203 protein-coding genes, 3 tRNA genes and 1 other RNA gene (1 of these 207 cut by a window edge) are annotated in these 228,667 nt (G+C 61.3%); 106 read left to right on the forward strand and 101 right to left on the reverse strand.

The features are described 5' to 3' along the window. Positions 1-44: 44 nt before the first annotated feature. Complete coding sequence (locus AC0V6T_RS10545) at positions 45-860, reverse strand: PdaC/SigV domain-containing protein (protein WP_486126700.1); 816 nt, start codon at positions 858-860, stop codon at positions 45-47. Positions 861-924: 64 nt separating this feature from the next. Here AC0V6T_RS10545 and AC0V6T_RS10550 point away from each other — a divergent pair, with 64 nt between their 5' ends. From AC0V6T_RS10550 to glnA, 5 genes are all read left to right on the forward strand, one after another. Beyond that, entirely contained in the window at positions 925-2,322 is a 1,398-nt protein-coding gene (locus tag AC0V6T_RS10550; protein WP_486126702.1) for a leucyl aminopeptidase family protein, read from the forward strand. Between the two features lie 90 nt (positions 2,323-2,412). After that, complete coding sequence (locus AC0V6T_RS10555) at positions 2,413-2,766, forward strand: hypothetical protein (RefSeq protein WP_007163304.1); 354 nt, start codon at positions 2,413-2,415, stop codon at positions 2,764-2,766. A gap of 20 nt (positions 2,767-2,786) precedes the next feature. Beyond that, positions 2,787-3,713: an N-acetyl-gamma-glutamyl-phosphate reductase gene (gene argC / locus AC0V6T_RS10560; protein ID WP_486126704.1), complete on the forward strand. Its 927-nt coding sequence runs from the start codon at positions 2,787-2,789 to the stop codon at positions 3,711-3,713. A 222-nt stretch (positions 3,714-3,935) separates the two neighbouring features. Beyond that, positions 3,936-4,274, forward strand: coding sequence for a P-II family nitrogen regulator (locus AC0V6T_RS10565; RefSeq protein WP_007163302.1), 339 nt, complete (start codon positions 3,936-3,938; stop codon positions 4,272-4,274). Positions 4,275-4,377: 103 nt separating this feature from the next. Then, the gene (gene glnA / locus AC0V6T_RS10570; protein WP_007163301.1) at positions 4,378-5,796 is read left to right on the forward strand and encodes a type I glutamate--ammonia ligase; all 1,419 of its coding nucleotides are present in this window, start codon (positions 4,378-4,380) and stop codon (positions 5,794-5,796) included. Positions 5,797-5,900: 104 nt separating this feature from the next. On the opposite strand, the gene AC0V6T_RS10575 is transcribed toward glnA, so the two are convergent. From AC0V6T_RS10575 to AC0V6T_RS10585, 3 genes are read right to left on the reverse strand one after another with little or no spacing between them, the layout of a single operon-like run. Then, complete coding sequence (locus tag AC0V6T_RS10575; RefSeq protein WP_486126707.1) at positions 5,901-6,551, reverse strand: hypothetical protein; 651 nt, start codon at positions 6,549-6,551, stop codon at positions 5,901-5,903. A gap of 41 nt (positions 6,552-6,592) precedes the next feature. Further along, positions 6,593-7,249 (reverse strand): hypothetical protein, encoded by a 657-nt coding sequence (locus AC0V6T_RS10580; protein ID WP_486126709.1) that lies wholly within the window; start codon positions 7,247-7,249, stop codon positions 6,593-6,595. A gap of 14 nt (positions 7,250-7,263) precedes the next feature. Continuing rightward, entirely contained in the window at positions 7,264-7,470 is a 207-nt protein-coding gene (locus AC0V6T_RS10585) for a helix-turn-helix transcriptional regulator (RefSeq protein WP_486126711.1), read from the reverse strand. Between the two features lie 126 nt (positions 7,471-7,596). Between AC0V6T_RS10585 and AC0V6T_RS10590 the strand changes: the two genes are divergently transcribed. From AC0V6T_RS10590 to AC0V6T_RS10600, 3 genes are all read left to right on the forward strand, one after another. Further along, a complete protein-coding gene (locus AC0V6T_RS10590) occupies positions 7,597-8,934 on the forward strand; it encodes a TrkH family potassium uptake protein (RefSeq protein ID WP_486126713.1) in 1,338 nt (445 codons plus the stop codon). Continuing rightward, the gene (locus AC0V6T_RS10595; RefSeq protein WP_007163296.1) at positions 8,924-9,592 is read left to right on the forward strand and encodes a potassium channel family protein; all 669 of its coding nucleotides are present in this window, start codon (positions 8,924-8,926) and stop codon (positions 9,590-9,592) included. Before AC0V6T_RS10590 ends, AC0V6T_RS10595 begins: the two co-directional genes overlap by 11 nt. Before the next feature lie 109 nt (positions 9,593-9,701). After that, positions 9,702-10,499 carry a lysozyme gene (locus AC0V6T_RS10600; protein ID WP_486126715.1) on the forward strand — a complete coding sequence of 266 codons (798 nt, stop codon included), beginning with the start codon at positions 9,702-9,704 and terminating at the stop codon, positions 10,497-10,499. A 9-nt stretch (positions 10,500-10,508) separates the two neighbouring features. Here AC0V6T_RS10600 and AC0V6T_RS10605 read toward each other — a convergent pair whose 3' ends face one another. From AC0V6T_RS10605 to AC0V6T_RS10620, 4 genes are all read right to left on the reverse strand, one after another. Further along, positions 10,509-14,726 (reverse strand): translocation/assembly module TamB domain-containing protein, encoded by a 4,218-nt coding sequence (locus AC0V6T_RS10605; protein WP_486126717.1) that lies wholly within the window; start codon positions 14,724-14,726, stop codon positions 10,509-10,511. After that, complete coding sequence (locus AC0V6T_RS10610; protein ID WP_486126719.1) at positions 14,726-17,014, reverse strand: autotransporter assembly complex protein TamA; 2,289 nt, start codon at positions 17,012-17,014, stop codon at positions 14,726-14,728. The genes AC0V6T_RS10605 and AC0V6T_RS10610 overlap by 1 nt, the downstream gene beginning before the upstream one ends. Positions 17,015-17,018: 4 nt before the next feature. Beyond that, positions 17,019-17,864 carry an arginyltransferase gene (locus tag AC0V6T_RS10615; RefSeq protein WP_486126721.1) on the reverse strand — a complete coding sequence of 282 codons (846 nt, stop codon included), beginning with the start codon at positions 17,862-17,864 and terminating at the stop codon, positions 17,019-17,021. A gap of 247 nt (positions 17,865-18,111) precedes the next feature. Beyond that, positions 18,112-19,365 carry a threonine ammonia-lyase gene (locus tag AC0V6T_RS10620; RefSeq protein WP_486126723.1) on the reverse strand — a complete coding sequence of 418 codons (1,254 nt, stop codon included), beginning with the start codon at positions 19,363-19,365 and terminating at the stop codon, positions 18,112-18,114. Positions 19,366-19,512: 147 nt separating this feature from the next. Between AC0V6T_RS10620 and AC0V6T_RS10625 the strand changes: the two genes are divergently transcribed. The 3 genes from AC0V6T_RS10625 (at position 19,513) to AC0V6T_RS10635 (ending at position 22,537) form a co-directional block, all read left to right on the forward strand. Beyond that, complete coding sequence (locus AC0V6T_RS10625) at positions 19,513-20,418, forward strand: NAD(P)-dependent oxidoreductase (protein WP_486126725.1); 906 nt, start codon at positions 19,513-19,515, stop codon at positions 20,416-20,418. Between the two features lie 8 nt (positions 20,419-20,426). After that, entirely contained in the window at positions 20,427-22,070 is a 1,644-nt protein-coding gene (locus AC0V6T_RS10630) for an amidohydrolase (protein WP_486126727.1), read from the forward strand. 245 nt (positions 22,071-22,315) lie between these two features. After that, positions 22,316-22,537 carry a hypothetical protein gene (locus AC0V6T_RS10635; RefSeq protein ID WP_040464584.1) on the forward strand — a complete coding sequence of 74 codons (222 nt, stop codon included), beginning with the start codon at positions 22,316-22,318 and terminating at the stop codon, positions 22,535-22,537. Between the two features lie 104 nt (positions 22,538-22,641). Here AC0V6T_RS10635 and tatC read toward each other — a convergent pair whose 3' ends face one another. From tatC to AC0V6T_RS10680, 9 genes are all read right to left on the reverse strand, one after another. Then, positions 22,642-23,490 carry a twin-arginine translocase subunit TatC gene (tatC, locus tag AC0V6T_RS10640; RefSeq protein WP_486126730.1) on the reverse strand — a complete coding sequence of 283 codons (849 nt, stop codon included), beginning with the start codon at positions 23,488-23,490 and terminating at the stop codon, positions 22,642-22,644. A 9-nt stretch (positions 23,491-23,499) separates the two neighbouring features. Then, complete coding sequence (tatB, locus tag AC0V6T_RS10645; protein WP_486126732.1) at positions 23,500-23,901, reverse strand: Sec-independent protein translocase protein TatB; 402 nt, start codon at positions 23,899-23,901, stop codon at positions 23,500-23,502. A 43-nt stretch (positions 23,902-23,944) separates the two neighbouring features. Next, the gene (locus AC0V6T_RS10650) at positions 23,945-24,184 is read right to left on the reverse strand and encodes a twin-arginine translocase TatA/TatE family subunit (protein ID WP_486126734.1); all 240 of its coding nucleotides are present in this window, start codon (positions 24,182-24,184) and stop codon (positions 23,945-23,947) included. A gap of 89 nt (positions 24,185-24,273) precedes the next feature. Beyond that, complete coding sequence (scpB, locus tag AC0V6T_RS10655; protein ID WP_486126737.1) at positions 24,274-24,951, reverse strand: SMC-Scp complex subunit ScpB; 678 nt, start codon at positions 24,949-24,951, stop codon at positions 24,274-24,276. Next, entirely contained in the window at positions 24,948-25,733 is a 786-nt protein-coding gene (locus AC0V6T_RS10660) for a segregation and condensation protein A (protein ID WP_486128570.1), read from the reverse strand. Before AC0V6T_RS10660 ends, scpB begins: the two co-directional genes overlap by 4 nt. 68 nt (positions 25,734-25,801) lie before the next feature. Continuing rightward, a complete protein-coding gene (gene nagZ / locus AC0V6T_RS10665; RefSeq protein WP_486126738.1) occupies positions 25,802-26,824 on the reverse strand; it encodes a beta-N-acetylhexosaminidase in 1,023 nt (340 codons plus the stop codon). Positions 26,825-26,953: 129 nt separating this feature from the next. Next, positions 26,954-27,613 carry an SPOR domain-containing protein gene (locus AC0V6T_RS10670; RefSeq protein ID WP_486126740.1) on the reverse strand — a complete coding sequence of 220 codons (660 nt, stop codon included), beginning with the start codon at positions 27,611-27,613 and terminating at the stop codon, positions 26,954-26,956. 20 nt (positions 27,614-27,633) lie between these two features. Further along, positions 27,634-29,385, reverse strand: a complete 1,752-nt coding sequence (argS, locus tag AC0V6T_RS10675) for an arginine--tRNA ligase (protein WP_486126742.1) — start codon at positions 29,383-29,385, stop codon at positions 27,634-27,636. A gap of 160 nt (positions 29,386-29,545) precedes the next feature. Then, positions 29,546-30,193, reverse strand: coding sequence for a hypothetical protein (locus AC0V6T_RS10680; protein WP_486126744.1), 648 nt, complete (start codon positions 30,191-30,193; stop codon positions 29,546-29,548). 128 nt (positions 30,194-30,321) lie between these two features. Between AC0V6T_RS10680 and ispH the strand changes: the two genes are divergently transcribed. Genes ispH through rnhA form a run of 3 tightly spaced genes read left to right on the forward strand, consistent with a single transcriptional unit; the run spans position 30,322 to position 32,774 of the window. Further along, positions 30,322-31,305, forward strand: a complete 984-nt coding sequence (gene ispH, locus AC0V6T_RS10685) for a 4-hydroxy-3-methylbut-2-enyl diphosphate reductase (RefSeq protein WP_007163278.1) — start codon at positions 30,322-30,324, stop codon at positions 31,303-31,305. Between the two features lie 24 nt (positions 31,306-31,329). Beyond that, positions 31,330-32,313: a homoserine kinase gene (gene thrB / locus AC0V6T_RS10690; RefSeq protein ID WP_486126746.1), complete on the forward strand. Its 984-nt coding sequence runs from the start codon at positions 31,330-31,332 to the stop codon at positions 32,311-32,313. 17 nt (positions 32,314-32,330) lie between these two features. After that, entirely contained in the window at positions 32,331-32,774 is a 444-nt protein-coding gene (rnhA, locus tag AC0V6T_RS10695) for a ribonuclease HI (RefSeq protein ID WP_486126748.1), read from the forward strand. A 71-nt stretch (positions 32,775-32,845) separates the two neighbouring features. On the opposite strand, the gene AC0V6T_RS10700 is transcribed toward rnhA, so the two are convergent. The 3 genes from AC0V6T_RS10700 to AC0V6T_RS10710 all read right to left on the reverse strand — a co-directional run bounded on the left by AC0V6T_RS10700 (position 32,846) and on the right by AC0V6T_RS10710 (position 35,225). Next, the gene (locus AC0V6T_RS10700) at positions 32,846-33,022 is read right to left on the reverse strand and encodes a YegP family protein (RefSeq protein WP_007163275.1); all 177 of its coding nucleotides are present in this window, start codon (positions 33,020-33,022) and stop codon (positions 32,846-32,848) included. A gap of 68 nt (positions 33,023-33,090) precedes the next feature. Next, entirely contained in the window at positions 33,091-34,215 is a 1,125-nt protein-coding gene (locus tag AC0V6T_RS10705) for an NAD(P)/FAD-dependent oxidoreductase (RefSeq protein WP_486126750.1), read from the reverse strand. Then, positions 34,212-35,225, reverse strand: a complete 1,014-nt coding sequence (locus tag AC0V6T_RS10710) for an alpha/beta hydrolase (RefSeq protein WP_486126752.1) — start codon at positions 35,223-35,225, stop codon at positions 34,212-34,214. The genes AC0V6T_RS10705 and AC0V6T_RS10710 overlap by 4 nt, the downstream gene beginning before the upstream one ends. 151 nt (positions 35,226-35,376) lie before the next feature. On the opposite strand from AC0V6T_RS10710, the gene AC0V6T_RS10715 reads away from it, so the two are divergent. From AC0V6T_RS10715 to AC0V6T_RS10745, 7 genes are all read left to right on the forward strand, one after another. Then, positions 35,377-35,868: an A24 family peptidase gene (locus tag AC0V6T_RS10715; RefSeq protein ID WP_486126754.1), complete on the forward strand. Its 492-nt coding sequence runs from the start codon at positions 35,377-35,379 to the stop codon at positions 35,866-35,868. Between the two features lie 98 nt (positions 35,869-35,966). Continuing rightward, positions 35,967-37,064, forward strand: coding sequence for a Flp pilus assembly protein CpaB (cpaB, locus tag AC0V6T_RS10720; protein WP_007163270.1), 1,098 nt, complete (start codon positions 35,967-35,969; stop codon positions 37,062-37,064). Positions 37,065-37,156: 92 nt separating this feature from the next. Then, positions 37,157-38,797 carry a type II and III secretion system protein family protein gene (locus AC0V6T_RS10725; RefSeq protein WP_486128572.1) on the forward strand — a complete coding sequence of 547 codons (1,641 nt, stop codon included), beginning with the start codon at positions 37,157-37,159 and terminating at the stop codon, positions 38,795-38,797. A 23-nt stretch (positions 38,798-38,820) separates the two neighbouring features. Beyond that, positions 38,821-39,465 carry a CpaD family pilus assembly protein gene (locus tag AC0V6T_RS10730; protein ID WP_007163268.1) on the forward strand — a complete coding sequence of 215 codons (645 nt, stop codon included), beginning with the start codon at positions 38,821-38,823 and terminating at the stop codon, positions 39,463-39,465. Positions 39,466-39,467: 2 nt separating this feature from the next. After that, positions 39,468-40,751 carry a pilus assembly protein CpaE gene (locus AC0V6T_RS10735; RefSeq protein ID WP_007163267.1) on the forward strand — a complete coding sequence of 428 codons (1,284 nt, stop codon included), beginning with the start codon at positions 39,468-39,470 and terminating at the stop codon, positions 40,749-40,751. 150 nt (positions 40,752-40,901) lie between these two features. After that, the gene (locus AC0V6T_RS10740; protein WP_486126757.1) at positions 40,902-41,873 is read left to right on the forward strand and encodes a type II secretion system F family protein; all 972 of its coding nucleotides are present in this window, start codon (positions 40,902-40,904) and stop codon (positions 41,871-41,873) included. A 19-nt stretch (positions 41,874-41,892) separates the two neighbouring features. Continuing rightward, positions 41,893-42,894, forward strand: a complete 1,002-nt coding sequence (locus AC0V6T_RS10745; protein WP_486126759.1) for a type II secretion system F family protein — start codon at positions 41,893-41,895, stop codon at positions 42,892-42,894. A 128-nt stretch (positions 42,895-43,022) separates the two neighbouring features. Here the strand turns inward: AC0V6T_RS10745 and AC0V6T_RS10750 are convergent, their stop codons facing one another. Together AC0V6T_RS10750 and AC0V6T_RS10755 are read right to left on the reverse strand one after the other, a co-directional pair. Then, complete coding sequence (locus tag AC0V6T_RS10750) at positions 43,023-43,523, reverse strand: MarR family winged helix-turn-helix transcriptional regulator (protein WP_486128573.1); 501 nt, start codon at positions 43,521-43,523, stop codon at positions 43,023-43,025. Between the two features lie 70 nt (positions 43,524-43,593). Continuing rightward, a complete protein-coding gene (locus tag AC0V6T_RS10755) occupies positions 43,594-44,463 on the reverse strand; it encodes a crotonase/enoyl-CoA hydratase family protein (RefSeq protein WP_486126761.1) in 870 nt (289 codons plus the stop codon). A gap of 465 nt (positions 44,464-44,928) precedes the next feature. Between AC0V6T_RS10755 and AC0V6T_RS10760 the strand changes: the two genes are divergently transcribed. From AC0V6T_RS10760 to AC0V6T_RS10775, 4 genes are read left to right on the forward strand one after another with little or no spacing between them, the layout of a single operon-like run. Beyond that, positions 44,929-45,042, forward strand: a complete 114-nt coding sequence (locus tag AC0V6T_RS10760) for a hypothetical protein (RefSeq protein WP_007163262.1) — start codon at positions 44,929-44,931, stop codon at positions 45,040-45,042. A gap of 29 nt (positions 45,043-45,071) precedes the next feature. Beyond that, the gene (locus AC0V6T_RS10765) at positions 45,072-45,185 is read left to right on the forward strand and encodes an enoyl-CoA hydratase (protein ID WP_486126763.1); all 114 of its coding nucleotides are present in this window, start codon (positions 45,072-45,074) and stop codon (positions 45,183-45,185) included. 31 nt (positions 45,186-45,216) lie between these two features. Then, entirely contained in the window at positions 45,217-45,330 is a 114-nt protein-coding gene (locus tag AC0V6T_RS10770) for an enoyl-CoA hydratase (protein ID WP_486126765.1), read from the forward strand. A gap of 33 nt (positions 45,331-45,363) precedes the next feature. Then, positions 45,364-46,287, forward strand: a complete 924-nt coding sequence (locus AC0V6T_RS10775; RefSeq protein ID WP_486126767.1) for a M23 family metallopeptidase — start codon at positions 45,364-45,366, stop codon at positions 46,285-46,287. Positions 46,288-46,394: 107 nt separating this feature from the next. On the opposite strand, the gene AC0V6T_RS10780 is transcribed toward AC0V6T_RS10775, so the two are convergent. Next, positions 46,395-47,180, reverse strand: coding sequence for an SDR family NAD(P)-dependent oxidoreductase (locus tag AC0V6T_RS10780; RefSeq protein WP_486126769.1), 786 nt, complete (start codon positions 47,178-47,180; stop codon positions 46,395-46,397). A 30-nt stretch (positions 47,181-47,210) separates the two neighbouring features. Beyond that, on the reverse strand, positions 47,211-48,380 hold the full coding sequence (locus AC0V6T_RS10785; RefSeq protein WP_486126771.1) for an acetyl-CoA C-acetyltransferase: 1,170 nt from the start codon (positions 48,378-48,380) through the stop codon (positions 47,211-47,213). Between the two features lie 152 nt (positions 48,381-48,532). Here AC0V6T_RS10785 and AC0V6T_RS10790 point away from each other — a divergent pair, with 152 nt between their 5' ends. From AC0V6T_RS10790 to AC0V6T_RS10800, 3 genes are read left to right on the forward strand one after another with little or no spacing between them, the layout of a single operon-like run. After that, positions 48,533-49,264: a 2OG-Fe(II) oxygenase gene (locus AC0V6T_RS10790; protein WP_486126773.1), complete on the forward strand. Its 732-nt coding sequence runs from the start codon at positions 48,533-48,535 to the stop codon at positions 49,262-49,264. Further along, positions 49,246-50,967: a putative 2OG-Fe(II) oxygenase gene (locus tag AC0V6T_RS10795; protein ID WP_486126775.1), complete on the forward strand. Its 1,722-nt coding sequence runs from the start codon at positions 49,246-49,248 to the stop codon at positions 50,965-50,967. Before AC0V6T_RS10790 ends, AC0V6T_RS10795 begins: the two co-directional genes overlap by 19 nt. A gap of 2 nt (positions 50,968-50,969) precedes the next feature. Then, a complete protein-coding gene (locus tag AC0V6T_RS10800) occupies positions 50,970-51,878 on the forward strand; it encodes a class I SAM-dependent methyltransferase (protein WP_486126777.1) in 909 nt (302 codons plus the stop codon). Positions 51,879-52,023: 145 nt separating this feature from the next. Here the strand turns inward: AC0V6T_RS10800 and AC0V6T_RS10805 are convergent, their stop codons facing one another. Next, positions 52,024-55,092: a TonB-dependent receptor domain-containing protein gene (locus AC0V6T_RS10805; protein WP_486126779.1), complete on the reverse strand. Its 3,069-nt coding sequence runs from the start codon at positions 55,090-55,092 to the stop codon at positions 52,024-52,026. Positions 55,093-55,427: 335 nt separating this feature from the next. Here AC0V6T_RS10805 and AC0V6T_RS10810 point away from each other — a divergent pair, with 335 nt between their 5' ends. Further along, positions 55,428-55,922 carry a hypothetical protein gene (locus tag AC0V6T_RS10810; RefSeq protein WP_486126781.1) on the forward strand — a complete coding sequence of 165 codons (495 nt, stop codon included), beginning with the start codon at positions 55,428-55,430 and terminating at the stop codon, positions 55,920-55,922. 145 nt (positions 55,923-56,067) lie between these two features. Here the strand turns inward: AC0V6T_RS10810 and AC0V6T_RS10815 are convergent, their stop codons facing one another. From AC0V6T_RS10815 to clpB, 3 genes are all read right to left on the reverse strand, one after another. After that, on the reverse strand, positions 56,068-58,068 hold the full coding sequence (locus AC0V6T_RS10815; RefSeq protein ID WP_486126783.1) for an alpha/beta hydrolase family protein: 2,001 nt from the start codon (positions 58,066-58,068) through the stop codon (positions 56,068-56,070). Between the two features lie 162 nt (positions 58,069-58,230). Then, positions 58,231-61,704 carry a TonB-dependent receptor domain-containing protein gene (locus AC0V6T_RS10820; protein WP_486126785.1) on the reverse strand — a complete coding sequence of 1,158 codons (3,474 nt, stop codon included), beginning with the start codon at positions 61,702-61,704 and terminating at the stop codon, positions 58,231-58,233. 445 nt (positions 61,705-62,149) lie between these two features. Next, positions 62,150-64,726 (reverse strand): ATP-dependent chaperone ClpB, encoded by a 2,577-nt coding sequence (gene clpB / locus AC0V6T_RS10825; RefSeq protein ID WP_486126787.1) that lies wholly within the window; start codon positions 64,724-64,726, stop codon positions 62,150-62,152. A 222-nt stretch (positions 64,727-64,948) separates the two neighbouring features. On the opposite strand from clpB, the gene AC0V6T_RS10830 reads away from it, so the two are divergent. From AC0V6T_RS10830 to AC0V6T_RS10850, 5 genes are all read left to right on the forward strand, one after another. Beyond that, the gene (locus tag AC0V6T_RS10830) at positions 64,949-67,171 is read left to right on the forward strand and encodes an acylase (protein ID WP_486126789.1); all 2,223 of its coding nucleotides are present in this window, start codon (positions 64,949-64,951) and stop codon (positions 67,169-67,171) included. A 153-nt stretch (positions 67,172-67,324) separates the two neighbouring features. Further along, on the forward strand, positions 67,325-70,174 hold the full coding sequence (locus tag AC0V6T_RS10835) for a M16 family metallopeptidase (RefSeq protein ID WP_486126791.1): 2,850 nt from the start codon (positions 67,325-67,327) through the stop codon (positions 70,172-70,174). A gap of 177 nt (positions 70,175-70,351) precedes the next feature. Then, positions 70,352-70,654: a hypothetical protein gene (locus AC0V6T_RS10840; RefSeq protein ID WP_007163246.1), complete on the forward strand. Its 303-nt coding sequence runs from the start codon at positions 70,352-70,354 to the stop codon at positions 70,652-70,654. A gap of 168 nt (positions 70,655-70,822) precedes the next feature. After that, on the forward strand, positions 70,823-72,202 hold the full coding sequence (locus AC0V6T_RS10845) for an NAD-dependent succinate-semialdehyde dehydrogenase (RefSeq protein ID WP_486126793.1): 1,380 nt from the start codon (positions 70,823-70,825) through the stop codon (positions 72,200-72,202). A 206-nt stretch (positions 72,203-72,408) separates the two neighbouring features. After that, complete coding sequence (locus AC0V6T_RS10850; protein ID WP_486126795.1) at positions 72,409-74,013, forward strand: peroxidase family protein; 1,605 nt, start codon at positions 72,409-72,411, stop codon at positions 74,011-74,013. Positions 74,014-74,022: 9 nt separating this feature from the next. Here AC0V6T_RS10850 and AC0V6T_RS10855 read toward each other — a convergent pair whose 3' ends face one another. The 7 genes from AC0V6T_RS10855 to rpsU form a co-directional block, all read right to left on the reverse strand. After that, the gene (locus tag AC0V6T_RS10855) at positions 74,023-75,009 is read right to left on the reverse strand and encodes an esterase-like activity of phytase family protein (protein ID WP_486126797.1); all 987 of its coding nucleotides are present in this window, start codon (positions 75,007-75,009) and stop codon (positions 74,023-74,025) included. Then, positions 75,010-76,506: an Asp-tRNA(Asn)/Glu-tRNA(Gln) amidotransferase subunit GatB gene (gene gatB, locus AC0V6T_RS10860; protein ID WP_486126799.1), complete on the reverse strand. Its 1,497-nt coding sequence runs from the start codon at positions 76,504-76,506 to the stop codon at positions 75,010-75,012. It lies immediately after the preceding gene. Then, positions 76,499-76,663: a glutamyl-tRNA amidotransferase gene (locus AC0V6T_RS10865; protein WP_486126801.1), complete on the reverse strand. Its 165-nt coding sequence runs from the start codon at positions 76,661-76,663 to the stop codon at positions 76,499-76,501. The genes gatB and AC0V6T_RS10865 overlap by 8 nt, the downstream gene beginning before the upstream one ends. Further along, positions 76,660-78,141, reverse strand: a complete 1,482-nt coding sequence (gene gatA / locus AC0V6T_RS10870; protein WP_486126803.1) for an Asp-tRNA(Asn)/Glu-tRNA(Gln) amidotransferase subunit GatA — start codon at positions 78,139-78,141, stop codon at positions 76,660-76,662. Before gatA ends, AC0V6T_RS10865 begins: the two co-directional genes overlap by 4 nt. Before the next feature lie 16 nt (positions 78,142-78,157). Next, positions 78,158-78,460: an Asp-tRNA(Asn)/Glu-tRNA(Gln) amidotransferase subunit GatC gene (gene gatC / locus AC0V6T_RS10875; RefSeq protein WP_007163239.1), complete on the reverse strand. Its 303-nt coding sequence runs from the start codon at positions 78,458-78,460 to the stop codon at positions 78,158-78,160. 41 nt (positions 78,461-78,501) lie between these two features. Then, a complete protein-coding gene (locus tag AC0V6T_RS10880; RefSeq protein ID WP_486126805.1) occupies positions 78,502-79,089 on the reverse strand; it encodes an FKBP-type peptidyl-prolyl cis-trans isomerase in 588 nt (195 codons plus the stop codon). Between the two features lie 190 nt (positions 79,090-79,279). Next, a complete protein-coding gene (gene rpsU, locus AC0V6T_RS10885) occupies positions 79,280-79,486 on the reverse strand; it encodes a 30S ribosomal protein S21 (RefSeq protein ID WP_006834591.1) in 207 nt (68 codons plus the stop codon). Positions 79,487-79,702: 216 nt separating this feature from the next. Between rpsU and crcB the strand changes: the two genes are divergently transcribed. From crcB to AC0V6T_RS10910, 5 genes are read left to right on the forward strand one after another with little or no spacing between them, the layout of a single operon-like run. After that, positions 79,703-80,119: a fluoride efflux transporter CrcB gene (gene crcB / locus AC0V6T_RS10890; RefSeq protein ID WP_486126808.1), complete on the forward strand. Its 417-nt coding sequence runs from the start codon at positions 79,703-79,705 to the stop codon at positions 80,117-80,119. Next, positions 80,116-81,315 (forward strand): RluA family pseudouridine synthase, encoded by a 1,200-nt coding sequence (locus AC0V6T_RS10895; protein ID WP_486126810.1) that lies wholly within the window; start codon positions 80,116-80,118, stop codon positions 81,313-81,315. Before crcB ends, AC0V6T_RS10895 begins: the two co-directional genes overlap by 4 nt. After that, the gene (locus tag AC0V6T_RS10900; protein ID WP_486126812.1) at positions 81,312-81,971 is read left to right on the forward strand and encodes an HAD-IA family hydrolase; all 660 of its coding nucleotides are present in this window, start codon (positions 81,312-81,314) and stop codon (positions 81,969-81,971) included. Before AC0V6T_RS10895 ends, AC0V6T_RS10900 begins: the two co-directional genes overlap by 4 nt. Next, positions 81,968-82,222 carry a hypothetical protein gene (locus AC0V6T_RS10905; protein ID WP_007163234.1) on the forward strand — a complete coding sequence of 85 codons (255 nt, stop codon included), beginning with the start codon at positions 81,968-81,970 and terminating at the stop codon, positions 82,220-82,222. Before AC0V6T_RS10900 ends, AC0V6T_RS10905 begins: the two co-directional genes overlap by 4 nt. Further along, positions 82,219-82,917 carry an ATP12 family chaperone protein gene (locus AC0V6T_RS10910; protein WP_486126814.1) on the forward strand — a complete coding sequence of 233 codons (699 nt, stop codon included), beginning with the start codon at positions 82,219-82,221 and terminating at the stop codon, positions 82,915-82,917. The genes AC0V6T_RS10905 and AC0V6T_RS10910 overlap by 4 nt, the downstream gene beginning before the upstream one ends. On the opposite strand, the gene AC0V6T_RS10915 is transcribed toward AC0V6T_RS10910, so the two are convergent. From AC0V6T_RS10915 to AC0V6T_RS10930, 4 genes are all read right to left on the reverse strand, one after another. Next, positions 82,914-83,525, reverse strand: a complete 612-nt coding sequence (locus AC0V6T_RS10915) for an ABC-type transport auxiliary lipoprotein family protein (RefSeq protein ID WP_486126816.1) — start codon at positions 83,523-83,525, stop codon at positions 82,914-82,916. The two genes, AC0V6T_RS10910 and AC0V6T_RS10915, sit on opposite strands and share 4 nt — an antisense overlap. A gap of 11 nt (positions 83,526-83,536) precedes the next feature. After that, positions 83,537-84,484, reverse strand: coding sequence for an MlaD family protein (locus AC0V6T_RS10920; protein WP_007163231.1), 948 nt, complete (start codon positions 84,482-84,484; stop codon positions 83,537-83,539). A 62-nt stretch (positions 84,485-84,546) separates the two neighbouring features. Beyond that, a complete protein-coding gene (locus AC0V6T_RS10925; protein ID WP_486126819.1) occupies positions 84,547-85,422 on the reverse strand; it encodes an ABC transporter ATP-binding protein in 876 nt (291 codons plus the stop codon). Positions 85,423-85,425: 3 nt separating this feature from the next. Continuing rightward, positions 85,426-86,538, reverse strand: a complete 1,113-nt coding sequence (locus AC0V6T_RS10930; protein ID WP_007163229.1) for an ABC transporter permease — start codon at positions 86,536-86,538, stop codon at positions 85,426-85,428. A gap of 133 nt (positions 86,539-86,671) precedes the next feature. Between AC0V6T_RS10930 and AC0V6T_RS10935 the strand changes: the two genes are divergently transcribed. The 5 genes from AC0V6T_RS10935 (at position 86,672) to AC0V6T_RS10955 (ending at position 93,801) form a co-directional block, all read left to right on the forward strand. Further along, positions 86,672-87,343 carry an enoyl-CoA hydratase/isomerase family protein gene (locus tag AC0V6T_RS10935; protein ID WP_486126821.1) on the forward strand — a complete coding sequence of 224 codons (672 nt, stop codon included), beginning with the start codon at positions 86,672-86,674 and terminating at the stop codon, positions 87,341-87,343. A 42-nt stretch (positions 87,344-87,385) separates the two neighbouring features. Next, a complete protein-coding gene (locus AC0V6T_RS10940; protein ID WP_486126823.1) occupies positions 87,386-90,136 on the forward strand; it encodes a valine--tRNA ligase in 2,751 nt (916 codons plus the stop codon). Positions 90,137-90,147: 11 nt separating this feature from the next. Then, positions 90,148-91,068 (forward strand): serine hydrolase domain-containing protein, encoded by a 921-nt coding sequence (locus AC0V6T_RS10945; RefSeq protein ID WP_486126825.1) that lies wholly within the window; start codon positions 90,148-90,150, stop codon positions 91,066-91,068. Between the two features lie 192 nt (positions 91,069-91,260). After that, positions 91,261-91,998 carry a 7-carboxy-7-deazaguanine synthase QueE gene (locus AC0V6T_RS10950; RefSeq protein WP_486126827.1) on the forward strand — a complete coding sequence of 246 codons (738 nt, stop codon included), beginning with the start codon at positions 91,261-91,263 and terminating at the stop codon, positions 91,996-91,998. 24 nt (positions 91,999-92,022) lie between these two features. Further along, positions 92,023-93,801 carry a TIR domain-containing protein gene (locus AC0V6T_RS10955; RefSeq protein WP_486126829.1) on the forward strand — a complete coding sequence of 593 codons (1,779 nt, stop codon included), beginning with the start codon at positions 92,023-92,025 and terminating at the stop codon, positions 93,799-93,801. A 12-nt stretch (positions 93,802-93,813) separates the two neighbouring features. Here AC0V6T_RS10955 and AC0V6T_RS10960 read toward each other — a convergent pair whose 3' ends face one another. The 5 genes from AC0V6T_RS10960 to AC0V6T_RS10980 all read right to left on the reverse strand — a co-directional run bounded on the left by AC0V6T_RS10960 (position 93,814) and on the right by AC0V6T_RS10980 (position 100,023). Beyond that, positions 93,814-95,493, reverse strand: coding sequence for an ATP-binding protein (locus AC0V6T_RS10960; RefSeq protein WP_486126831.1), 1,680 nt, complete (start codon positions 95,491-95,493; stop codon positions 93,814-93,816). A gap of 140 nt (positions 95,494-95,633) precedes the next feature. Beyond that, entirely contained in the window at positions 95,634-96,347 is a 714-nt protein-coding gene (locus AC0V6T_RS10965) for a TIGR02186 family protein (RefSeq protein WP_486128574.1), read from the reverse strand. Positions 96,348-96,406: 59 nt separating this feature from the next. Beyond that, positions 96,407-97,321, reverse strand: coding sequence for a sulfite exporter TauE/SafE family protein (locus tag AC0V6T_RS10970; RefSeq protein WP_007163221.1), 915 nt, complete (start codon positions 97,319-97,321; stop codon positions 96,407-96,409). Between the two features lie 81 nt (positions 97,322-97,402). After that, positions 97,403-98,596: a hypothetical protein gene (locus tag AC0V6T_RS10975; RefSeq protein ID WP_486126833.1), complete on the reverse strand. Its 1,194-nt coding sequence runs from the start codon at positions 98,594-98,596 to the stop codon at positions 97,403-97,405. Next, complete coding sequence (locus AC0V6T_RS10980) at positions 98,596-100,023, reverse strand: glycosyl transferase family protein (protein ID WP_486126835.1); 1,428 nt, start codon at positions 100,021-100,023, stop codon at positions 98,596-98,598. Before AC0V6T_RS10980 ends, AC0V6T_RS10975 begins: the two co-directional genes overlap by 1 nt. 95 nt (positions 100,024-100,118) lie before the next feature. Here AC0V6T_RS10980 and nhaA point away from each other — a divergent pair, with 95 nt between their 5' ends. Next, positions 100,119-101,375 carry a Na+/H+ antiporter NhaA gene (gene nhaA, locus AC0V6T_RS10985; RefSeq protein ID WP_050750394.1) on the forward strand — a complete coding sequence of 419 codons (1,257 nt, stop codon included), beginning with the start codon at positions 100,119-100,121 and terminating at the stop codon, positions 101,373-101,375. Between the two features lie 33 nt (positions 101,376-101,408). Here nhaA and AC0V6T_RS10990 read toward each other — a convergent pair whose 3' ends face one another. Both AC0V6T_RS10990 and AC0V6T_RS10995 read right to left on the reverse strand, forming a co-directional pair. Then, entirely contained in the window at positions 101,409-101,846 is a 438-nt protein-coding gene (locus AC0V6T_RS10990; RefSeq protein ID WP_486126837.1) for a VOC family protein, read from the reverse strand. Positions 101,847-102,010: 164 nt separating this feature from the next. Further along, complete coding sequence (locus AC0V6T_RS10995; protein ID WP_486126839.1) at positions 102,011-102,922, reverse strand: TorF family putative porin; 912 nt, start codon at positions 102,920-102,922, stop codon at positions 102,011-102,013. Between the two features lie 381 nt (positions 102,923-103,303). On the opposite strand from AC0V6T_RS10995, the gene AC0V6T_RS11000 reads away from it, so the two are divergent. From AC0V6T_RS11000 to AC0V6T_RS11010, 3 genes are all read left to right on the forward strand, one after another. After that, positions 103,304-104,110 (forward strand): metallophosphoesterase family protein, encoded by an 807-nt coding sequence (locus tag AC0V6T_RS11000; RefSeq protein ID WP_486126841.1) that lies wholly within the window; start codon positions 103,304-103,306, stop codon positions 104,108-104,110. Between the two features lie 62 nt (positions 104,111-104,172). Beyond that, positions 104,173-105,483 (forward strand): UDP-glucose dehydrogenase family protein, encoded by a 1,311-nt coding sequence (locus AC0V6T_RS11005; protein WP_486126843.1) that lies wholly within the window; start codon positions 104,173-104,175, stop codon positions 105,481-105,483. 232 nt (positions 105,484-105,715) lie between these two features. Then, on the forward strand, positions 105,716-109,240 hold the full coding sequence (locus AC0V6T_RS11010; protein ID WP_486126845.1) for an autotransporter domain-containing protein: 3,525 nt from the start codon (positions 105,716-105,718) through the stop codon (positions 109,238-109,240). Positions 109,241-109,317: 77 nt separating this feature from the next. On the opposite strand, the gene AC0V6T_RS11015 is transcribed toward AC0V6T_RS11010, so the two are convergent. The 5 genes from AC0V6T_RS11015 to AC0V6T_RS11035 form a co-directional block, all read right to left on the reverse strand. Then, complete coding sequence (locus AC0V6T_RS11015; protein WP_486126847.1) at positions 109,318-110,184, reverse strand: hypothetical protein; 867 nt, start codon at positions 110,182-110,184, stop codon at positions 109,318-109,320. Then, positions 110,181-110,599: RNase P RNA component class A (rnpB, locus tag AC0V6T_RS11020), an RNA gene on the reverse strand. The genes AC0V6T_RS11015 and rnpB overlap by 4 nt, the downstream gene beginning before the upstream one ends. Positions 110,600-110,641: 42 nt before the next feature. Continuing rightward, the gene (locus AC0V6T_RS11025) at positions 110,642-111,361 is read right to left on the reverse strand and encodes an N-acetylmuramoyl-L-alanine amidase (protein WP_486128576.1); all 720 of its coding nucleotides are present in this window, start codon (positions 111,359-111,361) and stop codon (positions 110,642-110,644) included. 41 nt (positions 111,362-111,402) lie between these two features. Further along, positions 111,403-112,056: a histidine phosphotransferase family protein gene (locus tag AC0V6T_RS11030; protein ID WP_486126849.1), complete on the reverse strand. Its 654-nt coding sequence runs from the start codon at positions 112,054-112,056 to the stop codon at positions 111,403-111,405. Positions 112,057-112,067: 11 nt separating this feature from the next. After that, complete coding sequence (locus AC0V6T_RS11035) at positions 112,068-112,511, reverse strand: M67 family metallopeptidase (protein WP_486126851.1); 444 nt, start codon at positions 112,509-112,511, stop codon at positions 112,068-112,070. Here AC0V6T_RS11035 and AC0V6T_RS11040 point away from each other — a divergent pair. Both AC0V6T_RS11040 and rpoH read left to right on the forward strand, forming a co-directional pair. Next, positions 112,492-113,445: an RluA family pseudouridine synthase gene (locus AC0V6T_RS11040; protein ID WP_486126853.1), complete on the forward strand. Its 954-nt coding sequence runs from the start codon at positions 112,492-112,494 to the stop codon at positions 113,443-113,445. The genes AC0V6T_RS11035 and AC0V6T_RS11040 overlap by 20 nt on opposite strands. Before the next feature lie 132 nt (positions 113,446-113,577). Then, entirely contained in the window at positions 113,578-114,474 is an 897-nt protein-coding gene (gene rpoH / locus AC0V6T_RS11045; protein WP_007163207.1) for an RNA polymerase sigma factor RpoH, read from the forward strand. Positions 114,475-114,477: 3 nt separating this feature from the next. Here rpoH and AC0V6T_RS11050 read toward each other — a convergent pair whose 3' ends face one another. Together AC0V6T_RS11050 and AC0V6T_RS11055 are read right to left on the reverse strand one after the other, a co-directional pair. Then, the gene (locus AC0V6T_RS11050) at positions 114,478-115,104 is read right to left on the reverse strand and encodes a hypothetical protein (RefSeq protein WP_486126856.1); all 627 of its coding nucleotides are present in this window, start codon (positions 115,102-115,104) and stop codon (positions 114,478-114,480) included. Positions 115,105-115,114: 10 nt separating this feature from the next. Further along, the gene (locus tag AC0V6T_RS11055; RefSeq protein WP_486126858.1) at positions 115,115-115,861 is read right to left on the reverse strand and encodes a helix-turn-helix domain-containing protein; all 747 of its coding nucleotides are present in this window, start codon (positions 115,859-115,861) and stop codon (positions 115,115-115,117) included. 174 nt (positions 115,862-116,035) lie between these two features. On the opposite strand from AC0V6T_RS11055, the gene AC0V6T_RS11060 reads away from it, so the two are divergent. The 8 genes from AC0V6T_RS11060 to AC0V6T_RS11095 all read left to right on the forward strand — a co-directional run bounded on the left by AC0V6T_RS11060 (position 116,036) and on the right by AC0V6T_RS11095 (position 124,201). Beyond that, positions 116,036-118,303: a marine proteobacterial sortase target protein gene (locus AC0V6T_RS11060; protein ID WP_486126860.1), complete on the forward strand. Its 2,268-nt coding sequence runs from the start codon at positions 116,036-116,038 to the stop codon at positions 118,301-118,303. A gap of 56 nt (positions 118,304-118,359) precedes the next feature. Then, complete coding sequence (locus AC0V6T_RS11065) at positions 118,360-118,926, forward strand: class GN sortase (protein ID WP_486126862.1); 567 nt, start codon at positions 118,360-118,362, stop codon at positions 118,924-118,926. A gap of 58 nt (positions 118,927-118,984) precedes the next feature. Beyond that, on the forward strand, positions 118,985-120,223 hold the full coding sequence (locus AC0V6T_RS11070) for a pyridoxal phosphate-dependent decarboxylase family protein (RefSeq protein ID WP_486126864.1): 1,239 nt from the start codon (positions 118,985-118,987) through the stop codon (positions 120,221-120,223). Positions 120,224-120,259: 36 nt separating this feature from the next. Further along, entirely contained in the window at positions 120,260-120,955 is a 696-nt protein-coding gene (gene mtgA, locus AC0V6T_RS11075; RefSeq protein ID WP_486126866.1) for a monofunctional biosynthetic peptidoglycan transglycosylase, read from the forward strand. Positions 120,956-120,960: 5 nt separating this feature from the next. Further along, a complete protein-coding gene (locus tag AC0V6T_RS11080; protein WP_486126868.1) occupies positions 120,961-121,950 on the forward strand; it encodes a cation diffusion facilitator family transporter in 990 nt (329 codons plus the stop codon). Continuing rightward, entirely contained in the window at positions 121,950-122,555 is a 606-nt protein-coding gene (locus tag AC0V6T_RS11085; RefSeq protein WP_486126870.1) for a sigma-70 family RNA polymerase sigma factor, read from the forward strand. Before AC0V6T_RS11080 ends, AC0V6T_RS11085 begins: the two co-directional genes overlap by 1 nt. Beyond that, positions 122,552-123,361, forward strand: a complete 810-nt coding sequence (locus tag AC0V6T_RS11090) for an anti-sigma factor (RefSeq protein ID WP_486126872.1) — start codon at positions 122,552-122,554, stop codon at positions 123,359-123,361. The genes AC0V6T_RS11085 and AC0V6T_RS11090 overlap by 4 nt, the downstream gene beginning before the upstream one ends. Positions 123,362-123,631: 270 nt before the next feature. Beyond that, complete coding sequence (locus AC0V6T_RS11095) at positions 123,632-124,201, forward strand: fasciclin domain-containing protein (RefSeq protein ID WP_486126874.1); 570 nt, start codon at positions 123,632-123,634, stop codon at positions 124,199-124,201. A gap of 129 nt (positions 124,202-124,330) precedes the next feature. Here AC0V6T_RS11095 and AC0V6T_RS11100 read toward each other — a convergent pair whose 3' ends face one another. The 4 genes from AC0V6T_RS11100 to AC0V6T_RS11115 form a co-directional block, all read right to left on the reverse strand. Next, a complete protein-coding gene (locus AC0V6T_RS11100; RefSeq protein WP_486126876.1) occupies positions 124,331-125,023 on the reverse strand; it encodes an aspartate/glutamate racemase family protein in 693 nt (230 codons plus the stop codon). A 7-nt stretch (positions 125,024-125,030) separates the two neighbouring features. Further along, positions 125,031-125,375, reverse strand: a complete 345-nt coding sequence (locus AC0V6T_RS11105) for a hypothetical protein (protein WP_486126878.1) — start codon at positions 125,373-125,375, stop codon at positions 125,031-125,033. Continuing rightward, positions 125,375-126,637 carry an ATP-dependent Clp protease ATP-binding subunit ClpX gene (gene clpX, locus AC0V6T_RS11110; RefSeq protein ID WP_486126880.1) on the reverse strand — a complete coding sequence of 421 codons (1,263 nt, stop codon included), beginning with the start codon at positions 126,635-126,637 and terminating at the stop codon, positions 125,375-125,377. Before clpX ends, AC0V6T_RS11105 begins: the two co-directional genes overlap by 1 nt. 209 nt (positions 126,638-126,846) lie before the next feature. Then, positions 126,847-127,554 (reverse strand): ATP-dependent Clp protease proteolytic subunit, encoded by a 708-nt coding sequence (locus AC0V6T_RS11115; RefSeq protein ID WP_007163192.1) that lies wholly within the window; start codon positions 127,552-127,554, stop codon positions 126,847-126,849. Between the two features lie 116 nt (positions 127,555-127,670). Here AC0V6T_RS11115 and AC0V6T_RS11120 point away from each other — a divergent pair, with 116 nt between their 5' ends. Together AC0V6T_RS11120 and AC0V6T_RS11125 are read left to right on the forward strand one after the other, a co-directional pair. Further along, positions 127,671-129,200 (forward strand): amidase, encoded by a 1,530-nt coding sequence (locus AC0V6T_RS11120; RefSeq protein WP_486126883.1) that lies wholly within the window; start codon positions 127,671-127,673, stop codon positions 129,198-129,200. A 53-nt stretch (positions 129,201-129,253) separates the two neighbouring features. Beyond that, the gene (locus AC0V6T_RS11125; RefSeq protein WP_486126885.1) at positions 129,254-130,582 is read left to right on the forward strand and encodes a cation:proton antiporter; all 1,329 of its coding nucleotides are present in this window, start codon (positions 129,254-129,256) and stop codon (positions 130,580-130,582) included. Positions 130,583-130,657: 75 nt separating this feature from the next. On the opposite strand, the gene tig is transcribed toward AC0V6T_RS11125, so the two are convergent. Continuing rightward, on the reverse strand, positions 130,658-132,229 hold the full coding sequence (gene tig / locus AC0V6T_RS11130; RefSeq protein ID WP_486126887.1) for a trigger factor: 1,572 nt from the start codon (positions 132,227-132,229) through the stop codon (positions 130,658-130,660). A gap of 59 nt (positions 132,230-132,288) precedes the next feature. Next, positions 132,289-132,373 (reverse strand) — tRNA-Leu (locus AC0V6T_RS11135). A 179-nt stretch (positions 132,374-132,552) separates the two neighbouring features. Here AC0V6T_RS11135 and AC0V6T_RS11140 point away from each other — a divergent pair. From AC0V6T_RS11140 to AC0V6T_RS11150, 3 genes are read left to right on the forward strand one after another with little or no spacing between them, the layout of a single operon-like run. Next, positions 132,553-132,840, forward strand: a complete 288-nt coding sequence (locus tag AC0V6T_RS11140) for a DUF3297 family protein (protein ID WP_486126889.1) — start codon at positions 132,553-132,555, stop codon at positions 132,838-132,840. A 51-nt stretch (positions 132,841-132,891) separates the two neighbouring features. After that, complete coding sequence (gene der, locus AC0V6T_RS11145; RefSeq protein WP_486128578.1) at positions 132,892-134,319, forward strand: ribosome biogenesis GTPase Der; 1,428 nt, start codon at positions 132,892-132,894, stop codon at positions 134,317-134,319. Further along, the gene (locus AC0V6T_RS11150; protein ID WP_486126891.1) at positions 134,319-134,813 is read left to right on the forward strand and encodes a DUF2721 domain-containing protein; all 495 of its coding nucleotides are present in this window, start codon (positions 134,319-134,321) and stop codon (positions 134,811-134,813) included. Before der ends, AC0V6T_RS11150 begins: the two co-directional genes overlap by 1 nt. A 43-nt stretch (positions 134,814-134,856) precedes the next feature. On the opposite strand, the gene bfr is transcribed toward AC0V6T_RS11150, so the two are convergent. Next, a complete protein-coding gene (gene bfr / locus AC0V6T_RS11155) occupies positions 134,857-135,360 on the reverse strand; it encodes a bacterioferritin (RefSeq protein ID WP_007163185.1) in 504 nt (167 codons plus the stop codon). Between the two features lie 160 nt (positions 135,361-135,520). Beyond that, positions 135,521-135,736, reverse strand: a complete 216-nt coding sequence (locus tag AC0V6T_RS11160) for a (2Fe-2S)-binding protein (RefSeq protein ID WP_486126893.1) — start codon at positions 135,734-135,736, stop codon at positions 135,521-135,523. A 202-nt stretch (positions 135,737-135,938) separates the two neighbouring features. On the opposite strand from AC0V6T_RS11160, the gene AC0V6T_RS11165 reads away from it, so the two are divergent. Then, positions 135,939-136,685: a hypothetical protein gene (locus AC0V6T_RS11165; RefSeq protein ID WP_486126895.1), complete on the forward strand. Its 747-nt coding sequence runs from the start codon at positions 135,939-135,941 to the stop codon at positions 136,683-136,685. A gap of 14 nt (positions 136,686-136,699) precedes the next feature. On the opposite strand, the gene AC0V6T_RS11170 is transcribed toward AC0V6T_RS11165, so the two are convergent. Continuing rightward, entirely contained in the window at positions 136,700-137,992 is a 1,293-nt protein-coding gene (locus tag AC0V6T_RS11170) for a DUF418 domain-containing protein (protein ID WP_486126897.1), read from the reverse strand. A 103-nt stretch (positions 137,993-138,095) separates the two neighbouring features. Then, positions 138,096-139,085 carry an SPOR domain-containing protein gene (locus tag AC0V6T_RS11175; protein WP_486126899.1) on the reverse strand — a complete coding sequence of 330 codons (990 nt, stop codon included), beginning with the start codon at positions 139,083-139,085 and terminating at the stop codon, positions 138,096-138,098. A 290-nt stretch (positions 139,086-139,375) separates the two neighbouring features. Here AC0V6T_RS11175 and AC0V6T_RS11180 point away from each other — a divergent pair, with 290 nt between their 5' ends. The 3 genes from AC0V6T_RS11180 (at position 139,376) to AC0V6T_RS11190 (ending at position 142,278) form a co-directional block, all read left to right on the forward strand. After that, the gene (locus tag AC0V6T_RS11180; RefSeq protein ID WP_486126901.1) at positions 139,376-140,104 is read left to right on the forward strand and encodes an AAA family ATPase; all 729 of its coding nucleotides are present in this window, start codon (positions 139,376-139,378) and stop codon (positions 140,102-140,104) included. A 14-nt stretch (positions 140,105-140,118) separates the two neighbouring features. After that, on the forward strand, positions 140,119-140,742 hold the full coding sequence (locus AC0V6T_RS11185; protein WP_486126903.1) for a toxin-antitoxin system HicB family antitoxin: 624 nt from the start codon (positions 140,119-140,121) through the stop codon (positions 140,740-140,742). Positions 140,743-140,811: 69 nt separating this feature from the next. Next, positions 140,812-142,278, forward strand: a complete 1,467-nt coding sequence (locus AC0V6T_RS11190; RefSeq protein ID WP_486126905.1) for an SPOR domain-containing protein — start codon at positions 140,812-140,814, stop codon at positions 142,276-142,278. 391 nt (positions 142,279-142,669) lie between these two features. On the opposite strand, the gene AC0V6T_RS11195 is transcribed toward AC0V6T_RS11190, so the two are convergent. Continuing rightward, positions 142,670-143,905 carry a dihydroorotase gene (locus tag AC0V6T_RS11195; protein WP_486126907.1) on the reverse strand — a complete coding sequence of 412 codons (1,236 nt, stop codon included), beginning with the start codon at positions 143,903-143,905 and terminating at the stop codon, positions 142,670-142,672. Then, entirely contained in the window at positions 143,902-144,930 is a 1,029-nt protein-coding gene (locus AC0V6T_RS11200) for an aspartate carbamoyltransferase catalytic subunit (protein WP_486126909.1), read from the reverse strand. The genes AC0V6T_RS11195 and AC0V6T_RS11200 overlap by 4 nt, the downstream gene beginning before the upstream one ends. A gap of 132 nt (positions 144,931-145,062) precedes the next feature. Here AC0V6T_RS11200 and sppA point away from each other — a divergent pair, with 132 nt between their 5' ends. Next, positions 145,063-146,952: a signal peptide peptidase SppA gene (gene sppA / locus AC0V6T_RS11205; RefSeq protein ID WP_486126911.1), complete on the forward strand. Its 1,890-nt coding sequence runs from the start codon at positions 145,063-145,065 to the stop codon at positions 146,950-146,952. 106 nt (positions 146,953-147,058) lie between these two features. Continuing rightward, positions 147,059-147,133 (forward strand) — tRNA-Val (locus AC0V6T_RS11210). A gap of 87 nt (positions 147,134-147,220) precedes the next feature. Here the strand turns inward: AC0V6T_RS11210 and AC0V6T_RS11215 are convergent. Next, entirely contained in the window at positions 147,221-149,230 is a 2,010-nt protein-coding gene (locus AC0V6T_RS11215) for an AAA family ATPase (RefSeq protein WP_486126913.1), read from the reverse strand. Positions 149,231-149,758: 528 nt separating this feature from the next. Here AC0V6T_RS11215 and AC0V6T_RS11220 point away from each other — a divergent pair. Next, positions 149,759-150,757 (forward strand): BsuBI/PstI family type II restriction endonuclease, encoded by a 999-nt coding sequence (locus tag AC0V6T_RS11220; protein ID WP_486126915.1) that lies wholly within the window; start codon positions 149,759-149,761, stop codon positions 150,755-150,757. On the opposite strand, the gene AC0V6T_RS11225 is transcribed toward AC0V6T_RS11220, so the two are convergent. The 10 genes from AC0V6T_RS11225 to AC0V6T_RS11270 all read right to left on the reverse strand — a co-directional run bounded on the left by AC0V6T_RS11225 (position 150,754) and on the right by AC0V6T_RS11270 (position 160,179). Continuing rightward, the gene (locus AC0V6T_RS11225; protein WP_486126917.1) at positions 150,754-152,232 is read right to left on the reverse strand and encodes an Eco57I restriction-modification methylase domain-containing protein; all 1,479 of its coding nucleotides are present in this window, start codon (positions 152,230-152,232) and stop codon (positions 150,754-150,756) included. The two genes, AC0V6T_RS11220 and AC0V6T_RS11225, sit on opposite strands and share 4 nt — an antisense overlap. Positions 152,233-152,494: 262 nt before the next feature. Then, positions 152,495-152,827, reverse strand: a complete 333-nt coding sequence (locus AC0V6T_RS11230; protein WP_486126919.1) for a hypothetical protein — start codon at positions 152,825-152,827, stop codon at positions 152,495-152,497. After that, a complete protein-coding gene (locus tag AC0V6T_RS11235) occupies positions 152,824-153,309 on the reverse strand; it encodes a hypothetical protein (RefSeq protein ID WP_486126921.1) in 486 nt (161 codons plus the stop codon). Before AC0V6T_RS11235 ends, AC0V6T_RS11230 begins: the two co-directional genes overlap by 4 nt. Beyond that, positions 153,306-153,710, reverse strand: a complete 405-nt coding sequence (locus AC0V6T_RS11240; protein WP_486126923.1) for a hypothetical protein — start codon at positions 153,708-153,710, stop codon at positions 153,306-153,308. Before AC0V6T_RS11240 ends, AC0V6T_RS11235 begins: the two co-directional genes overlap by 4 nt. Further along, positions 153,682-154,092 carry a hypothetical protein gene (locus AC0V6T_RS11245; RefSeq protein WP_486126925.1) on the reverse strand — a complete coding sequence of 137 codons (411 nt, stop codon included), beginning with the start codon at positions 154,090-154,092 and terminating at the stop codon, positions 153,682-153,684. Before AC0V6T_RS11245 ends, AC0V6T_RS11240 begins: the two co-directional genes overlap by 29 nt. Beyond that, complete coding sequence (locus AC0V6T_RS11250) at positions 154,082-154,579, reverse strand: hypothetical protein (RefSeq protein ID WP_486126927.1); 498 nt, start codon at positions 154,577-154,579, stop codon at positions 154,082-154,084. The genes AC0V6T_RS11245 and AC0V6T_RS11250 overlap by 11 nt, the downstream gene beginning before the upstream one ends. A 742-nt stretch (positions 154,580-155,321) precedes the next feature. Continuing rightward, positions 155,322-157,685, reverse strand: coding sequence for a virulence-associated E family protein (locus AC0V6T_RS11255; RefSeq protein WP_486126929.1), 2,364 nt, complete (start codon positions 157,683-157,685; stop codon positions 155,322-155,324). A 70-nt stretch (positions 157,686-157,755) separates the two neighbouring features. Further along, positions 157,756-157,995 carry a helix-turn-helix transcriptional regulator gene (locus AC0V6T_RS11260; protein ID WP_486126931.1) on the reverse strand — a complete coding sequence of 80 codons (240 nt, stop codon included), beginning with the start codon at positions 157,993-157,995 and terminating at the stop codon, positions 157,756-157,758. Positions 157,996-158,104: 109 nt separating this feature from the next. Then, positions 158,105-158,866 carry a hypothetical protein gene (locus AC0V6T_RS11265; RefSeq protein WP_486126933.1) on the reverse strand — a complete coding sequence of 254 codons (762 nt, stop codon included), beginning with the start codon at positions 158,864-158,866 and terminating at the stop codon, positions 158,105-158,107. Further along, positions 158,857-160,179 carry a tyrosine-type recombinase/integrase gene (locus AC0V6T_RS11270; protein WP_486126935.1) on the reverse strand — a complete coding sequence of 441 codons (1,323 nt, stop codon included), beginning with the start codon at positions 160,177-160,179 and terminating at the stop codon, positions 158,857-158,859. The genes AC0V6T_RS11265 and AC0V6T_RS11270 overlap by 10 nt, the downstream gene beginning before the upstream one ends. 133 nt (positions 160,180-160,312) lie before the next feature. Between AC0V6T_RS11270 and AC0V6T_RS11275 the strand changes: the two genes are divergently transcribed. The 3 genes from AC0V6T_RS11275 (at position 160,313) to AC0V6T_RS11285 (ending at position 162,405) form a co-directional block, all read left to right on the forward strand. After that, positions 160,313-160,380 (forward strand) — tRNA-OTHER (locus AC0V6T_RS11275). Positions 160,381-160,783: 403 nt separating this feature from the next. Beyond that, positions 160,784-161,803 carry a hypothetical protein gene (locus tag AC0V6T_RS11280; protein WP_486126937.1) on the forward strand — a complete coding sequence of 340 codons (1,020 nt, stop codon included), beginning with the start codon at positions 160,784-160,786 and terminating at the stop codon, positions 161,801-161,803. Beyond that, complete coding sequence (locus AC0V6T_RS11285; protein WP_486126939.1) at positions 161,800-162,405, forward strand: hypothetical protein; 606 nt, start codon at positions 161,800-161,802, stop codon at positions 162,403-162,405. Before AC0V6T_RS11280 ends, AC0V6T_RS11285 begins: the two co-directional genes overlap by 4 nt. A 157-nt stretch (positions 162,406-162,562) precedes the next feature. Here the strand turns inward: AC0V6T_RS11285 and AC0V6T_RS11290 are convergent, their stop codons facing one another. The 8 genes from AC0V6T_RS11290 to AC0V6T_RS11325 form a co-directional block, all read right to left on the reverse strand. Then, the gene (locus AC0V6T_RS11290) at positions 162,563-163,636 is read right to left on the reverse strand and encodes a hypothetical protein (protein ID WP_486126941.1); all 1,074 of its coding nucleotides are present in this window, start codon (positions 163,634-163,636) and stop codon (positions 162,563-162,565) included. Positions 163,637-164,480: 844 nt separating this feature from the next. Continuing rightward, positions 164,481-165,359, reverse strand: a complete 879-nt coding sequence (locus AC0V6T_RS11295) for a Bpu10I family restriction endonuclease (protein WP_486126943.1) — start codon at positions 165,357-165,359, stop codon at positions 164,481-164,483. A gap of 18 nt (positions 165,360-165,377) precedes the next feature. Further along, positions 165,378-166,229, reverse strand: a complete 852-nt coding sequence (locus AC0V6T_RS11300) for a Bpu10I family restriction endonuclease (RefSeq protein ID WP_486126945.1) — start codon at positions 166,227-166,229, stop codon at positions 165,378-165,380. Further along, on the reverse strand, positions 166,222-167,406 hold the full coding sequence (locus AC0V6T_RS11305; protein WP_486126947.1) for a DNA cytosine methyltransferase: 1,185 nt from the start codon (positions 167,404-167,406) through the stop codon (positions 166,222-166,224). Before AC0V6T_RS11305 ends, AC0V6T_RS11300 begins: the two co-directional genes overlap by 8 nt. Further along, complete coding sequence (locus tag AC0V6T_RS11310; RefSeq protein ID WP_486128580.1) at positions 167,390-168,565, reverse strand: DNA cytosine methyltransferase; 1,176 nt, start codon at positions 168,563-168,565, stop codon at positions 167,390-167,392. The genes AC0V6T_RS11305 and AC0V6T_RS11310 overlap by 17 nt, the downstream gene beginning before the upstream one ends. Before the next feature lie 128 nt (positions 168,566-168,693). Further along, on the reverse strand, positions 168,694-169,926 hold the full coding sequence (locus AC0V6T_RS11315; RefSeq protein WP_486126949.1) for a tyrosine-type recombinase/integrase: 1,233 nt from the start codon (positions 169,924-169,926) through the stop codon (positions 168,694-168,696). 300 nt (positions 169,927-170,226) lie between these two features. Further along, positions 170,227-170,628, reverse strand: coding sequence for a hypothetical protein (locus AC0V6T_RS11320; RefSeq protein WP_486126951.1), 402 nt, complete (start codon positions 170,626-170,628; stop codon positions 170,227-170,229). 47 nt (positions 170,629-170,675) lie between these two features. Further along, complete coding sequence (locus AC0V6T_RS11325) at positions 170,676-172,226, reverse strand: caspase family protein (protein ID WP_486126953.1); 1,551 nt, start codon at positions 172,224-172,226, stop codon at positions 170,676-170,678. Between the two features lie 428 nt (positions 172,227-172,654). On the opposite strand from AC0V6T_RS11325, the gene AC0V6T_RS11330 reads away from it, so the two are divergent. From AC0V6T_RS11330 to AC0V6T_RS11345, 4 genes are read left to right on the forward strand one after another with little or no spacing between them, the layout of a single operon-like run. Then, positions 172,655-173,866: an acyl-CoA dehydrogenase family protein gene (locus tag AC0V6T_RS11330; protein ID WP_486126955.1), complete on the forward strand. Its 1,212-nt coding sequence runs from the start codon at positions 172,655-172,657 to the stop codon at positions 173,864-173,866. Positions 173,867-173,870: 4 nt separating this feature from the next. Continuing rightward, entirely contained in the window at positions 173,871-174,974 is a 1,104-nt protein-coding gene (locus AC0V6T_RS11335) for an acyl-CoA dehydrogenase family protein (protein WP_486126957.1), read from the forward strand. 3 nt (positions 174,975-174,977) lie between these two features. Beyond that, positions 174,978-176,846, forward strand: a complete 1,869-nt coding sequence (locus AC0V6T_RS11340; protein WP_486126959.1) for a beta-galactosidase — start codon at positions 174,978-174,980, stop codon at positions 176,844-176,846. Between the two features lie 56 nt (positions 176,847-176,902). Beyond that, positions 176,903-177,637: a hypothetical protein gene (locus AC0V6T_RS11345; RefSeq protein ID WP_486126961.1), complete on the forward strand. Its 735-nt coding sequence runs from the start codon at positions 176,903-176,905 to the stop codon at positions 177,635-177,637. Here AC0V6T_RS11345 and AC0V6T_RS11350 read toward each other — a convergent pair. Further along, on the reverse strand, positions 177,615-178,292 hold the full coding sequence (locus AC0V6T_RS11350; RefSeq protein ID WP_486126963.1) for a Fe2+-dependent dioxygenase: 678 nt from the start codon (positions 178,290-178,292) through the stop codon (positions 177,615-177,617). The genes AC0V6T_RS11345 and AC0V6T_RS11350 overlap by 23 nt on opposite strands. A gap of 84 nt (positions 178,293-178,376) precedes the next feature. Between AC0V6T_RS11350 and AC0V6T_RS11355 the strand changes: the two genes are divergently transcribed. Further along, positions 178,377-179,144, forward strand: coding sequence for a hypothetical protein (locus AC0V6T_RS11355; RefSeq protein ID WP_486126965.1), 768 nt, complete (start codon positions 178,377-178,379; stop codon positions 179,142-179,144). 75 nt (positions 179,145-179,219) lie between these two features. Here AC0V6T_RS11355 and AC0V6T_RS11360 read toward each other — a convergent pair whose 3' ends face one another. Then, positions 179,220-179,612, reverse strand: coding sequence for a hypothetical protein (locus AC0V6T_RS11360; RefSeq protein WP_486126967.1), 393 nt, complete (start codon positions 179,610-179,612; stop codon positions 179,220-179,222). Between the two features lie 140 nt (positions 179,613-179,752). Here AC0V6T_RS11360 and serS point away from each other — a divergent pair, with 140 nt between their 5' ends. Genes serS through AC0V6T_RS11375 form a run of 3 tightly spaced genes read left to right on the forward strand, consistent with a single transcriptional unit; the run spans position 179,753 to position 182,901 of the window. Continuing rightward, positions 179,753-181,033, forward strand: coding sequence for a serine--tRNA ligase (serS, locus tag AC0V6T_RS11365; protein ID WP_486126969.1), 1,281 nt, complete (start codon positions 179,753-179,755; stop codon positions 181,031-181,033). Beyond that, on the forward strand, positions 181,033-181,797 hold the full coding sequence (surE, locus tag AC0V6T_RS11370; RefSeq protein ID WP_007163164.1) for a 5'/3'-nucleotidase SurE: 765 nt from the start codon (positions 181,033-181,035) through the stop codon (positions 181,795-181,797). The genes serS and surE overlap by 1 nt, the downstream gene beginning before the upstream one ends. Positions 181,798-181,809: 12 nt before the next feature. Continuing rightward, entirely contained in the window at positions 181,810-182,901 is a 1,092-nt protein-coding gene (locus AC0V6T_RS11375) for a potassium channel family protein (protein WP_486126971.1), read from the forward strand. 134 nt (positions 182,902-183,035) lie between these two features. Here the strand turns inward: AC0V6T_RS11375 and AC0V6T_RS11380 are convergent, their stop codons facing one another. Further along, the gene (locus AC0V6T_RS11380) at positions 183,036-183,434 is read right to left on the reverse strand and encodes a DUF1761 domain-containing protein (protein ID WP_486126973.1); all 399 of its coding nucleotides are present in this window, start codon (positions 183,432-183,434) and stop codon (positions 183,036-183,038) included. 109 nt (positions 183,435-183,543) lie between these two features. Here AC0V6T_RS11380 and rimO point away from each other — a divergent pair, with 109 nt between their 5' ends. The 7 genes from rimO (at position 183,544) to AC0V6T_RS11415 (ending at position 194,191) form a co-directional block, all read left to right on the forward strand. Beyond that, the gene (gene rimO, locus AC0V6T_RS11385) at positions 183,544-184,932 is read left to right on the forward strand and encodes a 30S ribosomal protein S12 methylthiotransferase RimO (RefSeq protein WP_486126975.1); all 1,389 of its coding nucleotides are present in this window, start codon (positions 183,544-183,546) and stop codon (positions 184,930-184,932) included. A 248-nt stretch (positions 184,933-185,180) separates the two neighbouring features. Then, a complete protein-coding gene (locus AC0V6T_RS11390; protein ID WP_486126977.1) occupies positions 185,181-185,990 on the forward strand; it encodes a transglutaminase-like domain-containing protein in 810 nt (269 codons plus the stop codon). A gap of 86 nt (positions 185,991-186,076) precedes the next feature. Continuing rightward, on the forward strand, positions 186,077-187,537 hold the full coding sequence (gene zwf, locus AC0V6T_RS11395) for a glucose-6-phosphate dehydrogenase (RefSeq protein WP_486126979.1): 1,461 nt from the start codon (positions 186,077-186,079) through the stop codon (positions 187,535-187,537). Next, on the forward strand, positions 187,530-189,335 hold the full coding sequence (edd, locus tag AC0V6T_RS11400) for a phosphogluconate dehydratase (protein WP_486126981.1): 1,806 nt from the start codon (positions 187,530-187,532) through the stop codon (positions 189,333-189,335). The genes zwf and edd overlap by 8 nt, the downstream gene beginning before the upstream one ends. 4 nt (positions 189,336-189,339) lie before the next feature. Then, positions 189,340-190,335 (forward strand): glucokinase, encoded by a 996-nt coding sequence (locus tag AC0V6T_RS11405; RefSeq protein WP_486126983.1) that lies wholly within the window; start codon positions 189,340-189,342, stop codon positions 190,333-190,335. Further along, complete coding sequence (locus AC0V6T_RS11410; protein WP_486126985.1) at positions 190,332-193,121, forward strand: phosphoenolpyruvate carboxylase; 2,790 nt, start codon at positions 190,332-190,334, stop codon at positions 193,119-193,121. Before AC0V6T_RS11405 ends, AC0V6T_RS11410 begins: the two co-directional genes overlap by 4 nt. Positions 193,122-193,255: 134 nt before the next feature. Beyond that, positions 193,256-194,191 (forward strand): L,D-transpeptidase family protein, encoded by a 936-nt coding sequence (locus AC0V6T_RS11415; protein WP_486126987.1) that lies wholly within the window; start codon positions 193,256-193,258, stop codon positions 194,189-194,191. Positions 194,192-194,195: 4 nt separating this feature from the next. Here the strand turns inward: AC0V6T_RS11415 and tilS are convergent, their stop codons facing one another. From tilS to AC0V6T_RS11440, 5 genes are all read right to left on the reverse strand, one after another. Next, on the reverse strand, positions 194,196-195,221 hold the full coding sequence (gene tilS / locus AC0V6T_RS11420; RefSeq protein ID WP_486128582.1) for a tRNA lysidine(34) synthetase TilS: 1,026 nt from the start codon (positions 195,219-195,221) through the stop codon (positions 194,196-194,198). 29 nt (positions 195,222-195,250) lie between these two features. Further along, positions 195,251-196,171: a tetratricopeptide repeat protein gene (locus AC0V6T_RS11425; RefSeq protein ID WP_486128584.1), complete on the reverse strand. Its 921-nt coding sequence runs from the start codon at positions 196,169-196,171 to the stop codon at positions 195,251-195,253. A gap of 241 nt (positions 196,172-196,412) precedes the next feature. Next, on the reverse strand, positions 196,413-197,285 hold the full coding sequence (locus AC0V6T_RS11430) for a helix-turn-helix domain-containing protein (protein ID WP_486126989.1): 873 nt from the start codon (positions 197,283-197,285) through the stop codon (positions 196,413-196,415). A 150-nt stretch (positions 197,286-197,435) separates the two neighbouring features. Further along, the gene (ptsP, locus tag AC0V6T_RS11435) at positions 197,436-199,706 is read right to left on the reverse strand and encodes a phosphoenolpyruvate--protein phosphotransferase (protein WP_486126991.1); all 2,271 of its coding nucleotides are present in this window, start codon (positions 199,704-199,706) and stop codon (positions 197,436-197,438) included. Between the two features lie 114 nt (positions 199,707-199,820). After that, on the reverse strand, positions 199,821-199,988 hold the full coding sequence (locus AC0V6T_RS11440) for a DUF465 domain-containing protein (RefSeq protein ID WP_083776318.1): 168 nt from the start codon (positions 199,986-199,988) through the stop codon (positions 199,821-199,823). A 293-nt stretch (positions 199,989-200,281) separates the two neighbouring features. Between AC0V6T_RS11440 and AC0V6T_RS11445 the strand changes: the two genes are divergently transcribed. Then, a complete protein-coding gene (locus AC0V6T_RS11445; protein WP_007163148.1) occupies positions 200,282-200,479 on the forward strand; it encodes a YdcH family protein in 198 nt (65 codons plus the stop codon). A 292-nt stretch (positions 200,480-200,771) separates the two neighbouring features. After that, on the forward strand, positions 200,772-201,233 hold the full coding sequence (locus AC0V6T_RS11450; RefSeq protein ID WP_007163147.1) for a DUF1465 family protein: 462 nt from the start codon (positions 200,772-200,774) through the stop codon (positions 201,231-201,233). Between the two features lie 122 nt (positions 201,234-201,355). On the opposite strand, the gene glpK is transcribed toward AC0V6T_RS11450, so the two are convergent. Then, complete coding sequence (gene glpK, locus AC0V6T_RS11455) at positions 201,356-202,828, reverse strand: glycerol kinase GlpK (RefSeq protein ID WP_486126994.1); 1,473 nt, start codon at positions 202,826-202,828, stop codon at positions 201,356-201,358. A 54-nt stretch (positions 202,829-202,882) separates the two neighbouring features. Between glpK and AC0V6T_RS11460 the strand changes: the two genes are divergently transcribed. Next, the gene (locus AC0V6T_RS11460; protein ID WP_486126996.1) at positions 202,883-203,761 is read left to right on the forward strand and encodes an MBL fold metallo-hydrolase; all 879 of its coding nucleotides are present in this window, start codon (positions 202,883-202,885) and stop codon (positions 203,759-203,761) included. Further along, positions 203,746-204,468, forward strand: coding sequence for a DUF4230 domain-containing protein (locus tag AC0V6T_RS11465; protein ID WP_486126998.1), 723 nt, complete (start codon positions 203,746-203,748; stop codon positions 204,466-204,468). Before AC0V6T_RS11460 ends, AC0V6T_RS11465 begins: the two co-directional genes overlap by 16 nt. On the opposite strand, the gene AC0V6T_RS11470 is transcribed toward AC0V6T_RS11465, so the two are convergent. Continuing rightward, positions 204,458-204,901, reverse strand: coding sequence for a DUF1499 domain-containing protein (locus tag AC0V6T_RS11470; protein ID WP_486127000.1), 444 nt, complete (start codon positions 204,899-204,901; stop codon positions 204,458-204,460). The two genes, AC0V6T_RS11465 and AC0V6T_RS11470, sit on opposite strands and share 11 nt — an antisense overlap. 63 nt (positions 204,902-204,964) lie before the next feature. Beyond that, a complete protein-coding gene (locus AC0V6T_RS11475) occupies positions 204,965-206,572 on the reverse strand; it encodes a class I adenylate-forming enzyme family protein (protein ID WP_486127002.1) in 1,608 nt (535 codons plus the stop codon). Positions 206,573-206,681: 109 nt separating this feature from the next. On the opposite strand from AC0V6T_RS11475, the gene nadA reads away from it, so the two are divergent. Continuing rightward, positions 206,682-207,683, forward strand: a complete 1,002-nt coding sequence (gene nadA / locus AC0V6T_RS11480; RefSeq protein WP_007163141.1) for a quinolinate synthase NadA — start codon at positions 206,682-206,684, stop codon at positions 207,681-207,683. Positions 207,684-207,720: 37 nt separating this feature from the next. Beyond that, positions 207,721-209,040, forward strand: coding sequence for a DUF2254 domain-containing protein (locus AC0V6T_RS11485; RefSeq protein ID WP_486127004.1), 1,320 nt, complete (start codon positions 207,721-207,723; stop codon positions 209,038-209,040). Here AC0V6T_RS11485 and AC0V6T_RS11490 read toward each other — a convergent pair. Further along, a complete protein-coding gene (locus AC0V6T_RS11490) occupies positions 209,037-209,981 on the reverse strand; it encodes a DMT family transporter (RefSeq protein ID WP_486127006.1) in 945 nt (314 codons plus the stop codon). The genes AC0V6T_RS11485 and AC0V6T_RS11490 overlap by 4 nt on opposite strands. 67 nt (positions 209,982-210,048) lie before the next feature. Here AC0V6T_RS11490 and AC0V6T_RS11495 point away from each other — a divergent pair, with 67 nt between their 5' ends. Then, positions 210,049-211,164 (forward strand): alkene reductase, encoded by a 1,116-nt coding sequence (locus tag AC0V6T_RS11495; RefSeq protein WP_486127008.1) that lies wholly within the window; start codon positions 210,049-210,051, stop codon positions 211,162-211,164. Between the two features lie 17 nt (positions 211,165-211,181). Here the strand turns inward: AC0V6T_RS11495 and AC0V6T_RS11500 are convergent, their stop codons facing one another. Further along, entirely contained in the window at positions 211,182-211,508 is a 327-nt protein-coding gene (locus tag AC0V6T_RS11500) for a hypothetical protein (RefSeq protein WP_486127010.1), read from the reverse strand. After that, on the reverse strand, positions 211,505-212,206 hold the full coding sequence (gene lipB / locus AC0V6T_RS11505) for a lipoyl(octanoyl) transferase LipB (RefSeq protein WP_486127012.1): 702 nt from the start codon (positions 212,204-212,206) through the stop codon (positions 211,505-211,507). Before lipB ends, AC0V6T_RS11500 begins: the two co-directional genes overlap by 4 nt. A gap of 72 nt (positions 212,207-212,278) precedes the next feature. Here lipB and AC0V6T_RS11510 point away from each other — a divergent pair, with 72 nt between their 5' ends. Together AC0V6T_RS11510 and AC0V6T_RS11515 are read left to right on the forward strand one after the other, a co-directional pair. Next, entirely contained in the window at positions 212,279-213,109 is an 831-nt protein-coding gene (locus AC0V6T_RS11510) for a hypothetical protein (RefSeq protein ID WP_486127014.1), read from the forward strand. A 56-nt stretch (positions 213,110-213,165) separates the two neighbouring features. Then, complete coding sequence (locus AC0V6T_RS11515) at positions 213,166-214,548, forward strand: MFS transporter (RefSeq protein ID WP_486127016.1); 1,383 nt, start codon at positions 213,166-213,168, stop codon at positions 214,546-214,548. Between the two features lie 10 nt (positions 214,549-214,558). On the opposite strand, the gene arsC is transcribed toward AC0V6T_RS11515, so the two are convergent. After that, a complete protein-coding gene (gene arsC, locus AC0V6T_RS11520; RefSeq protein WP_007166309.1) occupies positions 214,559-214,903 on the reverse strand; it encodes an arsenate reductase (glutaredoxin) in 345 nt (114 codons plus the stop codon). A gap of 198 nt (positions 214,904-215,101) precedes the next feature. Here arsC and AC0V6T_RS11525 point away from each other — a divergent pair, with 198 nt between their 5' ends. The 3 genes from AC0V6T_RS11525 (at position 215,102) to AC0V6T_RS11535 (ending at position 220,650) form a co-directional block, all read left to right on the forward strand. Then, positions 215,102-217,348 (forward strand): TonB-dependent hemoglobin/transferrin/lactoferrin family receptor, encoded by a 2,247-nt coding sequence (locus AC0V6T_RS11525; protein WP_486127018.1) that lies wholly within the window; start codon positions 215,102-215,104, stop codon positions 217,346-217,348. 20 nt (positions 217,349-217,368) lie between these two features. After that, a complete protein-coding gene (locus AC0V6T_RS11530) occupies positions 217,369-218,373 on the forward strand; it encodes a DUF6607 family protein (protein WP_486127020.1) in 1,005 nt (334 codons plus the stop codon). A 117-nt stretch (positions 218,374-218,490) separates the two neighbouring features. Continuing rightward, positions 218,491-220,650: a TonB-dependent receptor gene (locus AC0V6T_RS11535; protein WP_486127022.1), complete on the forward strand. Its 2,160-nt coding sequence runs from the start codon at positions 218,491-218,493 to the stop codon at positions 220,648-220,650. Positions 220,651-220,656: 6 nt separating this feature from the next. Here AC0V6T_RS11535 and AC0V6T_RS11540 read toward each other — a convergent pair whose 3' ends face one another. Further along, entirely contained in the window at positions 220,657-221,220 is a 564-nt protein-coding gene (locus tag AC0V6T_RS11540) for a (2Fe-2S)-binding protein (RefSeq protein ID WP_486127024.1), read from the reverse strand. 25 nt (positions 221,221-221,245) lie between these two features. Beyond that, a complete protein-coding gene (locus AC0V6T_RS11545; protein ID WP_040465169.1) occupies positions 221,246-222,022 on the reverse strand; it encodes a class II aldolase/adducin family protein in 777 nt (258 codons plus the stop codon). 115 nt (positions 222,023-222,137) lie between these two features. Between AC0V6T_RS11545 and AC0V6T_RS11550 the strand changes: the two genes are divergently transcribed. From AC0V6T_RS11550 to AC0V6T_RS11575, 6 genes are all read left to right on the forward strand, one after another. Then, a complete protein-coding gene (locus AC0V6T_RS11550) occupies positions 222,138-223,523 on the forward strand; it encodes an MATE family efflux transporter (protein ID WP_486127026.1) in 1,386 nt (461 codons plus the stop codon). 94 nt (positions 223,524-223,617) lie between these two features. Then, on the forward strand, positions 223,618-226,035 hold the full coding sequence (locus AC0V6T_RS11555; RefSeq protein ID WP_486127028.1) for a chemotaxis protein CheA: 2,418 nt from the start codon (positions 223,618-223,620) through the stop codon (positions 226,033-226,035). Then, positions 226,035-226,475 carry a chemotaxis protein CheW gene (locus AC0V6T_RS11560; RefSeq protein ID WP_007166299.1) on the forward strand — a complete coding sequence of 147 codons (441 nt, stop codon included), beginning with the start codon at positions 226,035-226,037 and terminating at the stop codon, positions 226,473-226,475. Before AC0V6T_RS11555 ends, AC0V6T_RS11560 begins: the two co-directional genes overlap by 1 nt. A 55-nt stretch (positions 226,476-226,530) precedes the next feature. Further along, positions 226,531-226,896 (forward strand): response regulator, encoded by a 366-nt coding sequence (locus tag AC0V6T_RS11565; protein ID WP_007166298.1) that lies wholly within the window; start codon positions 226,531-226,533, stop codon positions 226,894-226,896. Between the two features lie 38 nt (positions 226,897-226,934). Beyond that, positions 226,935-228,077: a chemotaxis-specific protein-glutamate methyltransferase CheB gene (cheB, locus tag AC0V6T_RS11570; protein ID WP_486127031.1), complete on the forward strand. Its 1,143-nt coding sequence runs from the start codon at positions 226,935-226,937 to the stop codon at positions 228,075-228,077. Between the two features lie 6 nt (positions 228,078-228,083). Next, a protein-coding gene (locus AC0V6T_RS11575) for a CheR family methyltransferase (protein WP_486127032.1) crosses the window boundary here: on the forward strand, positions 228,084-228,667 show its 5' portion. Its footprint extends 280 nt past the window's final position; only the first 584 of its 864 coding nucleotides appear in the window; the start codon lies at positions 228,084-228,086; its stop codon lies beyond the right edge, outside the window.

Below are 228,667 nucleotides of genomic sequence, written 5' to 3' on the forward strand. Positions count from 1 at the left end.
ATATAGCGAATGGCTTGCAGGATTGCGAGGGGCCACGCGTGCCTCTAATCCGCGAGCGCAAAGCCCGACTGGTATTGCGTCTTCACCAACGCCAGCATGTCGGCATTCATCGGCACTTCGATGGAGTAGGAGCCTTCGGCGTAAGCGCCCACAACATAGGGCGCGGATATCAGGACGAGCCGGTCGATCGTGCGCCCATTCGACGTGCCGAAGGAGACGGTGAGTTCGCTGAGTTCGGGGCAGATATCGTTGACTGCCTCGCCAAGCCCTTCCTCTCCGATCCGTTCGATCCGCGCTTCGCCAAGGGCGATGCAGTAAGGCTGGCTTGCCGCTTCGAAGAGCGCGGGCACATCGGTGAAGACGCTGAGCGGTTCGAGCGGGCCTTTTGCCTCATCGCCCTCGCGGTCCCACAGGATCGCATCGAAGGTCGAATTTCCATGCGCGCCGCCGGTGTAGACATACTGGCTGCCGGTCAGCGCAAGGAAACGCGGCGTGTCGACAGCGACCTCCCATGTCCATTCGGAAGCGTAGCGGCGATACTCGTAGTCGTATCGTTTCGCATCGGCCTCGGCCTCGGCGGCGCTCGCTTCGAATTCGGTGCGGGCGCGCTCTGCCATGGCCTTGAGCGCGGCATCGAGCGCAGGGATCGCAGCGGCTTGCCGGGGCCAGCGATAGGCGAATTCGTAAGTGTCGTTCTCGATCGCGATCTCGCCGGGGTCGGCATCGGCTGCGACGCGCCGTTCGAGCGTTTCTAGCGTGTTCTCGCCGACCTGCTGCGTGATCGTTTCGTCCATGTCTTCAGGAGAAGAACACGCTCCAATTGCCGCGATCAGTGCGACAGAACCCAAGATCCGACTCATGCGTTACTTCCCCTCTCACCCAATTCCTGCGTGACAAGCATGCCAGCGCGATTATGGACAGGCCATGACCGACATCCAAGACCTTATCCAGCCCGACCGCGGACAGGACGCGATCGACATACACCTCGTCAATGAAAGCGGATTTGAGGACTTTGCCAAGTCGCTTTCCGCCAGCCAGCGCGCAAGCCTTTCGGGCCAGAAGTTCGAGGGCAAAGGATACCAGGTCGGCATCGTGCCCGATGGCGACGGTTTCTTCGCAGTCGGCGGGGTCGCCAATCCGAAGGAGCTTTCGAGCTGGTGCCTCGCCAAGCTTTCCGAGGCGCTGCCAGAAGGCACCTATCGGCTTGCTGGCGAAGCGGCTGAGACGGGCGCGGGCCCGGCGATGTTCGGCTGGCTCACCGCACAGTACCGCTTCACCCGCTACAAGGATGACGACAACGCCACCGGTCCGCGCATCCTGCTGACCGGTGAGGCCGGGAAGATCGACGCAGCGATGGCCGAGGCGCGAGCCGAAATGCTCGTGCGCGACCTCGTCAACACGCCTGCCGAGGACATGGGACCAGCCGCGCTCGAGGCCGAGTTCGAGCGGCTCGCCAAGGCTTTCAAGGCCGACCTCGAAGTGACACGCGGCGATGCGCTCGAGCAGGGCTACCCGATGGTTCACGCGGTGGGGCGCGCGGCGGAGCGCAAGCATGCGCCGCGCATCATGCACCTCACATGGGGTTCGGACAAAGACCCGGTGATCGCGATCGTCGGCAAGGGTGTATGCTTCGATTCAGGCGGGCTTGATATCAAGCCTGGATCGGGCATGCGCCTGATGAAAAAGGACATGGGCGGCGCGGCGCACGCAATCGCGCTTGGCGAACTGATCATGGCAGCAGGAATGAAGGTGCGGCTGCACTTGCTGGTTCCTGCGGTCGAGAACGCGATTGCTGGCAACGCCTTCCGCCCCGGCGACGTGCTCTCCAGCCGCAAGGGCCTCACGGTCGAGATACACAACACCGATGCCGAAGGTCGCCTGATCCTAGGCGACGCTCTGACGCGGGCGAGCGAGGAGGAGCCGGAACTCATCATCGACTTCGCGACCCTCACTGGCGCAGCGCGCGTGGCGCTTGGCCCCGACTACGCCGCGATGATGGCAAGGAAGGACGAGACAGCTGCGGAAATGACCGAGGCGGGCAAGGCCAACGATGACGAGCCGTGGCGTCTGCCTCTCCCCGACAGCTACCGCGAATACCTCAACTCCGACATCGCCGACATCTCGAATGCGCACACCAACCCCTATGCAGGGGCGAGCGTCGCTGGCCTGTTCCTAGACCGCTTCGTGGGCGAAGGGATCGACTGGGTGCACTTCGACACCTTTGCATGGCGCCCCTTCCCCAAGCCCGGCCGCAGCAAGGGCGGTGCCGCCTACGGGCTGCGCGCAGCATGGCACATGTTGCGGAACCGCTTCGAAGGGTGAACGTTTCCAAGCAAGCGATGCGGCTAACTTGCCGATCAGAGCAAGTGCCGCTAAGCGCCGCGAGAAGGGGCGAATAGGAAAATAATCTGAATGAGCGGCGCTAGCAGCGACAATCACGAATACACGGTTCCTGAAGGTGCACTGGGCTTGAAAGGCCCGGTCGAAAAGCCTGCGCCCGGAACGCTCGCGCTGCGCGGCGACTTGGCTCACATCGCGCTCGCCGGGAAGCATCTCGCAGCGCATTACGTCATCCCGCATGTCCGCACGATCGGAGAAGGCGGCGCAGACGTGATGGAAAATACCCGCGACGATTCGCCAATCATCACCCGCTTCGAAGCCGGGACCGAGATCGAGGTTCTCGACGTTGCAGGTGAATGGATCTGGGGCTGCCTCGGTCCGCAAGGCCCGAGCGGCTACATGAAGGCCCATTGCCTCGCTGACTGATCCGGCTATGGCTTGGCGCCATGGCTACCCGCATTTTCATCGATGGTGCTGCCGGGACGACCGGCCTCGAAATCCGTGACCGGCTTGAGGCGCGCGACGAATTCGAGTTACTCGTGCTGGACGATGCGCAGCGCAAGGACGTTACCGCGCGCAAGGACGCCCTGCACGAGGCGGACGTAGCGATCCTGTGCCTTCCCGACGACGCAGCACGCGAAGCGGTGCAACTGGCGGAAGGGTCGGACACACGGATCATCGACGCATCGAGCGCACACCGCGTGGCTGATGGCTGGACATACGGGTTCCCTGAATTGGTCGGGCATGACGAGGTCGCGAATGCGCGCTTCGTGAGCAATCCAGGGTGCTATCCGACCGGCTTCCTCGCGCTCGTTGCCCCTTTGGTCCGCGCCGGGTTGCTGCCAGCCGACTGGCCCTTCACCGTCAACGCGGTCAGTGGATATTCGGGCGGCGGCAACGCGCTGATCGATCGCTTCGCAGCCGAACCGAACATCGCCTTCCGCACCTATGGCCTCAACCTCGCGCACAAGCACCGGCCAGAAATGAAGCTTCACGCGGGGCTTAAGCACGAGGTCCTGTTTGCCCCTTCGGTGGTACCCGCTTTTCGCGGAATGATCGTCGAGGTGCCCCTGCACCTTGGGGCGATGTCTACCGATCCACACTCCGACAGCCTGCGCGCCGCGCTCCTCGATTTTTATTCGGGATCGCGGGTCGTAAAGGTCGCCGAAGGCGAGGCACCGAACGAATTGCTGGTGCTCGATGGAGCGCCAGCTAATGATGGCCTCGAGCTGTTCGTGTGCGGCAATGAGGGCGGCTGGAATGTGCGCCTCATCGCCCGGCTCGACAACCTCGGCAAGGGCGCGAGCGGAGCCGCAATCCAGAACCTCAACATCATGTGCGGACTGCCTGAAGCCACCGGCCTGCGGCTCTGAATCGCGACGCGCACTGCCCAAAATTTAGGCAGCGATCGCCCTCCCCTTAAGCACGGTTGCGCTGCGATGCACAATCATGCACTGAAACTGAGCACTCCGAATGATCCTTGCGCCCGCGCGGGGATCGGCTACCGAAGTGTAACTGCCGTTGGCACGATTCTTGATCGATAAATGCCAAGAACATGCACCGGCTCAGGTGCAGATACGGGGAAAGCGTTCCAAGTGAAGAAGATCGAAGCGATCATCAAACCCTTCAAGCTCGACGAAGTGAAGGAGGCGCTCCACGAAATCGGCGTTTCCGGAATCACCGTTACCGAAGCGCGCGGCTTTGGCCGTCAAAAGGGCCACACCGAACTGTATCGCGGCGCGGAATATGTCGTCGACTTCCTCCCCAAGGTGAAACTCGAAGTGGTCGTCCCCGATGACCAGGCCGACCGAGTGGTCGAAGCGGTCGCCGCTGCGGCCCAGACCGGACGGATCGGCGATGGCAAGATCTTCGTCTCCCCGATCGAGCGCGCCCTGCGCATCCGCACGGGCGAGACCGATGACGATGCAATTTGACGGGGCGATCTAACCGATAAGAGCTTTCCCGAATTTCCGCGCCCGGAGGGGGTACCTTGGGCGCACCTCTCGAACGAAAAATACCAACGCTGGAGATAACTACATGGCTAGTGCGAAAGACGTCGTAAAACAGATCAAGGATGGCGACATCGAGTGGGTGGACCTTCGCTTCACCGACCCGAAGGGCAAGTGGCAGCACCTGACCATGGCAGCGAGCGTCATGGACGAAGACGCGCTTGACGACGGCCTGATGTTTGACGGCTCCTCGATCGAAGGCTGGAAAGCGATCAACGAAAGCGACATGATCCTCAAGCCGGACATGGATGCGGTCTATCCCGATCCCTTCTCCGAAACCCCGATGCTCAGCATCTTCTGTGATATTGTCGAGCCTTCCGACGGTCAGCTTTACGCTCGCGACCCGCGTTCGACCGCAAAACGCGCCGAAGCCTATCTCGCATCGACCGGCATCGGCGACACGGTCTACGTCGGGCCAGAGCCTGAGTTCTTCATGTTCGACGATGTCCGCTTCGAAGACGGCTATGCCGGTTCAGGCTACCGCATCGACGATATCGAGCTGCCGACCAACACCGGCACCGATTACACTGAACTGGGTGGCGGCAATATGGGCCACCGTCCGCGCGCCAAGGGCGGCTATTTCCCCGTCGCCCCGGTTGACAGCGCAATGGACATCCGCGGCGAGATGGTTTCCACGATGATGGAAATGGGTCTCAACATGGACAAGCACCACCACGAGGTGGCCGCTGCCCAGCACGAGCTTGGCATCACCTTCTCGACGCTCACCAAGACCGCCGACCAAGTGCAGGTCTACAAGTATGTCGTCCAGCAGGTCGCCCACGCTTACGGCAAGACCGCGACCTTCATGCCCAAGCCTATCAAGGACGATAACGGTTCGGGCATGCACACGCACATGTCGATCTGGAATGACGGCAAGCCGACCTTTGCCGGCAACGAATATGCAGGCCTGTCGGAAACCTGCCTCCATTACATCGGCGGCGTCATCAAGCACGCCAAAGCGATCAATGCCTTCACCAACGCGACGACCAACTCGTACAAGCGTCTGGTTCCGGGCTTCGAAGCGCCAGTGCTGCTCGCTTACTCAGCGCGCAACCGTTCGGCATCGTGCCGTATCCCGTATGGCGCAGGCGAAAAGGCCAAGCGCGTCGAGTTCCGCTTCCCCGATGCGATCTGCAATCCGTATCTCGCCTTCTCGGCACTGTTGATGGCTGGCCTCGACGGAATCGAGAACAAGATTCATCCGGGCGATGCGATGGACAAGAACCTCTACGACCTGCCGCCGGCAGAGCTCGCCGAAGTTCCGACCGTGTGCGGCAGCTTGCGCGAAGCACTCGAAGCGCTTGAGGAAGATCACGAGTTCCTGCTCAAGGGCGATGTGTTCTCGATGGACCAGATCGAAGCTTACGCAGAACTCAAGTGGGAAGAGCAGCTGCGTCTCGAAACGACACCGAGCCCGGTTGAATTCGACATGTACTACTCCAGCTGATACAACAGCCGGGAGTTATCAAGACACCCAAGATCCATACCCTTGGATGCAAGGAAGGCCGTTCGGGAAACCGAGCGGCCTTTCCCTTTGGTGCTTGAGACTTTTCAGTCCTCCAGCATGCCCCGCTTGCGGGTCGCGAGGATCGCGCCAGCGAGGCAGGTTGCGGTCAGCAGCGAGATCCAGTCGAGCGGTGCGAGCGCGCTGATGAACCCGAGATGCGCGACCACCGACCACGTCCCGCCAATCAGAAGCGTGAGATACATGCCGTAGGTGCAGGTCTCGGCATTCACGCCCTGCCACAGCTCGTCATATTCGCGCAGCAGGCGCCACGAGCTGTAGACGAAACCGATCAGCAGCACGCCCATCACGGCGAGCAGCACCGGGCTGCCCAAGAGGCCAAGCGGCTCGGCGAGCGCGAGGACGATCAACGCGCCGCCCCACGCACCGCCGCCAAACGCGCTGAGGCCCATCATGGTGCGCTCGTCTTCCCATTCCTCGATGTCCTCGAACATCTTCATCGCCATCCCCGCCTTGGGAAAGGTGAAGCCGATGCCGACGATCACAGTGCACAAGACGAGCATGAACCCGATCAGGATGGCGACAATCTGCGAGACATTGATGTCGATCACCTCGCCATTCGCTCCCCCAGTGATCAGGTCCGCGCCGATATAGCCAGCAGCCGCTCCCGATAGCGCGCACGCGGCAAGGGAGTACCAGTAGGAGCGCTTCTTCTTGGGTTCGTCGGTCTTAGTCATGGCTGTCATTTTCCGTGTCCTGCGCCTGGCTGTGAGCGAGATCAGCCGCCAACAATGCCGCGGCGGGTCGAGGTCCAGAGGGTTGCGAGGATGATCATGCCCCACAGGATGTTGACGATGTCGAGGAAGCTGGGCCCGGCCGCGATACCGAGGTGACCCAGAACTGCCCAGCCGCCCCCAACGATCAGGATCATGTAATAACCGATCACCGTCGCCTCACTCGCGGCGGCGAGCATCAGTTCGTCCATCATCACCCAGCTTTTGCGATAGGACGCGATGCCAAGGAGGACGAACATCGCAAAGATGCCGAATGCGGTCCCCGGCGCGAGCAATCCGAACGGTTCAGCAAGTATCAGCGTGCCGATTGCGAAGCCGAACTGCATCGCGCTCGCACCCTGCCAGCGGAACAGCTCGGGCTGATCGGCGATATCGTCGGCTTCCATTTCAAGGAGCTTGTGGAGGTGCTTTGGGAAGGACACCGCAGCAAAGGCCGCGATTCCGCCGAAGATGTATGCAACCGCCAGAAGCGCTGCGATGTAGACCGCAGGTTCGCGCGGCGCGGTGTCGGTCAAGGCCCACAGGTCGATGTCGCTGAAGCCCACGTAGAACCCGGCCACAAGGCCAACAATTACGCCGATCCCGACCGACGGTCCCAGCATCTTCGCGATTTTCTGCATCGTCCCGCGTTCTTCAGACATTGCGTTGCTCCCCATCATGCGTCCGGCTCCCAGTGATCGATAAACAAGTCAGGCACGCTCACCCCGAACAGCTTCGCCATGCGCAGCGCCAGCGGCAGCGAGGGATCGTATTTGTCGGTTTCGACCGCGTTGATCGTCTGCCGCGAAACGCCAAGCCGCCGGGCCAGTTCGCCCTGGCTCCAGCCTTCGGCCTCACGGTGATGTTTCAGGCGGTTTTCCAATTCAGATCCCTTGAGCCCGCTGGTGATTCGAGCCTGTAAAGAGCTCTTTACTGACAAGAGGTCTATACAGTCAAGAGCTCTTTACAAGCACCTTCGCAATTCGCTTGACTGGACGAGCAAATGGGAGTGAGTGCATCAGCGATGCTGCGCGATCCGATCCGATTGATACCGCTGCTTTTTCTGGCGCTGATCCTGGTCGGAACGGCTCTTCTCGCTCTGCCGGTCGCGACCAGCGATGGAGACGCCGCGCCGCTGCTCACAGCCTTCTTCACCGCCACCTCTGCCGTATCGGTCACCGGGCTGATTGTGGTCGATACGCCGGTCTACTGGTCGATGTTCGGCCAGATCACGATCCTCGTCCTGTTCCAGATCGGGGGCTTCGGGATCATGACGGCGGCAACCTTGTTCGGGCTCATGCTCGGGCGCGGGCTTGGGCTTCGAGAGCGCATGGCCACACAGGTCGAGCGCAACCGGATCGAGCGCGGCGATGCGGTCTCCGTGATCAAACTGGTGCTTGCCATCACGCTGGTGATCGAGGTGGTGGTCGCAGCGATCCTTACGCTGCGCTTCCACCTCACTCACGATTTCGCGCTTGGCTCGGCGCTGTGGCACGGCATCTTCCATTCGGTCAGCGCGTTCAACAATGCCGGGTTCTCAAGCTTTTCCGACAGCGTGATGGGCTTTCAGGGCGACCCCGTCATCCTCTCGCCGATCATGCTCGCGGTCATCATCACCGCGCTCGGCTTTCCGGTCATGCAGGACTTGCGCGCCGAAAAGCTCAAATGGTCGAGATACACGCTCCACACCAAGATCACCCTGCTCGCGACCGGGGTTCTGCTCGTCACCGGGTTTATTGCCATGCTCGGCATGGAATGGGGCAATCCCGACACGCTCGGCCCGATGGCGCTCGGCGAGAAAGCGCTCAACGCCGCGTTCCATTCGGTCATGCCGCGCACCGCGGGCTTCAACAGTCTCGATGTCGGCAGTTTCCGTGATGAGACGATCACGGTGAATTACCTGCTGATGTTCATCGGCGGCGGCAGTGCGGGCACCGCCGGGGGGATCAAGATCACCACATTCGTCGTGCTGATCGCGGTCGTGGTTTCCGAGATCCGTGGCCAGCGCGATTCGGGCATTTTCGACCGCCGCTTCGGCTCGCATATCGAACGCCAGGCGCTTGCCGTGACCGTGCTGGCCGGATCGCTAATCTTCCTCGCTACGCTTTACATCGCGTCGATCACCGACCTCGCCTTCGAGCGGGTCCTGTTCGAAACCATCTCAGCCTTTTCGACCGTTGGCCTGTCGATGGGCATCACCGGCGACCTGCCGCCGAGCGCGCAATTCGTGATCACCGTCCTGATGTTTGTGGGCCGCGTGGGAACCATTACGGTGGCTACAGCGCTTGCATTGGGAAGCGGTTCGCGAACTTTCCGCTATCCAGAGGAGAACCCGATTGTCGGCTAAAGGAAAACGCCCGGTCCTCGTCATTGGCCTTGGCCGCTTTGGCGGCGCGGTGGCCGAGACGCTCGAACGCATGGGTCATGACGTAATGGGCGCGGACACCGATCCGGCGCGCGTGCAGGATTTCGCCTCGGCCCTGACCAAGGTGGTCGAAGCCGATTGCTCGCATTCGCGCACGCTCACGGACCTCGGCGCTGCCGAATTCGAAGCGGCGATCGTCGGGATAGGCAACGATATCGAGGCAAGCGTGCTCACCGTGCTTGCGCTTTCCGAACTGGGCGTTGCCAATATCTGGGCCAAGGCGACCAACCAGAAACATGCGCGCATCCTCGAACGGATCGGAGCAACCCATGTGGTCTTCCCCGAACAGCGTATGGGTGAGCGCGTCGCGCATCTCGTCAATGAACGCCTGCTCGATTTCATCGCTTTCGATGATCATTTCGCCATCGCCCGGCTCAAGGCCCCCCAGGCGATCATCGGCCTGCCGCTCGTCACCAGCGAGTGCCGTAAGAAGCACGATGTGACGGTCGTAGGCGTGAAGCGCGAGGGCGAGGATTTCATCCACGCAACGCCAGACACGCTGATCATGCCCGATGACGAGCTCGTGGTATCGGGCCGCATCGACCGGATCGAGGCATTCTCGGCGCTCGTTTCCGAGTAGTACCCTCGCCTGCTTGCCGACGCGGCGGAGCCCAAACCATTTTCCTACTCGGCGCTCATGTGCCTAATAGGTCGACCTCGCTTTCCAACAGCACACGAGGTCCAACCCTATGCCTGCCAAGAAACCCTATTCGCGCTATCGTCTTAACCGCACGCTGATCTTCGATGCCGTGCGTCGCTTGCGTGGGCGCGGGTTTCGCCAGTCCGAAGTCGATGCGCTCGACGATGCGATTGATGCAGCACAGCGCCAGAAGAGTGACACTTCGGGCGCGCAAGCTGACGCTCTCAGTGAACAGGGTGACGCAATTCGTAGCAACGGTGACACTTTGGGCCGCAACGTTGACGCTTCGGCGCTTTTTCCCCTGGACCGTGTAACATGCGGTCCATCGGTTCCCCACATACGACGAAACGATCGCAAGTCGCCGCGCCGAATTGGCGAGGCTGGCATTGCTCTCATCAAGCGGTTCGAAGGCTGCGCGCAGCTACGCCGTGACGGGCTCGTGGGCGCCTATCCCGATCCCGGTACGGGCGGTGATCCGTGGACCATTGGCTGGGGTGCGACAGGTATCGACGACCAAACCGGTCTTGGAGAACGGATCGGCCCTGCGACCGTGTGGACGCAGGACCAATGCGATGCGCGGCTCGCCCGCGATCTCGAACGCTACGCGGCCGAGGTTGCGCACGCGATTGGAAGCGCTCCAACGACGCAGGGCCAGTTCGATGCGCTGGTGAGCTTCCACTACAACACCGGCGCGATCCATAAGGCGACGCTGACGAAGAAGCACAGGGCTGGCGACTACGCTGGCGCGGTCGCGGAGTTCGCGCGCTGGAAGCATGCGGGCGGGCGGGTACTCAAGGGACTGGTGCGCCGACGCGCCGAGGAGGCGAAGCTCTACGCGAGCGGCTGAACCGGGCGGCTAGTAATCCCGGCTGATCTCAGCGAGCACGCTGTCGCGTCCGATAGTCGTCACCGTGCCCAGAAGTGCGAGCCAGCTGGTGATCCGGTACTCAAGCTGGGTCGCGCTGTAGCCCTGACCGTCGGTGACAAGCTCGACATAGACCCGGCGGCCCAGGTTCTTGCCAAGCGCGACGCCCGTGCCCCGGCCAAGCGCCGGGTCTGCAGAGACGATGCGAAGCTGGTCGAGGCCAATCGAGTTGCGCAGCTGGCCGATCGGGTCGATGCCCCCGCCCCCGCCCTGCAAAGCGGCAAGCGCAGCGCCGAGCTGGATAGCATCGGTGGCCGATAGCGAAGTGACCGATCCGCCAAATAGCAGCCGGGCGAGGATCTCCTCCTCCGGCAGCGCTGGGACGGAGGAGAAAGCGACTTCGGGCGTCTGCGCATTGCCGGTGATGTCGATGGTGACGTCGGTGCCATTGGCGCTCGCCTGCGCTTCGATATTGAGCCGCGGGTCGATGGGGACGTTGGCGTCGAACTCGATCCGGCCCTCGGTCAGCTCGAAGCGGGTTCCGGCAAAGGTATAGGCGCCCCGAACCAGCCGCGCTTCGCCGCCCATGCGCGGATCGTCGACCGTGCCGCGCAGCGCGATGTCGATGCCCCATTCGCTGTCGAGCCCGAGGCCATCGACCGCAACCCGGCTCGGCGTGCTGGCATCGATCAGGTAGCGCCATTGGCTGGTGGGCCCGGTGCTGCGAGCGGCGACCTGGTCGGGGCGGTTGATCTCGGTCGTGGCTATGGTCGGGAGCCGCATGTCCTCGGCCGCGATGCCGAGCGCCCAGCTCGCCCGGTCGACGCTGACGCGGCCCGCAATGGCGCCGCCCCTGCCGTCCGAGACGATGCGTAAGGGGCCAGTGATCGTTGCGTCGAGGCCATTGCCATTGAGCAGACGGGCAGAAGAGGCGGCAGCGCGGATGTCGATCTGCGGGCCTCGGGTGGCGGACATGCCGGCAAGGTCGACAAAGCCGCTGCCCGAAACAGAGCCGCCGCCGCTTGTCGATCCGGAGAAGCGGGTGAGTTCCAGTCGCGACCCGGCGAAGCGTCCCCGCGCGCTCACATCGGTGATATCGGTGCCTGAGATCGCGCTCTGCAAGCGCAGGTCGTCACTGGCTAGGTCGCCGGTGATGCTCGGATTGAAGAGCGTGCCCTTCGCACGCGCATCGATGGTGACGGGTCCGGTGAGGTCGAAAGTCTCGATCCCGGCAAGCCGCCACAGCGACTGAGCGGGCCCTTCATAGCCGAGCGCCGCATCGAGCCGTCCGCGCATGATGCGATCCGCAAGGCCACCTCCGGAACGAAGCCCGGTCACTCGGCCCTCAAGGCTTCCCAATCGCCGCTCGCCTTCGAGTAACCGAGCGCCCACGGCAAGCTCACGCGGGGAAAGGTTGGCGACCGCGAAGACGTCGATGGGGCGAGACGACAGGACAAGGCCCGAGCGGGTGAAGTCGTCGATCCGCACCCGCGCGTTGCCGGTCGGCGGGCCGCTGCCGACCTGGTCGTAAGTGAGCACACCAGAAAGCCTGCCGCCAAGGCCAAGCTCGCTGCCAGCAAGGTCGACGAGGCGCAGCGGCATGCTTGCCATGCTCGCCTCAAGCGAAGTCCGCTCTCCGCCAAGCGTGCCTTCGAGGATGGTGTAGCCGCGCGCAAATCCGATCTGGGTCGGCGCGAGGCGATAGCCGCCATCCTCTAGCGGGGTCAGCACTGCCCTGCGCGGCATGGTGATCGGGCGCCCGCCATACTCGCCCTGCGCGATCACCGCGATGCGCTCAGGCGCAAACTGGCCATCGAACTTGAGAGCGAAACGGTCGGCGCGGCGACCTGCAATGGAGGCCTGCATGGTGCCGCTGCCATTCACGATCTCGCCGGTCGCATTGAAGGCGGCGATGTTGAGCGCGCCGTATTCGAACCCGGTTCCCTCGATATTGGCCTCGATCCGGCTGGACGAGGCATCGAACGCCCCGCTCGCATTGATGTCGGCATAGGCAAGCGCAATCGGGGTATCGCCGGTGAAGCGCGCTTGCCGCGCTACGAGGTCGAGCTCAAAGCCTTGCGCGCCCGTGTTGCTCGGCGTCAGCAGGATCGTGCCGTCGAGCCCGCCGCCGCTGACATCAAGATTGCCCGCGACACCATTATCGGCGAGCGCGAGCGCCCCCGTCACGTTGGTGCGCGACACCTCGAGGCTGCGGATCGCGATGCGGGTCGGCGCGTCGGCGGGAAGCTCGATGCCAAGCGCACCGTCGAACGGTCCGAGAAGCGAACCGCCGGCGACGTCGATGGCAAAACCATCACCCTCTGGCGCGATGTCGAGCCGCACATCGGTAAGCCCAGCCGCTGGGAGCGGGTCGGCGAGCACGAGCTGCGCACGCGGCCCGTCGCCCGCAATCTCGGCATCGAAGGTAAAGCTGCCGTACTCGACATGCTCACCCGATCCTTCGAGCAACGTGCGCTCGCCCACAATCCGGCTGTCGAGCGCGAGGTCGAGTCGCTCGCTGTCGAGCACCACGTCTTGCAGAACGATCGGGTTGCCGGAGCCCATGTCGAGCGCGCCTTCGAAGCGCACTTCCTCGCCAGCGAGATTGGCGATCGAGGCATTTCTCACATCGCCCAGACGCCCGGAAAGATCAGCCCGCACGCTCCAGGGAATACTGCTCCCGAACCTCGCAACAAGCCTGGCCTGCGCGGTCACCTGCCCGACATCATCGATGGCAAGACCACGCGCAGTCACCGGTCCAGCGAGCGCGTAGACGCCCCGCGCGGTGTCGCCGCGCAGTGTGAGCTGCGCCAAGAGGTCGGGGAATGTCAGGCGGGCATTGTCAGCCTCAAGCCGCCCTTCGCGAAGGCTCAGAAGCCCGGTCAGGTTGCCATTGACGAGACGCGGATCGACCAGTTCGAGACCGGTCTCGACCCGCTGTGCATCCACATTGAGAGGCACGAGAAATGCCTCTCCGTTGTATGTGGCCGCCCCTGACTGAACGAGGTCGATCACCGTTGCCGTGCCTGCAACGTCCAAGGTCTCGACGCTCAGCTCATGCTCAATCACAAGGTCGCGAAATGGGCCGTCGAGGACCGCAGAGAGACGCGCTCGTTCGAGCCGGGCCGTCTCGCCGAGCAATTCGGGATCGCGCAGACGGGCATTGGCGGCGAACTCATCTGCCCGGTTCCCGGCAAGGTCGAGCGCGCCATCGCCGCGCAGGTCGAGCGCGCTTGTGACGGCTGCGATCTCGCCGTCAAAAACGCTCTCTTCCAGCGTGCCCGAAAGTGCAAGCGAGGTCGCATCGCCGAGGGCGCGGGCAATAATGGTGCCCCCTTGCAGGCGCGGCGAAACCTGGCCGAGCGCGGCATAGGTTCCCGCGTTGTTGGTAAGCTGGAACCCGGCTACGCGGCTGCGCTCATCGCCATCTTCGCGCATCACCAGCGCATGGCCGAGCCACTGGGTCCATGTGCCTTCGCCTGCAACCCTTGCATCGTAAGCCGCGTCCAATCCAGCAAGCGCAGCGAGCGGACCATCGGCGGCGGCGCGGTAATCAAGCGCGAGGTCGAACCGGTCGCCATCCGGCTCGGCATCGAGCAGGAGCTCAATCCGGTCCTCTGGCCCGAAGCGCCCCTCTGCATCGACCAGCGCGCGGCCTGAACGAATGTCGATCTCCGCCTCGAAATCGACACGCTGCGCGCGCTCGCCCGCCAGACCCGGAGCAAGGATCAGATTGTCGATCCTGAACTGGTCGACGCGGATGTCGAAATCGGGAAGCAGAGGTGCATCCGGATCGCCGGGAAGCAGTTCGGGCAGACGCTCAAGCCGTCCTCGCCGCGCAGTCAGCTCGCGGATGTCGATGCCGCTCCAAAGCCAGCTCAGCGGTCGCCAGCTCAGCTCAACTTCGGGGATCGTGAGGAAAGCGCCCTGCGGGTCAAGCAGCGTGACATCGTGCAGGGTGGATTCGCCGTAGATGTCGCCTTCGATCCTGCCGACCTGAAACCTGAGCCCGGACGCGGGAGCAACCTGTGCAATCTGGTCTGCAACGAAGCGCTTGCCGATGGGCGTTGCAAGAAACAGCGCGATGAGGACAAGCGGCAAGAGCAGGATCGCAAGCACCCAGCCGGCGCGCTTGGCCCAGCGCCGCTTGCGCTTGCGTTGCGGTGCCTCGTTCTCCGCTTCGGTCACAAGATCGTCCTCGTCAGCCATCAGAAGGCCTGACCAAGGCTGACATAGACCACCACCGGCGCGTCAAACTCGGTTGGGTTCAAAGGCACGCCGACATCGACGCGGATGGGGCCAAAGCTGGTCTTGTAGCGCACCCCAATCCCCGCGCCCGCGCGTACCACATCAAAGTTCGGGCGTGCATCGCGCGAGATCGAGCCGATATCGAAGAAGGGAACGACCTCGACCGCGCCATCGAGAAACCCTGTCTGGATGCGTGCTTCGACCGCGCCTTCGAGCAGCGAGCCGCCGCCTAGTGGTTCGCCAAACTCGTTACGAAGGCCGATCGCCTGAAAGCCATAACCGCGAACCGATCCGCCGCCGCCCGAATAGAGCCTGCGCGATGGAGCGAGTTCAAAGGCATCTGCTCCGATGATCGAAGCGGCCGCAAAACGTGCCGCGACGACGTGTTCACCGACAGATTGGTAGTAGCTCGCGTCGACGCGGGCGCGCACATAGTAGCTCTCTTCACCGAGCGTGCGCGAGACTTCGGGAGCGGCAAATCCAGTGACACGGAAACCCTCTGTCGGGTCAAGCAGGTCGTCGGTTGCATCAAGCGTGGCGCTGCCGAACAGGCTCCCGATCAGGTATTCCTGACGCGGGCGCTGGATGCCGTTGGTGATCCGGTTGCGTTCGTCGGTGTAGAGCACCTCCGCACCGATCTGCCAGCTGAGCGGCTTCTGGAACAGCAGGTTCGACACCCGCTCGAACGCCCCGCGAAGCGCGACGGTTCGCGCATCAACGGCTTCGGTTTCGATGTCGCTTGCGTAGGCGTCGATGGTGAGCACCTGATCGCGGTCGCGGAAGTTGTTGCGTCGATAAGTGACGCTCGCCAATTGTTCGCGCGTTCCGAGAATACCGCGCAGTCTGAGCGCACCTTCAGGCGGGAACAGATTGCGGTGCTCCCAACCAGCCTCAACCTTGATGCCGTCCTCGGTCCCGTAGCCGATCGCGCCCGAAACCGTGCGCAAGGGGGCGCGCTCCATCGCGATGTCGAGGGCGACTTCACCCGGGTCACTGCTTTCCGGCTCGGTGGTCTCGCGCGGGGTGATGGCAACGCTTGAGACCAGGCCAGTTGCGAGGATCGCTCGGCGCAGGTCGGACTGCATGCTGGTCTGATAGACGTCGCCCGGATCGAAGCGCGCAATGCGCTGAAGATGGCGCGAGGAGAGAAAAGCGGGGTCCTCGCTGACAATTTCGCCGAAGACATACTTGCCACCCGGCTCGACTGGTAACGCCAGATCCCCCTGATCGCGGGCGTGATCGATCGTCAGGCGAGGCTCGTCGATCTCGGCAAAAGGATAACCGTTCTCGCCAAATGCGACGCGCAGCGCATTCTCGCGCTCGATGATGCGGTCGGCATAAAGCGGGTCGCCCGACTGGATCGCAAAAACGTCGCGCAGTTTTGTCTGGTCGGGGTCGGCCAACTGGTCGAACGCGCCAAGATCAATCTCGCCAAACGAGTAACGCGGGCCCGGCAGGATATCGAAGCGCACGCTGGGGTCGAGATCGACCGGGCGCTGCGCATCGTCGCGTTCCTGATCGGCGAAACCGCGGCGGCCACCCGAAAGCTGGCGAATGATCTCGCCATCATAATAGCCGTAAGTGCGCAGGACCTGGTCTAGCAATTCCTGGTCAGAGCGCGCCCGCGCGGCGAGTTGCGGGACGGTGTCCTCATCGGATTCGAGCGCCTCGACCGCTGAAAGCGCGACAAAGCGGTCGATGAATGCGCGGCGCTCCGGAAAATCGACCTCGTCAGTGGGAAATGCGAGCGTCAGTTCGTCGCTGATCTCGTATTCGGTGAGCGGAGGCAATTCGACGAGATTGGGCGCTTCGATTTCGGCGAAGGAAGGACGGTCCGGGTCCGGCTCAAGCCTCTCCGGCTCCGGGATCGCGAGCGCATCGAGAGCTGCGTCAAGGTTAAACGGATCGGAAGGGCTGGAGGAAAGGTCGGCTTCGATCTCAACGCTCGGTGTTTCCTCGTCCTCCAGCGGTTCATCGGCCGGAGGCGGACCTTGCTGCGCCCCTGACCCTTGCGCCGCCCAGCTTTCTGCGTCGGTGGTTGCGTTTTGCGGGATGAGGTCGTCGAGCGTTCGCGGATTCCGTGACGGAGCGGGCGGACGCGGCTCAGCTTGCGGCTGCGAGGGTTGTTCGTCCTGCGCGGTCTGCGCGCCGGTTGCCTGCGTCGAAGCCGCAATTTCCTGCCCGGTGGCCGAAGCACCGGATGCAGTCAGTCCAGCCGCGAGGGCCAGATCGAGCAGGAATAAGCGCAAAAAATTAGCTCGCCGGGAATTTCACGGGTTGTCCGTCTTTACCCCTAGCACCGTCGATTGTTCCCGCCTTTTTGTCGCGCGGTGCCGTGGCTGCGGCGATCAGACGACTTTGCTCATCACGGTTCATGCGCTGCCACCCTTCGCGGGTCAGGCGCTCAAGCGGGCGATAGCGCACCTTGTACTGCATACGCGGGCTGCCATCGACCCAGTAGCCGAGATAGACATAGGGCAGGCCGCTGCGAGCAGCGCGCTGGATGTGGTCGAGAATGATGTAATTGCCGAGCCCTGCGCGCCCCTCGTGATCGGGATCGTAGAACGAATAGATCATCGACAGGCCATCGCCCTGACGATCCGTGAGACAGGCACCGACGAGCCGCCCTGGTTCGCCGCTTTCTGTGGGTTCGCGATATTCGGTCAGAGTGCTGGTCACAGGCGTGTGCTCGACCATGTCGGCATAGTCGAGTTCGTCCATCGTCGACATACCGCCATCGGGATGGCGCACCGAGAGGTACTTGGTCAGAAGCTCGAACTGTTCATCGGTAGCCCAGGGGCGACACTCGGTCACGATGAGGTCGCGGTTGCGCTTGATATCGCGTTTCTGCGTGCTCGACGCTTTGAACTCGCCCGCGACGACGCGCACCGAAACGCATGCCTGACAGTCGAGACAGCTGGGACGGTATGCGACGGTTTGACTGCGGCGGAAACCGATCCGGCCAAGCGCCTCGTTCAGCTGATCCGCATGTGCGCCCTTGAGTTCAGTGAAGACCTTTCGCTCCTGTCGTCCCGGAAGATAGGGACACGGCGCTGGGCTCGTCACGAAGAAACGGGGGAAGCGGATCGGGGCCGTCACGGGTCTGGCGGGTCCTCTTGCGGTGGTTCACCCGTGGGGATCGCCCGCACGAATGGAGAATCAGCGATGTCTTTATTAAGACATTCTTATGCCTATTCGGTTCCCCCGGTAAAAGACCCTTAACCACAAATCAGAGTGAAAATTGGGTTACTTTGCACAAGTCAGAGTATGGAATTGCGCAAGATCGGAGCAATGATTCACAAGTGCGCGAGCGCGCGCCTCGAATTGGGTCAGTTTGCCTCGACGGCTAATTCAACTCGACAACCTGCACCTGATACTTCGCGCCGCGCAGCGCCTCGACCAACCGTTCGACCTGTCCTGCGTCGCGCGCTTCGCATTCGATATCGGTAATCAGGCCCTTTGCCGGGAGCGTGGTGAAAATGCGCTGGTGGTAGATCTCGATGATGTTTACGTTGTGCTCGTCGAACAGGCGCATGACCTTGAAAAGCGCGCCCGGACGATCCTGCAAAGTCACGCGAAGACGCGCGAGACGGCCCTGACGCGCGAGGTCGCGCAGCAGTACGTTGGCGAGCAGGCGCGTGTCGATATTGCCGCCGCACAGAACGAGGCCGACCGTTTTTCCTGCAAAACGCTCCGGGTTTTCCAGCACGGCAGCCAAGCCTGCTGCGCCTGCACCTTCGACCACCGTCTTCTCGATCTGGAGCAGGAGCGAGACTGCCTTTTCAAGGCTTGGCTCATCGACCAGCAGGATGTCGTCGACCCGTTCCTTGATGACCTGCGATGTGAACTCGCCAGGGTTCTTTACCGCGATACCTTCGGCCAAGGTGTCGCCGCCGCAATCGTGGCTCTCGCCTTTGAAGCGGTCGAACATGCTCGGGAAGAGGCCCGCCTGCACGCCGACAATCTCGATGTCCGGATTGATCGTCTTGGCGACAGTCGCCATGCCCGAAATCAGACCACCGCCACCGATTGGCGTGACCAAGCAATCGAAGTCGTCTTTCAATTCGAGCATTTCGAGCGCGACCGTGCCCTGCCCCGCCGCGATGTGTGGATCGTCGAAAGGGTGCACGAATGTCAGTCCGCGCTCGACTTCAAGCTCGCGGGCATGGGCGTTCGCTTCATCGAAAGTCTCACCGTGAAGCACGACGTTGCCGCCCACGCTCTCGGTCTGCATCACCTTCACCGTCGGCGTCGTCTTGGGCATCACAATCGTGACCGGTACACCCAGACGGGTACCGTGATAGGAAAGCCCTTGCGAATGGTTGCCCGCCGAGGCTGCGATCACGCCGCGCTTGCGCTGCTCGTCGGTCAGTTGAAGAAGCGCATTGAGAGCGCCGCGCTCTTTATAAGCCGCAGTAAACTGGAGGTTTTCAAACTTCAGCCAGATATCCGCGCCGGTAATTTCCGATAGCGTAATCGAATGCATCATCGGCGTTTTCACCACCGAACCTTCGATACGTGCGGCAGCGGCTTTCACGTCTTCGAGCGTGAGATCGGCCGGTGTGGCCGTGGCTTTGATGCTTTTGTCTGGCGCGTTCATGATGGGCGCAAGGGGTAGGCCTACATTGCCGTAAGGGCAATTCGAATTGGCAGGTTTGCCGACAAGAATTGCTTGCCTCCCACAGCAATTGCGCTTTGCCGCGCTGACGGATTGGCAATGCGCGGAATTGCGATTAGGCACGCGCACATGACTGCTTCCAAGAGGATCGCTTTTCTCGGGCTTGGTGTGATGGGAGGCCCGATGTGGGGCCATCTTGTTCGCGCTGGGTACGAGGCAACCGGCTACAATCGAAACTTCGCAAAGGCCGAAGTATGGAGCGATCGGCTGGGTGACGAAGGCCTCGTTGCCCCGATCGAAAGCGACGCGGCGACAGCGGTGAGAGGCAAGGATGTGGTGCTCGCCTGCCTTGGCAATGACGATGATGTAGCATCGGTCCTTTTCGGCGAAAACGGCGTGCTCGCGGCGATGAAGCGCGGGGCGACCTTCATCGATCACACGACCGTTTCGCCGGGTCTGGCTCGCCGCATCGCGGATGAATGTGAGCGACTGGGTCTTCATGCCGTCGATGCGCCCGTCTCGGGCGGACAGGCAGGGGCCGAGAACGGAAAGCTCTCGATCATGTGCGGCGGTTCTGAAGAGGCGATGGCCTTGGCGCAGCCTGTCATGCAGGCCTACGCCGCGCGCATCGTTCATATCGGCGAGGCGGGTGCGGGCCAGACTGCCAAGGCGATCAACCAGGTTTGTATCGCCGGCGTTCTCGCAGGCCTTTCAGAAGGCGTTCGGCTGGCGCAGGCGACCGGTGTCGATACCGGCAAAGTGGTCGAAGCCATCAGCGGCGGCGCGGCCCAGAGCTGGCAGATGGAGAACCGCTGGCCCACCATGGTCAGCGACGAGTTCGACTTCGGCTTTGCGATCGACTGGATGCGCAAGGATCTGGCCATCGCGCTCGAAGAGGCAGGCAAGCATGGCCTCGACATGTCGGTGACAAAACTCGTCGATCAATTCTATTCCGAAGTGCAGGCGGCCGGTGGAAACCGGCTCGACACCAGCGCTCTCGTCACGCGCTATCCCAAGGCATCCGATACAAAATGAGATTACCCATGATCCGCACGCTCCTCGCAGCCGGCGCTGCCGTTGTCGCAACGCCCGCGCTGGCCGACACGCTCATCTACAATGTCGACGGCGTGACCATCGACGAGGAAGGAGAGGTCAAGCGCTTCACCAGCCTCGTCTTCGATGATGACGGCATCATCACCCATTTGCTCGAACGCGGTGACGATCGGCCCGATGGCATCGATTTCGCTATGGACGGCGAAGGGCAGGTGATGCTGCCGGGCCTGATCGATGCGCATGTGCACGTGATGGATATCGGCTTTGCCGCGCTGACGCTCGACCTGTCTGACACGAACAGCCTCGAAGAAGCTCTCGCCAAAGTGGCCGAGTTTGCCGAAACCAATCCGGGCCGTCCGTGGATTCTCGGGCGCGGCTGGAATCAGGAAAAGTGGGGCCTTGGCCGCTTCCCCACCGCAACGGAACTCGACGCGATCGTTTCCGACCGCCCCGTCTGGCTGGAGCGCGCGGACAATCACGCGAACTGGGCCAACAGCTTTGCGATGGAGCAGGCGGGAATCACCGCCGAGACGCAAGATCCGGAAGGTGGGCGCATCATCCGCGATACCGACGGCAATCCGACCGGCGTTTTCATCGACAATGCAAGTTCGCTTGTCGGAAGCTTTGTCCCTCCCCCGCGCCCCGAGGACCGCGATGCGGCCTTCGCGATGGCACAGCAGCGCCTGCTCCAAAACGGTATCACTGCGGTTGCCGACATGGGTACGCCGGTCGTCGACTGGATGACTTTCCGCCGCTCGGCTGACCGTGGTGACCTGCGTATTCGCATCATGTCTTACGCCAACTCGCCCGAAGCGATGGAACTGATCGGAGGGCCCGGCCCGACCCCATGGCTTTACGAGGACAGGCTGCGCCTCAACGGGATCAAACTCTATGTCGACGGTGCGCTGGGCTCACGCGGTGCGACGCTGAAAGAGCCCTACTCCGACGAACCGAACACACGCGGAATCCCCATCACCTCGCCCGCGCAACTTCGCAACCGCATGAGCCGCGCTGCATTGGACAACTTCCAGACCGCCATTCACGCCATTGGCGATGCCGCAAACGAAGACGTGCTGCTTGCGATCGAGGAGCTTTCGACAAGCTATAAGGGCGATCGACGCTGGCGGATCGAGCATGCTCAGATCGTCGATGTCGAGGACCTTGAGCGGTTCGGTCAGCACGGAACAATCGCCTCGATGCAGCCGCTGCACCAGACCAGCGACATGTTCATGGCCGAGGCGCGCCTGGGAGAGGATCGTCTTGGCGGTGCCTATGCGTGGCGTAGCATTCTTGAGGTTGGCGGCCGGCTTGCTTTCGGGTCCGACGCCCCGGTCGAACCGGCTGACGTCTTCGCCGGCATCGCGGTCGCCATCAGCCGCACCGACGAAAATGGCCGCCCCTTTGGTGGCTGGCGCGCTCAGGAAGCGGTCAGCCGTGAACAGGCTCTTGCAGGGTTTACGTCCGATGCCGCCTATGCCGGTTTCGCAGATGGCCGGTTCGGGCAACTCGTGGTCGGCGAGCGGGCCGACTTCATCTTCGTCGATCGCGACCCGATGCTCGCTTCGCCAAGCGACATTCGCGAGACCGAAGTGCGCGAGGTGTATCTGGCGGGCGAACGGGTGTTTGCGCGCTAGTCACTAGGCGAAACTCCCGAGAGGCGCAGACCGCACGCCTACGTAGTGACACGTAGAGCATTGATTTCGCGCATTTTTTTCATATTCTGGTCATCACTTTCCTGAATGGAAGTGGTGCGGGTTTCGTCTCCGCAACAAGGCTGGAATACCCCGCCACGTTGCAATCGGATCGTGACCCGCTCCGGCACGGGAGATTGCTCACACTGTGCAAGAGCTTGGTGCCAATGCGCGAAGGAGACCGCCTTATGAAGTTTCGTACCCTGGCCCTTGCCACCGCTGCCGCATCACTCGCGGCATCCCCAGCCATTGCTCAGGTCGCGTTCGAACGCGCTAGCGCGCCTGTAGAAGGCGAAAGCGAAGTTGCCGCTGGTGCGCCGACCCTGCTGCTTGGTCTGCTGGGTGCAGCAGCCGTGGTCGGCATCGTCGTCGCAGCGAGTGACGATGACGACGATCCCGTCAGCCCCTAGTCGGGCTTTACCGCCTCGTTCCTCACTTGGTTGGTCAAATGCGCGCGCTGCCCTCGCAAGAGGGCGGCGCGTTCATATTTGGGGATTTTCGGCCTGCGACCGTCCTAGTCAGCGGTGACGCTCGGATCATCGCCGCTTGCAACTTCGGCTGGTTTTTCCTTCGCTGCTTCGCCAGCATCGGACTTGCCGCCAGCCCGCTTCATCGCCCTCTCCTGCACACGCATGAGCAGAAGCGAGCCCTCGAACAGCAAGAGCAAAGGCACCGCAAGAATCACCTGGCTTCCTGGATCAGGCGGAGTAACAATCGCGGCAAGCGCGACCACGCCCACGATGACATAACGGCGAGCACCAGCGAGCTGAGCCCGCGTTACGATACCGGCGCGGTGAAGCAACATCAGCAGCACCGGCAGCAGGAAGGTAATTCCGAAGGCCAGGATGAACTGCATAACAAGACTGAGGTAATCGCCCGCAGTCGGTAGAGCCTGAACCGACAGACCGCCTGCCTCGCCTCCAAATCCAAGGAAAAACCGGAAGGCAGTGGGCATCACCACATAGTAGGCGAGCGCCGCTCCACCGATAAACAGCACAGGCGTTGCAATGAGGAAGGGCAGGAAAGCCTTTTTTTCATTTGCGTAAAGGCCAGGGGCGATAAAGGCCCAAAGCTGGTTCGCAATGATCGGGAAGCTGACCATAAAGCCTGCAAACAGCCCGACCTTGAGCTCAACGAAGAAAATCTCCGGCAATCGCGTGAAGATCAGCTGTCCCTCGCCATCAGGGAACGCCTCTTTCAATGGCTGCACCAGAAATCCGAGGATCGGATCGGCGAAATAGAAACAGATACCGAAACCGACGAGAAGCGCGAAAACCGAGCGGACGAGCCGCGTGCGAAGCTCGATCAGGTGATCGAGCAGCGGTGCGCGTGTTTCGTCGATATCCTTGATTTCGAATGCCATCGCGCTGCTCTAGTCCTTTGACTCGGTAGCGCCGGGCGCAGGTTCAGGCTGGACGTCGTCGACAGCATCGCTCGCAGCTTTTGGCGCGGCGCTTTCAGCGGAGACAGATTTGGGAGCTTCAGGCTTTGGCGGTGGCCCGGTCATCACTGGCTCGCCACTGGCAGCTTCAGCGCTGGCGGCGGAGCGCTTCATGATCGCCTCATTCTGCTCCTTCCACTTCTTCTCCATGTCCTCGAGCTCGGCTTCGCGAACCATTGCGTCGATACCTGTGCGGAAGTGCGAAGAAACCTTGCGCACCTTGCCGATCCAGCGACCAGCCGTGCGCATGGCATGCGGCATATCCTTCGGCCCGATCACGAGGACCGCGACGATAATGATCACCAGTAATTCAGCGGCGCCGATGTCGAACATGGATAGCCTTTACCGCTCCGTGCGGCGTGGGAGCGTTGGGAACTCAGCTTGCCGAGTCGGTCTTTTCGCTCGTCTTGGTGTCGGCGGGGGTCGCATCTTTAGCTGGCGCTTCAATCTGGGCGTTTGGCGCGGAGCTTGCGCTTTCCTCCTCGCTCATGCCTTTCTTGAAGCTCGAGATGCCTTTGCCAAAGTCACCCATCATTTCAGAGATTCGGCCACGTCCAAACAGGACAAGGACGACGAGCGCCACGATGAGGATTTGCCAGATTCCGATACCGCCCATGCGAATTCTCTCTTGATTGCCTCGTTAGAGGGGGTGTTGCTCGACCAATATAGGGATGATGCCCGCGCTGCGCCAGTCAGCAAACTTGATCAACCGGCAGCGGAGCAGTCCTCGCCGTTTTCGTCGGTCTCCGGTGCGGCAATACAAGTCTCGTCCGAAGATGCGTCGCTATCCGCTTCCTCACCGGTCTGCCCCATGGCTTCCTCGAAAGCCTCGTCCACCGGATCAAGGAGGCCAGCAGCCTTGAGTTCGTCGATCCCAGGCAAATCGCGCCGAGACGCGAGTCCGAAATGGTCGAGGAACTCGGGAGTGGTCGCGTAAATCACCGGGCGACCCGGCACTTCGCGGCGACCGGCGAGCTTGATCCAGCCTGCTTCCATCAGCACGTCGAGTGTTCCGCCGCTGGTTTGAACGCCGCGGATCGATTCGATCTCTGCCCGGCTCACAGGTTCATGGTAGGCTATGATCGCGAGCACTTCAGTCGCGGCGCGGCTGAGGCGGCGAACCTGCTCTTTCTCGCGGCGCAAAAGATGCGCCATGTCGGCAGCAGTTTCGAAATGCCAGCGTTTGCCACGCTCGACCAGTCGCACGCCTCGCTTTTCGTAATGCGCTTGGAGCGCCTTGAGCCGATCGCGGATCAAAGGCTTTTCGCAATCACCCAGATGCGCTGCGAGCTGTTCGACGGTCAGCGGCTCTTCGGAAGCAAACAGGGTCGCCTCTAGCCCGCGTTCAATCTCGTCAGGAGCGCTGTCGACCTCGTCGCTCATGCGCTTGCCGCTTCCTTGAGCCTGCGGATCCGCAGCGGCGAGAACGCCTCTTCTTGCGCAATCTCCGCCCGTCCCAATCGCGCCAGTTCCAGCGCCGCAACGAAGCTGGATGCCAAAGCCGATCTGCGCAGCGCAGGCTCGGCATGTTTGGGCAGGAAGTCGCGAATATCCATCCAGTCAAGCGTGACGCCAAGCATCGAGGATACCCGGTCGAGCGCGCTGTCGAGCGTCATGACCGGACGATCTGATACGTGATAGATGCGCGGCGCCGTGCGCGCCTTGACCTGTCCGTAAGCCTGGATCAGCGAATAGGCGTCAGAGCGCCACAGCGTCTTGCGATCGGTGCGCAGCCCCTCAGGCGCGCCGCGGACAAATATGTCGCGTCCGATCCTGTCGCGCCCCATGAGCCTTGCCGCCGCCTCGCGCATCGCGCCAAGCCGCTGGAGCCGCAATTGCAGGCGCAGTGCGAGTTCTTCAGGACTTGGGTCTTCCTGCTCGTCCTTGGGCAGCAGAAGCGCCGATTTCAGGTATGCGAGCCAGGCGGCCATAACGAGGTAGTCCGCCGCGAGCTCAAGCCGCAGGTCCTGCGCTCGCTCGATATAGGTCAGGTATTGGTCGACCAGCGCGAGGATCGAAATCTGGCGAAGATCCACCTTCTGGCGCCGTGCAAGGTCGAGCAGCAGATCGAGCGGCCCTTCCCAGCCATCGAGCTCGAGATAGAGCGCTTCGTCGCCCTGTTTCGCGCCTTGCTTTCCGGTTTCATCGACCCAGTCTTCGGGCATGTCGGCAGTTGGCTCGCCCGCACCTACTGCATCGCCGGAGAGCATGAAGCCATCGTCGGTTTCAATGGTCATGCAACCTCCTCGGTCAGGGCAAGAAGCGCATCGCGCTTGGCCAGAAGATCGCCTGCTTCATCAGCGAGATCATCAGCGACATGCGTGCCTTCAAGCGCGCGATCAAGGCGAGCCGTTGTCTCTTCGGATATCGCAGGCAGAGCTTCGCAAATGCCCGTCATGTCGTCCATCTTTGCCCAGCAATTCAGGACGATATCGCAGCCTGCGGCATGCGCTCTGGCTGAGCGCTCAGGGATGGTCCCTTCGAGCGCCTCCATGTCGATATCGTCTGTGAGTAGAAGCCCATCAAAGCCGATCTCACCGCGAATGATGTCGCGGATAATCACCTCGGATAGGGTGGCGGGATTTTCGGCGTCCCACACGGGAAACTTGAGGTGCGCCGTCATTCCGATCAGCGCCTCGTTGAGGCTCTTGAAGGGCGCAAGGTCCGCTGCGAGCACATCGGCTCGCGCGTCGACCAGGGGCATCTCCTTGTGCGAATCGACCATTGCGCGCCCATGGCCGGGCATGTGCTTGATACAGCCCGTGACGCCGCCGGCGGCGAGGCCATCGAGGATCGCCCTTCCAATTGCGGCAACCTGCATCGGATCAGCACCGAGCGATCGGTCCCCGATGACGTCATGCGCGCCGGATTGTCTCAGATCGAGCGGCGGGTGGTAGTCTACCGTGATCCCCATCGCCGACAGTTCCAGGGCCATTGCCTTGGCGCCCGCCCTGGCCGCTTCGATCGCGCTGGCAGGGGCTAGTCGGTACAGCTTGTCAAAAGCCTCACCCGATGGGTAGGCAGCCCATTGCGGAGGCCGCAACCGAGCCACTCGCCCACCTTCCTGGTCGATCGAAATCAGCAACCGATCGCGGCCGTGAATATCGCGCAGATCGTCAGTCAGCCGGCGGAGTTGCTCCGGGTCGACGCAATTGCGCCCAAACAGGATGTAGCCTGCAGGATCAGCCTCGCGGAAGAACGTGCGTTCCTCTTCGGTTAGCTCAGGGCCAGAACATCCGAAAATCGCCGGAATCATTGCGCAAACCTTGCAGCGAGCGTGCGATCAGGCAAGCGCACTAACCATCCGCAACGGTGAATTGACGGGGAAATCTCGTGAGAAAGTGCCCGAATCGGGCCGGACTGAAGCGGATACCCGGAATTGGGATCAGGGTTTGACCTGGCAATCGATCCCATCGGCCTTGAGCGCCGCGCAAAGCGCATCGCCCGCCGCGCGGTCGGAGGCGACAGCCTGCAGCCGGTAAACAGTGCCGATATCGACCACGCCTTCCTCGATCCGGTAGCGGAAACCGGACAGCGCATCGGTGCGCCGGGTGATGTCGTTCCAGCCCTGCTCGGCCCGTGCACGCGACGAATAGGCGGCAAGTTGCACACCAACGCCGCTCGCAGTCGCAGGTGCGGGTTCGTCGCCTTCTTCAGGAGAGCCGCTCTCGACCGGATCGTCGGTCGCCATCACGCCTTCGCGTGTACCGCCTTCGCCAACCACAGGCGCAACATTGCCGGTGCCGTCAAATTCCTTGCCACCGGGATCTTCGGGACGTTCCTTGATGGGCGTATCGGGAGCCTCGATCGTGCTGCCATCAGCGACCTGTTCGCCGCCGCCTTGACGTCCGCCGAGATACCAGAAACTGCCGACTATGACGACGAGAAGGAAAAGCATGAACAAGGCGAAGCCGACCACCTGACGTGTGTCGACGCCGCCGGCTGCATCGTCCTCTTCCTCCGCTTCTAGCCAGGGCAGGCTGTCGTCGTCGGAAAGGTCGAGCTGGTCGCCTTCCTCTATCTCTTCATATTCGGCTTCGATCATCACTGATCACACGCGTCCTTCTACATTCGGTCGACGGCTTCCACGCCGAGAACGCGCAAACCGTTACGCAGCACTTGCCCGATTGCCGAGGCAAGGAAAAGGCGCGCTGCGGTCAAACCCTTATCATGTTTCAGGATGAACCGCTTTTCCGGCTCAGTATTACCGAGGCTGTAGAACGAATTGAGGTCGGTCGCGAGGTCGTAGAGGTAGAATGCGATCCGGTGCGGTTCGCGCGCCTTGGCTGCCGATTCCACCTCGCGAGGGAACTGTGCGGCACGCCGGATCAGGGCGATTTCGTCGCTGCCAAGCTGGTTCAAGGCATCAGTTGAGGGTGTGACGCCTTCCTCGTCCGCCGCCTTGCGGATTGTCGATTGAATCCGGGCGTGAGCATACTGGACGTACCAGACAGGATTGTCCTTCGAGGCTTCGACCACCTTTGCGAAGTCAAACTCCATCTGCGCTTCAGGCTTGCGGGTGAGCATGGTGAAACGCACCACGTCCTTACCCACTTCCTCGACCATGTCGGCGATGGTGATGAAGTTGCCCGAACGCTTGGACATCTTCACTGGCTCGCCGCCGCGCATCAGCTGAACCATCTGGACGAGCTTCACGTCGAACGGCGTTGGCTTGCCTTTCCCTTCGGAAAGCGCGGCAACGGCGGCCTTGATCCGCTTGACCGTCCCGGCGTGATCCGCGCCCCAGATGTCAATCAGCTCGTCTGCATCGGCCGCTTTTTGCATGTGGTAGGCAAGGTCAGCGCCGAAATAGGTCCACTTGCCGTCCGACTTCTTGATCGGGCGGTCCTGGTCATCGCCGAACTTGGTCGAGCGGAACAGCGGGAGTTCAACCGGCTCCCAATCCTCCGGCGGTGCCTTGCCCTTGGGCGCTTCGAGAACGCCATCGTAAACAAGGTCGTGTTCGCGCAGCCATTTCTCGGCTTCGTCCGGCTTGCCTGCTGCATGAAGCGCGGCTTCCGAGGCGAAGACATCGTGATGGATGCCCAGCAATGCGAGATCGGACTTGATGAGGTCCATCATCTTCTCGACCGCTTCGGCGCGGAAATATGGCAGCCATTCCTCTTCAGGCGCGTCCTTGTATTTCTCGCCGACTTCTTGCGCGAGATATTCGCCGATCGGGATCAGGTAGGCGCCTGGATAATAGCCTTCCGGGATCTCGCCGATATCCTCACCGAGCGCCTCGCGATACCGCAGGTGTGCCGAGCGCGCGAGCGTGTCGACCTGTCCGCCGGCGTCGTTGATGTAATACTCGCGGATCACATCGTGCCCAGCCAGTTCGAGCAGGCTCGCCAGCGCATCGCCCACCACCGCGCCGCGGCAGTGGCCCATATGCATCGGACCTGTGGGGTTCGCGCTCACATACTCGACATTGACGGTCGTGCCCGCGCCCATGGAGGAGCGGCCATATTCATCGCCAAGCTTGGTGATGGTCTCAAGCTCGCCCAACCAGGCTGACGGGTCGAGCCGCAAGTTGAGGAAGCCGGGTCCTGCAATCTCAGCGCTCACGATGGTCGGATCGGATTCGAGCTTTGTCGCAATCGCTTCGGCCAATGCTCGCGGATTGGTCTTGGCAGGCTTGGCCAGCACCATTGCGGCATTTGTCGCAAGGTCACCATGCGAAGGATCGCGCGGCGGCTCAAGCGTCACGTTGGCAAAGGACGTGCCCTCGGGCAGCGTGCCATCAGCCACGAGCGCCTGAAGCGCGGTTTGGATCGTGCCGGCGTAAGCGGCGTAAAGAGTTGTCATGTCGGTCATCTCGCATGCGCCGTTAGCGCAAAGGGAAGGAGGGACAAAGGACCAATGCAAGGGATTCGACGCCAGAGGCGTCGCAAGCCCGACTGGGCGCCCGCAGCGGCTGCGTAGCGAAGCGAAGCAGGTCTAGCGAGGAGTTCGCCCGTATGGGCGAACGCAAAGATCAGCGCGTGGCGTTATACGCGAGCTGTTCTTCGGTCAGCTGGAAGCCGATCAGCATCTCGAAACGCGTGCGGGCGATAGCCGCGCGCACCTCGGGGGCTGCCAGCGGGTCAAGCGCCGCTTCCGGGTCACCGGCCCGTCGTCGCCGCGTGATGCGTTCGCGGATGTCCTCGGGAAGCGAAGCCGCCGCACGGTCCACGAAGGAACCTGCACGCGCGCTCGTTTGTGCGCGTTCCTGACCGTTGGCAAAGCTCAAGGTCACTTCGCCCACGCGTTTTGTCACAACTGCGCTGCCACCCTGAAGGACGGTTACGAAGTAAGGGAGCGTAACGGTTCGCGCGCCGCGCACATCGCTGCGGCGGGCGCGGATGTCGAAGGTGGCTTCGGTGTAAACGCGCTCGCTTGAATCATCGCAGGTCGAACGAAGGTTGGTAATCGACGCCGACACGTCGAGATTGGCGAGCGTCGGGTCGGCTGCACGGAATGTCGTCACATCCCCGGTGTAGTCGGGAATGCCAACAGCAGGGCAACGGGTCAGCACCGAGGTAATGCCTACGCCCTGGTCGACCACCAGCTCGCCCTCGCTCGAGCAGCCTGCAAGTGCGGCGCCGAGTGCGATAGCAGGCAGGATACGGGTGCGAAACGTCATACTCAGGTGATCCCTCGAAATTTATCACTCTCGCGCGGCCGTCCGGACCACGCCTCTTATGTTGCCCCAAACGCAGCAAACTCACGTTGCCCTAGCGAGCCGCGCCGCAAAGCGCTAGTGGCAGTCTTATGAACGCTCCATTGCCCGATACAAAGCCTGCGACAGGCGCAGGCGACGCCAAGCCGCTCAACCTCCTGATCGCCGCCCCGCGCGGCTTTTGCGCGGGCGTGGACCGGGCGATCGAGATCGTCGAAAAGGCGCTCGAGCGGTATGGAGCGCCGGTCTATGTCCGCCATGAAATCGTCCACAACAAATACGTGGTCGAAGGCCTGAAGGCCAAAGGCGCAATCTTCGTCAAGGAACTGGACGAAGTGCCAACCGATGCACCGGTCGTCTTCAGCGCGCATGGCGTACCCAAGTCCGTCCCTGCCGAGGCAGAGCGTCGCAATATGGTCTATGTCGATGCGACCTGCCCGCTGGTCTCCAAGGTCCACCGCCAGGCTGAGCGTCAGCTGGAAAAAGGTCGCCACATCATCTTTATCGGCCACGAGGGCCACCCCGAGGTGATCGGTACGATGGGCCAGGTTGAGCCTGGTCAGATGACACTCGTCGAGAACATCGAAGACGTCGACAAGCTCCCGTTCGAGTCGGATGAAGAGCTCGCCTACCTCACGCAGACCACGCTTTCGGTCGACGATACGCGCGAAGTGATCGACGCACTCGAATGGCGATATCCCAACATTCGCGGGCCAAAGGCCGAAGATATCTGCTACGCAACCTCGAACCGTCAGGCAGCGGTCAAGGAACTGGCGCATGACTGTGATCTGGTCCTGGTTGTCGGCGCTCCCAACTCGTCGAACTCACTGCGGCTGGTCGAAGTGGCCGAGCGGCTAGGCACGCCGGGCAAGTTGATCCAGCGAGCCGAGGAGATCGACCCGGCATGGCTTGAAGGTATTGATACAATCGGCCTCACCGCCGGGGCTTCTGCTCCCGAAGTGCTCGTTCGCGAAGTTGTCGATGCGCTCGCCAAGCTGCGCCCGCTTCACGAAAAGACAATCACGCACACCGAAGAGAAGATGGTGTTCAAGCTGCCTCGTCAGCTTACCGAATAGGATTTTCGGGAGCGCTCGCTAGCCATGGCGGTCTACACCCATCTTGGCGCAGAGGATCTTGCAGATCTCATCGCGCATTATGACGTCGGTGAACTGGTTTCAGCAAAAGGCATCGCCGAGGGTGTTTCGAACTCCAACTGGCTGATCGAGACGACAGGCAATTCAGGCGCGAATACACGCTTTATCCTCACCATGTATGAGCGGCGGATCGAGCTTTCCGACCTGCCCTTCTTCCTCGACCTGATGGATCACCTCGCCGCCAAGGGGTGCCCGGTTCCGCGAACTATCCACGATACCGACGGCGCGAACTTCCGCTTGCTTGATGGCAAGGCAGTCGCCCTGATCGAATATCTGCCCGGTGTCTCGGTTGATCATCCCACGGCAGGTCAGGCGAGGTCAGTCGGGAGGGCGCTTGCGCAGAACCACCTCGCCGTCGCAGATTTCAAGCCAACCCGCGCAAACGACATGGGGCTGGCGGCATGGAAAGAGATCACGGCACGGTGCGGCGACAAGGCGCTGGCCGGGATCGACCCGGCTCTCCCGTCGATCCTTTCCGAACATCTGGCCTCGCTCGAAACGCTGTGGCCCAGCGATTTGCCGGGCGGCGTCGTCCATTGTGACTTATTTCCGGACAATGTCCTGATGCTGGGCGAGCGCGTGAGTGGGCTGATCGACTTCTATTTTTCTGCAAGCGATGCATTCGCATACGACCTTGCCGTCACGCATGCGGCATGGAGCTTCGACAATGGCGGGCATACCTTTCGCAGCGAGATCGCGGATGCCTTAATTGAGGGCTATGAAAGCGTACGCAGCCTCACCGACTACGAGCGCGAATGCCTGCCAGTTCTTGCACGCGGTGCGGCCATTCGCTTCGTGACCAGCCGCGCAGAGGACTGGATTTCGACGCCTGCCGATGCTTTGGTCACGCGCAAGGACCCGATGGATTTCGTCCGAAGGCTCGAATTTTACGACAGAAACGGGCCTACGCTGTTTGAAGGTGCAACATGATCGGGCAAAGCCGCCCCATGAAACATGTCGAGATTTTCACCGACGGCGCCTGCAAAGGGAATCCGGGGCCGGGTGGCTGGGGCGCTTTGTTGCGGCTGGGCAAGCACGAAAAGGAATTGTCCGGTGGTGAGGCGGACACAACCAACAACCGCATGGAACTCACCGCAGCGATCGAGGGGCTGAGGGCGCTCATCGAACCTTGCAAGGTCGACCTCTACTCCGACAGCAAATACGTGATCGACGGCATCACCAAGTGGGTTCACGGCTGGAAGAAGCGCGGCTGGGTCAATGCGAGCAAGAAGCCGGTCCGCAACTCCGATCTTTGGCACGATCTGATCGACGTCACATCACGCCACGAAGTTTCGTGGCATTGGGTCAAGGGCCATTCGGGGCACGCAGAGAACGAACGGGTCGATCAGCTTGCCAGCAACGAGGCCGACCGCGTCGCGCGCGGCGAATAGCCAACCGAATGCAAAACGGGCGCGCCATCCGGTGATGGCACGCCCGCTTGAAGCTCGTGAGAGCCGAAAACTTAGCTGTTGTCTTCGACCGGCGCGTCAGGGCCGTTCTTCTTGATCGAATCGATCGCGTTCTGGGCTGACGACTTGCTCGAATAACCCTGCGTCGAGAACATCACCTCGCTGTTGTAGCTGAAGCGCACGCGATACTCATCTGCCTTGTCTTTGTAGATTTCAAACTTGTGAGCCATGTTTGGTTTCCCCTCTCGTAGGTCGTGTTGAAACTCATTCACCTTCTTACAGATAGCTTGCGCGCTGGCTAGCCCGTGAGACGCGCTTTCAAGTCGGAAAAGCGCTGCGGGGAGTATCGAGTGCGATCAATCCCCATGGTCAGCTCATCAGGCTCAAGGCCGAGCAAGAGCTGTGCGCCGAGGCGCGCCGCTGCAGGCGAGGTCTGAATGCCGAAACCGCCCTGCCCTGCAAACCACGCAAAGCCAGCGCATTCGGGATCGCGTCCGTAGACCGGGAGCCTGTCCGGCGCGAAGCTGCGGAGGCCTGCCCAACGGCGCTCGACCGCCTCGATCTTCCAATTCGTTGCCCGCTCAAACCGATCGATCGCACGCGCGACATCGAGTTCTTCAGGCGCGGCGTCACACGGCTCGGATGGAATCTCATCATGCGGGCTAAGCCACAGGCGTCCATTGTCCGGCTTGAAGTAAAAGCCGCCCGAGATATCGAGGACCAGCGGTTGGTCGTCAGGAGCCACCGGCGCGACGCGCAGCTGCGCGACGGTGCGACGCTTGGGTTCTATACCAATTGGCCGCGCACCGGCGCGCTCTGCGATGACATCGGCCCACGCGCCTGCCGCATTAACGATCTCTGCGGCGCGCCAGCTTACCCCGCTCTCGCTCAAGATGCGCCAACCGCCTGCTTCCCTTTCAAACCGGCTGATTCGAGCGCGACACTCTAACGTCGCGCCAGCGGTCTTGAGCGCCTTGAGATAGTGCTGATGCAGACCGGCAACGTCGATATCGGCGCACGGTTCTTCGTAGATGGCGTCGCACCATTCCTCGCGCAGCTGGGGTACGCGCGCTCGGACGGCTTCACCTCTGAGCCGCTCAATCGAAACGCCGGTGCCATCGAACTGGCGAACGAAGCTGTCCATTTCGTCGCGATCTTCGGCGCGCCCTATATAGAGTGCACCGCGCTGTGAGAGGAAACCGTGCTCGCGCAGGTAGCTGCCCGAGGCCAGCGTCAGCGGAACCACGCCGGGTCCGCCATAGCACTCTTCCCAGAAAGCAGCGGATCGGCCGGTCGAATGGTATCCGGGCGCATCCTCGGCTTCAAGCACCAGCACGCGCGCATGCGGCGCCAGTTCAGCAGCGATGCTGGCGCCTGCCATGCCAGCGCCAATCACTGCAAATTCGTAAAGCGTCTCACTCATTGAGGAGCGTGCCTTCCGGCAGGCGCGACCTCGTTGAGGAATTCCGCAATCTCACTCATCATCCGATCCCGCACCGGATCGACTTCGCGAAGGATTTCGTGATGCGCTTCCGTGCCGAAACTCACGAGCTTTGCATTGGGGAGCCGCGAGGCGGCTCGAACATTCGCATCGTGGCTGACGAGCCTGTCATTCGACGTCGAGAGAATCAGCACTGGCGTTTTCACCGTTTCCATCGCGCCCGGTTCTTCGAGCCTGCGCCACGAAGCATAAGCGCGCTCGACCCAACCCCAGCTGGCCGGACCCATGACCAGTTCAGGCCTCGCTGTTCGCCAAAACGATTCGTCCTCATACCGATCAGAATCGTGAGTGAGCAGGTTTACCCGGTCCTTGGGCAATTCGCCCGGCTTTTCGCTCCATTTCCAGGCTGGCCTCAGCGGATCGCCGACCTTCGTCATCACTTTTGCGACATTGTGGAGCAACGGGAGCGGAAGTTTGGGTCCGGCCATGCCCAGCATGGGAGCCGAAAGCACTGCGGCATCGGGTGCGATATCGCCATCGACCAGCGCTCGCATGATAAGGTGTCCGCCCATCGAATGGCCGGCAAGCACATGCGGACCAGACGCCTCGCCCTTCCAGCCGTCCCAGAGTTGTACGAGATCGCGTGTCCACGTGGTGAAGTCGTCAATGTGGCCGGTAACCGCGTCGCCGCCCAGCCGGCCGGAGCCAGCTTGCCCGCGCCAGTCAGCGGCGGTTACGCGCCACCCGGCACGGTGCCATTCTTCGAGACTCTCCAGATATTTCTCATACGTGTCGCCGCGCCCGGGCATAAACAGGAGCGATCCGCGCGGGCTCGACGCCCCATCGGCCAGTGCGCCAGGCCAGTCGATACGCCGCAAAGTGTGCCCGTCGGTCGCTTGCCATTTACTTTCGCTGGCAGCCGGCGGGATAGAGCGTCTGTCGATAGCACCTTCTGCGCTCATTTTTTCATCGCTGATTGCTGCATCGCTCATCTTGCTAATCGCTCTGTTCCCCAATCGGGTCGCCAAAGATTATGGTTACTATTTGGTAAGCACTCGCCTGTAGCACCCACCCTCGAAGAGAAACCGCGAGCGGGAAAGTCCCGACACTCGCGAACTGCCTTTCTTCGGGGGCCATATGCTGATGACGACTATTCACTACGGACTGCTGATTGCCTTGGCAATTGGACTGCTTATCGCCGCTTTCACCGATATCCGGTCGAGAACCATATCAAACTGGCTCAACATCGCGATTGCGGCGGGTGCGCCTGTTTTCTGGTGGGCCAGCGGATTGTCGCTGTGGCCGGATGTGGTCTGGCAAATTGGATTTGCGCTGGTCGTCTGCGCGATTCTCGTTGGTGTCGCGTATATCGGATACCGCCTCAACATCACGATTCTTGGCGGCGGCGACATCAAGCTGCTCGGCGCACTCGCGCTTTGGTTCACTCCGATGAGCTATCTCGGCATGCTTTGGTACATGGCGCTGTGCGGCGGCGTTATGGCCATCCTGTTTGTCCTGCGCCTGATGTTTCTGCGTCCAAAAACCCGCGGAGTGCTTCCTTATGGGGTCGCGATCGCCGGAGGCGCGCTGCTGGTTCTCTACCCGAAACTGATCTCGGTTCCCGCTTTTGCCTGAGATCTGCCGTGAACCCGATCTTAACCAATTAGGACTTATCGGTTGCAACCATACCTGCCCGCAATTTCTCAGGGCCGACACGAGGGGGCTTATTAGCCATGGATAGGAAGAAACTGGTTCTGCTGCTTGGTGCACTGGTCGTTGCGATCGGTAGCGCATTTCTTGCTCGGAGCATGTTCGCAGGCGATCCTGCGCCGACCGCTCAAGCTGCACCGGAACCGACAGGTCCCAAGGTGCTGGTTGCCAACCGTGCGCTTCCCGCCGGTACGATTATCACGGCAGATGCCATGGGCTACCAGATGTGGCCCGAAGAGCTGGTCCAGGACGCCTACTTCATTGAAGGCGAATCTGACATGAGCCAGCTGCTCGGCACGGTTGTCCGCTTCCCGGTTACTGCCGGTGAACCGGTGACCCAGGGTTCGCTCGTCAGCCCAGGCGACCGCGGCTTCCTCGCTGCGGCTCTCGGCCCGGGCATGCGTGCTGTCACTGTTCCGGTTTCGGCCAAGACCGGTGTTGCAGGCTTTGTTTTCCCGGGCGACCGTGTTGACGTTGTCCTCACGCAGACTGTGAGCGGCGAAGGCCGCCCGCTCAACGCGGCTGAAACCGTACTGCGCAACCTGCGTGTCCTCGCAACTGACCAGACGACCGAGCAGGTCACCAACGATGAAGGCAAGACCGTTGTTCGCGCCTTCCGTACGGTGACTCTCGAAGTGACCCCGCAGATCGCTGAAAAGGTCGCGGTTGCACAGACCATCGGACAGCTGACTCTGGTGCTGCGTTCGATTGCCGACAACCAGGCCGAACTCGAGCGTGCGATTGCTTCGGGTGATCTCGAAATCCCCGACGACGCAACGCCTGAAGAAGAAGAGCGCATCCTTCGCACTGCCATGGGTCAGCCCGTGGACAAGGGTTCGACCTACGCAACCGGCGGCGACGTCTCGCGCTTCCAGCGCAGCAGCATCCCTGCGCAGAACGATGGTGGCCGCGACCGCGTCACCCCGCCTGCTCCGGGTGTCGCATCCACGGTTAACGGCGCACCGGTTTACACCGGCCCGTCAGTCCGCGTTACCCGCGGCAAAGCAACCAGCGAAGTGCCTGTCGGATCAGCCAGCCGCGCAGTCGGTTCGTCCAGCGCACGCGGTGTCGGTGACGCCGGCGAGGTGGTCTCGACCGCATCGTCGTCGATCATCCGCTGAGGGGAATGACCATGCGCATCGCAATAAAGAACGTGAGCGCTTCGGCTGAAAAGGCCGAAAGCCAATCAGGGAAATCCACGGGGGCCCAGACAATGAAAGCCAAGTCCTTTGCAAAAGCGCTGCTTGCAAGCATCGCCGCGCTGCCACTGGCAGCTGCGCCGACCGGCACAGCCACCGCTCAGCAGGTCGTCAGCCCAAGCGATGAGATCGTGATTTCGATCGGTCGCGGTGAGCTGGTCCAGGTGCCCGGCACCATGACTGATGTCTTCGTTGCCAACGAGAACGTTGCCGACGTCCAGATCAAGTCGCAGCGCCAGCTTTACGTCTTCGGTCGTTCCGGCGGCGAGACCACGATCTACGCGAGCGATGCTCGCGGCGAAGTGATCTTCTCGGCGAATGTCCGCGTAGGCTCGAACATCGGCAGCATCGACCAGATGCTCGCACTCGCCATGCCCGAAGCGCAGGTGAACGTCGCCACGATGGGCACCAACACTGTGCTCCTTACCGGCACCGTAGCCGCGCCCGAGGACGCAGCCGAGGCAGAGCGCCTCGTCACCGCATTCCTTGGTGAACAGGCCAACGTGATCACGCGCCTCAAGACGGCAACGCCGCTTCAGGTGAACCTGCAGGTCAAGTTTGCCGAAGTCAGCCGCAGCCTGGTGCGTGCCGTCAGCGGCAACCTCACCACTTTCGATGCATCGACTGGCGGCTTCCGCGGCGCGGTTGGTACCGGTCGCACGCTCGGCTCGGGCGAGTTCGACTTCCGCAACGGCCCGCTTGGCGTTGGTTCAGGGGTTCAAAACCCGGTTGTTACCCCCATCGATCCGAACACCGGACTTCCGTTCGTCGACGCAAACGGCGATCCGATCTCCTTCACCGGCCCCGGTATCAATTCGGGAACCGCCGGCACGACCATCGCGGGTCTCGGCCGACTGTTCGGCCTCGATGCTCTTGGCGCACTCGACCTGTCGGAACGCCTCGGCCTCATCACCACGATTTCGCAGCCAAACCTGACTGCGCTTTCTGGCGAGACCGCGACTTTCCTCGCAGGCGGTGAGTTTCCGATCCCGATTTCACAGGGCCTCGGCAACGTCGCTATCGAGTATCGCAACTTCGGTGTGAGCCTCGCTTACACTCCTACCGTTCTTTCCAATGGCCGGATCTCGATCCGCGTCCGTCCGGAAGTCTCCGAGCTGTCTTCGCAGGGCGCAGTCACGCTTAACGGTTTCCAGGTACCCGCGCTTACCATTCGCCGCACCGAAACGACAGTCGAGCTTGGTTCGGGTCAGAGCTTCATGATTGCAGGTCTTCTGAGCAACAACGCTCAGAACGCTCTCGACAAGGCTCCTGGCCTTGGCGATGTGCCGATCCTGGGCAATCTGTTCCGCAGCCGCGACTTCCGCCGCGGTGAGACCGAGCTTGTCATCGTGGTAACGCCGTATCTGGTGAAGCCGGTCAACGCGAGCGACATTGCTCTGCCGACAGATGGCTATCACTCGGCCAACGAGCTTGAGCAGTTCATCGGCTTCAGGGACAATGATGGCGTCAGCGGCGAGCGCCGCCCCGGCCCGACCGCGGCCGAGCCAGATGCTCCCAACCCAGACATCAGCCAGGCCGATCCGGCCGCGATCGTCCCGTCAGCCCCGCAGCCGCAACAGCGCCGCGCGGATGACCGTTCGAACCGTGGTCGCGAACGCCAGGCAGACGCCGTCACACCCGGCTTCGATCTTTAAGCCCAATGCGAAAGGTTCAACCAATGAAACTTGCAAAGAACAGCAAACTGATGGGCGCTGTTGCCCTCTCGCTCGGGCTCGCAGTGGCGGGTTGCGGCGGAATGGCCACCAACACCTCGCTCTACAGTCTCAAGCAGCCGGTCGTGGAACGCACCAACTTCGCGATGGATGTGAACACCAACCGCTCGGGCCTGTCGATCTCCGAACAACAGCGTCTCAACGGCTGGTTCGAGACGATGGATCTCCGCTACGGTGACCGTGTCGCTATTGAAGACCCGTCGAGCAACCCGGCTGTCGCCGAAGCGGTGAACGAGCTGGCCGGTCGATATGGCCTGATCGTTACCGAAGTCGCTCCAACCACGTCGGGTACGCTTGCTCCCGGACAGGCTCGCGTGGTCATCACCCGCAGCGATGCGTCCGTGCCGGGCTGCCCGGATTGGTCGACCAAGTCGGACATGAATTACAACAATGCATCCAGCCCGGGTTACGGCTGTGCGATCAATTCGAACATGGCAGCCATGATCGCCAATCCCGAAGACCTTCTCGAAGGTCAAAAGGGTTCCGGCGAGACGGTCATCGCGACCAGCAACCGCGCCATTCGGACTTATCGTGAGGCCGCGCCAACCGGCGCAGGGGGTCTTCAAAACGCTCAAGGCGGAGGTAACTGATAATGAACGCTCCTTGGAAATCGGGCCTTCCCGGCAACCGCGATCCATTCGCCGCCTATATTTGCGACGACGCCGCGCTTGACGTCCTGCGTCCGGTCGTGATCGAGATGGGCTGGCCGCCTGAGAAGTGCAACAAGGGCGGTCTTCGCAACGCGATCCAGTCGCTATCTGTCAGCGCCTCGCCTGCGATCCTGATTGTCGATCTGTCCGAGAGCGGTGATCCGCTCAACGACATCAACGCTCTTGCTGAGGTTTGCGAACCGGGCACGGTCGTGATCGCGATCGGTCAGGTCAACGACGTGCGTCTGTACCGCGACCTGCTTGCAAGCGGCATCCACGATTACCTGCTCAAGCCGCTCAGCGCGCAGGCCGTCCACGATGCTCTCAACGCAGCTCTTGCCGTGTTCACCTCGCCCAAGGGCGGCGACGGTGAGGCCGTCAAGCGTCACATCTCGACCGCAGTGGTCGGAACGCGCGGCGGTGTCGGTGCATCGACCATCGCAACCTCGCTTTCGTGGCTGTTCAGCGAAGAGCATGGCGCTCCTACCGCGCTGCTCGACCTCGACGTTCACTTCGGGACCGGCGCACTTGCGCTCGATCTGGAGCCGGGCCGCGGCCTCACTGACGCGATCGACAATCCAAGCCGTATCGACGGCCTGTTCATCGAACGCGCCATGATCCGCGCGAGCGACAATCTGTCGATCCTGTCGGCAGAGGCTCCGATCAGCCAGCCGCTGATGACTGATGGCTCGGCATTCGTGCAACTGGAGGAAGAGTTCCGCCAGGCGTTCGAGATGACGGTCATCGATCTGCCGCGCAACATGCTGATTAACTTCCCGCACCTGCTGGCTGATGTGAACCTGGTCCTTCTGACCTGCGAACTCACTCTGGCTTCGGCGCGCGATACGATCCGCATCCTGTCATGGCTCAAGACCAACGCAGCGCACGCTCACCCGATGATCGTCGCGAACAAGGTCCAGCCCGGCGTTGCCGAAATCAGCAAGGCCGATTTCGAAGCCTCGATCGAGCGCAAGATCGACTTCGTAATCCCTTACGACGTGAAGGCAGCATCGAACGCAGCCAAGCTGGGTCAGGTGTTCGTCGAGGCGAACAAGAACTCGAAGGCAACCGGCGCGGTCAAGCGCATCGCCGAACGCGTGATGGGTGCAAGCGAGGAAGATCTTTCCTCTGTGACCGAAGAGAAGAAGTCGCTGCTTGGCGGTTTCGACTTCAAGTCGCTCCTCGCGAAGAAGGACAAGCCGGAAGAAACCGAGCAGGCCGAATAGGTCTGTTCAAAGCTGGCGAGGCCCGCACTTCCCCGCGGGCCTCGGCCAGCCACGGTTTGACCGTCAAATGACTGACCGTTCGATCGAGCGGTGTGACGACTAGAGATGCATACGTGACGCGACGTCACGAGAAGGCAGGACACGAGAGACATGGAAATCATTCAGACCCTGCTGATCACTGTGGTGATCTTTTCGGCCCTCGTGGCAGGTTACATCCTTCTTACCGGACCGGCTGCGGGCAAGGCGCAAAAGCGCCGCCTCGAAGCGCTTCGCTATCGTCACTCCGAAAGCACCGATGCCAAGGTTGAATCGCAGTTCAAAAAGGCGATCGCGGCCCGCAAGCCCAAGACGCACAAGGTCGCCGGCTCGGGATCACGCACGGAAGCCCTCGAAGTGCGGCTCGACCGCACCGGCAAGGGCTGGACCGTATCGCAATATCTCTATGTAACGCTTGGCATCATTCTGGTGGTGGGCGTGCTGCTCTACATCCAGACAGGCGCGCCGTTCCTGTCGCTCGCCGCCGGGGCATTCGTGGGCCTCGGCCTGCCGCACCTCGTTGTTAGCTTCTTCATCAAGAAGCGCACGAACGACTTCAACGCCAAGTTCGCAGACGGCATCGAATTGCTCGTGCGCGGCCTTCGCTCCGGCCTTCCGGTGACCGAAACGCTCGCTGTGGTCGCACAGGAAGTTCCCGGCCCCGTTGGCCTCGAATTCAAGGGCATCGTCGAGCGTATCAAGATCGGTAAGACGATGGAGGATTCGCTTCAGGAAACCGCCGACCGCCTGGGCATTCCGGAATTCAACTTCTTCACCATCACCCTCGCCATTCAACGCGAGACCGGTGGTAACCTTGCAGAGACGTTGTCCAACCTTGCCGACGTGCTTCGCAAGCGCACGCAAATGAAGCTCAAGATCAAGGCGATGAGCTCGGAGTCCAAAGCTTCGGCCTATATCGTCGGCTCGCTGCCCTTCATCGTGTTCGGTCTCATCTACTCGGTGAACCCATCCTACATCGGCGGCTTCTTCGTCGAAGAACGCCTCATGGTCACAGGTCTCGGCGGGCTTGTCTGGATGAGCATCGGCATCTTCATCATGGCCAAGATGGTCAGTTTCGAGATCTGATCCGGAGACGAGAAGTATCATGCTTAATCAAGAATCCGGACCCACGCTGCTCGGCTTTGACGTTGTCCTCGTCGGCACGCTCCTGGCAGGTCTCGCAGCCTTTGCCGTGATCATGGCGATCTATGCCGCGATCACGATCAAGGACCCGATGGCCAAGCGCGTTAAGTCGCTCAACGAGCGCCGCGACGAGCTCAAGGCAGGCATCGTCACTTCGGGCACCAAGAAGCGCGCAAGCCTCGTGCGCAAGTCCGATACGACCGACAAGGTCAAGGACAGCCTTGGCAAGATGAACGTCCTAGAGCAAAGCCAGCTTCAGGCGGTGCAGCAAAAGCTTGCCCATGCCGGCTATCGCAACAAGGAACTCGCGGTTATCGTCATCGGTCTGCGCGCCGTCTTGCCTGTCGTGTTCGGCATCGTCGGCTTCTTCGCGATCTATTACTTCAACGTTTTCGACATCAAGAGCGACTTCTACAAGTTCCTCGCGATGGCCGGGTGTCTGTTCCTTGGCTACAAGGGTCCTGAACTCTTCCTCAAGAACAAGGCCGACAAGCGTACGAAGGAGATCCAGAAGGGACTTCCAGACGCGCTCGACCTCTTGGTCATCTGCGCCGAGGCAGGTCTGACCGTCGACGCCGCCTTCAACCGCGTCGCCAAGGAACTGGGCCGCGCTTATCCCGAGCTGGGCGACGAGTTTGCGCTGACCGCGATTGAACTCTCTTTCCTCAACGAGCGTAAGCAGGCCTTCAACAACCTCGCCTATCGCGTCGATCTCGAAGCGGTCAAAGGCGTGGTGACCACCATGATCCAGACCGAACGCTACGGTACGCCGCTTGCTTCCGCGCTGCGCGTCCTTTCGGCCGAATTCCGCAACGAACGTATGATGCGCGCCGAAGAGAAGGCAGCACGTCTTCCGGCCATCATGACCGTTCCGCTGATCCTGTTCATCCTTCCGGTGCTGTTCATCGTGATCCTTGGCCCGGCGGCCTGTGCGATCACCGATACGCTGGTGACCAAGGAATAGGGGTAACCAGCAAGCAGGCGAGAGCCGCGAATAACGCAGCGCACCCTTTGTAGGAAAGCTGCAAACACGAACGGGGTCGATCCATCAGGCGCGGATCGGCCCCGTTTTCGTTCGTATGTGAGCGCGGTCTAGGCGTCCTTCGCGATGTCGGCAGCGCGCTTGCGGACACGTTCGAGCATTGAGCGCAGCGCGCTTTCTTCCTCGGGCGACAAGCCTTCGAGCAATTCCAGTTCGGTCGCCTTGGCGAGCGGCATCACCTCGCGGTGGATCCCCTGCCCCTCCTCGGTCAGCTCAAGCAGGTGCGAGCGACCGTCGCTCTTGTTGGTAGCCCTCGCAATCAGGCCGCGTTCTTCGAGCACCTTGCACGCCCGGTTGACCGCGACCTTGTCCATCAGCGTCGCCTCGGTGAGGTCACGCTGGGTCAGGAACTCCCCGCGAAGCCCCGCATCGCCGAGCACCGCCATGACCCGCCACTCCGTCACCTTGAGCCCGAAACGCTTGCGGTACCGCTCGGAAATGAGCGCGCTCACCGCGTTTGACGCGATCGAGAGCTGATACGGCAGGAAGGCCGAGAGCTGATACTCCGAGGCGGGCTTGTCTTTCGGGGAGGCTGAAGTGATGTCGTCCATGGCAAAGTGGTTTCCCATGAAACCACTCTACAGGCAAGTCACCCGCTCGGCCCAGGCCAATTTGCCAGCTCTATTCGTAGGCGCGCTTTTCCCACCATGGGTAGAAGTCGGGCATGTCCTCGCTGACCTTGCCCGGATACATCGGCTTGCGCTTCTCGAGGAAGCTCGCGATCCCCTCTTTCGCGTCCTTGCCCCTGCTCAGCTTGTAGATCGCGCGGCTGTCGATCTTGTGCGCTTCCATCGGGTGATCCGCACCCAGCATGCGCCACATCATCGCCCGCGTCATCGCAACCGAAACCGCGCTGGTATTGTCGGCGATCTCGCGCGCGAGGCCTTGTGCGGCGTGCATCAGGTCCTTTGGATCGTGGATCGAGCGAACTAGGCCGCCTTTGTGGGCTTCCTCGGCATCGAATACCCTGCCCGAATAGCACCACTCAAGCGCCTGCGCGACGCCAACCAGGCGCGGCAGGAACCAGCTTGAGGCAGCCTCCGGCACGATGCCGCGCCGTGCGAAGACGAAGCCGTAGCGCGCGGTCGAACTGGCAAGCCGCATGTCCATCGCCAGTTGCATCGTCGCGCCGACACCCACGGCGACGCCGTTGCAGGCGCTGATCAGCGGTTTCGTGCTCTCGAACAGGCGCAGCGTCAGCAGACCCCCGCCGTCGCGCACGCGCTCGTCCGAAAGGCTCTCGACCTCGTCCCCGCTTGAGAACACCTGACCCCCGCCTTCGGGCGTGAGGTCGGCGCCGGCGCAAAAGGCGCGCTCACCGCTGCCGGTGAAGATCACGGCGCGCACGCTGTCATCGGCATCGACATCGTCCATCGCCGCCATGATCTCTGCACCCATTGTGCGGGTGTAGGCGTTCATCTTCTCCGGACGGTTGAGCGTGATGGTCGCGATTCCGTCAGCCTTGTCGACGATGATCTGGGTGTAGCTCATTCAGGTTCCTCTCTGATCCCACATGGACCGCGCAAAGGGGTGTTCTGAAAAAACGCGCGCCCCCTCTCGCATTGGCCCGGTTTTCCCGGCTTTGTGCCGCTTTTGGCGCAGCATAGGTGCGGTGAAACGAGTGGCAAGGTGTGACTTTCCGCAAACGTGCGTGTGAACGCAAAATTGTTGCGCTGACGGGCGAGCAGGCGACCTTAAGTCAGCCCACCGCCTGTAGGAAAGTCGCGTTGCGAGCCGGTCCGCCACGAACCGCTAGGAGCAATCCGAAAACCCGCATCCCAATGGTTGGGAAAAATTCCTAACCCTGCGCATGTCACTCAATCGGGTGACAAGGCCACGTCTCAAAAACCCGCAGAATTCCGCCATTTTTCAAGTTTGGCACGTCTCCTGCAATCTTCTGGGCATCAAGCGGAAACACACCGCACAACGCCAAAGAGACAACCAAGGAGACTTCAAATGTTCGCTTCAACCACCGCTCAGAACCTTTTCGCAGCAGCCATCTCGGTCACGACTTCGCTGGTCCTGTTCGCCTACGCCGTCATCCCCGCAAGCCCCAACCTCATCGTCTGATCGACCCCACTTTCTCAAGGAGACCACCCATGTACGCCGCCAACAACGCCAACAACCTTTTCGCCGCTGTCTTCTCGCTCGGCGTATCGGCCATCCTCTTCGCTTACGCCATCGTTCCGGCCAGCCCCAACCTGATCGCCTGATCCACCAACGCCCCCTGAAGGAGCCAAACTCATGTTCGCCGCCAACGCTACAAAAAACCTCTTCGCCGCCGCAATTTCGGTCAGCGCCACGGCGATCCTGTTTGCTTACGCCATCATCCCCGCAAGCCCGACCTTGATGGCCTGACCCCCTGACCAAGCTTCCTAAAGGAGACCCCCGTTGGTTCTCACTGCACTGATTGTCCAGACCGCGTTGCTCGCGTGCATCGCGGTCTGGCTTGCGTTTGGGCCTCGCAGCAGCGTTCTTGTGAGCGTGCTCACGATAGTGGCTAGCTTGCTTCTAGGCGTTGGCCTCGTCGCCGCAGGTTTGTGGATCTGGCCGCCGCGCTGGGCGCTAATCCCCCTCGGGCTCCTTGTGGCATTCGCAGCGATCCGCAAGTGGCAGCGACGCGAACGCGGAGCGAATTCAGACCGTGCCATTGGCAGCGTGCTCGCAGCAGGCGCAATGGCGGCGCTGGGCACCTTCCTGCTGTGGTCCGGAATAACGGGCAGGATGGCGCCGGAAGGTCAGGGCATTGCCCTCGCCTCGCCACTGCCACGCGGGGAAGGATACTGCGCACTTTCAGCTGGCAGCAATCTGGTCGTGAACCTGCACTATGTCGAAGGCGAGAAGACCGCAGCATCTTTCGAAAAGCACTCGGTCGATTTCGTGAAGGTCGCGTCAGACGGCACGCGCACCACCCCGGCGCGCCGCTGGCATCCTAAGCCCCTGCACCCATCCGACTATGCCATCTTCGACGCACCAGTCAGCGCACCTTGCGCAGGCGAGGTGGTTGAGGCGGTGAACGACAGGCCCGACAATCTCGCTGGCCACCGGTTTCGCCGGCTCGACGGAGCCAATCGGGTGACGATCCGGTGCGAAGAAACGCTGGTCATGCTTGCTCACCTGAAGCGAGGAAGCGTCGGCGTCGAGGTCGGCGACACGCTTGCAGTCGGCGAGCCGATCGGTGTGGTCGGCAATTCAGGCAACACCGAGGAGCCGCACCTGCACATTCACGCGCAGACCGATGAAGGAGATAGCGCGTCACGGCCTGTCGTCATGCTATTCGACCAGCGTTACATCGCGCGCGGCGATTGCCTGTAGGCAGGGGGCCTGCTTACGGTACTCTCAAAATGAAAGGCCCCCGCATATGCGAGGGCCTTTCTGATTGCGACTGCGCTCCCATCAGGAAACGCGAAGGCGCGTAGCTATCAACGCGGCGCCATGCGAATTGCGCCGTCGAGGCGCACATCTTCGCCGTTGAAGTAGCCAGTCTCGATCATGCACATGGCAAGCTTCGCGTATTCGGTCGGTTCGCCGAGGCGCTTGGGGAACGGCACGCTTGCTGCGAGCGCTTCCTTCACCTGCGGCGGGGCAGCGTTCATCAGCGGTGTTTCGAAGATGCCCGGAAGGATCGTGTTCACCCGGATGCCTTCGCGCATCAGGTCGCGCGCGATGGGGAGCGTCATACCAACAACGCCGCCCTTCGATGCCGAGTAAGCCGCCTGGCCCATCTGGCCGTCTTCGGCAGCTACGCTCGCGGTGTTGACGATCGCGCCGCGATCACCGTCTTCGCTCAGCGGGTCGAGCGTCATCATGCCGGCTGCCGACTTTGCGATGCAGCGGAAGGTGCCGATGAGATTCACCTGGATGACGAAGTCGAACGCGCTGATCGGAAAGTGCTTGATCTCGCCCGATTGCTTGTCGCGGCTGGCGGTCTTGATCGCATTGCCGATGCCTGCGCAGTTGACGAGAATGCGCTCCTGACCGTGCGCTTCGCGGGCCTTGGCAAAGCCTGCATCGACGTCTTCGTCGCTGGTCACGTTGACCTTGCAGAAGATGCCGCCGATCTCTGCAGCCATCGCCTCGCCCTTCTCTTCGTTCATGTCGAAGATCGCGACCTTGGCGCCCTTGGCTGCCAGAGCGCGCGCAGTCGCCGCGCCGAGGCCCGATGCACCGCCGGTGACGACGGCAGGAGTGTTTGCACTTACTTCCATGTTCAAAAATCCTCTCGAGATTGGGGTGTCTTAAACGCTTTCAACGATGGTGACATTGGCGACGCCGCCGCCTTCGCACATCGTCTGCAGGCCGTATTTCTTATCGTGGCGCTTGAGCGCGTGAACGAGCGTCGCCATGAGCTTGGTGCCCGATGCGCCAAGCGGGTGGCCAAGCGCAATCGCGCCGCCGTGGACGTTGAGCTTTTCCGGGTCAGCGCCGGTGTGCTTGAGCCATGCGAGCGGGACGGGCGCAAACGCCTCGTTGACTTCGTAAAGGTCGATATCGTCGATCTTGAGCCCAGCGCGATCGAGCGCCTTGTCGGTCGCGAACAGCGGCTCTTCGAGCATGATCACAGGGTCGCCCGCCGTAACGGTCAGGTTGTGAATGCGAGCCATCGGGGTGAGGCCGTGGCGCTTCAGGGCTTCTTCCGAAACCACCAGCACCGCGCTCGACCCGTCGCAGATCTGGCTCGCGCTGGCGGCGGTCACCATGCCATCGGGTGAGATCAGCTTGACCCCGGCAATCCCTTCGAGCGTCGCATCGAAACGGATGCCTTCGTCGACCGTGTGCATCTCAGAGCCTTCGGGCGTCTCAATCTCGACCGGAACGATCTCGTTCTCGAACGCGCCGGTTTCAGTCGCCATTTTCGCCTTGGTGTGGCTGGAGAGAGCAAAGCTGTCGAGCTGCGCCTTGGTGAAGCCGTGCTTCTTGGCGATCATTTCAGCGCCCATGAACTGGCTGAACTGGATGCCGGGAAACTTCTCTTCGAGACCCGGCGACTTGTAGTGGCCCAGCCCCTCTTTCATGTGCAGCGTCGCGTTGGTGCCCATCGGCACGCGGGTCATGCTTTCAACGCCGCTCGCGATGACGACGTCCTGCGTACCGCTCATCACGGCCTGCGCTGCGAATTGGATAGCCTGCTGCGAAGAACCGCACTGGCGGTCGATGGTCACGGCAGGAACGCTGTCGGGAAGCTTCGAGGACAAGACGCCCATACGCCCGACCTGCATCGCCTGCTCGCCCGCCTGGCTGACGCAGCCGGTGATGACGTCGTCCACGGCAGCCGGGTCGATGCCGGAGCGATCAACGATGGCGTCCAGCGATCTTGCAAGCATGTCGACCGGGTGAACCCCGGCAAGGCGGCCGCCGCGGCGTCCACCTGCGGTCCGGACGGCGTCGACGATATAGGCAGTGGTCATGATAGGGGCTCTCTCTTCCCGTTTACGTAAACGTTGCTCTTAGCAACTCACCTATGGGAGGGCTTGCTGCAAATCAACCGCTCATATCGGTGTTTGATTTGCGTCAGTGCGCTTGCACCGGGCGTGCGCCACTCGCTAGGGCGATAAGCGAGATGAAAACACTTTTCGAACTCAATCCGGCGCTCGACCGCGCCTCACTGGCGAAGCGTTTTGCCGAGACGGGCCGCGTGCAGGTGCGCGATGTGCTCACTGCCGAAACCGCGCGCGAAGTGCTCACCGTCCTGACCAAGGGCACGCCCTGGGGGATGGCGACCGGCGCAGGCGACGAAAACCGCCAGAGCTTTCGCATGGAAGAGGTGCAGACACCGCAAGGGCAACAGCGCGTCAACGCCGCCGCGATGGAAGCGCAGCAGAACACGGCGCGCGGCGAATACGGATTTCGTTTTGCGCACTACCCGATCCTCACCGCAATCCAGGAAAGCTGGGATCCGGATAGCCCGCACGAAATCCTGCTCGAACACATCAACGCGCCCGACTTCATCCAGCTCGCCCGCGACATCACCGGGATCGACGGCCTTATCAAGGCCGATGGGCAGGCCACCCTGTTCGCGCCCAACCACTATCTTGGCCGGCACATCGACAGTCATGTCGCCGAAGGATGGGAGGTCGCCTACGTCCTCAACTTTGCCCCGCCCGACTGGCACCCCGACTGGGGCGGCTATCTCATGTTCCTCGATGATGACGGCGACGTGATCGAAGGCTTCCGACCGCGCTTCAACGCATTGAACCTGTTCAAGGTGCCCCAGTCGCATCTCGTCAGCTACGTCCCGCCTTTTGCGCCCGTCGGACGGATCGCAGTCACGGGATGGCTGCGCACGCAATGACGAATGCGGCGGACGGCCTGACCCCGGCGGAGGCGATGGTGCGCATCCGCATGGCGATGCAAAGCCGCGACGTGGCTGGCGCGCGCGCCATTGCGGAGGCTGCTCGGCGCGATCATCCCGAGGACGCAGCGCTTGCCGATGCAGCCGGCGATCTGGCGATGAAAGCGGACGATCTGCAAGCGGCAGAGAAGCATTTTGCCGCCGCGAGTTCGCTGGCGCCAGCGATGCTGGACTACGCCATCAACCACGCCATATCGCTTCAGCGGCTGGGCCGGCATCGCGATGTGATCGACTTGCTTGCATTCCATGAGAAGAGCGGCCGAAGTGTCCCGCGCTACGGCAGTGTCCGTGCGCTTTCGCATCGCACTCTGTCCGAACCTGCAGAGGCCGCGCGGTGGTATGATGCCGCCCTCGCTGCCGACCCGCGTCATCCGCGCGCGCTCCATGGCCGTGCGCGTGTTGCGCTGGAGCGAGGTGAGGCCGACGCACTGGCGCGTTTCGACGCGGCGCTCGCCGTAAACTCGGGAGATGCGGACCTCTGGCTCGGCAAGGCGCAGGCGCTCGACGTCGATGGCGATGTCGCCGGCTCACGCGTGGTGGCGGAGCAGATTTGCGCGCAGGCCCCCGGCTTCATCGCGGCCTTGTCATTCCTTTCGGGCCTTAAGCTAACGGCGGGGGAAAGCGACTTCACATCCCCCTTCCGAGCCGCAGCCGCACGCGCGCCGCAGGACCCGAATATCCCGGCCACTCATGCCGAAACCTTGGCCGGGCTCGACCACGCCAGCGAAGCCGCCGATGTCGCCGCAGAGGCACGCGCGCGCTTCCCGAACGAGCCGCATTTTACGCTGCTCGAAGCGGTGCATGCAGGCTCGGCAGGCGAATGGGAGCGCGCGGAACGCCTTTTTGCCGATCTCGCGCTCGACACTCCTATCCGTTCGCTTCACGAGGCGCGCCACCGCATCCGCGCTGGCGATGTCGAGCGTGCCGAGGCGCTTCTCGACCGGACGCTTGCGGCGGAACCGTGGAGCATCTCGGCTTGGGCCTTGCGCGGAATTGTCTGGCGCATGGCCGGTGATGAACGCTGCGCCTGGCTCCACGAGCACGAAGGCCTTGTGAAGCTTCGCCCCTTAGTGGGTCGCGATGGTCTGGTAGAGGATGCCGTTGCAGAGCTTCGCACACTTCACGCAGGTTCCGCCATGCCGCTTGGTCAGAGCCTTCGCGGCGGGACGCAGACGCGCGGTATCCTGTTCCACCGGACCGAACCTCTGCTCGCGGAGCTGCATGAGGCGATCCGGGCAACGCTTGAGGAATACCGGGCTGGCCTTGCGCCGCTCGATGAGACACACCCGCTTCTCCGCCATCGCGAGACACCGTGGGCGCTTGCGGGATCGTGGTCGGTGAGGCTTACCGGAGGCGGTGATTACCACACCTCTCACATTCACCCGCAAGGCATCGTCTCTTCCGCGCTGTATCTCGTCGTTCCCGAAGAGGCGCATCAAGCCGGGCAGCAGGGCTGGCTCGAAGTGGGCCGCCCTCCCCCAGATCTCGGCCTGGATCTTCCGCCGATCCGCTCGATCGAGCCAAGGCAAGGCCATCTCGCGCTCTTCCCATCCACGCTTTATCACGGCACCATCAGTTTCGGATCGGCGGAAAGGATGACTGTGGCGTTCGACGTCGTGACTTCGGGTAGCTACAGGTTCTAGCCATGAGTGAAGATGCAAAAGCTTGGGGCGATTTCTGGGCGCACAACGCGGCTCAGAACGGCACGATGCAGGCAACGGGCTGCCTGCCGCAGCGCTGGGCGGCTATTGAAGATGCGCAGCGTGCGGCGTGGCATGGCTTCGTCGAAGACTTACCCGAGGGCGCGCGCGTGCTCGACCTTGCGACCGGAAACGGGATCGTGCTGGGCTGGATGAAGGATGCGCGCGAGGACCTGTCGCTGACCGGCATCGACCTCGCGCCGACCCTCCCCACTGCGCCCGAAGGCATCGAAACACGTGGCAGCGTCGCGATGGAAGATTTGCCGTTTGATGATGACGCTTTTGATGCAGTGGTGAGCCAGTTCGGCTTCGAATATGGCGACACCGCCCGCGTTGCAGCCGAGATAGCGAGAGTTCTTGCACCCGGAGGGCGCGTGGGCCTTATGGTTCATCGCGGTGATGGCCCAATCCTTGAGCACAATCGCAAGCGGCAGGCCGAGATCGAGTGGGTGCTGAAAGAGAAAAACGCTGCCAATGCGGTTGGCTCTGCTCTTGAGGCACCGGGCGCCGGACCACAGGTAGCAGCGCAAGTCGCTGCGGTGTTGGCGAAGCTCGGTGCAGCTCAGTTCGGCGATGCCAGTCCTGCATGGGAGATCCCCGAAGCCATGCGGCGCGCCTGTTTGATCGGCGCCCGCGAGGGCGCCGAAGTGTCGAAAGGCATGGTCGAGGAAATCCTCACACAGGCGGACAATGAAATTGGACGTATAACCTCGCTCGCTCGCGCCTGCGCGCGCGCAGATGACAGGACGGCATTGACCGAGGCGTTCTCGATCCAGGGCTTGAAGACCGTCGGCACATCGCCGGTTAATGAACCATCAGGCCGGACCTTGGCCGATTTCCTCACATTCCAATAATCGCATCTGCGGGTCGCGATTAAGCCATTGCGGCGCGGCGCGGCGCGCGCGCCAGCCACTCGCATTCGTTCGTTGCACATAGAAAAAGGGCGGCGAACCGAAGTTCGCCGCCCCTTTTGTTTGGCTCTTCTCTGAGCGCGTTCGATTAGAACTTGAACGCAGCCGAGATGAAGTAGTCACGGCCAAGCACGTCGTAGGTGCTCGGGAAGGTGTTCGCCTGCTCCTGGTTGTCACCAAGGAGAAGACCGCTCGGCTGGTTCGTTACGAAGCCATCCGCATCGAACTCGGGTGCACCCGGCAGCTTGTCGAACAGGTTACGAATACCAGCGGTAATCGTCAGGTTCTCCGAAGCGTTGACCGCAAAGGTCAGGTCGAAGATGTCGTATGCCGGAATGCGCTCTGCACCGTTGAAGGCAGCAAAGTCGGTTCCGTCATCGGCATCGTCAACACCGCTCAGGTGACGCCAGCGCAGCGACGTGGTCACCGGACCATCGTTCCAGCTCAGGCGCGAGACCCAGCGGAAGGACGGGGTCGGATCGCCCGTGTTGAAGCAGGCACCGCCGAACTGGCCGGCACATTCGTTCACCGTCGGTAGCTCAGCAACCGGGCGGATGAAGAACTCGTCAGTCCACGTCCCGAGGAACGAGAAGTCGAGACCCGACTCGTTGTCGCCGCTGAACAGCGCAAACGGGATCGAGGTGCGGTAGTTGATCTCAAGGTCGACACCCGAAGTGCCAATCTCGGCGACGTTGACACCGGCAACCAGCGGCGGATTGTCGACGGTGATCGCGCCGTCGCCATTACGACGCCCGATGAATGGCTGACATACGGTGGAATTCACGTCCTGAACTTCACCGTAGCACAGGTTCAGCAGACCCTGGAGCGAACCACCCGCGATGTTGATTGCGTCTTCGATCACGATGTCGAAGTAGTCAGCCGTGATCGTCAGGCCCGGAACAAAGTCCGGACGAAGAACGATACCGAAGCTGTAGCTTTCCGAGGTTTCTTCCTGAAGGTTCGGGTTACCACCGAATAGTGCAGGGATTTGAGCGTTCAGCTGGATAGCATCCGCGTTGCCGACGTTACCGGCAGGAACGCCGGTCGCGATGCAGGTCTGGTCTGCACCTGCATTGGCAGCGAGGAAGTCCGGGTCACCGCACGGGTCGGTTGCGCCCGGGAAGCCGATGGCCTGACCACCGAACAGTTCGCCCACGTTTGGAGCGCGAACTGCACGCTGATACTGACCGCGCAGCTTCACGCTTGGAATAACGTCGAATTCTGCGCCACCGGCATAGGTCCATACACCGCCCACCGCATCAAGCGAGTAGTCGGAGTAACGGGCCGCACCGGTCAGCTCGAGACGCTGCGTGCCGTTGTCGAAGATCGGGACGTAAAGCTCAGCGAAGAGCTCGTGCACGTCGTAGCCACCTTCGGTCGGGCTACCGGCGTTAAAGCCGATGACGTCGCCCGATGCGAGTGCAGTGTCAGGAATGAACTGCGAACCAACGCGGCGGTATTCGTAACCACCTGCGACACCGATTTCGCCAGCGCCTGCGGTAAGTTCACCGAGGAAGCCCGAAACAGAAGCCGAAGCGACTTCCATGGTCGAAACATCGCCGTTCTGAGCGCGGATCGAGAACGCCTGAACCATCGCCGGTGTTAGAGTGCCTGCACCGAAGATATTAATCGGAGTTCCCGAACCGTCGAGGCCAGCCTGGAACAGCGAACGCGAGACGTTACCGTCTTGAACGTTCGCATTACGCGTACGGGCGTAGCTGTAATACGCATCGTAAGTCCAGTTTTCAGCGATTTCACCGGTCACGCCACCAAGAACGCGGAATGCGTTGCGCTCGTCGAGCGAATTACGCGGACCGGTTTCTAGAACACGGCGCTGAAGGAAGGTACTGACAACGCCAAGCTCGCCGGCTGCTGCACCAAACGGATTGACCTGAGAGAAGCAGGGACGCGCGCCGTCGGGCTGAACACCACCCGGGCCACAATAGCCAAGGCTGTCATTGTAAGCCTGACGCTCGGCGATGATGCTCGCTTCTCGCTGATCGAGCGTATTTAGTTCATCGATAGTCGCCTGGTCGAGGAACTGTGAGACAGTATCAATGTCAACATTGAAAGTGCCGGTAACCGGCGTAGCAGCCAATTCCTGTGCAACGCGGTTATTCACGAAGGAAACTTCGGTGTAGAAGCTATGACCCGGCGTGAATTCATAATCGGCATAACCGCCAAGCAGGTAACGCTCTTGCGGGACCTGGAGATAGTTTACCGGAGCGTAGTTATACGTGTCGCCTGCGCGAGCGCGGGGGCTACCTGGGGTGTCGAAGATACCGTCATCGATGATGAGGCCCGAACCCAGTGCGGCAGTGAGCGCCTGCTCCAGCGGATCATCGTTGTCGATTTCGCCATCGCCATTCGCGTCGAAGGCAGGGCGGATCGTGCCAGTTCCCGGCGTGTTAATACGACCCTGCGGAACTGTTGACGAACCGAACTGAAGTCGATTTAGGCCGAAGGTTTCACCACCAATCGCGTTGAATGAAAAGTCGCGGTCGCCTTGAAAGATATCGTCACGATTAGTGTATTCCGCGTAGACGGTTGCGTTACCGCGGCCATCGTCGAAGCTCGTGCCGATTGCACCGTAAAGCTGATAGCGACGGCCGTCACCTTCTTCGGTGATGGCGTACTGACCGCCCATTTCGACGCCTTCAACCTTCTTGAGGTTGAAGTTGACAACGCCCGACAGAGCGTCCGAACCGTAAACGGCCGAAGCACCACCGGTCACAACTTCGACCGACTCGATCAGGAAGTTGGGGATGGTGTTAAGGTCGACGACCTGGTTCGTGTCGAACGACACCCAGCGGCGGCCGTTGACAAGAACCAGGGTACGGGTTTCGCCAAGACCACGAAGGTCGAGCGATGCGGTACCGTTACCCGGGTTGTTCGAATTACCGGTGGTGCCCGGAATAACCTGCGGCAGAGCGTTGATCACGTTTTCAACGTTCACATCACCGGTGAGCTGGAATTCTTCGGCGTCAACGACGGCCACCGGAGCGGCGGTTTCGACGTTGCGCTGCTGAATGCGCGAGCCGGTGACAACGATGAAGTTTTCTTCGCTGTCATTGTCTTGGGCGTAGACGGGCGTCGCGGTCACGGCAGTTGCCAAGACCGTACCAGCCAGAAGGGTGCCCTTGCTAAAGCGGTTCATTGTATTCCCCTTGGATTAACCTGCCAAAATGGCAGGTAACTCTCTTCTACGGACATTTGCCCGCATGGTTGGAAGGGGTAGGCCAATCGATGCGCAAATCGCAATTGTGGTTCTTCCACAAAGGTCCGGTTCGCCAAGACCTGTGGCATTCGCGCTACAGTTGAGTGTGTTAGGCCTTTCTTACAGGGCGTTTCATCGATAAATCAGCCACATTGACATCTTGCGGCATATGTCGACCTTCGTTGCCAAGCCGTCATTCGGGAGAAAAATCGATGGCTTTTTCCACCAGATCACAGCTCTCATACATGCGCGTTCGGGCTCTTGGATTGGTGTGCGTGACCGCTCTTTTTGCAAGCGTTTCGGCCAGCGCTCAGGACGCAGCTGACGAGGCAAGCGGAGACTATGTGGAACGCCTCAAGGCCTGCCAGGCGATCACAGATGACATGGCCCGCCTCGCCTGTTTTGACAGCGCAGTCGGCGGGATCGTCACTGCCACGGAAACCGGCGAAGTCCAGGTGGTCGACCGCGAGGACGTGCGCCAGACCCGCCGTTCGCTCTTCGGTTTCTCGCTTCCCAACCTCGGCATTTTTGGCGGCGACGAGGAAGAAGAGGAGCTGTTCGAGACCACGATTGAGAGCGTGCGCTATTTCGGGCGCGGACAGGTTCGTTTCACCACCGCCGAAGGCGCGGTCTGGGAGATGAATAACGTGCCGAGGCGTCAACGCGAAATACGGGCGGGCGACACTGTTGTGTTCAAAGATGCGGCGCTCGGGACATATTTCGTGCGCATCAACGGCCAGCAAGGGGTCAAGGGACGCCGCGTTCAGTAAGCGAAGCTCGCACGTACATAGTCGGCTGACTTGGCAGGCAATTCGCTCGCAAGTTCAGCGTGTTACAGAAATGCAAAGGGACCCGGTCGCGATGCGATCGGGCCCCTTCATTTGTTAGACTGGCGCCTTGCGGCAGCTCGTCAGATTACAGACCGCCCGGTCCGCAATCGTTGGCCAGATAGTCCAGCATCTTGGTGTAGAACTGCTGCTGGTGGGTATACATCAGCGTCGTATAGAAGTGGTCGGCATCTTCGAGCGTGATGAACTCGCCCGTGTGACCGGCTTCTTCGAACGCCTTCTTGTAGTCCTCGAAGTGGTAATACAGCACCCGGCTGTCATCTTCAGGGTGGACCATCAGCAACGGAATGTTGACCTTGTCGACTTCGGCATAAGGGTTGGTGCCGTATTTGACACCGCGGCCCTGGAACCACTCGTCAATAGCCTTAGGCGTGTTCGAGTTGATGATGTCGTTGTACCAAACCTCGGGACGCGACACGGCAGCACCGGCGATGGCGCACTGGTAGATGTTGTCCTCGCGTGCAGCAGCGACGAGCGCCGCGTAACCGCCATAAGACCAACCGAACATCGCGATACGATCGGGATCGACGAGGCCCTGCTCCACTAGGTAGAGCGCGCCATCATCCTTATCGTCCTGCATAGTCCCGCCATGCTCATGGAAAGCAAGGTCGAACAGTTCCTTGCCCCAGCCAACCGTCTGGCGATAGCCGGGCTGGAGGACCATGTAGCCTGCCGATGCGAGCAGCTGGCCCCATTCGTCGTAAGTCACGACTTCGGGAACTGCCGGGCCGCCATGCGGAAGGACGATCAGCGGGAACGGGCCTTCGCCGTTGGGAACGGTCACGTAGCCCGGGATCATCAGCTTGCCGTCGCGCGACGGGTAGCGGATGAACTTCACTTCAGCGAGCGCATCCTGATTGAGTAGCGGGTTGCGGCTGCCGAGCTTGGCCAGCTGACCTTCCTGCACGAGCCAAAATGAGCCAGGATCCTTCGGACCTTGGTTGTAGACCACCATTGTGCGGCCATCATAGGAACGGCTGCGGATGCTGAGCTGGTGCGAATACGGGATCTGCTCTTCCAGAGCCTTGTAGAGCGCCTCTTCCTCTTGATCGAACCAGTGACGCTCCATCTTCGCGCCCGGATAGGATGCGAAGGCAAGCTTGTCGTTACCCGGGATCGAGTGTCGGCCAACGCCCATCACATCGGCGTTTTCAGCCTGGAAAAGCTTCTCTTCGAACTGGCCCGTTTCGAGGTTGAACGTCCAAAGAGCAGCCTTGTCCTCGCCGTTCAGCGCTTCGACGAAATAGGCGATGTTCGGGTCTTCGTGGTGGAAACCTGCGATGCCATAAACGCCGCCGATAAAGCGGTAGAGGTTTTCGCGATCGTTCTGGTCGTAAACCTCACCGAACTGGGTCCATCCGCTTTCACCGGGCTTGCGGTAATAGGACTTCACCGTTCCGTCAGAATCGGCACCCTGTGCAAACCGTGCATTGCCTTGCGAATCGAACGTGTAATTGGCGTATTTGCGCGTTCCGCGCATGACCAATTCGCGGCTGCCCGTTTCGAGGTTCAAGCGATAATAGGACTGCGGACGGAATGCGGCCGACGGATCGTTCCCGAGGCCACCATCGACTGCGACGCCGGTGCCGATAAGAATTTTGTCAGGCTCGTCGGGAAGCAGGCTTGCGATCGAGAAACGGCCGCGAACCTGCTGAAACTTGTTGGCTTTCAGATCGTAGAAGTATGTCGCGTAATTACGCGTATCGTCTTCCTGACGGCGCACGTTCTCACGCTTGATCTGCCACGCAGTGCCGTAAATGACGTTGTCGCTGACCCATCGGGCCGAATTGATCTCCATCGGATCAGCGTTGAGCGTGCGATAGGGCGTGCTCAGATCGTCGGTCTTGTAGATCTGAAGCAGGTAATCGCCCTCGCGGCTCGGGTTGATGTGAACCAGAAGGTGCTTGCCGTCCGGAGAAAGATCGACGGCATTCACGACGTCGCGCAATGCCCACACGTCAATCGGGACAGCCGAGGTGGCTTGCGTTTCGCTGGGAGCAGCGACGCTTAGCCCAAGCGTCGAAACGCCGAGCAAGGCCGCCGTAAGCGGTGCTTTAACAAATTTCATGGTGCGAACTCTCTCATTCGATTTCCAAGGGACCCCTTGCGCGCGCCCGCGTCACCTCCAAATCGGCAGACTCGCACAGGAGAAATTAAACAGAAAAACGGCCCCTCGGCAAGTGCCGAGAGGCCGCTCTTCTTGACTAAATTAAGTCGCTTTTTCTGACGCTTAGAAGCGAGCCAGAACCTGGGCGAAGAACTCGCGACCGTTAAGGTCGTAGCCGTTACCCAGCGGCGTGTTCGAAATCTCGAGAACACCCGAACGCGACGACACCTGCGGCGGAGCCGTGTCGAACAGGTTACGAACACCCAGGATCACGCGGAAGTCGTTATTGTCCCAGCGGATCGAGGCGGTGTGCTCGAAGTACTCGTCAGCGGTACCGATCGGGCGGCAGAAGCGACCGTCACCGGCAACGTTGCCGTTCGGACCACCTGCACCAAGACAGGTCGGCGAGAATGCACCCGGGATCGACGGATCGGTACCCGGTGCGTTCTGGCTGAACGCGTCACCGAACGGACGTTCGAAGGTGTTTCCGTTGACCAGGACCTCACGGAAGTCTTCGTTGACCGAGTCGATGTAACGAACCTGATAGGTGAAGCGCCAGTCATTCCAGTCGATTGCACCGGTCAGACGGCCGGTCCAGTCGGGGAAGCCGAATTCACCCTTGAAGTCCTGCTCAAGAATGTCACCGGTTTCAGTGGTCTGGAGGTTACGACGCTCGATCAGGTGGTTCGCCACGAGGTTCAGCGTAAGGTCGAAGACCTCGTCGCCGATCGTGAGCGGGTAGCCCATCGTTGCGTTAATATCGAGACCGCGGACAGTTTCCTCGTCACGGTTGAGGAAGCCAGCCTGAACGCCGCTGATCAAAGCGCGGTCGCCCGGATCGATTTCAATGCGGTCGCAGAACTCGCTGCGCTCGTCGACTTCCTCGCGGAAGTAGCAGTCACCGACGATGAAGGCAGCGCTCGGTTCAATGATCGCGTCCTTAATCTTGATGTCGTAGTAGTTGACGTTGAGCGCAAAGTCGAAACCGCTTGCCCAGTTCTCTTCGAACGCGAAACCGGTGGTCAGCGACCGCGAGGTTTCAGGATCGATATCCAGCGAACCGCCCTGCGTCACTTCGCCGCTGACGACCTGAATAGTGTTCAGACCTTCAGCATCGATACCAACGCTGGTCGGGTCACGACCTTCACGAGAACAGTTCGCGAGAACGAAGGGCTGACGCTGGTCGAGCGATGCGTCGTATGCACCATCAACAAATGCATCGTCAGGAACCGCGCACGGGTCGAAGATGCCGACGAAGCCCGACTGGCCGCGCAGGAAGTTCTCACGAAGGTTCGGTGCACGGAACGAGGTACCGTAGCTCATCTTGAAGAGGAGCGACGGAACCGGGCGCCAGCCGCCCTTGATGGCGTAAGTGCCATTGGTGCCGTAGAATTCTTCGTCGGTCAGACGGCCCGAGACGTTGAGCGTGAGCTCTTCGACCAGGGTCTCGCCAGCCATGAGAGGAATATCGACCTCACCGAAGAGTTCGCGGATCCACTTGGAACCCGATGCACCGCCGTCAGCGAAGAAGCCGAAGAACAGACCGTTCGAAGCCGTGAAGTCCGGGTTCGATTCGATCGAGTCTTCGCGCCATTCCGCACCAAGCACGACACCAACCGGACCGGCGGGCAGATCGAAGAGATCACCGGTAACGTAACCGGAAACCAGAACCTGCTCGTAGGTGGTGTCGAAGTCGCGGCTGTCGAAGATGTAGTCGCGCTCAGCCTGGGTGGCCAGGTCGCCAATTGCGCCGGTCAGAACGCTCGGAGCGAACAGGTTGACAGGGACACAGCCAGGGATGACGTCTGCAGGCAGCAGATCCGGATTAGCAAATCCAGTGGTCGCGCATTCTCCGATGAAAGTAGGGTCGCCCGAGAAGAAGTCTACGCCGTTGTCGTAGTCGTCTGCGATCCCGTCTCCATCATTGTCAACGACGCCGTCTCCGTCATAGTCTGCCGTCGGGTCAAGACCCAGAGCAAGAGCGAGACGGTCTTCACGAATGCCGAGACGCGAGGAGACACCTTCGGAACGCGAGTAGACACCTGCGAGTTCGAAGGTCCAGCTCGAGCCGATGAAGGGCAGGTCGCCGCGAACACCGAGAACGCCGCGATACTGCTCTTGCGTCACGTCGAAGTTGTTACGGTCGCCGCGGATCGCCGCAATCGGAACCGTCGGAAGGTTGAAGCCCGTCGAGAGGGCCGCACCCGTACCATTGATGCCGAGCAACTCGTTATCGACCGAACGACAGTCGACACCATCTGCATTGCGCGTGAAGTTACAGGGGTTGAAAATGTTATCAGCAGGCACCGACGGGAAGATCTGCGGGTTGCCTGCACCGCTGTTGCTGATCTCGGCGCGGGTGTACTGCGCTTCGAAGAACGGGGTGATGTTGGCTTCGCCCGGGAAGGTGTACTCACCATAGGTGAAGACGTTAACCAGTTCCTGCTGCGAGATGAAGGTACGGAAGAGCTCCGCCTCACTTGCGTTGACGTTCACGTTCTGGAAGTCGACGTCGCGGATACCGTCGCCGTTTACGTCGAGGTCGGTACCAAATGCGTCGGTCGATTCGCCGAAGTTAAAGACGTTGCCGGTTGCCGGGTCGACAGGGAAGTTGGCGATGTTGCCACCACCCGGGAAGTAAACCGAACCGAAACGTGCGAACGGCTGGAAAATACGGCCCGAGATGCCCGAAACGATACACTCGCTTTCCGACACCGAAACGCCCGGGGTACGATCCCGGACAACTGCGTTATCGGCGATACCGAGCGTCAGGATGTTACCGTCCTGGTCTTCTTCGAGGTTGTTGGTACAACCGCGAAGGAAGTCACGGTCGATAGCCTGAACTTCGTCGCGGAACTGGTACTCAGCGCCGATGCCGAAAACGGCGCGGTCGGTGCTGAAGCCCCAAGCTGCGCTGACCGAGTAGTCTTCACCAGCACCCTGCGGGTTGATGTCGCCGTTGGCCTGGATTTCGAGACCGTCAAAGTCCTTGCGGAGAATGACGTTCACAACGCCGGCAACAGCGTCCGAACCGTAAACCGACGATGCACCGTCGGTCAGCAGGTCGTAGCGGTCAACGAGCGTTGCCGGAATGAGGTTGATCGAGGGAACGGTCGGAGCGCCTTCCACACCGGCAGGTGCGAGGCGGCGGCCGTTGACAAGAACGAGCGTACGGCCTGCGCCGATACCGCGAAGGTTAATCGTCTGCGAACCCGGGCCGTTGTCGAGAACGAAGCCCTGGAAGGTCGCGTCAATCTGCGTACCGGCGGCTGCTTCCGAGCGCTGGAGGATCTGTGCGGGGTCGAATGCACCAACCGACTGCTGGTTCTCGGTCGAGAGAACCTGAAGCGGCGAAATCGAGCTGTAGGTGTCACGAACAATACGCGAACCGGTAACGGTAATGCGGTTATCGTTCGTTTGACCCTGCGATCCGGTCGAGACTTCGACGTCCTGACCCTGACCGGTCGTTACGCCATCGGGCTCTTCCTGCTCGTCTTCGTTGGTGTCCTGCGCATAGACAGGACCGGCAACCGCGAACGCGATAGCCGATGCGGAGAAGGCAAGCGCCTTCAGCGAATTGTTGTGAAACTTCTTCATGATCACTCCAGTTGCGACAACCGAAGCTCAGACAGCGCCATCATGATCTGTACCCACGCGCATCTTACCCCATGCACGTTGGTCGATTCCCCGATTTTTGGCGCAGCTCAGCCCCTGCGGTGACGGTTGTGTGCAATAGCGAAGGGGGCATGTAAATGAGACGTTCAGATTACAGCGCGGTTTTTGGCCAGAATCTTGGCCAGTGTTGCGGGAATCACACAGGGCGGAATTCGCATCGTTTAAAAATGCTGCGTCGCAGCATAATAATGATATCGAGCGGGACCGCTTGACGCAATTTTCCACCGCACGCTTAGAATTTGTCACAAAGCCGTCATATCGTTGCGCGCCCGCGCAAGGCTGATTCAAACCGAAATGACAGTCCTGTTACATCGGCACGCGCGGGAGCGATGCGAGCGCCCGCGCGTGCCGATTGATAAGCCTTCGCTCAGACCACGGTCATTTCGAGCGCGCCATCGCCTTCGTCGACCTTTAGCGTGACGCCATCACTCACATTGCCCTGAATCAGCATCTCGGCGAGCGGGTCTTGAAGGTAACGCTGCACCGCGCGCTTCAGTGGACGTGCGCCATAGACCGGATCGTAGCCAACCCGGCCCAGCCAGCGCAGCGCCGCATCGGTGAGCTCGAGCGTGATCTTGCGATCGTCGAGCAGCTTCTGAACGCGCTTGACCTGAATTTCCACGATCGGCGCCATGTGCTCCATCGCGAGACGGTGGAACAGGATGATCTCATCGAGGCGGTTCAGGAACTCGGGACGGAAATGCCCGCGAACCACGTCCATAACCTGGTCCTCGACATCGGCGACCTTTTGATCGTCACCGAGGTTCGAGAGGTGCTGGCTGCCGAGGTTCGACGTCAGGATGATGAGCGTGTTCGAGAAGTCGACCTTGCGCCCCTGCCCGTCGGTCAGATGCCCGTCGTCGAACACCTGCAGCAGCACGTTGAACACATCGGTGTGCGCTTTCTCTACCTCGTCGAACAGCACGACCTGGTACGGACGACGCCGCACCGCTTCGGTCAGCACCCCGCCCTCATCATAGCCGACATAGCCTGGAGGCGCGCCGATCAGTCGTGCGACAGAGTGCTTCTCCATGAATTCGCTCATGTCGATGCGCACCATCGCCTGGTCATCGTCGAACAGGAATTCGGCGAGCGCCTTGGTCAGCTCGGTCTTGCCGACGCCGGTGGGCCCGAGGAACAGGAAGCTGCCCAGCGGACGATTGGGGTCTTGAAGCCCCGCACGCGCGCGGCGGACAGCCTTCGATACCGCCTCGATCGCCTGCGACTGCCCGATAACGCGCTTGCCGATGATGCTTTCCATCTCAAGCAGCTTCTCGCGCTCGCCTTCCATCATCTTGTCGATGGGAATGCCGGTCCAGCGCGAAACGACGCTTGCGATGTCCTCTTCGGTCACTTCTTCGCGCAGCAATGCGTTTTCGGTGAGGTCTTCAGCAGCGGCGAGCTTTTTCTCAAGATCGGGGATCGTTCCGTAGGAAAGCTCGCCCGCTTTCGCGAGATCGCCTGAACGTTGCGCCTGTTCGAGTTCGAGTTTGGCTGCGTCGAGCTCTTCCTTGATCTTGCCTTCGGCTTCGATCTTGTCGCGCTCATTCTGCCAGCGGGTCGTCAGCTCGGACGATTCCTGTTCAAGCTCGGCCAACTCCTTCAGCAGGTTTGCGAGCCGGTCCTTCGAGGCCGTGTCGTCTTCCTTCTCGAGTGCCGATTCCTCGATCTTGAGCTGGATGATCCGGCGGTCGAGCGCTTCGATCTCTTCAGGCTTCGATTCGACTTCCATGCGGATGCGGCTCGCAGCCTCATCCATGAGGTCGATGGCCTTGTCGGGGAGGAAGCGGTTCTGAATATAGCGGTCGGACAGCTTTGCCGCGGCAACAATCGCGGTGTCGGTAATTCGCACGCCGTGGTGAAGCTCGTACTTGTCCTTGATGCCGCGCAGGATGCTGACGGTGTCCTCGACCGTCGGCTCCTCGATATAAACCGGCTGAAAACGCCGCTGGAGCGCGGGGTCTTTCTCGACATACTTCTGATATTCGTCGAGCGTGGTCGCGCCGATGCAGTGAAGCTCGCCGCGAGAGAGGGCAGGCTTCAACAGGTTCGAGGCATCCATCGAACCTTCGCTCGCGCCCGCCCCGATCAGCGTGTGCATCTCGTCGATGAAGAGGATGATATTGCCATCGGCGTGGCGCACTTCGTCGAGGATCGATTTGAGGCGTTCTTCGAACTCGCCGCGATACTTCGCGCCAGCGATCAGAGCGCCCATGTCGAGGCTCATCAGTGTGCGGCCCTTTAAGCTGTCGGGCACATCGCCATTCGCGATGCGCAGCGCGAGGCCTTCGGCAATCGCAGTCTTACCCGTGCCGGGTTCGCCGATGATCGCCGGATTGTTCTTGGTCCGGCGCGCAAGGATCTGGATCGTGCGGCGAATTTCTTCGTCGCGGCCGATGACCGGATCGAGCTTGCCGTCGCGCGCGGCCTGCGTGAGGTCGCGGGCGAATTTTTCCATCGCGTCGTAATTGCTTTCGGCGTTCGCGCTGTCGGCCTTCCGACCGCCGCGCAGGTCCTCGATCGCAGCGTTGAGGCTTTGCGGAGTAACGCTCGCCGCCTTCATCGCCTCGCCGGTTGGACCAGAGGCGAGCGCAAGCGCGGTCAGCAGCCGTTCGACCGTGACATAGGCATCGCCCGCCTTGTCGGCGAGCTGTTCGGCGCTGTCGAGCACGCGAACGGCATCGTTATCCAGCCCAGGCGTCGATTGCGCGCCGCTGCCCGTCACCTGCGGGATCTTGGAAAGACCGATATCGACCGCACTCACCGCAAGGCCAGCCTCCCCGCCCGCGCGCTGGATCAGACCGGCAGCCATGCCCTCCTCATCCTCAAGCAATGCCTTGAGCAAGTGCAGCGGTGTGATACGCTGATGGTTCATGCGGATCGCGACGGTCTGCGCGCTCTGCAGAAAACCTTTTGCGCGATCAGTGAATTTTTCGAGATTCATGGACGTTCCCTCATTCGGATTACCCCCTGAAATGTAGTGTTGCATTTTGGCAACACAAGTGGTTTCAGCGATAATTCTCCCGCCTAGGTGTATTAGTTGGGTAGGTAGGTCCTGCAAACCCCTTTGCAAGACGCCTCTTTTTCGCCTCGGCCCCGCTACTCCTTGACGAAGGGATCAGCCCCCGCAATTGTCGCGTCAAGAGAGAGTGGAGTTATCTGAGCGATGAAATGGCTTAAAGGCGGCGCACTTGCGCTGGTCGTCCTGCTGCTTGCAGCATTTGTCTATCTGGCGACGTGGGAGCCGTTCTCTGCGCTCACCGCAGAGGCGCCCGAATACCGCGAATATTCCGCCGAGATCGTCCGCGACGAATACGGCGTGCCGATGATTTATGGCGAGACCGATGCCGATGTCGCATATGGGGTTGCCATTGCTCACTCCGAGGATGATTTCTTCACGCTGCAGGACGTGATCGCGATGAGCCGCGGGCGCTATGGCGCAATTGCGGGCCAGGACGGGGCTCAATTCGATTTCGCTTACCACCTCGTCGATGCACGCGGCACGGCGGAACGCGAATATCCCGGCCTCCCCGCTGACACACGCGCGCTGCTTGAAGCTTATGCAGTCGGCCTCAACCAATATGCCGAGGAAAATCCGGACGAGGTGAAGTTGGGCAATCTCTTCCCGGTCAACGGCGTCGACATTGCCGCGGGCTTCGCGCTGCGCCAACCGTTCTTCTACGGTCTTGGCAATGTCATCGGCCCACTGGTTTCAGGCGATGAACTGCGCCGCGAATTCGGTCCGGACATTCCCGGTTTCCCGCGCGAAGGCCATTCGCCTGAAAGCAGCGCCCCGGTCGATGAGGCAGAGCCGGGCGGACAGGCCCGCCACGGGCTGGTTCTGCCGTGGGGCGAGGAAGCTGACCACCTTGGCTCCAACGCATGGGCGGTGACGCCGGAGCGTTCGGGCGGGCCCACCACGCTCATTTCCAACTCGCACCAACCGCTGCGCGGCGGGGTCGCCTGGTATGAGCTTGGCGTGCAATCGGGCGAAGGCTGGCACTTTACCGGCGCAAACTTCCCCGGATCGCCCTACCCCTTCCTCGGCCACAACGAGAACCTTGGCTGGACCAACACGGTCAACCGCCCGGACATGGCCGACATCTACGAGCTGGAGGTGAGCGAGGACGGCTCGCAATACATGCTCGACGGCGAATGGCGCGAGCTAGAGGAAATCAGCTTCACCCTGCCGGTCAAGATGGGCCCGATCACCCTGCCCGTCAGCCGCACAATCTATCGCAGCGCACATGGGCCGGTCATCAAGAACGACGACGGCTACTTCGCGATCCGATACGGCGGCATGGGCAGCATCGATCAGCTCGACGCCTATTACCGCATCAACAAGGCATCCAATCTCGAGGAATGGGAAACGCAGATCGCGCGCATGGCGATCCCTTCGACCAACTTCATCTACGCCGACCGCGAGGGCAACATCGCCTATGTTTACAACGCCGCGATCCCGAACCGACCGGAGGACGTGAAGGCGAACTGGCGCGGCATCCTCGACGGGACGCGCTCGGACCTCATCTGGAACGGCCCGGTCGAATATGAGCGCATTCCCAAGCTCATCAATCCGGCATCGGGCTGGATCTACAACGCCAATAACGAGCCCTACACTGCCGCTGGCGAAGGCAGCGACCTGAGCCCGGACGATTTCTCTCCGGTGCTTGGCATCGAGCTCAAGCAAACCAACCGTTCGCGCCGCGCCTATCAGCTGCTTTCGGAAACCGAAGGCCCGCTGACCCGCGCCGAGCTGGAGCGGATCAAGTACGACACCGCCTATGTGCGCGAGAGCTATGTCGATGACCTCTACACCGCGCTTGAAGGTCTGGAGGCCGAGGGTGAGCTTGAGGAAGCGCGTCAGCTTCTGCTCACCTGGGACTTCACCGCCGACAATGTGGGCGCTGCCGATGCGCTCGCGCTCTTGATGATCCGCGATTACATGAGCGCGGAATACAACAACGGCACCGCGCCTGATGTGGCCGAGCACCTTCAGGAAAAGATCGACCACTTGAACACGCATTTTGGCCGGATAGACCCGCCGATGAGCGATCTCTTGCGGCTGCGTCAGGGCGACGTTGACCTGCCTTTAGATGGCGGCTCGGACACACTGCGCGCATCGACCACGTGGCGGATAGACGATGACGGGCGCCTCAGCCTTGTTCACGGCGACAGCTTCATCCAGTGGGTCGAGTGGCCTGCCGATGGAGGCCGTGTGAAATCCGAGAGCATCCAGCCTTTCGGCGCTGCAACGACCCGGCCCGAAAGCCCGCATTACACCGACCAGATGCAGCTTTACGTCGACCACAAGCTGAAGCCGGTGCGATTCTGGGAAGAGGACGTGCGCGCTCACGCCACCAGCACGCGGCGGATTACCAACGCTCGCTAAGGTCTGCTCGCGCTCACCCTCATCGGCGCTCATCTGCGCTTCATCGAAGCGCGACCATTCTAACGCGTGTTAAAGGCTTGATCGAAAAGCCTCCACGGCGCACAACCGCGCGCGTGTCACAACTGGAAGAGACCTGATTAGGGGAGCACATCAATGAAAATCCGTTTTGCCGCAGCAAGTCTTGCGGCGCTTAGTGTCGCGATCGCGGCACCTGTCACACCGGCCTTGGCCGAAGCGCACATGGACGCCAGCGAAGCAAGCGCAGGCGACCTCGAAGAACTCGTTGCGCAAGTTCAAATTCCTTACGAGGAATTCCAGCTCGAAAACGGGCTAACCGTCATCGTCCACGAAGACCGCAAGGCGCCGATCGTTGGCGTTGCCGTGTGGTACAATGTCGGTTCGAAGGACGAGCCCACCGGCAAGACCGGCTTTGCCCACCTGTTCGAGCACCTGATGTTCAACGGATCGGAAAACGCACCAAACGACTATTTCCAGTACCTGCAGGAAATGGGCGCGACCGATTACAACGGCACCACCAATTTCGACCGCACCAACTATTTCCAGACGGTGCCGCGCCCAGCGCTTGAACGCGCGCTGTGGCTGGAAAGCGACCGCATGGGCTATCTGCTTGGCGCGGTGACGCAGGGCAAGCTCGATAACCAGCGCGGCGTCGTCCAGAACGAAAAGCGCCAGGGCGACAACCAGCCCGGTGGCCTCGTCTTCTACGAGATCCTCGAAACGATCTTCCCGGACGGCCACCCGTACCAGCACTCGGTCATCGGCTCGATGGCTGACCTCGATGCTGCATCGATGGACGATGTGCGCGACTGGTTCCGCGACAAGTACGGCCCGAACAACGCGACCCTCGTGCTCGCCGGCGACATCAACGCCGAAGAAGCGCGTCCGCTGGTAGAAAAGTGGTTCGGCCCGATCGCACGCGGTCCAGTGAACACGCCTGCCGCCGCAGACATTCCGACCCTGTCGGAGCCGGTACGCACGGTGATGCGTGACCAGGTCGCTGCGACCTCGATCACGATGTACTGGCCCGCGCCAGGCATCATGAGCGAAGATCTCGTCGCACTGAATGTCGGCACGCAGGTACTCGGCGGCCTCCTGTCGAGCCGCCTCGACGAAGTGCTGGTTCGCGATGAGCAGCTTGCCGTCGGCGTATCGGCCGGCAACTTCGACTTCCAGCGCGTTGGCCTCATCAGCGTCGGCGCAACGCTTAAGGACGGCGTTGAACTCTCCGCGCTCGAAGCTCGCCTCAAGCAGCTCGTCGCCGAATTCATCGTCGAAGGCCCGAGCGAAGACGAAGTGCGTCGCGCTGCTACCAGCGGTCTTGCAGGCACGATCCGGGGCCTTGAACAGGTTGGCGGCTTCGGCGGCAAGGCAGTTGCTCTTGCCCGCGGGGAAGTGCTTGCCGACAATCCCGGCTTTGCTGTTGAACAGCTTGGCCTTCTTGCCTCGATCACGCCTGCCGATGTGCAGGCCGCGATGCAGAAGTGGATGACCAAGCCTGCCTTCACTCTCGTCCTCGAACCGGGTGAGCGCGATGCCGAATACGAAGAAGCGGCCAGCGTCGCAGCAGAGGCCAACGTATCGGAACGCGACCGCGCTTCTGAAGAGCTGACCATTTCGGTTGAGCGTCCGGCCCCGGCGATCGACAGCGTGCCTTCGCTCGACTTCCCGGACCTGATGCGCACCACGCTCGCCAATGGCATGCAGTTGACTTATGCGCAGCGCGACGCGGTTCCTGCGACTTACGTCACCTTGTCGTTCAACGCTGGCAGCGCGGCTGATCCGGCAACCATGCGGGGGCTCGAAAACCTCACGCTTGGCCTGTTCGACGAAGGCACTGCGAGCATGACCAGCCAGCAGATCGCCGAAGAGCGTGAGCGTCTGGGCGTCAACATCTCGACCGGTGGCGGCGATGACCGTTCGACCTTCACGCTTTCGGCGCTGTCGGCGAACCTTGCCCCGTCGCTCGACTTGTTCAGCTCGATCATCCGTGAGCCTGCTTTCAACGAAAGCGATCTCAATCGTGTGAAGGCGCAGACAGTGACCGGCATTCGTGCACAGATGCGCTCGCCAGCTGGCATCGCTCGCCGTGCGCTCGGTGTCGAGCTTTACGGCAGCGACACGCCCTATGGCGGCGTTACCACGATCGAGAGCGTTTCCTCGATCACGCGTGATGATCTGGTCATGTTCAAGGACACCTGGATCCGTCCTGACAATGGTGAAGTGTTCGTGATTTCGAGCCTGCCGATGGACGAAGTCGTCGAACAGCTGAACGCGGCCTTCGGCGACTGGACTGCACCTGACATGGCGAAGGGCGAGAAGGACTTCTCTTCCCTGCCCGATGCAAGCGAAGGCGGACGGATCGTGCTGATCAATCGTCCGAACTCGCCGCAGAGCTTCATCCTGGGTGCACAGATCACGCCGCTCGATGGAAGCGACCCCGCTTACATCGACTTCACCAACGCCAACAACTCGCTGGGCGGCAACTTCCTCGCGCGTCTCAACATGAACCTGCGCGAGACCAAGGGCTGGTCCTACGGTGTTCGCGGCGGTCCGCAGACGCGTGAGAACGCAGTGGTCTATGCGATCTCGGGCGGCGTTCAGGCCGACCGCACGGGCGATTCGGTGGCGGAGATGATCCGCGAGACCGAAGAGTTCCTGACCACCAACGGCGTCACCGATGAAGAGCTTGCTCGCAATGTCGCAAGCGAGATCGGCGAACTGCCGGGCCGCTTCGAAACTTCGGGTTCGGTGCTGGGCGCGATGCAGAGCCTCGCGCTCTACAACCGTCCGGACGACTACTACGAAGGGCTGGTCGAGAAATACACCGCTCAGACCACCGACAGCCTCAACGCGGCTGCACGCGCTGCGCTCAATGCCGGCAACTTCGTGTGGATCGTGGTTGGCGATGCCGAAGTGGTTGCACCGCAGCTCGAACAGCTTGGCCTGCCGGTCGAAACGCGCGAGCTGGAAGGCGGCGAATAAGCGCCGACGCTACGGCTTTGAAGGATTGAGGGCGCGGGGCTTCCCAAGCGGAGCTCCGCGCCCTTATTTTATGCGCCTGATAGTGGTTGAACGCGATAATCTGACGTGTAAAACGGCCACCGACGCTGTGCGGCCGCAAGGGCTCATGGCCACGAATTTCAATTGGGAGACAAATCGATGTCTGAAGTTTCCGGTACCTACAACACCACCGTCAAGAGCCCGATGGGCGACCAGTCGGGCACCTTCACCGTTGTCGATAATGGCGACGGCACTTTCTCGGGCAACATGGCTGGCGGCATGGGTTCGATGGACGTCGAAGAAGGCAAGGTCGACGGCAACAAGCTGTCGTGGAAGATGAACATGACCGTTCCGATGCCGATGACGCTCGATTGCGAAGCCACCGTCGAAGGCGGCACCATCGCTGGCAACGTCAACGCAGGCGCATTTGGCGCAATGCCGCTGACCGGCGAAAAGCAGTAAGCCCAATCGCTTACTGACTGACGCACAGTCTTACAAAAAGGCCGTCGGGGTTTGCGCCCCGGCGGCCTTTTTTGTCGCGGCTTCAAGCCATCCCAGCAGCATTTGGGAACGAAGCCTGCTTTCCGCTCATTACCCTTTCGAACCCCTAACTCCCCCGAAAGGCCCCCGATGAGCAGTATCAAGACAACCAACCCCGCCACTGGCGAAACCCTCGAAGAATACCAGCAAATGTCGCGCGAAGAGGCCTGTGCGAAAGTCGATGCGTGCCACGAGGCGTTCGAAAGCTGGAAACTGAAAAGCCTCGAAGAGCGCGCCGAAGTGCTTCGCGGCCTGGGTCAGGCGCTGCGCGACAACAAGGAAGAACTCGCCCAACTGATGACCGATGAAGTCGGCAAGCTGATCGGGGACAGCCGCGATGAAGTCGAACTGTGCGCATCGATCTGCGACTACACCGCAGAGAACGGCCCGAGCGAACTCGCCGACGAACAGCGCGACCCGAGCAATGCAGGCCGCGGGATCGTCACCTATTCGCCCATCGGCGTCGTCTACGGCATCCAGCCGTGGAACTTCCCGGCCTATCAGGTCATCCGCTACGCGATTGCCAACCTGATGACCGGCAACGGCGTGCTGCTGAAGCACGCATCGAACTGCACCGGCAGCGGGCTCAAGATAGCGGAGATTTTCGAGAAGGGCGGCCTTCCGGCAGACCTCTTCACCGTGCTTGTCATCGACCACGACACTTCAGACGCGATCATCGCACACGACAAGGTGCGCGGCGTCACGCTCACCGGATCGGACGGCGGCGGAAAGCACGTTGCGGAGGAAGCGGGCAAGGTCTTGAAGCCGCTCGTGCTGGAGCTGGGTTCAAATGATGCTTATCTCGTCCTTGAAGACGCCGACATCGACAAGGCAGCCGAAGTTTGCGCCCGCGCGCGTCTCTACAACAACGGCCAGACCTGCATCAACGGAAAGCGCTTTATCGTGACCGACGCCGTCTATGACGAGTTCGTCGAGAAATTCGTCGCAAAGTTCGAAGCCATCAAAATCGGCGACCCCAATTCCGACGACAGCGACATGGGACCGATGGCTCGCACCGACCTTCGCGAAGACGTGCAGGGACAGGTCGACAAGTCGGTCGAAAACGGCGCGACCATCGCCTGTGGCGGTGAGATCCCCGATGGCCCCGGTGCGTATTATCCCGCAACCGTCCTCACCGATGTCGCACCGGGTCAGCCCGCTTACGACGACGAGATCTTCGGACCCGTCGCCAGCGTCATCCGCGCCAAGGATGATGAAGACGCGATGCGCCTTGCCAATGACAGCCGCTACGGCCTTGGCGGCGGCATCCTGTCAGGCGACACCGACCGCGCAATCGAGATGGCGAAGAAGCACTTCGACACCGGCATGATCTTCATCAACACCTATGGCGTTGCAGACCCATCGATGCCCTTCGGCGGGGTGAAGAACTCAGGCTATGGCCGCGAACATGGCGGCTTTGGCGTCAAGGAGTTCGCCAACGTGAAGTCGATCTTCGTCGGCGCAGAATAAGCGTATTTAAGACATGGGATCAGGGCCGCCGGGAGCACACGCTTCCGGCGGCCTTTTTTTGGACTTCCTATCGAATACGTATCGTGAGTTCTGGCAGCTAACTCACTTTACTTCGCTTCTTTCGCCCTCCGATTTGGCTCTACTTCGCATGCCTGCTAAGTTCGACCTGACATGACATCCGGGTCGCAGGCTGGGGAGATGTCAACTTGAACGGGTTTTTGAAATTCGCCTACCGGCTTGCCGCTTTCGTATCGCGGCTGTCACCCGGCCTCGGCCGGGCGATCAACCGGTTCGCTATCGGCCGGCTCGTCAAGGTCACACGCGAGCGACCGCATCCGTGGAGCACGCTCAGCGACCATGTGAGTTGGCGCGGCCTAACCGATCGCAGCTACTCCGCACGGCACCTGCCGCCAGTCGACATCCCGGACCTGCCCGATGCGCAGCGCGTGGGCGATCTGTTCCGCGTGACCGATCCTGCGGGCCAGCGGCTTTGCCCCAAATCGACCTGCCTTTTCCCCGCCTTCGCACAATATCTGACCGACGGCTTCATCCGCACGATGATCTCCAACGATTTCGCGACCGGCGAGACGATGGAGGACCGGCGGCGCAACACATCGAACCACGAGATCGACCTTTGCCCGCTCTACGGCCGCACAATCGAGCAAGTCGTGGCCCTTCGCACCATGTCCGAGGAGCCCGAGCTCAGGGGCAAGCTCAAGTCCGAGATCGTGAACGGCGAGGAGCATCCGCTGCGCCTGTTCCAGCCCGGCGGTAGCGAGTTCAATCCGCTTTTCGTCGACGAAGATGGACAGCCGCTGCTGGATACCCCGCTCGGCATTGATCACACGACGCCAGCCATGCGCGAAACGCTGTTTGCAGTGGGCGGAGACCGGGCGAACGCGGCGCCGCAGGTGACAATGCTCAACACCTTGTTCCTGCGCGAACACAATCGACTCGCCGGCCTAATCGTGGATGCCAACCGCGAATGGAACGACCAGCGTGTCTTCGACGCTGCGAGAGCGTGCTGCATCGTCATGTTCATCAAGATCGTGGTCGAAGAATACATCAATCATATCAACTCCACCCCGCTCGGCCTTGTCGCCGATCCTTCGGGCGCGTGGGACGCGGAATGGAACCGGCCCAACTGGATCACGGCCGAATTCAGTCTGCTTTACCGCTGGCATTCGCTTATCCCTCAGGAAATGGTGTGGGGCGGCGAGGCTCTGCCGGGGGGCGTACTGCGATTGAACAACGCGATCCTGCTTGAGCGAGGCCTTGCCGATGCTTTCGTCGATATCAGCACCAACCGCGCGACCGAGCTGGGTCTGCACAACACTGCGACCTTCCTCATCGACGTTGAGATATCCGCGGTGGAGCAGGCGCGCCTCAACCGGATTGCGCCTTTCGTGCAATATCAGGAGGCCTTCGGGCACGACCGCGCGCGCAATTGGTCGGACATAACGCCAGACTCAGCGTTACGCAGCGAGCTCGAACGGCTGTACGGCGATGTCGATCAGCTCGAATTCTACACTGGGCTGTTTTGTCAGCCGCGCACGCCGGATGGACCCTTGCCGCCGCTTCTGCAGACGATGGTCGCGGTCGATGCGTTCTCGCAGGCGCTAACCAATCCTCTGCTCTCGCGCCATGTCTGGGGCGATCCTGACATTCAGCGGGCGACCTTCACGCCCGAAGGTCTTGCCGCTATCTCGGAGACCAAGACCCTGCGCGATATCCTCAAGCGCAACGCGCCGGGTCTGGGAGATCGTTTCGTGGGAATGACGCGCGAAGGCTGGAAGCGCGGTCAGGAATAGAGACCGCGACTAGGGGGCTACGATCTCGAACTTCATCAGCAGCGTGCGCTGGCTCGACGAGAAGTTGTCGTCGCTCACGAGGTAGAGGAAGGTACGACCAGCTTCCTCGCGCACGGCGAGACCTTCGAAATTATCGGTTGTGAGAGGCGGCGCAAGCGTCATCAATTCGCGGCGCTCGCCTTCGGGCGTGTAGGTGACAATCGCTGCTCGGTTGCCGTTGGCGGGCGACCACGAGCGGAAAAGAACGGCATAAGTCCCATCTTGAAGCGCGTCCGCATCGGTCGGGACGGCGACTAGCTCGATTAGCTCTTGCGGAGGATGCACGGGAAACGGCGAATAGGTGTCGTCAGCGTAGTCGAAGAACTGGCAATTGGCTTGGGTTGGCGCAGCCATCCGCTCGACACAGATCAATTGGCTTTGATTACCCAGCGCGAATGCTTCGATCCCGCTGTTCTCTTCCAGTTCGCCGAATACCGCTTCCGGGTCGAATAGGGTTCGGACAGGGGTGCCGGACAAATCGCCGCCGTAGCTCAATATCCGGTGATTGCGCTCGAAGGAAACGGCCCAGCCGGTCTCCGGATCGTAGATTAGCCCTTCGCTGTCACCGTCTTCCTTGCCGGTCAGAGCTTCGCCGGAGACGCCAAGCAACGGGCCCGTTTCGAGGTCGGCAATTCCCGTCAGCCGCCCGCCATCTTCAACCGGCGTCATCCAGACCCAGCGCGCATCGTCGGTGATGGCAAGCAGCCGCCCGCTTTCTGCATCCCAGCGCAGGCCCGAAAGCCCGCCGATATTCATTCCCATGCGCGGGATATCGAGACCGCCAAGATACTCGAGCTGGCCGATGCGGGTGCGCGAAGGGTCGGCAGGATCGAGCGGCACGGCGACAACTTGCGTGTCACTCGCCTCGCGGTGGTGCGCGAACAGCGCGTAGCCGATGATCACGGCGCACAGCGCAACCGCGATTACGAGAAAGCGACGGCTGCGCGCCGAGTTCATCTAGCCCAGCTTGTCCTTGAGGATCTGGTTCACCACCGCCGGGTTAGCCTTGCCCTTCATCGCCTTCATCGTCTGGCCGACGAAGAAGCCGAAGAGCTTGTCCTTGCCGCCCTTGTACTGCTCAACCTTGTCCTCGTTATTGGCGAGGATATCGTCGATGGCAGCCTCGATCGCGCCAGTGTCGCTGACCTGCTTGAGGCCCTCTGTCTCGGCGATTTCGGCAGGCTCGCGGCCCGCTTTCAGGACGATCTCGAAGATTTCCTTCGCCTGACCGCCGCTGATCTCGCCCTTGTCCTGCATCGCGAGGATGGCAGCCTGACGCTCTGCGGTGGCGTGCTCGACATTGGCTTCGTCACCCAGCGACTTGATCACGCCCGGAGCGACCGAAAGCGCCCAGTTCGCAACCTGCGTCGCGACAGTCTTCTCGTCCTTGCCGGTGGCCTCAGCCGTCGCAGTAAGCAGCGTTTCGAAGCGCGCAAAGGTCTCGACCTCAGCGGTAAGTTCGCGGGCGTTGTAGGGTGTAAGGCCAAGCTCGCTCTCATACCGCGTGCGCTTGGCATCGGGCAGTTCGGGGAGCGAAGCGCGGCATTCTTCGAGGAAATCGTCCTCGAGCACCAGCGGTAGCAGGTCAGGATCGGGGAAGTAGCGATAATCGTGCGCGTCTTCCTTGGAACGCATCGTGCGCGTCGTGCCGGTTGCGACGTCGAAAAGGCGCGTTTCCTGATCGACCGTGCCGCCGCTTTCGAGCACGTCCACCTGACGGTTCGCCTCATATTCGATGACCTGCATGACGAAGCGCACCGAATTGACGTTCTTCGTCTCGGTCCGCGTGCCCAGTTCCTCGCCCGGCTTGCGGACGGAAACGTTCACGTCGGCGCGCATCGAGCCTTCTTCCATGTTGCCATCGCACGAACCAACATAGCGCAAGATCGAGCGCAGCTTGCGCACATAGGCGCCGGCTTCGGCGGGCGAGCGCATGTCGGGGCGCGAGACAATTTCCATCAGCGCAACGCCCGAGCGGTTGAGGTCGACATAGGACATGGTCGGATGCTGATCGTGCATCAGCTTGCCCGCGTCCTGTTCGACGTGGATGCGCTCGATCCCGATGACCTTGTCTTCGGGAATGCCGGTCTTTTCGTCCGCCTCGATCAGCAGCTGCCCCTCGCCCACGAGCGGATGGTACAGCTGGCTGATCTGATAGCCCTGCGGCAGATCGGCGTAGAAGTAATTCTTGCGGTCAAAGCGCGACCACTGGTTGATCTCGGCCTCGATCGCCATGCCGGTGCGCACAGCCTGACGGATGCACTCGCGATTGGGCACGGGCAGCATTCCGGGCATGGCCGCATCGACGAGGCTCACTTGGCTGTTCGGCTCCGCGCCGAATTCGGTGTTGGCGCCAGAGAACAGCTTGGATTTGGAAGTCACCTGCGCATGGACCTCAAGGCCGATCACGACCTCCCACTCGCCGGTTGCACCCTGGATGCGATAATCACTCATCGTTCGTCTCTTTGTCAGAAATCATCTTGCCATCAGGCCCGAACCGCGCCTCGCCATAGTCGACATTCTTGCGCACCCAGTTCGCGACCATGAAGGTCAGCGGAACGGCGAGCATGATGCCGATCCCGGCCAGAATGAGCGGGAAGTCGATGGTCACCACCACTTCTCCGGTGCATGATCGAAGCCTGCGCGCTGCTGGATGGCCAGCCCTGCGTCGAGCACGGTCTGCTCGTCGAAAGGCTTGCCCACCAGTTGCAGCCCGAGCGGTAGGCCATCGGGGTTGAGCCCCGCAGGCACGCTCAGGGCCGGAAGGCCAGCCAGCGATGCAGGAACGGCGAAGACGTCGTTCAGATACATCGTCAGCGGGTCTTCGTTGAGGCTGCCCAGCGGGAAGCTCGCGGTTGGCGTGGTCGGCGCGAGGATCAGGTCGCACTCGCCCCATGCCTGCTCGAAATCGCGGGCGACAAGCGCGCGGACCTTCTGCGCCTGGTTGTAATAGGCATCGTAGAAGCCCGCACTGAGCACATAGGTGCCGATCAGGATGCGGCGCTTGACCTCGTCCCCGAAACCGGCGGCGCGCGTTTCTGCATACATATCCTGCAACCCTGCGCCTTCGGGCAGGTCGCGAAGGCCGTAACGCACGCCGTCATAGCGCGCGAGGTTGGATGAGGCTTCGGCTGGCGCGATGATGTAGTATGCGGGCAGCGCGTATTTGGTGTGCGGCAGCGAGACATCTACGATCTCAGCACCTGCATCCTTGAGCCACGCTTTGCCCTGCTCCCACGAGGCAAGGATCGCCTCGTCGGTGCCGTCCATGCGGTATTCCTTGGGAATGCCGACCTTTTTGCCCTTGAGGTCTGCGCTGAGCGCCGCTTCCCAGTCGGGTACGTCCATCTGGAGGCTCGTCGCGTCCTTCGGATCGAAGCCCGCCATTGCGCCAAGCATGATCGCGCAATCCTCGACCGAGCGCGCCATTGGGCCTGCCTGGTCTAGAGACGACGCAAACGCCACCACGCCCCAGCGCGAGCAGCGGCCATAGGTCGGCTTGATCCCGCAAATGCCGGTGAAGGCGGCGGGCTGGCGGATCGAACCGCCCGTGTCGGTGCCGGTCGCGGCAGGCGCGATGCGCGCGGCAACCGCGCTGGACGAACCGCCCGAGGAACCGCCGGGCGACATGGCCGCGTTGGTCCCCTCCTTGCGCCACGGCGAGGCGACGTTGCCAAAGAACGACGTCTCGTTCGACGAGCCCATCGCGAACTGGTCGAGGTTGAGCTTGCCCAACATGCCAGCGCCTGCGTTCCACAGGTTCTGCGAAACGGTGCTTTCGTATTCGGGCTTGAAGCCTTCTAGGATGTGGCTTGCGGCGGTGGTCTGCACGCCGTGCGACGCGAACAGGTCCTTCATGCCAATCGGCACGCCGCCCATTGCTCCCAGATCCTCGCCCTTCGCGCGCTTTGCATCCACTGCATCGGCAGCGGCGAGTGCGTGGTCGGGCGTGGTCACGATGAAGGCGTTGAGTTCAGCCGCGCTGGCGACCGCGGCGTTGAAGCTTTCGGCCACTTCGCGCGCGGTGAAATCTCCGCCGGCAACGCCGTCGCGGATGGCTTTGACACCAAGATTTGTGAGGTCAGTCATGTGCGTTCAGCTCAACCTATTCGATAACTTTGGGCACGCCGAAAAAGCCGTGCTCGGCCGCCGGTGCGTTGGCGAGCACTTCGTCGCGCTTGCCACCGCCGGTCTTGGGATCGGCGTCGACCACGTCGTCGCGAAGGCGCAGCGTGTTGGGAATAACAGCCGACATTGGCTCAACGCCTTCGACGTCGACCTCGCCAAGCTGTTCGACCCAATTGAGGATGCCGTTCAGTTCCGGCACCATGCGTTCGAGTTCTTCATCGCCCATCTTGATGCGCGCCAATGACGCGATCTTGGCGACGGTCTGTTTATCAACCGACATTGTTGTATTCCTCGGCGGGCGCAAATCGCCCGGCTTTAAGATTATTGCGGTGGTACTGCGCCCGGCACGTCCTGCGCCTGACCTTCCGGAGGGCCTCCAAGACCGCCCTGCATGGCGCGTTGCAGGATCGTTAGGTTCCGATCAAAGACTTCGCGGCTCATGATATCGACCACTTCGATCTCGAACACGAGGTCTGCGTTCGGCGGAATCGGCGCGCCGGAAGGCGGCTCTGCACCATAGGCCATGTCGGACGGGATATAGAGCTCGTACTTCCCGCCCTTCTGCATTTGCTGGAGGCCCTGGTAAAAGCCTTCGATGGTGGAATCAGGCTCGACCGGGAACGGGCTGCCTTCGGGAAAGACGCCTTCGATCGGGAGCGGGATGTCCTGCGATTCGTCGAACACTTCGCCGGTGGAGGCGAGCGAGCCCTTGTACTTTACGAAGACCATGTCGCCCTGCTCAGGGTTCGGCCCTTCGCCCGCGACCAGCGTGTCGATGCTGAAACCCTTGGGCACAGCTGCGAAAGCGAGGCTTGCGCCCACCAGCAGCGCGACGATGACGCCGAGCCAGATCTTGATCAGCGAGCCCTTGGCAACGGGCTGAAGCGGAACGCGGGTAATTTCGGCCATTGATGATCCCTGAAGAAAGCAGGCGCCCCATAAGCAAAAGGGCGCGGAGACTGTCCGCGCCCTGATGGCTTATCCAGTGGCGGGTTTCAAGCGTTTCGCGCTTGTTTTCGGCTCGTCCCTTCCGGGCGCAAAACCGGTTCCCACTTTGGCTGAAGGGCCTCGGCACAAAGCCGCTGCCCTTCGCGGCATCTTACTTGATGCCGTCGCGCTCCATGCGCTTACGCTCGAGCTTGCGAGCGCGGCGAACGGCGGCTGCCTTTTCACGGGCGCGCTTTTCGCTGGGCTTTTCGTAGTGACGACGCAGCTTCATCTCGCGATACACACCTTCGCGCTGCAGCTTCTTCTTGAGAGCGCGCAGGGCCTGATCGACATTGTTATCGCGAACCATGATTTGCATAAACGACTACTACCTCATTTCAAATGCGCCGAGCCCGCTAAACCGAATCGCGGGAATGCGCGTAAATTTGACGCTAAAAACGGCGCGAAACCCACCTTCCTAAGGCTCGGTCGCGCTGAAACTGGAGCCCACATAACGCTCAGCGGCGAAAATGGCAAGGCTTGGAGTGCTTTCACTGTGGCGGCGCAGCCACCTTGTCGCTAATGCGGACCGCTCATGAGCACCGCTTCACTCTCCCCAGCCCTTGCATCGCTCTACGTCGCCCTTGGCGGCGGGATCGGTGCTGTCGGCCGCTATCAGGCGGGACGGCTGGTCACGCATATGGCGCCTTCGGGCGCGACATTCCCCTGGCCGACCCTTGCCGTCAACGTGGTTGGCAGCCTTGCGATGGGCCTTCTGTTCGGCTGGCTGGCGCGGGCAAGCGTGGCCGCGCAAACGGGCGAGACGCTGCGGCTGCTCATCGGGGTCGGCGTGCTCGGCGGGTTCACGACGTTCAGCGCGTTCAGCGCAGAGATGGTGACGATGATGCACCGCGCTGCATACCTCCCAGCCCTCGCCTATGTCGGTGTCTCGGTGATCGCCGGGATGGCCGCTTTCATTATCGGTCTTGTCATGGGGCAGAGTTCATCATGAACAAGAATGCAAACGAAGTACGCCAGTTCACCGTCTCGGACGACGATGACGGAATCCGCCTCGACCGCTGGTTCAAGCGCAACCTTCCCAAGATCGGCTTTGCGACCATTTCGCGCTGGGCGCGGACCGGTCAGGTGCGCGTGGATGGCGGGCGGGTAAAGCCTGAGGATCGGCTCGAAGCAGGACAGGTTCTGCGCGTTCCCCCTGGCGGTGAGGACCAGAAACGCGGTCCCAAGCCGCGCCGCCCTCTCACCGAGGAAGAGATTGCCGAGGCACACGCCATGGTGATCCGCGAAACGCCGAGCGCCATCGTGCTCAACAAGCCTCCGGGCCTCGCGACGCAGGGCGGGAGCAAAACGACCAAGCATGTCGACGGGCTGCTCGATGCCTTTGTCGATGATGAGGAGGAGGACGCCCCGCGCCCGCGCCTCGTCCACCGGCTCGACAAGGATACCTCGGGCGTGCTGCTGATTGCACGCACACCGGGAAGCGCGGCGACTTATTCGCGCAAGTTCTCAGGCCGAAGCGCGCGCAAGGTCTACTGGGCGCTGGTCGTGGGCGTTCCCGAAGTGCGCGAAGGCACTATCGACGCCCCGCTCGCCAAGCAGCCGGGAACAGGCGGCGAGAAGATGCATGTCGACGAGGAAGGCGGCCAGAGCGCGAAGACCCGCTACCGTGTGGTCGAGCGGGCAGGCACGCGCGCGGCATGGGTGGAGCTTGAGCCGCTGACCGGCCGCACCCACCAGCTGCGCGTTCATTTGGCGGCGATCGGCCACCCGATTGTGGGCGACGGCAAATATGGCGGGCAGGATGCGTTTCTCACCGGCGCGATCAGCCGCAAAATGCACCTGCACGCGCGCCGCCTGATCATCGGCACACCTGAGAGCGCAAAGAACAAAGGGGGCGCGGGCGGCAAGCTCGACGTGACCGCCGACCTGCCCGAACATTTTGCGACCAGCATGGAATCGCTCGGCTTCGATCTGTCGCTCAGCGATGCCTCCCCGATCCGCGACGAAGCGCCCGAGCGCACGCCTGCGGAGAAAAAGCAGGCCGCGCGCCGACACGCCAAACAATTCCGCAAAGACCGCCGCGGCGAGCGACGCACCCGCGCGACGTCGAAGGTAACGGCGAAGAAGAAGGCCAAGGGCCCCTCCAAGGGCAAGGGTCCGGGCAATCCGAAGGGTCGCAAGAAGTGACGAGGCTCGCCGTCTTCGATTGCGATGGCACGCTTGTCGATGGGCAGGCCGATGTCCTGTGGGCGATGGCGCATGCTTTCCAGAAAGCGCGGCTTCCCGAGCCCGATCCTGCACAGGTCCGCCGCCTTGTGGGCTTGAGCCTGCCGGTTGCGATCCGCGAACTCGCTCCTGATGAGGACGTGCGCAAGCAGCGAGACCTCACCGAATTCTACAAGTCCTCCTTCCGCGCCCGGCGCGAGGAAGGCCTGCTGAGCGAACCGCTCTATGACGGTATCGCCGAGCTGCTCCATGCTTTGCATGACGACGGCTGGAGCCTCGCGGTCGCCACGGGCAAATCGGATCGCGGGCTCACCGCCTGCCTTGCGACCCACGGCCTCACCGACCTGTTCGTCTCGCTCCAGACCGCCGACCGCCATCCATCCAAGCCCCATCCTGCGATGCTCGAGGCCGCTTTGTTCGAAGCCGCTGCTCAGCCCGCAAACACGGTGATGATCGGCGACACGAGTTTCGACATGCAGATGGCCCGCGCTGGCCGGGTGCGCGGGATCGGGGTCGCGTGGGGCTATCACACAAGCGAAGAACTCGAAGCGAGCGGCGCCGATGTGGTCGTTAGCGATGCAGCGGCCCTGCGCGAAGAACTGGAGCGCGCCTCTTGAGCACTTACACAGACGAAGAACGCGAGCGCGCACAGCAGCGCTACGTCTACCTGCAACTCACCCGCTTTGCCGCGATTGGCGCGGTGCTGCTCGGCATCGCGATTGCCCGCGCTGTCGTGCCTGCGCCTTACTGGCTGGGCGTCGCGCTTGCGGTGGGCGGGCTCGTCGCGTTCTTCTTCGGACCTCCCCTTCTCGCGCGGCGCTTCAAGGCCCGCGACACGCATCTGCCCGAAGGCATGGATAAACCGTGAAGCGATTTTATAGGGAAGTTGACATCCAGCCCGCGCTGGGTGGGTGGCAAGTCACGCTCGACGGGCGTGCGATACGCACCCAGAAGGGCGCAGGCCAGATCGTGCCCACCGAGGCACTCGCCCGAACGCTGGCGGCGGAATGGGATGCGCAGGGCGAGAAAATCGATCCAGCCACGCTCCCCTTGCGCGATATGGCCGATTACGCGCTCGATGTGATCGCGCCCGATCCTGCAGCTGTCGCGGATAAAGTGCTAACCTATGGCGACACCGACACGCTGCTCTACCGCGCCGATCCGGACGAGCCGCTCTTTGCGCGCCAGAAAGAGGTGTGGGAACCGATCACGAAGCGTTTCGAAGAGCGCCACGGCATCGAACTCGTGCGGGTGAGCGGCATCGTGCATCGGCCACAAAGCGAGGCGGCGCTGACCGCATTGCGAAGCGCGCTCGGCAAGCAAACTCCGTTTGCGCTTGCAGGGATCGAGGCGATGACATCGCTCGCCGCGTCGCTGATGGTCGCGCTCGAAGCGAGCGAGCCGGATGCCGATGCGCTCGCTCTGTGGCACGCCGCTAGCCTTGAAGAAGAGTGGCAGGCGGAACTGTGGGGCCGCGACGAAGAAGCCGAGGAACGCCGAACTAAACGAGAATCCGATTACCTGCGCGCACGAAAATTCGTGCGGCTTGCAGCTTCCGATTAAGGGTTCGCAATCGCCCAGTCAGCGACGTCGCCAGCGAGCGTGTTCGCCGCGCGGTTAAGCGCCGGGCCCACATCAGACGCTTCAGCAAGAATACCCTCTTCGCGCGTTTCAAAGCGCCGCGAAGTGACCGTGCCATCGTCGCTGGTCAGGATCGCATTGAAGCTCACCACCACCGACGAAGTCGGCGCGTCATAGCCGAGCTCAATAAGGCTGCCGCGCAGGTAACGCGTCGCAACCGTGGGCGAATCCTCGCCATCAAGCACCAGCATCGAACCGCGCGTGCGCAGTGTTTCGCCCAAGAGGCGGCGGAACAATCGCGCGGGCTTTTCGACCCAGACGGCTTCCTGCAGGTAGGCGATCTCGGTGTCAGAGACGTTCACCGGCACGCGCTGCACGTCGAGCTTGGCCGGGACTTCGGGAGTGAGCACCGCGATTGCCGAGGATTCCCCTGCACGGTTGTGCGATGCGCCCGAGCCAGCCGGCGCCATCGCGGTCGGCGTCAGGCTTAGCAGGCTTTCAGGTGGCTCTGCCCCGCCGAGGCTCACGCAGGCAGACAGTGCGAGGCTTGCGCCCACAAGCGCGGAAAGGGTGAAAGCCGGTTTGATCATTCTCGCAGTTTTCATGGCTCATAATCAGGCAGCGCCTGTCCCCCGAGCAGCGAACCTGCCCCTTGCGTTTCGATCTGTTCGGTAATGGCGCGAAGCGAGCGACTGGTGCTGCGCAAGTCGCGCAGGGTCGCCTCGGCTGCGGGCAAGGTGCCCTCGCGCAGCTGACGCGCGGCGGGCCGCGTGTCTTCCAGCGTCGCCGCGAGCGCAGCCGCCGCCTCGTTCGCGCTGCGCAAGGTGCCGCGCAGTTCTTCGGCCAGAAGCGGGCCTTCCTGATTGATCAGTTGATCGGTCGAGCGTGTCGCCGTTTCGAAAGCGTCAAGCGCCTCGCCTGCTTCGCGAAGCGCAATCTCGAACTCGGCAAAGGTGCCTTCAAGACGAGGTGCTGCATCTGCAAGCTCGTTCGTCAGACGGTTTGAGTTTGCCAGAATACCGCGCAGGTTATCCTGGTTCTCAGGGCCAAGCAGGATGTTCAGGTTCTCGGTCAGCGTTGCCAGCCGCTCCAGCAGCAACGGCGCGTTGTTGAGGAGCGCGTTGATGCCGCCATCCTTGGGCGGGATAACAGGTCTACCTTCCGGGCACGCCGTGGTGTCGCAGGTGATGGCCGGAGCACCGCCGCGCGCGCCGTCGAGCAGGATGGTCGAAACACCGGTAAAGCTCGACTGGATCGTCGCCGTGGTTCCGATCAGGATCGGTACCTCGTCCCGCACCCGGATACGCACGCGCACGAATTCAGGATCGTCCTCGGACAGCGCAATATCGACCACCTGCCCGACCGGGACGCCGGCGTACGCGACCTGGCTACCCTGCGCGAGGCCGGAAACCGACTGCGCATAGAAGATGTCGTATTCGTTGACGTCGCCCTGGTTCAGCCGCGCGATCCAGACGATAAACGCCGCCATTGCTGCAAGCAGCGCCAGCGTAACCGCACCGACCCAGAGGTGATTGGCTCTCGTTTCCATTGCGCTACCCTATGAACGCGCAAACGCGCGCCTGTCCAATATGTTGTGCAAGTGCCACTGGATTAATCCCCCCAATCGGCTGCGCGGCGACCGGCGTTCAGGCGATGCGCGGTCATTGCCCCGCGACCGCGCGGGCCGTTGAAATATTCGTCGATCCACGGATGGCGAGTCTCAAGCAATTCGGGGATCGTACCGACCGCGATGACCTTCTTGTCGGCGAGCACCGCGACCCGGTCGCAAATCTCGTAAAGCGTATCGAGATCGTGCGTGATGAGAAAAACGGTAAGGCCCAGCGTCTCTTTCAATTCGCGCGTCTGGCTGTCGAACTTGGCCGCGCCGATGGGATCGAGACCCGCGGTCGGCTCATCGAGGAAAAGCAATTCGGGGTCGAGCGCCAGAGCGCGGGCAAGACCTGCGCGCTTTCTCATGCCGCCTGAAAGCTCGGATGGAAACTTGGCGACGGCTTCTTCTGGAAGGCCGGAGAGCAGCACCTTGTAGCGCGCGATCTCCTTGCGCAGGTCGTCGGAAAGCTCAGGGTAAAATTGCTTGAGCGGAACCTCGACATTCTCGCCGACGGTCAGTGTCGAGAACAGCGCCCCGCCCTGGAACAATACGCCCCAGCGGCAGCGCACGCCGACATTCTCGTCCGGGTCGCCATCGGTGATGCAGCGGCCCAGCACCTCGATCCGCCCGGCGGTGGGTGTCTGAAGCCCGATGATCGAGCGCATGAGCACCGATTTACCCGTTCCCGATCCGCCGACGACGCCGAGGATCTCCCCACGCCGGACTTCGAGGTCGAGCCCGTCATGCACGGCAAAATCGCCGAACTTGTTGACCAGCCCTTCAACAACGATGGGCGGATGCGAGGCAAAGCGGTCGTGGTCTTCGGGATGAAGCTCTGCGTTGTGCTGGACGGTCATTGCGCGCTTGTCTGCCATGCCTCAGCCCCAGCCGATCTCGGTGAAGAACACCGCAAAGAATGCGTCGAGAACGATGACGGCGAAGATGGCCGAGACCACTGCCATCGTCGTGCGAATGCCGACCTGCTCGGAATTCCCCTTGACCTGCATCCCGTGATAGCAGCCCGCCAGCGCGACGATCAGGCCGAAGACCGGCGCCTTGACGAGGCCAACCCAGACATCGTGCAACGGCACCACTTCCTGAATACGTTCAAGGAAGGTGAAGAACGGGATGCCGAGCGACAGATGCCCAACGACCGCGCCGCCGACGATGCCGACGATCGAGGCGTAAAAGCCCAGCACCACCATCATGAAGGTGCAGGCGAGGATGCGCGGGATGACAAGCCGTTCGATCGGAGAAATGCCGATCGTGCGCATCGCGTCGACTTCTTCGGTCAGCTTCATCGTCCCGATCTGCGCGGCAAAGGCGCTTCCTGAACGGCCTGCGACCATGATCGCGGTCATCAGCACGCCAAGCTCTCGCAAAGTAATGCGGCCCACGAGGTTCACGGTCAGCGTCTCTGCCCCGAACTGCGCCAGCTGGACCGCGCCCTGCTGCGCGATGACGATACCGATGAGGAAGCTCATAAGCCCGATGATCGGCAGGGCCGCCACGCCGACCATCTCCATCTGGCGCACGGTCGCCTTCAACGGGAAGGTCGAAGGATGCCGCAGCAGGCTGCCAAATCCGATCAGGATCTGTCCGAAAAATCCGACCACCCCGTAAACGCCCGAGCGTGCGGCATAGACCTTTTCGCCCAGCGCAAGCGGCACACGCTCCCAGACAGGGGTGCGGTCCGGGGTGATTTCGACATCGCTCGATGCGGCCTCGACCGCTTCGAGCAGGCGCTTTGCAGACGGGGTGGTTCCGGTGATGGCGGCGGATTGATGCGTGGCGAACCGGCACACGACCCACGCGCCAACCGTGTCCATTTCCTCAACATCGGAGAGATCGACCCGGCCTACCTCGTGCCCTAAGCGGCTGAGCTCGCGCTCAAGCTTGCCAATGGTCGAGACAAGCAGCGGCCCCGACAGCGCGAGCATCGTCCCGCCGCCTTCCTCATCGTGAAGCGTGAATTGAGCGCCGCCGTCCATTGCCTCAAGCGTATGCGCAACTTTCCCGCTCGGCTCAAGCGGTGTGTTGGTTAAATCATACAACGATTGTGGCAATTTGGACGCTACTGAGGCAATCGAGAGACTGCGACGCGCGCTGAGGGAGGAGTGGCATATGGACCATCTGGGCATCGAACAACGCGGCGATGTGACGCTGGTGACGCTCGACAATCCTCCATACAACACCGTCCATGCAGAAATCATGCGCGAAGCCTCGCGCCGTTTCCGCGAAATGGCCGCATCGAGCGACGTCCAAGCCGTCGTCCTCACCGGTGCAGGCTCCGATTACAGCCGCGGAATGGACCGCAAGGTCGCGGAAAACTTCACCGACGAAACACGCGAGGAGACGCGCGAGGCAATCAATCACATGATGGCGGACATGCACCGCTTGCCCTGCCCGCTGGTTTCCGCGGTCAACGGCCATTCGATCGGGGCTGGCGGCATCATGATGCTGTGTTCGGACTGGGTCGTTGCGGCTGATTGCGACTACAAGATCGGCCTTCCCGAAGCGAAAGCCGGGCTCCCTTTTCCGACTGTCCCGCAAGCGATCATCGACCATTGGCTGGACCCGGTATGGCGGCGCAGACTTGCGCTTACCTCGCAGCTGTTCGGACCCGAGCAGGCGGCTGCTACAGGCCTCGTGGACGAGATCGTTTCGCCGGAGACCTTGATCGACATTGCAGTCCAGCGCGCAAGCGAAATGGCAAGCCAGCCCGCCTTTCGCGACTGCAAGCGCCAGCTGCGTGCCAAGGCCAATGCTGAGATTGATGCAATTCTCGCCAAATAGGCGGTTGGCACGCGCGAATGGCAGTGGCATTGGCCATCGGCTATGAGCACTGAACTCTCTACGACTTTCGACCCCGCTGCGATTGAGAAGCGGTGGTATGCCCACTGGGAAGAAACCGGCGGTTTCCGCCCTGAGCGCCCTGATGCGGAACCCTTCACCATCGTGAACCCGCCGCCCAACGTCACGGGCTCGCTTCACATCGGCCACGCGCTCGACAACACGCTTCAGGATATCGTGATCCGCTATGAGCGCCTGCGCGGCAAAGACGCGCTGTGGGTGGTCGGGACCGACCATGCGGGCATTGCGACGCAGATGGTGGTCGAGCGCCAGATGGAAGAGCGCCAGGACAAGCGCACCAATTACTCGCGCGAAGGCTTCGTCGAGAAGGTGTGGGAATGGAAGCACGAAAGCGGCGGGACCATCACCAATCAGCTGCGCCGGCTTGGATGTTCGATGGACTGGTCGCGCGAGCAGTTCACGATGGACGAGCACTTTACGAAAGCCGTGCTCAAGACCTTTGTCGACCTCTACAACGATGGCCTCATCTACCGCGACAAGCGGCTGGTGAACTGGGACCCCAAGCTCAAGACCGCGATCAGCGATCTTGAGGTCGAGCAGCAGACGATCCCCGGCCACTTTTGGCACTTCAAGTATCCGCTCGCGGACGGCGTGACGCTGGATTCGGGGCAAGATTACATCGAGGTCGCGACCACGCGCCCCGAGACGATGCTCGCCGACATGGCGGTCGCGGTTCACCCCAACGATGAGCGCTACAAGAGTGTTGTCGGCAAGCACGTGATCCTGCCGATCACCGGTCGCCGCATTCCCATCGTCGCCGACGAACACGCCGATCCCGAGCTTGGCTCGGGCGCGGTGAAGATCACGCCGGGTCACGACTTCAATGACTTCGACGTGGGCAAGCGTGCAGGCTTTGAAACCGACGACATGCTCAACATGCTCGATGGCAACGCCGATGTCTGCCAGACGGCAGACGGGCTGGTGCCTGAGGAATTCGTCGGCCTGCATCGCTTCAAACGGGACGGCAAGGATGGCGCGCGTGAATTGGTGGTTCAGCGGCTCAAGGAGCAGGGCTACCTGATCCCGCATATCGCGAAGAGCAAGAAAGGCGAAGAGGTCGAGCACGACGCTGAACCGCGTGCAATCGCAACGCCATTTGGTGATCGCGGCGGCGTGGTAATCGAGCCATGGCTGACAGATCAGTGGTACCTCGATCAGAAAGCCCTCGCAGCAAAGCCGCTTCAGGACGTGCGCGATGGGACAATCGAGATCGTGCCGAAGGTTTGGGAAAAGACCTTCTACAATTGGATGGAGAACATCCTGCCCTGGTGCATCTCTCGCCAGCTATGGTGGGGGCATCGGATCCCGGCTTGGTTCGACGCGGATGGGAATGTTTTTGTCGCAGAGAGCGAAGATGCAGCGCAAGCGCAGGCCGGTGAGGGCGTTGAACTGACGCAAGACCCAGACGTCCTCGACACGTGGTTCTCTAGCGCGCTGTGGCCGTTTGCCACGCTCGGCTGGCCGGAAAAGACCGACCTCTTGGGCAAGCACTTTCCCAACTCGCTGCTCATTTCCGGTTTCGACATCCTGTTCTTCTGGGATGCGCGCATGATGATGATGGGGCAGTACAATATGGGCGAGGCCCCGTGGCCGCGCCTCTATCTGCACGGCCTCGTGCGCGCGGCCGATGGCTCGAAGATGTCGAAGTCGAAGGGCAATGTCGTCGATCCGCTCGGCCTGATCGACCAGTTCGGCGCGGACGCGCTGCGCTTCTTCATGGCGGCGATGGAAAGCCAGGGCCGCGACATCAAGATGGATGAGAAGCGGGTCGAGGGTTACCGCAACTTCGCGACGAAACTCTGGAACGCGACGCGCTTTTGCCAGTCGAACGGCATCGGCGCATCGACCACACTTAAGGCCCCGACCGCGCGTCTTGCCGCGAACCAGTGGATCATCGGCGAGGTTCAGGCCGCGTGCGAAGAGATCGAGGCGGCGATGGCCGACCTGCGCTTCGACGCGGCGGCGAATGCGATCTACCAGTTCACCTGGTCGAAGTTCTGCGACTGGTATCTTGAGCTCATCAAGCCGGTCTTTGCGGAAGGTTCCGATCCGGACGCCATGCCCGCCAAGGAAACCCGCGAGGTTGCCGGTTGGGCGCTCGACCAGATCCTTGTCATGCTTCACCCCTTCATGCCCTTCATCACCGAAGAGCTGTGGCACGCCCAAGCCACTTACCGTGGGGGTGAGCGCAAATACGACCTCATCACCGCTGCGTGGCCCGACCCGCGCGCGGAAGTCAGCAAGGATGCAACCGACGCGATTGACTGGGTGATCGACCTCACCACCAATGTTCGCAGCGCCAAGAACGAGCTGGGCATCCCGCCGGGAGCAAAGCTCGCGGCCTATGTGCCTGAGGCGAGCGCGCTCGCGACCAGCACCATCGACCGCTCGTCCGCAGCTATCGAACGCCTCGCTCGCCTGACCCCGGTGGTCCACGGCGACGCGCCCGATGGCCCGGCGATGCAGGTCACGGCTCTTGGCGACGTCTTCGTCATCCCGCTCGAAGGGATCATCGATATCGACGCCGAGAAATCCCGCCTCGAAAAGGCGCTAGCCGCCAGCCAAAAGGAAGCAAAGAGCCTCGAAGGCAGGCTGTCGAACACCAACTTCGTCGAACGCGCCAAGCCCGAAGCGGTCGAGAAAGCCAAGGCCGACTTCGCGCACCACTCGGGCGAGGTCGAGCGGCTGACAGCAGCGCTGGCGCGGTTGGGATAGCGCCTCCGACCATGTTTTCTCTCGTTTTGGCTATGGCGGCGCACATCGATCTCGGGGTCGAGGCATGGCTCGACCCGGATGACCGCGTCGATGTGTATGCGAGCCGGTCGCTGTCTTCGGACAGTCAGTTTCAAGCCGGAAGCCTTGCGAAATACACCTGCACGCTGATCGCGTTGCGACTGGCTGACGAGGGCAGGCTGTCACTCGATTCCAGTCTCAGCGCCCTGTTGCCTGACTATGCCGGACCGGGCGCGCGTGAGATCACGCTTCGCAGCCTTCTCGCCAATCGGTCCGGCTTGCCCGACGACCTCTTGCCCGCTTTTCGCTCTGATCCATCCATCGCCACGGCCGATCTCTCCGCGATAGAAGCGGCCAACAGGTTTGCTGCAGGAGAGATCGATGCCGAGCGCGATTGGTCCTATGATCTGGGCAACTGGATCATCGTTCAGGCCGCGATCGAAGCTGCGAGCGGCAAATCCATCGAGCAAGTCGCAATCGACGAAGTGCTCAAGCCTGCCGGCATGTCGGCTTCACGCTTCGATGCGGGGACGCCCGCCCTTGCCAATTCGCCCGAACCTGCCGAGCCGGTGCGTCCATTCCCGCCCTTCCTGAAGTGCGCCGGAGGTCTGGTCTCGACCCCGGTTGAATTGCTGAGAATGATCGACTGGGCCTATTCGGGAGGCCTGTCGCAAGAGAGTATCGAAAGCCTCCACCAAATAACCACCGAGGAGGAGAACTACACGATCGGCGGGCGCGTGCGTATGGTCTCTGGCAATCTGCTGAGTTGGCAATCCGGTTCGAACGGACCGTACAAGTCGCAAGTCGTCTATGACCCGGCCACGGGCAGCGGATGGGCCGCCATGACCGCCTCCAACTCCTCGACCGAACTGGCCGAGGCGAGAGGCCGCTGGCTGGCAGCGCGAGGCCTGTAGAAATTTCCTACACAGGCAATTCATGCAATAGTGAGCGGCATGTTTGCAGCTATGCCCATCTTCCTTTGCGATGTTCGTCAGAACCGATCGGACGCCCAAGGTCACACTTTTGCCGCGCAAGGTTACACTTTGGCCGTTTTCGCCCTGGACCGTGTAACATGCGGTCCACTTCTCGGATAAGGTGCTGAAAACATGGCTGATCTGATTTGCGCCACTGACGACAATGGAAAGGCCGAGATCTTCGCCTCGATCCAGGGCGAAGGGCCAAGCATGGGCACGCCGGTGGCCTTCATCCGCCTGTCGCGCTGCAACCTTGCATGCACCTGGTGCGACACGGCTTATACCTGGCGGTTCGAAGGCGACAATCGACCCCACCGCGACGGGATCGAGTATGAGCGCAAGGCCAATCAGGTCGCGCTCTCACCCGCTAAGGCAGCGGCCAAGATCGCGGCGGTGGGGCAGAAACGCCTCGTCATCACCGGGGGCGAACCGCTGATCCAGTGCGGACCGCTTGCTGACATGCTCGCGATCCTGCCTGATATCGAAGTCGAAGTGGAAACCAACGGCACGACGCGGGCGAGCGCCCATGTCGACATCCGGGTCGACCAGTACAATGTCAGCCCCAAGCTCGCGCATTCGGGCAACGATGCTTCGCTGGCGCTGATCGCCGAGCGCCTGGACGACTACGCCGCAGACCCGCGCGCCTTCTTCAAGTTCGTGATTGCCGAGCCAGGAGACGTCGCCGAAGTGCTCGAACTGCAGCGTCGTCACCGCATCCCGTCAAAGCGCATCTTCCTGATGGCCGAAGGGACCACGAGCGAGGCTCAGCGGGCCCGTCAGGAGTGGCTTGCACCGCTGTGTCTCGAACAGGGATTTCGCATGTCGGACAGGTTGCACATCCATCTTTACGGAGACACGCGCGCGACATAAGATGCTTCATAGGGGGCATACCAGGTGGACATATTCATCTCATACTCGCGGCAGGACCGCGAACGCGTCGGCTTCATCGCAGAGGCCTTGCAGGCGGAAGGCTACTCGGTCTGGTGGGACCGCGACATCCGCGCAGGCGAGGAATTCGACGACGTCATCGACAAGGCGATCAAGAAATCCGCTGCAATCGTAGTGGTTTGGTCGAAGACCTCGATCCGCTCGAACTGGGTCAAGGAAGAGGCCGAAGACGGGGTAGAGGACGACAAACTGGTCCCCGCGCTGATCGACGAGGTCGTCATCCCGCGCGGTTTCCGCCGCATCCAGGCGGCCGAGTTGCAGGACGCGAGCGAGAACCCCACGCAGAGCGCGAACTGGCCCGAGTTCCTCGATTCGATCCACAAGATCGCAGGCCAGCCCAATGGCGAAGGTGCAACAGCAGGCGACACGGCTGTGCAGGGCCTCACCAGCGCGGCCGCCAGCCGACCGGCACCAACGCCCCCTCCGGCAGCGTCGAGCGCTGGAGGATCGTCGTGGAAACGCTTTGTGCCTGCTGGCGCTGCGGCTCTTGCTCTCGTCGCCGCGCTCGTCATCGCGGCGCAGTTCTTCAACCCGTTTGGCAAGTCGCCTCCTCCGCCGCCCGAGGACATGACGCCAATCGTGCTTGGCATCTATCCCGAGGAAGGCTTTGGCGAGGACCAGCGGCTTGGCCTCACATCGGCGCTGAGCGGCAGCGATATCGACGTGATCCACCTTACCGCGACGCTCGATGCAATGAAGGGCCGCGATGCGCCCGAACTGATCGAAGCGCTCAAGGCCAACCTTGAGAAACGCAACGTCATTGCGATCGTCGGCCCTTCGATCACCGAACTCACGCCGGAAGTGCTGAACGTGGTCGAAGAAAGCGGGCGCGAACCGGCGATCATCCTGACGACTGCGGCGCCGCGACAGGCGATCGGATGGGACGAGAGCCCGCTGCCGCTGTTTCGCGTCGGATCGGGCGTCGATGAACGGGCCAAGCAGTTCGCGCTTCTGGCGCGCAGCACGGTGACAAGCGGAACCGAGCTGGTGCTGCTTTACGAATCCGTCCCAAATTCGACCGAGAAGACCTATGGCGAGGTGTTCTTCGACCGGATCAAGGACAACCTGCCCGAGTGGAACCAGTGGATGCGCGAGGACAAGGTCCACGACATCTCCTACCTGCGCGGCAAGATCATGGACAGCCTCGAGCGCCCTGCCCAGCAGCGTCACTTCAACGAGCGCAAGATGGTTGTGGTCGTCGGCCTGTCGAGCGACTTCATCGCCCTTGCGGTCAACATGTACCGCGCCGACCAGCCAGAGCGCGCTGCCCTGCTGGGCGGTTGGAACACTGGCAAGGCAGTGCGCGATCTGGGGCGCGAGATGGATATCCAGCATACCCGCCTGTTCGACATGACCGACGTTGTGTCGAGCCCGGCAGAGGTGCGCGGACTTCCCGATTCCCGCCGTTTCGAGAAGGACTTTGGCGAACTCGACGCGGCCAAGCGCCAGGAAGCGGTCGCGTTCGATTCCGCTTTGGTGGTGAAACAAGCCGTCGCGCAAATCGAGGATGGCACACCGGTCACGGCGCAGGCGCTCGTTGATGTACTGCGGTCGCGTGACTTCACCGGGATCACCGGCGAGATCGAGTTCGCTGAGAACGGCCAGAATGCGGGCGAAGCCGGCGGTCGCTCACTCCGCAGTCTGATCTACGATCCAGCGCAGGAACGCTGGAGCGTGATCCCAGGCTTCGACGACATGCTGAGGACCGACGTCGCCAGCCGCTGAGCGGGATAGGGCCTAACCCTGACTGCGCCAGCGCAGCACGACCCGGTCGACGATCTCTTCCTCGCCGCCGCCGGTCTGCCACAGTTCGGAGAAGCTCGGGTCTTCGGATGCGGGTCGTTTGTGTTCCTCAAGCGTGTCGAAATTCACGCGGATCGGAATAGCGACACCCTCGCCGCAGACGATGCATTCGCGGTTGCGAAGCGCCGGGATCGAATCGAGGAAGCCGCGCGAACCTTCGGGCATTGCCGAGCGCACGAATGCCTGATCTCGGTCGTTGTTGAGACGCATCGAGATGATCGTACCGCACTGCGAGAGTACGCCCTCTGCAAGGTCTGACGGACGCTGTGTGATGAGGCCGAGGCTGATACCGTACTTACGGCCTTCCTTCGCGATACGGCTGAGGATGCGGCCTACTGACGATCCATCGGCGTGCTTCTCATTAGGCACGTAGCGGTGCGCCTCTTCGCAAACGAGCAGGATCGGGCGCGTCTTCTCCTCGCGCCCCCAGATCGCAAAGTCGAAAACGAGGCGGCTGAGAACCGCCACCACAGTCGAGGTGATGTCAGACGGGACGCCCGAGACGTCGATGATCGAGATCGGTTTGCCATCCCCCGGCATGCGGAAGACCTTGGAGATGAAGTCGGTCATCGTGTCACCGACCAGCATCCCTGAGAACATGAACTGGTAGCGCGGGTCGCCCTTGAGCTCTTCGAGCTTGCTCTTGATCCGCATGTAGGGCGCGGACGAAGTTGCCTTGTCGAGCTTGCCCATCTCGTCCTGCAGCTTGGTCGAGAGGTCGGACAGAAGATAGGGGATCGGCGAATCCACCGTGATCTTGCCCATCGTTTCTGCCAGCCGGTTCTTTGAACGTGCATGCAGAAGGCACTTCGCCAGAATGTCCATGTCGACCTGGCGTTCATTGCCATCGCTGGTGAGCAGGACTTCGCAGTGCTCCTCGAAGTTCATCAGCCAATACGGCATCTGCAGGTTCGAGACGTCGAGGATCTGACCGGTCTGACGGAATGCTGCCGAATACTCGCCGTGCGGGTCGATCATCACGATGTGACCTTCGGGCGCGGCCTGGCAGATGCGGTGCAGGATCAGCGCGGCGCTGGTTGACTTACCAGTACCGGTCGAACCCAGCAGCGCGAAGTGTTTGCCCAGCATCGCATCGATGTAGAGGCCCGCTCGGATATCGCGGGTCGGGAAAACGGTTCCAATGGTGATGTTGGCGCGGCCGTCGCTGGCGTAGATCTGTTTGAGGTCTTCCGTCGTCGCGGGATAGACCATCGCGCCGGGGATCGGATAGCGCGTCACACCGCGCTTGAAACCGTGAATGCGTCCGGTGAGCTTCTCTTCCGAGCCTTCACCGAGGAAATCGATATGCGCGATGATCCCGTTTGCGGCGCGGCGATCCTTGCGCTGGTCCCGGACGTTCGCGAGCAGCCAGGCATCACCGACGCGGATCTTGATCTGGCTGCCGACCTGTCCGGCGAGAGCGATTGAGGGATCATCGTCCTCCATGCATTCGTTGATGCGTTGAAGGTCGAGGGCGATCTGCGAACCTGCCCCTGAAATCTCCAGCACAACACCGATCGGAAGGCGGGCATTGTCCTCGCCCTCGAACTGGTCTGTACTTCCTGCGGACGCCGCCGCGTTCTGGTGGAAATTCTGGTTGCCCATATCAGTCATGCGAGCGTCCTTGTCCCTCTCGGATCGGGTTCCGGTTTCGGGTCGCCAATGACGGACACAGCGACCCCAATTTGTGAGTGATTTGATATGAGTGAGCGGGGTTAATATCGCGTCAACGCTACCCGCATCCGGACGCTGGTTTACATCCGTGCGAAGAGCCGGCCCGCAAGCCACCCCATGCCCAGCGACAGGGCAATGGCGAGAAGGCCGTAGAACAGCGACCAGCGCTCCGCCGCCTGTACGACGCGCCCTTCCAGCCCGACCTTCACCACTTCGATGTCCGCCGTGGCACTGGCAAGCACCCGGCCGTTGGCGATGGCAAAGGTTTCGGCCGTGTATTCGCCAGTGGTGACATTGGACGGAAGAGCGATGCGCGCCTGATAGAGCACGCCTTCGCTGATGCGGACGCCTTGTGTGTCTTCCTTGTAGAGACCGGCGCGCTCTCGCATGTCGACAAGGCCGCTGGCAAAGCGTGCCTGTTCTTCGGGCTCGATCTGACCCGATGGGCTGAGCTGGATGAACTCGGTACCAAGCTCGTAAATTGCGGCGGTGAGAGGGTCGACGATTTCCTCGACCGGACGCGAGGAAGCGACCGCGAAGAAGGATGGTGCGGAGCGAAAATCGCTCGATCCTGCATTCATCCAGATGCCCGCAATGCGCTCTTTCTCGCGCAGACGGATCGGCTCGGTCGGGCCCTTAAGCACTACAACGATATCGTATTGCGTGTCGGAACGCGCTCCAGCAGGGTCGATGACAGCGCCGTAAAGGAGCAGGTTCGCCCCGGTGAACCCTTGCCGCACTTCGACGCGCGATTGGCTGACTTCGGGTACCAGTACCGGCTCGCTCTGGCCCATCAGAAATGGGGCAGAGAGCAGAAGGGCTAGCGGAGCCCAAAGATATTTGGGCGCTCTGATCACAGCGGGCTGACCGTATAAATCTCGTCGGGCTGTACGCCCAGGCCGTACAGCATCCGCAAAGCCACTGCGATGACGATGGCAGCAAGCACAATGCGCAGGATTTCGGGCCGAGCCTTCATCGCGATCTGCGTCCCGAATTGAGCGCCCATGACCGAGCCCAGCAGCAGCAATCCGGCGAGCACGATGTCGACTGCCTGCGTGGTGAGCGCGTGGGTCATCGTGGTCACCATGGTCACAAACAGGATCTGGAACAGCGATGTGCCGACCACGACATTGCCGCTCATCCCTAGAATATAGAGCATTGCTGGCACGAGGATGAAACCGCCACCCACTCCCATGAGCATGGTGAGAATGCCTACCAGAACACCGAGGATCAGAGGTGCGAGCGGCGAAATGTAGAGGCCCGAAGCGTAGAACCGCGCTCGGAATGGCAGCCCTGCGACCAGCGGATGATGTCGCCTCTTGCGGGGCTGCGCCGATGCGCCTTCCGCCTTTCCTCGCAGAGAATCGATGGATTCGCGCATCATGAGCGACCCGATCGTGCCGAGCAGCAGGACATAGAGCACCCCGATGACGACATCGATCTGGCCCCACGCCTGAAGCAGGCTGAACAGGACAGCGCCCAGCAGTGCTCCCACGACCCCGCCGCCAACCATCACAAGTCCCATGCGATAGTCAACGCCCTTACGCTTGCCGTGAGCAATGACGCCCGAGACGCTGGCTCCTGTCACCTGAGTGGCAGCCGAAGCGGCAGCGACGGTTGGTGGTATGCCGTAAAAGATCAGCAGCGGCGTCGTCAGGAACCCGCCGCCCACGCCAAACAGTCCTGACAGGATGCCAGTCAGCCCGCCAAGGAACACGATGAAGAGACCATTCACCGAGAGATTCGCAATGGGCAGGTAAACGTCCATGCCGATGCGACTAGCCCACCGCGACGGGCGTTGGAAGCGAGCATTGCGCCCCTTCCCCGCCTACGCCTCGAAACCGGGCGATCAGAAGCGCGTCGAAAGCGTCGCGGCGATGCCTGAAGTGGGCTCGGCGTCGCCCGCTACCCGCTCTCGCCAATCGACCGAGATTCGTGCAGGAACACTGCCGAGCGTCATATCGAGCCTCATGGTCGGTCCGACGTCGAGCCGTTCGGCGTCCCTCTGCGCGCCGCCCCATGCCGCGCCGCCAAGACTGAGCCTGAGCGGCTGATCCGTCATGCCTTTGAGCCAGACAAGCTCGCGCGTGATGCCAGCCTGCCCGTCGACGAAGAACGTGTCGGCAGCGCCGCCAACGTAACCCGCCCCGGCATATGTCTCCAGAGAGAGGCCCAAGGGCAGCTTTTGCGGCGCGATCTCCGTCACGGCATAGGCCGCAGGCCGCGCCTGCGTCGCAAAACGATTGCGCACCACGCGAACTTCAGCGGCGGTACGAAGCGGGATCGCCGCGATCGGCCTTGCTGAGAGACCGGCTGCAACCTCCGTTTCTGCATCCGCGACGAGTGCATGATAGGCGCGCGTATAGGCACGCGGATCGTACTGGGAAGACGGCGCAAGGCGGTATTGCAGTTTCGCAGCCAGCTGGCTTGCACCGTAGACTGGAACGCGGCCTTGCGCGCTTGAGAGCGACGAAGAGCCTGACCGGAAGAACGCAAAGGCATCGAGCGACCAGCGGTCATCGGAAGCCGTGGGGTTCTTCGATACAGACGGTTGCGCGAGGAATGGCGGCGCACCTCCGTCAAGCGCCGAAGCGCGTTCAGCCTGCGCGCTCACACTGCCGGGAGCAAAACCTTCCAATTCGGAGCCGCTGGTAAAGCCGCGGATCGAAAAATCCTGCTGGAAGGCTGCGGTCATCAAGAGATGATGCCCCGCCGCGACTTGCGACGAACGAGAGGCCGAAATGAAACCTCCCCCGCCCTGCTGCGCGATATCACTCAACCCTAGCAATGCCTCTTTGCCCTCGCCGGCTTCATCTGGAATGCCACTGGCAATGCCCTGATCGCCCTGCGCCAGTGCGACCTCGCTGCCCTGTGCCAATGGCTCGCGTTCAACCAGCAATATCCCGGCTGGTGAGAGCTCGAATTCGGGCAGCGCGAAGGGGCTCTCCCAAACCATGCTCCGACCAGCGCTCCAGCCCGCAAGAATGACCACCAGCAACACAAGTGGTGCGCCGCGCCGTTGGTTATTTGAAGCCTGCTGCATCACCGCGTTCCCGCGATCTTGGACGGCTTTGCCAGCCCCTTGATCGACTGCGCTGGGTGATGGCTGTGCGGTGTCTTGTCCCAAGTCGCGCTTTGGCCCGCGAATGTGCGGGCATAGGCGAACAAGGCGCGTCTCCCGGCCATGATCGAGATCACGTTCGTTACCGGAATGCGCATTACGGCAAAGACGCCCTCAGCCACTCCGTAATTTCGCGCGGTGAAGGCAAACCGCATCACAGCTCGCCAAATGAAGAAGCCAAGATTGACCGACAGGAGCGCAACAAGCGCTGGTGTCAGCTTCATCGGCTCTGTCCAGCCAGCATTTGCCGCGGTTGCCAGCAGCACCGTCAGGAGGAGCAGAGTGTAGCCGAACAGGAGTACAATCGCGGTAAGCGGTCCGCGCCGGTCGCGCGCTCTCATCCAGCTTTCAGCGATGCCTCCAGCCCAACCGGTACGGTCCCAGCCTTGCAGCGCTATCCCGTGCACCCAGCGTGTCTTCTGGCCGACCACGTCGGCAAGTTGCGAAGGGAAGTAGGCGCGCGTCGCCACCAGGAGGTCGTCTTCGCCGCGCGCACGGACAAAACGGCATTCGCCGCCTCGTGCCGCAATGTTGAGCCCAAGCTCGTAATCCTCAGTCAGCGATACCGGGTCGAATGGCAGGTTGTTTTCGCCTTGCTCTGCGAGAGTATCGAGCATCGAACGCTCCACCCCGCAGCCAACGCCCGCTGCGGGAAGAGCCGCTCCTACGGCGCTGCGCACGACCATCGCTTTTCCGTGAGCTTCGGCGAATTCCTCGCAATAATGGCTACCCAGCCAATGGCGCGCAGCCTGCGGCAACGGCTCTACGGGAAGCTGCGCGAAATGCGCTCCATCGGCAATTGCCCAATCGAGCAAGCCGAGACCTGCCGGATCGACCATGTCTTCGGCATCGTGGAACACAAGCATGGCAAAGCGTTCGCCTGCCCTCGCCTCGTCATCGCGGACGGCCTGATAGAGCCGGTTGAGGCAGTCAGCCTTGGTACTTGGCCCTGCCCGGTCATGGATGACCAGCCTCAAGCGACTGTCGCCGTAAGCAGCGCTCATCGCAGCTTCGAGCGTATCGGCGTCATTGCGATAAATCCCGACATAAAGGCGCAGCGCGCGCTGCGGCCAGACGCGCAGCATGTGCTGAATCGTGTCTGCGATCACATCGGCTTCGTTCCATGCAGGAATGACGATGGCTGCCGGACCGGAAAGTTCGTTGCACTGAAGTTTTTCACGATCGACCCTGCCGGTCCGGGCCCTGCCCGTCAGCTTCAACCACAACCACGACAGGTCGACCGCGACGTCATCGAGCGCCCCGATCAAAAAAAACACGCCTGCAAACAAAAGCAGTTCGTGCTGAACAACTGCCAGCCACTGCCACAAATCCCAGTTTTGAACGCTCAAGGCGACCCTCCTTGATGCAAACCGGCCCCGATTCTCCCTTCAGGCCCGGTTTGACCTTGCACTCTGGTCAGGTTTTCTGAAAAGGGGCACCCAATATGTCAGATAACGCCCACACTTCGTCTAGCCCTCTCCGTCGTGTCTTTGCTCCCGTGCGCGCGCTGTTCGTCAGCGACGCATCGGCCGGGATCCTGCTGATTCTGGTAGCAGCAGCCGCGATGATTGCCGCCAATTCTCCCATGGCGGATGAATATCGCGAGCTGTTTTACGGAAAACTGCCCTGGACCCCGATAGAGAAGCTAAAGGACCTTCACTATTGGATCAATGATGGTTTGATGGCGATCTTCTTTTTTGTCGTCGGATTAGAAGTAAAACGCGAAGTTGTGTCCGGATCTTTAGCAGATCCCGCGGCCCGGCGTCTTCCTATGCTGGCGGCTGCCGCCGGAATGGGCGTCCCCGCGATAGTCTATCTGCTGGTCACCGGCGGTGGAGAGTATTTCAACGGTTGGGCGATCCCGGCCGCAACCGATATCGCTTTCGCGATGGGCGTACTGGGTCTTTTGGGCAACAGGGTTCCGGCCTCTTTGCGCCTGTTCCTGCTCACCGTCGCGATCGTCGACGACATTGGCGCCGTCCTCGTCATTGCCGTGTTCTACACGCAGGGGCTCTACACCGAATGGCTGGTCGCTTCGGTCGGTGTCGTCGCTTTGATGGTCGCGCTCAACCGGATGCGGGTGGACTACTTCTGGCCCTACATCCTGTTGTCGGTCGTGCTGTGGTACTGCGTTCTGAATTCAGGTGTTCATGCAACCATCGCCGGCGTTGTGGCCGCACTCACCATTCCTCTCAAACGACGCGACGGCAATTCGATGCTGGAACGCCTCGAGCATTCGATCGCTCCGTGGAGCGCCTATCTCGTCGTTCCTGTCTTTGGCTTTGCCAATGCAGGCGTATCGCTTGAGGGCATGGGCCCCGAGGCGCTGCTTGCCCCGCTTCCCATTGCGATTGCCGCTGGTCTGGTGGTCGGCAAGCAGATCGGGATTTTCTCGGTCGTCTGGCTGGCCGACAAGACAGGCTTCGCGCCGCGACCGGACAATGCGAGCTGGGCCGAGATCTGGGGCATTTCGATCCTGTGCGGTATCGGGTTCACGATGAGCATATTCATCGGCGGCCTGGCCTTCCCCGATACGCCGCTGCTGGTTGAAGAGGCCAAGATTGGCATTCTCACCGGGTCGGCCGTATCGGCGATCCTCGGCTATATCGTGCTTCGCATGACAACGAGCCACACGGCCGAAGAGTGCGACGATCAAGGTCCGATCCCGCAGGACACGCACCCCAACGATCCGCTGCGCTAAGCGGAGAAGGTCGTAAGGTCGGCTATGCCGGGCTTACCAGCTCCCGGTGTTTTCCATGCTGGCCCAGGGCTCCTGCGGCTCCAGATTGCCTTCCTGAAGCAACTCGACCGAAATACCGTCAGGTGATTTGACGAAGGCCATGTGGCCATCGCGCGGTGGGCGGTGGATCGTGTGGCCAGCATCGGCAAGCCGCTGACACGTGTCGTAGATGTTCTCGACCCGGTAGGCGAGGTGGCCGAAATTGCGCCCGCCATCATAGTCTTCAGGCTCGCTGCCATCTTCAGGTGGCCAGTTGTACGTCAGCTCGACCTCGGCAACGTCTTCCTGTCCGGGCGCGGCGAGGAAAATCAGTGTGAAGCGTCCTGCCTCGACATCGAAGCGTCGCACTTCCTCAAGCCCGATCAGCTCGAAGAAATCGACCGTCGCCTGCGGATCGGTGACTCGGATCATCGAGTGGAGATATTTGACCATGAGAGCAGTCCTTTCGCGTGCCGAGTTAAGTGCGTCCGGCGCGCGTCGCAAGGGCGCGGCTCTCTCAATAGGAAAGCCAAAAGGAAAGAGCGCGAGACCGTCAGGCCCCGCGCTCCGTTCCTCCCGCTTATCCGCGGGCTATGTGGTTTGAACGAACTCCGGCGTCAGAAGCTCGCGCTGAGAGTTGCGACGACAGTTGCATCGGTGAAGTCGTACTGACCGGGAAGGAAATTACCTTCCGCTTCGACATACGCGACGCTGGCAGAGAAATTCCCGCCAAGGCCGACGCTTGCACCAATCGACCAGTCAAACGCCTCGCCGTCATTCGTGAAGGTCAGCGAACCGTCGGTGTAGCCGAGGTGGCCGTCGATTGAGATCGGCGTATTGGGAATGCCTACGCTGAGATCGGTGTAGAGGTAGAGGTTGTCATCCGTGCCCCCCCCGAAATCAAGCCCGTCCTGGCCGGGAGCATAGGCGATACCCGTTGTGGCCGATGCCGGCCCGAGCGAAAAGCCGAGCGATCCGTAGAACTCGTAATAGTCGAAATCGCCAGCAGGAGCGTCGGGATAGGTGTAAGCGATGAAGCCTACATCGACCGACACTGCTTCGGCGACATTGCCGCTCCAGCCACCATAAAGGTCAAGCTCAAGCGAGCCATATCCGACAGTGTCTTCATCGAGGTTCGATGCCCATGTACCGACGTAGAAGCCGGAAGAGTGGCTGACATCGAAACCGCCCTGTACGGCCAGTTCACCGCCGGACAAATCGACCCCGCGGAAGCGATACTCGCTGGTCAGCGCAACATTGGCTGAAAACGTAAGGCCGCTTTCGCCAGTCATTTTGCTTGCCGTTACAGCAACGGGCTCGCTCGCACGATCGATCGAAGATGCGGTTTGGGTGGAAAGAACAATTTCGGCGCCCTCCGCACCGTTATTGTCGAGCGCAGCCGAGGCCGCGATGAGTTCTTCACTGATAGCGCCATCGTTCTCGGCAGTTTCAGCGAAAGCGGGAGCGGCGGTAACCAGCGCACCCACAGAGAGGGTTGCAGCCGTAAGGCCGCGGATGGACGTGAGCATGACAACTTCCTTGTTTGTGTTGTTGCTTCGTCCCACCTGCACATCTGGCGGCTGCGTATTATTATGAGCAATCTCAGCCAAATGCGAAACAATCGTGCACGGTTATGCTGCATAGCACAAGAGAAATTACTCGCGTTTCCCCAATCCCACACTGGTGTTGAGTTTTTGCATCAATTCGGTGGGGTCGGCACTTTACGAAGATCGCCGCGCCTGCTTGTGTTGGCTCCCTGTCAATAGGCGTGACTGCGCTCACTCAGTTGCCGTTCAGTTGCGATGCGACTAAAGGCACACACTTTCAAAAATCGCCCTTGGAACAGCGCGCAATTTGCGTAGCGAAACACATTTAAACCAATCGTCGATAGGACACTCATAGACTCCGCGATGTTCAACGCTTTTCGCAAGATGTTCGGCCACAAGCCACAGCCGCGCCTTCCGGCAGTGCCGCAGGGTACGCGCTATTATGTGATCGGCGACATTCACGGTCGGCGAGACCTTTATCGCGCCATGATCGACGCCATCGAAGAAGACGATTGCGGTCGCGAAGAGTGCGATTCGCACGTCATCTTGCTTGGCGACCTGGTCGATCGCGGACCCGACAGCGCCGGCGTGGTTTCGGATACTCGCGAATGGCAGGGCAAGCGATCGGTACGCGTCCTTGCCGGCAACCATGAAGAGATGATGCTCGATTCCTTCGAGAAGCCCGAAGTGCTCCGGCATTTTCTCAAGCACGGCGGCCGCGAGACGGTCATGAGCTATGGCCTGTCGAAAAAGCAGTTCAACGCGCTAACGCTGGAGGAACTGTTCGATCTGTTGCCAGAGCTTATCCCTCAGTCAGAGCGCGATTACATCGCCGGATTTGAAGAGATGATCGTCGCGGGCGATTACCTGTTCGTCCATGCAGGGGTCGACCCCACTGTTCCACTGGACGAGCAAAATCGCCGCGACTTGCTTTGGATCAGGGACCGTTTCCTCAATCATGAGGGCGCGCTCGATAAGGTTGTGGTCCATGGGCACACCATCTTTGATAGGGTCATGGATTGCGGCAATCGGATCGGGATTGACACTGGCGCTTTCCGCTCAGGTGTGCTTACCGCGCTCGTGCTTGAGGCTGATCAACGCCGAGTGATCCAGGCGATCGAGGCGAAGAACGGCCCGATAGAAATTTTCCACGGGGAACGCCCCCAGTAGCGGAGCCGGGTGCAGTCCGAAGTCGGGTGCATTGACGGCATGAAATCACGAGGAAAGTATCAATGAAAATTGCAATGGTTGGGTCAGGCTATGTCGGGCTCGTTTCTGGCGCCTGCTTTGCCGATTTCGGGCACGACGTGGTCTGCATCGACAAGGATCAGGGAAAGATCGACCGGCTGCACGACGGGATCATGCCGATCTACGAGCCGGGCCTCGACGCGCTGGTTGAAAGCAATGTGAAGGCAGGCCGTCTTTCATTCACCACTTCGCTTGCCGAAGGGATCAAGGATGCCGCAGCGGTTTTCATTGCTGTGGGCACACCAAGCCGCCGCGGCGATGGTCATGCCGACTTGTCCTTCGTTTATGCAGTCGCCAAGGAGGTGGGAGAGAGCCTCGCGAACGATGCTGTCGTCGTCACCAAGTCGACCGTCCCCGTGGGTACCGGTGACGAGGTCGAGCGCCTGCTTAAAGAGTCGGGCACACCGCATCGTGTTTCGGTCGTCTCGAACCCTGAATTCCTGCGTGAAGGTGCAGCAATTGGCGACTTCAAGCGCCCGGATCGCATCGTCATCGGTGCCGAAGATGATTTCGGTCGTGAGGTGATGCGCGAGGTATACCGGCCGCTGTTCCTCAACGAGAGTCCGATCCTGTTCACCTCGCGCCGCACCAGCGAGCTGATCAAGTACGCCGCCAACGCATTCCTCGCGACCAAGATCACCTTCATCAACGAGATGGCTGATCTGTGCGAGAAAGTCGGCGCGAACGTACAGGACGTGAGCCGCGGGATCGGCATGGACAATCGCATTGGCGCAAAGTTCCTTCACGCTGGGCCTGGTTATGGCGGCTCTTGCTTCCCGAAGGACACGCTCGCGCTGCTCAAGACTGCGGAAGACTATGACAGCCCCACGCGCATCATCGAAGCGGTGGTCAAGGTCAACGACAGTCGCAAGCGCGCCATGGGCCGCAAGGTGCTGGACGCGATCGGCGGGCCGGAGCATGCGCGGGGTAAAAAAGTCGCGCTGCTTGGCCTTACCTTCAAGCCCAATACCGACGACATGCGGGACTCGCCCGCGATAGCGGTCGCACAGACGCTCACCGATGCGGGCGTCAAGGTTTCCGCATTCGATCCGGAAGGTATGGAACAGGCAATGCCGCTTATGCCCGCCGTGAACATGTGTGACGATCCCTATGCAGCGATCGAGGATGCAGACGCGACCGTCATCGTGACAGAGTGGGATGCGTTTCGCGCGCTCGACCTGTCTCGGGTCAAGGATCTGGCAAAGGCTCCGGTGCTGGTCGACCTGCGAAATATCTATAATCCCGACGATGTCCGCAACGCCGGTTTCACCTACGCGAGTATTGGCCGCGACTGAGCCTTCGCTGGCAGAACGCCAGCCGGACAGTTTCAACAATTCAGAAGCGGGACTTGCGCAAGGTTTGCCAAATCCCGCTTTTCTATTTGCATAGCTTGATTGCATGCCATGCAAGTCATTGATGCTGTGTAATTTGGTTTCATTTTATTTGCAAACAGGGCTTCAGAATCACTTAACAAAAGGCTAGCCTCCGCTTTCGGGGTAAATTCTTACCAAGAATGAGGGGCTAATCATGACAAACCGTGCATTTCTTTCCGGCGTTGGACTCGCAGCGCTTGCCGGAGCGCTCACGGCTGCACCGGCGCATGCGTCAGGCGGCAATGCGGGCGAGTTTTCGCTCGAGAACGAAGAGTTGGGAGAAGCTTCCGACTACCGCCTTCCGCTCGGCGTAGCGAGCGCGGCGACACCGCGTTCGGCCGCTCCAGCGATCAGCACGTCGACCGCAGTAGACAGCTTTGCAGGCTTCCGTTTGACGCCGCGCAGCTCGCTCGATCTCACCTTTGATCCGAACGTGCTGCTTGATGCGACCTTCACTGGCACGACTGGCGACAACATCAACCAAGACATTTTTGTCCGTGACGATGTCGGTCTCGACGCCTCATTCGACGCAGCCGATACGCAACCCTCGGTTGTACAGATGTTCATCGGCCGCAATTCGGATGGCGCGGTTTTCCTCAATTGCACCGGCAGCCTCATCAACCCGCGTACGGTCCTGACCGCCGCACACTGCGTGAACTTTTTCCCATCAGAGATCTACGGCACCGCAGAAAGTGGTTCGCCGTTCGCGATCCTGATCGGCACCGGTCCTGACACCGAGCCGCAACGCACCGCTTTCATCAACGAAGGCGCTAGCTATTCCGAAGGTGGACTTGCCACCAGCACGGACGTGGTCATCCACCCGTCCGCCAACCAGGAAAATGGCGGCCTGCCATTCCCGTTTGCCGATATCGCGTTGATCGCGGTGGATGAGCCGATTACGGACATCCCTGCGCTCCCCATTCTGCTGACGCCGCTGACCGAACTCACGCATGTGGTGCAAGTCGGTTATGGTTCGTTCGGCACGGCCCTTGGCGGTGCAGGCGAGGGAAGCGACTTCCTGCGCCGTGTGGGTGAAAACATGCTCGGAGCGCTCGCGTCATTCGCGAATTTCGACGATGTGGTCTTTTCTGCCTTTGCGCCAAACGCCGAGTCCGGCTCAATCACGCAGCCCTATTACTGGACCGACTTCGATTGGCCTGATCGCGATATTGCGGGCTTTGACGGATGCGATTTCAACGGCTTTGGCCCCGAATGCGTTACAATCGGCGATGTTATCTCGACCGACTGGTTCGATGGCGATGCGCTTCCGCGCGAAGTCGGCACGGCACCAGGTGACAGTGGTTCGCCGCTGATCGCCGACGTCGCATACGACTTCCCTGTGGCGATCGCTGTCCTGAGCGGCGGGGTTAGCTTTTTCGACCTGAGCGGCTTTGGGCTGCCAACGCCATACGGCGACATCAGCTTCTACAACCCGATCTATCCATTCTTCCAGTTCATCAGCGAGAACACCGCCTACAAATATGTCTCTGCCAAGCGCGGAAACGGTAACTGGTCGGATCCCGACCACTGGACGCAGGATCTCGATCCCGGCTTCTTCATCGATGACGGCACTGGCACTCTCGTCAACGGCCTTCCGGAAGGTGAAGAGAACGGCATCTTCGAAGTCGGCAACTCGATCGGCACGATCCTTGGCGTGGACATTTCGGAATTCCCGGAAATCGTCTCGCCGTTTGGTCCGCAGCCGGGTGATGAGAACTTCGGCAACAACCTGCCTGAAAGCTCTGTCCTGCTTGGCCCGGGTTCGACCGGCTTTGTGCCCAACAACACCGACGGAACGCCGGGCATCGCCTTTGCCAACCCGGCGCAGTATTTCGAAGTCCACTTGAACCAGCGCGGCCGCACCACGGTCGACATGGATGTCGAGATCGACAAGCTCGTGATCGACAACGAGCGCGCGACCTTCCGTCTCGGCTCGGGCTTCGACTTCACCTCGCTGATCGGGGTCGAGCAGTTCAGCGGCACGTCGGAAATCAACGGCACGCTCAACACGCCGCTTTACACGTTGGCTGGCGGGCAATTGACGGGTCGCGATGGTGTCATCAACACCAACGCCCTGATCAACGTCGCCGGCCTGCTGAGCGCAGGCGGTGAGCGCCGGGTCAGCACGCTGACCATCAATGGCGATTACGTGCAGACCAGCGGCGCTGGTCTCTACGCCAACTTCCAGGGCGGATCGCGCAACCGAATCTCGAATGACTTCTATGACATTTCGGGGATCGCGGTTCTCGATGGCGTGCTGCTTCTCGAAGCACGTGGTCGCCGGGTCCGTAACGGATCGGAATTCTCGATCCTTTCGGCCGGTGAGATTGACGGCGACTTTGCCGAAACGATCTTCCTGTCGAACTCGCCGATCCTGACCGCGTCAAGCCGTGTCGAAGGCAATGATGTCATCGTCTCGATCGGAGCCCGTTCGATCCGTGACCTGTTCAGCAACAATCGCAGCCTTCGTAACCTCGGCGGCGCGCTCGACACGATCCGTGCCACGCGTTTCAACGAGTTTGCCGACATGTTCGCGATCGTCGACAACGCCACGTTCGAAACGCTTGGGGCAACGCTTGGCGCTCTGACCCCGGTCAGCGCGTTCAGCCAGACCTTTACCGCGAACAGCTTCTCGCAGCGCTTCACGGGCCAGATCGCACAGCGCACGCTCGCTCTGCGTGGCGGCTCGATGGCAGCGGGAGGCTTCACCGCCGCTGGCAACGCCGCATACGCCATCAACGGCACCACGCCTGCCAACACCGGTAAGCTGGGTGTCTTTGGCAGCGCATCGGGCGTCTATCTCAACAACGGCCAGCAAGGCGGCCTGCTTGGTAACGGACTGGGTGCTTTCGGCAGCCAGGGCGTCGCCAGCACGCAGCTTGGTGCAAGCGCGCTCGAACAGACCGCTCTGACCCAGGCCGGTGAGATGACAGTCGGTGTCGACATGGCTCTGTCCGAAGGGTTCAGCTTCGGTGTGGCTGTCTCGAACATCCAGTCGAGCCGTCAGACCGTGAACCCGCTCCAGCCGGAAGCAGACCGCAGCCAGTCGGTCGCAATCTACGCGACCTATTCGGATGGCGGCCTGTTCGCAGACGGCTATGCCGGTACGGCGGATCAGCGCTTCGGTGCTGAGCGTGCAAGCGGCGGCGACTTTGCGACCTATTTCGCGAATGCCGTTGGCCAGTCCGATGCGCGTCAGACCTTCGGCGGTATGCGCCTGGGCTACGCCTTCGACATCGCGAAGGGTCTCGAAGTGGGACCGGTGGCGAGCCTCGACTACGTTCGCAGCTCGATCGGCGGCTTTGACGAAATCGGCGCTGGCGGCTTCGGCCTCTCGGTCGCCGATCGCACCTTCACTTCGCTTGGCGCGAAGGCCGGTGCGATGGCTTCGTTCGACATCGCCGTCAGCGAGACCAGCACGATCCGCGCCTTCGGATCAGTCGCCTACGCAAGCGAGATGGCAGACAATGCCGACGTCGTCACGGCGCACTTCTTCGGTGCATCTGACACGCCGTTCAGCATCGCCAACGAGCTCGACACCCAGTGGATGAGCGTGAATGCTGGTGCAGAAATGCAGGTCGGCACGAACCTCAACGCGCAGGTTTCGTTCACGAGCGACATGGGCCGCGGCCTGCTCTCGAACGATCAGGGCCGCGTATCGCTGATCTGGAAGTTCTAAGGCTTCAACCGACCTAAGCGGTCACGCGAAATGGCCGGGTCTTGCAAGATGCAAGGCCCGGCCTTTTCCTTTGTGCGTCAGAGGCCGAGCCAATGCTTGCGGTTGTTGGCCTGAGAGAGTCCGACCGCCATCGCAAGCGTCACCAGGACCCCGCTGAACATACAGGCATAGGCAATCGACGATGCTTCCTGCCCACCGCGAAAGAAAATCGCGAGAATCGCCCAGCAGAAGACCAGCGCGTACCACGGGTTCCCGCGCGAACGCACCACGGCAAGGCTGGCGATCACACCGCCTATGGCAACCATCGCAGCGGCGGCAAGCGGGTATTCAAAGCCTCCGCCTACGCCGTGATAAACAAGGCTGGCGGAGATATTGACGATGCTCGCCGCCGTCAGCCAAGCGGCAAGAGCGCTGAGCACCAGAGCCGAGAACCAGCGTTCGCCGGTAGTCAGCCAAGCTTGAGTGCTAAGCGTGCGGAGGCAAGCCAGCAGCCCGGCAAGCGACACTAGGATGATCACCGCCGATATCGCCGTGAGGTTCGCGAACTGGGTGTAGATCGCCCACACCCCTTGCGCCGCGAGAGCGATCGCTGCCGGCCACGCAATCTGGTTGAGCAGCCTGTTGGTGCGCTGACGCGGAAGCGCCTGCCAGATCGCGAAGACTGCCGAACCAAGGAACAGCGGCCCCCAGATCGCGAACGCCCAGCCCGACGGCGTGATCAGGGTGCGTACGCTGTCGGAACGATCACCTATCGGATCGCCCAACCCAAGCTGCGGCAGGAAGGTTGCGCCAATCTGGACGAAGACTGCAACAAGCACGGCAAGGCGCTGAGTTGTCGGGCGAAGCACGGTCGGTTCTTTCATGAAAGACCAATGGCCGGGCGGCTCGCAGGTTCCGATAATCGCGTGGGGGATCGGGTATCGCATGAGATTCGTCAGGTGCATCAGGGAGCGTCATAAGCCGGGTTCTGTCTCCGCGACCGGTATCTTTCGACCAGCGCCGCGGCGGCAACCATTCATCTGGGCCGCATGTTGCCACGCGGCTCAAGCAGCCAACCCGGGCCTCTCGGAGCGAAGCGCTCCTGCCCTGACCGAATCTGGCCGGGCGCGAGGCCCCTATTTGGCCTTGCTCCGGGTGGGGTTTGCCATGCGGAGCCTGTTACCAGACCCCCGGTGCGCTCTTGCCGCACCCTTTCACCCTTGCCTGTGAGGTTCGACCTCCATCGGCGGTATACTCTCTGTGGCACTTTCCCTGAGCTCAGCCCGAAAGCCTCACCCGGCGGGCGTTACCCGCCACCCTTGCTTCGTGGAGCCCGGACTTTCCTCGCGGTCGAAACCACGCGGCTGCCTCGGCTCCCTGATGCGCGGGCGCTCTTATACCAACGCGATGCTGTAGGGAAGCTTAGCGCGCAGCGCCGCGGTCACGCTCGAGCAAATGGTGCCACAGGATTGCGCCGAGCTGTGCGTCAGGCTTGCCCTCGATGCGCTCAGGGCGCCAACGGCGCTCGAACGCCTCGATGGCCTTGCGACCCTCGGTAATGTCGTAACCGAACCGTTCCAACGCCAGGATGAAGGCGCCCGCATTGTGGAACGGGTCCGCGCGCTCGATCTTCGCCGGCGTTGGCAGGCACAGGCCATATTCGGCAAGGCGGTCCCACGGGAACAGTTCGCCGGGGTCGACCTTGCGAATGGGCGCGACGTCGGAATGCCCGACAACATTGGCGCGCGGAATGTCGTATTGCTTCACGATGCGAGCAACTAGCGGGACAAGAGCCTCGAATTGCGCTTCGGAAAAGCCGCGATAGCCGCCGTTTTCTTCGGCATGTCCGGGATGGTCGAGCTCGATCCCGATGCTCGCCGAATTTACGTCCTTGATCCCGCGCCAGTAGCTTGCACCTGCGTGCCAAGCGCGCTTTTCTTCCGAGACGAGCTGGATAACCTCGCCCTCTTCGGTGATGAGATAGTGTGCGCTTACCCCGGCTTCAGGATCGGTAAGCTTTTCAAGCGCAGTCTCAACCGGCTTCATCTCGGTGTAGTGAAGCACCAGCATGTTGACCGGCAATGAGCGGTCGCCGAAGTTGGGCGACGGCACGACCCTGTGAACTAGCTCGCTCACTTCCATATCGCGCCACGCGGCGCCCCCCTGTTCGCCCGCGCCTGAACTCACCCGATCATGCCCTCCGGCTCGGGGAGAACCGCCCCGAGCACAAGCGCATCGTCAGAGACCGCATATTGCAAACCTCCGCCCATCTCGCCTGCGACGAGCGCGATCATGTGTGCAGCGGCGGTGCGGCTGGAGATATCGCTGTCGGCAAGCTCGCCTTGCAGCGCCTGTCCGATGGTTTCGTCAAAGGCGATCCTTTGACCGGCTGCACGCGCGACGATCTCGATGTTTCCTTCGCGCTTTTCTGCGCCGATATCGAGCGTCCCGCCGCGCACGAGCGCATCGAGCGCAATCTGTGCAAGATTGAGCATCACCTTGACGGCGGGCTTGGGCAGAGTGCTGTCGGCAAGCGCCCAGTTCACCTCGACCCGCTTTGTGTCAGCTGCAAGCGCGCCAATCACTTCCTGCGCTTCCTCGACCGGCACGTTTTCGCCAAACCCGCCCGCTGCGCCAAATGCGAGGCGGAAGAACTTGAGCTTGTCAGTGCTGATCTTGGCGCTTTGTTCGAGCAATTCGATGCAGCGTTCGCGCATTTCTGCGTCGGTTTCGTCGGCAAGGAGTTCAAGCCCGTTCGAAAGGGCTCCAACGGGCGAAAGCATGTCATGGCAAAGCCGCGAGCAAAGAAGCGCGGCCAAATCGGTTTGAGAAGTCATGGGCAGGCGTTCTAGCCGTCGATCAGGTCCATGGAAAGCCTTGTGAAACCGCCTTTCCCAGACCGGAAAAACCGAATGTCGCTCGCATCGCTCTCTCCGGCGCAAATCGCCCAGATCGAGCCGTCACCCGCCGCCATCTCGACGTCGGTAGCCGATGGCTCGGCGGAGCCAGACGGGTGCGAATGAAAGTAGCCTACCACGCGCGGTCCACCCCCGCGTGCGGCTCGGTAAGCGTCGATAAGAGCTTGCGGGTCGATCTCGAAGTGAGTTTCGGGGGATGGATGGATGTTCCTCGCCTCGCGCAGCGTTAAGACCCGTGTCGCAGTGCCGAGCAATATCCCACATGCCTCACGCGGATGGGCGAGGCGGGCAGCTTCGCGCATGGCTTCGAGAGCCTCTCTTGTCACTTCGACGACCATCGCGCATGGCCATACCATGGCCGCTGAGGAAATCATCACGGGTTCGATTCAGGCCCCCGCCCGCCTGGACAAGGCGCTCGCCGATGCGACAGAGCTTTCGCGCGCACGGGTTCAGGCTCTCATAGCCGAGGGAGCGGTGGAGGTCGGCGGCAAGACCGCCACCAGTGCCTCGGTAAAGGTCGCTGAAAATACCCCGTTTCGCATCACCGTCCCCGCTGCGGCCGAAGCCAAGGCGCAGGCACAGGACATTGCACTGGATGCGGCATTCGAGGACGAGCACCTTATCGTCGTCAACAAGCCTGCCGGAATGGTGGTCCACCCTGCTGCCGGGAACCCGGACGGAACGCTCGTCAATGCGCTGCTTCACCATTGCCGGGGCCAGCTTTCCGGCATTGGAGGCGTTGCACGTCCTGGCATCGTCCACCGAATCGACAAGGACACCTCAGGCCTGTTGGTTGTCGCCAAGTCAGACGCGGCGCACGAAGGGCTCGCGGCCCAGTTTGCCGAGCACAGCGTTCATCGCCGCTATCTGGCGGTGTGCGGCGGTCATCCCTTCCCCGCCGAGGGCACCATCAATGAACGCCTCGGACGCTCTGACGCCAACAGAAAGAAAATGGCTGTCCTGCCAAAGAATTCCTCACGCGGAAAACACGCCGTTACGCATTATAAGGTGCTCAAGCCGAATGGCGCTGCTGCGCTAATCGAATGTCGCCTTGAAACGGGCCGGACACATCAGGTTCGCGTTCACTGTGCATCAATCGGTCATGCGCTATTAGGAGACCCTATCTACGGCAGAACACCCAAGGTTCTGAAGCCTCTGCTATCACAGCTCAAATTCTCGCGTCAGGCGCTTCATGCGGCAGAATTAGGCTTCATTCACCCGATTCTCGGGAGCGAACTGCGGTTTAGCGCGGATTTACCCGCCGATATGCAGGAACTAATCGACGAACTTGGTTGTTCTAATCGATGAAAAGCTCACCCATTTGCGAAGAAAGCGCGTATATATGGTGGGCCTGCCAAACAGGTAACCTCGTGGCCCAATGAAACGGATGCCCATCAGGGGTCCGTCGAGAGAGGCCGACACAGAAAGGTTGGAAGAAACGTGAGCAAAGCAACTGTACCGGCGCTCAGTGGAGAGCAGAGCCTCAACCGCTACCTGTCGGAAATCAAGAAATACCCGGTGCTTACCGCCGAGCAGGAATACATGCTCGCCAAGCGCTATGCCGAACACGAAGACCCCGAAGCCGCTTCGCAGCTGGTTTCGAGCCACCTGCGTCTCGTCGCGAAGATCGCGATGGGTTATCGCGGGTATGGCCTGCCGGTCAGCGACCTCATTTCCGAAGGGAATGTGGGCCTGATGCAGGGCGTCAAGAAGTTCGAACCCGATCGCGGCTTCCGCCTCGCGACTTATGCGATGTGGTGGATCAAGGCGTCGATCCAGGAATATATCCTGCGTTCGTGGAGCCTCGTGAAGATGGGGACCACCGCCGCGCAGAAGAAGCTGTTCTTCAACCTTCGCCGGATGAAGAAGCAGCTCGAAGCCTACGAAGACTCCGACCTGCACCCCGATGACGTGACCAAGATCGCGACCGATCTGGGCGTGCCGGAGCAGGAAGTCGTCAACATGAACCGCCGGATGATGATGGGCGGCGACGGCTCGCTCAACACACCGATGCGCAATGGCGAAGATGGCTCGGGCGAATGGCAGGACTGGCTGACCGACGATCGTCCGCTTCAGGACGAAACCGTCGCCGACGCCGAAGAAGCCGAAGTGCGTCACGAAATGCTGGTCGAGGCGATGGACAGCCTTAACGAGCGTGAGCAGCACATCCTCACCGAACGTCGCCTGACGGAAAAGCCGCAGACACTCGAAGAGCTGTCACAGGTCTACGACGTATCGCGCGAGCGTATCCGCCAGATCGAAGTGCGCGCATTCGAAAAGCTGCAGAAGGCCATGCAACGGATCGCTGGCGAGCGACTGCTGCCGGGCGTTGCGTAAACCCTAGGTCGGCAAACGCTCGATCAGAGCATCAAACACCGAAACATCGAAGCGCCGGGGGTCCTCCTCCGGCGCTTTTCTTTTGAGTTCAGCCATTAGCGCGTCTTGATCAGGAAAGGCGAACTCGACCCTCTCGGGCAAAGCATGAGAGAGGGCCTCAAACCAATCCATCAAGTGCGGTTGCAGGGCAAGGTGCATGTCGAAATTGCGGCGTGACCGTGTGGCATCGCCTTCCTTCTGCGCGCGGGCGATGTCTGGTGCGATATGCTTCACATAATATTGGTCGCCGAAACCGATCCTGCGGTCTGAGATTGCCTTGCGCACAATCGGGATGGACGCGTTGAAGACGTCCATGGACTTGAAGCCCGCACGCGCCATGCACCAATCGAAGTGGATCTTGAGGGGCTCTGTGTCGCAAATCGCAAAGCCGTGTTCGCGTTCTTTGGTCAGTGCGGCCTGAAACCGGCGGATGTTATGCTCAAGCCAATAGGCCGCATGCACCTCGGCTGGATCGCTCTCGCCAGGCACAACACCTTGGTCCGAGAACTCAGGCACGTGATGCGCTTCGCCGAAGTGGCGGGCGAATGTGGTCTTGCCCGCAGCGCTGATCCCTTCAAGGACGATAATCATGGGGCAAGCGCTAGCGGCGCATCCGGCAAAAATCACCCTCAAGTGCGCTGTCGAGAATCGAGCGATAATGAGAACAGCGCTCTTCTCCTTCCCGCATCAGACCAAAGACAGGTTCCTCGACCTGCCCGATCGGTACGAATGCGACCGGGCAAGAGACCGGCACCAGTTGCGACCCCTGCCCCACCTGCAGCGTCGAGAGCAGTCCGAACATGCGCGCCTCGCGCGTGGCGCGACCGAGCATGATCATGCGGTACTGCCCCTCTTCGGACGTCATCAGATATGTGTGACCCGAGAGGTGAGGCATCGAGACGAAACCCGCCTGCTCGAATGTTGCATCAACCCGGTCACTCTCGGCGAAGACCAAGTGCCCCTTGGCAGGGCTCCATCGGATCTCGGTACGATAGGCGTAGACCGCACCGTCTTCACCGAAGCTCGCGCGCAATGTGAGGTATTCGCCCTCGATCCAGCGCACGGCTTGGCGAGCGTAGCTGCCCATTTCTGATGGGGCGAGCGAGGGCTCTATGGAATGGTGTGTGGCCTGTTCGCGAAGACTGGCCCCAAGTGCCTCCTCAAGTCGCACCACGGTTGCAAGCGTAAACCGCCGTCTTCCGGACAATGCTTTCTCAAGCGTCGAGACTGATAGCCGCGCATTTTCTGCGAGCCGGGCGCGCGACAATCGCTGGCGCGCGATCTCCTCGCGCAGGCGGACCGCCACTTCCCCGCTGTCGAAATCGCTCATCGCCGCTGCAAACCCCATCGTTTCCTCCTCGACCCCGCCTGTCGCCCGCACATATCCGGACAATTCCGCACAAAACCGCCTTTATCCTCCATCCCGTCCGCCCCCGCGGCGGAAACCGGCCAATCTTGGCCATGGCATGGCGGCTCAGTTCATCGCTAGTGGAATACATAACAGCGATGAACGGAGGCTTACATGCGACGAATTACATTGTCACTAGACCGCGACGCACTTGTCGTCATGCTCATTCTTGGGATCACGGCCTTGCTCGCGATCGCGAGTTCGGCGCTGTCGGCGCGGCCGGGACACAGCACCATTGCGGGCGCAGCCCTCGACGCAGCAGGCGACGCCGTGCGCATGGGCGGCACCCCCGAACGACGTCCGTCTCCGCGCTTGGCCGCGACATCTGAGGGAGGGCTGATCCTCCGCCCCGTCTCTTCAGGAGCGGTCGCCACCGATGTCCCTGCCATGCGGCTCGGCACCGACATCGTTGCGAATGTCTCGGGCCAGACCGCGCGCGTGACCGTGACGCAAGCATTCCGCAACACGTCGGAGCAATGGATGGAGGCAACCTATCTCTACCCGCTACCCGACGATGGCACCGTCGACACTCTGAAAATGGTGGTCGGCGACCGCATCTTCGACGGTAAGATCAAGCCGCGCGAGGAAGCGCGCGAGATCTACGAAGAAGCCAAGGCGAGCGGCCAGAAAGCTGGCCTCGTTGAACAGCACCGCCCCAACATGTTCCGCAATTCGATCGCCAATGTTGGCCCCGGTGAGACGGTGCTGGTGCAGATCGAGTTCCAGGCTCCCATTGCGCAGGTCGCAGGCGATTATTCGTTGCGGATGCCGCTCGTTGTGGGGCCGCGCTACATCGCGGGTTCGGCCAATGCGAACGGCACTCTCAGCCGCGCCGCTCTGCTCGCAGGCTCGGCTGACCTCATCGCACCAACCGCCGACCCAGAAATGGTTGCGCGCGCTGGAAGCGGGCTCAATCCGGTGAGCATAACCGTCAATCTCGACCCCGGCTTTGCGCCCGAGGCGATTTCCAGCCCCTATCACGCGGTGAGTGTGCGTGGCTCCGGCTCGACACGCACAGTGACGCTCGCAGACGGAGCCGTGCCCGCCAACCGCGATTTCGAGCTTCGCTGGAGCGCATCGGGAGACGCGCCCACGCTCGGCCTCTTCAAACACCGCCATGGCGAACTCGAATATGTCATGGCGACGATCACCCCGCCCGCGCTCGAACGGGTTGGCGAGGCTCCCCCGCGCGAGATGATCTTCGTGATCGACAATTCGGGCTCGATGGCAGGCGAAAGCATGCCCGCCGCGCGCCGCAGCCTGCTCTACGCGCTCGAAACCCTGCGGCCGCAGGACAGGTTCAACGTCATCCGCTTCGACGACACGATGACTGAGCTCTTTGCGAGCGCGGTCGAGGCAAGCGACAGCAACATCGCGGCGGCCAAGACCTTCACTCACAACCTCATGGCCAATGGCGGCACGGAAATGCTGCCCGCCTTGCGCGCCGCGCTGCGCGATCGTGCCCCGGATGAGCGCGTGCGGCAGGTCATCTTTCTCACCGACGGCGCGCTCTCGAACGAGGCGGACATGATGGAGGAGATCAATCGCAATCGACAGGACAGCCGGGTTTTCATGGTCGGCATCGGCTCGGCTCCGAACACCTACCTCATGCGCCGCATGGCAGAAGCCGGGCGCGGAACCTTCACGCATGTCGGCATGGGCGAAGAGGCAGAAGACCAGATGCAGCGCCTTCTCGATCGGCTCTCGCTTCCCGTCGCGACCGGCCTCACCGCGAATGTCGAGGGAGGCAATATCGACTTCGCGCCGCGCGATTTGCCCGACCTTTACGCAGGCGAGCCCCTGGTTTTGCTGGGCCGTACTCGCCATCTCGAAGGCACGCTGACGGTGAGCGGCATGATCGAAGGCGTGCGCTGGACGCGCAGCATCGCCCTTACGGATGCGAGCGACAGCGATGTCGTAGCCAAACTCTGGGCCTCGCGCCGGATCGCCGAGGTCGAAGCTGAACGCTGGTCGGGCGAGACTTCGCACGAACGCGCCGATACCTCGATCGAGGAGCTCGGCATGGCCTTCCACCTCGTCACCAGCCGCACCAGCCTTGTCGCGGTCGACGACACGCCTAGCCGCCCGGACGGCGCATCGCTCACCCGCGAGGAACTGCCGCTTCTGCTGCCAGCTGGCTGGGACTTCGATCACTTGTTCGGCGGACGCGTGGCGAATGCTGCTGATTGGCAAAAGCTGGCCGATGCGATGGGCGAAGAAGAACGCCAGCGCCTCGAACTTCCGAACACCTCGACCGGGTACGTCCTCACCCTTGCCCTTGGCCTCCTGCTCCTCCTGGCAGGCGTGCTCGGCGGCCTGTGGTGGCGGGAGCGGCTGGCTGAGGGCCTCGCCTCGCGAAGCCTCCGGCAGGTGGCGGTCTGATGCTGGCCGTTCCCGCAATCCGGCACCAAGGGCGCGCGCAGAGGAAAGGAGACGTGATGCGCGCCCTTCCCTTTTTGGTCGTCGCGGCGCTGCTTGTGAGCGGCGCCGCGCTCGTGGCGAAGGCGCTTTACATTCCGGTCAAGGCTGAGGTCGCTCAGATCCTTCTGGAGCGGGCGTTTGAGCGAAGCGTTGCGGAGGGCATGCCAGTCAAACCCTGGGGCTGGGCCGATACCGCGCCGGTTGCCCGCGTCAGCGTGCCGAGCCTCGGCGCAAGCGAGATTGTGTTGTCGGGTGGATCGGGTGAGGCCATGGCGTTCGGACCGACCGCGGTGCTCGACGATGCGGCGCGCGGAATAACCGTGCTCGCCGCTCACCGCGATACGCATTTCAAATTCGTCGCCGATGTGGAGCCGGGTGATCTCGTGCGCTTTGAACGCATCGACGGGAGCACCGCCACCTATCGCATCACTCATCTCGAAACGGTGCGGTGGGACGAGTTTGCTTACCCGACGCACCCCGACAAGGGCATTCTCGCACTAACCACCTGCTGGCCGTTCGGCGCGCATACGCCCGGCCCGCTTCGCCGGGTGGCCTGGGCCGAGGAGGTTGATCTTCGCGTTTGAACTCGCTTCCCGCTTGTGACACTCACATAGGCGAATGACGCTTTGAGGGAGAGAGCGAATGGCAATGCCGAAAGCCGGCAGAAGCTGGGAGGACGTGCGCGAGGAGATGATCGCTCGCGGCGCAGGCGATGCAAAATGGCGTGACGGCAAGACCGCTGTCTATGTCTTCAATGCAGGCCCTGAAATCGGTGAGGTCCAGCACGAGGCCTACACGCTCTTCATGTCGGAAAACGGTCTGGGACCGCTCGCCTTTCCCTCGCTTGCGCAAATGGAGCGCGAGGTGGTTGAGATGGCGCTTTCGGTCCTCCACGGCCCCGAAGGCGCAACCGGAGCGATCACCTCAGGAGGAACCGACAGCATCACGATGGCGATGAAGGCCGCGCGTGATTACGCCCGTGCGGAGAAAGGCCTGAGCGGTCCAGCGAACATCGTGCTCCCCCAATCCGCGCATCCCGCTTTCGACAAGGCCGCGCACCTCATGGACATCGAAGTGCGGCGCGTGCCGCTCAAGGTCGATGGCAGCTACGAAGCAGACCCTGCAGCGATGGGCGAAGCCTGCGACCAATCCACGATCATGATGGTCGGCTCTGCTCCCAACTTCCCCCACGGCATCATCGACCCGATCGCGGCGCTGGGACAGGTGGCCGAGGCCAAGAGCGTCTGGCTCCACACCGATGCCTGTGTCGGCGGATATTTCGCCCCGTTCGCGCGCATGAATGGCGTGCCTGTGCCGCCGTTCGATTTCGAGGTCGCGGGCGTCCATTCGATGAGCGCGGACCTTCACAAATATGGCTACGTCGCGAAAGGTGCCTCGACCGTGCTGTTTCGCAGCAAAGCGCTGTTCGAGCACATGCCCTTCGACACCAAGAACTGGAACGGTGCGCCTATGAAGACACCCACCCTCGCCGGAACACGGCCCGGCGGCGCTATTTCAGCGGCTTGGGCGGTGATGAATGTGCTGGGCATCGAGGGTTATCGCGAGAAACAGGGACTGGTGTGCGAGACCCGCGAACGGGCGGAGAAAGGGCTAGCGCAGCTTGGCTTTGAGGTGCTTGGCAAACCGATGCTTGGGCTGATCGCCTTTCGCCATCCGGAACACGATAGCTTCGCGCTCTATTCCGAGATGTATCGCAAGGGCTGGTTCGCCTCGATCACCATCGATCCGCCTAGTCTACACCTCATGCTCTCACCCAAACATGCCGAGGTGATCGACCAATATCTCGATGATCTGCGCAAAGCATGTGAGACCGTTGCGGCAGGCAAGGAAGGCGCCAAGGTCGAAGCGCGCTACAATTAGTAGCCAAGCGGCGTGCAGCCGAGTAATCGGCGCAAAATGGCACAGGCGAAGACCCGCTCAATCCCCGCACGCGTCGCTCGACTGATCGCGCAGATCATACTGTGGTTCATCGGGCTAAGCCTGCTTCTGGTTATTGCCTACAAGTGGATCCCCATTCCCGTCACCGCGACCATGGTGATGGATGAAAACGGCATCACCAAAGATTGGGAGAGCCTAGACAATATCGACCCCAACCTTGTCGCAGCCGTAATCGCGGCGGAGGACTCCAAATTCTGCGAGCATTTCGGCTTCGACACCGAGGCTATCGAGCAGGCAATGGAGGAGAACCGCGAAGGCGGGCGCATTCGCGGCGGCTCGACCATTAGCCAACAGACCGCAAAGAACGTCTTCCTGTGGCAAGGCGGCGGCTACTTCCGCAAGGGCGTGGAAGCGTGGTTCACGTTCTGGATCGAAGCCGTCTGGGGCAAGCGCCGGATCATGGAGGTCTATCTCAACGTCGCAGAAACAGGGATCGGGACTTACGGCGCCGAAGCCGGGTCGCAGCGCTATTTCGGCCACTCCGCCGCTCGCATGTCGCCCGACGAGGCAAGCCGAATGGCTGCTGCCCTGCCCCAGCCCAAAAAGCGCGCTGTGGTCAGCCCCGCTGGCTGGCTCGCGCGCCATGGCAATTCGATCGAGGCCCGCATTAACGTCGTCAAAGGTGACGGGCTCGACGACTGCGTCTATCAATAGACCCGATGGCGCACGCACACGCTCACCACCACGGCCATTCTCACCCGCACAGCTCGGGTGAGAGCGACTGCCACGGCCTGCATGACCGCCATGGCCATCACCACGCGCCAAAGGATTATGGCACCGCATTTATCCTCGCCATCCTTCTCAACACCGGTTTCGTGATCGTCGAGGCAACGTTTGGCTTCCTCTACGGCTCGATGGCGCTCGTGGCAGATGCCGGACACAACCTGTCGGACGTTCTCGCCTTGCTCCTTGCATGGGGTGCCAGTGTGGCCGCCAAGCGCGCACCGACCGAACGGTTCACCTATGGATACAAGAGCTCCACGATCCTTGCCGCGCTTGCCAACGCCCTGCTTTTGGCGGTCGCGATCGGTGCGATCCTGTTCGAGACGATCCATCGCATGTTTGAGCCCGCCGAGCCTCAGGGCATGGTGATGATGATAGTCGCTGGAATCGGGATCCTCATCAATGCGGGCACGGCTATGCTGTTCCTTCGCGGACAGGAAGATCTCAATATCAGGGGCGCTTACCTTCACATGGCTGCCGATGCGCTGGTTTCGGTCGGCGTTGTCCTCGCCGGGCTTGCGATCCTGCTGACTGGTCTCGCATGGATCGACCCCCTCGTCAGCTTTGCAATCGTCGCAATGATCGCCTGGGGTACGTGGGGCCTTGCCAAGGACTCTATCCTTTTGAGCTTGCTTGCAGTTCCTGCAAGGCTTGACGTGGCCGAGGTGCGCGCGCATTTGGCTCGCATGGACGGGGTGGACGACGTGCACGACTTACATATCTGGCCGATGTCGACGACCGAGACGGCACTGACCGCGCATCTTGTGATGCCCGGAAAGCCGGCGAGCGACACGTTCCTGAAATCGGTTTCAGATTCTCTCGAAGCGCGCTTCGGGATTGGCCACTCGACGATCCAGGTCGAAAGCGACCCGTGCGAGCATGGCTGCGAGGACGGATCACCAGAAAGCGAGACGATACAGCACTGATGGTTGATGGTGGCTCACCCAAGGCATCCGATGCCAATCCGGACGCTGCCAAGGCGGCCCGCGAACGCCTGCGCGCTCAGATGGTTCGCCTCGCCGAAGGGGACCAAAGCGCGCTCGAAGAGGTCTATGAAGCAACCCGCGTGAAACTGTTTGGCATCTGCCTGCGTATCTTGGGCGATCGAAAGGAAGCCGAGGACGCATTGCAAGACGTCTATATCAACCTGTGGCAGCGCGCCGGTAGCTACGACCCCTCGCGGGCGAGCCCTATCTCGTGGCTGGCGACATTTGCGCGCAACCGCGCGATTGATCGACTGCGCACCGGGAAAGTGCGTGGCGGAGCTGTGCCCGTTGAAGAAGCAGCACCGCTCGCCGACGAAGCTCCACTGGCGGACAGCTTGTTGATCGATGCGGAAAAGTCCGCACAGATTCACACCTGCCTCGACACTCTCGACGATCGCACCGCGATGCATATCCGCAGCGCGTTTTTCGATGGCTATACTTACGCGCAGCTGGCCGAGCGCGCCGATGTGCCGCTGGGCACGATGAAGAGTTGGATCAGACGCGGGCTGCAACGCCTGCGTGCTTGCCTGGAGGCGAGCGAATGAGCAGTCCGAGGGATCAGGACATGGATGACGATTTCAAGCGCGGCAACGCCTTGTCAGCGGCCGAGTATTCGCTCGGCCTGCTCGAAGGCGAGGAATTGCTCGCCGCCAAGGGCAGGCTCGCGAATGACGATGGCTTTGCCTGGCGCAAGGTATGGTGGGACAACTGGTTTGCCCCGCTGACCGACCAAATGCCTGCCGCAGAACCGGGCCCACAGGTTTGGGAGCGTATCTCCGCCGAGATCAAATTGCGCCGAGCCGACGACATGCCCGCAAGCGGCGTGGTCGCTGCCAATGACGGCGCTGAGAGCAACGTGGTCGACATCACCGCGCGCCTGCGCCGCTGGCAGTGGACCGCCGGTCTGACAGGCGCTGCGGCGGCAGTTCTTGCTGCGGTCGCATTTGTTGGTCAGGGCACTGGCTCTGCTCCGGTCCCGACCGCGACCGAGGCTCCGCAATTTGCAAGCGCAGACCCATTGGTTGCACAGGTGCCGATTGGCGACACCGGCCTGCGGCTCGACGTGACATACATTCCGGAAAGCGACCGTCTGTTGGTGGGCGCGATCGGCCTTACCGCCGATGGCGTTCACGATCACGAGTTGTGGCTTGTTCCCGAAGACGGCAGCGCGCTGCAATCGCTGGGCGTCGTGGCGCCGGGCGAGGTGCGCAGCTTTGAGCTGACAGACGAAATCGTCGGTAACATGGGAAGCGGCGTGAATCTTGTCCTCACGCGGGAGCCGATTGGCGGCAAGCCTGAAGGTGAAGATGCGGGCCCAGTTGTGGCCGAAGGCACTCTGACCTCCGTCTAATCTTGCTCGCGACGAGCATTCTCCAGTACTGAAAAGAGCTGATACGGCCCCCTATACGGGCGCCGTTGTCATTTCTGCGTGCAGCAAGCGAACGTGCTTTTGTACACATCGTGTACCGATTTACTCGCTTTGTCGCATGCACGAGGCGTTTCAACGTTGCTTTCTGCCAATTTCGCAACAAAATCGAGAATTGCTCGCATCCGCTGCATCAGCGCCAGCGTAGTTCTCCATGCAAGACCGGGAGGGATTGCGACAATGGAGAGATCAATCATGACCACTGCCAAGACCTTCCGTAACCTCGTCATCGCGGCTGTCGCCGCAACCACCGGCATCGCTGCCGTTGCCACCGCACCGGCCTATGCGGGCCACCATCACCGCACCGCGAGCACGCAGGCTCCGAACATCGTTCAGACCGCGCAGTCGACCGGCGTTCACAACACGCTCGTTGCAGCCGTGACCGCGGCAGACCTCGCTGGCACCCTCTCGAACCCTGGGCCGTTCACTGTGTTCGCCCCGACCGACACTGCCTTTGCAAAGCTCCCCGACGGCACCGTTTCCACGCTGCTTCGTCCCGAAAACAAGGGAACGCTGACCACCGTCCTCACCTATCACGCCGTGTCGGGTTCGGTGACGTCGAGCGATCTTGTGAGCCTCATCAAGCGCCACAACGGTACCGCGACCATCGAGACGCTTGCCGGCGAAGAGCTGACCGCTCGCCTGTCAGGTGATACGATCGTCATCACCGATGCCAAAGGCCGCGCCACCGCCGTGACGCAGGCCGACGTCCAGACCTCGAATGGCGTCATCCACGTGACCGACGGCGTGTTCCTCCCCGCCTAACCCTTAAACCCTCTCACAGCTGGCGCTGCCCCCATCGATCCCCCCTCCCAACCCGGGGTCAGCGCCGACAACCGCCCCGCCCGGTCGTACCTCCACGACCGGGCGGGGTTAGTATTTGGGGCGTGTTTCTTACGAGAGCGCGAATTCGACGGCGGCTAGCGCGTGCAATTCAGTCGTGTCGAAGATTGGCACCGGACTGTCGCTCTGGCTGATGAGAAGCATGATCTCCGTGCAGCCGAGGATCACGCCCTGCGCACCCTGATCGACCAGCCTTGCGATGATCTCGCGATAGGTTTCTCGCGAGGCATCGAGCACTTCGCCCGCAATCAGTTCTTCGTAGATGATCCGATGAACCTCGGCCCTGTCGCCGGCTTCCGGGATGACCACGTCGAGCCCGTGATGCTCCGCGAGCCGCTCGCGGTAGAAGTCCTGTTCCATGGTAAAGGCTGTGCCCAAAAGCGCCACTTTGGTCAGCCCTTCTGCGCAGGCCGCGTCCGCCGCGCTATCGGCGATATGCAGCAGCGGGAGGTCGCTCGCCTCTTCAACGTCGTCGGCGAGCTTGTGCATCGTATTGGTTGCAATCAGAAGGCAATCGGCTCCGCCCGCTTCGAGCGCACGTGCACTGTCTGCCATCGCCTCGCCCAGTTCCTCCCACTCGCCATCCGCCTGCAACTGCGCAACCGGCGCGAAGTCGAGGCTGTGCAGAAGGATGCGCGCCGAGTGAGGTGAGCCAAGTCGGTCGCGCACTGCTCGATTGATGATGGCGTAGTATTGCGCCGAGCTTTCCCAGCTCATCCCGCCGATAATGCCGATCGTTTTCAAGCGAAGCTCAGCCTTGTTCGTTCGCCCAGCGCACCAGGAGCCACAGGATGAAGACCTGGGCAGCAGCGCCGACAAGGCTGGCAATCACGACCCCGGTTCCCGGCTCACCTCTGATGCTTTCCGGCGGGAAAAGCGCCGGAGTGAAGACAGCCAGAGCAATCGCGCCGATAATGACAGCGGGCACGAGCCAGATGATGAGCCAGCGCGGGCCGTAGGATGTTGGCTTGAGAGTGAAGCCGAATTGCCGGGGCAGGCGATCATATCCGGCGAAGCGTCGCTCCGCCCAGAATGCAGATGCGATGAGGAACAGGCTGGTTACAGCTGCAAGCAGCAGGGGCCCGCCTGAAACCATCAGGCTGCTTCTTCCTTCGCCTCGCCGCCATGGACGCGGATCGGGTCTTTCTTGCCTTCGACCACATCCTGATCGATCACGATTTCGGCAACGCCTTCCATATCGGGAAGGTCGAACATCGTATCGAGCAGAATGCCTTCGACGATCGAGCGCAGGCCGCGCGCGCCGGTCTTGCGCTTGATGGCGCGTTCGGCAATCGCGACGAGGGCTTCGTCGGTGAAGGTCAGGTCAACATCCTCAAGCTCGAACAGCTTGCGGTACTGCTTGACCAGCGCGTTCTTCGGCTCCTTCAGGATCGTGACCAGAGCATCGACGTCGAGGTCGTGCAGGGTCGCGATCACCGGCAGACGACCGACGAATTCCGGAATGAGGCCGAACTTGAGAAGGTCTTCAGGCTCGCTCTTTTCAAGCAGTTCGCCAACCTTGCGCTTCTCCGGATCGGCGACATGCGCGCCAAAGCCGATCGAACGCTTCTGCAGGCGGTCGGCGATGATCTTGTCGAGACCGGCAAAGGCCCCGCCACAGATGAACAGAATGTTTGTCGTGTCGACCTGAAGGAATTCCTGCTGCGGGTGCTTGCGACCGCCCTGTGGCGGGACGGAAGCGGTGGTCCCTTCCATCAGCTTGAGCAGCGCCTGCTGGACGCCCTCACCCGACACGTCGCGCGTGATCGAGGGGTTTTCCGCCTTGCGTGTAATCTTGTCGATCTCGTCGATGTAGACGATGCCGTGCTGCGCTTTCTCGACGTTGTAGTCCGATGCCTGCAGCAGCTTGAGAATGATGTTCTCAACGTCCTCACCCACGTAACCCGCTTCGGTCAGCGTGGTGGCGTCGGCCATCGTGAAGGGCACGTCGAAGGTGCGCGCCAGCGTCTGCGCGAGCAGCGTCTTACCCGTACCGGTGGGTCCCACCAGAAGGATGTTCGACTTGGCCAACTCTACCCCGTCGGCTTTGCCCGAGTGCTTCAGGCGCTTGTAGTGGTTGTGGACCGCGACCGACAGGTTCCGCTTGGCCGAGTTCTGGCCAATCACGTAGTCGTTCAGCGTTGCAAAGATTTCGGAAGGGGTCGGGACCTCGCCTTCCTTCTTGCCGGCGATGCCAGCCTTCGTCTCTTCGCGGATGATGTCGTTGCACAGCTCCACGCATTCATCGCAGATGAACACGGTCGGGCCGGCGATGAGCTTGCGCACTTCGTGCTGCGACTTGCCGCAGAAGCTGCAATAGAGGGTGCTCTTGCTGTCAGATCCGCTCAATTTGGTCATTCCTGTTGTCCTCGGATCCAGTGGGCCAGATTGAGAGAATCCGACCCGTGGATTCGGCAAATGTATCTTTCCCGCCAGATGAATCAACTCATCGGCGTCGATTTTTGGTCCACGTTACGTGGTAATCGTGCACCACTTATGAAGATTGGCCTGAACCATTGGTAAGCGCGTCCCATGCTGGGGCGCTTACATAGGTTCAATTTAAGGCCTTACTCGGGCGCGCCGCCCGAACCTTTTTCCTCTTCGCCTTCGTCACCTGACTCAGGGCGGGTTTCGAAGACCTTGTCGACGAGGCCGAACTTCATCGCTTCCTCAGCCTCGAGGAAAGTGTCGCGGTCCATTGCCTTCTCAATCTCGTCGAGGCTCTGGCCGGTGTACTTCACGTAAAGGTCGTTCATGCGCGAACGAATGCGCAGGATCTCGCGAGCCTGGATCTCGATGTCCGACGCCATACCGCGCGCACCGCCCGAAGGCTGGTGGACCATGATGCGGGCATTGGGAAGCGCGACACGCATACCCGGCTCACCCGCGGCAAGCAGGAAGCTGCCCATCGACGCGGCCTGACCAATGCACACGGTCGAAACGCGCGGCTTGATGTACTGCATCGTGTCGTGGATCGCCATGCCGGCAGTCACCACGCCGCCGGGCGAATTGATGTACATGCTGATCGGCTTCGAGGGATTTTCGCTCTCGAGGAACAGCAGCTGGGCAACGATCAGCGATGCCATCGTGTCTTCGACCTGACCGGTCACGAAAACGATGCGTTCGCGAAGCAGCCGGCTGAAGATGTCGAATGCGCGCTCACCCCGGCTCGATTGCTCGACCACGGTGGGCACCAGCGCTCCCGTCAGCGGGTCGCGCTCGAACTGGCCCTGAGTGCCGTGGGTTTCGCCGGAATTGCCGAACAGATCGATCATGAAAGGATTTCCTCGTCCAAAAGATTGACCGTCTATGTCGGACGCGACTGTCGATTGTTCAAGGGGATTAACTTTGCTCTTGGGGAAAGGGCGGAAAAGTGCCAGCATCCTGCCCCATGATCAGGACATCTGCTGCGCTCATAGCGCTCTCGCTTTCCCTTGGCCTTTCATCAGCCAGCGCTCAAGAGAATGAGGCGAACAGCGCATCGCACATGCATGACAGCTTCGGCGAGACCATGCGCGTCACTGACTACATCCTTCGCATCCAGGCGCTCGACGATAACGGGCCGCAGCTGAACGCGGTTATTGATTACAATGTCGAAGCACCGGTCGAAGCGCGCAGGCTCGCCTCCACCGGCATCCTGCGCGGGCGCAGTGTGCTGGTGAAAGACAATATCGACACACGCGAATTCGCGACCACTGCAGGCAGCCTTGCACTGGCGAACAACCGCACGGGCCGAGATGCGCCACTTATCGCCAATCTGCGCGCTGCTGGCGGAGTGGTACTGGGCAAGACCAATCTTTCCGAGTGGGCGAACATTCGCTCCAACGATTCCACCAGCGGGTGGAGCGCGGTCGAGGGGCTAACTCGCAACCCGCACGCAATCGATCGCAACACCTGCGGTTCCTCCTCGGGCAGCGGTGCGGCGGTCGCGGCGGAATTTGCATGGGGCGCAATCGGGACCGAAACCAACGGCTCGATCACCTGCCCGGCCTCGATCAACGGCGTCGTCGGCTTCAAACCTTCGGTCGGCATCGTGAGCCGCACACACGTCGTGCCGATTTCGAGCACGCAGGACACCGCAGGGCCGATGACGAAGACGGTCTATGACGCCGCGCTTCTGCTTTCCGCCATGGCTGGTGAAGACGAGGCGGACGCAGCAACAATCGGCGTACCGCGCATCGCGGACTACACGGCAGGCCTTGGCGATTTCAGCCTCGAAGGGGTTCGCATTGGGGTCATGCGCGAGCAGGTTGGAAACAACGAACAGGTCGAAGAGGTGTTCGAAGCGGCCTTGAAAGATCTTAGCGACGCAGGAGCCGTGCTGGTCGATATCGAGTTCGAGCCGAATTCCGAAATGTACCGCGACAGCTTCACCGTGCTGTTGTTTGAGCTGCGGGAGGAAATGGGCAAGTACCTCGCCTCAATCCCGGAGATGGAAGGCGCAGAGACGCCGCGTACGCTTGCCGACCTAATCGCCTTCAACGAAGCCAACGCGGACACGGAAATGCGCTGGTTCGACCAAGGTATCTTCCAGACCGCAGAGGCCACGACCGACCGCGAGGCCTATGAGACAGCCCGCGCCAACGCGGTCCGGATCGCAGGCGAAGAAACGCTCGACAAGCTGATGGCCGACAACGACGTGCAGTTCCTAGTCTCACCCACCAGGGGGCCTGCATGGATGAGCGACCTCGTGCTCGGAGACCAGTTCAACGGCTCGATCGGTTTCGGCTCTCCCGCCGCCATCGCGGGCTATCCGCACCTCACCGTGCCGATGGGACATGTCGAGCGCCTCCCTGTCGGGATCAGCTTCTTCGGCGCGAAATGGGCCGATCACGATGTGCTGAAAGTGGGCGCAGCCTATGAAAGAGCGCGCACGGCCGAATTGCCGCGCCCTTCCTTCCGCCGCTGGTCGCCCGAGTGACGCCCTAGGCGTAGGTTCGGGAACCTCGCTCCCGATCTGCGCGTAGAGAAAGCATGGTCGAACCCCGCATTTTCATGATTGCAGCGTTTGGCGTGGCGCTCGTGCTTGCCGTTGCGCTTGAGCGAAAGCTCGCCAGTTTCTCGCTTAGCCTGCCTATGGTCTACGTGCTGGCGGGGTTTCTGATCACGCTTCTCCCGGTCGACCTGCCCTCGCTCAATCCAGCATCCGACAGCTTCGATGCGTTGACTCTTGAATATGTGACCGAGTTCATCGTCATCGTTTCGCTCGCTTCGGCTGGAATCGCGATCGACAGGCCTGTCAGCTGGACGAATTGGGGGCAGATCTGGCCGATGCTTGCGGTCGCCATGCCTCTCACCATTGCTGGCGTAGCCTTCCTCGGCTGGTGGGCGTTGGCCCTGACACCGGCGAGCGCGATCCTTCTGGGGGCAGCCCTGGCGCCCACCGACCCGGTGCTCGCGCGCAGCGTGCAGGTCGGCCCACCGATGCAGGATGAACGCAACGATGTGCGCTTCAGCCTAACGGTCGAGGCAGGGCTCAACGATGGCCTCGCCTTCCCATTCACCTATCTCGCAATCGCCGCGGTCGGCATGGCCAGCCTTGGCAACTGGACGCTTGAATGGGCCGGGTTCGACCTTGTCTGGCGTATAGCAGCAGGACTGGCTATCGGCTGGGCCATCGGGCGGATCGGCGGCTGGTACGTGTTCGAGTTCGAAGCCGACACGCCGATGGACGAATTCGAGGAAGAAGGTCCGCGCTACCAGACGCGTGAAGGGCTTGTGGTGCTAGGCACTCTTCTCAGCGCATATGCCATCGCAGAGCTTATCGAGGGATACGGCTTTCTTGCAGTCTTCGTCGCTGGCGTCGTCGCGCGGCAGCTCGAGAACCGCAGCGAATACCACCGGATCAGCCACCACTTCATCGACCAGCTCGAACACATCGTGCTGATCCTCGTCCTGCTAGGCTTTGGCATGATGCTGGGAAGCGGCGTGCTCGACGCGCTGACCTGGCCCGCCGCCCTTATCGGGCTCGCCCTTATCTTCATCCTGCGCCCGATCAGCGGGATGCTGGGCCTCGCACGTTGCGGGCTGCACACCTATGGCAAGTTCGCCATCGCGTTTCTGGGAGTGCGGGGGATGGGGTCGATCTACTACCTTGCCTACGGCCAGAATGCTGGCGACTTTCAGGGCCTCGATGTGCTGTGGGCGACGGTCAGCTTCGCGATCCTTGTATCGATCGTCGTCCATGGAGTGCTTGCCGGGCCGCTGGTGCGCTTTGTCGAGCGCGGCGGCTACCATGTCGATCATACGGGCGAAGACATCTACCGCGAGGGCGAGGTAGAAGAAGCCAAGGCGGCGCAGTAACGCTCCGGCAGATACGAAAAGGGCCCGGTCAGCATGCGCTGGCCGGGCCCTTTCGTGATTATGCGGTGATGAAGCTTACTTGTCGGCGCTCTTCTTGGCCGGAGCTTTCTTGGCAGCCGGCTTTTTGGCCGGGGCCTTCTTAGCGGCAGGCTTCTTCGCCGGTGCTTTTTTGGCGGGAGCCTTTTTGGCGGCCGGCTTTGCCTCGGCATCGTCTGCCTTCTTGGCCGGAGCCTTCTTCGCCGGTGCTTTCTTCGCAGCAGGCTTCTTGGCAGGAGCCTTCTTTTTCGGCGCAGCCTTGGCCTTTTCCGCTTCGGCTTCCTCGTCCGCTTCGATTGCTGCCTGCAGTTCTTCGGCGGTCACTTCACGCTCGGTGACATCGGCCTTGTCGAACAGGAAGTCGACGACCTTGTCTTCGTAAAGCGGTGCGCGCAACTGGGCAGCAGCCATCGGCTCCTGCTGGATGTACTGGACGAAACGCTCGCGATCTTCCTCGCGATACTGTTGAGCAGCCTGCTGGATCAGCATGTTCATTTCCTGGCCCGTCACTTCGACGCCGTTCGCCTGACCGATTTCGGAAAGGAGCAGGCCAAGACGCACGCGGCGCTCCGCGATGCCCTTGTAGTCTTCCTTTTCGTCTTCGATCTGCTTGAGAGCTGCTTCGGGATCTTCTTCCTTGGCAGCTTCCTGCTGAAGCTGGGCCCAGATCTGTTCGAACTCGGCATCGACCATCTTCGAAGGCACTTCGAAGTCGTGGCCAGCAGCCAGCTGGTCGAGCAGCGAACGCTTCATTTGCGTTCGCGTGAGGCCAGCGGTCTGCTGTTCGAGCTGACCCTTCATGATTTCCTGAAGCTTCTCGAGGCTGTCGAGGCCGAGGTTCTTGGCGAACTCGTCGTCGATCTTGGTCTCGGTTTCGACCTTCACCGCCTTAACAGTGACGTCGAAGGTTGCTTCCTTACCGGCGAGGTGTTCGGCCTGGTAATCTTCGGGGAAGGTGACGGTGATGGTCTTCTCATCGCCTGCCTTCACGCCGACCAGCTGCTCTTCAAAGCCGGGGATGAACGCACCCGAACCGAGAACCAGCGCAGCATCTTCGGCCTTGCCGCCTTCGAATTCCTCGTCGCCAAGCTTGCCGACGAAGTCGATGATGAGCTGGTTGCCATCGGCTGCCTTCTTGGTCTTGGCAGCATCCTTGTAGCTCTTGTTCTGACCGGCAATGCCAGCGATCGCTTCTTCGATCTGCTCATCCGAAACCGGAACGGTCAGCTTTTCAAGCTTGAGACCTTCGATGCTTGGCGCGTCGACCTGCGGGAGCACTTCGAGCTCGACCGTGATTTCGGCATCCTTGCCTTCTTCGTAGTCTTCGTTGAGCGAGACCGCCGGCTGCATGGCCGGACGCAGGTCTTCGTCCTTGATCAGCGAATCGACCGAATCGCGGATCATGTCGTTGAGCGTCTGGCCGTGAAGCTGCTCGCCGTGCATTTTCTTGACGAGGTTTGCCGGCACCTTGCCCGGACGGAAGCCCGGCATCTTCACCTGCGGGGCGACCTTTTTGATCTCCGCGTCGATCTTGTCCGAGATCTCTTTCGCGCTCAGAGTGATCACATAGGCGCGCTTGAGGCCTTCGTTGGTGGTCTGCTTGATAGCCATGAGTAGTGAACTTGTGCCTTCTAAATTGGATCGAGGGGATCAGCGAGCCAGGGCGAAGTTGGTGCGGGCGAAGGGACTCGAACCCCCACATCTTGCGATACTGGTACCTAAAACCAGCGCGTCTACCAATTCCGCCACGCCCGCCTGCCCGAACGAAGCCGCGCGGGAAACCGAAAGGTCCCCGCGCGCGTTGCCGATGGCCTCTAGAGACGTTGGCGCAAAAGGGCAAGCGCCCAGAGTAGTGATAAGTGTGCGCAGTGATAGATGTGCGAAGTGATGTGCGCGCTTGTTTCGCCGGCAAAGCGGCCCTATGGGCGCTGCCCATGTCTGAAGAACAAAAAACCGATCTCCCGCCCGACCACCTCTCGGTCAATCCGCGCAGCGAACACTTCAACGCCGAGGTGCTTCAGCGCGGCGTTGGCATCAAGTTCAAGGACCGGGTGCGCACCGACATCGAGGAATACTCGATTTCCGAAGGCTGGGTCCGGGTGCAGGCGGGCAAGACCGTCGACCGCAAGGGTCAGCCGCTGACGATCAAGCTGACCGGTCCTGTCGAGGCATGGTACGAAGATCTCGGCGACAATCCGCCGGTTGCTAAGAAGGAAGGCTAATCGGCCCGTTTGCTTGCCAAGTGGCGAGTGAAGCGCCACTTGCGTGTGCAAATGAAACCCCAGGTCATCATCATCGGACGCCCCAATGTGGGCAAATCGACGCTGTTCAACCGGCTCGTCGGCAAGAAACTCGCGCTGGTCGATGATCAGCCGGGCGTGACGCGCGACCGCCGCATGGGCGATGCCGAGATTGCGGGGCTGAAATTCACCATCGTCGATACCGCCGGTTGGGAAGATGAGGACGAGCTCACCTTGCCAGGACGCATGCGCAAGCAGACCGAGGCGAGCCTCGAGGGTGCTGATGCGGCGCTGTTCGTGGTCGACGCGCGCGCCGGGCTGACCCCGCTCGACGAAGAGATTGCACGGTATTTGCGCGAACATGACGTGCCGATCGTGCTGGTTGCAAACAAGGCCGAGGGATCCGCAGGCGAAAGCGGCGTGCTTGAGGCCTACTCGCTTGGCTTTGGCGAGCCGCTCGCAGTATCGGCTGAGCACGGCGAAGGCATTGCAGACCTCTTCGGTGGGCTTTGGCCGATCATCGGCGAAAAGGCCGAGGCCGCAGAAGTCGAAGACGAGATTGAAGAGAGCGAAGACGAGGACGCGCCGCTGGGCCCGCTCAAGCTCGCGATTGTCGGACGGCCCAATGCGGGTAAGTCGACGCTCATCAACCGGCTACTTGGCGAAGATCGCCTGCTGACCGGCCCCGAAGCTGGCATTACGCGCGATTCCATTGCGATCGACTGGGAATGGACGGATCCCAAGTCGGGCGAAACTCGCGAGATTCGGCTCATCGACACCGCAGGCATGCGCAAGAAGCGCAATGTGGTCGAAAAGATCGAGAAGCTCTCCGTCGCCGATGCTCGCCGCGCGGTCGACTTCGCAGAGGTCGTCGTGCTGCTGCTCGACGCGACGCAGGGGCTCGAGCACCAGGACCTCAAGATCGCATCGCTTGCGCTCGAAGAAGGCCGCGCACTGATGGTCGCCATAAACAAGTGGGACGTGGCCGAGGATGCTTCCTCCTTGTTCAACGGGATCAAGCAGGCGCTTCACGATGGGCTGGCGCAGGTGCGCGGGCTGCCGGTGCTTTCGGTGAGCGCCAAGACCGGCAAGGGCCTCGACGCCATGCTCGGCGCGGCTTTCACCTTGCGCGAAAGCTGGTCGAAGCGTGTGCCCACCGCCGCGCTCAACCGCTGGTTCGACGACGCGCTCGACGCCAATCCTCCGCCCGCACCCGGAGGCCGCCGGATCAAGCTGCGCTATATTACGCAGGCCGGCACCCGCCCGCCGCGTTTCGTAATCTTCGGATCACGCCTCGACGATTTGCCCAAGAGCTATGAGCGTTATCTGGTGAACGGCATCCGCTCGAAACTGGGTTTCGAGGCGGTGCCGGTGCGCGTGACGCTTAAATCTCCCAAGAACCCTTACAACGCCAATCGCGGTGGAGGCGGTAACTACTCCGGAGGATCGTCGAAGACCTGATGCTCGACCTCCTCCTAGCCACCAATATTGCCACAGACCTGCTTGAGCGCACCGCCGACACCCCTCGCGTCCTGCGCGCGGTGCAGCTGAGCCTCGCGCCAGCGTTCCTGCTGGTGGGCATTGGCAGCATCATGAATGTCATCATGGCGCGGGTCACTTGGATCGCCGGACGAATCGAGCGGCTGTGCGAAACATCGGACGAGCATCATACGGCAGAACAGAAGCGCGAACTCGATTGGCTGAAGCGCCGCCGGGTTCTGGCCCGCAGCGCGATCAAGTTCGCCACTGCTGCGGCTGTCGTCATCAGCATCGTCATCGCGTTGCTGTTCGTCTCCGCCTATATCGAGACGCGGCTGGGCACGATCGTTGCGGTCTTGTGGGTTACAACTGTCGTACTGCTCATCATCGGTCTGTTCTCGTTCCTTCGCGAAACGCTGATGGCGTCCGAAGGCCCGCGTGAACAGCGTTGGCGCAAGAAAAAAGGCGAAGGCTGAAGAGCCTCCGCCTTTTTCAAGCGACGCCTAAGGGCGATCTCGATTACTTGGCGCCCGCGCCGGTTTCCCCTTCGCCAGCGGGTGCACTTTGCAGCTGGTTGTAGTTCTGCAAGCCCATGCGCTCAATCATGTCGAACTGCGTTTCGAGGAAGTCGACATGCTCTTCCTCGTTGGCGAGGATGTCTTCGAACAGCTTCTCTGAGGTGTAATCGCGCACGCTCTTGGCGTATTCGGCTGCGTCACGCAGGAGCGGGATTGCCTCGTGCTCGAGCGCGAGATCGGCTTTCAGGATTTCCTCGACGCTCTCACCGACCTTCAGGTTGTGGATCGCCTGAAAGTTGGGAAGCCCTTCGAGGAACAGGATGCGCTCTGCCAGTTGGTCGGCATGGTGCATTTCCTCGATCGATTCCTTGCGCTCGTATTCGGCAAGCTTGGAGATGCCCCAGTCGGCAAGCACGCGGTAGTGCAACCAGTACTGGTTGATCGCGGTCAGCTCGTTCGTGAGCGCCTTGTTGAGATATTCGATGACTTTGGGATCGCCCTTCATGGCTCTTTTTCCTCGCACTTTGAACTTTGCGCCAGGTCAATGCACTGGCATCTGCAAGGAGGTATATAGAGCCTCACGCCGCAGGGGCGCAAGGGCGTGGTCACAATTTTTCTTTTAAAATCAGGCCCTTGCGATCCGTTCGCAATTGCGCTTCAGAAACTTATAATGCGACTTTCTCGCATTCCCTGCGCGCTGGATCGAGGCTCGCAACAAGGGCGCGTTCCTGCTCCAGAATTTCGCCAGCCTTTGCAAGGCATTGGCCGCAGTTCGGACGTTTGCCGAGTGATGCATAGGTCGCCTCAGCGTCGCCGCCGCTCGTCAAAGCGGCCGCACGAAGGTCGGTTTCCCGGATGGCATTGCAAATGCAGATGTACATGACGGCGCGAATCTCTCCTGCGAGGCGTTTGCAAAAAGGAATATATGCAACTCTTTCGCAATAGCAAGCGTCATTCGCTCGAAAATCGACCACGCGGCCCGGATGCCTGCCACGCGCTTTTGCAATTGCCCCGTAGCGCCGCTCGGCTAGACTAGCCCGGTGGCGGCCATGGCGAGCCGTTGCACTTTTGGGATCAGGGGTCGTGACGCGCAGCCGAAACAGCAAATGGCACCCTTGCAGCAAGGCCCCTTTCGTCGCGCTCGCGCTCGCGCTGGCAGCATGTTCTGCCCCGCCTGATAGCGAACGCGCCGCGATCGAGGCGAGCATCCTGAGCACACCGGGTCAGGAAGAATTGTGGCGCACGATCCTCGAGGAATATCCCGACGACTTCGCCGCACTGGTGAGCGAAATCGAAACCCTCGACCCACAACAGCGCAGCGACGAGGCCGTGGTTGAGCAGGTCGGCGCCCGCTGGCTTCAGACCTTTTTTGAACGTGTCGCGCCCGATGCGGTGCGTGCTCCTTCTGGACAATTGCTCGCCTGGAGCAAGGCCGAGCATGCGCTCTACAAGAGCCTCCAAAGCGCAGCGACGCCGCAATGCGCACAGCTCACGATGGGGGAGTGGATCACCATTGACCCTGACAACCTCGAAGCGACCTCGGCAATCGCGCGAAGAAATGCCGCGATGGTGCGCGCGGCGTCAGCTGGCAGACAGATGCCATCCGACTATGCCGACCCGAACGAGCAGGACCTCCAGCAATTTGGCAACGCGATTGCAGCGACCGGGCTTGCCCCGCCGCTGCAGGCCGCCTTGGGCTCGACCGAGCAGATGGAAGCGCTCACCACGACGCAGCAATGCGCGATAGGAGTGGCCGTGTTCGAAGCACTTACCGCTTTACCGGACGAAGAGGAGCCTGTGATGGCCGCCTACATGCTCGCCCCGGAATAGGGCTGTGTCGCCCGTTATCGCTTGAGGGCGAAGAGCTGGCGATAGGTGAGGCAGCGCCACAGCCATTCCAGCGGACCATAGCGATAACGATCAAGCCACGGCTTCGACCATGCCAGCATCAGGACCCATGTGAGAGCGGTGACGAGATACAATTGCGGGCGATTGAGCTCACCGAACAGCCCCAGCGCCCAGCCGTGAAACACGAAGAGCATTACGATCGACGTGCCGAGGTAATTCGTGAAAGCCGCCCTGCCCGCGGCTCGAACGCGCTCCGCAAGCCACCCGGTCCATGCGGGCGAATAGGTGACGAGCAGCGCCGCCAGCCCCAGCACCATCGCGAGACGCGGCAGAGGGCTCCAGCCGAGAAACGCGGCGTTTCCGGCGTAGAATGTAAAGCCGGCCTGTTTGACGATCAGGCCAAGTCCGAGATGAGCGAGGCCCCCGCCAATCACGCCTATCCAACCCCACATGACCATCTTCGATCGATTGAACGCGCCGCTGAAGAAGCCGAGGCGATAAAGCGCCATGCCAAGCAGCATGAGCGGAAATGTTTCGAAGAAGAACAGCGCCGGATTGGCTAGGACCATCGCTCCTTCTTCGCTCACGCGGCGCTCGACGAAGGCGCCATAATCACCAGACTGCTTGATCTCGGTCATCTCGGCATCGTCTTCGAGAGCAGCGGTGATACCCTCTTCCATCGCTCCGCGCGCTTCGGCCATTTCGGGCATGTCACCCACCGAAGTATCAACGACCAGATAAGGGAAGGAAAACATCGCAAGATACAAAAGCGCGCCGAAGAAATAACCGACGAGGCCGACGACAAGCTGCGATTTGACCGTCCAGCGCATACACGCGACCGCGATGAAGCCGATCAGCGCGTACATGGCGAGGATGTCTCCGATCCAGATGAAGAAGAAGTGGATCAGGCCGAAAATCAGCAGGATGAACAATCGCCACAATTGCAGCTTGCGCGTCCCCCCGCGTGCCCAGGTCCGCTCCATGAACAGGTACATGCCTGCACCGAACAGGATCGTGAAAAGGCCGCGCATCTTGCCATCGACGAGGATGAACTGCGCAATCCACATCCAGCCGCCCGGATCGCCTGCTCCGCCGATGAAGGCCTCTGGGTAGATGTAAGCGTTGAAGGGCTGGCCAAAGGCGACGATGTTGGCCGCGAGGATCCCCATGACCGCGATCCCGCGGATGAAGTCGAGGCTCGAAATTCTCTCGCTGGTTTTTACCGGTGCCTGGTCCGTGCTGGCTTCGTCGGAAAAGACTTCCGGCCCCGCCGCTATCGCGTCACTCATTTGCGTTACCCCTGATCCCTAAGGTGCCGCATCGTAGCAGCCTCGCGGATCAGGGAAAGCGTCCAGGCAAATTGCCTGTGATCATTGCAGTGGAGTGTGGCTTTTAGCTGTTGCCAGCGACGATGCAGCCCTGGCCCTGACGCTTGAGCGCATCGCAAGCGGACTGCGCTGCGGAGCGGCTGGAAAAGCCGACGGCCTGGAGCCGAGTGACATTGCCGCCCGGGACCAGAGCCTTGCGCGTACCGGACAATGCCGGATTGCTCGACACCTGAGACCAGAGCCGGTCGGCATTACTCGGAACGCCGAATGCGCCGAGCTGCACGCGCCAATTGCCCGAAGGCCGCGGATATGCGGATACGGGGGTCGGCACCGCGGGTTGCTGAGCAGCAACGCGCGTTGGCGCCGGCGACGGTGCTGGCTGAACCGGCTGCTGTGTCGTTGTCGCTACCTGAGGAACGGCTCGTGCGGGGCTCGGCATCGCGGCAGGCGCATTTGCTGGTGGGGCCGGACGCGAGCCCAGATCAACCGCCGCAAGCTGAGCGCTGCGGCGCGCCTGCGCATCTTCTTCAAGCTGACGGGCCAGCAACTGAGCGCGCTGGCGCTGGGTCAGTGGGATGTAACTATCCATCTGCTGAAGCGCATTGCTCGCCTGCGGGAGGCCCGAACCGTTGGAAAGCGTTATCAGCGCATAGGCGCGCACCCAATCCTTCTGCGCATAATCTGCATTGAAATGCGCAAGGCCCAGCACATACTGCGCACGCGGATCACCGCGATCGGCAGCGGCACGGATTAGCGGCATCGCGGTGTCCTGCTCGCCCTGTTGGAACAGCAGGAGCCCGTAATTGTCAGCCGCCTGCACGTGGCCCTTCTCGGCGGCCTCTGCATAAAGCTGGCGCGCACGGGAAATGTCGGCATTGACCCCGCGACCGAGACGATAAGCCTGCGCGAGATTGAAGATCGCATCGGCATCGCCGTTTTGAGCGGGGACACGCCATTCGGCGACTGCGGCGTCGTAATCGCCCGCGCTCCAGGCATCGACTCCGGCTTTCACATCGGCAGCTGCGGGCGCCGCAAAAAGTGCGAGCGCTGCCATGGGGGCCGCGACAAAGAGCGATTTGAAAAGGCTACGATTTACCATCTTAACTGAACTCCACGGTGTGCACCACGTGTGGGCGATCTGGATACAACGGCGTCGTTCTTAACCAAATAATGGTTAGCATATCGTTGACCACGCCCTCGGGCCTTTGCGCGCGATCCGCTCAATCCTGCGGGGTTCGGCAAGGGCCACGTTGTTAACCCAAAATTAGGGGTAGTCTGCGATCCATCCTCTTCAAGTGTCGCATTTGGGCGGCGCAGATGGTCACAAACCAGGGGGACCGAGCGTTGCGTGTACTCGCTTTGGCATCGCAGAAGGGCGGATCAGGGAAGACAACCCTTTCCGGACATTTGGCTGTACAGGCTCAGCGCGCTGGCGCCGGTCCGGTCGTACTTATTGATATCGACCCGCAAGGCTCGCTCGCCGATTGGTGGAACGAGCGCGAGGCGGAATATCCGGCATTTGCGCAGACCACCGTGTCGCGTCTTGCTAACGATCTCGCCGTTCTGCGTCAGCAGGGCTTCAAGCTTGCAGTGATCGACACGCCGCCAGCCATCACCATGGCGATCCAGTCGGTGATCGGTGTGGCAGAGCTTATCGTCGTCCCTACCCGCCCCAGCCCGCACGATCTGCGCGCTGTTGGCGCAACGGTCGACCTGTGCGAGCGTGCCGGCAAGCCGCTGGTCTTCGTGGTCAACGCCGCGACGCCCAAGGCAAAGATCACGTCAGAGGCAGCCGTCGCGCTTTCGCAGCACGGCACCGTTGCCCCGATCACGCTTCACCACCGCACCGATTTCGCCGCCTCGATGATCGATGGCCGCACGGTCATGGAAGTCGAGCCCGAAGGCCGCTCCGCAGCCGAAATCACGGCGCTGTGGAAGTACATTTCCGATCGACTCGAAAAGAATTTCCGCCGCACGGTCTTTGCAGCACCGGGCACCGGCCACGGCGCAATGAATTCGCAAGGCGGCATGCATCGTCCCGGTGGCGGCTTCGGTCGCCGGGTGGCCCAGTAAGGGAGCGCTGAGCGATGTCCGAAGCCAGCTTCGCCTCGCTTGGACCGACTTTGCTCGCACGCAAGGGTGGAGCAAAGCCCGCCATGCGTCCGCAACTCGCCCCCCTTCCCGAGATGGTCGAGCCTGAACAGCTCGAAGATCTGGGCTGGAACGACATGGGCCAAGATGACGGCGACGCATCGCAGGACGGTGCGAACATCGTCTCGATCAACCCCGCGGCAGCACCTGACGCGGAAGCCAAGGCAGACAACGACGTCGAGAGCCCACTCGTCCACCGTCAGCAGCGCGATCTCGCGGACCGGATCCTCGCGGATGCGGCGACCGGCAGTGTCCGTGAAGAGACCATTGAAGAATCGATGGTTGAGCAGGCACCTGCCAAGGCGCCAGTCAAACTCAAGGCTGCCAAGCCCAAGGCTAAAGCCAGGAAGCCGAAAGCCAGCGCCCGCCGCGCAGCCTTTACCCTGCGTCTCGACACCGAACGTCATCTCAAGCTTCGTCTTGCTGCGACCATGCAGGGTGTGAGCGCGCAATCGCTCGTCACTCAGGCGCTCGATTCGATGCTGTCGGAAATCGAAGACCTCGATGCCCTCGCCCAGAAGATGGGCAAGCAAATGGGCACGCAGCTCAAGACAACCTGATTTTTCAACGAAGACCCAACCCATTCAACCAAGCCGCAGACAAACATGGTTAAATTGAAGGAAACCAACATGGCCAGCCGTAACCAAGCATTTACCGAAAGCGCCTCAAGCGGCCGCAAGCTCGGCCTCTTTGTCAGCACCGCGCTGGCCAGTTTTGCTTTGGCAAGCTGCGCCGGGACCGCGCCACCTGCACAGGCGTCCTTCGCCAAGGCTCAGGCTGCGCTGGAAGCGGGCAAGGTCGATCATGCTATCACGCATGCCGAGGCTGCCGTTCTCGCCGAACCGCGCAATCCGGGCTATCGTGCGATGCTTGGCGCAGCCTATCTTGAAGCCGGTCGATTCCAGTCTGCAGCGACCGCATTTGGCGAATCGATCGAGCTTGGCGAAAGCGATCCGCGCACCGTCCTCAGCTATGCGCTGGCAAAGGTCGCAACCGGCGGAAACAGCGCAGCCCTTGCCCAGCTTTCGGCTTTCGAAGACGGCATTCCGCCCGCTGATCTTGGTCTAGCGCTTGCGCTTGCAGGGCAACCGGATCGCGGTGTGCAATATCTCATCAATGCCGTGCGTCAGGGCCACAACAGCCCGAAGGCTCGCCAGAATCTCGCTTACGCCTATGCACTCGCTGGCAACTGGCCCGCAGCGCGCGTGATGGCGGCAGAGGACGTGCCGGTTGACCAGATCGAAGCTCGCATGGCTGAATGGGCAGAGACGGCTCGTCCGGAAGATTATCAGGTGCGCGTGGCCACGTTGCTTGGCGTAACCCCGGCTTACGACACCGGTCTTCCGCAGAGCCTTGCCCTGTCGAACTTCCCGGCCATGGCGACCATGGTTGCCGAAGCCGAGGAACAAGGCGATTTTGAAGTTGTCGAAACCGAAGAAGCACCTGTCGCGGTCGCCTCAGCCGAGCCTGCCAGCGACGTGCCGCTGCCCTTCGGTATCGCGGGGATCGACACCGTAAGTTTCGAAAGCGATCCGGTCGTGCAGTCGGTTGATCCCGATGAGGCAGCAGCCGCTCCGGTCCGCGTGGCAGAGGCTCCCAAGCCCGCTCCTTCGCCGACCACCGCCGCTCCTGCGCCGGTCCGCATGCCTGCGGTCGCAGCAGCGCCGTCACGCGGTGCGCCGCGCTTCGTATCGAACGCGGTTGTCCAGAACGTTCCAGCCGCAGCTGAGCGCACGCCCGCGCGCGCTCCACAGGCAGCGCCCGCTCCGCAGCAGCGCCGCATGGCGGTTGCCAGCGGTTCGGCAGCCACTCACCTCGTCCAGCTTGGCGCATTCGACAGCCGCCAGGTTGCCGAGAACAAGTGGGCGCAGTTCCAGCGCCGCTATCCCGACCTCAAGGGCCGCGACGTCGTGATCACCGAGGCGCTGGTCAATGGCCGCACCTACTTCCGCGTGGCTGCCGCCGGTTTCGGTTCGCGCAGCGCCCGCTCGATGTGCAACACGCTCAAGGCAGGCGGCACCGGCTGCTTTGCTTACTCCGCATCGAACCCGCCAGCAGGCGCGGTCGATCGCGGCGTGCGGATCGCCGCTCGCTAAAAGATTTTTCCCATCCTCTCTTGATTGAGAGCTTCAGCGAAACTTGCCCTCGGAGCCTTCGGGCTCCGGGGGTGATTTTTGTGCGGCCGCGGAACTAGGCGCTTCGACACCAGCGGTGTCGCAAGGGCGACCGCCCGTCCACAGGCGCCCGTAGCGAAGCGAAGGAACAGCGCCGAGGATGATCGCCCGGATGGGCGATCTCAGAGCATGAACGCTGGTTTTCCTACTCTGCGCCCGATCTGTACAAGACAGCCCATCACGCAGCGCCAATCGCGGGAAATCGAAAGCTGACCGAAAAGTCACACCTCCTACAAACATTGTGCCTTTATATCAGAAGCTTACTTCCAATCCCGTTTTTCCAAACCACCCACTTGCGTGGTCCAACCGCAGCTCAAAGCTCTACCAAAACACCGCCCTTGATAAGCGCCCTCACCCGGCCTTGCGCACCCTGGCGGTCGAAGGGCGTGTTGTCGGCGGTGGCTTCCATCTTGGTTCGGTCGACAAACCAGGGTGCGTCAGGATCGATCACCGCGACATCGGCTTCGCTTCCGACCTCTAACGCTCCCGCCTCAACGCCAAGCAGCTTTGCCGGATTGGCGGCGAGCAGGTCGAAGGCGCGGCCCAGGTCGATCACCTCATCGCGCACCAGCCCCAGCACCATCGCGAGCAGCGTCTCTGCCCCCGCCATGCCGGGCGCCGCATCGGCGAAGGGGAGCCGCTTGTCCTCTGGCCCTCGCGGATCGTGGCCGCTCGAGATGATATCGACCGTCCCGTCTGCAATCGCAGCGCGCGCGGCCTGGCGGTCGGCCTCGCTGCGCAAGGGCGGAGAGAGACGCGTGAAGGTGCGGAAGTCGGCTGTTGCGAGGTCGGAGAGCATGAAATGCGCAGGCGTGATCCCACACGTGACGCTCACGCCGCGCGACTTGGCTGCGCGCACAAGGTCGAAGCCCGCTGCCGTAGTGACCTGTCGGAAGTGCACCCTCGCCCCGCTCATCTCGGCAATCGCGATGTCGCGGGCAAGCGCCAGCGTCTCTGCCTCGGCAGGTGCGCTCGGCAAGCCGAGCCGCGTTGCGACCTCGCCAGCCGTGGCGGCGGATTCGCCTGCAATCCCGCTGTCCTCGGCATGGGCGACCACGACGAGGCCCAGCATCGCGGCGTACTGGCACAGGCGCAGCATGACGCCGCTGTCTGCGATCCACTTGCGCCCGGTAGCCACGCCGCGCGCGCCCGCATCGCGCATCAACGCAATCTCGGCGAGTTCGGCCCCTTCGAGCCCGCGTGTCGCGGCGGCAAGCGGATGAACCCACAGATCGGGCTTCCCGCTCTTGGCGATGTAATTGACCCGGCTCGGGTAATCGAGCGGCGGGAACTGGTCGGGCATCAGCGCTGCGCGCGTAATGCCGCCGAAATGGAAGGCGGGCTTGTCGACCGCGAATACGCCGAAATCGACGATGCCGGGCGCGACGAGCTTGCCTTTGGCGTCGAGCACTTCGTCGCCCTCATGCGCGCTGACGTCGGCGCCAACAGCCTCGATCAAGCCATCGGCCAGCCGGATGGCTCGGTCCTCAACGCCGCCGGAGGTGACAATCTTGCCATTGACGATGGTAATTGGCCGCGCCTGCTTCATGACCAGCCCTCCACACCGCGCGCGCTTCGCGTCAGCACGTCGAGGCAGGCCATGCGGATCGCGACCCCCATCTCCACCTGGCTGGTGATGATCGAACGGTCGAGCATGTCAGCGACCTCGCTGTCGATCTCGACCCCGCGGTTCATGGGGCCCGGATGCATGACCAGTGCGTCCGGCGCAGCGCGTTTCAGCCGCTCCTTGGTGAGGCCGTAGAGATGGTGATACTCCCGCGCCGAGGGGATGAACTGCCCCGCCATGCGCTCAGACTGCAGCCGCAGCATCATGACCACATCGCTGCCCTCAAGCGCGGCGTCGAAATCGTGAAACGGCTCGGCGCCCATCGCCTCGACCCCTTGCGGCATCAGGGCTGGCGGAGAGCACAGGCGCACGCTTGCCCCCATCGCCTGCAGGCACAGGATATTGGAGCGCGCAACGCGGCTGTGCAGGATGTCGCCGCAGATCGTTATGGTGAGACCGGTAAAGTCAGCGTGAGCATCGCGGCTTCCCCGCCCTTGCTGCGCCAGAGCCTCGCGCAAGGCCAATGCGTCGAGCAGTCCTTGCGTCGGGTGTTCGTGCTGTCCATCGCCTGCATTGAGGACCGGGCAATCGACCTTGTCCGCGATCAGCTGCGTCGCCCCGCTCGACCCGTGGCGGATCACGATCGCATCGGCGCGCATAGCGTTCAATGTGATCGCGGTGTCGATCAGCGTCTCGCCCTTCTTCACGCTCGACTGCGCGGCATGCATATTGACGACGTCCGCACCCAGCCGCTTGCCCGCAATCTCAAAAGACAGGAGCGTGCGGGTCGAGTTCTCGAAGAATGCGTTGATGATGGTGAGACCGGAAAGGAGCTCCGTGTGCTTCGTGCGCTGCCGGTTCAGCTCAACCCACTGTGCCGCCTGATCGAGCAGGTAGAGGATCTCATGCCGTTCAAGCTGGCCGATACCGGTGAGATCGCGATGCGGAAAGGCGAGCCGACCCGCGGGAAAGCGGTCAGCTGCGCTCGAAGTTGGCGTGTTGTCCATCAAAGCCACGCCCTTAGTCGAGTGCTATCGAACGCTCAACCCATCACGCATGCGGTTCCCCATGGAACTTTGCGTCCATCCAGCCTACCTCAGTCGTAACTGGGACACTCAAGACAGGGAAACGCAGACGCAATGAGCTTTATCGGCAAGGCATGGAAAGTCATCGTCGGGATCAAGGACGCGATGGTCATCGTGTTCCTCCTGCTGTTCTTCCTCGCCCTCTTCAGCATCCTGTCGGCCACTCCCAATCCCGGCCAGGTGCGCGAAGGCGCGCTTTACATCGACATGTCAGGATACGTCGTCGAGGAACGTGCTGCGGTCGATCCCGTGGCAACGTTACTCAGTGGCCGTGCGCCGCCTGTAGAACTGCAGGCGCGCGACCTTGTCCGTGCACTCGACGCAGCAGCGGGCGATGATCGCATCAAGGCGGTCGTTATGGACATGAGCGCCTTCGTCGGCGGCGGTCAGGTGCACATGCAAGCTATCGGCGAAGCGATGGACCGCGTGCGCAAAGCAGACAAACCCGTGCTCACTTACGCGGTCGCTTATGGCGATGACCACATGCACCTTGCAGCGCATGCGAGCGAAGTGTGGGCCGATCCGCTGGGCGGGGCGATCATCGCAGGTCCGGGCGGCGCAAACCTCTATTACGCAGAATTGCTCGACAAGCTCAGCATCAACACCCGCGTCTATCGCGTGGGCGAGTTCAAGTCGGCGGTCGAACCCTACATCCTCAATGGCCCTTCCGACGCAGCACGCGACAACCGCGAGGCGCTTTACGGCGCGCTGTGGGAAGAATGGCAGGCAAACGTGAAGAAGGCCCGCCCCTCGCTCGACCTCGAGCGTGTCATTGGCGATCCTGTCGCGTGGATTGAAGCATCGTCAGGTGACCTTGCCGAAGCTGCTCTCGAAGCGGGGCTGGTCGACAACCTCGGGGACTCCGTCGAGTTCGGCACCCGCGTTGCGGAGATCGTCGGCGAAGATACCTCGACCAAGAAACCGGGCACGTATGCCAAGAGTGACCTTCGCCCCTTCCTTGCCGATATCGGCAATGGCGGCTCGAGCGGAGAGATCGCGGTCGTGACCGTCGCAGGGACCATCGTTGATGGCGACGCAGGCCCCGGCGCAGCAGGCGGCGCTCGGATTTCGGGTCTTCTCAACGAAGCGCTCGCCAAGGACGATATCAAGGGTCTTGTGTTGCGGGTGAATTCGCCCGGTGGCTCGGTCCTCGCGTCCGAAGAAATCCGCCGCGCGGTTCAGCGTTTCCGTGACAAGGACATCCCCGTCGCCGTGTCCTTCGGCAACGTCGCTGCGAGCGGTGGCTACTGGGTCGCAACGTCGAGCGACCGTATCTTCGCGCAGCCCGAGACGATCACTGGTTCCATCGGTGTCTTCGCCGTTATCCCGACCTTCGAGGACGCAGCCGCAGAGATCGGTGTCAATGCAGAAGGTTTTCGCACCACGCCGCTGTCGGGTCAGCCCGACATCATCGCTGGCCTCTCATCCGAGGTCGATGCGATCCTTCAAGCGGGCGTTACGGATACTTACAACGACTTCCTCACCCGCGTAGCCGAAGCGCGCGGACTGACTGTCGAGCAGGTCGATACCATGGCGCAGGGCCGGGTTTGGGACGGCGGCACTGCGCGCCAGCTTGGTCTCGTCGACCAGTTCGGCGGGCTTCAGGACGCGATAAACTGGGTGGCCGAGAAAGCCGAACTGGAAGAAGGATCGTGGAGCGCGCGTTTCCTCGGCTCGCAGGAAGCCAGCTACGATTCCCTCATTCGCCAGCTGATGACCGACACGTCAGCGCCTGCAGCGAATTTCGGCTCGGGCGATCTATTCTCGCTCGCCGCACAGCAGCGTGAGGCGCTTTTGAGCCAGATCACGCGCGATGCTCAGCTGCTTGCCGGGACACGAGGCGTACAAGCCTATTGCCTCGAATGCCCGAGCGAAGCGCGGCCCATGACATTGCGCGAGCGAGGCAGCTTGTTTGAGCTCGTTGGAGCGTGGCTGGGCCGCTAGGGTCGGCAGGCCGAAGCGCGCCAAAGTGAAGCTTGCAATAGCGCCTGCGCCACAGTAAACGCCCGCCCCTGTCCAAGCGGTTTCACCAGCCCGCTCAAGCACGGACGGGCGCGTAGCTCAGTGGTAGAGCACACCCTTCACACGGGTGGGGTCGCAAGTTCAATCCTTGCCGCGCCCACCATATTTTCAGTGACTTAACCGATAAAACGGCTACCCTATTCTTCCCGGGGTATCGCCCGGGGTAGCGCCGCTCCCCGGTGGAAAAATCTCAAAAGGTCGTGACCGACGGTACGGGCCGCGCGGGCGAAGGCGGGCTCAATGGCTCCCTAGCGCCGATGACCTCGAGGGCGTCGGTCACTATCACTTTGAGCTCGTCCGGATCGACACCCTTCTTCGGAATCACGTCCGCGTCGTCGCCATGGTGATTGTCGCAAGTAGACGAGTTCAGCGTGTCAAGTCGGTCCCTGACCCCGGCGCAGGGATGCACCCCCGAGTAGTCGTCGATGTCCCGAACGATCTGGCCTAGATTTCGATTGTGTGGAAAATATGCGGTGAAGGACCGGCGGAAGTGGGTCTCGAGAACCTGCCGGACATGGAGGACGATGTCGTCGGGGTCCCCTGTACGATTGTCCGCGTAGGCAATGAGCTTGTCGAGCCGCTTTGCGTGGTCCGACTTACATAGGTCAACCAGTTGGACGTGCTTCGCGGCGCTCCATTCGTCTCCGTCCGCATACTCCATCTGGTAGGTCGCGCTCGTCACTCCTGCGCAGCGCTTCTCGATCTCCCGAAGAAAGTACTCGTCGTGCGAGAGGAGAATCAGTTGGGCGCAGCGCCCGGTGAGTTCCTTCACCGCCTCGACGGTTTTCCCACGTCGGTGACTGTCGTGACTGGCGAGCGGGTCGTCGAAGACGACGACCTTTTTATCTAGCTCGCCGTCGTGGTCGAGCTTCGCGAGGAAGAAGGCGAGCGCTAGCGTCGTCTTGTCTCCGCTCGATAGCGTGTTCCGAAAGTGCGGTATCGCGTCCGCGACGCGCCCGCGCTGACGTGCAATCTCTTCGCCGCGAATGACGAGCGAGTAGTCCGCGGAACCGGCGTTTCCGGCCATACTGCTTGTGGGGCGAGTTATCTGGGCTGAGACACCGAACCGCCCGAGATAGTAATTGACCCGTTCGTGGTAGTGGTCAGCCGCCGCCTCGTTTGCGTCCTTGAGACGCTGCTGAGTGACCTGTCGGGCGTTTTTGGCCCGCTTGTCACGCCTCGACGCAGACAAGTAACTCTCAATTCTCCGTTGGACGCCATCGTCCTGTGTCCTTGCGATACGACGCTTCTCGTTCTTGACGGCTAGCATCGCGCTCTCTTCCGAACCGGTGGACTTCGATTGAACGGCCTTAGTTTCCTCGTTCCACGCATCGACCGCTTCATTGTACGAGGTTAGCGTCGCTTCGGCCCGCGCGATCGCATCTATCGCGCGCTGGAGCTCTTGCTCCTCCTCAACAGCCTCAAGCGGAGCGGCCCGCTTCTTGTCCAACAGTCCTTTGGCCGCCTCGTAGGCTTCCCGAAGGTCTGTCGCTAGGGCATCGCAATCTGGCAGGTCGGTCTCGAATTTTCCGTAATTCGCCCATACCTTCGAGGCCTTTAGGTTGGCTTCAACAGCCTTAAAGACCTCGGTTCGCGCATCTTCGTTCAGCGCGTCCTCGACCTCCTTGAGCGTTGTTGAGATGGTGCCCAAGTGCGCTTTGTATTCTTCACCGAATATCTGTCCGTAGAGCGTTACCATCCCGAGTTCGTCCGCATTAGGGCGGGCGCAAAACGGACAGTCGCCTTCCGCCATGTGCTCCATACCGAAGCCGATCCATTCCTCACCCAGCTTCCCGAGTTTGAAGTGCTTGAAGTGCTCCATGAGCTTGTCGCGCGCGGAGCTTTCGATATCGGGGACGGTGGCGGCAAGGACGTGTTCGAGGCTCCCAGGCAGCGCCGGGACCTCGACCTTCGAGAGACCCTCCAGTGCCGCGATCTTGTCCGCCTCCCGGACCGCGCGCAGCCCCTTCTCTGCCTTTTCCAACTTTTGTGCGAGAGCCGGATTCGCACTTTGGGCAAAAAACTCCTCTCGGGTCATGTCGGTTGGGAGATCGTCTTCCAGCGCCGCCTCCGCAGTCTTCAGCGTCGCGGCGCTCTTCTTGGCATGATCCTTGAAGCGCTCGAGGAGGCGATTCAGGCGGACTCCTTCTTCACCCACGATAATCGAGAATAACCCGCGATCCTGCTCGAGGTTCGTCATTTCGCCAGCGAAGACATTGTCCGCAATGAATTCCTGATCGAACACCTCGATTGGAGCGCGCTCGCTCTTCCAAGCTCCGTCTTTGAACTGTCGATTACCACCGTCCGAGACCAAGACGACTTCCGGGGCCGCTGCATTATTGCCCAAGGAGCGCCTTGCGAGGATTGCGCTAGAGCTTCGGGTGCGCGCCGCGCGTAGTACGGCGGTCAGAGTGGATTTCCCTCGTCCGTTTCGAGCGTAGAAAAGTGAAAGCTGCGAAAGCTCGGGCGACGAACCCGCGTTGAACGCCTTAAGTACGCCCACATTGTGTATGACTATTTTCTTGAACACGGACCATTAGCTGACTCGTATTTGCTTTCGAGTCAAAGCCATTCCCGTAACTGTTCTGAAGTCAGACGGCGTACTGACTTTCATCATCACCCGAGAAGTACGTGCCCTGTTGTTAGGCACCGACGTCTTGTTCCAAAAGCTAGCAAGACCATAATCAATGTGCCATTCGGTCAATATTGGACAACAGCGCGGGACCGTATGGCTAATCTAGACGGAAAAGTACGACAGCTAAGACAAGACTTACTGGACGAAGGACAGAAACCGATTCCCGGCGAGCATCAAGGAGTCTCAAAGGACAAGATTCGACAAGTCCTTACTCAGATAGACCTCCACGGCAACAATGACCTCGTGGATGCGGTGTTTGCGCTTCTCGATAACGAGACCCCTAGCTGGTTCCCTAAGCCCCCAGCCGGAGCGACAATAGCGGACGGAGCCTCGACTGCACACCTTGCCTGCCACATCGGCATTCTCCAACGCGGCGGAACGAAACTCGACCGAGAAGGGCGCGACTACTGGATCAAGCCGCTCCGCGATCTAGGGGGTATCGAGGCCGTCACTCTCGAGAAGAACGAGTTTGTTCCGGGTCACACTAAGGCGAAGAGTCCCAACTCATCGTATCGGCTCGAGGAGGCGTTCCGGGAAATACTCACAGCGCCGGGCGGTGAATGGCAGGAGATGCTCGCGGAGTGGTCTGCCCAAGACGCTGCGCGAGAGCGACTAGCCTTTCAGGCAAAGATGGCCGAGGCAGCAAAGAAGGCCTCGGATACCGGCCACGCCGCTCTCATTCGAGATTGCGTCGAACACTATGCACCGCGCTTCCTCGAGGGGTACGAGGTCCTATATGTGGACGACAGCGACGGGGACAGGATCAGCGACGAGGAGCGAGCCAAGATGGAGGCTGCCGGGGCCGTGCTCACGCTCGAGGACCCGATGCCGGACGTACTGCTTTGGCATCCAGAAAGGGATGCTCTTTGGGTAATCGAAGCCGTCACCAGCGACGGAGAAGTCGATGCTCACAAGGTCAAGGGAATGGTGGCGTTCGCCCAGCGCTGTCGGAAGGCCGAAGTCGGCTTCACGACTGCTTATCGGACGTGGCGAGAGGCGGCAGCTCGACAAGCTAAGCAGCGTAACATCGCGGTTGAGACGTTCATCTGGATACGAGAGGACCCGGCGAAGCAGCTCCTGCTCAAGGGCTAGAGAATGGTCGCGACCGACTCGTCAATCGCCTCCTGTCCAATCGGCGCGATGCGGCCTAGCCGCTCGAGGTCCTCAAGCGAGGGGTAATGGAGGTTGCGGAGGTCCGTGGCGTTCACCTGCGTGTGTCCGGAGAAGAGGCGGAAGTAGTCGTCAACAGCCGTCGAGTTAAGGAATGCGGCTAGGCCCAAGGCGAGCGCGTCCGGCAGACCTGCGCCGTCGCGATGGAAGAAGTTCAGCTTGTTGTCGAAGGCGGCAGGCACCTGCGCGTCATAGACGGAGACAACGAGCCTCCTCTTTTCCTCCTTGGACGAGAAGCGCTTGGCAAGGAGATACCGTCCCGGCGGAACGAGCTCACGCTCGACCCTCTCCGAAATCGCGATAGCGTTGCTCTTCTTAAAGTCTGGGATCGGCCAGCGCACTCCGCCGCCCCGAAGGTGGGCAGGATATAGGAGTGGCGCATTGCCCTCACCCGGTTCCTTGCGCAATTCCTCGCGCCTGCGGAAATCAACAATGCGGCCCGTCGAGACCTTGAGCTCGAGGTCAGACAGCGAACAGGGCAATGCCTGCACCCGATTGGCGAGCTCCGCGTCCTCGCTCGAGAGTGCCAGCCGGATAAAGCAATGCTTATCGCCCGGTCGAACGACCTCCTCGAAGGGGACCTCGCGGCCTTCCGCCGTATCGGTCTCGAGGAGTACAGTAGTCGACTGTTCCTCGCCACGACGGAGACGATAGATCACGTTCTCTTGGAGTACCGCATCGTCCTTGAATGCTTTGGTGCGGGACTCAAACACGAAGAGCTGCTCGAGGCTCGAGAGGCCCAGCAGATGGCGACGGAACGGCTCGTAATACGGCCCATTACAGAAGGACCGGGGGGTAATGGCGACGAGCTCGCCGCCGTCGGCGAGTTGGTTCAGCGCAAGAGCCACGAAGGCCGAATAAAGGTTCACGGTTTCAATGCCCTGAGAGCGGAGCGCACTGCGCCAGCGGGAGGCACTGTTAATCTTTGCGTAGGGCGGATTCAGGATCGCACAGTTAAAGCCCTCGATCACCTCGAGCAGCGGCTCGGCAGAAGAAAGGATATAGTCGTCCTCCACGATCCGAGATGCGAAGCTCACCCCCGCCTCCTCGCAGGCTGTCCGACAATCCTCGAGTGTCTGGGCGAGCAACTCAGCAAGACCGGGATCGACTTCGAAGGCCGTCACCGAGATAGACAGAGGGGGGACGGAGCGAGAAAGAGCCTCAGTAACGAACGCAGCAGTCAGGGACCCCACACCAGCCCCTGCATCGAGAAGTCTTACTTCCTCGGGAAGCTCTCCAAACATGGCAGCCATATCGACCGCAACCGGCTCCGGGGTAAGGAATTGCCCAAGTGCGGAACGGCGATCACCGTCCAGTCTCGGAGAGACCTCGCGCCGGACCTTGTCCGCTCGAGAAGCGATTGTGTGTGTCGTCGATGCGGCGGCAGACTGCGGCATTCTTTCCCCTTCGCATAAGTCGCCCGCCTAGCCTAGAGCGCAATGGAACTAAAGAGGAACATTTCCCCGGATACCAAACCCGCCGTTAAACCGCATACGGGCTCAAGTCTGCCTTGCGGCATTGGCCGCAAAGGCGGTTGTGCGGTCCTTCGCTGTCGAACTCCTTGCCGCAGGAAAGGCAATTGCGCCGGGTGGTGCGCCGGAGATTGCCATCCGCATCAGTCCGATTGGGCGAAGGTAGGTATGCCGGATAGGGCATCGGCTAATTCGTCCGCGCCATCAGCATAAAGCCGAAGGCGCGCGCCTGCGCACTAGTCATCAATCGTCGGGCCTCGTGCGCCCCCGGCGCGGATCGAAGGACATCGACCCAAAGCTCACGGCCACTCTCGATCCGGCACATCAGCCCAAAGAAGGCACCGAGCTCGGACGCCGGGACGGCGAAGAGCTTCGCAAATTTGCGGACCATCGGGATAGTCGGCCAACCGGTCGGCTCCGTAGCGCGAGCGAAGGAAAGCGTCGCGATATGCGCGGCGCGGGTCCGTTCGTCGAACATCGCCGGGTAAGCGTCAGCGACGGCCTCGGGATCGAAGCTCACGAGCTCTTAACGCAATTGCGCCCCTCACACGTTGTTTGATCCGCTTGGGCAGCCATAAACATGCCGCCGCACTTCAAGCACCATCTTTCGTGCAGCGGTTCCTCGCCATCCATTTCAATGGGCTTCCAGTCGACCTTACCAAGCCGGGAGGCGTGCCTCTTGGACCTAGCTTCGAACTCTGCAGCGCGCTCTGCCTTTGCCAGTTGGATTGTCACTGGATCGGAACCGGAATGCCGCAAGAGCGCCTCGCTGGCACTGCAACCATGCTTCTCTCCAAGCTCCTCGGCTCGCGCCATGATCGCGTCGCTGTAATCGCTGGCCCCGAACAAAGGCTCAGCTTCTCCGCGCGCCAACTCAGCGGCGTTCTTGCAAATGTCGCTTTCGGCGCGTTTCGTAATGACGGCAACCGCGCCCCGCTGTGCGGGCCGGTCTACGGTCGACACCTCCCGCACCGTGAGGTCTCGAATGATCACCTTCTTCATCGCGCTTGCTCCTCATCGCTTGAGTAATTGTGGAGCTCATTTTCGGTGGTTCGTTCGACGCTTGCGGCTATGGGCCCTCGTCCACGAGCCGGAATGTATGGGAGGTCCAAGAATTTGATCAGCTGCGGAGCCGATGCTTGCATCTGCCCGAGAAGGAGGGTGCGCAGCAATCGCCGGACGCTGCCAGAGATACCGGAGAGGCCGGGGTTCGCTTTGCGTGCTTTAGCGACGAAGTTATCCTCGGCTGCCAGAAGTGCAGTGATAGATGCTTCCACCTCGATAACGGCAGCGTCGAGACGCTTTGCGGCTTCGATCTTCACGTTGGCCGCCTCTCGCAGTGGATCGGTGGCCGCCTGAGCCTGTGCTGGGGACTCAGGCGGCTTCTTGGTCAATAGTCCCATCGGGGTCTCCTATGTGGTCAGGGGGTCGGTTGTTGCCCAAGGATAGGCGCAGCGAAGCGATCACATCGCGCGCCTCCTTAGGATCGAAGCCCGCGCCCTCAAGGTCGCTTTGACGCAGTCGCCAGAAGTGCTCGTCGAACATCGGGCGGACAGCCTCGTCTCGGGCGCGGTCGAGGATGCACTGGTCATAGAGAGTGCGCGGTAGGCGAAGACCACGGATCAACTGGTCCTCGTCCCAGAGGGTAGCGAGGTCGGGCGTTGGCGGTGCTTTCTGACCCATATCCTTCACGAGCTCGATCCGCAGCGCGCGGCGCTCGTCCGGAGTCATAAGCCGGTAGCTCACTGCGAAGGCGAGCTCGTCGAGCGCTTCGTCACGCGTCATGGTCGATCACCTTGGCTGGAGCAGGCAGGTCGCGGCGGCTTTGCACCATCTGCATTGCAACCTTAGCTACGGCGTCTCCGAGGACGCCGGTGTCGACCTCGTGCGTCACTTTCTTGTTCACCGAGATGGCTTGCGTCTCACGATAGGCTGGCAGCATTGCGCGGGCGCGCAGCTCGAGCAGCCGGTCAGAATACTTGCGCACCGATCCGACAATCTTCTCACGATATTGGCCACCGAAGATGGGCTCCTCCCACCCCTCCTGCGCACGGCGGTAAATCTCGGCTTCTATGCTGGCTTCCGCAGCGGCGATGGCCTCGTCCCATTGCGCCGCGAACTCGGGGTCCCTGTTGCGTTCATCTGCGAAGGTCTGCTTCGCCCCAAATTGACTCGAGGCGCGAGGGCTCACCGCACGGGCGGCGCGCACGACAATGCCGTGGCGGGCAAGTTCGGCGAGGAAGAGCTTCTTGCGGCGTTCGGTCAACTTCATGCCGAAACGGTAGCTGGGGACCGTTCGAGAGCGAACGGCGGATCGTTGATGCGAAAAAACTTCGGAAGACCCGGCGGTTGGGACGTCTCGACGTATAAATAGATATACCAAGGGGTGAATTTCCAACCCCCTAATTTCGAAGGAGGAAGTGATGACAATTGTTACCTTATTGATCGTTGCCGTCGTGCTTATCGAAGCACTCAGGTAATCGACGGTTGAGTGGCAGAGGGAGTCTCTGTCACCTCCTCTCCCAGCGAGAGGGATATTCGCTACCCCTCGAGCTACCCCTCTCAAATGAAAGCGCTCCAGACTATGGAAGTGTTGGCTTCGTCGTCGAAGACCTCGCCCCGATAGAGGGTCAGCTCCGAGTTTTGCCTGTCCCGATCCGCGCGCGCCCGCGCGAAGGCCGCACGGTCCGAACGGCTGGTGGCCCGAAGCCCAAACGAGATGCGACCGACACCGTTCCGGCCCGTTCCCCCTCACCGTTCCCCCTTGGGGGAACGCTCTCGCGCCAGCTTTTCCGCCACTCTCGAGTACCGTTCCCCCCGTTCCCCCTCTCTTCGACAAAAGAGGAAAAGGGGAGAGCGGGATAGAGCTCCGCCTTGGGCCTGCGTAGGGAGTTATAGAGCGAGGGGCGGAACGGGGGGTACGGGTGGGAACGCCCCGCCATTTAGCCAAGTATTGCTGGGCAAATGCCGTTCCCCCTCTTCGACAACAGGGCCGGAACGTCGGGGGGAACGGCTCAGTAGGGAAGATCATCGCCGCCGCTTTCCGGCTCCGGCTCCGGCCGGTCGACGAACCAACCAGCCGCGCCGAGCGAGACTGTAAGCGCTTGCTGCTGCTTCAGTTTCGATCCCTTCACATACCCGTATTCGGGCTTCTTACCGCCAAACCGCCGCCGTTTTCGCTCCCAACCGAGCTCGCGCATAGCATCACCAAGGCGAGCGTTTTGATCTTGAGTTTGCTGTCCAGCCGGGACCCCTAGCAACCGCCATACGTCGACCGCTCGAACCTTCCCAACACGATCACCGAGAGCTGCTGCTAACGACTCAACAAAGGGGTCTTCGACCCGGCGCGCTTCTTGTTCGACACCGGCTGCCGCGTACAGCGATGGATCCAGTCGGATACTCGCGCCTTCAGCCTCACGGGCCGCTGCTTCCGCCCATATTTGGTCCCGGTCGCGCTTCAGTGCCTCGAGGTCGAAACTACCCACCCGAACAGGCCAGAACCGCCTGTTGCCGGTAAGGTCTCGGAGATAGCGCTCGCTGTTGGTCGTACCGATCACCACGAACTGGCGCGGCACGATCACGGGCAGACGGGCATAGGACAGTCGCGCCGTGTCGTCCTGCCGGGAGAGGAACGCCTTCAGGTGCTCGACTTCTCCCTTGCGCATTCCCTTCAATTCGCCAGCCTCGATAATCCACTTGCCGGCGGTCTGCTCGATAACCTTCTTGCCGTCCGCATTCAGCGGAAGGTCATCGCCAAATTGCTCGTCGCGTACCGCAAGAACCCGCAGCGCGGAGGACTTGTTCGTCCCCTGCTCGCTTTCGAGCGTTAGCATCTCGTCGAATTTCGAGCCGGGTCGCCGAACCCGCCGCACCGCCGCTAGCAAAGGCAGAGCTCCGACGGCGCGCGTATAATCATTGTTCTCCGCCCCGCCGTATTCTGAGAGCCAAGTGTCGAGCCGGAGAACGCGGTCCCACTTCAAGCCGTCGAGATAGTCACACACAGGATGGAATGGCGCGTTGCGCGCGGTGTCCATCAACACTTTCGTAAAAAACTCAATTTGCGGGCGGAAGCGGAAGCGCTCGTCAATCTCGAGCCAGAGCCGGGTAAGTGCTGCGTCATCGAGGTGCGGGCCGTGTCCCTCGAGCCCTTCGATAGCCGAGCGATCCGCGAACGTGTCGTGCCGGAGCTCGACCCCCAGCTTTCTAAATGCCAGCCGGATATTTCCTTGGTGGTTGGCGTATATCTTTCCCTCATTGCTCGTGGCGAAGCTGTCCTCATCCTGCGCAACCTTCTTCGCCGCGTTCTCGACTTGGTCCCACGCATACCGAATGCGTCCACTTTCGCTCTGGCTCTGGTCGCGGACGTGCGCTGATATCCCGAAGTCGGGATCGACTAGAATGCCGACGATCATCGCTGGCGGGACCCCGGCGCGGACGAGCGCACAAGTCACGGCAAAAACGGCTTCGGACCGAGAGGCAAACCGTTCTGGCCTGTCGCGGTCTCGCCCTTGCGCGATCAGCATCGGCACATCGGGTTTTAGCTCGTACTGCTCGAGCTCGGACAAGTCCGTCATCCGGATCGGCACAACCCGCTCGAGCGAGACCGGCTCCGCTTCAGTATCAGCGCTCTTGCCCTCGACCGGGCTTTCCTCCTCCCAGACCTGCGGGAAGGCGTCCAGCGCGTGCGTTGTGCCATTCAAGTAGACGATGCTCGTCTCGCACCGAACGCGACCGATCTTGCGCTTCGTCTTGGTGGGCAGATTGTCGCCACCAGGCAGGCGGAGGATGCGGTCGATATTCTGGGTGCCTTTGTCAGCATTCAGCTTCACGCGGATGCCGCGCGTATGGGCTTCGATCAGCTCAATCCGCTTCGTGCGCTCCGCAGCATTGGCAGGGTCGCCAAACTCGAAGAACTCGTCGAGCCGCCAGAGGAGATTCAAGCCGTTCCCCGACCGTATCACGGCGCTAGGCGACGGCATCTCGTTCTTGCGACAGAGCTCCTCAAGCCCGCCTATTGTCTCGTCAATCCAAGCCCCGATCTCCTCGCGCGACATGGTGTCTTTCGGCGGGTCGAGGTCGGCCTGCACGAACTCGGTCCCCGCCAGATGCGCCTTCTTCGGCTTCTCGCCGGAACGCTCACGTAGCCGAGCGTGGGTATAGTAGATGTTTCGCTTGCCGGACCACTCGCCAACGAAGTTCGCGACCTCCTCGGGTTTATCGAGATAGAACGTCGGGGTCCCGCCTCTCAGGTCCGGCACAATCGTCGTAACCGCAATCGGGGTATGCCCCAGCCACTCAGCGAATGCTGCGGCGGCTTCCGGTCCGCTCAATCCGTTGGCCTTCGTTTCGGCTGCGCCGTCGAGTATATCTCCACTCACGGGAGGTCTCCTGCCTTTCGTGCCAATCACTGGAGGGCCGTTCGGACTGGTTACCCGGACGGCCCTTTTGCTACGCGGCGTCCGCCTCGGCGAGCTTCGCGTCGATCCATGCCTGCACTTCGGACTTCAGCCACACGACGCGGTTCGGACCGATAGGCTTCGGCTTCGGGAACTCGCCCTTCTTCGCAAGAGCGTAAATCGTCGAGCGTCCGAGGGTCGTCATCTCCCTCACGCCGCGAACGTCGATCACGGTCCTGTCGACCGTCGGCTTCGCCTCCTCCTCGGAGGGCTCTCTTTTGTGTTGGGGCATCGCGCCGTCCTCTGCATTCCTAACCCGTTCCAGCGGGTACGGAGACGCTCTTCGGCGATTGCTCGTCCGACCTCTACGGACTTAGGGTAAAGGGACGAAAAGCGTCCCCTTACCCGCGCGGGAGGTCGTCGTTCCGGTCGAGCTCGAAGAGGGCATTCCGGCTCCGGCGCTGCGCCTCGTCGGGCGGCAAGCCGTACAGCTGCCGGACTTCGTTCGCGACCGCTTCAATGGCCTCCTTGGGCAGGTTCGCCGTGCCGGGGAGTTGGTCGCGTCGCCAGATTACGTAGAGCTCGCACACGACCTTGCGCAGGTTCGGTATCTCCTCGATTGCCCCGTTGGGCAGCAAGAGCAGTTCACCGCATTGAGCCAATATCGTCGCGGGATCGAGCCTGCGTTGTCGTCGTTCTGCAATCAATTCATCGACGCTCTTTCTCTCTTCGAGCTCGTTCAGGGCCTTTGCGCACAAACCGTCCTTCCAATCGTGCTTCACGCTCTCGTCAACAAAGCCGTCAGACAGTTCGAAGCGCCCGTCGACGGCTTTCTCGAACACCGCGTCCTCAGATATCTCAGCAACTGTCCGTACCCGCTGCTCGTCGTCCATCGCGCGCGTGGCGGCAGCGAGCTCCTCGTTCGATCCGGCGGCGAGCTTGTCGAGCATCTCGTGAGCCAAGAGCGTTCGGACGAGTGTGCGGGTCCGATGGTCGAGCTTGTCCCAGCTCTGGGCCGCGCTCGCGATCTTTCGCCGCTCTGCCTTGGCTTCGTCTTTCGAAGCGAACTCGCCCCGGAAGCCATGCACCAGATAAGAGTGTCCCGGCCCAATCTCGTCGCGGATGGCCTCAATCCTACCGCGCTCCTCCGGCGTCAGTTCCATAGCTTGCCCCACTTCTCGAGAGCGGCCCGTTTCTCGGGCAAGTAATCGTGCTGGTTATAGGTCGCGGCCACCCCCTTAATCTTGTGCCCAAGGACGCGCTCGACGTGCTCCTCCCGGACCCCGAGACGGATTAGATGCGAGGTCACCGACCGGCGAATGTCGTGCATCTCGAAGTGCAGCATTGGCTCCAGCCCCTTCGCAGCTTCGAGCTCGGCAATCTTTATGCGCAAACGCGCCTCCGCCTTCGAGAAGCCGCTTATCGGACGACGACCGCCGGTCCCGGAGAGAAGACAGGTCCCCTCGTTCCAGCGCGGCAGTTCGGAAACGATAGCCCAAGCAGTAGCGGACAGAGGCACAGCGTGGTCGATACCCGTCTTATAGACATCGGCGGGGACCACGAAAACACGGTCGAGGTCGTCGTCGAACCACTCTCGACGCAGTCCAGCAATCTCGCTTTTGCGTTGCCCCGTCAGGATTAGGAGCCGGACCCACGGGCCGAAGGGGTATTTCATATCGCCAGCCGCGTCCCAGACCCGCCGGAGTTCGTCCATCGACAGGACGCGCTTTCGAGCCTCGTATCGCAGGTCCTTCCGCTTGATCCCGGCTGCGGGACTTATGTCGATTAGGCCCCGGTCGATTGCCCAACTAAAGAGACCAACAAGATGCTTCCGGACCTCGCGTGCGACGTTCGCGCCACTCTCAAGCACGACCTCGTCGAGCAATTCCATCACCTCGGTTCGACGGATCGTTTCGAGAAGTCTCCCGCTCCATCGCGGGAGAACGTGCTCAGTCAGCAATCGCTCAGCCGGACACTTGCCGACCGGGCGCGGCTTCGTACCCTTCTCCTCCGCCTCCCTTTGGGCAAGCTCCTCGCGCTCCTTCGCGCGTTGCCCATCTCGGGTGTTCACCTTCACGTGCAGTTCCACGTAGCGCTCAAGGACGACGTCGAAGGTCCTGTTGGCGCGCTTCTCGAGCTCGAGCGCCCTCTCGTCAGCCGGATCGACCTTCTGGTCCGCCGCCTCCAATGCCTTGCGCGCCTTCTCTCGGGCCTCCGTCAACGTTACCGCCGGGTATGTGCCGAGGCTTAGCCGCTTCATCTTGCCTCGCTTCCCGTCGGGTCCCGCGACACGGTAAAGGATCGACCAACTCTTCTTGCCGCTCTTGCCGACGCGGACCCGGAGCTCCCACACGATGGTGTCGGCTATCTCGAGCCTTTTGCCCTCCGGTGCCTTCAGCTTCTCGAGCCTCTTGTCCGTCAATCTCTCGCGACCGGGCTTGTGCCCTACCGTCGCTTCGCTCGTCACAGTCACCATAGCCTAAATCTCCGTCGGGGGTAGCCTCGGGGTAGCCAAACAGTCCGGTTTGGGCCGGACCCGCTCAGACGCCCTCGGAGCGAAATAGCTACAAACCCCCGAAAATACTAGACTTCTTTAGACGGTATAGATTGCGCGGGACTGGATAGCCAGCCCTTCACACGGGTGGGGTCGCAAGTTCAATCCTTGCCGCGCCCACCATTATTTTCAATTACTTAGACTGAAGTTAGCCACTCTCTTCAAGTGCACCCCACCACATCCCCACTAATTGACCTTGAAACCCCCTCTGGCGTTTTGAGCGAAGGGGGTGGGGGGCGTGGATCATTCCTCACGTTCGGGGTGTGAGGAGCAGCCTCCTTGGCGAGACAAAAATTGCAAAAAAATCAGAGGCAAAGCCAATGGCTCTTATGGACATTGAACAGATGCACTCAGGTAACTCTGATGTGACAGGGCTTCTTACACTGATGCCGATATGACCGCCACCATCGCGCGGCATGGCCACGCTGGCTATCAGACGCATATCAAAGGAATACTTAGGCCTGTAATGCCTCCTAAACGCAAATCCATGCATTTGTAATACCTGTGCCATCGTAGTGCACTGAACTTGCTCACTTCCCTTCTCGCCTCTATTTCTCGTCGAAATACAGGAGTGAGCTTTTTGGGTTATTCTAGACAATCCCGTGACGTTTTGTTTTTTGACGCACACGTTGAACGTCGGGCAAAGCATGCTCCTTTCCCAAAGATGGAACGAATAGCTGAGCTGCTTCAAAAGGCTGCTGACGATGAGGACTTCCCGCTCAAGGAGTTTGAGAAGGGAGCCATCACTTACATCATTAAGCAGGCAAACCTCGACAAGGCACACCAGACTCTGACGCTTCTCATTGAGTCCGCCGACAAGAACGCGCCAGATACACGCTATCTCGACCACGCTGCCCGGACAAAGCGAGACTTTAAGAAACAGAAGACCGAAGGAGGCGGGCTGAGCACCCACGTGGCTATATCTCTATCTCCGGAAAAAAGCGGCGAAAACGTCTATCTGTGCCTCATTGAGGACGTTCCAAATTTTCCAGTTCATCGCATCCGCTCCGTGCTAAACACTGCGATCAGGTTGCTTTGTCAGGAGGAAAACCACTTTCTCTACAAGCGCCCGGGCGGATCAAAAAAGAAGATTGCTTACGTGCCACACATCGACTTTCACGGCCATGCTTCATCGTCGCTGAAGAGCGATCTCGAAAATGGAACAATCCATGGCCTCACTCTGGTCGAGCCGGACACTGCAAAGCCATTGGGGCAAGGCAAATACTTTTCTGGTGTCGAGAAGACAATGAAGGTCAAAATGTTGCGGACACCGAAGAACGGAAAAGTCCTAGCAACAATTCTTCAGGCGGTGAAATCCCAATCTGGGGATTACTCTCAGGTGCGCATTAGCTTCCAACCAGAAACGGGAGGCAAATCAACCCATGTGGATCTCGATACAACCAAGGGCACGCTAATTGGTAAGGCCTATGTGAAAACGAAACACTTTGGCGGGATCACGCCGCCTATTGCTACCAGTGCGGTCGATAAGATTGTGCCTCATCTGGAAAGCCGCATGATTGATGCGCTCGTGAAGGGACGCTCTTGAGCTTCCTTTACCAACTTACTCGTCCCCTCGCCTATCTTGGCGTCGATGGACCTAGCTTAGGCATTTACCGGGTTTGGGGGCCAATTTCACTGGCGGCGTTCTCTACTGTGGCTGCCTACTACTTACCCTCTGGCCTCAACACTGTCGGCAGCGGATCACTCACGGCCTTTCTGGCGCAGCTGTTTGCGACACTCCCCGGCTTTTACATTGCTGCCTTGGCCGCCATTGTAGCCTTTCAGGGCGGCGATCTCGACAAAGATATGCCGCACACGACCGCTACGATCTCTGCAAACCGGGATACCTCGCGAGTACCAATCACCTTTCGTGTATTTCTCTGCTACTTATTTTCCTATCTCACCGCTTTGTCGTTCTTGGGCTTCGGAGTTTGCGTTGTCGGCTCCTTGTTGGTCCCGAGCGTAGAAATTGGATTGGCTTCCTCACCTAGCTTCTACACTTGGCTAGAGTTAGGCTTCGTTTTCTGCGTTTCTCTCATCACTTTCAGCGTGGTTCTTTGCACCATCCAAGGTCTCTACTTCTTGGCTGAGCGGGTTCACCAAACACTCTTGGGGGAAGATGAAGATGACGAGCAAACCACGAGATAACCGAGAAGATCAAATTTTATGAAAGCCGTCCTGGGCAACCGGTCGCGCCTATCGCCTGACTCTGTGTACTGGGTCGGTCGCCAACTCGCCCCTAATTGTACCCGCGACACAGAACTTATGGCCTCTCTTTAATGAAGATTTCCTTGGATTTGATTCACTATTTCTCCTTCTTTATCAGAGGGTAGTGTCCAAAAGAGTCGAGATAACAAGAGACCATTTCCTTAGTCAGTTTATTCTCTTCGTCACACGTAACCAAGAAAGAGTCATGAACGGGTAGAGCCAAGACCCCTTGATTCATCAGATTAGTGATTATGGAGAGAGCTAAATCTGAATCTTTCCTCTGGAGACGAATGCCAGAGCCACTTGCGAATGAGTCTGCAATCTTTGAGTGCTTATCCTCAATCATTTCTCGAATTTCGACACGCTTGAACGGCTTGAATGAGAACCCTTCAATCCTTGCCCTTTCCGGACAACCATCACTACGCCCGTTGATTAAGGCCTGCGTGAGCGCCTTCACTGCCTCTCGATAGTGGTCCTCGGGCAACCCACTGTCAGCAGCATGCTCCCAGAGTGGTGCAATGAAATAGGGATCACCCTCATAGTCCAAACCCGCTTCATGATAGAGCATTCGGACTGCGTGGCCGGAGTAGTCATGCTCAACAGTGTCTTTTCCATTAATCCTTATGCTTCGACGAATGTTACGAGGAGCGTTAGTCCACCAAGCTCCGTACAATCGCCCTCCATGCTCGAATGAGCCATTATTGAAGGTGCGGAATAGGTTAGTGCGAAAGAGCTCGGGGTAGCGAAAAGGCAGGCCTTTCAAGCTATCTCGATCGTTCAACTTCTTGAGCCATTCAGCAACGCAATGATCCGGCATATTCATCGCCAGATCATGCGCTTCAACGAAGCTATTATAGGCTCGAAGTTTCTTGATCCAGTCGACCGTTTCCACGGTATCAGGAAACAGTATCTCCGGCCCTTCACGATTGGTCTTCCGGAGCCGTACGAGCCGTTCTGAAGGCATATTCTCGATTAATGAGTGTCTACTGACGCTGTGCTCGCCGAAGAGCTTCAGAAAGGCTCTGGAAGGCGCATAGATCGATGAAGCTCTTCCTTGGATACCGGGCCAAACTTCAACCAGCCCGCACTTTTCTAGAAACCCGATAGTGCGGCGCATTGCAGCACCATTCAACCAAGTCGGCTCCAAACCATAGGCGGAGGATTTAGCCATGTATGCGACGTGGGGACTGACACGATGAGCATGACAAGATATGGCATTGGCAGCTACCCGTCTCACCAACTCCGCCCGATTTGACGCGTCATTAGGCCTAAGCGCCTTGGCCCTAGTTTCGACGCTTGAGATCTGAGCCAAGAGGGTACTGGTTAGTTCACTGCCTTCTGGTTCTCTCAGATCAATATCTGATCTGAACCACGTTCCTTTTGTCGGCCACTCCGATAATAAATCTAGACGACCTGTAGAGGCTCGCTTGGGGAGTGGTTTGGCGGCAACGGGTGAAACGCGCTTCTCATCACGCATTGCCCGCCTGCTCACCCTCAACGATTGCAGATATGAAGGCTTCTACTTCTTCAGCAACGTATCGAGGGCACGACCCAATGTAACGAGGGTCTAGGTTCAGAATGTGAGGTTGTCCGTTCCTGCGTTTGTGGCGCTGACCACGCACCCAAGAGGGGGACAGATTTAAACGACGTGCAATATCCTTATCAGTATAAAAAACAGCTTCCATTTTAGTTCTCAAAACTCGGACAGCCGCGATCATCGCTACAGGCGAACCCCGTAGGTGGACGACTTTCCATGTTCTTGAGTAGTTACGCGTGATTTGATTTCACGCTTCGCCAAAATTTGTGAGACCTCGCCGCAAAGCAGTTACGCCTCATATCCGGAAATGTCAGATTGATCGTTCTACGTCAATCTCGTTAACTCTGTTTCGGGACAACTAATGCAGCACTAAAGGTTAGCAAGACTATACAAGACGTAAAGTCCTTTATTTCGTTTCAAGTTTTAGAAACTCGCGACTCGCAACATGTCGCTGACCACTCAGTGACAAGTTTTTTATCTAAAATGGCCGCTGTATTACTCGCCCAGACTTGAGAGCTGACTCGGGATCCCACCAAGTTGAACGGAGATGGCCGATGACTTTGTTGAATAGATCACACATTAAATCCGCGTGAATATCATGAGGCGGGAGGCCAGCTTCCTTTCGTTTCTTACGATCACCATTCTTAGCACGGCATAAAACAAAAATTTCAGCGATATCGGTAAGTTCCGGGAAGACTCCCTTGTCCATCTTGATGAACTCCGCTGACACGATGTACATGCAATAAGGAGCGGCGGTCTTGATGCTAGAAGCCGTCGAAGCGCACATATCCAGATGATTCTTCGCTAGGTATGTCTTGCACTCGATCGCTACAATCGGGATCAGAATGTTACTTTTTAGCGCCGCCCCCTCACCCTCTGGATTGATAGTGAGTTGGAATGCTGCGCCTATAGCAAAGTCTTGGTCTTTCTTGGCAATTCTAGGATTTGGATCCTGAAAGATCGTGCCAAAACTGTGAGGCGAGAAGGTCAGCGAAACATAACTACTGGTCGATTTGCCTAGCCTGAAATTGCTCGGCTGACTCATGTCGACGATCTTGAATATATCTTTGAATAACCACGCGTAGAGCTCCTCCATCATAGTAGAGCGAAGGTTCTCTTGCGGGACATTCTTGCCTGACTCGAATATCGGAATCGCATCATGCCGATACTGATTGAAGGCTTCCACTAGCGTCTGAACTGAAGTCTCATCCGTGATGCTGATAGATCGCACGACCTCGACAAATTTTGCATAGGCTTCTTTAGCGGGCTGCAACGCAGGCTTTTCTTTAGCCTTTCGTTTCAGCAAGCTTCCGTGAGGAAGCGTTTCAATGTCCACAATCGCCCCGCAACTGATCATGCGTGTTGCCTTCTCTGCTTAAGCGTCAAGGATAAGTCGCCCAGTCGCTAGTCGATCATGCAAAGATGAACGCTCTTTGGCACAAAGCTCAATTGTCTGTTTAGCGCCTATCATTATCTCTCTTATGTTCTTCCAGGATGTCGGCTTCGCGATCTTGGATTTCCTAAACTCGGCACGCTTCTGTTGGCGAAGAATATAGATTTCGTCGATTGCACTGGATGCATAGCTCAACGCTTCGAGATTGAAGTCGGCAAACTCACTGAGCGCCAGGTAACGACAGTGGGGAAAGGTGCTCTTGATGGCAGCTGCTGAAAAGTCGACTCCCGAGATCATGTTCTTATCGAAGTAAGTCTTCGCTTCGGCAGCAATGATCGGAATGAATAGGGGAGTGCTAGGATGTTCAGCTACAGCGAGGCTCGTCGCATATCCTACCGCCAGATCGACTCTTTGCATTTTCGGAATTAACAGCGAAGGCATCCTAGTATCGAAGGCAAGATCGATAGCTATGTCTCGTTGGCCAGATGCGAAAAGCTGGTCATGCTCTTTGCAGAGCACGTGGAACATTCTCAGAAAAAACTCAGGAATCACGCTGGTTATGAAGTCCGACTGGCTCGCAAAGACGCCGCTAGCCACCTTTCGAATCTCCGCCATGTAGTCGTCCAAGAGTGATGCCGCAGCCTTGAAGAAGTCATCATCATCTAGAACCACGCCGTCGACATGATCGCAGAGACGCACAAACATCGGAGTCAATGTGGCCAATGCTGCTGCAGACTTCCCGTGCGCTGCACTTTTTGACGAGAACTGGTGTATGAGATTGTTACAATGTGGGGATGCTCCGTCGAGCTTCCGAATTTCAATCTGTTCAAGCAAACTCGGCTGCACTGGCTTGGGCCTTTTGAGTGGTCGCTTCTAGCAGCGCTGCTGCAATAGCCGAGGCAACTCTTGGAGCTACCGCGTTGCCTATTTGATTGTACTGTGAGAGTCCGATCTCATCATGTCGTCCCTCTCGTTCAAGTAGCTTCCTGCTCATAAGAGTTCGGGGGCCGAAAAAGATGTAGCTATCGGGAAACGACTGCAGCCTTGCCCCCTCTCGAGCCGTAAGCATTCGATTCTGGAAGGGGTGCACATGAATAGTCTGGAAGTTTGCTGGGAGCGTAATTGATGGCGCATTCGGGTCAATTCTGAAGCAGTTCATTTTGTAGCGCTTCGTCACATCTACATCTTGCGAGTTTCTCTTTCGCTGCCCGTGTTCCGCCCCGACATCCTTGAGCGATTGACCAGGCGCGATGACCTTTAGCCGCTCGAGTATACGTTTCGTATGCTTCATCGCTACATGATTATGGACAGCAAAGGACTCTTTCCGAGCAAATTCTTGATATCGGTTCACCGGATCCTGACTGTAAGCTTGCCCGGATTCACATCCTTCACCAGACCCAAGCACCGGAAGGTCTGAAAGTGCTTCCCAAGATGAGATCTTATCGGGACACTTCCGATTTGCGAGCACCGCACCAAATTCAGAGGGCCCCTTATCTCGATCAGCAATCAGAAAGACCCTTTCGCGTGTTTGTGGAACGGAAAAGTCACTTGCCCTGACTAACGCTACTTCACAGTGGTAGCCTAGATCCGAAAGGGCTTCAGCCAGAGCAGCTAGCGCGCCTCGTTTCACACCAAGACGCCCGTTCAGAATGCCTTTCACATTTTCGACAACAACAAACCTCGGCCTCAAAACTCTTGCATATCTTTCAAACTCGAAGATCAGGTGATTTCTTTCATCTGATCGCTTGTATTGAGCAGGACCAGCGACAGAAAATCCTTGGCATGGCGGGCCTCCGAAGATTACATCCACACCACCAAAGAGCTGCTTGATTTCAGCTTCGCTTGTACCTCTAACGTCGCACTCTAGAAGCCTCGTCTCCAGATGATTCTTTCTGTATGTTTCCGAAGCGAAGCGATCCAACTCGATGGCCCCGACAACCTCTATACCTGCCTGTTGGAACCCGAGCGAAAAACCTCCAGCCCCGGCAAAAAGATCAAGCGCAGTCAGCAATTTTCATTCCTTCAAGCCTGAACAAAAGATTGGCGATCGCCCGCCCAATTTTTGGAGGCACTGCGTTTCCTACTTGGTTTAGCTGGCTTAGTTTCGCGTCCTTATGCAACCCCTTCCGCTCGAGCAATTTCTTCGAAAGCGTAGTTCGTTTCCCGAAGAAACGGAAAGCATCCGGAAATGACTGGAGCCGAGCGGCCTCTCTAACAGTGATATTTCGGTGCTGATAAGGATGTAGGCATGTTGAGTACATGTGGGCGGTTATCGTCGGCGAAGGCCTGTTCGCCAACATTCTACGATGGTTCTGATCAAATCTAGTTCCTTTTGAACCGCCATCGCTGCGCTTTCGAGGTGCGGCTTCCGACCAAACATCTGCGCCGTTCTCACCGGGCCTAATTTTCTTAAATCTCTCCACCAGCCTTGGCGTGTGCCGCATAGGGATGTGATTGTGGATTGCTTCGCTGCCTCGACGCATTTCCCTCTGGTACGCATTGTGGGGCGGACCGCAGTAACTTTGGATCGCATCCTCTGCCAACTGTCTAGGCTCTACAATCGGAAGATCGGATATGGCTTCCCAAGATGAGATGGGCCGGTTCCTTGACCCGACAGGGATCAAGGAGAAATCGCTTTGGGAAAACGAGGCGTCACTCAAGCTGAAGAGAGCGCCAACCGCGATGTAACGCCTCCTGTTTTGGGGAACGCCAAAGGCAGTCGCATCGACGACACTTGAGGTAAAGTTATACCCTAGGCTCTCCAAGGAAATTCTGAGGAACTCGCTATAGCTATTCCCATCGATGTCGGAGAACGTATCAAACTGGGGGACGTTCTCAAAAACAACGTACTTAGGCTTCATTAGCTTCACAGCTGATACGAAATTTCTAACCTCATCATTTCTTTCGTCGCCAGTTGGAGCCAATCGAGATCGGGCGCTTATAGAAAACCCCTGACATGGGGGGCCTCCAATAACCACGTCAACATCAGTGTATTGCCTTGCGTCAGATGCGACAAAATCTGCCACGCTGCCTTCAAGCAAGTGATCTCCAAGATTCTCACGGTACGATTGGGCTGCCCAGCCATCGATCTCGACGGCTTTTACGACACTGAAGCCGGACTGCACAAACCCAAGCGATAAACCGCCGGCTCCCGCGTACAAATCGACCACGCTCAAACTCAAATGCCAGTCCTTCCAGAAGTCATAAATTGCGACAAGCCGTCGCCGCACCGTAGTCTTTCATGCATTGCCACATGACATCGGGTCAACTTTGTTCAGGTAGTGTTCCCCAGAGATACTCACTCATCCGGTTTGGATTTCCCAAAGGCCTTTGCTGCTTCCGCATCCCCACGATAAACCGCGTAATGCCTAGCCAGCATTGTGAGGTCAGAGTGACCCAGCCGACCCGCGACCGTGCGAGGATCGATACCCATTTCCATTAAAACAGTAGCATGAGTCCTACGAAGATCGTGCAACCTCACGTTCTTCAGTCCCGTAGACCTCCAGAGACACGTCAACGACCGTTTGAGGGTTGTCATAGACACAGGAAACAATCTCTCGTCGCCCTCGTCACGCTCAAGCGCCTCTAGCTGTGAGAGAATGGAAACCATTTCGGGAGTGCAGGTGACAAAGCGCGGCTTGTCCGTTTTCGTGTTTACGACCTCCACAAGCGTTTGGTTTTCGCCTTTCCGGACATTGTGCCATGTAAGGTCTAGGATTTCCGCTCGACGCATTCCCAATTCATAGGCCCATTTAACAAACAGCGTGAGCCAACCTCTGATCTGGTGAGGCTTTGCTTCCTTTTGGTCTTCCTGCTTGGCTTCAATCGCCTCTGCCGTTTCGAGAATGACCTTCCACTCATCGGCAGTGACAAACCTCCCCCTTGCCTCAATCCCTTTGATCTTATCGGCATTATCGGCTGGATTGCGGTCAATCACTCCGTTGCGGATCGCATCGTTCAAGATAGCCTTGAAGGTGTTAAGTTGTCGCTGAACGGACGAAGGCTTGAGTTCCTTCAATTGCTGAGCAATCCAGTTATTCACATGGCTTGGGGTGATCGCATTGATCGCTCGCTTGCCGAATGTCGGATTAAGCGCAGACTTCACATTGCCCTGAGTGACTCCAAAGCTGCGAAGCGAAGGCTCCTTTCGATCTAACCATTGCTGAGCATATTGAGCAAACGTGGGAACCTCTTCTGGCTCTAGTGGCTCTCCACGATCTGCAAGGCCTTGTAGTCGATCACGTTCACGCACTAGGCCTTCCCAATCCCATGATGCTCTGCGACCCAACTTGTGCTCAACTGAGCCTCCTGGAGGGATTGAGCGCCCCTTATAAGTGCCTCCACGCGGCAGGCGTACTTTGACCCAAACAGTATCGTCTCTCGCCCCTCGATAAATCCCGATGCCATCACAGTAGGCGGCCCGCTTTCCTGTTTTCTTGGGCAGGCCAGCTTCGAATTTTTCGAACATCGCATAGCGGCGCGGCCTTCCTACTGGCTTGGCTCGAGGCGTGTCAGATTTAGCCGGTTTCATTTACTCTTACTCCAACCCCACAAACCAAGCTTGAGTGCCTGAGGCTAGTGGGGAATAAGTGGGGTATAGATGAAATTGATGATTCTGGCGACCGTATTTCGCGCCCCACTGTAACCCCACTCAGAACCTTGTAAAACGCCCGAAACGCGAAAAACATCAATAACACAGGGATTTCAGGAAGTGGCGGACTTCTGGGAACAGCAATAACGGATGAGTGACCCAGAAACGTGTGATGCTACCCTTCACACGGGTGGGGTCGCAAGTTCAATCCTTGCCGCGCCCACCATTTCTCACCGAGCGCTAACGCCCTGCTTCAGTATCGCGGTGATAGGTTTCGCCGGTGTTCGGTCCTTGGATATCGTAAGCGAACCAAGCGCCCGCGGCGTAGTCGTATAGCTGTACCAGGCCGTTCTCGACGTGAGCGGAATAGTCGCTGGCGCTCGCTCGATCGTGACCCTTTGCCTTGTCGCCGACGATCTCGAATGAAACGTGGGTCTTCTCGCCCTCATCGTACAATTCGGGGAGCGTCCCGCCGAACCTTACGCCTCGTTCGCCATCGAAGCCCTGCAGCCGGTTGCCTCGGCATTCTGCTGCGATCTTGAGATTACGGCGCGAAGTGTGATCGTAGATGCCGGCAACCGTCTTGCCGGTGATCGCGGCGAAGGTCGATGCGGCTATGATTGCGCGGGTGTGTGCTTGCATCGCGCCTGTTGGCACCATGGATACCGGAATATCAATACTGGGCTGTGTCAGCGGCTTTCGGAAAAGCTGAAGGTTTCGAGCAGCGAAGACGAATCCCACGGCACCTGGTCCCCGCTGGTCATCTCGACGACCTGTCGCCTGACCTCCCGAAAGGTGACCTCGATTGGCCTATCAGGGACCAGCATCTGGGTCGCGAGAGCCTCTGCAAAGGGGCTGTGAATGCCTCCACCGTCTGCCGCCGTGCTTCCCGGCGAGGTGGAATAGGCAACGAAGCTGCCATTGGGCGTTTCCATGCGCGCCAGCCCCCGCAGGCCATTCCTAGTGCGGCGGCGCAACGGCATGTTGCGGCAGGCATCGAGGATCACGATACGGGTTGAAATGTAAGCCTCTTCCATCTGCGCAAGGATCGCATCGGCTGACACCGCTTCGAGCTCAAGATCGCTTTCGGAATCGACGACCGAGCCGACAGGGATGAGGAAATTCGCGCCTTTGGATTGCACCCCGTGTCCTGCGTAATAAAACAGGCCGGTTGCGTTCTCACCAGCCGCAAGAAGGCGATCACCCAGGCGGCGGACGGCTTCCTTCATCTGCCTCTGCGTTGCATCGGTTAGTATCTCGACATCGAAGCCCAGGCTGCGAAGCGTGGCTCCGATCAGCACCGCATCGTTCACCGGATTGGAAAGCGCTCCCATGGAGCCTGCATATTGCTCATTGCCAATGACGAGCGCGATTCGCGGGCCGCTCGCTTCCATGATCGCAAGCTCGATCTCCTCCTGCGTGGATGCGCCCGGCCCCTGGGAAAGCATCCTGCCGCGGCCGGGAACGGTGGGCGATCCGCGCGAAGCGCTTGCCCTGTTGCCCGCGATCTGGGCTTTCTTTGATGGCGTCGACTGATTGGAGATAACGCGCTCAGGCGCGGTCTCCCGAGGCACTTGCTGCGACGCAGCCGGAGGCAGCGGATCGGCTCTTGCCATGCGCACGGGGGGCGGCGACTGGACTGGCGCAGATCCTTGAGCCTGAGGCATTCGACCAGCAGACGAGGTGCTTTGCTCGGCCGGTGTGCTTTGAGCCAATACAGCTTGCTCGGTGGGCTGTGCCGGTTCGGAGACCGGCGTTTGCCCTTGTGGCTGTGAGGATTGCGCCACCTGCGCAGACGATTGAGCCTCGCCTGAAACCGGCAGTCCCCGCTGCGCAAGCAACTGCCTGTGCGCTGCCATATCGCGCTCATATTGCTGCTGCTGGCGCTCGATCTCAGCGACTTCGGCGCTATGACCCTGTAGCTCGCGCTCGTACTCGCGCTCCTTGCGTTCGGCTTCGGCGACTTGAGCGTTGTATTCCGACATCGCGTCGTTGAACGTGTTGACGCGGTTCGCGTTCATTTCGTTGATGGCTCGGGCGTAGACTATGCCCTCTTCCCCGACGATGCATTGCTGGATGTCGCGCTCGATCTTTTCAGCCCTTACGTCCGTCGCCTGACCTGTAATCCTTGCGCGGCAATCGGTGCGGGCGCGGGCCATGCGAGCATCGATATCAATGCCTTCATCGCGCAGCATCTGCATCATAGCCGTGATGCCGATATCGGCTGCGGAGGGCTGCACGACCCGGGCGCCCTGCGCTCGTGTTTCAACATCACCTTCGCGCACAGGTGTACCGTCAGACTGCGCTGCCGCCAGCGCAGGTACAAGGCCAAGCGCTAAGGCCCCTAGAATTGACAAGACTGACACCCGGTGTGACGCCATCATTCCCCCCGAAACGCGTCGTTCAAACCGACGTAAACGATCAAAACAGCGAGTCAACACGGCGGGACGGACTCTAAAGGCCCAGAACGGGACAATATTACGTGCGAAAAGAAGCGGAGGACCCGCTCAATGAATGCGCGACAAAAGGCTGGTTCAATCCGGGCGGCGATGCCTCCGCGATATTCGAACGCTGCATTACACCGACAAGCCAACATACGCTTTGGACTTGCCTAAGCGCGCCCTTCGTTCATGGTAAGAAGCTCAAACTGAGACGAGAGAGACACCTGATGAATGTCGAGTTTTCGCCAGAGCTCGAAGCCTTCCGGCGCGAGGTCGCGGAGTTCTTTGCCACCGCGCCGACACCCGCCATTCGCGAGGCGGGCCGGAAGACGACAAGCGTTTTTGCACCCTTCGATCAGTGCATGGCCTGGCATCAGATCCTGTACGAAAAGGGTTGGGCTGCGCCGCATTGGCCCAAGGAATATGGTGGGACCGGGTGGAGCGTCGAGCAACGCTTCATCTTCGCAGAGGAGTACCGAAAGGCCGACCTGCCCCCGCTCCTGCCGCAGAGCCTTGGCATGGTCGGGCCGCTGCTGATCGATCTCGGGACCGAGGAGCAAACAACGAAATACCTGCCGCCGATCCTGAAAGGCGAAGATTTCTGGGCACAAGGCTATTCCGAACCGGGATCGGGGTCGGATCTCGCTTCCCTCAGTTGCCGCGCGGAGGCGGATGGCGACGATTACATCATCAACGGCTCGAAGATCTGGACGACCTACGCGCACCACGCGAACCGCATGTTCATGCTCGTGCGGACCAGCACCGACGGCAAGAAACAGGCCGGCATCACCTTCCTGCTCCTCGACCGAATGGACTATCCCGGCATGGAAGTGCGCCCGATCTACGGCCTCGATGGCTTTCCCGAACAATGCGAGGTCTTCTTCGACAATGTCCGCGTTCCGCAATCGGGCCGCGTGTGCGAGGAGAACCAAGGCTGGAGCGTCGCCAAGCACTTGCTGAAGCACGAGCGCGGTGGCGGCAATGCGGCGAGCCCGACCCTGATGCGCTATCTTGAGCGCGCGCGCGAAGCCGCTGCCCAAACGCCCTCGCCATTTGGCGGGATGCTGGCCGATGACCCGGTGTTCCAGCGCGATTTCGGAGAGCTGGAGGCCGATGTCACCTCGCTCAGCCATCTCGAAAAGCTGGCGATCAGCGGCCACGAGATCGCGCGCGATCCGGCATTCCCTTCCATGAACAAGACTATCAATTCCGAACTTGTCCAACGCGCCAGCGTAATGATGAACAAGGTATCGGGCGTGGGCGGCCTTGCGCGCCAGTTGGAAGCACTGCGCGTGGGATCAAACGTCGAGCCGCAGGGGAGCGAATTCGACCTCATCACCATGCCGCTCTACCTCAACAGCCGGGCGACCACGATCTATGCGGGATCGAACGAGGTCCAACGCGACCTGATCGCGCGCAGCCTTGCGGCGAGAGCCTGAGCCGATGGATTTCAGCTATTCGCAGGAGCAGGTCATGCTCACTGACAGCGTCGCGCGCTATCTTGAGAAGAACTATGATTTCGATACGCGCAAAGCGCTCGTCGCATCCGATGCGCCTTGGTCGGCAGATGTGTGGGGGCAGTTTGCCGAGCTTGGCTTGCTCGCCCTCCCCTTCAGCGAGGAGCACGGCGGGCTTGGAGGCTCGATCAGCGATCTCGTCGCGTTCACGAGGAGCTTCGGCAAACACCTCGTCGTCGAACCTTATGCCTTCGCAATCATGCTTTCCGGCGCTGCGCTTGCGTCGAGTGAAAACCCAAAGGCGGCGGGATGGGTCGAGAAGATCGTGAGCGGCGAAGCCATCGCAGCGTTCGCGTACGAGGAAGGCAACGGCACCGCATCACCCGGCATGATTGCGACGAGCGCGGGCGTTGACACTGATGGTTTCGCGTTGTCCGGCGAAAAGCGGATCGTTATCGCAGGCGGCGATGCAGACGTGCTTGTCGTTGCCGCGAAACATGAAGCCTCCGGCAAGCTCGCACTGTTCCTGGTCGATGCGAATGCGGACGGCCTTTCGACATCACCCTACACCACCATAGACGGGCGCAGCGCAGCCAATATCCGCCTCGATGATGTGCAGATCGGCAAGGATGCAGTCCTGATCGAGGATGCGACCGACACGCTCGAGCGCATCATCGCGCAGGCGATCATCGTCCTGTCTGCCGAGGCGCTTGGCGCTATGGGCGCCCTTCTCGAAATCAGCGCCGACTATGCGATGACCCGTAAGCAATTCGGCCAGCCGATTGCCATGTTCCAGGCGATCGCGCACCGGCTCGCCGACATGAAGATCGCCTACGCCAAGGCGATGTCGACGCTGACCTATACGACCGCGCTGGCAAACTCGGGCGCTGCCGCGGCCCGCGATATCCACGTGCTCAAAGGGCAATTGGGCAAACTGGGGCGCGAAATCGGAGAGTCGGCGATCCAGGTGCATGGCGGACTTGGCCTCACCGATGAGCTTAATGTGGGGCACTACCACAAGCGCCTGCTCGCTTACGACGCGATGTTCGGCGACCACGATTACCACCTTCGCAAATTGGGCCAGCGCTGAACCATGGATCTTGGCGTTTGCTATTATCCCGAGCACTGGCCGGAAGAACGATGGGCGCTCGACGCAGCCCAGATGCGAGAGGCTGGTCTTACCCGCGTCCGCATCGGCGAATTTGCGTGGAGCCGGATCGAGCCTGAGCCGGGGCGCTATGACTGGGATTGGCTCGACCGGGCGGTCGATACCCTGCATGAAGCTGGCCTCGGCATCATCATGGGCACACCCACCGCAACGCCTCCGAAATGGGTGGTCGACCAGATGCCCGACATGGTGGCGCTAGACCTCGAGGGAAAACCGCGCGGGTTTGGCTCGCGGCGGCACTATTGCTTCAGCCACGCCGGATACCGGGCCGAGGCCGCTCGCATCACGCGCGCTGTGGCGGAGCGATATGGCAAGCATCCCGGCATCGTCGCTTGGCAGACCGACAACGAATATGGCTGCCACGACACCGTGCAGAGCTTCTCCCCCGCCGCACGCGATGCATTCCGCGTGTGGCTGGCGGATCATTATGGAAGCATCGAGGCGCTCAACGCGGCGTGGGGTAATGTCTTCTGGAGCATGGAATATCGCAGTTTCGAAGAGGTCGAACTGCCCAACCTCACCGTGACGGAAGCCAACCCTGCGCACTCGCTGGCGTTCCGCCGCTTTTCGTCCGACCAGGTGATCGCCTTCAATCGCGCGCAGGTTGATATCCTGCGCGAATGCTCGCCGGGGCGCGATATCACGCATAACGCAATGGGGTTCTACACCGGCTACGATCACCACGACCTTTCCGCCGATATCGACGTGCTCGGGTGGGACAGCTACCCGCTTGGCTTCCTCGAGATGTTCCGCTTCTCCGAGGAAGACAAGCGAACCTACGCGCATCAGGGCCACCCGGACATCGCCGCATTTCATCACGACCTGTATCGCGGAGCGGCGATCGACGGGCGCTGGAGCGTGCTGGAACAGCAGCCGGGGCCAGTGAATTGGGCGCGCTACAATCCCGCGCCTTTGCCCGGCATGGTCAAGCTATGGACCATGGAAGCCTTTGCGCACGGGGCGGAGATGGTGAGCTATTTCCGCTGGCGGCAATTCCCGCAAGCGCAGGAGCAAATGCATGCGGGGCTTCTTCGTCCCGATGGCGAGCCTGCCCCGGCACTGGCCGAAGCGCGCGAGGCCGCTGAAGCGCTCTCCGAATTGCAGGGCCTCGAAAGACACGCGACGCCGAAGCACGCGGCAATCGTCTTCGCCTACGATGCAGAATGGATCACGCAAATCCAGCCGCAGGGTCTGGGGCGTTCAGCGCTTTGGGCGGCGTTTGCTTGCTACACGGCGCTGCGCAGGCTCGGGATCAACATCGACATCATCTCGCCGAATGCTGATCTTTCTGACTATCCCATGATCGTCATTCCCTGCCTTCCGATTGTTCCCGACGTTCTGGTAGCGGCGCTGGAAGAGTATGACGGCGAGGTCGTGATCGGTCCGCGCACTGGCAGCCGAGACGACGACTTCGGCATCCCGCCAAATCTCGCGCCGGGCAAGCTCGAACCGCTGACCGGTGGCACAATCATGCTGAGCGAGAGCCTGCCCGACAGGCTCGACGAGCGCGGATCGCATGGCGTCACGGGCGGGTGGTACGATCACTATTCGGGCGAGGCCGAGGCCGAGATGGATGGCGAGAAGGATCAGGTCCTATGCTGGAAGCATGGCAAGGTTCGCCTATGCACAACCTGGCCTGATCGCAGCGGATTTGCGAGCGTCCTTGAACGCGCAGCCCGCGATGCGAAGCTGCCTTTGCAACAAATGCCCGAAGGCATTCGCGAACGTCAGATTGGCAACATCATTGTGCGTTCGGACTACCTCAATGCAAAGACCAGTTGGCGCGAGGTATAAAGGCCCGGCCATAAATCGCTTCGAATAGTGTCCAGAAAACTGTACATGTCGGGTGTATGCACCTGTTCGAGATCCTCGTCGTCCTGCACGTGATCACCGGAGCGACCGGGCTCATCGCGTTCTGGGTACCGATCGCGACTCGCAAGGGCGCGATGAACCACAGACGCTGGGGGCGGATCGCCTGCTACGGTTTCATGGGCGCAGGCGCGCTTGCCGTCGCCATGGCGCTTCTCTCGCTCTACGGTCCTGAAGAGCGCATCCCGTCGGTCACTGACCGGGTTCTGTTTGACGGGCTGTTCGGTTGGATGATGCTCTATCTCGGCCTGCTCACAATCGGTTTCGCCGATTACGGGCTCGCTGTCGTGAAGCATGGCCGTGATCGCACGCAGCTGAGGCGCTTCCGCTACCAGGTTGTGATCGCGGCAGTGATCCTTTCGGCACTGCAATGCGGCATCTATGGCGCGCGCATCGCAGAGGTGCTGATGATGGCGGTCGCACTGCTCGGCATAGTCGCGATGAGCCTGCAACAGCTATTCATCTGGCGCAGTGAAGTGCCTTCACCCAAGTCCTACGTCGGCGAGCATTTTCGCGCACTCATCGGCATGGGTATCTCGGCCTACACCGCCTTCATGTCGGTTGGACTGATCCGCTGGGTTCCCGAACACGTCTTTAACCCGCTGATCTGGGCCGGCCCCAGCATCGTGGGTGTCAGCCTCATCATCTGGTTCACCTTGAAGACCAAGCGGCCCGCATCGAGGCCAGCCGGCGTCAAGCCTGCCCCCACATCCTGAGCAGGTTCGCGATCGTCTTGTCGATCGTAAGCAGTTCCGCCGATCCGCCCGGCAGTTTTTGTTGCAATGTGGTGCGAAGGTTTTCCAGATCGAACAGCATTTCGCGCTGAAGATCGTCGCGGATCGTGCTTTCGATCCAACCGACGGCCACGATCCGGGTGCCGCTGGTGACGGGTCGCACTTCGTGGATGCTGGTTGAGGGATAGAGGATTAGCTCTCCCGGCTTGCCTTTGATCGACTGCGTCATGCCCGCCGTGTGGATGACCAGTTCCCCGCCCTCGTAGCTTTCCGGATCGCTTAGGAAGAGCGTGAACGAGATGTCGGTGCGCATTCGGGCGTTGCCGGTGCCCATGATTGCATTGTCGACATGCGCGCCATAGTGCCCGCCATCCTCGGTCTTGCTCACCATCGGATTCGAGATGTGACGGGGTCTTGCCGCTGCCTTTACGACCGCGTTCTCCGCGATCGTTGGCCCCAGCAACGCGCTGAGATCGCGCCACGCAGTGTCGCTCATGACAGCCTGCGAATTGCGCTTCACCTCGCGCGCCACCGCACCTGCGGTTGCGCGGCCATCCTGCCATGTAAGCGCGCCGAGCTTGCCGCCAATTTCAGCGAGTTTCGCCTCGTCAGTGATCGCAGCGATGCTGAGGATCATGGCAGCCGTCCAATGATGATTTGCACTTGCCCCCTCCACGATTATGGCATGACCCAACCATGCGATAGAGTCGGAGAAGGTTCAATGAAAGTCGAGATGAAGACCTGGGGCGCGCTTGGCCTTGCGACCGCTTTGGTCGGCGCAGGGCTTGCCGGATGCGGCGGTGAGGCTGGCGAAGGCGGCGAAGCAGCACAGGTCGGAGAGGCTGGTAGTGCAGGCGAAGGCGGCGAGGCCGGTGAAGGAGGCGAAGGCGGAGAGGGCGGCGAAGCTGGCGCTCTGCCCGTAGAGCAACAACTCGTATTCATGGCAGGCCATGTCGAGGCAGGCCTTGCGCTCTACCGCGCTGGTGAGCACGAAGCGGCTGCGCCTCACCTGCTCCACCCCGTGTCAGAAACACATGCCGATGAGAGAGCGGGTCTGGATGCGCTGGGCTTCGACCCTACACCTTTCGAGGAGGTGTCGGCAGCGCTCGAAGCGGGCCGTCACGCTTCCGAGGTCGAACCGCAACTCGCCGCTGCCGAAGCCAATCTTGAAACCATGCGCGAAGCTGCCGGGGGCGATCCGGCAGCGCAGATCCGCTTCCTCATGGATACCGCGAGCGAGGAATACGCAATCGCCGTGACGGACGGAGCGATCACCGACCCGGCCGAATATCAGGATGCATGGGGCTTCGTGACGGTCGCGCGCCGCATCGCCGACGATCTCGATGCGCCGGGTGCTGCTTCGGTGCGCGAGACTCTTGACCTGATGCTGGGCCTGTGGCGCGAGGACGGACCGTTTCCCAAAGGCGAACCCGCGCCTGCCGGTCAGGTCTCCGCGCTCGCATCGCGGGTTCAGCTCGACCTGCCCTGAGCTTCGGCCACAGATACACAAAGCGCGAGCCGGGCGGGGACCGGTTCGCGCTACTGCATTCAGTTTTGGTCGGGATTAGTTGGTCGGGACAGTCGGCATCCCGATACCGCCACCATTCACCAACGGTGCGGGCGGTGAACCGGCCATGTCGGCCTTGCGGCTGCGCGAGGTGCTCTTCGCCTTGCTCTTCGTTTTTCGTGCGGGCTTGGTCTCGGGCAGGGCATTGATGCTCTCGCCGTCGATGCTCGTACCAGCAACCTGCACTTCGCTTTCGCGAGCGCGTTTGTCGTCGCGGTACTTCTTCAAGAAGTAGCCGCCTGCGCCGACAGCCAGCATTGTAGGCAGGCTCATCCGCTTCAGCGCAAACGGGATTGCGCTGCCCAGCAGCGCGCCTGCGGTTCCGCCTGCGATGGGGACCTGTTTGGTGACTTGCGAGCCGACGAGGGCTCCGATGACGTTCCTAAGCATGTGAGTTCTCCTTACCCCTCACTAATGGCACCGGCGCGCGAAGGTTCCGTTTTGCATTCAAGCGGTTCGGCGGATCGTTTTGCTCATGCGGCAAACTCTCCCTTTTCATCGCGAGGGCGACAAGGCATAGGCTGGCGCCCATGCATGATATCCGTATGATCAGGGACAATCCGCAAGAGTTCGACGCCGTCATGGCGCGGCGCGGGCTTGAGCCGGTTGCAGCGCAAATTCTCGCACTCGACGAGGAACGCCGCGCGCTCACGACGAAGCTCCAAGAGGCGCAGAGCCGCCGCAACGAAGCCTCGAAAGCGATCGGCGCTGCCATGGGCAAGGGCGATAAGGACACCGCCGAAGCGCTGAAGGCCGAGGTCGCGCAGATCAAGGCCGACATGCCCGCACTCGAGGAGAGCGAGCGCGAGGTGGCAAAGAGGCTCGATGACATGATGCTCGCCTTGCCGAACCTCCTCGACCCGTCGGTTCCCGATGGCGAGGACGAAGACGACAATGTCTACCTGCGCGAATGGGGCGAGAAGCCAAGCTTCGTTTTCGATCCGCAAGAGCACGCTGACATTGCGCCTGCGCTCGGCATGGATTTCGAAACCGCCGCCAAGATTTCCGGTGCGCGCTTTACGTTCCTGCGCGGCGATATGGCGCGGCTGCACCGGGCGCTTGGCCAATTCATGCTCGACAACAACACGCGCGAGCATGGCTTTACCGAATGCAACCCGCCGCTTCTGATCAACGAAGAGGCGGGGTATGGAACGGGACAACTCCCCAAGTTTGGCGAAGACCTGTTTCGCACAACCGACGGGCGTTTGCTGATTTCGACGTCCGAAATGGTGCTTGGCAATTCCTTCCGCGAACAGCTGTTTGCCGAGAGCGATTTTCCCATGCGCCTGACCGCGCTCACGCCCTGCTTCCGCAGCGAAGCGGGCGCAGCGGGCCGCGACACGCGCGGGTTCATTCGTCAGCACCAGTTTGAGAAGGTCGAAATGATCGTTGCCTCCTTGCCTGAGAAGGCAGAGGAGGAGCTCGATCGCATCACCGCCATCGCGGAAGGCATCCTGCAAAAGCTCGGTCTGCATTACCGCGTCGTCGCGCTGTGCTCCGGTGACATGGGCGCGGCGATGATGAAGACCTATGACATCGAGGTGTGGCTGCCGGGCCAGGGCGCTTATCGCGAGATCAGCTCGTGTTCCAATGGCGGCACGTACCAGCCGCGCCGGATGAACGCACGCTATCGCCCGGAAGGCTCCAAGAAGAGCGAGTACTTCCACCTTCTCAATGGCTCCGGCCTTGCGGTGGGCCGCACGCTGGTGGCCCTCATTGAGAATTACCAGCAGGCCGATGGCAGCGTGCTGGTGCCCGAAGCGCTCGCTCCCTATATGGGCGGCGTGACGAAGCTGGAACCTGCCGCCTGATGCGTATCCTCCTGACGAACGATGATGGCATACGCGCGCCGGGGCTCGAAGTGCTTGAGGCGATCGCGCGCGAGTTTACCGACGACATCTGGATTTGCGCTCCTGACGAAGAGCAATCGGGGATGGGCCACGCGCTTACGCTCACGCGCCCCGTACGCCTGCGCAAGCATGGCGAGCGGCGCTTCTCGGTCACGGGCACGCCAACCGACAGCGTCACCATGGGCCTTCGCAAGGTCGTCGATGCAGCGCCAGACCTCATCCTGTCAGGCGTCAATCGCGGCGCGAACCTTGGCGATGACATCACCTATTCGGGCACCGCTTCGGCGGCGATGGAAGGCGCGCTTGCGGGCATCCGCTCGATCGCGCTGAGCCAGGTCTATGCCCGCAACGGCGCAGCGGACGAGGACACCTTCCGCGCTGCGCTTGCATGGGGCAAGCGCGTGATCGAGCCGCTGCTCGATGCGCCGATGCCGGATCGTTCGCTCATTAACGTCAACTTTCCGCCGCTCGCCGCAGAGGACGTCAAGGGCATCCGCGTCGTGCGTCAGGGCTTTCACGACTATGCCCGCGGCACGGTTGTCGAAGGACGCGACCCGCGCGGCTTCCAGTACTACTGGTTCGGCCTTGACCCGATCGAGCACACGCTCGACCACGGCACCGATCTTGAGGCAATCGACGACGGCTTCGTCTCGGTCACGCCGCTGCATCTCGACCTGACGCATTACAGCAGCCTCGACACTCTTGCATCGCGGTTCGAGGGCTGATTCAAGAGGCTCATGGCGAAGCGCGAACCTCAGACGACGATCTCGAATCAGCGGGGCAGGCATCCGGTGCAAAAGCGCCTCAAGCCGCTGAGGCGTGCAGTCAAGCTGCCGGTCTGGGGCGACCTGTCGCTCAGGATTGGCGCGGCGATCTTCCTTATCTTCATCGTCGTGATGATCCACTGGTTCGACCGCGACGGCCTGGTCGACAGCGTTGATGGGGAGATCAGCTTCCTCGACGTGGTCTACTTCACCATGATCTCGATCACGACCACCGGCTTTGGCGACATCGCCCCTGTCACTGACAGTGCGCGGCTCAAGGAAGCGATCATCGTCACCCCGATCCGGTTCGCGGTGTTCTTCATCTTCGTGGGCACAGCCTACAACTTCATCATCAAACGCAGCTGGGAGAAGTGGCGCATGGCCCGTATCCAGGAGAAGCTTTCGGATCACGTGGTCGTCCTCGGCTATGGCGTGTCGGGTTCGCAAAGCGTCGAGGAGCTTATCGAACGCGGGACCAAGGCCGACGACATCGTCGTGGTCGACCCTAGCGAGGAGCGTCTCAAGGAAGCCGAGAAGCTCGGTGTCAACGTGATTGCCGCCGATGCGACCCGCGACGAGACGCTGAAGGCGGTGCGGGTGTCGATGGCGAAGAACGTGCTTGTCTCGGCAGGCCGCGACGACACCTCGATCCTCATAGTGCTCACCGTTCGCCACCTCGCTCCCAAGGTGCCGATCAGCGTGGTGGTGCGCGCCGACGACAACGAACTGCTCGCGCGACAGGCGGGTGCGAACAACGTCATCAACCCGGTGCGCTTCACCGGTCTCCTTCTCGCAGGCTCCGCCAACGGCCCGCATATCGCCGACTACCTCGCCGATCTCGCTTCGGTTTCGGGCCGCGTTCACCTTGTCGAGCGTGTCGTGACCGAGGAGGAGTGCGGTTGCTCGATCACCGAGCTATCGACCGGCGGCAGGGGCCTTCGCGTCTATCGCAATGGCCGCGCCATCGGCTTCTGGGAGGAGGAGTGCCAGAACCTCCAGCCCGGCGACGTGATCGTCGAGATCGTGCCCTCGACCAACGGCAATGGGAACGGCAACGGCGAGTAATGTTGTCTTGCGCTCACCCATCCGGGTGAGCGTCCTCGCTAGACGCGCAGCAAAGCTGCGCCCGCTGCGGGCGGCCGGTCGGCCTTGCGAACCCTGACGGGTTCGATCCAACGCCAACCGACAGGCTCGCGGCGTTACAGGAACAACAGGAACACCCCGCCCATCGCCGCCATGCCCGCGATGAAGTGGCCTGCGTCGATTGCGAACAGCATCCCGCTCTTTCGCTGGTAGAGGTAGTTGATCCCTACCGCCGGGATCATCACGCCGACCGCAAAACCGACGGACATCATCATCACCACATGCGGCTCTGGCGAAGTGCGCGCGATCAGGTGCCACAGCACCATCGCTATCAGCATCTCGAACGCAAACGTCAGCCCGAAGATGAGCGCCATGTTGCCGCCCTGCACGTCTTCGTCCGACATGCCCGCTGCGCGCTGCCACGCCTTGCCGAACAGCACCCCGTACCAGATCGCTCCGACCACGAAGAACGCCGCCGCGCCCGCAAGCACCGGCCATAATGCGAAATCGCCCATCTCTTTTCTCCCCTGATCGACCCAATGCACTTGGTAGCGCCAAAGCCAGATGTAGGAAAGCTGCACACTCTGGCACTTCCTCAACATCCGGTGTAAGGGCGCGGCCATCATGACAACTGCCACCACGACCCCCCGTCAATTGGCGGACGCCAAGCGCGTCGGCATGGTCTCGCTCGGCTGCCCCAAGGCGCTGGTCGATTCCGAGCGTATTCTCACCCGCCTGCGCGCCGACGGCTACGCGATGAGCGCCGATTACGCGGGCGCCGATGTCGTGCTGGTCAACACATGCGGCTTCCTCGACAGCGCCAAGGAAGAGAGCCTTGCCGCCATCGGTGAGGCCATTGCCGAGAACGGTCGCGTCATCGTAACCGGCTGCATGGGCGATGAGGCCGAGGCGATCCGCGCCGCTCACCCACAAGTGCTCGCCGTCACCGGCGCGCATCAGTACGAGCAGGTGGTCGAGGCCGTTCATGAACACGCCCCGCCATCGCAGGGCCCGTATATCGACCTCATCCCTCAGCCGGACGTCAAACTGACGCCGCGCCACTACAGCTATCTCAAGATCTCCGAGGGCTGCAATCACTCCTGCGCCTTCTGCATCATCCCGCAGCTGCGCGGGAAGCTGGCGAGCCGCCGGATCGACGCAGTGCTTCGCGAGGCGGAGAAGCTGGTCGCGGCGGGCACGAAGGAGCTGCTGGTCATCAGCCAGGACACCAGCGCTTACGGCGTCGATACGCGGCACGAGGCAAAGCCCTGGAAGGGACGCGAAGTGCGCGCACACATGACCGACCTCGCCCGTGAGCTTGGCCAGCTGCGCACCGCTGAAGGCAAGGCTCCGTGGACGCGGCTCCACTACGTTTACCCCTACCCCCACGTCGACAAGGTCATCCCGCTGATGGCAGAGGGGCTGCTGACGCCCTATCTCGACATCCCGTTCCAGCATGCGAGCCCCAACGTGCTCAAGGCGATGAAGCGTCCGGCGAACGAGGCCAAGGTGCTCGAACGCCTCAAGGGTTGGCGCGAGATCTGTCCCGAGATCGCGGTGCGTTCCAGCTTTGTCGTCGGCTTCCCCGGCGAGACCGAAGACGACTTCAAGTACCTCATCGACTGGCTCGAGGAAGCACAGCTCGACCGCGTCGGCGCGTTCCGTTTCGAGCCCGTAGAAGGTGCGGCGGCGAACGACCTGCCGAACCCCGTGCCCGAAGAGGTCAAGGAAGAGCGCTACGCCCGCCTCATGGAAGTGACCGAGCGCATTTCCGCCGCCAAGCTCGCAGCCAAGGTTGGCAAGACCCTGCCCATCATCATCGACGAAGTGGGCGAGCCCGACGAGGAGGGCGACATCGGCGCAACCGGACGAAGCCAAGCCGATGCGCCCGAGATCGACGGTGCGGTTTACCTGCGCAACGTACCCGAAGCGCTCGAACCCGGCGCGATCGTTGACGTCGAGGTTGAAGACGCCGATGCTCACGACCTTTATGGCGTGATTACAGACGTTTAGCCGAGAAGTGGACCGCATGTTACACGGTCCAGGGGCAAAACCCGCTCTTGTGTCACCTTGGGTGTGAAAAGTGTCACCTTGCCGTCCGAAGTGTGACCTTGAGCGCTCATCTGTCACTTTCACACCAGGCAAGTGTCCGGAACAACTGGGGCGCGCAACTGCCATGCAAGCTGCCCTATCAAGCGCGCGGCGAGTAGGAAAATGCGCACGCCTCGGAACCGCTGTGTTGTCATGCGTTAGGTAAGCATATGTCCGTTCTCGTCTCCTCCCGCTTCGCCTTCTGCTTCGACCAGCCGACATCGGCGCTGCTTCAGTTCGAAGCGGCATCCTTGCCTGAGCAGGAGTTGATCGACACAGCGACTTCCATCACGCCAACCGAGCACCTCGCGCGCGTTGCCGCGCAGGACGATATCGGTGAACGTATCTGGCTCGAGGGACAGGGCCGGATCGAGGTGCAGTATGAGGCCAACGTCCGCGTCCAGCGCCGATTGCACGACCTTTCGAGCCTCGCCGCTCTGCCGCCGCACATGCTGCCGGGCGAGACGGTCAAATTCCTGCTCGATTCCCGCTATTGCCGGGCCGACCAGTACCAGGCGCTCGCCTCAGCCGAATTCGCAGGGACAAGCGGTGGTGCGCGCATTGCTGCCATCCGCGACTGGATCGAGCAGAACTTCACTTACACACCCGGTATCTCCGATGCGTCCACCAGTGCGAGCGACAGTTTCATCGCGCGCGCCGGCATCTGCCGCGATTACACGCATGTCCTGGTGATGCTCGCCCGCGCCTCTTCCATCCCCGCACGTTATGTCGCCTGCTATGCGCCCGGCGTCACGCCGCAGGATTTCCATGCCGTGGCCGAGGTCTTCCTCGCCGACCCGCAAGGCAGTGAAGGTGAAGGCGCAGGCAGCTGGCAGCTTGTTGACGCAACCGGAATGGCGGACCTTGCAAACGCGGTGAAGATCGGCATCGGGCGAGATGCCGCCGACGTCTCCTTCATCACCACCTTCGGCCCAATGCAATTCGAATACAGCAAGGTTTCCGTAGCGTTTGGAGACTGAATCTTACGTTTTCGCACCTGCAACAATTCTTTCGTTGCAGGTGTCCTGACATGACGTTACGCCCCACTTGAATATTGGGGATCAGAATGACTGAATTTGCTGCTGACCGCTTGCTCTTGTTCGGAGCGACGGGCGACCTTTCGCGGCGCAAGCTGCTACCGAGCCTGTGCGCTCTCGACGCCGACGGACTTCTGCCTGAACGCCTCGCCATTATCGGCACGGCGCGAAGCGAGATCGACGACGGCGAGTTTCGCAACATGGCGCGTGAGGCGCTTGAGCAGTTCCTGCCAGCAGAACGCCGTGGCAGCATGGCGCAGTTTCTCAACAGGCTGAGCTACCAGCCGCTCGATGCGTCGAGTGTCGAGGGCTTTGATGCGCTTGCCGCCAAGGTTGCCGAAGTCGGCCAGAGTGATGAGGAGAACGGCGGCCTTGCTATCTTCCTCTCGACCGCGCCGAGCCTGTTCGGCCCGACAATTGCCGGGCTGCAACATGCCGGGCTGACGGGCGAGAAGGTGCGCATGTGCCTTGAAAAACCGCTCGGCACCGATCTGGAAAGCTCCGCCGAGATCAACGACGCGGTGGCGGGCGCTTTCCCCGAAGAGCGCATCTTCCGCATCGACCATTACCTTGGCAAGGAGACGGTGCAGAACCTCCTCGCGCTGCGCTTTGCCAACATCCTGTTCGAGCCGATCTGGAATTCGAACATCATCGAGCATGTGCAGATTACCGTTGCCGAAACGGTCGGTCTCGAAGGCCGCGTGACGTTCTACGACGATGCAGGCGCGCTGCGCGACATGGTGCAGAACCACATGCTGCAACTGCTTGCACTGGTCGCGATGGAGCCGCCGACGAGCTTCGATGCGACCGCCGTGCGCGATGAAAAGGTCAAGGTGCTTCGCGCGCTGCGCAAGGCTGTCGCCAGCGAAACCGTCACCGGCCAGTACCGCGCGGGCGCGGTCAACGGACAGGCGGTGCCGGGCTATGACGAGGAACTGGGCAAGCCCTCCAACACCGAGACATTCACCGCGATCAAGGCGCATGTCGACAACTGGCGCTGGAAGGGCGTGCCCTTCTACCTTCGCACCGGCAAACGCCTGCCCGAGCGCGTGACCGAAATCCTGGTCAAGTTCCGCTGCGTCCCACATTCGATCTTCGAAGGCATGGGCGCAGGGCTTCAGCCAAACCACCTCCTCATCGGTATCCAGCCCGAAGAGGACATCACGCTCTCGCTGATGGCGAAAGTCCCGGGCCTCGACGAAGACGGCGTGCGCCTGCGCGAAGTGCCGCTCAAGATCGCGATGCCATCAGCCTTTGCCGAAACGCAGCGCCGGATCGCTTACGAGCGCCTGCTGCTTGACCTCATCAAGGGCGATCAGACACTATTCGTGCGCCGCGACGAGGTCGAGGCGCAGTGGCATTGGATCGACGCGATCCGCGCCGAGTGGGAAGCCAACGGCGTCACGCCAAAGACCTACACCGCAGGCAGTTGGGGACCGAGCGCGGCAATCGCGCTCACCGAACGCGACGGAGTAAGCTGGCATGAGTAACCTCAACGACACCATTCACCGGGTGACGGAGCGTATTATCGAACGCTCTAAGCCGTCGCGCGGGCGCTATCTCGACCTGATGAAGCGCGAGGCCGACCGCCGCCCAGAACGCGAGCAGGTCTCGTGCTCGGTGCTCGCCCACGCCTTTGCGGGCGCGCTTGAGGATCAGGACGCGATGAAGGAAGGGCGCGGTCCCAATATCGGGATCGTGTCGGCCTACAATGACATGCTGTCCGCGCACCAACCCTATGGCCGCTATCCCGACCGCATGAAGATCTATGCGCGCGAAGTCGGCGCAACGGCTCAGGTCGCAGGCGGCACGCCTGCCATGTGCGACGGGGTCACGCAGGGCGAGGACGGGATGGAGCTTTCGCTCTTCAGCCGCGACAATATCGCAATGGCCGCCACCATCGCGCTCAGCCACCAGATGTATGACGGCGCGGCCTATCTTGGCATCTGCGACAAGATCGTACCCGGCCTGATGATCGGCGCGCTGCGCTTTGGCCACCTGCCCGCGATTTTCGTGCCTTCAGGCCCTATGCCGAGCGGGATTTCGAACAAGCAGAAGCAGGAAACCCGACAGAAGTATGCAAGCGGCGAAGTCGGGCGCGATGTGCTGCTCGAAAGCGAACTGGGCAGCTACCACTCGCCGGGCACATGTACATTCTACGGCACCGCCAACTCCAACCAGATGATGATGGAGATGATGGGGCTGCATGTTCCGGGCGCGGCTTTCGTACAGCCGGGGACCAAGCTGCGTCAGGCGCTCGACCGGGCGGCGGTTCACCGGGTGGCACAGCTTGCAGGCACGACGGAGCGCACTCTCGCGCAGGTGGTCGATGAAAAGGCGATCATCAACGCCGCCATTGGCCTGCTCGCCACAGGCGGTTCGACCAATCACGCGATCCACATCCCCGCCATGGCGCGCGCTGCAGGGGTCATCCTTGACTGGACCGACCTTGCAGAGCTCTCGAGCGTCGTGCCGCTCGTCGCGCGCGTTTATCCGAATGGCTCGGGCGACGTGAACCAGTTCCACCATGCAGGCGGAATGGGTTACGTGATCGGCGAGCTTCTGGGCGCAGGCCTTGCGCACGCCGACATCCTCACCGTGTGGGAGGAGGGCTTTGAAGCCTACACTCAAGAACCCGTCTGGCAGGACGACAAGCTCCAGTGGGCCCGCGTCACCGAGACGCGCGACGACACGATGCTTCGCCCGGTGGCAGAGCCTTTCCAGCACGATGGCGGGATGAAGCTTTTGACCGGCAATCTTGGCCGCGCCTGCTTCAAATCATCGGCGGTCGCAAAAGAGCGCTGGACCATCGAGGCGCCTTGCCGCGTGTTCGAAAACCAGCATGACGTGACGAAAGCCTTCAAGGCGGGCGAGCTTGACCGCGACGTCGTGGTCGTCGTGCGCTTTCAGGGCCCGCGCGCCAATGGCATGCCCGAACTCCACTCGCTCACCCCTCCGCTTGCCGTGTTGCAGGACAAGGGCTTCAAGGTCGCGCTCGTCACCGATGGCCGCATGTCGGGCGCATCGGGCAAAGTGCCGTCCGCGATCCACATCACGCCCGAGGCTGTCGGCGGCGGCCCGCTCGCGTACCTGCGCGATGGCGACATGGTGAAGGTCTGCGCTGAAACCGGCGAGCTTTCGACCACTGCCGACTTCGATTCACGCGAAGCGGCCCGCGATCCCGAACCCGAATGGGGCGTCGGGCGCGAGCTTTACCGCATGATGCAAGCGCAAGCCGACGGCGCCGAGCAAGGCGCGTCAGCAATGCTCGCCAGCGCGGGACTGTAACGCCTTGGCTGGAAACACGGATATCGTCACCGTCGATGTCGGCGGCACGCATGCCCGCTTTGCGATCGCGACCATCCATACCGATGGCACAATCGCGCTAGGCGAACCGGTCACGATCCACACCGAAACCCATGCGAGCTTTCAGACCGCGTGGGAGGATTTCGCGAGCCAGATGGGCGGCACCATCCCCGACCAGCTTGCGATGGCGGTGGCAGGGCCGATCAAGCCCGACATCATCCGCTTTACCAACAATCCGTGGATCATCCGCCCGCCGCTGATCGAGAGCAAGCTGGGCTGCAAGAGCCACATCATCGTCAACGATTTCGAAGCCGTCGCTCACGCCGCCGCGCGCGCGCCTGACGAGGAATTCCTGCATCTCGCCGGTCCGGACGTGCCCTTCCCCGAACCGGGCACGATCAGCGTCCTTGGTCCGGGCACCGGCCTCGGCGTTGCATATTTCTACCGACGCCCCGACGGCTCGTACCGCGTGCAGGCGACCGAGGGCGGGCATGGCGATTTTGCACCGCTCGACTCGATCGAGGACGCGATCCTTGCTCGCCTGCGCAAGCAGCATACGCGGGTATCCGACGAGCGCGTCGTCTCAGGTCCAGCCATCGTCGATATCTTCCACGCGCTTGCCGCTATCGAGGGGCGAGCCGTGCGCGAATTAAGCGACGTTGAAATCTGGACCGCCGGGACTGACGGATCGGACAGCCTCGCCGCCGCAGCCGTCGACCGCTTCTGCCTCGCGCTGGGATCGGTGGCAGGCGACATCGCGCTGGTTCAGGGGGCCAAGGGCGTCGTGATTGCTGGGGGCCTTGGCTACCGCATCCGCGAGACGATCCGCGCATCGGGCTTCGCCTCGCGCTTCACCGCCAAGGGGCGCTTTGCTGGCCTGATGGCGACGCTCCCCGTCAAGCTCATCACCCACCCGCAACCCGGCTTGCTCGGTGCAGCCGCCGCATTTGCCCAGACCCATCTTGAGGAGCCGCAGCCATGACCCTTCCGCTGACCACGCTCGGCTCGCTTTCGCAGCGGCTGCAGGAACTGCACGCCCGCACGCGCGAGACGCCATTGTTCAATCCGGTGTTCCAGCTGGGCCTCGACCTCTCACGCGCACTTGAAGGCGGCGTGATGGATCTCGACGCGCTCGAAAACCTCGTGGTCGAGATGGAATGCACTTCGCTGAAAGCCCGCGCCAAGCGGCTTGAGCGACTGGTCGCGCCGGTCGAACCGCAGGCCAACACCGCCGCCCTCAAAAGCGCGCTTGGTCCCGGCGAGGATTTCGACGCCTTCCGAGCACAATGGGAGGTGCCGAGCCTGCACGCGGTCTTCACCGCGCACCCGACCTTCCTGATGACGCCTGCACACACCGCGGTCGTCGCCGAGGCCGCCGCGACGGGGGCAAAGCTGTCATGCGATGCCTGCGCCACCAGCGAGCCGCGCCCTGCCGTGACGCTCGATTACGAACACGAACAGGCGATGGCAGCTATCGCCAATGCGCAAGATGCGCGCAGCCAGATCGTGCGCGAGGCGTTGGTCCATGCAGCAGCCTGCTGGCCATCGAAATGGAAGATTTCCAAGCCACTCCCGTTCCGCTTCGCGACCTGGGTCGGATACGATATGGACGGGCGCACCGACATCAAGTGGTACACCTCGATCCGCTTCCGCCTGTCGGAAAAGGCCGAGAGGCTGGAGCGGTATGCGGCTGATCTGAAAGCCATCGACGCTGGGCACGAGCTCGTCGAAACACTCTCCGCCGCTGCCGAGCATGCCGCGCGCGGTGCGAAGGACTTCGCCGATGACCTTAGCGATGCGGACAAGCTTTCCGCCGCCGCGAACCGACTGACAGCGGACGACCCGGCGAAGCTGACCTCGCTCAGCGGCGTGATCGAGAAGCTCGAACAGGAAGCCGAGGCGAGCGAGGATACAGAGCGCGCCATCGACCTACTCACCCTCGCCGCCGCGATGCGCGCCGATGGGCTTGGAATGGCGCATGTCCATTTCCGCGTGAACGCCAAGCAGCTTCACAACGCGATCCGCACGCATCTTGGCGAGCAGTCGGGCCTCGACCTCGCCAGCAAGGGCGCGATGGCGACGCTTCGCCGGATGCTTGCCGAGGTTGAGCCAAAGCGCACCAATTTCGCCTCGCTCGCCATCGAAAGCTCAACCGCGACGCGGCAATTCCTCGCGATGGCGCAGATCCTCGGCCATATCGACGCCGATACGCCGATCCGCATGCTGATCGCCGAATGTGAGCAGCCCTCGACCATCCTCGCCGCGCTGTATATCGCGAGATTGTTCGGGATCGAGGACAAGGTCGACGTGTCGCCCCTGTTCGAAACCGAAAGTGCGCTTGAGCACGGCGGGCGCTTCCTCGAAGCGCTGTGTGCAGAGGACCAATATAAGGACTATGCGCGGACCCGCGGGCGCGTCTGCATCCAGACCGGCTTTTCCGATGCCGGGCGGTTCGTCGGGCAAATTCCTGCAAGCCTCGCGATCGAGCGCCTGCAAGGGCGGCTTGCGCAGGCGATGGAGCGCAATGGACTGAAAGACGTCGCCGCGCTCATCTTCAACACGCATGGCGAGAGCATGGGCCGCGGCGCGCATCCCAGCGGCTTTGCCGACCGGCTGACATGGCCGCTCAGCCCTTGGGCGCGCAGCCGGTTCCACCGTCACGGAATCGAACTCGAACCCGAAGTCAGCTTTCAGGGCGGCGATGGATATCTGCTGTTTGCCAACCCCGCGCTCGCCCGCGCGACGCTGACGCGGATCATCACCGATGCGCCGGAAAAGAGCGAGGTCTGCGACGATCCGTTCTACGCGCGCACCGATCTCAGCCTCGATTTCTACCGCGCGATCCGCGCACATCAGCGTGCTCATCTGCGCAGCCAGACTTACAGCCGCGCGGTGACAGCCTTCGGCCTCGGCCTGCTCAATTCAACCGGCAGCCGCGTTTCGCGCCGCCAGTCGGACCTTAGCGCGGACCGTGACATGAACCTGCGCCAGATCCGCGCTATCCCGCACAATTCGATCCTCCAGCAACTTGGCTTCCCGGTGAATATCATCGCCGGGATCGGAAGCGCGGCGGATGGCAGTTATGAGGAGGTCGCAGCGCTCCTGCAGGAAAGCGAGCGTGGACAGCAATTGCTCCGCCTTGCGCGCGCATCCAACTCGCTTGCGAGCATCAAGACCGTTGCAGCGCATGGCGAGCTGTTCAATTCAGCCTATTGGGCAAGCCGCCCCTATCGCGGGACCGAGCCGCATCTGTCGGCTGCATGCGAGGTACTGGCCGAATATCTCACCAAGGACGACCGCACCGGCGTGTTCCGGCGTCTTGCCTCGCGCCTGCGGGTCGATGCGCTCAAATATCACCGCCTGCTCGAACAGCTTCCCCCGTCCGAACCGTCGATCCCGGTCGAGGAAACGCGCCGGATGATCGGCGCCGCGCAGGCGCTGAGGCTCGCGCTGATGCAGCACATCTTCCTTCGCGCCGTGTCGGTCCCGGTCTTCAGCCGCGCTAACGATGTCAGCCGCGAGGACGTGCTGGAAATGGTATTCAGCCTCCGCATCGAAGACGCGCTTGCCCAGATGCGGCGCGCGTTCCCGACGCATTTCCCCTCGCCTAGCGACTTCGCGATGGACGCACCTGCCGACTATCCGGATGCACAGGCCGAGGGCTATGCGGCGATCACGCGCGACTATATCGACCCGATCGAGCGCGCCTATTCGCTTATGCTGCGCCTTAGCATTGCGATTGCCAACCAGTTCGGAGCGCATGGCTGAGCGCCCTGAGACAAGCTCAGCGTTAACGATTTGACCCCGCGCGCGTCCCCCGGAGGGACGCCGCCGGGTTAGCCACTGGTAGCCGGATCCATTTAACGCCATAATGCGATGGCATGGATCAAGGGCTTTTGCATATGGCTTTCACAAATCTCCGCCTCACCGCGCTCGCCGGGATTGCCGCGCTGACCGGGGGCGCGTCGCTCGCGCTTGCTCAGACCAGCGCCGATAACGCCGCCGATGCGGCCGTGCAGGTTGCCGCCGACGCCGAGGATGCAATCCGCGCCATCGACCCGACAACAGGCGGCGCTTCGCTGGTGGTCGATCCGAGCCTTCCGCAACCCTACGGCATCGACACGGCAACCGACGATCTGCCTGAGCTTCCGCCAGCTCCTGCATCGGTGAACGCGCTTGCCAATGCCCCGAGCGAAACGCCCGAAGAAGCGCCTGCCATCGTGACCGGCAGCGCCTACGATTTCGACGAAGTGACCTACAATACCGTCCCCGCGCAATACGCCTCGGCCAACACGCAGCCGCCGCGCGGGCCCGCAACCCGGATGATTTCGGAGCCGCAGGTCCAGACCGTACCGGTCGTCCAGAGCGATGATCCCTTCGTGATCAAGTCGATCCTGCCGATTGAAGGCACGATCCGTTATGGCGACTGGTACTGGGACGAAAGCCGCGCTCCGGCGACGGGCAAGATCGTCATGACGGTCGACCTCGATGCGCGCGTCATCAGCGTGTTCCGCGACGGGCATGAGATCGGCACGGCAGTTGCGCTGCTTGGAACGCAGTCGCACCCAACGCCGCTCGGCACGTTTCCGATCCTGACCAAGGAACGCGACAACGTATCGGAGAAGTACAACAACGCGCCGATGCCCTGGACGCTGCGCCTTACGTGGGACGGGATCGCGATCCACGGCTCGCCCGTCATGAACGGCTATGCCTCGCACGGCTGTATCGGCGTGCCCGATCCCTTTGCCGAAAAGCTTTTCGCTATTGCGGGGCGCGGCGACAAGGTCGTGATCACCCGTGGCAAGATGATCGGCCTCGGCGACAAGATCATGTCGTGACCCGTTAGTGCGTGTTTCGCGGCGGTTCGGGTGAGAACCGCCAGACGCGCATTTCGACACCGACTTTCTCGACTTTCTCGATATCGCAGCGCCCCAGCACGCCTCCGAGCGAGGCATTCTCGCCGCGCCATAACCGGTCGGCAGCGTTGCCCGCTTCGCTTCGGCTGACCCAGCCACCAAGCGCGCTCACGATCCGGCTCACAGTCTCGATCTGAACCGCGCGCGGAACATTACAGTAATACCGGTATTGCGGAGCGCCCTGTGGCGTATCCTCGCGGCTGACCATCTCTTCCCAGTCGAGCTGCGCATACCATTCTAGCGCACGCCATCCTTCGGCAAGGTGTTGCGCGCTTGTCGCCAGCGCCTCAGCGTCGAGCCAGTCGTGCTCTGCCAGATGCTGGCGCACGCGCACGCGGTCGAATGCGGGATTCTCGTTGGAGGGATCGCTTACCGGAGTGATACCCGCGCTCTCTACAACCGCCTCCAGTTCGGCCTTGCGAAATCCCAAGAGCGGGCGGATCAGGGGCACGTCGCTGTCCGGCAGATGCGTCCACTCGCGCACTCCGGCAAGACCGGGCAGTCCGCTCCCACGTGCAAGCCGCATCAGAAGCGTTTCTGCCTGGTCGTCGATGTGGTGTGCTGTCGCGACGTGACCGATCCCCTGCTGCGCGGCCCATTGGACAAGCGCTGCGTAGCGCGCCTCGCGCGCCTTTGCCTGCAGGTTGCCTGCACCCAGCGTCACCTTGGCTGACGTGAATGGGACATCCAGCGAGTGACAGATGGTTTCGACGAAAGCGACCTCGCGAGCGGCCTCGAGCCGAAGGCCATGGTCAATGCTCATCACCGCAATGTCGCCCGGACGTGCCGCAGCGGCGAGCAACAAGAGCGCAAGGCTATCAGGGCCGCCTGAGACCGCGAGACCCAGCGGCCCGTCCCAATCTTCGTCAGGGCAAAGGCGGTCGAGCGCAGCGTCAAAGCGCGCGATCAGTTCAGGATCAATCGCCTCAAGGTCGATATGCGTATCAATCAGCGCCCCCTTGCGCCCGGGAACCGGACCGATCAGCCCTCGCAGTTCACCCGGCGACGATTGCTCTCATACTGGTCGGCAAGCCGTCCGGTCGCAACAGCCGGATAAGTGTCGCCAAACTCGGCAAGCGCGATGCAGGCACGCCGGGTGTCGCCCATCGCGATCATGCTCTCGGCGAGGTACAGCAGGCTGTCCGGTGCGCGGCGCGCAGTGCGATCGGCCTGGTAGTTGCGCAGGAACCAACGCGCCGCCTCTTCGGGCATTCCATCATCAAGGAATGCGCGGCCAAGCAGGTTGCGGCCATAGGTGACGCGGAAGTGGTCGGGGTGCTGCTCGACGTAAGAGGCAAGCTGCTGGCGTGCCTCCGGATAGAAACCGGCATTCCACAGGCGGAAGCCGTAGGAGTATTCATCGTCTGCCGGATCGTCCGTCTGCGGCTTGGTGATCTCCTGCACCGCTGCGAGACGTTCGGGACTTGGTCCGGTAGCCGCAGGGGCCTGCGTTTCCGCTTCGCTCGCTCCTGTCATGGCGGCAAGGTTGCTCTCGGCGGCGCTAGGCTGGTCTTCGTCCTCGCCTTCATCGCTGCCCATCTCGGCAGGGGTGTCCACGGGCGTTTCCGCCGCAATCATCGGCGCTTCGACAGCGCGCGCTTCGAGCCCGGTTACCCGCTCACCCAACAGGCCAAGCGCGTTGGTGTTTTCCTCGGTCAGAGCAGTGAGGCGCTGAAGCTGCAGTTCGATCGCGTCGAGCCGCGCGAGGATGTCGGTCACAGCGGTTGTCGAAGGCGCGCTCGAGGTGGTCGGACCGGTGGTCGTGCCATCAGCGGTGATTTGCGGTTCGAAGAAACGCCCGTCGCCGCCCGGAAACACGGCGCGTTGCAGCGCGCGGATTTCGGCTTCGGCCCGGCGCAGGCGCGCCTCGGCATTGTCCTGTGCCATCGAAGGCACCGGCATGGTGGCAACCACGGCTGCGGCGACGAATGCGCCGAGCGCGGGAAAGGTCGGACGGACCAGGGATTTGGAAGGTTTTGCGGGGGTCATGGTGGTTCAGGCTCCCTCTTTCATTGGCATGTGCGCATCGTGGAGCGACGCGCATGAATATGACCGGAATCTGTGGCGAAGCGGTGCGTTCAAGTCGACCCCGTAAGCGCACTAAACGGGGGAATGTGGGGTATGAGAGTTAAGCGGTGTTCGCTCAGTTGTTGGTGAGTTGCGGCTCGTCCGGAGTGTCGGCACGCGCAAGCAGAGCGGCGGCTGAAACCGGCGCATTGCCCACTGGCACCATTTCCTCGGCAAGCGGCGGAACCGTCTGGCCGTTGATGGTGATCTCAAACACGTTGGGGCGTCCGGTGTTGAGGCGCGGATCGTCGGCGTCGAGCGGCACTTCGTAGGTGTCGCCTTCTTCCATCACGCCTTCATAAAGGCGCTCTCCGCCTTCTTCGTAAAAGCGCACCCAAGCGCCCTCGCCCGTGGCCGTGAAAACGACCTGCCCGTCGGGCAGCGGCGCGGTGGCTCCGGTCGCGTCAGCCGCGCCCTCGTCATTCGCAGCACGCGCGGTCTCGCCAGCGGCATCAGCTGTGTCAGCCGCAGTCTCATCCTGCGCGATCAATGAGGGCAGGTCAGCGCCCGCACCGAAATAGGTGCTTGCAAAGGCGAACGCGCCGATAGCGAAAATCAGCGCCGCAATTCCGCCGAACCAGGCAAGTCCGGACGAAGGAAGCTTGGCCGGATCGCCCGGTTCCATCCCGCCCTGCATTGCCGACTGGCGTGCTTGTCCATCGGCCAGCTCGTCGCGAACCATACCGACGATCTGTTCGGGATCCAGTTCGACCACCCGGGCGTAATTGCGGGTGAAGCCGATCGCATATGTGCGCGAAGGCAGCGAGGCATAATCGCCCCCCTCAATCGCCTCGAGGTGTCTGAGCGGGATACGCGTTTCGGCGGCAACATGCGCAAGATCGAGGCGCTTGGCCTCGCGCGCTTCACGCAAGCGACCGCCAGCCGTGTCGGAAGTGATGTCTTCCGCCACCCCATCGTCCTCGAGAGAGCTGTCCTGTTCGTTATCCATGACCCGATCCACGTTATCGTGGTTATTTTGCATTTTCATTGTGGATGCAAGAAGCTTCCCACCCGGTCAGGAGTCAAGCGGGCGATTTCGAAAAGCCGGGAGCATGAGCCAGAGCGCCCCAAACGGTCGTTAACCAGAGGCGGCCTGCCCTTATTCCGTTTCGATTTCGCGTTCAGCGGCCCAATGCGCCAATGCTTCGCGCAGGTTGACGCCGGGTTCTGAAAGCCACTGATTCATCGCATCGGTGATCTCGGCCAGATCGACCTTGCGCACCAGTTCCTTGATCGGGCCAACCGCCGCCGGAGTGATCGACAGGCGCCGCACGCCAATGCCAAGAAGCGCGAGCGCTTCAAGCCGGCGACCGCCCATCTCGCCGCATACGCCAAGGTCAATGTTGCTCCCGACCGTGCCCTGCACCACGCGGCGCAAGAATCGGAAGATCGGCGGGCTGAGCCAGTCGTAGCGTTCGGCGAGCGCCGGGTTCCCCCGGTCCGCTGCAAACAGGAATTGCGTCAGGTCGTTGGTGCCGATCGACAGGAAGGAAAGGCGCGGGACGAGAAGGTCGAGCATCTCGGCGAGCGCTGGCACTTCGAGCATGGCTCCGAAGTGGATCTGTTCAGGCACCATCTTCTTTTTCGAGCGGAGAAATTCGAGCTGCTCGTCGAACACCTTCTTGGCCGCGTCGAACTCCCAAACTTCGGAGACCATCGGGAACATGACGTAAAGCGAGCGCCCCGCTGCCGCCTCAAGCAGCGCGCGGGCCTGCGCCTTCATCAGCCCTTCGCGGGTGAGCGCGAGGCGAAGTGCGCGCCAGCCCATTGCCGGGTTCTCGTCATTGTCGGCAATGTCGGAAGCAAGATAGGGCACCGACTTGTCGCCACCGATGTCGACTGTGCGGAAGATCACAGGCTTGTCGCCTGCAGCATCGAGTACATCGCGGTAGAGTTTCAATTGCCTCTCGCGCTGAGGAAGCGTGGCGGAAACGAGGAACTGGAATTCGGTCCGGAACAGGCCGACCCCGTCCGCGCCGGTCATGGCCAGCGCGCTCATATCGTCGCGCAGCCCTGCATTCATCATCACCGTCACGCGCGTGCCGCAGCGGGTGAAGGGTTCGACATCGCGCAGTTCAGCGTAGGCGGCCTGGCGCTCTTTCGACTTGGCGAAACGCTGCGCAAAGGCATCGGCCATCTGCCCTGACGGGCGCACCGTCGCAGTGGCGGCGGTGGCGTCGAGGAGTATTTCATCGCCTTCGCGGATGGTCGAGCGTGCGCGGCTCGCGCGGCCCAGCACGGGCACGCCCATGGCGCGCGCGACGATCACGACATGCGCGGTGAGCGAGCCTTCCTCAAGGATCACGCCCTTCAATCGCCGGCGATCATATTCGAGCAATTCAGCAGGACCCAGATTGCGCGCGATCAGGATCGTATCCTTGCGAAGCCCTTGCTGCGCGGCGGTCCCGATCTGGCCCGACACGATCCGCAGCAGGCGGTTCGCAAGGTCTTCCAGATCGTGCATCCGGTCAGCGAGCAGCGGATCGCCAATCTCGCGCATGCGCATGCGGGTGTGCTGCTGCACGCGTTCGATCGCGGCTTCGGCGGTGAGGCCGGAATCAATTGCCTCGTTGATACGCCGCGACCAGCCTTCGTCGTACGCGAACATCTTGTAGGTCTCGAGCACTTCCTCATGCTCTCCGCCCACGCCAAAGTCGGCCTGGTTGGTGAGGCCGTCGATCTGCTCGCGCATCTTATCGAAGGCGCGGTAAACACGCTGGCGCTCAGCCTCGATATCGTCGGCCATGACCTGCGTGATCTGCACGCGCGGCTGGTGATAGGCGGCAACCCCGGCGCCAAGCCCTCTCACCAGGGTCAGCCCCGACAAAGTCTGAGTGCCCGATTGCTGCGGCGAGAGGCTGAGCGCTTCTTCCTCGTCGACCAGTTCAGCGTTGGTGATGAGTTCGGACAGGACCATCGCGGTGGTCTGGAGCGCTTCGATCTCGACCTCTTCGTAACGCCGCGGATCGACGTGCTGGACGCACAGAACGCCCACAGCCCGCTCGCGATAAACGATCGGCACGCCTGCAAAGGAGTGGAACTTGTCCTCGCCCGTTTCGGGGCGGTAGCTGAAGTCGGGATGCGCTTTCGCTTCGGCGAGATTGAGCGTTTCGACGTTGTCGGCAATCGTGCCGGTCAGTCCTTCGCCAATCGCCATGCGGGTGACGTGCACAGCCGTCTTGTTGAGACCGCGCGTCGCATAGAGTTCAAGCATGCCTTCGCGCAGCAGATAGATCGAGCACACCTCGCTCGACAGGCATTCGCCGATGATCTCGACCACCTGGTCAAGCTTGCCCTGCGCGTGAAGGCGCGAGGCCATCACTTCGTGAAGGCGGGTGAGGATTTGTCTGGCGGAAGCGGCGGCAGTCATGACTTGGACCTGACTAGGCCCTCAGCTCTGCAAAAGCAAAGCCTTGCATGAAGCGCCGCGCACTTCGTCGGCGCCATTTTGGTTGGTTTGGTCGGCGGGGAAACCGGCGCGCCGCTAACAGCGCGCAATCTCTTCTTTTAGCTTGAGCTTTTGCTTCTTGAGGGCCTGGATCATCGCCGTATCGGGAGCGGGCCGAGCAAGCTCATCGCGGAGCTTGGCCTCTAGGCCTGCATGTTTGGATTGGAGAGCATTCACGTGAGACGTAGATGCGGACGATGCCATAAGCGTTCTCCTTTGCTTGTGTCGGGGGGATGCCCCCGGGGAGCGACTCGGCATCAAGCGGCCGGGCCGCACATCTCGATACAATCACAAACACAGTTAACTTGCAAAGGGCTGATGAAAGGTAAATCGGCGAACCGCGCCAAATCCTGAGACGACCTGCGGTCACTACCTAGCGCGGATCAGTTCGAAGAGCATATGCACAGCCGCGCAAAAGCCCTTGGCGAATGGCGGCAAGATGGCGCATGAACCGATCAGTTATGGCCCTTTAGCCACGAGGACGATTCGTTTGCGACATGAATGAGCAGGAGCTTCTCAAACGGCTCGAACTGCTGCGCACCGAGCATCGTGACCTCGACGCCGCCATAACCGCGCTGACCGATGCAGGTTCGACCGATCAGCTGCAGATCGCCCGCCTCAAGAAGCGCAAACTGCGCCTCAAGGATCAGATAGCGATCATCGAGGACACGCTGCTGCCCGATATTATCGCGTGATTTGTTTGCGCCCTCTGGCGCCGGGCGCGGGCCATCCGGCCCGCTTGGCTTACCTCGCATAAGCTCGGGCGCGCAGTCGCGCTTGCGACACCTTCGGCGTCGGTTCAGAGCGATCTACATTGCACGGCACTGATTTCGACTGCTCAGCAATCGCAAGGGCACCCCCCAAATTTAACAAAGCGTTAAACGCGCCCTCATAATGTACCGCAACGGGACGCCACAGAAACGACAACGGTATAGTAACCATGGGCAGCTGGTAACGCGGCCCCGTGAGGCGTAGCGAAACCCCTAAATGTCACGCACTTCCAATCTTTCACGCCCGATTATCGAGGCGCTCTACAGCGAGGCGCTGCTGCTGGCCGACGAGGTGCGAGCGGTGTTTGCGCTGGGCACGCGCGAGCCGGAGAACGGTGAGGCCTCTGACATCAGGCTGGCGCTTTCAACCGAGGGCCTCAAGACAACGACGCGCATGATGCATGTGCTCGCATGGCTGCTAAACCAGCGCGCCTTTTTCTCTGGCGAGCTCAGCGAAACGCAAGTGCGCCTGCACGGCACCCTGCCTTCGGACCGAGGCGCGGACCCCAAGGCGCTCGAAGTGCTTGAACCGGAAACTTGCGCACTTATCGCCGAAACGGAGCGGCTGCATGAACGCATCGCCCGGCTCGATGAAGCGTGGCGCTGCGGCTTCGAGATGGCATCGCCCGCGCGCGCGATCCACAGCCGGCTGAAACGCCGGATCGAGGATTTAGGGTAGGTGGTTTGTATGCGAAGCCGCATGTGCGGCTTCGTCCTCGCTAGACGCCTTCCGCTTCGCTACAGGCCCGCTGCGGGCGGGCGGGTCGCCCTTGCGGCGCTTCGCGCCGGTTTCTGCGAGCATCAAACCGCTTCCAGCGCCTTGCGCCAGCGCGCCAGACGTTCCTCGCGCACATCCTCGCTCATAGATGGCGCAAAGCTCGTAAGCTCACCGCGCATCTTTTCAGCAGCGCTCGCAAGGTCGGGGTAAAGCCCCACGCCCGCCGCTGCGAGCATGGCCGCCCCCAATGCCGTCGTCTCGATGAAGCCGGGGCGCTCGACCGTTACATCCAGCATGTCGGCGAGGTCCTGAGCCATCCAGTCATTCGCGGCCATCCCGCCGTCGATGCGCAAGGTCTGCCACGCGGCTCCATCGGCAGCAAAAGCGTCGGCAAGATCGTAGGTCTGATGCGCCATCGCCTCGAGCGCAGCGCGCGCCAGTTGCGGCTTGCCGCTCGCAAAGCTTAGCCCTGTGATGACCCCGCGAGCATCGGCTCGCCAGTGGGGCGCGCCAAGCCCTGACAGAGCGGGCACGATGGTGACGCCGCCGCTATCCGGGATTGAACGGGCCAGCTTCTCGGTCTCGCTCGCGACCTCGACGATACCGAGAGAATCGCGCAGCCACTGGACGAGGCTCCCCGCGACAAAGACCGAACCTTCGATTGCATAGGTTCGCTTGCCATCCAGCTGCGTCAGGACAGTGCCGAGCATTCGGTTGGCCGAGAGCGGAATGTTCTCGCCTTGGTTGGTGAGCACGAACGCCCCCGTTCCGTACGTCGCTTTTGTCTCGCCCGGTGAAAGGCAAGCCTGCCCGATGGTCGCGGATTGCTGATCGCCAGCAAGACCCGCAATCGGGATAGCCGCGTCAAGGACCGAACGATCGGTTTCAGCGAGGCTTCCCGACATATCGACCACCTGAGGCAGCGCCGAGATCGGCACGCCGAGAAGCTCGCAAAGCCCTTCGTCAAAGCCATCATCCGCCAGGCCCATAAGAAGCGTACGGCTGGCATTGCTGGCATCGGTGATGTGACTTTTGCCCGCGGTCAGCTTGTAAACCAGCCAGCTTTCGACCGTCCCGAAGGCAAGCGTGCCTGCATCGGCAGCGGCGCGCACTTCGGGGACGTTGTCGAGCATCCAGCGCATCTTGGTGCCTGAGAAATAGGGGTCGAGCAGGAGGCCGGTCTTGCGCTGCACCGCCTCTTCATGGCCGCCTGCGCGAAGCTCGGCACAAAACGGAGCGGTGCGGCGGTCCTGCCAGACGATGGCGCGGGTAAGCGGTTGACCCGTTTCCTTGTCCCAAGCTACCACCGTTTCGCGCTGGTTGGTGATGCCGATGCCTGCGATCATCGCAGGGCCGCCCGCCTTTGGGATCACCTCGAGCGCGCATTTCAAGGTCTTTTCCCATATCTCGCTCGCATCGTGCTCGACCCAGCCAGCTTGCGGATAATGCTGGGTCAGTTCCTCCTGCGCGCTCGCGACAAGCACGCCATCGCTCGCAAACAGCATGGCGCGGGTCGACGTGGTGCCTTCGTCGAGGACGAGTATGTAATCAGACATTTGATCCCTCTCTTGGGCGTGACTTCTGCCACGCTTCAGCCCATATGCAAGCCCATGCCGCCCATTCCTCCCAAGCCATGGCCCACGGGGCTTGCCGATCAGGTCGAACCGCTTGTGACGCGGGTGCTGGCGCCCAATCCATCGCCCTATACTTACACCGGGACACAAACCTATGTGGTCGGGCAGCTCGATGGTCCCGATTGCGCGGTGATCGATCCGGGCCCGAACGAGGCTGCGCATATCGAGGCCATCCTCGCCGCCGTTGGGGAGCGCAAAGTTGCCGCGATCATGTGCACACATACGCACCGCGACCATTCGCCCGCCGCAGCGCCTTTTTCCGAGAAAACCGGAGCCCCAGTGGTCGGCTGTGCACCGCTGGTCCTCAAGACCGACCTGCCGCGCGCAGACGAGGCTTTCGACACGACCTACGAACCTGACCGCGTGCTAGAAGATGGCGAACAAATGCGCGGGACCGGCTGGACGCTGACCGCGGTTGCAACGCCAGGGCACACGTCGAACCACCTTTGCTTCGCGCTCGAAGAGAGCGGTTCGCTCTTCACCGGCGACCATGTCATGGGCTGGTCGACCAGCGTCGTCATTCCGCCCGATGGCGATATGGGCGACTACATGGCGAGCCTCGAAAAGCTGCAGGCACGCGAGGACACCGTCTACCACTCCGCCCATGGTGAGGCGATCACAAAGCCGCGCCAGCTGGTGCGCGGCATGATCGGCCATCGCCGCCAGCGCGAGAACCAGATCCTGCGGCTGCTCGGCGAGGAAGCGCGCCGCGTCAGCGCCTTCATCCCGCACATGTACAAGGGCCTCGACGAACGCCTCATCCCGGCGGCTGAGATGAGCGTGACTGCGCATCTGATCGAACTCGAAAAGCGCGGGCTTGCGACCAAAGAGGGCGAGATTTGGCGGACGGTCTGAAGGAAGCAAGCGAGGTGACGCCTGCGGTCAAAGCGGATGGCGGCAAGCTCAACGCGCATGGCGAGCGAATGCTCAGCCTCGCGGCCGCACTTCTTCTGGTTGCGTGCCTGTTCCTAGCCTGGCGCGCCTACTTCTATCAGGAAGAAGGCGATCCGGTCGCAAGCGCGATGCTGGCCTTCGAAAAGCAGAACTCGCTGATCGTCTTCTCCAGCCGCTTTGAAGTGGTCGCCGAGAGCATCGACACGCGCAGCTTCGCAGGCGTCGACCTGCTTGAGACGCGGCAGGCAACGATCATTCCGGCCAGCGTCGACTATCGCATCGACTTTTCAGGCATGGACGAAGACGCGTTCACATGGGATGCGGAGGCCGAGAAACTGACCGTCACACTACCGCCTTTGCAGACCTCGCGCCCCAATCTCGACGAGGCCAAGGCGCGGGTTTTCACAGAGGGCGTTTGGGTCACGCGGCAGGCCGCGCAGGACCTCGCCGCCAACAATTCCGAGCAGGCCGAACGCCGCGCTCTCGCCTTCGCGAAGAACCCTGAAGTGCTGGCACTCGCCCGCACGGCTGCGCGCGAGGCGGTGAGGCAAAACCTCGCAATCCCGCTTCAGGTGGCAGGCTTCGAAAACGCCAGCGTGGACGTGCGCTTTGGCGATGAGCCAACAGACCTGCCCGAAGCGGGCGTCGAAACCGAACTTATTCGCTAAGCGCCCGGCGCAGCGCTTTCACCCGCTCTCCGTTCACGCCGCCATCCGAATAGCCGACGCGCGAGGCGGAGCGCACGTGTACGCCGTCATCACCTTTGCGAAACTCCACATCGTCGACGAAACCGAAGAAGGACGATTTGAACTCGGCCGCGATGTAATCCGAAGTGTTGGTCGTGACAGTCCCGCCCATCTCCTCGATCACCTGCGGCACTTCGTCCCATGCGCCCGGTGGCAGGGGTTCGACCGATTTTTCCGCGCTGGTGCCTTCTTCGCTGCTGACGCAATTCGGGCTGTCCGGACAAGGGGTAAGGCGACCATCGACGAGACCGGGTGCGGAGCCGTCTTGCGAGACAAGACCAAGCGTGAAAAAGCCTCCGATCCCAAGCGCGCCGAGGCCGGCGAGTGTGTAAAGTCCTTTTCTGAGCGCGCTCACATGCATTCTCCCTTGCCTGATACGGGTCTAAACGCGCGCATCGCCGCGCCAGTTCCAAACGGCCTAGCCAAGCTCGCCTTTCGCGAAACTCTCTGCCAGCTGGAACTTCTGGATCTTGCCCGATCCGGTGAGCGGGAATTCCTTCATCCAGACCCAATGCGCCGGGGTCTTTTGCGGGGAGAGCCGTTCGCGGATGAATGCCTTCAATTCGTCGTCGCTCGGGCGTTCGGCACCGTCAGTCAGGCGCATGAAGCAGGCCACGATCTCGCCCCACTTCTCGTCCGGCACGCCTGCAACCGCGACCTCGGCGATGGCCGGATGTTCGAGCATCGCGGCCTCGATCTCGGCAGGAAACAGGTTCTCTCCCCCGCGGATGATCATCTCTTTCACCCGGCCCGTGATCTTGAGATAGCCGTTCGCGGCCATCGTCCCGAGGTCGCCGGTGTGCAGCCAGCCCTCGTCATCAATCGTTTCAGCGGTCGCCTGCGGGTTGTCGTTGTAACCCACCATCTGGTTGTAGCCGCGCATGCAGATCTCGCCCTGCTCCCCGATACCAAGGATCGAATTGTCCTGCGGCGAGAGGATCGCGACCTCGATATGCGCGATGGGCTGGCCGATAGTTTCGAACAGCTCTTCTCCGCTATCGCCCGGCCACACGGCGGTGATGCCGGGATAGGTTTCGGTCTGGCCATAAACGATCAGGATCGGCACCCCGAAAGTCTCAATCGCCGCCTTGTTGAGAGCAGGCTGCACCATCGCGCCGCCGCTCACGACAGTCTCGAGGCCGGTGACATCGGTGCCGGTCGCTTTGGCCGCTTCGATCACCGCAAAAATCATGGTGGGCACACCGCCGAGGATTTCCGGCTTCTCGCGCTCGATCGCCTTAGCCACCGCGACCGGATCAAAGACTGAGACTAACAGCAGGCAAGCACCGTGCGCCATCACGCCCAGCACGCAGACCGCGCTGCCAGCCGTGTGGAACAGCGGGAACGGACACATGACCGTCTTGCCGGGCGCAAGGTTCCAACGAACGAACACGTCGCGGTTCGACTGAACGAGGCCATGCTGGTGCAGCAACACGCCCTTGGGGAAGCCGGTCGTCCCGCTCGTATACTGGATCATCACGATGTCGTGCGGGCCGGTCGGGCGAAGTTCGCCGTCCTTCTCGCCCGCGAATAGCTCGCCGTGGTCGGTGATGTCGATGATGTGGTCGTGTGCTGGAAGGCCAGCCGCTGCTTCGTCAACGATGGGGCGAAGCGCCGTGCCGCGCACATTGGGCTGATAATAGACCGCTCCCGAGCCCGATTGTTCGAGTACGTAGCGCACCTCGCGCGCGATGAAGCTGGGGTTCACCGTCACCAGCGTCAGGCCTGCCATTGCCGCGCCATACTGGACCAGCACCCATTCGGGGCAATTGCCGCCCATGATCGCGATCCGCGTGCCCGCCGCATGTCGCGAGGCCAATGCCCGCGCACAGCGCTCGGCATCCGCGAGCAGCTGCGCATAGGTCCATTCGCGGCCAATGCTTCCATCCGCCAGCAATTCGCGCAGCGCCATCGCGTCCGGTCGCTCGGCAACCTGAGCGCGCAATTCGCCTTCGATCGTGCGCTCCGTGTAATCGGTATCGGTCTGCGCCGGGAAATACGCCTCTTCGAGGTCTAGCTCATACATACGGTTCCCTCCCCTGTAGGAAAGCTAGCACGGGGCGCTGCGCAAAACACTCGCAAAACGGCGCATCAATCCCTATGTCGGGCGCAAGATAGTTATTGGGGATACGCGCATGAGCATCGAGACCAAAGTGCCCACCGGCGACGATTTGCTGGCCGAGATCAATCGGCTTCGCAAGGAGCGCAACGCGGTCATCCTCGCGCATTATTACCAGACCCCCGATATTCAGGATATCGCCGACTTCGTGGGCGACAGCCTGGAACTGTCACGCAAGGCCGCCGAAACCGACGCCGACGTCATTCTGTTCTGCGGCGTCAAGTTCATGGCGGACACGGCCAAAATCCTGTCGCCCGAAAAGACCGTGATCCTTCCCGACATGGATGCAGGTTGCAGCCTCGAAGACAGCTGCCCGCCAGACAAGTTCAAGGCTTTCCGCGAAGCGCATCCCGATCACATCGCGCTCACCTACATCAACTGCTCGACCGAGGTGAAAGCGCTTTCCGACGTCATCGTCACCAGCTCCAGCGCGGAGACGATCCTTTCGCAAATCCCGCCTGAGCAGAAAATCATCTTCGGTCCCGACCGCCACCTTGGTGGCTGGCTCAGCCGCAATTTCAATCGCGAGATGCTTCTGTGGCCGGGCGTGTGCATCGTCCACGAAGCCTTCAGCGAGACCGAGCTTCTGAAGCTCAAGGAGCAGCATCCTGACGCGCCGATCGCCGCGCACCCGGAATGCCCGCCCGCGATCATCGAGCACGCCGATCACGTCGGGTCGACCAGCTCGATCCTGAACTTCGCCAAGAACTTCGAAGGGGACACGCTTATCGTCGCGACCGAACCGCACATCATGCACCAGATGGAGAAGGCGCTTCCCGAGAAGACCTTCATCGGTGCGCCCGGTGCCGACGGCAACTGCAACTGCAACATCTGCCCCTACATGGCGTTGAACACCATGGAGAAGATGTACACCGCCCTGCGCGACCTCGAACCGCGCATCGAAATCGACGAAGACCTGCGCCTCAAAGCCAAGGCCAGCCTCGACCGCATGCTCGAGATGGCAAGCGGCACGGTCGGCATGGGCGATCTTGGGCAGGTGCCGTTCAAGGCGGATTGATTGGCAACAAACGTGCATTTCGCGCGTTTGTTGACCAATGACCGCCGAAATCCGCTTTTTCTGGGCGCGCCTTAACGCGAATTACTGGTTTTATCCGGCGACCTTTGCCTTGCTGGCGGCGGCGCTTGCGTTGGTCACGGTTTATCTCGACCGCAGCGGGTTTACGCAGTTCCTCAACGACTATGAGTGGATCGTGCCGGTCCGTCCCAAGGGCGCGGCTGACATCTTGACCGTTCTGGCGGGCGCTACCATCGGGGTTGCTTCGACCGTGTTCTCGATCACGCTGGTCGCGGTGACTTATGCGAGTGGCACTTACGGTCCGCGCCTCCTCACCAATTTCCTCGAGGACAAGGGCAATCAGGTCAGCCTTGCGACCTTCATCGGCAGCTTCGTCTTTTACATTATCGTTCTGCGATCGGTGCGCGCCGAAGACGAATCCGCCAGCACTGCGAGCGACGCGGCGGCAAGCGCGCTGCCGGGCTTTGCCCCGCAGCTCTCACTGCTTGTCGCCTATATCCTGATCGTGCTGTGCGTCGCGGTGCTGGTATTCTTCCTCCACCACGTGCCTTCCTCGATCCGGATCAATATGGTGATGAAGCGGATCGGGTCGCGCTTGCTCGACGAAATTTGCGAGACTTATCCCGACGAAGACGAATTCCGCGACGCGCGCGAACCGGTCGAAGGAGAGCCTCTCACCGCATTGGGCACGGGCTACGTTCAGATGATCGACTTCGAAGACCTTGAAGAGATAGCACGGGGTTGTGGCTGCACCTTCTCCCTGTGCGTTCGTACCGGCGACTTCGTCCACCGCGACATCCCGCTGATGGAGATCAAGGGCTGCAAGCCTGATGAGATTGAGGATAATGTGCGTGCCTGCTTCACGCTCGGATCGGTGCGAACGCCCACGCAGGACCCGCAATTCCTGATCGACGAGCTGGTCGAGATCGGACTGCGCGCGCTGTCACCGGGCATCAACGATCCATTCACCGCGATCACCGCGCTGCACTGGCTGGGCGCTGCGACAAGCGAGATTGCGCGCCGTGACTTGCGCAAGGACGTATGCGGAGAAGATGCCGAGGACTGTCCCGTCATCCCGCGCTACGACAGCTTTGAGCACTATCTGACGCGCGGCTTCGGTTCGATCCGCAGCGCGGTCGCGTCCAGTCCCAACGCGGCGCTGGTGACGCTCGACGTGATGGGCAACGCCGCCGGACCCGTGCGCGACGAGGATCGCCGCGCGAGCATTCGCGAACAGGGCAAGCTGCTGATCGAGCAAGCGCGCGAAGCGTTGGTAGGCCCCGATCTCGCGGTGGTTGAGGAACGGTATCGCGAATTTCTGCAACGCTGCGCAGACTAGCTCTTCGCAGCCATCCCCGGCCCCGATTTGCGCTGCGCCGTGCGTGCCACCACCAGGGCGCTGCCCAGAAGAACCATTCCAAAGATATCGAGCGCGGTCAGCACCTCGCCGAAGACGCTGTAGCCGATCACCGCTGCAATCGCGGGCTGGGTCAGCAAGGCGAGTCCGATGATGAGCGGCGGGAAATGGCCGAGCGAATAGACCAAGAGGCCCTGCCCGATCAGCTGGCTGGTGATGAAAAGCACGATCACCGGCGTCCAGTTGGTCGGCCAGACCGGCTCGCCAAGCGCAATCGCGAGCGCCAGCAAGGCGGGCGCGGCAAAGATGCTCACCCATACAAGCAGGCTCCAAGACCCGAACCGCGCGCGCTCGCTTTGAAGCGTGAGAAGATAGACCGCGTAGAGCAGGCCTGCGTGGATGCAGAACAGGTCGCCGATGAAAGTCTCGGGCGAAATGTCGAGGCTGCGCCCCAGCAAGATACCCGCCCCGCCCAGCGCACAGACGATCGCAAGCCACTCGAACCCGCGCGGCAGCATGCGCGCGATGATGAAGCCCCAGAAGAGAAGGATGATCGACCCGGCATTGCCGAACAGGGTCGCATTGCCAAGCCGCGTCATGCCGATCCCGATATGCCAGCTGGCAAGGTCCCCTGCGAAAGCAAGCGACCCGATAGCGACCAGCACCAGCGTGCGCCTCGGCATCACCGTCAGGCGCTGGCCCGCCATCCATGCAAAGATCACCAGAAAGGGAAGCGCGAGGAATAGCCGCCAGAACGCCGCGCTCACCGGCCCGGTATCGGCAAGCCTCACCAACCACGGCCCCAGAGCGAGCGCAACGTTGCCACCGAGCAGCGCAGCCAGCAGAAGCGCGCTTCGCAGACCGCTTGCCTCGCCCGCTGAGTGTCCAGCAAGTTTGTCTTTTGTGCCGGCGCCTTTTTCCATCCTTGCGCCCTAGCCCTATCGCCTCCAAGTGGATAGCCAATTGAAACCTAACAGGAGGATTTCGCCAATGCACGACGCTCTGTTCCAGCCGCTCACAATGGGCGCGCTCGAAGCCAGGAACCGTATTTTCATGGCCCCGCTCACCCGTGGCCGCGCTGCTGACCCGATGTTCGTTCCCAATGAAATGATGGGCACCTATTACCGCCAGCGCGCGGGCGCAGGCATGATCCTGACCGAAGCGACAGGGATAAGCACAGAGGGCCTCGGCTGGCCGAGCGCTCCCGGCATCTGGAGCGACGAGCAGGTCGAAGCGTGGAAGCCGATCGTCGAAGGCGTGCACGAAGAAGGCGGCCTGATCGCCATGCAGCTGTGGCACATGGGCCGCATAGTGCACCCGCATTTCCTCGGCGCCGAACGTCCATTCTCGGCGAGCGAGACCAAAGCGCCCGGCGAAGCGCACACGCCCGTCGGCAAGCAGGAATATGCGACCGCGCGCGCAATGACGCAGGACGATATCAACCGCACGATCGACGATTATCGCCGCGCCGCCGAAAACGCGAAGAAGGCCGGTTTCGACGCCGTCCAGCTACACGGTGCGAATGGCTATCTCGTCGACCAGTTCCTGCGCGACAAGACCAACCTTCGCGACGACGATTATGGCGGCAGCCCCGAAAACCGCACCCGCTTCATGCGCGAAGTGCTCGAAGCGATCGTCGCTGTCTGGGGCGCGGACCGCACCGGCATCCGCCTCTCCCCCAACGGCGACAGTCAGGGCACCGACGACAGCAATCCGCCCGCGACATTCGGCGCTGCGACCAAGGTGATCGAGGAGCTTGGCCTCGCTTTCCTCGAACTGCGTCAGCCCGGACCCGACGGCACTTTCGGCCAGACCGATGTGCCCAAGCAGGACGCGCTGATCCGCTCGCTCTATTCGGGCGCGCTGATCCTCAATTCGGACTACACCGCCGAAGAGGCCGATGCCGACGTGTCGAGCGGCCGCGCGGACGCGATCAGCTTTGGCCGCCCGTATATCTCGAACCCGGACCTCGAAAAGCGCATTGCCGCAGGCGCTGCGTTCAATCCGAACAAGGACGTGCCCAAGAGCTGGTACTTCCCGATCCCTCAAGGCTACATCGACTATCCGACGATGGAGGAAGAGCAGGCCGCCGAAGCGGCTGCCTGATCGCCTGAGCTAGTCGCCTATTCCGGCGTCGCTGGTGGAACCGGCGGCGCCGGGGTCGGTGCATCGCTGTCACCCGTGGTGGTCTCGGTCACCGTTTCGACCGTGGTCGAGCCGTCTTCCTCCTCGGTCACCGTTGTGGTGGTGGTGCTGCGCGTCGGCTCGGCAGGCGGCGATGTCGAAGTCAGCGATTCCAGCGGCAGCATATCGTCGCTGATCGTCCCGCCGAGAACTTCGCCAGCCGCTTCGCCGCTGGTTTCGGCAGTCTCTTCTTCGGTCACTTCGTCTTCGCATGCAGCGAGCATGATGAGCGGGAGAGCCAGCAGGGCGGTGGTCTTCAGTTTCATTTCTGACATGCCTTTTGTCGTGCCACCTCAAGCGCGCCAAGGAACCCGTGCGCGCGCGCGATCAGCGCCTCGTCCCATTGTTCAGCGGTCACGCTCTTGCCGAGCCGGGCGAGACTGGTAACTCCAAATTCGTCGATGCCACAGGGCACGATCCCGCTGAAGTGTGACAGGTCCGGGTCGAGATTGACCGAGAACCCGTGCATCGTCACCCAGCGCCGCACGCGCACGCCGATCGCGCCGATCTTGGCCTCGCGCCCGTCGATATCCTCGCACCAGATGCCTACGCGCCCTTCAGCGCGCCAACTATCGACGCCGAAGTCTGAAAGCGTGTCGATCACCCAGCCCTCAATCGCGTGGACGAAGCAGCGCACGTCCTTCCCGCGCTTGCCGAGGTCAAGCATCAGGTAGCCCACACGCTGGCCGGGCCCGTGATAGGTGTAGCGCCCTCCGCGACCCGCTTCGACAACTTCGAAGCGCGGGTCTGTGAGCTCGGCCGGATCGGCGCTGGTCCCGGCGGTGTAGACCGGCGGATGTTCGAGCAGCCACGCAAGCTCACCTGCCTCGCCTGCGGAAATCGCCTCGTTTCGCGCCTGCATCTCCTTGAGCGCATGCGTGTAGGCCACGGGCGCACTCTCTCGCTGCCATTCAATGCTGGCTGCGGATATGTCGCGCGGGAGATCGGGGGCGATGCTTGCCATAGCTTCCCGGTGGAGGCATTGATCGGCCAGATCAAGAGCCAATCGCTCAAGTGTGGGGCGCGGGGAAGACATATGAATTTCGACATGAATGCCTGCTGGGCCCGTGCAATTGACCTCGTTCGCAGCAATTTCCAGCTGCTCGTGGTGATCGCCGGCGTGTTTGTACTGCTCCCGTCGATTGCGACCTATCTGCTCGTGCCCGACGTGCAGATGTTCCTCGACCCCACCGCCGACCGAGAGGTCATTGCCGAGAAACTCGCCGAGATTGCCGGACCGATGGTCGGCTTCGGGGCGCTTTCGCTTGCGGTGCAGTTCACCGGCTATGGCGCGATGGTCGCCCTGATGGGTGATGGCAGGCCAACCGTAGGCCAGTCGCTGGGCACCGGGGTCAAGACCGTGCCGAGCCTGTTCGTGGTCCTTATCCTTTTCATGCTGATGTACCTTGTCGGCGGGTTCCTGATTGCGCTTCCAATTTCGCTTCTGGTTGGTGTTGGCGGCGTCCCAGCTCTTGGGCTTATCGCGATCTTCCCGGTTCTGCTTTTTGTCGTGTGGCTGATGGCTCGCATGTCGCTGGTCATGCCAAGCCTGATTTTTGGCGGCACGCTGAACCCGTTCAAGGGCATCGCGGGCAGCTTTCGCCTGACCAAGAAAAGCCAATGGATGATCGTGATCTTCTGGGTGGTACTCGGCGCGATCTTCGTGCTCATCAGCCTGCTTTTCAACGGCGTATTCAGCCTAATCGCGGCGGTTTTCGGAGGAGGCACGACGAGCCTGCTCATTCTCGGTATCGCAAATGGGGTGCTAGGAATGGTGAGCGGGATCATGCTGTGTGCGGTCGCGGTCGCGATGTATAGCCAGCTCTCGGGCCCGAGCGCGAAGAGTGTTGCCGAGACTTTCGAGTAAGCAACCAGATCAGTTCGTGATTGAAACCGTAACCGCGCAGGCTTAGCGCGGTTGCGATGGCCGACGCCGATCCCTCTCGCGACTCGATCCCTCGCACTGAAAACGCCTCGGCCTCGGGCGCGATTTCCAATGGGCGGATGGCGCTGCTTTTCACCGTCATGCTGGTGACGGCAGCGGGCAACACCGCGATGCAATCGGTCATGCCTTCGATCGGCACCGCGCTGGAGGTGAGCGACGTCTGGATCAGTCTCGCTTTCAGCTGGTCCGCGCTGTTATGGGTCGTATGCGCGCCGATCTGGGCGAGGCGGTCCGACCGTCGCGGGCGCAAGGCGATGATGTCGCTCGGCCTTGTCGGCTTTGTCGCGTCCATGGTGATTTGCGGGATGGTCTTGTGGGCAGGCCTCGCAGGATGGCTCGGAGCCTTCGCAACGCTCATTCTGTTCGCCGCGGCGCGCAGCCTTTACGGCGGGTTCGGCAGCGCCGCCCCGCCAGCAGTACAGGCCTATGTCGCCTCGCGCACCCCGCGCGCAGAGCGGACCAACGCCCTTTCGCTGATCGCGTCGAGTTTTGGCCTTGGTACAGTCATTGGCCCTGCGCTGGCTCCCCTGATGGTGCTGCCGTTCATGGGACTTGGTCTGACGGGTCCGTTTATCGGGTTTGCCCTGCTTGGGATTGTGGTCCTCGTATTGCTCCACCTTCAATTGCCCAATGATCAGCCGCAGTTTGCCGCCCGCGGGATGGCGACCAGTTATTCAGGCCCAAGCGAAACGCTTAGCGAGGAAGAACTCGAGGACGAGGCCGAGACCGGCGTAGTGACGGGCGAAATAGTTGGAGAGCCACCGCGCCTCAAATGGACCGATCCGCGCATCCGGGCATGGATAGTGGCGCAGCTCCTTGGCGGGCACGCGCAGGCGATGGTGCTCGGGATCACCGGGTTCCTCGTGCTCGACAGGCTGGCCCTGCGCGATACACCTGCTGAAGGCGCAGGGCCTGTGGGCTTGGTGCTGATGGCGGGCGCAATTGCCTCGTTGCTGGCGCAATGGGGGATCATCCCGCGCTTCAACTTGGGGCCGCGCGCGGCGACCTTGTCAGGCGTGCTCACCGCTGCTCTGGGGACGGCGCTCCTTGCAGCAGGCACCCAGCTTCACGTCATCGCGCTTGGCTATGCCATCGCCTCGCTCGGCTTTGGCATGTTCCGGCCCGGCACCACCGCAGGCACTTCGCTCGCCGTGACGCGCGCAGAGCAGGGGCAGGCATCGGGCGTGGTCGCGAGCCTTGCAGGCTTCAGCTACATCTATGCTCCCGCGCTGGGCGTGTGGCTCTACGGCTATTCGGACTGGGGCGCGTTCGGGCTGATCATCGCGCTGTGCCTTGCGGTTGCCGTACATGGCTGGCGCGGGCTGCAGGCCGACGAGGACCTGACCACCGAGCGCCGCTAAGCGGGCGCACTCAAAGCAGCTTCAGCACTTCGTCCTGAGGGCGGCAGATCGCAACGCCCTTCTCGGTCTCGACCAGCGGTCGGTTGATGAGGATCGGGTCGGCCACCATTGCATCGAGCACCGTGTCAGCGTCCGCGTCGGGCAGGCCGCGCTCTTGCGCATCGGTTCCGCGCAGGCGCAGGCCCTCGGCAGGGGTGATTCCGGCATCCTTGTACAGCTGCTCAAGCTTCTCGCGGGTCGGCGGATCCTTGAGATACTCAACGACGGTCACATCGACCTTCGACAGGTTCTCCAGGATCGCGAGCGTCTTGCGGGACGTCCCGCATTTGGGGTTGTGCCAGATCGTCGCCTTCATCGCGTCATCCTTCAATTGTGAGCCTTGCCCGGACAGGGTTTTTCCGACGAGCACGGCTAACCGATGCGGCAGGGATTCGCCACCCGGTTCATAGGCGATTTTGAGCTGAAACCCATTTTGCGAGTAATTCTCAATTTCCTTGTTGAGTTTGCGAGTCATTGTCATTAACAGAATCGACCGACGCAAGAGAGGAAACACATGACACGCAACTTCGCCCGCAGCGCTCTGCTCCTTTCAGCTGCGAGTCTCGCCTTTCCCGCCGCCGCTGATGATTCCGAAGTCAGCGCCAAGGCAGAGGCTTACGACGGCCTGATCACAGTCACGGCGACGCGCACTCCCGTCCAGGAGGAAGAAGCGCCCGCGACCATCACCATCATCACCGACGAGCAGATCGCGGATGAACTCGCGACCGATGTGCGCGACCTCGTGCGTTACGAGCCCGGCGTCACGGTGCGCCGTGCGCCCGCCCGCTTTGGCGCTGCGCTTGGCTCGACTGGCCGTGCCCGGAACGAGGATTTCGTCATTCGCGGCATCGGCGGCAACCGTGTGCTGATCCAGGTCGACGGCATCCGCTCGCCGCAAGGCTTCAGCTTCGGCGCACAGGAAGCGGGGCGCGGCGGCTTTTCCGATGTGAGCCTTGTGAAGCAGGTCGAGATCCTGCGCGGCCCCGCCTCCGCGCTTTACGGCAGCGACGGGCTTGCGGGCGCGGTCAGCTTCACCACTGCCGACCCGGTCGATATCCTTGGTGCAGACAAAGTCGGCGGGTTTGTCCGCTCGCAATATTCGAGCGAGGACGAGGAGTTCGCACAGACCGCGACGCTCGCTGCGCAATCAGGCAACTTCTCTGGCATGGTCGCCTACACCCGCCGCGACTTCTCGGAGCTTGAAAACCAGGGCGAGATCGGCGGCGTCGGACAAGCGCGCACCCTGCCAAATCCACAAGACGGCGAATCCAACGCGGTGCTTGGCAAGCTCGTTTGGGACAATGGCGATCATCGCCTGCGCCTGACCGGCGAATGGCTTGAAACCGAAGTCTTTACCAACGCACTCACCGGCCTTGGCCCGGCGTTCCTGTTCGGTCCGGCCCCGGTCTGGACCGTCGACCGCCTCGAAGCCGAGGACACGACCAGCCGCGCGCGCGTTTCTGCAGACTGGACGTATGAAGGCGAGGCCGACGACTTGATCGAATACGCCTTCCTTGCTGCGTATTATCAAGACGCCGAAGACCGCCAGTTCACCGAGGAAGACCGAACCGCATTGGGCTTTATCCCAGCCCCCGACCGCACGCGCCTCAACACGTTCGAGAACGAGGTCTACGGCATCAACGCCGAGGCGCGCAGCAGCTTTGCGACCTGGCCGCTTTCGCACACGATCGCTTTCGGCGGCGATGTCAGCTGGACCCGGCAGGAAGGCCTTCGTGACGGCACCTTCCCCGGCCGCGGCGAGAGTTTCCCAACGCGCGCCTTCCCCGTCACCGACTTCACGCTGGGCGGCGTGTTCATCGCGGATGAGATCACCTTCGGCGATGGTGCCTTCACGCTTTATCCGGCTCTGCGGTTCGACTTCTACGACCTCAACCCGACCGACGACCCACTGCTCACCACGTTCAACCCGCAAGGCCAGTCGGACAGCCGCCTCTCACCCAAGGTCGGCGCGACCTACAAGTTTGCCGACGACTTCCTGATCTTCGCCAATTACGCGCAAGGCTTCCTCGCGCCGACGCCGTCTCAGGTGAACAACTTTTTCGAGTTTATCGCGGGCGGATACACCTCGCTTCCCAACCCTGATCTCGGCCCGGAAACCAGCGAGAGTTGGGAGATTGGCGCGCGTTACATCGGCGATGTCTTCGGCCTCGAAGTCGTGGGCTTCAAGGGCACCTACGACGACTTCATCAGCCAGCAGGTCGTCGGCGGATCGTTCACGCCACAAGACCCCGCGATCTTCCAATTCGTGAACTTCACCGAGGTCGAGATCGACGGCTTCGAGGTAAAGGGATCGATGGAGCTCGACAGCGGCGTCAATGCCCGCCTCGCCATCGCCTATGCCAATGGCGACATCATCAACGCCGACGGCAGCCGCACCCCGCTCGACACGGTTGACCCGTACAATCTTGTCGCTGGTCTTGGTTATCGCGATCCGCAGGGCCGGTTCGGAGCGGAGCTGATCCTCACCCATAACGCGCGCAAGGACGCGGATGACGTCGAGCGCGCCGCCGACGGAACCGACCTCTTCATCCGCCCCGATGCCTCGACCGTTTTCGACCTCACCGCTTTTGTCGAAGTGACCGAGGCGCTGAAACTGCGCGCCGGGATCTTCAACCTGTTCGACGAGCGATACGCCGTCTGGTCCGACGTGCGCGGCCTGCGCGTCGAGGATCGCGGCATCGCCGGCGCCTTCACCCGTCCGGGACGCAATGTCAGCGTTTCGGCGAGCTTCCAGTTCTGAACCTACGAGGGAGACTACCCATGATGAAATATGCCAAGACCACACTGCTCGCAGGCCTTGCCAGCGTGGCATTTGCCGCCGCACCCGCCCCTGCCCTTGCCGACGATCCGATCGAGCGCGGCGCGGCTGCGGAACAGGCTGCATTCCAGGCCGACCGCGAGACGATCCTTTCGATGGCAGGCGACTACAAGGTCACTTTCGACATGCGCGAATCCACCGCATGGATGGAAGGCTACGAAGCGCTCGAACCCAAGCTTTCGGGCGGCTACGAAAGCGTGCGCGTGATCGAGGATACCGGCAACAAGATCGTGCTCCAGCACCTGCTCGTCGTGGGCTCGGAAGAGAACCCTTACGTCGTCAAGCACTGGCGCCAGGACTGGGAGTACGAGCCCGATACGATTCTTACCTATGAAGGCGGCGATCGCTGGGAGATGACGCCGGTGCCCGAAGCGATGAGCGCTGGCCGCTGGTCGCAGACCGTCTGGCAGGTCGATGACAGCCCGCGCTATGCCGGTTGGGGCCAGTGGGAAACCACCAATGGCGTGAAGCGCTGGCGCTCGAATTGGACCACTCGCCCGCTCGCCCGCCGCGATGCCGTGCGCGATCCCATCTACGACCGTTATGTCGGCATCAACCGCCACCAGATCACGCCGACTGGCTGGATCCACTGGCAGGACAACACCAAGATGATGCCGGCCGAAGACGGCAGCGGTGAACTGGTCCCGGTCGTGCAGGAATATGTTCTCAATACCTATGAGCGGTTCGATGACTACAATGTCGCAGCTGCCGAAGCCTATTGGGAGCAGACCGCGGATTACTGGGAAGCGGTGCGCGCCGAATGGGACGAGGTTGCCGAGGCCAATGGCGGCATTCGCATCGCACAACAGGCACAGTACGGCACCGAGATCGCGGCAAAGCTGCTCGAACTCGCGGATGCCATCAGGACAGGCGAGGCCGAATCGGATGAGGCAACCGCTGAGGCCGTGGCCCTGATCGAGGCAGGCACCGCCCGCTCGGGTGGCTGAATTGCCACACAAATCGGGCTTCTAGAGGGACAGATCGCGCTTTGAGAACAATTCTCAATTTTCGGGTTGAATATGAGAATAGTTTTCAATAGCGCGATTTTGTCAATCGGAAGGGACATGATGAACCGTACACTTTCGCGCGCCGCGCTCCTCCTCTCCTGCGCCGCGCTCGCTTTCCCGGCAGCTGCCGAAGAAACAGCACCGCAAAGCACCGACCTGCTGTCTGAGGCAGGACCAATTCTGGAGACGCAGGGCGACGATATTCTCGTCACCGGAGACGTGCTGCAATCGAGCGTGGTCGCGTCGGTCAAGACCCCCACTCCGATCATCGACGTCCCCCAAAGTCTCACGATCACGACCGAAAAAGAGATCGTCGATCGCGGCTTCACCAGCATCGGCCAGATCGTCGATTACACGCCGGGCGTAAACACCTCACAAGGCGAAGGCCACCGCGATGCCATCGTGTTCCGGGGCGTGCGTTCAACCGCCGACTTCTTCATCGACGGCATCCGCGACGACGTTCAGTACTATCGTGGGCTCTACAATCTCCAGCAGGTCGAGATCCTGCGCGGCCCCAACGCGCTGCTATTCGGTCGCGGCGGTACGGGCGGCGTGCTCAACCGCGTGACCAAGAAGGGCGAGCTTAACGCCAACTTCGCGGGCGGTCAGGTGGCGCTCGACACGTTTGGCGAATTCAGCGTGCAGGGCGACATCAACCTGTCCTCGTCCGAAACCTTCGCCTTCCGGCTCAACGCGTCCTACGAGAACCTGAACAACCACCGCGATTTCTATGACGGTGAGCGCATCGGCATCAACCCGACCGCACGCATCGCGCTGGGCGAAGACACCACGCTCGACCTCGCTTACGAATATGCCAACCACGACCGTTTCGTCGATCGCGGGATCGTGACCGGCACCGATGGCCGTCCGGTCGAAGCGTTTGAGGAAATCGTCTTCGGCGATCCCGAACTGAACTTCCTCGACCTCGAAGCGCACCTGCTGCGCGCCAACCTCCAGCACAATTTCTCCGACAACTGGAAGGGTGTCGTCAGCGCGTTCTACGGCGATTACGACAAACTCTATTCGAACTTCTACGCATCGGGCTACGATCAGGCGAACACGCCGGGTCAGGTAACGACCGATGGCTATGTCGACACGACGACGCGCGAGAACCTGATCCTATCGGGCAACCTCGTCGGCGAGTTTGAAACCGGCAGTGTCGGGCACACGCTCCTGATCGGCGCGGAATACATCAACACCCAATCGGTGAATGACCGCTTCAACCCCGTCTGGGATCAGACCAATGACGACAACGAAATTTTTGCGGTCCAGCGCCCGCTGGCGCTGCGCGGCGGCGTTGGCGTCAACGCTTCGGGTCAGGTCACGACGGTTGCCTTCAGCGATCTCAACGACTTCACCGACGGCGATCTCGATGTCTTCTCGATCTTCATTCAGGATGAGATCAAGCTGACCGAATGGCTCAACGTGGTGGTCGGTGGCCGCTTCGACAGTTTCGACCTCACCGTCATCGATCTTGCCGATGGCGGCGCGGTGCAAAGCCGCAAGGACGAGGAATTCTCCCCGCGCGGCGGCCTCATCATCAAGCCGCAGGACAACGTCTCGATCTATGCGAGCTATTCGGAAAGCTTCCTGCCGCGCTCGGGCGAACAGTTCGCGAGCCTTGGCGGGAACGCCGCAGCGCTGGACCCTGACGAGTTCGTGAACCTCGAAGCCGGGGTGAAGTGGGATATCCTCGACCGCCTCAGCCTGACCGCAGCGGTGTTCGAGATCGAACAAAGCACGCCCGAAGTCGACGACACCGACCCGGCGCTTCTGGTCGTGGTGGACTCGACCATTTCGGGTTTCGAGTTCCAGCTTCAGGGTGAAGTCATGCCTGGCTGGCAGGTTTCGGCTGGCTACAGCTATCTCGACGGCGAGCAGGTCGACCAGACCGGCCCCACTGGCCTTCGCCCGCGGGAGCTCCCTGAAAACATGTTCTCGATCTGGAACCAGATCACCGTCACCGACCGCTTCGGTATCGGCGTTGGCCTGACGCACCAGGACGAGAGCTTCATCAACAACTCGAATAGCGCGATCCTGCCAAGCTACACCCGCATCGACGCGGCGGCTTACTACGAAGTCAGCGAAAACTGGCGCGTACAGGTCAATGTCGAAAACCTGACCGACACGCTCTATTTCCCGAACTCGCACTCAACCCATCAGGCGAGTGTCGGCGCGCCGCTCAACGCGCGCTTCGCGATCAACGGGCGCTTCTAAGCGAGATCAATCCTCGGGTGCTTCGGCATCCGAGGGCGTTCGCAGCGCGGGCACCATGGCAGCGGCGTCTTCGGGCGCAATACCGGGTGCGGGCGCTGCGCCGATGCTTTCGCCGCGCTGGGCAACGCGCCCCGCTCTCTGGATCGCGCTCACCAGCCGCGGATAGACGCCGCAGCGGCACATGTTCTGGATCGCATCCTCGATCTCCGCGCGAGAGGGAACGGGATTGCGTTGGAGCAGCGCGGCCGCCACGATCACGATACCCGGCGTGCAATAGCCGCACTGGATCGCCTGTTCGGCCACCATTGCCTGCTGCACAGGATGCGAGCGGTCGCGCGACACGCCTTCGATCGTGGTGATGAAGCGCCCTTCGGCCTCGGCCAGAGTGATCCGGCACGAACGAAGCGCCGCCCCGTCGACCAGCACCATGCACGCGCCGCAGTCGCAATTGCCGCCGCCGCCGGCTTTCGTGCCGGTCAGGTTCAACGCCTCACGCAGCGCGTAAAGCAGCGGCATTTCGGCATCGAGGTCGAACTCGACCGGCCGGTCGTTGACGGTCATGCGCGGCATGCGCTGGCCCTATCTCTTGGAAAAATCAGTTGCGCCAGCTGTCGTCGATCTTGTCGATCCGGCGCTTCCACGCTTCGAAATCGAACACACCTGCGCCGCCCTGGCTCGCCATGACGGACAGGTCGCGCTGGTGCACGTCGATCACTTCCTGAGGGACGACACGCGGCTCCCCCTGCGAAAGCGTCGCAACCTGAATCTCGCAGGCGCGTTGGAGCGCCCACATCTTCACGAACATGCCCTGGATCGTGCCGTCCATGACTACCGGGCCGTGATTGCGCAGCATCAGGATCGAGTGATTGCCAAGATTGCGCACCAGCCGCTCCCCCTCTTCGGCGCGGACGGTCACGCCCTCGAAGTCGTGATAGCCGATCTGATCCTGAAAATTGCAGGCGTAGAAGCTGATCGGGAGCAGGCCGTCCTTGTGGCTGCACACCGACATGGTTGCGGTGGTGTGAACATGGCAGATCGCGTCAGCTCGGCTGCCAAGATGCTTGTGGAAGTAGCCGTGCTGAGTGAAGCCGGCCTTGTTCACCATATATGGCGATCCGCCGACATTATTCCCCTCTACGTCGATCTTCACGAGGTTCGATGCTGTGACTTCGTCATAGAGCAGGCCGAACGGGTTGATGAGGAACGTGTCCTTTTCGCCCGGAACCTTGAGAGAGATGTGATTGTAAATCGATTCCCCCCAGCCAAGGTGATCGAAGATGCGGTAGCACGCTGCAAGGTCGAGCCGCGCCTGCCATTCTTCCTTGCTGACCTTCCCTTCAAGGCTGTTGTCGGGCTTGAGCTGGGTTGCCATGATTTGATGCCTCTCCATGTCTGAGCTTTGCCAACTCTTATCGCATTTCAATTCGCTCAGGCAAAAGGATTTCACTTTGCGCCGGGCCCCTCGCGCGGCTAGGCGCTGATCAGCGATGAGCGACACGGACAATTCAGCGGAGAAATCCGCGAGCGCGAAGCTCACGCAAGGCAGCATCACCGGCCACCTTGTCGGACAGACCTTGCCCGCGATCATCGGGGTCGCGGCGATCATGTCGATCGGCCTCGTGGATGCATACTTCATCGGACAGCTGGGTTCGGACGCGCTTGCGGCGATCTCGTTCATTTTCCCTATTTCGGTCGCGCTGACCTCGCTCGGCGTAGGCGTCATGGTCGGGATCAATTCGGTCGTTGCACGCGCGCTGGGTGAAGGCGACAGCGAGCGCGCGGCGCGTCGGGCCAATTTCGGGCTCGTCTTCGCGGTAGGGGCAGGTGTTGTCATCGGGCTAGCCCTGTTCGCGCTGAACGATCCGCTGTTCCGGCTGATGAATGCGCCGGACAATCTGATGCCGCTCATTCGCACCTACATGCAGCCCTTCGCCCTCGGCTTCCCGCTGATCCTCGCGATTATGGGCTTTAACGGCATTCTTCGCGGACAAGGCGAAGCGCGTCGGACCAGCATCGTGAGCATCACCTATGCCGCCGCGAACTGGGTGCTCGATCCGATCCTGATAACCGGCTCTCCCGATTTCCTGTTCGGCGGCTTTGAAGGCTTCGGCATTGTCGGCGCGGCCTATGCGACAATCATCGGCTGGGGGTGCGGCGCGGCGATGGCGCTGGTTTTGGTGAAGCAGACCGACATACCGCTCAACCCCTCGCTGCTTGCGAAATCCAATCTCGCCGATTCCGCGTCGAGCATTGCCAAGGTCGCAGGACCCGCAGCATTTTCGAACGCGATTAACCCGATCGGCCTGTCGATCCTGACCGCCTTGATCGCCACAGCTGGGCAGGATGCGGTCGCAGGGTTCGGCGCCGCTGGCCGGTTGCAGAGTTTTGCCACCGTACCCCTGCTCGCGCTTTCGGGAGCGATCGGTTCGATCGTTGGCCAGAACTGGGGTGCAAGAGAGTTCGGACGAGCGCGGAGCGCGGCTCTCTACGCGGGGATTTTCTGCGTTGTCTGGGGCCTTGGCACTGCGGTTCTGCTGACGTCGGCAGGCGAGACATTTGCACGGGCCTTCACCGACGAGCAGCCCGTGATCGAAGAGTTCGCGCTCTACTTGAAGATCGCGGCCTGGGGTTATGCGGGCTTTGGCATCCTGATCGTTGCCAATGGCATCCTCAACGCGATCGACAAGGCCTCCTTTGCGCTCGGCCAGTCCGTTGCCCGCGTCTTTCTGGTGATGTTGCCTGTTGCCTGGTTGCTGCAAGAATTGTGGGGGAGTTCTGCGATCTACACCGCCGAACTTGCGGCCAATATCTTTGGCGCCCTGACCGGCGCAGTCCTTGTCTGGCTGGTGCTTGTGCGCCGCGCTCCCAAGTAAGGCGAACTCGCCGCGCCAACCGGAGCTTCGGGTAGGCAATCATTAACCATCTGTGTCCATACAGACTTTCAAGTCTAAGAGGGGCACGCGCGTCATGGATGACCTGCTGGCGGATTTCGTCGCAGAGACACGGGAAATGCTGGAAGCCAGCGCAGGCGAGATCGTTGCCTGGGAAGCCGATCCGGCTGACCGCGCGCGACTCGATACCATCTTCCGTTTCGTACACACGGTTAAAGGCAATTGCGGCTTTTTCGACTTCCCACGGCTGGCTGACCTGAGCCATGCAGCTGAAGACGCACTCGCCGATTGCCGCGCCGGACGCCGCACGCCTGATGCGGAATTGGTCACCGCCGTGCTCGCAATCATCGACCGGATTGCGCAGATGGTCGACGTTATTGAAGCGGGCGAAGAGTTTCCCGAAGGCGGCGATGAAGAACTGATCGCAGCGCTTGAGCCAGGCGCCGAAGGCGTGACCGGCGATGCGGTTGCCGCGGAGTTGGAGCCGGAAGTAGGCCCCGCTTCAACAGAGGACGGCAATTCGCCTGCTCCCAAGAAAACCGAAGCACCCGCTGCGCAACGTTCGATTCGTTTGCCGGTTGACCTGCTCGACCGGGTGATGAGCGGCGTTTCAGACATGGTGCTGGCGCGCAACGACCTCGCTCACCGCCTTCGTCAGGCGGGCACACAGCCGACGATCGACGGTCCGTTCGAGCGGCTCACCACCATCCTTTCCGATGTCCGCGACGCGATCACCCGTATGCGCATGCAGCGGATCGAAACCCTGTTTAGCGCCCTGCCCCGGCTTGCCCGTGACTTGTCGAATGAACTCGGCAAGCAAGTCCTGATCGACCTTGAAGGCGGGGACGTTGAGCTTGATCGCGAGATGATCGAAATGATCCGCGATCCGCTCACGCACATCATCCGCAATGCGATCGATCACGGGATAGAGAAACCGTCCGACCGCCTTGCCATCGGCAAGCGCGAAACCGGGCTTCTTTCGATCGCCGCGCGTCAGGCGGGGAACACGATCTCTATCGTGGTCAGCGATGATGGACGCGGGCTCGAAGAGGAAAAGATCGCAGACAAGGCGGTCAAAACCGGGCTCATATCCGCCGCTCACCGGTCAGAAATGAGCCGCGATGCGATCCTGCAACTGGTCTTCGAACCCGGTTTTTCAACTGCCGAGGAAGTCAGCAACGTTTCGGGGCGCGGCGTCGGCCTAGACGTGGTGCGCGACAACCTTGAGCGCGTCGGTGGCTCGATCAAAGTGAGCTCGACGCCGGGGGTCGGCACGCTCTTCACTCTCCAGATTCCGCTGACGCTCAGCATCATCGCCGGGCTTACCGTCGAAATCGGAGAGCAACGTTTCGCGATCCCGCAAAGTTACGTCGAAGAGATCATCCACGCCTCTTCCAAGGCGCTCGACTTCACCCGCGCTGGAGAAAACGCGCTCGTCACTTTCCGCGACACGCGCGTTCCGTGCCTTATGCTAACCGACGTACTCGGTGCCGAAGAGGGTGATATACCTGCTGAGCAGCGCACGATGGTGATGCTTCGCCTTGCGAGCGGCGACCTGTTCGCGCTCGCGGTCGACCGCATCCATTCGCATGGCGACCTCGTCGTCAAACCGCTTGCACCTGCCGTGATGAAAGCCGGTTTCTATGCGGGCTCTACCTTGCTCGACGACGGCCAGCCGGTTTTGCTGCTGGATGTGACCAATATCGCATCGCAGCACGAGCTTGCCTCCGATGCCCGCAGCCGCGTTTTCCGGGGTGCGGAGGAAGAGAAAGCTAAATCCGAAAAGCCCGCAGCGCGCGCAATGCTGTTCACCGATTTCGATGGCCGCCGCTGCGCTGTGCGCCTCGAGCTGGTCCAGCGCATCGAGACGGCGCCTGTGTCCGCCATCGATCTCACCGGCGATCGTCCGCGCGCTGTCATTGACGGGGTCATTCTACCGCTGGTCGGTCTGCCTGACGGGCCGCTTCCGGCAGAAAAGGTACGCTTGCTGCGCCTGACCGATGGCTCAGGGCAACTGGTCCACGCCGTGCGCGAGATCGACGATGCGGTCGAGCTGACCGATACGCTCAAGCCGGTCGACACTGACCCGATGATCGAGGCGGTCACTCTGGTCGAAGGCAAGACTGTCACCCTCATCGACGGCCACGCCCTGTTTGCCCTGCACGGAGAGGTTCCGGAAGCAGCGATCAAACCTGTTTGCCGCATCCCTCAGACCGAATGGGCCAGCACCATTCTTGCACCGCTTGTCGCCGCAGCGGGCTACGAAATCGCTGATGGCCAGGAAACCGACGAAGACGTCGCTATCCTGTTCGACGATGAATACCAGGCTGCCCTCGCGCTCGACGTTGAATTCGCTGCGCCGGTTATCCGGCTTCGGGACATACCCGAAGGCGCGAACATGGAAGAGACGGTCTATCGCTACGATCGCGAAGGGCTGGTCGCAGCACTGCGTTCCGCATCCGGTGCGGCGCGCGCAAGCGGGAGCAATCGCTGATGAACGAGCTGTTGGTCATGTGCCAGATCGCTGGTCGACGCTGTGCCTTCAGGGCCAATGACGTCCAATCCGTAATCGAGATCGGGGCCATTACGCCCGTGCCGCGAACGCCCGATCACATTGCCGGTCTTACAGCCCTGCGCAGTCAGGCGCTGACTGTGATCGATTGTCGCCGCGCCATCGGGTTCGACCCGCAAGCCTATTCTCTCGATCACCGCGCGATCGTGGTCGCGTCCTCGGGCTATTCCTACGCGCTTCGCATCGATTCCATCGAGGACATCACCTCTGCCATTGGAGAGCCCGGCACCGTGCCAGGAGGGTTCGGCGCTGAATGGTCCAATGCGGCAAGCGGTCTTGTTGAGACGCGCACCGGACCCGCGCTGATGATGGACCTCTCTGCGCTGATCGCTGGGCAGGTTTCAATCGAAAATGCCGCTTAATCCAAAACTTACCTTCTGAGCCTATCAAACTGGCGTTCAGAACCGAGGAACCTTCATGAAAAGCTGCCTAGTCGTCGATGATTCCCGCGTAATTCGCAAAGTTTCGAGGCATATCCTCGAAACGCTGGGCTTCGCGGTTGAAGAAGCCGAGAATGGTCGGGAAGGCCTTGAGGCGTGCGAGGCGTCAATGCCTGACGTCGTGCTGCTCGACTGGAACATGCCGGTGATGACCGGGATCGAGTTTATCACTCAGCTGCGCAAGCGCCCCGGCGGCGACAAGCCCAAGGTGGTCTTCTGCACGACCGAGAACGACGTTGCCCACATCCGCGAGGCGATCAGTGCTGGCGCCGACGAATACGTGATGAAACCGTTCGATCACGAGACCCTGCAAATCAAACTGCAGTTGGTCGGCTTCGCGTGAACGCAATGTCTTCTTCCCATTCCCGGATTTTGCGAAAGGTGGCGAATGAGCCATCGGCCCGCGAGAGCGCGTCCTCATGCGAAAGTGCGAGCGATCCGATCAGGGTGATGATCGTCGACGATTCGCTGACAGTTCGCACGGTTCTGAAACGCATCGTCGAAAGCGACGGCGCGATGGAAGTCATCGCCACCGCATCTTCAGGCGAGCGGGCCATCGCCCAGCTTGGCACGACCGATGTCGATGTCCTGCTGCTCGATCTCGAAATGCCCGGTATGGGCGGTCTTGAAGCGCTGCCAACGATCCTTTCTACCGCGCCCGACCTACAGGTGCTGGTGGTTTCCTCCCTGACCGACGACGGAGCGGAAGCCACGGTCCAAGCGCTTTCGACCGGCGCTGCCGACACGATGCTCAAGCCTCGGCCGGGCGGTTTCAACGAGGATTATCGCAGCCAGCTCCTTGGCAAAATCCGCGCTCTTGGCACGAAGAGCGAAACTCCTGCTGCAAACGCCAATGCGCAAACCGCCAATCAACACGCCAAACCGGCAGCAACGCCGCGCGTGCCTCAACGTCCCGAGCTGATCGCGATTGGCGCATCGACGGGTGGTATTCACGCGCTCAATCTGATGCTGCGCGAACTTACGCCGGACTTCGACCTGCCGATCCTCATTACCCAGCACCTGCCGAGCTCCTTCATCCCCGTGTTCGCACGTCAGGTTGAAGTTGCGAGCGGCCGTCCAACGCACATTGCGGACGACGGAACCGAAATCCGCAAGGGCGAAATCGCGATTGCTACCGGTCAGGGCCACATGACCGTACGCCGCATGGGCGAGCGTCTCGTGGCGCGCACGTCGAACGAACCTGCGCGCAGCGGCTGCCTGCCCTCGGTCGACCCCATGCTGCGCAGCGCTGCCGACGCCTGCAATGGCCGCGTTCATGCGATCATCCTGTCGGGCATGGGCCGCGATGGCTTCGACGGGGTTCAGCACCTACGCGAACTGGGCGGGACTGTCTGGACACAGGATGCGGAAACCAGCGCCGTCTGGGGCATGCCGGGAGCCGTCACGAAAGCGGGCCTGAGCGATTATGTCGCAGCGCCTCCCGCTTTGGGCCAAGCGCTCATGACGCAGGTGAGTGGAACCGGCGGCAGGGCAGCGGCGTCACGCGAGAACGCGGCGACCTGACCCGACATGGAAGTTAGCCAGGCCTCTTACCAGATCATCGCCGACCTTTTGGCCGCCCGGACAGGGCAGCATCTTTCCGAGAGTCGTCGATGGCGCGTTGGAACAGCGCTCTCAGGCGTTTTCCGCGAGCACGGGATCAGCAATCTCGACCAACTCGTCTGCCTGCTCGATGAGCCGCGCCGTCGTTCGCATGATCGCGACCTTGCGACCGAGGTGGTCGAAGCGCTTCTCAACAACGAGACATACTTCTTTCGGGACAAGCCGACTTTCGATCAGATACCCGACGATATTCTCCCCGAACTCGCTCAGCGCAGGCGGCATACCAAGCGGCTTTCGATCTGGTGCGCTGGGTGTTCGACAGGGCAGGAAGTGCACAGCCTTGCCATGCTCTTCGAAGACCAGAAGGCCCTGTGGGATGGCTGGACGATCGACATTCTCGGAACCGACGTATCGCACCGCGCAATTCGCACTGCGCGCACGGGGCTTTACAGCCAGTTCGAGGTACAGCGCGGCCTCGGGGTGACGCAGATGCTGCGCCACTTTGAAGAGACGCCCGGCGGCTGGCAAATCCTTGATCATGTGCGACAAAT

It is taken from the genome of Erythrobacter sp. S158 (assembly GCF_057364915.1).

Excerpts from the sequence above, each read along its gene's own strand:
- AC0V6T_RS11515 (WP_486127016.1), top strand. The coding sequence starts at position 213,166 with ATGGCCGACGCCGATCCCTCTCGCGACTCGATCCCTCGCACTGAAAAC.
- tig (WP_486126887.1), bottom strand. The coding sequence starts at position 132,229 with ATGGCTATCAAGCAGACCACCAACGAAGGCCTCAAGCGCGCCTATGTG.
- AC0V6T_RS10835 (WP_486126791.1), top strand. The coding sequence starts at position 67,325 with ATGAAAATCCGTTTTGCCGCAGCAAGTCTTGCGGCGCTTAGTGTCGCG.
- AC0V6T_RS11010 (WP_486126845.1), top strand. The coding sequence starts at position 105,716 with ATGACAAACCGTGCATTTCTTTCCGGCGTTGGACTCGCAGCGCTTGCC.
- AC0V6T_RS11375 (WP_486126971.1), top strand. The coding sequence starts at position 181,810 with ATGGCGAAGCGCGAACCTCAGACGACGATCTCGAATCAGCGGGGCAGG.
- AC0V6T_RS10735 (WP_007163267.1), top strand. The coding sequence starts at position 39,468 with ATGAACGCTCCTTGGAAATCGGGCCTTCCCGGCAACCGCGATCCATTC.
- AC0V6T_RS10830 (WP_486126789.1), top strand. The coding sequence starts at position 64,949 with ATGAAATGGCTTAAAGGCGGCGCACTTGCGCTGGTCGTCCTGCTGCTT.
- AC0V6T_RS11335 (WP_486126957.1), top strand. The coding sequence starts at position 173,871 with ATGGATTTCAGCTATTCGCAGGAGCAGGTCATGCTCACTGACAGCGTC.
- AC0V6T_RS11510 (WP_486127014.1), top strand. The coding sequence starts at position 212,279 with ATGAATTTCGACATGAATGCCTGCTGGGCCCGTGCAATTGACCTCGTT.
- AC0V6T_RS11415 (WP_486126987.1), top strand. The coding sequence starts at position 193,256 with ATGGCTTTCACAAATCTCCGCCTCACCGCGCTCGCCGGGATTGCCGCG.
- AC0V6T_RS11000 (WP_486126841.1), top strand. The coding sequence starts at position 103,304 with ATGTTCAACGCTTTTCGCAAGATGTTCGGCCACAAGCCACAGCCGCGC.
- arsC (WP_007166309.1), bottom strand. The coding sequence starts at position 214,903 with ATGAAGGCGACGATCTGGCACAACCCCAAATGCGGGACGTCCCGCAAG.
- AC0V6T_RS10845 (WP_486126793.1), top strand. The coding sequence starts at position 70,823 with ATGAGCAGTATCAAGACAACCAACCCCGCCACTGGCGAAACCCTCGAA.
- AC0V6T_RS10945 (WP_486126825.1), top strand. The coding sequence starts at position 90,148 with ATGTTTTCTCTCGTTTTGGCTATGGCGGCGCACATCGATCTCGGGGTC.
- AC0V6T_RS11475 (WP_486127002.1), bottom strand. The coding sequence starts at position 206,572 with ATGTATGAGCTAGACCTCGAAGAGGCGTATTTCCCGGCGCAGACCGAT.
- nhaA (WP_050750394.1), top strand. The coding sequence starts at position 100,119 with ATGTCAGATAACGCCCACACTTCGTCTAGCCCTCTCCGTCGTGTCTTT.
- AC0V6T_RS10790 (WP_486126773.1), top strand. The coding sequence starts at position 48,533 with ATGAAAACACTTTTCGAACTCAATCCGGCGCTCGACCGCGCCTCACTG.
- AC0V6T_RS11440 (WP_083776318.1), bottom strand. The coding sequence starts at position 199,988 with ATGGCATCGTCCGCATCTACGTCTCACGTGAATGCTCTCCAATCCAAA.
- AC0V6T_RS11545 (WP_040465169.1), bottom strand. The coding sequence starts at position 222,022 with ATGGCAACCCAGCTCAAGCCCGACAACAGCCTTGAAGGGAAGGTCAGC.
- AC0V6T_RS10815 (WP_486126783.1), bottom strand. The coding sequence starts at position 58,068 with ATGAAATTTGTTAAAGCACCGCTTACGGCGGCCTTGCTCGGCGTTTCG.
- AC0V6T_RS11495 (WP_486127008.1), top strand. The coding sequence starts at position 210,049 with ATGCACGACGCTCTGTTCCAGCCGCTCACAATGGGCGCGCTCGAAGCC.
- AC0V6T_RS10840 (WP_007163246.1), top strand. The coding sequence starts at position 70,352 with ATGTCTGAAGTTTCCGGTACCTACAACACCACCGTCAAGAGCCCGATG.
- AC0V6T_RS11450 (WP_007163147.1), top strand. The coding sequence starts at position 200,772 with ATGTCACGCACTTCCAATCTTTCACGCCCGATTATCGAGGCGCTCTAC.
- AC0V6T_RS10680 (WP_486126744.1), bottom strand. The coding sequence starts at position 30,193 with ATGACGTTTCGCACCCGTATCCTGCCTGCTATCGCACTCGGCGCCGCA.
- AC0V6T_RS11360 (WP_486126967.1), bottom strand. The coding sequence starts at position 179,612 with ATGCTTAGGAACGTCATCGGAGCCCTCGTCGGCTCGCAAGTCACCAAA.
- AC0V6T_RS11270 (WP_486126935.1), bottom strand. The coding sequence starts at position 160,179 with ATGGTGACTGTGACGAGCGAAGCGACGGTAGGGCACAAGCCCGGTCGC.
- AC0V6T_RS10950 (WP_486126827.1), top strand. The coding sequence starts at position 91,261 with ATGGCTGATCTGATTTGCGCCACTGACGACAATGGAAAGGCCGAGATC.
- AC0V6T_RS10925 (WP_486126819.1), bottom strand. The coding sequence starts at position 85,422 with ATGGCAGACAAGCGCGCAATGACCGTCCAGCACAACGCAGAGCTTCAT.
- AC0V6T_RS11540 (WP_486127024.1), bottom strand. The coding sequence starts at position 221,220 with ATGCCGCGCATGACCGTCAACGACCGGCCGGTCGAGTTCGACCTCGAT.
- AC0V6T_RS11490 (WP_486127006.1), bottom strand. The coding sequence starts at position 209,981 with ATGGAAAAAGGCGCCGGCACAAAAGACAAACTTGCTGGACACTCAGCG.
- AC0V6T_RS10935 (WP_486126821.1), top strand. The coding sequence starts at position 86,672 with ATGGACCATCTGGGCATCGAACAACGCGGCGATGTGACGCTGGTGACG.
- AC0V6T_RS10920 (WP_007163231.1), bottom strand. The coding sequence starts at position 84,484 with ATGGAAACGAGAGCCAATCACCTCTGGGTCGGTGCGGTTACGCTGGCG.
- AC0V6T_RS11390 (WP_486126977.1), top strand. The coding sequence starts at position 185,181 with ATGTCCGTTCTCGTCTCCTCCCGCTTCGCCTTCTGCTTCGACCAGCCG.
- ptsP (WP_486126991.1), bottom strand. The coding sequence starts at position 199,706 with ATGACTGCCGCCGCTTCCGCCAGACAAATCCTCACCCGCCTTCACGAA.
- AC0V6T_RS11220 (WP_486126915.1), top strand. The coding sequence starts at position 149,759 with ATGGCTAATCTAGACGGAAAAGTACGACAGCTAAGACAAGACTTACTG.
- thrB (WP_486126746.1), top strand. The coding sequence starts at position 31,330 with ATGGCGGTCTACACCCATCTTGGCGCAGAGGATCTTGCAGATCTCATC.
- AC0V6T_RS10895 (WP_486126810.1), top strand. The coding sequence starts at position 80,116 with ATGAACAAGAATGCAAACGAAGTACGCCAGTTCACCGTCTCGGACGAC.
- AC0V6T_RS11215 (WP_486126913.1), bottom strand. The coding sequence starts at position 149,230 with ATGACGAACCTCGAGCAGGATCGCGGGTTATTCTCGATTATCGTGGGT.
- AC0V6T_RS10575 (WP_486126707.1), bottom strand. The coding sequence starts at position 6,551 with ATGACTAAGACCGACGAACCCAAGAAGAAGCGCTCCTACTGGTACTCC.
- tatC (WP_486126730.1), bottom strand. The coding sequence starts at position 23,490 with ATGGCATTCGAAATCAAGGATATCGACGAAACACGCGCACCGCTGCTC.
- AC0V6T_RS11150 (WP_486126891.1), top strand. The coding sequence starts at position 134,319 with ATGCTCGACCTCCTCCTAGCCACCAATATTGCCACAGACCTGCTTGAG.
- AC0V6T_RS10580 (WP_486126709.1), bottom strand. The coding sequence starts at position 7,249 with ATGTCTGAAGAACGCGGGACGATGCAGAAAATCGCGAAGATGCTGGGA.
- AC0V6T_RS11025 (WP_486128576.1), bottom strand. The coding sequence starts at position 111,361 with ATGGAAGTGAGCGAGCTAGTTCACAGGGTCGTGCCGTCGCCCAACTTC.
- AC0V6T_RS11200 (WP_486126909.1), bottom strand. The coding sequence starts at position 144,930 with ATGGACAACACGCCAACTTCGAGCGCAGCTGACCGCTTTCCCGCGGGT.
- der (WP_486128578.1), top strand. The coding sequence starts at position 132,892 with ATGAAACCCCAGGTCATCATCATCGGACGCCCCAATGTGGGCAAATCG.
- AC0V6T_RS10820 (WP_486126785.1), bottom strand. The coding sequence starts at position 61,704 with ATGAAGAAGTTTCACAACAATTCGCTGAAGGCGCTTGCCTTCTCCGCA.
- AC0V6T_RS10605 (WP_486126717.1), bottom strand. The coding sequence starts at position 14,726 with ATGGCTGACGAGGACGATCTTGTGACCGAAGCGGAGAACGAGGCACCG.
- glpK (WP_486126994.1), bottom strand. The coding sequence starts at position 202,828 with ATGTCTGATTACATACTCGTCCTCGACGAAGGCACCACGTCGACCCGC.
- AC0V6T_RS11565 (WP_007166298.1), top strand. The coding sequence starts at position 226,531 with ATGAAAAGCTGCCTAGTCGTCGATGATTCCCGCGTAATTCGCAAAGTT.
- AC0V6T_RS11340 (WP_486126959.1), top strand. The coding sequence starts at position 174,978 with ATGGATCTTGGCGTTTGCTATTATCCCGAGCACTGGCCGGAAGAACGA.
- AC0V6T_RS10995 (WP_486126839.1), bottom strand. The coding sequence starts at position 102,922 with ATGCTCACGTCCATCCGCGGCCTTACGGCTGCAACCCTCTCTGTGGGT.
- AC0V6T_RS11485 (WP_486127004.1), top strand. The coding sequence starts at position 207,721 with ATGACCGCCGAAATCCGCTTTTTCTGGGCGCGCCTTAACGCGAATTAC.
- AC0V6T_RS10545 (WP_486126700.1), bottom strand. The coding sequence starts at position 860 with ATGAGTCGGATCTTGGGTTCTGTCGCACTGATCGCGGCAATTGGAGCG.
- ispH (WP_007163278.1), top strand. The coding sequence starts at position 30,322 with ATGAACGCTCCATTGCCCGATACAAAGCCTGCGACAGGCGCAGGCGAC.
- AC0V6T_RS10550 (WP_486126702.1), top strand. The coding sequence starts at position 925 with ATGACCGACATCCAAGACCTTATCCAGCCCGACCGCGGACAGGACGCG.
- AC0V6T_RS11060 (WP_486126860.1), top strand. The coding sequence starts at position 116,036 with ATGCGACGAATTACATTGTCACTAGACCGCGACGCACTTGTCGTCATG.
- AC0V6T_RS10715 (WP_486126754.1), top strand. The coding sequence starts at position 35,377 with ATGACGACTATTCACTACGGACTGCTGATTGCCTTGGCAATTGGACTG.
- AC0V6T_RS10625 (WP_486126725.1), top strand. The coding sequence starts at position 19,513 with ATGACTGCTTCCAAGAGGATCGCTTTTCTCGGGCTTGGTGTGATGGGA.
- AC0V6T_RS10805 (WP_486126779.1), bottom strand. The coding sequence starts at position 55,092 with ATGAACCGCTTTAGCAAGGGCACCCTTCTGGCTGGTACGGTCTTGGCA.
- AC0V6T_RS10710 (WP_486126752.1), bottom strand. The coding sequence starts at position 35,225 with ATGAGCGATGCAGCAATCAGCGATGAAAAAATGAGCGCAGAAGGTGCT.
- AC0V6T_RS10965 (WP_486128574.1), bottom strand. The coding sequence starts at position 96,347 with ATGGGCCAGAGCGAGCCGGTACTGGTACCCGAAGTCAGCCAATCGCGC.
- AC0V6T_RS11105 (WP_486126878.1), bottom strand. The coding sequence starts at position 125,375 with ATGGTTTCAGGCGGGCCCCTGCTGCTTGCAGCTGTAACCAGCCTGTTC.
- AC0V6T_RS11245 (WP_486126925.1), bottom strand. The coding sequence starts at position 154,092 with ATGACGCGTGACGAAGCGCTCGACGAGCTCGCCTTCGCAGTGAGCTAC.
- AC0V6T_RS11185 (WP_486126903.1), top strand. The coding sequence starts at position 140,119 with ATGTCCGAAGCCAGCTTCGCCTCGCTTGGACCGACTTTGCTCGCACGC.
- AC0V6T_RS10990 (WP_486126837.1), bottom strand. The coding sequence starts at position 101,846 with ATGGTCAAATATCTCCACTCGATGATCCGAGTCACCGATCCGCAGGCG.
- AC0V6T_RS11380 (WP_486126973.1), bottom strand. The coding sequence starts at position 183,434 with ATGGGCGATTTCGCATTATGGCCGGTGCTTGCGGGCGCGGCGGCGTTC.
- AC0V6T_RS10855 (WP_486126797.1), bottom strand. The coding sequence starts at position 75,009 with ATGAACTCGGCGCGCAGCCGTCGCTTTCTCGTAATCGCGGTTGCGCTG.
- AC0V6T_RS11055 (WP_486126858.1), bottom strand. The coding sequence starts at position 115,861 with ATGGGGTTTGCAGCGGCGATGAGCGATTTCGACAGCGGGGAAGTGGCG.
- AC0V6T_RS11065 (WP_486126862.1), top strand. The coding sequence starts at position 118,360 with ATGCGCGCCCTTCCCTTTTTGGTCGTCGCGGCGCTGCTTGTGAGCGGC.
- AC0V6T_RS10800 (WP_486126777.1), top strand. The coding sequence starts at position 50,970 with ATGAGTGAAGATGCAAAAGCTTGGGGCGATTTCTGGGCGCACAACGCG.
- AC0V6T_RS11290 (WP_486126941.1), bottom strand. The coding sequence starts at position 163,636 with ATGGCTAAATCCTCCGCCTATGGTTTGGAGCCGACTTGGTTGAATGGT.
- AC0V6T_RS11260 (WP_486126931.1), bottom strand. The coding sequence starts at position 157,995 with ATGCCCCAACACAAAAGAGAGCCCTCCGAGGAGGAGGCGAAGCCGACG.
- AC0V6T_RS11160 (WP_486126893.1), bottom strand. The coding sequence starts at position 135,736 with ATGTACATCTGCATTTGCAATGCCATCCGGGAAACCGACCTTCGTGCG.
- AC0V6T_RS11195 (WP_486126907.1), bottom strand. The coding sequence starts at position 143,905 with ATGAAGCAGGCGCGGCCAATTACCATCGTCAATGGCAAGATTGTCACC.
- AC0V6T_RS10670 (WP_486126740.1), bottom strand. The coding sequence starts at position 27,613 with ATGATCGAAGCCGAATATGAAGAGATAGAGGAAGGCGACCAGCTCGAC.
- AC0V6T_RS11265 (WP_486126933.1), bottom strand. The coding sequence starts at position 158,866 with ATGGAACTGACGCCGGAGGAGCGCGGTAGGATTGAGGCCATCCGCGAC.
- AC0V6T_RS11425 (WP_486128584.1), bottom strand. The coding sequence starts at position 196,171 with ATGCCGGTGCCTTCGATGGCACAGGACAATGCCGAGGCGCGCCTGCGC.
- AC0V6T_RS11225 (WP_486126917.1), bottom strand. The coding sequence starts at position 152,232 with ATGCCGCAGTCTGCCGCCGCATCGACGACACACACAATCGCTTCTCGA.
- clpB (WP_486126787.1), bottom strand. The coding sequence starts at position 64,726 with ATGAATCTCGAAAAATTCACTGATCGCGCAAAAGGTTTTCTGCAGAGC.
- AC0V6T_RS10770 (WP_486126765.1), top strand. The coding sequence starts at position 45,217 with ATGTTCGCCGCCAACGCTACAAAAAACCTCTTCGCCGCCGCAATTTCG.
- AC0V6T_RS10635 (WP_040464584.1), top strand. The coding sequence starts at position 22,316 with ATGAAGTTTCGTACCCTGGCCCTTGCCACCGCTGCCGCATCACTCGCG.
- AC0V6T_RS10725 (WP_486128572.1), top strand. The coding sequence starts at position 37,157 with ATGAAAGCCAAGTCCTTTGCAAAAGCGCTGCTTGCAAGCATCGCCGCG.
- AC0V6T_RS11295 (WP_486126943.1), bottom strand. The coding sequence starts at position 165,359 with ATGATCAGTTGCGGGGCGATTGTGGACATTGAAACGCTTCCTCACGGA.
- glnA (WP_007163301.1), top strand. The coding sequence starts at position 4,378 with ATGGCTAGTGCGAAAGACGTCGTAAAACAGATCAAGGATGGCGACATC.
- AC0V6T_RS10930 (WP_007163229.1), bottom strand. The coding sequence starts at position 86,538 with ATGGACGGCGGCGCTCAATTCACGCTTCACGATGAGGAAGGCGGCGGG.
- sppA (WP_486126911.1), top strand. The coding sequence starts at position 145,063 with ATGAGCTTTATCGGCAAGGCATGGAAAGTCATCGTCGGGATCAAGGAC.
- AC0V6T_RS10700 (WP_007163275.1), bottom strand. The coding sequence starts at position 33,022 with ATGGCTCACAAGTTTGAAATCTACAAAGACAAGGCAGATGAGTATCGC.
- AC0V6T_RS10880 (WP_486126805.1), bottom strand. The coding sequence starts at position 79,089 with ATGGCCGAAATTACCCGCGTTCCGCTTCAGCCCGTTGCCAAGGGCTCG.
- lipB (WP_486127012.1), bottom strand. The coding sequence starts at position 212,206 with ATGGCAAGCATCGCCCCCGATCTCCCGCGCGACATATCCGCAGCCAGC.
- AC0V6T_RS11355 (WP_486126965.1), top strand. The coding sequence starts at position 178,377 with ATGAAAGTCGAGATGAAGACCTGGGGCGCGCTTGGCCTTGCGACCGCT.
- AC0V6T_RS10765 (WP_486126763.1), top strand. The coding sequence starts at position 45,072 with ATGTACGCCGCCAACAACGCCAACAACCTTTTCGCCGCTGTCTTCTCG.
- AC0V6T_RS10970 (WP_007163221.1), bottom strand. The coding sequence starts at position 97,321 with ATGGACGTTTACCTGCCCATTGCGAATCTCTCGGTGAATGGTCTCTTC.
- AC0V6T_RS10940 (WP_486126823.1), top strand. The coding sequence starts at position 87,386 with ATGAGCACTGAACTCTCTACGACTTTCGACCCCGCTGCGATTGAGAAG.
- argC (WP_486126704.1), top strand. The coding sequence starts at position 2,787 with ATGGCTACCCGCATTTTCATCGATGGTGCTGCCGGGACGACCGGCCTC.
- AC0V6T_RS11345 (WP_486126961.1), top strand. The coding sequence starts at position 176,903 with ATGCACCTGTTCGAGATCCTCGTCGTCCTGCACGTGATCACCGGAGCG.
- AC0V6T_RS11140 (WP_486126889.1), top strand. The coding sequence starts at position 132,553 with ATGTCTGAAGAACAAAAAACCGATCTCCCGCCCGACCACCTCTCGGTC.
- AC0V6T_RS11040 (WP_486126853.1), top strand. The coding sequence starts at position 112,492 with ATGGCCGCTGAGGAAATCATCACGGGTTCGATTCAGGCCCCCGCCCGC.
- mtgA (WP_486126866.1), top strand. The coding sequence starts at position 120,260 with ATGGCACAGGCGAAGACCCGCTCAATCCCCGCACGCGTCGCTCGACTG.
- AC0V6T_RS10755 (WP_486126761.1), bottom strand. The coding sequence starts at position 44,463 with ATGAGCTACACCCAGATCATCGTCGACAAGGCTGACGGAATCGCGACC.
- zwf (WP_486126979.1), top strand. The coding sequence starts at position 186,077 with ATGACTGAATTTGCTGCTGACCGCTTGCTCTTGTTCGGAGCGACGGGC.
- AC0V6T_RS10555 (WP_007163304.1), top strand. The coding sequence starts at position 2,413 with ATGAGCGGCGCTAGCAGCGACAATCACGAATACACGGTTCCTGAAGGT.
- AC0V6T_RS11050 (WP_486126856.1), bottom strand. The coding sequence starts at position 115,104 with ATGATTATCGTCCTTGAAGGGATCAGCGCTGCGGGCAAGACCACATTC.
- AC0V6T_RS11175 (WP_486126899.1), bottom strand. The coding sequence starts at position 139,085 with ATGGCAGCGCTCGCACTTTTTGCGGCGCCCGCAGCTGCCGATGTGAAA.
- AC0V6T_RS10745 (WP_486126759.1), top strand. The coding sequence starts at position 41,893 with ATGCTTAATCAAGAATCCGGACCCACGCTGCTCGGCTTTGACGTTGTC.
- AC0V6T_RS11190 (WP_486126905.1), top strand. The coding sequence starts at position 140,812 with ATGGCCAGCCGTAACCAAGCATTTACCGAAAGCGCCTCAAGCGGCCGC.
- edd (WP_486126981.1), top strand. The coding sequence starts at position 187,530 with ATGAGTAACCTCAACGACACCATTCACCGGGTGACGGAGCGTATTATC.
- AC0V6T_RS11085 (WP_486126870.1), top strand. The coding sequence starts at position 121,950 with ATGGTTGATGGTGGCTCACCCAAGGCATCCGATGCCAATCCGGACGCT.
- AC0V6T_RS10975 (WP_486126833.1), bottom strand. The coding sequence starts at position 98,596 with ATGCAGCAGGCTTCAAATAACCAACGGCGCGGCGCACCACTTGTGTTG.
- AC0V6T_RS10660 (WP_486128570.1), bottom strand. The coding sequence starts at position 25,733 with ATGCCCGAAGACTGGGTCGATGAAACCGGAAAGCAAGGCGCGAAACAG.
- AC0V6T_RS11530 (WP_486127020.1), top strand. The coding sequence starts at position 217,369 with ATGATGAAATATGCCAAGACCACACTGCTCGCAGGCCTTGCCAGCGTG.
- AC0V6T_RS10785 (WP_486126771.1), bottom strand. The coding sequence starts at position 48,380 with ATGACCACTGCCTATATCGTCGACGCCGTCCGGACCGCAGGTGGACGC.
- AC0V6T_RS11525 (WP_486127018.1), top strand. The coding sequence starts at position 215,102 with ATGACACGCAACTTCGCCCGCAGCGCTCTGCTCCTTTCAGCTGCGAGT.
- bfr (WP_007163185.1), bottom strand. The coding sequence starts at position 135,360 with ATGAAGGGCGATCCCAAAGTCATCGAATATCTCAACAAGGCGCTCACG.
- nagZ (WP_486126738.1), bottom strand. The coding sequence starts at position 26,824 with ATGATTCCGGCGATTTTCGGATGTTCTGGCCCTGAGCTAACCGAAGAG.
- scpB (WP_486126737.1), bottom strand. The coding sequence starts at position 24,951 with ATGAGCGACGAGGTCGACAGCGCTCCTGACGAGATTGAACGCGGGCTA.
- AC0V6T_RS11560 (WP_007166299.1), top strand. The coding sequence starts at position 226,035 with ATGAACGAGCTGTTGGTCATGTGCCAGATCGCTGGTCGACGCTGTGCC.
- AC0V6T_RS10705 (WP_486126750.1), bottom strand. The coding sequence starts at position 34,215 with ATGAGTGAGACGCTTTACGAATTTGCAGTGATTGGCGCTGGCATGGCA.
- AC0V6T_RS10730 (WP_007163268.1), top strand. The coding sequence starts at position 38,821 with ATGAAACTTGCAAAGAACAGCAAACTGATGGGCGCTGTTGCCCTCTCG.
- AC0V6T_RS11350 (WP_486126963.1), bottom strand. The coding sequence starts at position 178,292 with ATGATCCTCAGCATCGCTGCGATCACTGACGAGGCGAAACTCGCTGAA.
- gatB (WP_486126799.1), bottom strand. The coding sequence starts at position 76,506 with ATGAGTGATTATCGCATCCAGGGTGCAACCGGCGAGTGGGAGGTCGTG.
- AC0V6T_RS11095 (WP_486126874.1), top strand. The coding sequence starts at position 123,632 with ATGACCACTGCCAAGACCTTCCGTAACCTCGTCATCGCGGCTGTCGCC.
- AC0V6T_RS10795 (WP_486126775.1), top strand. The coding sequence starts at position 49,246 with ATGGCTGCGCACGCAATGACGAATGCGGCGGACGGCCTGACCCCGGCG.
- AC0V6T_RS11555 (WP_486127028.1), top strand. The coding sequence starts at position 223,618 with ATGGATGACCTGCTGGCGGATTTCGTCGCAGAGACACGGGAAATGCTG.
- AC0V6T_RS11250 (WP_486126927.1), bottom strand. The coding sequence starts at position 154,579 with ATGAAGTTGACCGAACGCCGCAAGAAGCTCTTCCTCGCCGAACTTGCC.
- AC0V6T_RS11070 (WP_486126864.1), top strand. The coding sequence starts at position 118,985 with ATGGCAATGCCGAAAGCCGGCAGAAGCTGGGAGGACGTGCGCGAGGAG.
- AC0V6T_RS11460 (WP_486126996.1), top strand. The coding sequence starts at position 202,883 with ATGCCGCCCATTCCTCCCAAGCCATGGCCCACGGGGCTTGCCGATCAG.
- rnhA (WP_486126748.1), top strand. The coding sequence starts at position 32,331 with ATGAAACATGTCGAGATTTTCACCGACGGCGCCTGCAAAGGGAATCCG.
- AC0V6T_RS10600 (WP_486126715.1), top strand. The coding sequence starts at position 9,702 with ATGCCTGCCAAGAAACCCTATTCGCGCTATCGTCTTAACCGCACGCTG.
- AC0V6T_RS10740 (WP_486126757.1), top strand. The coding sequence starts at position 40,902 with ATGGAAATCATTCAGACCCTGCTGATCACTGTGGTGATCTTTTCGGCC.
- AC0V6T_RS11030 (WP_486126849.1), bottom strand. The coding sequence starts at position 112,056 with ATGACTTCTCAAACCGATTTGGCCGCGCTTCTTTGCTCGCGGCTTTGC.
- AC0V6T_RS11120 (WP_486126883.1), top strand. The coding sequence starts at position 127,671 with ATGATCAGGACATCTGCTGCGCTCATAGCGCTCTCGCTTTCCCTTGGC.
- AC0V6T_RS11550 (WP_486127026.1), top strand. The coding sequence starts at position 222,138 with ATGAGCGACACGGACAATTCAGCGGAGAAATCCGCGAGCGCGAAGCTC.
- AC0V6T_RS10915 (WP_486126816.1), bottom strand. The coding sequence starts at position 83,525 with ATGATCAAACCGGCTTTCACCCTTTCCGCGCTTGTGGGCGCAAGCCTC.
- AC0V6T_RS10960 (WP_486126831.1), bottom strand. The coding sequence starts at position 95,493 with ATGACTGATATGGGCAACCAGAATTTCCACCAGAACGCGGCGGCGTCC.
- serS (WP_486126969.1), top strand. The coding sequence starts at position 179,753 with ATGCATGATATCCGTATGATCAGGGACAATCCGCAAGAGTTCGACGCC.
- AC0V6T_RS11240 (WP_486126923.1), bottom strand. The coding sequence starts at position 153,710 with ATGGGACTATTGACCAAGAAGCCGCCTGAGTCCCCAGCACAGGCTCAG.
- AC0V6T_RS11315 (WP_486126949.1), bottom strand. The coding sequence starts at position 169,926 with ATGAAACCGGCTAAATCTGACACGCCTCGAGCCAAGCCAGTAGGAAGG.
- AC0V6T_RS10780 (WP_486126769.1), bottom strand. The coding sequence starts at position 47,180 with ATGGAAGTAAGTGCAAACACTCCTGCCGTCGTCACCGGCGGTGCATCG.
- gatC (WP_007163239.1), bottom strand. The coding sequence starts at position 78,460 with ATGTCGGTTGATAAACAGACCGTCGCCAAGATCGCGTCATTGGCGCGC.
- AC0V6T_RS11080 (WP_486126868.1), top strand. The coding sequence starts at position 120,961 with ATGGCGCACGCACACGCTCACCACCACGGCCATTCTCACCCGCACAGC.
- AC0V6T_RS11445 (WP_007163148.1), top strand. The coding sequence starts at position 200,282 with ATGAATGAGCAGGAGCTTCTCAAACGGCTCGAACTGCTGCGCACCGAG.
- AC0V6T_RS11090 (WP_486126872.1), top strand. The coding sequence starts at position 122,552 with ATGAGCAGTCCGAGGGATCAGGACATGGATGACGATTTCAAGCGCGGC.
- AC0V6T_RS10760 (WP_007163262.1), top strand. The coding sequence starts at position 44,929 with ATGTTCGCTTCAACCACCGCTCAGAACCTTTTCGCAGCAGCCATCTCG.
- AC0V6T_RS10650 (WP_486126734.1), bottom strand. The coding sequence starts at position 24,184 with ATGGGCGGTATCGGAATCTGGCAAATCCTCATCGTGGCGCTCGTCGTC.
- AC0V6T_RS11410 (WP_486126985.1), top strand. The coding sequence starts at position 190,332 with ATGACCCTTCCGCTGACCACGCTCGGCTCGCTTTCGCAGCGGCTGCAG.
- AC0V6T_RS11330 (WP_486126955.1), top strand. The coding sequence starts at position 172,655 with ATGAATGTCGAGTTTTCGCCAGAGCTCGAAGCCTTCCGGCGCGAGGTC.
- rimO (WP_486126975.1), top strand. The coding sequence starts at position 183,544 with ATGACAACTGCCACCACGACCCCCCGTCAATTGGCGGACGCCAAGCGC.
- AC0V6T_RS11125 (WP_486126885.1), top strand. The coding sequence starts at position 129,254 with ATGGTCGAACCCCGCATTTTCATGATTGCAGCGTTTGGCGTGGCGCTC.
- AC0V6T_RS10750 (WP_486128573.1), bottom strand. The coding sequence starts at position 43,523 with ATGGACGACATCACTTCAGCCTCCCCGAAAGACAAGCCCGCCTCGGAG.
- cpaB (WP_007163270.1), top strand. The coding sequence starts at position 35,967 with ATGGATAGGAAGAAACTGGTTCTGCTGCTTGGTGCACTGGTCGTTGCG.
- clpX (WP_486126880.1), bottom strand. The coding sequence starts at position 126,637 with ATGACCAAATTGAGCGGATCTGACAGCAAGAGCACCCTCTATTGCAGC.
- AC0V6T_RS11235 (WP_486126921.1), bottom strand. The coding sequence starts at position 153,309 with ATGAAGAAGGTGATCATTCGAGACCTCACGGTGCGGGAGGTGTCGACC.
- crcB (WP_486126808.1), top strand. The coding sequence starts at position 79,703 with ATGAGCACCGCTTCACTCTCCCCAGCCCTTGCATCGCTCTACGTCGCC.
- AC0V6T_RS10620 (WP_486126723.1), bottom strand. The coding sequence starts at position 19,365 with ATGAACGCGCCAGACAAAAGCATCAAAGCCACGGCCACACCGGCCGAT.
- AC0V6T_RS11005 (WP_486126843.1), top strand. The coding sequence starts at position 104,173 with ATGAAAATTGCAATGGTTGGGTCAGGCTATGTCGGGCTCGTTTCTGGC.
- AC0V6T_RS11430 (WP_486126989.1), bottom strand. The coding sequence starts at position 197,285 with ATGGATAACGAACAGGACAGCTCTCTCGAGGACGATGGGGTGGCGGAA.
- rpsU (WP_006834591.1), bottom strand. The coding sequence starts at position 79,486 with ATGCAAATCATGGTTCGCGATAACAATGTCGATCAGGCCCTGCGCGCT.
- argS (WP_486126742.1), bottom strand. The coding sequence starts at position 29,385 with ATGACCGACATGACAACTCTTTACGCCGCTTACGCCGGCACGATCCAA.
- AC0V6T_RS11535 (WP_486127022.1), top strand. The coding sequence starts at position 218,491 with ATGATGAACCGTACACTTTCGCGCGCCGCGCTCCTCCTCTCCTGCGCC.
- AC0V6T_RS10630 (WP_486126727.1), top strand. The coding sequence starts at position 20,427 with ATGATCCGCACGCTCCTCGCAGCCGGCGCTGCCGTTGTCGCAACGCCC.
- surE (WP_007163164.1), top strand. The coding sequence starts at position 181,033 with ATGCGTATCCTCCTGACGAACGATGATGGCATACGCGCGCCGGGGCTC.
- tatB (WP_486126732.1), bottom strand. The coding sequence starts at position 23,901 with ATGTTCGACATCGGCGCCGCTGAATTACTGGTGATCATTATCGTCGCG.
- gatA (WP_486126803.1), bottom strand. The coding sequence starts at position 78,141 with ATGACTGACCTCACAAATCTTGGTGTCAAAGCCATCCGCGACGGCGTT.
- AC0V6T_RS11170 (WP_486126897.1), bottom strand. The coding sequence starts at position 137,992 with ATGAGTGACGCGATAGCGGCGGGGCCGGAAGTCTTTTCCGACGAAGCC.
- AC0V6T_RS11500 (WP_486127010.1), bottom strand. The coding sequence starts at position 211,508 with ATGAAACTGAAGACCACCGCCCTGCTGGCTCTCCCGCTCATCATGCTC.
- AC0V6T_RS11035 (WP_486126851.1), bottom strand. The coding sequence starts at position 112,511 with ATGATTTCCTCAGCGGCCATGGTATGGCCATGCGCGATGGTCGTCGAA.
- AC0V6T_RS11115 (WP_007163192.1), bottom strand. The coding sequence starts at position 127,554 with ATGATCGATCTGTTCGGCAATTCCGGCGAAACCCACGGCACTCAGGGC.
- AC0V6T_RS11320 (WP_486126951.1), bottom strand. The coding sequence starts at position 170,628 with ATGCAAGCACACACCCGCGCAATCATAGCCGCATCGACCTTCGCCGCG.
- nadA (WP_007163141.1), top strand. The coding sequence starts at position 206,682 with ATGAGCATCGAGACCAAAGTGCCCACCGGCGACGATTTGCTGGCCGAG.
- AC0V6T_RS11015 (WP_486126847.1), bottom strand. The coding sequence starts at position 110,184 with ATGCACCTGACGAATCTCATGCGATACCCGATCCCCCACGCGATTATC.